Source organism: Sorangiineae bacterium MSr11954 (genome assembly GCA_037157815.1).
Lineage (GTDB): Bacteria > Myxococcota_A > Polyangia > Polyangiales > Polyangiaceae > Pendulispora > Pendulispora albinea.
Window position 1 is genome coordinate 11,638,008 of the sequence record CP089984.1, and the last position, 230,686, is coordinate 11,868,693.

The following is a 230,686-nucleotide window of genomic DNA, read 5'->3' on the forward strand; positions in this document are numbered from 1 at the left end:
CGGCGTCGATAACGGTCTCGGCTAGGTAGGGTCTCGGCCATGTTTTGGTGCAAGGGAACGCTTCGACACGGTCGACACGTTCGGCGGTAGATCGACCCTGGGTTTGCGGTTGGTGTGCGGCGTTCGTCGCAGCATCCAGTGGGCGGTCGATAACGATCTCGGCCAGGTACGGTCTCGGCCATGTTTGGTGCAAGGGAACACTTCGACATGGGTCGAAACGTTCGGCGGCGAATCGACCCTAGCTTTGCGGTGTGAGCACGAACCAGCGCGCCGTAACTTGGATCGTCGTTGCAACCAGTTTCAGCTTCGTGGTGGCGCAGCTGGATGTCACCATCGTGAATGTGGCGCTGCCCAGCATCGCCTTGGAGCTCGGCTCCGGGGTGACGGCGTTGCAGTGGGTGGTGGATGGGTACACCCTTGCGTTTGCCGCGTTGCTGCTCTCTTCGGGCGCGCTCGGGGATCGCTATGGCTCGAAGCGCGCGTACCAAGCGGGCTTTCTGCTCTTTGCCGCGGCCTCGGCCGCGTGCGGGCTCGCCCCAGGTCCGGGTACCTTGGTGGCGGCGCGCGTTGCGCAAGGTGCGGGGGCCGCGCTCTTGGTGCCCAACTCGCTGGCGTTGCTGAACCACGCCACCGGGCATGATCCTCGGTTGCGCGCCCGCTCGGTGGGACAATGGACCGCCGCAGGCGCCATCTCCATCGCCGCCGGTCCCGTGGTCGGCAGCCTTCTTTTGGCGGCCTTTGGGTGGCGCAGCATCTTCATGGTCAACTTGCCGCTGTGCGCGCTCGGCATGTGGCTTACGGCCAAGCACGTGCCGTCGGCGCCGGCGAGCTCGCAGCGGCGGGGGCTGGATCCGGCGGGGCAGGTGCTGGCGGTGGTGGCGCTCGCCGCGCTGACCGGCGCAGTGATCGAGTGGCGCCCGTTGGGACCTGCGCATCCCGTGGTCTTCGGCGGCTTGATCCTGGCCGCGCTCGGCGGCGCCGCCTTCGTGTGGACCGAGTCGCACACGCGCGATCCGATGCTGCCGCTGCGCTTCTTTCGTGCGCCCAACTTTAGCCCCGCCGTGGTCTTTGGCGTGATGTGCAATGTGACGTACTACGGCACGATCTTCTTGCTCAGCCTGTATTTGCAGCAAGCGCGCGGCTACAGCGCGGTGCAGGCGGGTGTCGCGTTCTTGCCGCTCACGGGGGGCTTCTTCGTCTCGAACCTCCTCAGCGGCCGCCTGGTCGCGCATTTTGGGTCGCGGCTGCCGATGGTGCTCGGCGGCGCCATGGGCTCGGTGGGGTATTGGCTCCTGTCCCGGCTCGACGCGGGCAGCAGCTACGCCGCGATGCTCCCCGCCTTCGTGCTCATCCCTGCCGGCATGGGGCTGGGCGTGCCTGCGATGACCACGGCCACGTTGGCCAGCGTCGATCGGCAATGGTCCGGCACCGCGTCCGCCGTGCTCAACGCCGCGCGCCAAGCGGGTGCGGCCATGGGGGTCGCCGTCTTCGGCTCACTCGTCCACGGCGGCGGCGCGCGCATCGTCTCCGGGCTCCGGGAAGCCTCCCTGATCTCCGCCGTGCTGCTCGCGCTCGCGGCCGTGGTGGCGCGCGTGGGCATCGCGCCGCCGAGCGCTGCGGCTACGCCGGTATCCGCGGCTCGCCGCTCCGGGGATCGTGCCGCATGACCCCGGAGGGGATCCCGTCGGCCACGTCCTCCGTTTCCATGCTGCCGCGCGCCCACAACGTGCGCTCGACCATGGCGCGAAACACGCGTTCCATGGCGTGGCGCACGTGCAGGCCCTCGAGGATGCCGAACGCGCGCGCGATGGCCTCGAGGGTGGCGAGCCCCTGCTCGTGCGCCTCGCTTCGAAGGCGGTAGACCGACGGCGCGTCGGGCGGGAGGGTCGCGCATGGAATGGCGGCGAGGCCGGGGACGCGCTGGCGCACCTTCGATGCCTGCCGCCAGGTGCCGTCGGGTACGATGAGGGTCACGTCGCGGTGGACGAAGTGCGTGAGCGGCACCGCGCCCTCGTGGGGAAAGAGGAGGACCGGCTGCGAGCTCGGATCCCACGCGATCGAGGGATCCGGCTGCGAGGCGTGGCCTCGCACGACCACCGCGCTGTTCGTGAGGCATTCGGCGGCCAGCCGCCCGGTGTTGGTGGTCTTGCGGTCCTCGAGGCGATGGATGACGAGCAAAAGGCGCGTGCGCGTCTCCAGCCGGGGGTGCGGGATGAGCGCGCACACGCACAGGCTCGCGTGCATGCGGCAACGCGGGCAGCGAAGACTGGCGTTGGCGCGTCGGCTCACGCGGGCGACGATACCATGTCCGCCGCTCCCATGGCGCTGGCAGCGCTCGCGGCGTTGGCGGTGCCCGTGGCGTTGGCGGCGCCCGTGGCCCCCGCGCCTTCCAACGGACGGAGCTCGCGCGTCAGCACGCTCACCGCGCGTTGGATCAGCCGATGCCCGATGTCGGCCGACGTCATCACCGACTCCGGATGAAACTGCACGGCCGCGATCGGCAACGTCGTGTGCTCGATGGCCATCACCGCGCCCTCGCCCGTCTCGGCCGTGACCACGAGCTCCGGCGGCAAGAGCGCGCGGCGCGCATGGAGCGAGTGGTAGCGACCCACCGCGAACCGGGTGGGCAAGCCCGTGAGCACGCGCCCGCCGAGCACCCGCACGGTGGACGACTTTCCGTGCATGGGCAAGGAGAGCACGTCGAGCGTGCCGCCGAAGTACTCGACGATGGCCTGCAGCCCCAGGCAAACGCCGAACACCGGGAGCCCTCGCCCCAGCGAAAGGGCGAGCGTCTCCTCCATGGCAAAATCGCTCGGCCGCCCCGGCCCCGGCGAGAGCACGATCAGATCCGGCTCACGCCCCGCGCGCAGCTCGGCGCGCGCCAGGGCCGGGCGCAGGGTGGTCACCTGGGCGCCGGCCACTCGAAGATAGCCGGCGAGGGTGTGCACGAAGCTGTCCTCGTGATCGACCAGCAGGACACGCGTGCCCGCCTCGCGCGCGGCCCGCGCGGACGATGTGGCCCGCGGCGCCGATCCGGCACGGAGCGCCGAGAGCAGGGCCGACGCTTTCAGCCGCGTCTCCGCTTCCTCCGCCTCGGGATCGCTGTCGTGGAGCAAGGTCGCCCCGACCCTCACCTCGGCCAGGCCGTCTTTCATGCGAATGGTTCGCAAGGTGAGGCCCGTGTTCATGTCGCCATCGAAGGTGACCCTGCCGATGGCGCCCCCGTACCAACGGCGCGGGCTCTTCTCCTCTTGCTCGATGAATCGAATCGCCCATCGCTTGGGCGCGCCCGTGACGGTGACCGCCCAGGCGTGGCTGAGGAATCCGTCGAACGCATCGAGCTCCGGGCGCAGGATGCCCTCGATGTGATCGGCGGTGTGGATCAAGCGCGAATAGAGCTCGATCTGCCGCCGCCCGATGACGCGCACGCTGCCCGGCTCGCACACGCGCGACTTGTCGTTGCGATCGACGTCGGTGCACATCGTCAGCTCCGCCTCGTCCTTGCCGGAGTTGAGGAGCTCGCGGATGCGGCTGGCGTCCTCGAGCGCGTCGACGCCGCGGTGGATGGTGCCTGCGATCGGGCACGTCTCGATGCGCTTGCCCGAGGTGCGCACGAACATCTCGGGCGAGGCGGAGACCAGCAGCTCGCCGTCGCCCAGGTTCATCATGGCGCCGTAGGGCGCGGGGTTGGTGCTGCGCAGCCGCTGGAAGATGGCGCTGGGCGCCTCGCGGCATGGCGCGGACAGCGTTTGCGCGAGCACGGCCTCGAACAAATCGCCGCGCGCGAAAGCTTCGCGTGCCCGCTCGACGGCCTTTTTGTACTCACCCGGCGCGTGGTCGCTCTCGGGCGGGGGCGGGCCTGCGAGCTCACGTTGGTACGGGGCCTCGGGGGTGGTGCGCGGAAGGCCCGCGGTGGTGCGGCCGGCGATGGCAAAGTCGTAGCGGACGATGGATGCCGCGCGCCGCATGTGATCGATCACCAGGACTTCGTCCGGCAGGTACAGGACCAGATCGCGCTGATCGGCCGCGCGCGGGAGGCGCAAGGGCATCGGCTCGAACTGGAAGACGAGGTCGTAGCCGAAGGCGCCGTAGAGGCCGAGCAGGTGATCGTCGTCCGAGTGAAAGAGGTCCGTCACGGCGCGGAGCGCGGAGAAGACCGTGGGTTGGCGGCTGCGTTGCTCCTCGGGGAAGGGCTCGGCGGGGGCGTTGACTTCGCCCTCGATGCACATGGGGCTGGGGCGCAAGGAGGCACAGGCGTCCTGCTCGTAGAGGGCTACGGCGATGGAGGGCAGGAGCACCGCGCCGCGGGCGTTCAGGGCTTCGATCTCGAAGCTGCGGCCGCGCGCGGTGATGGCGAGCGGCGGATCGGCGAACCCGGTGTCCCACCGCGTGTAGCGCCCGGGGAACTCGAAGCTCGACGAAAGGAGCACCCCGCGGCGCGTGTCGAGCTTCGCGGCCAGCGATTGAATGTCGGTCGACCCGCCGGCCCCGCCCGATCCACCTGGGTAAATGAGCTCCTCCACCTCACGGTGAACGGTGATTCCGCCTTTGGTTCGATATTCGTCGTGATGCATGAGACCTGCTCCGGGTTGGGGCGGTCTCGGGGTCTTTGGCGTGCACTCGAAAACAACGAAGGCCGCCTCGAACTCGAGACGGCCTGTTGGAAGATGCGATCGTTCGCGACGGGCCGCCCTGTTAGGGGAGCCACCAATAGCGCGAGACGACGGCAAACATGTGCATGACCATGGGATAGCAGAGCGCGCGCTACTTGGCCACCGCCGCGGTCGACCACGTGTCGAGGAGGGCCTCGATCCGCGTGAAAACCTCGCGCATCGTGCCCTCGTCCGGGAGGAGCGTGATGCGGAAGTGGTCTTTGTAGTCCACGTTGAAGCCGGAGCCCGGCACCACCAGGACCTTCTGCTCCTCGAGCAGCGCCATGGCGAAGGTTTCATCGTCGAAGCCGGGGAGCAGCTCGCGGTTGGCGCGAACGAAGCCATAGATCGCACCGGTGGGGGCCACCACGTCGAGGTACTTGGAGCGGGCGATGCCCTCGAGCGCGGCGGCGCGCTGGCGACCGAGGCGGCCGGTGGGGGCCGTGAGATCGTAGATGGTCTGGTGCCCGCGGAGGGCCGTCTGCACCGCCCACTGTCCGGGCACGTTGCTGCAGAGACGGAGGGACGCGAGCAGATCGACGGCCTGGAGGTACTCCTTCGCGTGGGATTTTCGCCCGCTGAAGCTCACCCATCCGACGCGGTAGCCGCACGCGCGGTACACCTTGGAGAGCCCTCCGAAGGTGGCGCACAGCGTGTCGTGGCACAGCGCTGCGACCGAGGTGTGCTGGGCGCAATCGTAGAGGATGCGATCGTAGATCTCGTCCGAGAACAAGACGAGGCCGCGCGTCTCCACCAGCCGCACCAGCGCTTCCACGATGGCGGCCGGGTACACGGCGCCCGTGGGGTTGTTCGGGTTGATGAGCACCAGCGCTTTGGTGCGCGGGGTGATGAGGCGCTCGAGCTCCTGGGGATCGGGGCAAAATCCGTTGGCGGAGCGACATGGATAATGAACGGCGCGCGCGCCCGTGAGCGCGACGGCGGCGGTCCACAGGGGGTAATCGGGGGAGGGGACGAGCACTTCGTCGCCCGGCTCGAGCAGCGCTTCGAGGCACATGAGGATCAACTCGGACACGCCGTTGCCGAGCACCACGTCGTCGACCGTGACCCCGCGCACCCCGCGCGACTGCGTTTCGGCCACGACGGCCTCGCGCGCAGGGAGGATCCCCTTCTGATGAACGTAGCCCTCGGCCTCCCCGAGGTGCTCGGCGATGGCCAGGCGCATGCTCTCGGGCGTGCGGAAGCCGAACGCGGCGGGGTTGCCGATGTTGAGCTTGATGACCTCGGCCCCTTGGCGCTCCATCTCGAGCGCTCGGGCCGCGAGCGGTCCTCGAATCTCATAACGAACCGAGTGAAGATGACGCGGGACTGGAATCGATGTAGGCGCTTGTCCGTCAGGCATGTTCGGGGGGTTCAGCCTAGCACTCTTCCCCGCGATCGCCCGGCGAGGGGGCCGAGGTAGGACGTACGCGCTAATGGATCATCGGACCCCCAGATCCGGCGTTTTGCTCGCTCGCCGCGCGCGAGACTCGCGACCGGTTGCGAGACCCAGGACGTTATAATGTCCATGGAATCGAGCTAAACCTCCCGGCTGGGGCATTTTGGCGCAATCGCTGCAGACTGCCACGCGTGGTTTCGTTGCGCGAGAGCAGTGCAGGTGACTCGAACGGGCGACGCGGGCGCAAGCTGCCTGCCGCTCGAACGCCTCCCCGAGCGGGTGAGGCCCGACAACATGGAGAGGTACGCTCTGCCTTTCCAATCGTATCGCAGGATTCCGCCTTATTTTTTCAGGCGACCCCTGGGAATCCCGATGGTGGATGGAACGAGGACGAAGCGGTCACCGTGCCGCGGCGTTCGATCGAATCGGCGATGGCTCCACAGTCTGTCGGGGCCACGGATCACGACGCCATGCACGTGGATAGGTCGGCCGCGTTTCCGCGCGTGAAAGGCTCGGACATCCCCGTTCTCCACGATGACAGCGAGCGCGATGAACGCACCTGTGTGCGGCCCGATCTGGGCTCATCAGGCGTGATCGCGTCGCCCCGGCGCATCTACACCGCCACACCACCGCAGGCGATCGCTTCGTCGCCGCCGCCCCCCGTGATCCCCAAGGTCGTGGGGCCGCTGCGGGTGTCGAGCCGCCGTCCGCTCGCACCTGCGATCGCGCGCCCCGATGTATCGGGCAAAGTTCGCGCGATGCACTTGGTGGCGGAGCCCCCTCGTCGTTCGTGGGCCTTGCGGCTCGCGATGTCGGTGGTCTTGGGGGTGCTCGTCGGCGGGCTGGTGATTGCGTTCTTCGCGCATGGCGGTGAGCCGACCGCGCGCGAGCTGCTCGAGACGCTCGAGGAGCTGGTGCACGCGCCGAGGGAGATGCTGGGTGCGCAGAGCCTTCCGAAGGCGCCGGAGGCGGTGGCTCTTCAAGCGCCGTCGGCGTTGGCGTCGGGGAGTGTGGCGGGGCCTTCCGCTTCGGGATCGGGGGCGGGGACCGCGGTTTCGGCGCCGGCGACGGGTGAATCGTCGGCTGCGCCGGCGCCCGGGTCGGCACTTCCGCAGTTGCCGTCGGCGGGCGCGGCGTCGGCGGGTGCGGCGTCTGCGTCGGCGGGTGCGGCGTCTGCGTCGGCGGGTGCGGCGGCTTGGCCGGCGTCGACCCCGGCGACATCGCTGCCGGTGAGCGTCAAGCCGCTGTCGGCCGCGCCCGCGAAGACGGCCGCGCCGGCTCCGCCCGCGACGGTCAAGGCGGAGGCTGCGAAGCCCGAGGCGACGGGCACCGCGTCGATGAAGAAGGCGAACGTCAAGGCCGAGCGAAAGAGCGAAAAGCCCGCGCTCCGGCCGGACAAACCCGCCCCGGCCGAAAAGGCGGAGAAGCCGCAAAAGGCGTCAGCCGGCGGCGGTGACGACAAGCCGTCGAGCGGAAAACGCGACAAGGGCAACGACGACAAGGAGCTCACCGCCAAGGAAAGGGCGCTGGCCGAAGCCGCAAAGAAGCTCGCGGACCGCCAAATCCAGCAATCCCTGGCGCCGTGATCCTCGCGGGGGAGCGCATCGAGGTAGGCGTTGGCGGCCGCGTAGTTGGCCTGGCCCGAGGCGCTCGAGCTGCGCATCCCCCCCGCGGAGCTGAAGGTCTAATCGCCCCAGCTCCGCGCGCCGCGCGCCCCTACTGCACCTTCTTCAGCGCCTCGAGCATCGCCTTGGAGCGCGTTCCATCCACCACGTGATCGTAAAAGTCGTGGTTGGGCAACGGCTCCCCCACGCGAATCGCGCGTTCGAGCTCACGGTACGTGGCATTCGCTGCGACCCGCGGAGCCTTGAACGCGCTCTTGGTCGCCGGCAGCAAATACCGAGCGACGCCCGACTCGAGATCGTCGCCCATCATCAGCAACTCCATGGTCGCCGGTGCATCGAGGAAGTCCGCGAAGGTTTGCGCATCCCGTGCGCACGCGCCATTGCAGGCTTTGCGGCGCACCAGCGCGTCGGTGAACAAGAGCGGATAGGAGCCGGCACCCATCGGGGCGGAGGCCACATAGATGGGCGCCGTGTCTTTGCGCTTCATCAAGATACGATGCAGCGACTCGGAGTAGCCGATGTACGCGCCGGTTCTCTCGATCGCAAAATCATCCATGGCCACGGTGGCGTCGGGATACGAGTCGTCCAAGCACGGGTTCGTGCCCCCCACCGCACAGGTGCGAACGAGCGCCCCCAGCCCGTTCACCAGTTGTTGATCGGGGAACTCGGGCCGCGCGATCAAGCCATCGAGCGAAGCCCCCGGATGCCCGTCTTCGTACGCATCCAAGAAGAACGACGGAAGGTTGAACGACCCGCGGAAGCGCGCCCCCAGCTTGGCCGCCGGCTTCGGCATGGCCTTCAGCCGGTCCGCGAAGTCCATTACGTTCCGCGCTTTTACCACGTTGGGATCGCGCGTGTAGACGAAGTGGCCGCATAGAAGGTGCGGCACACCATACGTGCGCCCGCGGTACGTGATGGCCTCCCGGCCCGCCGGGTGCCAGTCGAACCGCGCGGGCGAGCTCCACTCCGCGAGCTCGCTCGCCACCTCGCCCAACATGAGCGTATCGATCTCGATGACGTCGTACGTCCCATTGCGCAGCCAGCCGGCCAAACCGGCTTTGTCGTAGAACTCGGGCGCGTCGGGATCGAAGTCGGCGAGCTTCAAATCGATTCGAGGATTCTGCTCTTCGAACTTCGCCTCCAACATATCGCGCAACCGCGCCAAACCGGCTTTTCCGTCGACGTCGGCCGGGAGATAAGGAAACAGCGCCACCTTGAGCTGACGTTTGCCCGTGGCGGCTTGGCTGGTGGCATCCGTGGACTCGGCCCCGCTGAGGGGCGGCTCACCGGACGACGGCGGTGCAGCGCCGCAGGCCGAGGCCACGAGGGACATGGCAAAGAGAATCGGAATCCGCGCGTGCGACATAGGGACCTCCATCGTGCGAGCAGACCACTTCGTTTGCCATCGAACAACATGTCAGGGTGACAACGAGGCCGCAAAGCTCCTCTTCGCGCGCATTTGCGGCCATGACTCGCCCAACGTTTCTTGCCTTCGTCAACGTCGCGCGCCTCGGTGTCGCGTGCCTCGACCTCGCGCGCCTCGACGTCGCACGTCTCAGCGTCGCGTACCTCGGTATCGCGTGCCTCGGTATCGCGTGCCTCGGTATCGCGTGCCTCGACGTCGCGCGGCCCGACGTCTCGTCAACGTCGCGCGTCGGGCGCCGTGCGGTGCGCGGCCTTGCGCGCATCGTTTTCGGACACGTCGCGCTCCGCGATGCCGCGCAGCGACGAGTCTTTCAGCGCCGGGACGAACTCGATCACCTTCTTGGAGACCCCGTCCACCGGCTCGTAAAAGAACCCATAATGCGGCGCGACGACGTTTTGCGTATTGTCGCGGCCGAGCCGATAATAACCGAACTCCGAGCGAACGACGCGGTATTGACGCGGATCGACCCCGCGCCGCGCGAGCCGCGCCTCGACCTCCGCCTGCGCATCGCGCGGATCGGAGAGGGCCGAGCCGTCGAGCTCTTTCACCGTCTTCTGGACGCTCCGGACGACGCTCTCGTGCCCGACGGGCGTCCCGTCCGTGGCCATATGAATCACGAGCTTTCCGCCCGAGCCGATGAGCGGCAGATCGTCGATGCTCTGATTGAACGCCACCGCGATCTGGTATGTCGTGATGTCCGGCTGGCCCTCATTCTCGGCCACCGCGTTCTTGTAGCGGCGAACCTTGTAGGGATAGAGCGACGCCAGCGGAAGCGACTTGCCCACCACCTCGGCGCGGCGGGTGGCCAGGGCCACGTAGTCCTCGTCGCTCTTGGTCTCGTAAGTGCCCTCGCCCTGGTGAAAGAGGTTCGTCAGCAGAAAGATCTCGGCGCCGCTTCGATCGCCGATGCGCAGCTCGTTCACGCCGTCCGAGATGGCCGCGTGGTTCAACTTCTTCACGATCTCGCCGTTGATCCCCAGCTCCGCGGCGCGCGTCCGCAACGTCACCGTCGAGTCGGCGACGGGCGCGAGCTCGTAGATGCCGAGCTTGCCCGCGAAGGTTTGCTTCTGCTCGAAGGCGGCGCGAACGCGGTCGAAGTTGACGGTCGCCGGCTCGTCGCGAAGGAGGCCGTTTCGACCCGCGCGGGCGCGGAGCTCGGAGACGCCCTTCACGGTCGGCTCGAGGGCGCTCGCTCCCCGCGCGGACTGCTCGGGCGCGGTCTCCGCGGGCTCGTCGACCGCGCAGCCCGACGTCGTCAGCGGGCCGCACGCGAGGCCGAGGATGCTTGCCAATACGAAATAAACTTTGTTTGCCTTCATGATGTGCTGAATTCCTCGATATCGAATTTAGTGATTGGATTTTTCGTTTCGCCGCGCGCTCGGATCAGCCCTCGTGCCAGGCCCACGCGAACCACGTATGGTTGCTGCTGGAGGTGCGGCGGGCGGAGCTCGCGCGCAGGTGATCGCGGCGCCAGATGGCGTTGTCGCGGGTGTTGCCGGAGGCGACGATGGAGGCCACGTCGTTGATGGCCCAGTCCTCGGCGGCCCAGAACCAGCCGCCCTTCAAGGTGTCGCCGTCGTCGAACAGCGCGTCGGCCAGATCGCGGCCGACCTCGTCGGTGGTCCACGCGTCGGCCGACGTACCGCGGTAGCCGAGGACGGCGTCGCCGCCGCGCGCCAAGGTCTGCGACCATTGCTCGTTCGGCTTGTCGTGCACGCTGAAGCACGTGAAGAAGAGCCACCAGCGCGCGTTGCCGGGGTACGGGGACGCGTAGGTGCTCTGCCCGGAGCCGGCGGCCTCGCCCATGCGCGACTGGTTCGCGTCGAAGCTGCAGCTCTTGGCGAGCCCGCCCTGGCACATGGGGGTGGTGAACGTCTGGCGGCCGTTCCCGTCCGTCGGCGCGTTGCCGTGGCTCGAGTGGGCGTAGAAGTCCACCTTGTCGCCGTAGCTGCGATCGTCGCCGCCTTCGAGCTTGTCCTCGATCAAGTCGCTCGCCCACGAGTCGTTGACGAAGAAGAACTTCTTGGTGGCCCCCAGATCCTGCATTTCACTCAGCCACAGCGAGATCTGATCGTCCGTGTACGTGAGCGATCCCGCGTTGCATTCGCAGCCGGACCAACTCGTCATGGCCCCACCGCCGGCCGTCAGCGCGTTGGCCGTGCCCGGGAGGGCGAGCGCCGCGCTTCCGGCGGCCAGCGACAACAACATGAATCGATACTTTCCCAACATGGATATCCCCGTCATTCGTAATGAGCCAAAACCGATGTAGCGATGAAGATGCGCGTCTCGCGCCGTCGCCTGGGCCCTTTGCAGCCGCCGCGCCAACCCACGCCACCCTCCGGATCACGGAAAAAAGCTGCGATTCATCCCGCGCGACGGGCTCGAAATCCACCGGAACCACGAGCGCACCTGTTGCACCCCTGTTGCGCCGTGTTGCGGGGCGTGCAGGTGGTGGCGCGCGTGCAGGGGGCGACGCGTGCAGGTGGCGGCGCCTTCCGCGTGGCGGCGCTCGAGCGAGCCGCGGCGCGCGGGAACGGCGAGATCGCGCTCGGAAATTGCCGGTCGCGCGGATGGCCCCGTGTAGGTAAATTGGCGCGGTGAGGAACATCGAAACATGGGAGGTGCGCAAGCCGCCCATCGCGTCCGAGCAGGGGATCGTCGTCACCCAGCACCATCGCGCCTCCGAGATCGGCGCCCAGGTGCTGGCCGAGGGCGGAAATGCCGTCGACGCGGCCATCGCGGCGAGCTTCGCCATGGGTGTGCTCGAGCCATGGCAGAGCGGCATCGGCGGCATCGGGCACATGGTGGTCGCGCTGGCGGGGCAGGAGCCCTACGGCATCGACTTCAGCGCACGAACCCCGTTGCAGCTGGACCCGGCCGACTACCCGCTCACGGGCGCGCCCGGCCCCAGCATCTTTTCGTGGCCCGGGGTGCTCGACAACCGCAACATGGAGGGCCCGTACTCCTTCGGCGTCCCCGGTCTGGTAGCCGGCACATGGCTCGCGCACCGCCGATTCGGCCGCACGCCCTGGGCGCGATTGATCACGCCCGCCGCGCAATGCGCGGAAGAGGGCCTGCCCGTGGATTGGTATTGGACCTTTCGCATCGCCACCGCGCTCCGGGGGATCGCCCGCTACGAGCACACGGCCCACGTCTATCTTCCCAACGGCGCGGTCCCGACCACCGACGACGATCCCGAGATGCGCCTAAGGCCAACGCGCCTCGCGCGCACCTTGCGCCAGATCGCCGAAGCCGGCGGCGACGACTTCTACCGCGGCGATCTCGCCGCCGCCATCGCCGCCGACGCGAAGTCGCTGGGCTCGCGCCTGACCCTGGACGATCTCCAGCGCTACCAGCCCGCGATCCAGGCGCTCGACGGCGCGCGCTACCGCGACGCCACCATCTACGCCGTCCCGGGCCTGACCGCGGGCCCCTCCCTCCTCGAGGCGCTGGGCCGCTTCGCCGCGCTCACCCCGCGCCCCGACGATCTTCGCTCCAACGCCATCTTGTTCCCCGCCCTCGCCGAATCGCTCCTTCGCACCTACGAGGCGCGCCTCGCCAACACCGGCCCCTCGCCCGACGTGGCGGAGCCCACCTGCACCACGCAAATCAGCGTCATCGATCGCGATGGCCACGCCGTCTCCTTGACGCAGACCCTCTTGCAGGCCTTTGGCTCGCGGGCCACCTTGCCCGAGACCGGCATCCTCATGAACAACGCCCTCATGTGGTTCGACCCCGTGCCGGGCAGGCCAAACTCGATGGGCCCCGGCCGCACCCCGCTATCGAACATGTGCCCGGTGGTGGCGCGCGCGGGCAACGGCACCACCCTCGCGCTGGGCGCATCGGGCGGACGCAGGATCTTCCCCGCGGTGATGCAGCTGCTCGTCTTTTTGCTCGACCGCGGCATGACCCTCGACGAAGCCGTGCACCACCCGCGCATCGACGTCAGCGGCGAGCCTTGGGTCGTGGCCGACACGCGCCTCCCCCGAGACGCCATGGAAGCGCTCGCGCGCCATTACGAAGTCCGCACCGAGCAAAACGCCGTATTCCCGAACTACTTTGCCTGCGCCAACGCGGTCGTGCGCGAGGCGCGCACCGGGATCAACCGCGGCGCGGCCTATGTCGTTTCGCCGTGGGCGGGGGCCGCCTCGGGCTGAGCGCGCACACCGGACTTCGTTCATTCATTCAAAATTCAGATAGCTCATTGCAATGAATGCGGGCATTCTGCTCCCATGTCCATCTTTGCGCGTTCGGCCTGTTTTCTCGCTCTTCCATGCATCCTCGCAGCATGTGCACCGTCCGCATCCGGTGGAGCATGGCCCGAATCGGGCGAATCGCGCCATTCATCCACGGCCGGCGCCCCCTCGCACGATTCGTCCATGGTCCTCGCCAAGGCGGCGGGCGAGCTCGCGCGCACGCAGCGCCGGCGCGGTGAGTTCGACGCCGCCGAGCGAACGTTGCGCGCGGCCCTCGAGCGCGTTCGAGCGAGCGGAGATGGCGCCGCTCTGGCCGAGGTCCACGCGGGGGTCGCGTCCCTGGTCGCCGACCGCGCGTTCTACGGCACCATGGATCCAAAGGAGGCGCGAAAGACCCTCGACGAGGCCCTCGCCACCGCCCGGCGCAGCGGCAACCGGCAAGCGCTGGCCGCGAGCATCGACGCCGCGGCTTGGTACGATTACGCGGGCGTCCTCTTCAACGGTGGAAGCTACGACCCCTCCCGCCGCGGATTTCAAGAGGCGCTGGCGCACTACGAGGCCGTGGGCGATCTCTCCGGTCAGGCGATGAACCTCTTTCAAATTGGGCTCACGTACGAACAAGAGGGCAAAAAGAACGAAGCGCGCGCCCACTACCAGCGCTCCGCGGCCCTCGCCGAGCGCGCCGACGATCCGATCGCGCTCTCGTACCCGATCCGGCACCTCGGCTTCTTCTTCGCCGAGGAAGGGAACCTCGACGAAGCCCTGCGCTACGAGCGCCGCTGCGCGTTCTTGCGCATCCGCGGGGGCCTTACGCGCAACGTACCGCACGCCTACATCGCCATTGGCGATCTGGAGCTGCAAAAAGGCGAGTCGGGTCGGGCGCGCATCTATCTGACCGACGCGCTCGAGATCGCCCGCGAGCAACACTCCGACAGCGGTGCCCTGGACGCGCACATGTTCTTGGGCAAAGTCGACGAGCGCGACAATCAGAGAGACTCTGCCGTACGCCACTACCAAGAAGCGCTCGCGCTCGCCGAAAAAATGAAACGTAATGTGGACATCAAAGACGCGTGCGAGCGCCTCGCCCGCGTCTACGAGCAGCTCGGCGATCGCAGCAAAGCGCAACTCTACCGGCAGCGGGCCGCACAGGCCGAGCAGCTCATAAAGGCAAAAGGCTAAATGCACCAAAGGCGGATTCCAAACGATGTAGTCCATACATCGATGCGGACCGCCCCTCGGTGACCCACGATGCCAGCTACTTGCAATAGCCGCTTCGAAATGCCGTGCGGTGCGAATCGTCGCGTCTATATTTCGGCGCATGGCACGAATCGCTCAGGGGCTCTCGTGGTGCCTTCTCCTTGCGTCCATCGGGTGCACGGTGCCCGGCTGCAAGAGCCTTCGAAAGAGCTACAACGAGAGCTTCTGCCGCGAGTTCCGAAAGAGCTTTCTCCAGAGCTGCACCAGCGCCTGCACGGCCAAACCCGGGCAATCCACCGTGTGCGCCACCCGCTGCGGCGAGGCGCTCCCCCGGGAAAAAGCGTACAGCGACAAATGCGACGACACCTCGACATGATGGTGATCGTCTACTGCAGGCTCCACATGTCCTCTTCGGGGTACGGATTTTAGGCGCTCCGCGCTTCGTTTCCCCTCTTTTTGCGCGCGAACCAACGTTGGTGCCGGCGGCACGCAAGGTGCTCTTCCCTCCTGGCGAAAGGAAGGAATCCCATGAAGAAGCTACCGCGCACGGACGTGATCGAGAAGCAGAACGCCATCGCCGCCGAGGAGTCGAACAAGGGCAAGGAGCTCGATCCCGGCTCGCTCGAATCGGTTCAAGGCGGCGCCGCGCCCTTCATCCCGATGTACGGGGTCCCCCTGCCGGGCCGCAGGCCGGGGGGCAAGCCTCGGGGAGGGAAGAAGCCGCGTTGGTGGCCCTGGTAAACGGCCATGGATACCGCACCGAACCGGCGGCAAGCCTATGCGGTCTGGGAGCTCACCCTCAAATGCAACCTGGCGTGCGGCCACTGCGGCTCGCGCGCCGGTGAGCGGCGCGAGAACGAGCTGTCCACGGAGGAGGCCCTCGATCTGGTCCGGCAGCTCGCCGAGGCCGGGATCACCGAGGTGAGCATCGAGGGAGGAGAGGCCTTCCTCCGCGCCGATTGGCTCACGATCGCGCGCGCCATCGGCGAGCATGGAATGCATTGTTCGATGGTCACCGGCGGATATGGGATTTCGCGCGAGACCGCCCGCCGCATGAAAGACGCCGGCATTCGCAGCGTCTCCGTGTCGGTGGACGGCCTCGAGGCCACCCACGATCGCATCCGCGGCCGCCAAGGCTCGTTTCGATTCTGCTTCGAGACCCTGGGACACCTCGAGGCCGCCGGTTTGGAGATCCACGCCAACACGCAAATCAATCGCTTGTCCGCGCCGGAGCTCCCCGCGCTCTACGAACGGCTCCGCGACGCGGGGGTGTGGGGCTGGCAAATCCAGCTCACCACCCCCATGGGCAACGCCGCCGATCGCGCGTCCCTCCTCGTCCAACCGGGGGAGCTCGACGATCTCTACCGGGTCTTGGCCCGCATCGGCCTGCGGGCGGCCGACGAGGAGCAGGTGAACCTCGTCCCCGGGAACAACATGGGTTATTTCGGCCCCTACGACTCCATGATCTTCAAGGCCAACGGCGGCCGCCCGTGGGCCGGTTGCATGGCGGGGCTCGCCGTGCTCGGTATTCACGCGGACGGCTCGATCAAGGGCTGCCCGACCCTGCCCTCCGAGTTCATCGGCGGCAATGTCCGCGAAAAGAGCTTGAGCGAAATCCTGGAGTCGCGCGAGCTGACCTTCAACATGGCCGCAGGCACCGACGAGGGCACGTCGCATATGTGGGGATATTGCGCGGCGTGCCCGCACGCGCGAAGCTGCCGCGCGGGGTGCAGCCAGACATCGACCGTCGTCCTCGGAAAGCGCGGGAACAATCCGTATTGCCATTACCGCGCGCGCGAGCTCCAGGGCCGCGGGCTGCGCGAGCGCATCGTGCCGCGGTTGATCGCGCTCGGGAAACCCTTCGACCACGGCTCGTTCAAGCTGGTGGAAGAATCGCTCGACGCGCCGTGGCCCGCGGAGGACGAGCTGCACTTCGCCTACGATCGCGTCATCTGGCCCGCAGGGTGGGAGGCGTGGCCACTGCCCTCCGCCGCCTCGACGGCGGATCGGGCTACGCGCCCGTGAACCGGAGGCCGTCCGGCAGCACCACGAAGAACACGCTGTCCTCCTCCGCGAGCGCGTCGTGCGCCTCGCCGGGCGCCGTCCAGAGGTAATCGCCAGGGAGGAGGACGCGCTCGCCGACCCGCAGCTTGCCCGAGACGAGGTACGTCTCCTCGCCGCCGGGGTGCTCGTGGTGCGGGGCCCGCGCGCCCTCATCCATGCGGAAGAGCAAGGTCATGCCGGCCTCGATGGTGCGCTCTTCCCCGGAGGCCGCGCCGTGCCGGCGGAGCACGCAAACGTGCACGCCGGGGCTGAACGTCTTGAAGGTCTGCTCGCGATGGGAACGAAACGTCGTGTTGGACATGGTACGACTGTGAGGCTTCCGGCATCATGTGAGAAACGCATATTTCACATGACTTCATGAGGCCCGTTCATGTCATCGATGCTCGAGATCCGCCACCTGCGCCTGGTGCGCGCCATCGCCGAAGAGGGCGGGCCCACGCGCGCGGCGGCGCGCCTTCACTTGACCCAGTCGGCCGTGAGCCATCAGCTCGCCGAGCTCGAGGGAAAGCTCGGCGTGGAGCTCTTCACGCGCGTCCGCCGGCAATTGAAGCTCACCCCGGCCGGGGCGCGGCTCTTGGACGCGGCGCGCACCATGCTCACCGATCTCGCGCGGGTCGAGCGGGAGCTGCACCACGCCGGCGCGCGCAAACCCGAGACGTTTCGGTTGGCCGTGGAGTGCTTCACCGCCTACCACTGGCTCCCGCCGGTCCTCGAGGTGCTCGCGTCGGAGCATCCCCACGTCGATGTCCGCATCGTGATGGAGGCGACGCGCGAGCCCATCCCCGCGCTCCTCGGCGGCGATCTGGAGCTCGCCCTCGCGAGCTCACCGGTTCGCGACCGCGATCTGGTCGTCAAACCGCTCTTCACCGACGAATGGACGGTCATCCTCGCGCCCGATCATCCCCTCACCGCGCGCCCGTACCTCACCATGAGCGAGCTCGGACGCGAAAAGCTCTTTGCCCACGACGCGCCGAGGGCCGACGTCGAGCGCCTCCGGGAGCTCCTGGCGAGCGAACGGGCCGCCATGCCCCGCACCGCCATCGTGCCGCTCACCGATGCCATCGTCGAGCTGGTGAAAGCGGGCCTCGGCGTGGGCCTCTTATCGCGCTGGGCCGTCGCCCCGAGCCTCGCCCGCGGTGAAATCGTCGCCCGAAGGCTGACCCGCGCCGGGATCAAAGAGAAGTGGTCCGCCGTCTACCGTCGCGACGCCGCCACACGCTTTCCGCTCGCGCGCTTTGCCGACCTGCTCGCCCAACGCGGGCGCGCGCGGGGTTGGGTCTAGCTCGCCCCGCGGCGCGACCCTCGCGCGCGCGTTCGCGGCGTCGCTCGTACGGCAGCTTTTGGGCTGGTGCGCGCCGGTCGGGGTGAGCACCAAATGCCAATGCTGGAGCGCGCGGGCGCGGAAGAAGCCGGCGATCATCTGGAAGAAATAGCTGAATATACGGTGCACGCGCTCGTCGTAGCGCGCGCGGAGCTCGGGCCAGGCGCGCTCGAAGCGGGCGTTCCAGGCGCGGAGCGTCTCGACGTAGTGGGGGCCGAAGTTGTGGACGTCCTCCGCCACGAAGAGGCCTTCGAAGGCGCGAAAGGTCTGGGCGCCCGAGGGGATGGTGGCGCCGGGAAACACGTATTTGTCCACCCACGCGTCGATGCGGTTCACCGAGACGTTCCCCCACACGCCCTCGACGAGAAAAATACCGCCCGGCCGCAGCACGCGGTGGAGCGCGCGCATGAAGGTTCGATAATTGCGCGAGCCGATGTGCGTGAACATGGCAATGGCGGCGATCTTGTCGAATTGGCCCGCCACGTCGCGGTAATCGCAGCGCACGATTTCGACATTCAGCCCTTTGCAGTGCTGCCGCGCAAATCGCATTTGCTCTTCGGATATGTTGATGCTGGTGACGCGCGCCCCGTACTCGGCCGCCGCGTGCCGCGCCAGCTCCCCCCAGCCGCCCCCCACGTCGAGCAGATGGTCGCCGCGCCGAAGATCGAGCTTCTGGCAAATGAGGTCCATCTTGAGGCGCTGCGCCTCGTCCAGATCGTCGGTCCCGTGGAAATAGCCGCAGCTGTAGTTCCGGTAACGACCGAGGAATGCACCGAACAAGTCGTTGCCCATGTCGTAGTGTTCGCGCGCCACGCGGCGGGAACGAGGGCGCGACTGCTGGTTCCAGATGCGCGCGCCCAAGTTTCGCGCGATGTCGGCCGGCAGCCACTCCCCGAGGCGTTCGAGACGAGCCGAGCCGAGACGGCATGCGAGTTCCTCGATGTCTCTACAACTCCACCAGCCGTCGAGGTATCCTTCGCCAAGGCCGATCGAGCCATGGAGCGCCACGCGCCAAAAGAGGCGAGGGTCGTGAACGCGGATATCCCAAGCGCGGTCGCCATCGAGCCGGACATCGATCGGGTCGAGGATGAGTTGGAAAATCGAACGAAGCGCGTGCACCGTAACCACGATACGATAACCTCATCAGAAGCTCCCAACGAAACGTGCGCAGCATGAACGAAGCGTGAACGATGCGTCACCCCAGTCCCGCGCCCGGCGCCGACAGTCTTTTGAGTGACACCATGCCGATCGAGCGTGCCGAACCGAAAAGGCGGGACTACTCGATAAATACCGACATCGTGCATTCGGGTGGGCGGTGGCCCGAGCGCATCGTCGGTCGCACGTATGTGACGCACGAGCAACTCGGGCGTGGCGGTATGGGCAACGTTTTCCGTGCCACGGACCGTCTGAACGGCCGTGCGGTAGCCCTCAAGCTGCTCGGGGAAGGGCAGCCCTCGGACTCCAGCGTGCAGTCGGCGAACGGGCTCCTCGCGCTGGCCCGCGAGTTCCAAACCCTCTCGTCCTTGCATCATCCCAATGTCATTCGGGTGCTCGACTACGGGTTCGACGAGCTCGCGGGTCCCTACTTCACCATGGAGCTCCTGGACGATCCGCGCTTCATCACCCAGGAGGCGCAAGAGCAGTACGATACCTCGCTGGAGGCCAAGCTCGCGCTCCTCGCGCAGCTCCTTCGCGCCCTGCTCTATGTGCATCGGTGCGGCATCGTTCACCGGGATCTCAAGCCATCGAACGTGCTTTGCCTTCGCGGGGTCGTGCGCCTGGCGGACTTCGGCCTGGCGACGATGGCCGGGAATGCCAGCGAGCTCGCGGGTACACCGCAATACATCGCGCCCGAAATCTGGTTTGGTTCGCCCCCCAGCGTCGCCTCGGACCTTTATTCGTTCGGGGTGATTGCCCACGAAGTGCTCTTTGGCCGTCCTCTGGCAGGTTCGCGCCGCCCGGGTCTCGATTGGCTCACGGCGCCCGAGGTGGAGCTCCCAGGGGCCACGGGGGCCATCGTGGCCAAGCTCCTCGCGCGCAAACCCGAAGAGCGGTATGAGAGCGCGTTCGAGGTCCTGCGCGATCTCAACGACAAGCTCGGCGTGCCGCTGGACATCGAGACGGTGGCCACGCGCGAGAGCTTCTTGCAGGCATCGTCGTTCGTGGGGCGCGATTGCGAGCTCGGAACGCTCATGTCCGCCTTCGACGCGGCCAGCCAGGGGCAAGGCGCGGGGTGGCTCATCGGGGGCGAAAGCGGTATTGGCAAATCGCGGCTCACGGCCGAGCTGCGAACGCGCGCGCTGGTCTCCAACGCCTGCGTGGTGATGGGGCAAGCCGCGGTCGCCGGCGACACCTCGTATGCGCTCTGGATCCCGGTGCTGCGCACCCTGGCCGTGCGGGCACCTTTGCCCGACGACGACGCGGCGGTTCTTCGCGAGCTGGTCCCCGATCTTCCGGAGCTCTTGGGCCGCGCGCTGCCCTCCGTGGGCGCCATGCACCCCTCGGCGATGCAAACGCGCCTCTGGGCGGCCATCGACGCGCTCTTTCGCCGGCAGCCGCAGGTGACCGTGGTCCTGCTCGAGGATCTGCAGTGGGCCAACGCCGAGAGCGTGGCGCTGCTCGCGCACCTGGCCGAGGAGGCGCGCTCGCTGCCGCTCCTTTTGGTCGGCACCTACCGCGACGAAGAGGCGCCCGAGCTGGCGCAGACCCTGGCCGCGACCTCCACCCTGAGGCTCCGGCGCTTGGAACGAACCAACGTCGCCAAGCTGGCCGTGTCGATGCTGGGGGCAGGCGGCGGCTCCTCCGAGGTCGTCGATTACCTTTGCCGTGAGACCGAGGGAAATGTCTTCTTCTTGATCGAGGTGCTCCGCGCGCTGGCCGAACAGGCGGGCCGGCTCGATCGAATCGGCGAGTTCGCGTTGCCGGAGGGATTGCTCACCGGCGGCATCGAGCGCATCGCCCTGCGCCGGGTGGACCGCGTCCCCGCCGAAGAGCGCGGGCCCCTGGAGCTCGCGGCCGTCCTCGGTCGCGATCTCGATCGGGTCGTGCTCCAGCGGCTCTTGCCGGAGCTGGCGCTCGATCGATGGCTCGCGCATTGCGCCAACGCGGCCGTGCTCGAGAGCCGCGGCGACGATTTCCGGTTTGCCCACGACAAACTGCGCGACGCCATCTTGGCGCGAATCCCGCCCGAGCGCCGGAGGACCTTGCACGCCCAGGTGGCCTCCGCCATGGAATCCCTTTACGAGGGCCCGCTCTCCAACGCCAAGAGCGCGCTGCTCGCCTACCACTTCCACGAGGCGGGCGAGCACGCTCGCGCGGCCCACTTCAGCGTGCGCGCCGGCGATTACGCGACCCGGCTCTGCTCCTATGGCGAGGCGCGCGCGCACTATGCCGCCGCCATGAGCGCCATCGAAAAGCTGGAGGTGACGTCGGACACGCGCCGCTGGCGGATCGACCTGCTCCTCAAGCAGATTTACACGCTCTTGGTGGCCGAGTCGGCCGAGCAGAATTTCAAGCGCGTGGCCGAAGCGCGCGCCTTGCTCGCCGAGTGCGAAAAGAACGGCGGCGCGACCAAAGAGGATCGCGCGCGTCTGGCGCGCCTCGATTACTTTCACGGGCGCATTCACTTTTATCGGGGCGAGACCCCGCAGGCGCTCGGCTATTACCGAAAAGCGCTGCCCATGGGCATGGAGCTGGGCGACGAAGAGCTCATCGCGCTCCCCTCGTGCCTCATTGGCTCCGCGCTCATCATCGACGGCAACGCCAAAGAGGCCGAGCCCCTCCTGGCCCAGGCCATCGGCCCGCTGGAGCGCCTCGGCGAGCCGTTCGAGTGGTTTCGCGCCGTCGGCTACCACGGTTTGAGCTTGGTGGCGCAGGGCCTGTGCGAGGCCGGCTTCTCCGAGCTGGATCGGGTGCGCGCGCGGGCGCGCGAGATCGGGCAGCCCAGCCTCCTCTCGGCTGCAAATTTGATGACCGGCTCCACCTGCTTGTTCAGCGGCGATTGGCCGCTGGTCATCGAATTTCTGGAGTACACCTTGGAGTTTGCCGGGCAGACCGGCGACAAATTGCATCTCAGTCTGGCCTGGAGCGGTATGGGTTGGGCGTACAGCCATATGGGCCAACACGAAAAGGCGGAGGACTGCCGCGCCAAGGCCCAGCGCATCGCCGACACCATGGGCGGGCGGCTGATGCTCAACGATTGGTACCGCGCGGGCGACGCCGAAATCGCGCTCAACGCCGGCGATCACGATCAAGCGATGCGCCGCGCGCGCGAGCTGCTCGAGGAGCACTCCGGGGGCGGAAAGCTCTTTTCGCGCGGGGTGGCGGAGCGCGTCCGGGCCGAGGTGGCCGCGGCGATGGGCGACCACGACCTCGCCGACGAGCACCTGCGCGCGAGCATCGCCTTTCACGAGCGCGGCGCCATTCATGTGCAAGTTGCACGTACCCGCTTTCGCGCCGCGCTGCAGCTTCGAAGGCGTGGAGACGCCTCCCGCGAGCGCGCGAACGAGCTCTATCAGCGCGCGCTGGGCGAGTTTCGCACCTTTCGATGCGACTATGCCGTTGCCGAATGCCAGCGCGTGTGGTGCGCTGAGCCCGAGGGTACACCATGACGATCATCCGCACGCCGGAACATCGATTCGAGAGCGTGACCGATTATCCCTTCGAACCACACTATGTCGATATTCGCGACCTCGACGGGACCCCTCTGCGGATGCACTACGTCGACGAAGGGCCGCGCGACGCACCCATCGTGCTGATGCTCCACGGCGAGCCGACGTGGTCGTTTCTCTATCGAAAGATCATCCCCGTTTTGACCGCCGCCGGCCAGCGCGCCATCGCGCCCGATCTGGTCGGATTCGGCCGCTCCGACAAATTCGCCGAGCGCAGCGCCTACACCTACGCGCGCCACGTGGCGTGGGCGTACGCGTTCATCGCCGCGCTCGATCTGCGCGAGCTCACCTTGATTTGCCAGGATTGGGGTGGCCTCATCGGATTACGGCTGGTGGCCGAGCACCCGGAGCGCTTCGCGCGCGTGATCGCGGCGAACACCTCGCTGCCCACGGGCGACCGGCCGATGCCGCCCGAGTTCGCGGAGTGGCAGCGCGCGTCGCAGGAGGACCCCGTCTTCTCCGCCGGCGAAATCGTTCAACGCTATTCGTCGCTGCCGCTGAGCATCGCCGCACGAAGCGGCTACGACGCGCCGTTCCCCGACGAGTCGTACAAAGCCGCCGCGCGCGAGTTCCCCATGTTGGTCCCCACCACGCCCAACGATCCGGCCAGCGAGCCAAACCGGCGCGCGTGGGATTTACTCGCCCAATTCCGCCGCCCTTTCCTCACCGTCTTCGGCGACCAAGATCCCTTTTCGTCGGGCGGGGAGCGGGTGCTGCAAAAGCGCATTCCGGGCGCGGCGGGGCAGCCGCACCGCGTCCTTTCGGGGGTGGGGCACTTCATTCAAGAGGACGCCGGCGAAGAGCTGGGCCGCATCGCCGCGAGCTTCGTCGCGGGGCGCTGATTGGTTACGGGCGCTCACGCGGAGGCCAATACGAAGTCGTACTCCAGGTGCCAATGCCCTCCCGGGCGAGCCTCCCCGGGCTGTTCGTCGTCGCGGTCGCCGCGGCGAGGTTGGAGCTCGGCGATCAAGCTATCTTTCACCCCGAACACCACGTCCGACTCCAGATACGGATCGCCGTCGATGAAGACGTGGGTCACCAGCTTGCGGTAGTGCGGCTTCTCGATCATGAAGTGGACGTGCGCCGGCCGCCAGGGGTGCCGTCCTTGCGCCTCGAGCATCTCCCCCACGGGCCCATCGTGCGGGATGCGGTAGGGCGCGGGGCGAATCGTCCAAAACCGGAACGCGCCATGGGAGTCGGAGCGAAGGCGCGCGCGCATGGTGGATCGATTCGCCAACTCGGGTCGCTGAACGTCGTAAAGTCCGTGCTCGTCGGAGTGCCAAACGTCGATGAGCGCATCGGCGATCGGCTCGCCGCGCGCCGATTTCACCGTTCCGGTGACCAGCAGCAGCTCACCGGTGGCGCCGGGGGAGATGTTCGCGCCGATGGGAACATCTGGCGCCCCCTTCACGTGATACGGACCGAGCACGGTGGACTCCGTGACCCCGCCCTCGGCGCGATGGTTGATGGCGTCGACCAACATCGACACCCCCAATGCGTCGGACAGGAGCACGAACTCTTGGCGCTTGTCGTCGCAAAAGTGGCCGACGCGCGTGAGGAACTCCACGCCCGCCTCCCATTCCTCGAACGTGGGCTCCACCTCGCGGATGAAGGCGTGCAGATGGCGCACCAGCGCTTGGCTGATGGCGCGTGTACGTGCATCCTCCGCGTTGGAGATGCGCGCGAGCGCCGCCGTGGTGATGTTCGTCTCGTCGAAGTTGCGCATCGGGACCGTCCTCCCGTTTTCGTCCAATCTCGACGCTACCGCATCATGGCGCGCGCGTCCGCCGCCGCAAGCACTCTTCGGAATTCGTTGGATGTCGTCATCACTCTTTCCATCCTGCTCGCCCGGGATCAAACGCAGTATAGGTGGGGTGTGCAAGTGTGCGCATGTCCCATTTGGCGCATCCTGCGCATCATTTCTGCGCGCGAATCCCCGCGAAGGCGGCCATCCTTGCGGCTACGATATTGCCCAAATATGGGTTACCTCGCTTACTATTTGGCCATCTTTGCGTGTTCGTATGCCACGTCTTATCCGTACGCTGCGGCCCTGGTGATCGTCGTTTACCTGCTGAGGGGGTATTTACCGGATCCGGTGATCTGGCTCCGCACGGCCTCGAAGATGCGCGCACTCGCTACGCAGATTCATGTGAACCCTGCCAACATCACCGCGCGCCGCGATCTGGCGCGCCTCTACCTCCGCCGGCGCCGGCCAAAAGCCGCGCTGAAGCTCCTCGACGAAGCCCGCGCCCGCGATCCCGAGGACGCCGAGCTTCTTTACCTGACGGCCCTCGCCCGCCACCGCTCGGGCGACTCGGAGGGCGCGATCGAGCCCATCGTCGCCGCCGTCGCCATATCGCCCGTCCTCCTCTACGGCGAGCCTTATCTCCTCGCCTCCGACGTCCTCATGAAGCTATCCCGCTTCGAAGAAGCCGAAGACGCCCTCGAACGTTACATGGGCTCCAACAGCTCGTCGGTCCAAGGCTGGCTCAAACTCGCGCTCGTCCGCAACCAACGCCGGAACAACGACGGCGCAAAACGAGCGCTGCGCGAGGCCTTCACGACCTGGTCCCAATTACCCCGCTACAAGCGCCGGCAAGAGTTCGGGTGGTGGCTGCAAGCCGTCGTCACGCGCATTCTCATTTAGCTTTGGAGCGCCGGCGCCTGCGCGCGGCGGGCTTCGCGCTTTGGCTCTACCGGAAGCGCGAAGTTGGTTCATTGCACATCAACGAGGAGTGTGGACTTTCCAATCGCGACTAGCATTGGATCCATAGTTGACGAGCGCGTCCATCGCGCTACATGATTCGCGCACCGTGGGCATCGTGGGCCTGCCAGCGACATCAGGGCGTCCGTGGTACGTCAAGGAAACGTGGCCTGCTCTCGCCGCGCTCTTTTTCGCCATCGTCAGCGGCGGCTTTGCGCTGGTGAACGAGATCTATGGTCTTGGACAGCCGAATAACCCGGGACAACCGAGTGGCCATGGTCGCTCGATTCAGATCGCGGTGCTCATCGTGCAAATCGCGTCCGCGAGCGCGCTGGGTCTGCTCAAACTCGCGCAGTCCAATTACAAGGACAAGATCGACGAAAAGAAGGAGACCCCCAGCGATCTAAGGGGTCCCTTGCACGTGCTGCATCGAGTCATCGCAAAACAGAAACGCCGCGAGAACCCCGAAGAAGGATGGCTGCGCATTACGGTGCATCGCGTCTACAAGAATACGAAGGGGGAGGAAGAGCTCGAACAAAGTGTCGATTACGTCGGAAGCAAGGACGGCGGGGCCGGACGCACCTTCTCCGCCAAGTCGGGGTTGATTGGCCGGGTGGCAAGGCTCAAGGAGCCACGCAAGTTCGAACGGGTGAGCGGCATGTCTTACGACGACTGGATCACTTATTGCGTGGAGCACCTTGGGATGACGCACGAGGATGCCAGAAAGACACGGGACAAGCGCTTTTCGTTCATTGGCGTTCCGATCTCGAGCGGAGAGAAGGTTCGTGCGGTCGTGTACGCGGACTCGAGTGAAATGCAATTTTTCGACGAAGCGACGACGGATCTGGTCTTAATTGGATGTGCGGGACTAGCGTCGTTCATCGACGAGCATTATTATATGGGGTTGGCATGAGCTCGGCACCTTGGAAAAGCGCTTCCGGCGACCCGCCAGAAACGATTGAGTTTCACGTTGTCTCCGCCAAAAACGCGCAAGTTAAAGAAACGGTGATCCGGCTTCCGGCCCGTATGGCGAGCCAGCTCGAAATCCGCGGTTTCATACCGCCGTGGACGCCGCCAGCGGACGCGCCTTCGACGCCGCCGAGCTCGAGGCCGGTGGTCGCGCGACACGCGGCGCGCGCTCGCGTGCGTACTGTAGCGGCCGAGGCAACCTCCGAACGAGCGTCCGAGCCGCCGTCGAGTCGAAGGACCCGTTGCGAATCCGACAGCCCATCGGGTTAGCTCGAATGGGAGCGTTCAGAAATAGCGCGCCAGGTTTTCTGCTTCGAGCCGGCCTTTGGCGCGGCTCTCGCGATCGATGCCCGGGCCAAAGAGGGTCCGCTCGACGACCACGGAGTGAATTTCGGTCACCCCGATGAATCGGAGCCAAGCCTCGATGTAGGGGCGCTGGAAGTCATAGGATTCGCCGGGGGTCCAGGCGGAGGTCGGGGCGTAGTCGAGGCCGCGTGCGTAGATGACCGCGGCCTTCTTTGCTTTGACCCGGCCGGAGAAGCCTCGCTCGTCGAACGAGAAGAGAATGTCTTTTTGGGAGACGAGGTCGATGAGGTGTTTGAGACGATAGGGGATGCTGAAGTTCCAGAGTGGAATGCCGAGAAGGAATTTGTCGGCCGTGAGAAAGGGCGCCGCGAGCTGCTCGAGCACCCTCCACGCCGCGTTCTGCGCGTCTGTTCGGTCGACGCCCGCGAGCCCGGCGTATTTGGCCTCCAAGGCGTGTTGATCGAACGGAGGGAGATCCGCCGCCCAGATATCCAGCTCGTGGACGGCATCACCCGGGTTCGATTCGGCGTAGGTCGCCAGAAATGCCCGGCTCACTTCGATGGATACCGAGCGTTGCTTGTTGGGTGACGCCTCGACATAGAGCAAGTTTGCCATGCCCGAAGACGTAGGCTGCGCGGACTCATTTGACGAACGAATATTTCGAGTGGTATTCATCCGAAACGTCAATCAATGGCGCGAATGGGCGCGGAGAACGGCATGTTCGAAACCGAGTTGCTCCGAAGCTTCGTCACCGTGGCGGATCTCACCAGCTTCACCCGCGCGGCGGAGTGCCTGCACTCGACGCAGTCGACGATCAGCGCGCAGATCCGCAGGCTCGAGGAGCAGGCGGGCCAAACGCTCTTTACGCGCAGCACCCGGCAGGTCCAACTTACCCGGGCCGGCGAGGTTCTTCTGGGCTATGCGCGCACCATCCTGCGCCTGAACGAAGATGCGAGGGCGCGGCTATCGGGGACGCGGCATGCCGGGCAGGTCCGGCTCGGCGTCTCCGAGGACCTTGCGGCCGTATGGCTTCCGCAGGTCCTTGCGCAGCACGCGACATGGCACCCGAACGTCCAAGTCGACCTTCATGTCGGGTTCGGTGAGCAGCTCTTGGACATGCTGGACGAAAAGGAGCTCGACGTGGTCGTCGCCGGCCTTTGCGACGAGCAGGCCGGCGGCTCCCGTCTTTGGAGCGAGCCGCTCGTCTGGGCCTTCTCCGGGAACGCCACCTTGCCGGTGCCCGCGCCGCTGGCGTTCTTTCAGGAGCCTTGCCCCTACCGCGATGCCGCGCTCCGATCGCTGGCCGGCACCCCGGCGAAATGGCGCATCGCGTGCACGAGCACCAGCCTCGCCGGTCTAAGGGCCGCCGCCCTCGCCGGTCTCGCCGCCACACCGCTGCCTCGCAGCATCGTCGGCCCGGGCCTGCGCGCTATCGAAACGGACGAGGGGCTGCCCGCGCTCCCCGACGTGGTCTATGCGGTGTGGCTCGGCTCGAAGAAGCAAGCCGCGGCCGGCCTCGTACGGATCATCGAGACCGGGCCGGGGCCCGCGAAGGGGTAGCGGCGAGAAGGCGCTCGGTGCGCGCGCTACTCGGCGAGCTGCCGCAAGAGGCTCGCCGGGGGAGCCTCCTCGTGGACGAGGGTGGGCGCGGTGTCCGGCGGCAGGGACTCCATGACGAAGGGTTCGTCGCGGGCGCTTTGGTTCTTCGGCGAGCCCTGCGCGGCGGCGGGCTTCGTATAGCTTCGCCCGGTGATCAGAATGAGGCTCGACCAATCGTCGTGATCGGAAATGGCGGTTCGCGATCCGTCGAGGTTCACGTCTTGCGCATAGCTCGAGGAGGCGGCCTTTCCGTCGAGGTTCCAGTCGCCATACGCATTTCCATCGCGGCCGCGCCCGATGATGGCGCCCTCGCGCAGCGCGTTTTCGCTCAAGGATTGCCCCGAGCCGTCGGAGTAATCCATGCGGAACTGCGCGCTACAGGGGCCCTCGGGCTCGTCGCAGCGGCGGTAGGTGTTCGCGTTCGGATACCCGGGCACGGCGCGGCTCTCGTACACGTTCATTCGGAAGTAGTACCTCTCGGTGGGGCCCATGCCGCGGGGGTTCGAGGGCAACCCCTCGAGCTGGTAGAGGTAGTTCATGATGCTGTAGTAATTGGGCTTTTGATTGCGGTTCTCGAACCCCCCATGGCGCAGCGAGAGCGTGTGCCCGAGCTCGTGCATGATGGTGCTGGCTTGATCGTTCTCGAGCTGCAGCCTGCGTTGCTCGGTGTCGGTCTTGAATCCCCAGTTGCCCATGGTGACGATGAATTTGTTGCCCGGGAGCTCGGCCTTGCCCGAAGAACCACCGTCCCCCGACTCGAGCTGCGACGATCCCATCAACATGTACCGAAAGATGGCCCGCCGCGACGCCGTCATGGATGACGAGACGTATTCGTAGACGTTCTTGCACCCGGCGCCCACGGCGCTCGTTTCCAGTTGGGTGCACTTGACGTAGTCGAGCGCATGGCTCGACCCGGACAGGTTGTACCTGGCGGTGTCGAATTCGTTCGCGAAGAGCGTGCCGACATCGAAGTGCACGTGGATCCCATGGCCCGTGAAGGCGCTGACCACCTTGGTGAGCGAGCTCTCGCGCGGCGTGATGCCCGGATCGTCGCTGGTCAAATAGTCGACGTAAATGAATAAATCTCTCTGCCCCTTGCGCGCGCCCATGGCGTAGAGGTTCAACCCCGCGAAGCTGCCGCCTTCGACCTTGGCCGAGTCGGGGATCCCGTCGTTGTCGCTGGAGACCGCGTCTTTGGCCACGTCGTTCTTTCCGCCCGGGGTCGGAAATTTGACGAGCGTCCAATCGTCTTTGGTCTTCGTGGCCGTAAACGCGCCGCTCATGCGGACGATCGATTGATCGTAGCTGTCGATCGGATCGATCGACTCGCTCGGGCCGTAGTTGGATGGGGTCACGAACACGGGTACGTTGTCGGTGGCGCTCGTGGGCCAAGCGCCCGCGGTGGTGGGCGCCGTTTCATCGCCGCCGAAGCGCACGAAGTCGGCGGTGTTGCCACCTTCGAGCAGCTCGACGAAGCCGGATGCGCCCCAATAGGGCATGTAGGAATTGGCGTCGAGGAGGTAAATGGAGTCGGACGCGCCCTTTAGAAATGTGGAGGCCTTCCCTGCGATGACCAGATACCCGCCCGCCGGGATAGTTTTGTCCGGCAAGGTGAATGTCACGGACGATTTTTTGGTTCCATTGGCCGTCCGCCCACCGCTGCGTAGCTTGTAGTCCTTCAACGAAATGGCGGTGGTGCCGGTGTTGACGAGCTCGATCCACGACACCGCATTTCCTTTGAAGTTGGCCGCGACCTCGCTGATGTAAAGACCTGCGGGCGGCGCCGTCGCCGGGGCTTCGTCTCCTCGGGCTTCGGCCTTCGTATTCTCCGCCGCCGGCGCGCGGTCCGACCGGGAGGGCGTGCCGAGGTTCGCGACGTTCGACTGCTCCGGCGCGGCGTTTTGTGAGGTGTCTTCGATCGCGGTGCTGCATCCCGAGCCAATGACGAGAAGCCCGCACACGGGACCGAGAATGTTCGATCGCGCACGAATGAAACGCATGATTCTGTCCTCTCACGGCGAGGTGGATCGGTGCTTCGATCCGCAAGGGCACTCGCAGCTCGCCAGCGCCTTCCGGGGGCGCGCGGCTGCAATTCCGCTCAACGGGACGAAATAGGATTACCACGTTTGTTGCCGGCGGCGCTTCGATTTATGAAACGAAGTTGGCGAAAGAGCACGATCCGACATCGTTGTGGGTACAACGATGTCGGATGCAGCTCATAACCCGATGCGCACGTGGGGTGGGTGCGCGCTGCTCGTGCGAGAGGACGGCTCCCGACCGTGCGAAGCGGTCAACGAAGCGCGGGTGCGTCGATGACGTAGATCTTCGTCCCCGTGCGCTCGGGATCGCGCTCGCTCGACTCGAAGGCGATGCTCTTGCCGTCGGCCGACCAGGAGGGGGCGCCGTCGTAGCCGGAGCTCGTGGTGACGCGAATGGGCCGGCCGCCGTCCCGCGCGATGACGAATACGTTGGCGTAGGCCAGCCCACCCTCGTCGGAGGAGTAGACGATGTAGGCCCCGTCCGGCGACCAGGCTGCGTCGGTGTCGCTGGCCTGCGAGCGGGTGACGTTGCGCAGGGAGTCTCCGCTGGGAGACATCGTATAGATTTCCCAGTTCACGTTTTCTGCGCCCGACCCGGTCGCGAGCCCTCGTTGAAAGAGGATGCGATCGCCGGAGGGCGACCAATTGGGTTGTTTGTCGTTGGGGCCCGCGGTGAGCTGGACGAGCTCCGTGCTGTCGGTGCGGACCCTCCAGATTTGACCGTCGTCCTCGCGGTCGATGGGGTGCGACTCGAAGACGATGTATTGGCCGTCCGGTGAGATCGAGGGCTCGCTCGCTTGCCGGTTCCCCACGCGGGTGACCTGTGTGCGGTGGCCGCCTTGCGGATCGACGAGAAAGATCTCTTCATGCCCCGACGCTTCGGAGCCGAACGCGATGCGATTCAGCGTGGCGTTCCAGCATGCACCTGGGAGGTTGATGCTTTGGACATTGAACGGCGTCAGCTCGAACGGCGTCCCGCCCGCGGTGGAGATGCGTCCGACGAATGAATTTCCATCGTTGTAGCCTTTACGAAATCGCGTGAATACCAGCTGGTCTCCGTTGGGAGACCAGCAGGGGTTTTGCAGGCTTCCGCCGGAGGCCGATATCGCCACCAGCCGCGCTTTGTCGGGGCGTGCGGCCGTCAATGGATTCGTCGAGGTGACGGTCGCCTCGGGCGCGTCGGCGCTTGGTGCGTCCGGCGAGGGCGACGAAGGAGAAGAGCTGCACGCGAAGGATGTTGCGACCAGGAGCAAACCGAGGATCGTTCTCATGGGCCGCGCTGCTCAGCAAGTTATGCACCGGTCGATTGACGTCGTGCCGGCCTTCGACGACGTGCGAACATTCGCAGACGAACGCCGCGATCGAGAAATGCCATTTCACGGGGGTGCCCATTTCGCATCCGTCTTACGCGCGAGACACGGCGTCTTCATCGTGAGACGGGCGCACCGCGGTTCGCCGAGACGCGTGCGCCGCGGTCACGTCACCGAGACGCGTACGCCGCGGTCACGTCACCGAGATGCGTGCGCCGCGGTCACGTCACCGAGATGCGTGCGCCGCGGTCACGTCGCCGAGGCGCGTGCGCCGCGGTCACGTCGCCGAGGCGCGTGCGCCGCGGTCACGTCGCCGAGACGCGTGCGCCGCGTCGCCGAGATGCGTGCGCCGTTCAGCGTCCCGCCGGATGCGCCGCGAGCCACGCTTCGAGCCGCGGGAGCGCGGCGGCGCTCTCCGCCTGGCCGTCGCGGTACGTGTCGCGGGCCGCGAGCGCGAGGGAACGCGCGCGCGCCACCTGCCGGGGCTCGAGCGCCTTGGCCAGATGGAATTGCACGTCGGCGCGAAACTGGGGATCGATTCCGTCGGTGCAAAGTCGGAGGGCTCGTTCCAGGTGCAGCCGCGCAGACGCGGTGTCACCCGATTCGAAATAAGTAATCCCCAGACCGAGCAGCGACGAGACCAACTCCGAGTGCTCCGGCCCGTACAGCCTCTCGGAGATGCCGAGCGCCCGCGTGTGCAGGACAATGGCCTCGCCGTATTTCTGCCGGGCCGTCAACGCGTCGGCCAAATTGTCCAGATACACGGCCACCACCGAGTGAACGCCGCCGTGCACGCTCTCGGCGATCGCCAGCGCCCGCCGGAAGTGCATCTCCGCCTCCGCATATTTTCGCTCGGCGCTCAGAATGGCGCCCAATCGATTGAGGGCGACCGCGATGTTCGGATGATCCGACCCGAGCAGGCGCTCGTAAATGGCGCGACCGCCCTCCACGTGCTCCCGCGCGGCCGCATTTTCCCCCAAGACGTGCAGGAGCCACCCCGCGTCCAAGAGACAGGCCGCGAGCTCCCGGCTCTCGGGCCCGAAGTGCGCGCGGGCCATGGCGAGCGCCGGCTCCAGCTCCGCGCGCGCCTCCGCGAAGCGACCTTGCTCCCGATACGCCGACGCCAGGCGCCGCCGCCGCGCGATCTCCAGCTCCTGGTTGCTGCCCGCCCGAGCGATGGCCGAAATGGCTTCCCCGTTGATGAGATGCAAATCGTTCGCGCGCAATTGCAAATGGCCGACGACATACAGAAGATCGATCCAAGCTTCGGCGCGCGCCGCATCGTCGTGCGCGCGATCGGCGGCCCACGCCGCGCGATAGAGCTCCGCCTCGGCCTCCTTCGGCGGGCTACCCGTTTGAATGAGGAGATCGCCGTGGAGGCGCAGGGCGCGTGTCTCGAGCGACGCCTCGCCGATGGCGAGCGCCTCCGAGACGGCGGGCTGCATCGACGCCATCGCCTCCTTGAAGTGCCCGGCGTCGCGCAGCGCTTTGGCCTCCGCCAGGGCCGTTCGGAGCGCAAAGACGCGCGCGGCCATGGCGGGGTTGGACGGCGCGCCCGCGTTCGACGGCAACGCCCTTGCGTCCGCGCAGCGCGCCGGTTGCACCAACGACTGCGCGGCGCCCACCGCGTTTTGCATGGTCGCCGCGTCCGCGCGCGTGTAAACGCCGGCCAGCGCGTTCAGCTCGTTGAGCCGCTCGTCGAGGCACTCCATGCGCGCATCGAGCCGCTCCGAGGACTGCTCCCCGCGCACCCACGTGGCTTCGCACGCGTCGACCCGCCCGCGCACCCAATCGCGCGCATAGGTATCGAGCGCGCCGCTCACCGTTTTGAAGGTATGTTCGGCATAAGGGAGCCCGGTCGCGCGAAATGCATCGTGGACGGCTCGTTTGCGCGCGTCGTCCCACACCCCCGAGAGCTTGCGATCGAGGCCGCTGCATTTTGGCTCCGAGGGGCGCCATAGGTTCCTTGCACCGAAAAAAACAAGTACAGTCAACGCGGCCCACGCGATCCACACCCCGCGCCGCCGCCACGCCCGGCGCGGATTGCGCCCGATGGCCTCGAGCAGCGCGTTCATCGAAGGATGGCGCACGGACGGATGGCCCGCGAGCGCGCGGACGACCGCTTTGCGCAGCCACGAGGGTACATCGCTCCCTTTTGGCACCTCCGAGATACGGCCCTCCATGATGTTTCGGCCGCGCTCGGGGAGGGTCATGCCGGCGAAGGGGCGCTCACCGTACAATCCCTCGTAGAGCGCCACGGCAAAGCTGAATTGATCGGAGGCGGCGCCGGCGTGCTCGAATCGAAGCTGCTCCGGCGACATGTAGGCCGGTGTTCCAAATGCCAAGCTCGGATCGTGCGCGACGCGCCGCGCATTGGCGCCATCTTCGGACGGCGCGTGCGAATCGCGCACCGTAGGTGCACCTGCGTCCGCGCGCGCCAGCCCGAAATCGCTTACGCGCACCCGCCCGTCACGGCCGATGAGCACGTTCTCGGGCTTGAAATCGCGGTGCACCAGACCGGCCGCGTGCGCGGCTGCGATGCCCCGACCGGCCTCGACGAACACCTGCACGACCTCGCGCCACGGCCGCTTCTTCGCTTGGAGCCACTCGCGCAAGGTGGTGCCGCTCACCCGCTCCATGGCGATGAAGATGCGGTCTCCGTGAAAGCCCGCGTCGAACACGGTCACCACGTTGGGATGTCCCACGCGCGCCATGGCCCGCGCCTCCCGCAGGAGCCGCTCGCCGTGATCCACCTCCGTATCGCTCGCGCCCGCGCGCAAAATCTTCAGCGCGATGGTGCGATCCAGCTCGGGATCGTGCGCCGCATAGACGACCCCCATCCCCCCCTCGCCCAGCCAATCGACGACGACATAGCGGCCGACCCGCTCGCCCATCGTCAACGGTCCGGCGAGATCGTGCCTCGCCGGCGGAGAAGGCTCGGTGACGGTGTCCGAGCCACCGACCTCCCGCTGTTGCTCTTCGGTCGGCTTGCCCGAGGGGCCTGCCTCGACTCGATTGGATTCACACGATGACACGAAACTTCCACCCGCCCTTGCGCCAAGACCGGCCGCGGCGGTGGCAGATACTAGCTCATCCAGCTTCCAAAACCAACGAGTCGTAAAAATATGATTTCATAGCAGGCTCAATAGCCAGGTGGGAGCACCACGTAATTCAGTGGCACGATCGATCCACGGCAGTTCCACGCCGAGGGATTGTCGACGTCGGGGCACCAGGCGATCGGGCCATTCAAATAATCCATGTAGAGATCGTGGTAGCCGGGGAACCCGGGCACCGTTCCCCGATCGGCGCGCGCCGTGCCCCATGAATTTTTGATTCGTAAGAACTGAATCTGCGTCGATGGCAAGAGCGCCGCGTCGAGCTTGGCCCGATCGCCCGCGTCGTTTGGATCGAGCGTCACCCCCGCGGCGAGCACCCCGAAGGACTGCGTGCTCGCTTGGTAATCCTCCAAGACGACCATGTGCCCGCCTTGCGAACCGGGCCGCCCGCTCGCCCGGAGGGTCGTCATGTCGAAGGCGCCGCGCCGCGGACCGTCGCCCGACTCGAGCGCGTTGAAATCGACGTTCCACGTGAGGATCACCGGCTGGCGATCGTGCAGGGCTCTCTGGACGCGAATTAGAAAATTCCGCCGGTCCGTGCTCCCGCTCGGGTAATACACGGTGCTCCATTCGCCCATGGCGCTGGAGAGCGCGGTGTCTTTGACGGTCCCTCGATTCGAATCGGTCACGCGCTCGGTGTAGCGGACCAGAAATGCGCCCGGCGAAACGACGGGCGTCCCCGCCAGGTTGGCCCCGTTGCCGAGGGGGCGCGCGGCATCGGCGCCGAACGCGCCATCGAGCCAATCGCGCGTGGGGCTCGTAAGTGCCCACGCTTCGTCGAGCACGCGGCGAACCAAAGTGCGATTGGCGCGCGCCGAGCGGGTCGCGAGGCGGCCGCGCGAGAGCTCCGCGTTCACGGTATCGAGCGCGAGCTTCTGTTGCGCCGACATTTCGCCGTTCGTGTCGGTGGATACGAAATCCGCCGCGCGCACCAAGCCGCGGCGGGCGACGATCCGATCGGCGATCGCTTCGTTTCCGCCCGTTCGAACCTGGGAGGCGGAGCCATCGACGATTTGATCGAACCAATGCCAGTACGTCCAATACGACTGCGAAGTGTCGAATCGTTCGCCGGTGGCGGAGAGGTGCATCGACTCGATCCAGCTCGCTTCCGCATAGAGCCAGCAATTGCCGATGGATTGCCTTTCGACCGCCGTATGCGGAACGTCGACGATCGAGCCGGAGCTCGAGCCGGCCTGTTCGCCCCGTGTTTGGTCGCAGCCGAAAAGTACGTACGCACACAAGCCGGCGGCCATGGCGCGAACGGCCCTGGAACGATGTTTCATGTGGGACCTCGATGGTTAATCGCGATTGAATGCGATGTCCGGCTCCTATGTGGCAGCAGGGAATTGCCGTCAAGCGCCCGCCTCCGCGGAGCGCGCATGGCGCCGGGGCGATGGATCGGCGGCGCGATCCATGACCGACATGTAATAAAGAATGCGTAAAGAACCGGCCTTCTGCGGCCATTTCGCGGGCGCGGCAGTACCCGATATCCCGCGCGAAGCGGCGAATCGGTGCGATTTGGAGCGTGCGCGCGCGCCTCTGGGGCAAAGAGTGCCACGCGACCATTCGCTAGCTCGCGCGCGCATCATGCTGCGATGTGCGGTGTTTCGATCCAAAAGAGCGATGGTCGGAGAGCAAAAAAATGCTCCGCTCACCGATTCGAAGTCGCGCGCTGCTAGACTGCCAATCCGACCTTCGATGTGTGAATTGGAAATGGCACCACCGTTGCAAAGTGGCCCGCACGCACGGTCCCGTAACTGGGAGGGGGGAAGCCGCGCTTTCTAGGGAAACGCGTAAATCGCGAAACGGGAAAGAAGGTACGACATGAATATGAAATTTATCTGGTCGAGCGCACTCGTTGGCGTCGGTGTCCTGGCTTCGGCGTGCGGCAGCAGCTCCGAGGGAGGGGGCTCCGACACCGAGAACAAGACGGCCAGCAGCGCTTGGGGATGCGAGGCCAAGGGCAGCGATCGCGTGGTGTGCACCAGCGCGATGACCTTGATGGAGGGCAAAGAGAACAACCTCGACGCCTACGTGTGCGCCCCCGGCGACAAGAGCGCGAAGTGCCCGGACGAAGCCGCGATCAAGGAGACGGGCGGCACCGCGATCGACGCCGAGAAGGCGGCCGCTTACGACGATCTCCCCTGGGCTTGCCTCACCACCGGCAAACACCAAGTGCAATGCGCGCGCGATCTGGTGATCCAGGGCAAGGCCACCGAGCAGACCTTGAGCGGCAGCGGCGGTGGTAGCGGTTGCGGCAGCTGCGGCGGTGGTGGCAAGAAGCCGGTGCCGCCGCCCAGCACGTGCTCGGTGAGCGCGTGGGAAGATTACTTTCCGTCCCTCGCCCACGAGATTTATCAAGGCTTTGGATACAACGTGGACTTCCCGCGCAATGTCTTCAATGTCAGCGCGCCGCTGGGCGAGCTGGTGTCGGGCGGTATCATCAATACACCGGGCAAGCCGAGCTGCTACGTGGCGGAGTGGGATCTCCGTCTGCAGGCGTGGCTGAAGGCCGTCGCGCGCGGTTGCGTCAATCTTACGGGGCCCATCCTGGTGTGGTGCCAGCAGGCTTCCAACTACGCCCCCCACTCGCAGCAGTGCAACGCCACGGGCAGCTGGTCGACGGGGAAGTGAGCGGTTTGGTCGATTCTATCTAGATAACTAGTTCGCGAATTGGGGTGGTGAGCACGTGACACGAGTCGCACGTTATCTATTGGCCGTCTTGGGGTTCGTCGCCATCGCCTTCGTGGCCATGGCGGATACCGTCGGGACTCGTACGACGTCGTCCGTCGCGGTGTCGATCTTCGCACCGCTCGGCGAACCTCTCCCCGGCATCGATTCGGAGGCCCGCGTTCGGTTCGAGCGCGGGCGCGCCGTGGCCACGCGCCGCTTTCTGCCCTCCGAAGGGCTCGGGCCGGCGTACAACGCCACGTCGTGCCATGGGTGCCATGAAAAGCCGGTCACCGGCGGCGCCGCCTCGCGCTACCGCGGGGCGCCTCTGGAGCAACACTCCAAAACGGAGCATATCGCACCGTTCAAACATCATTTCACCGCGACGTCCGTGGAGCCCCGAGAGGGAAATCCGCGGACGGCGCACCTGCCGCTTCCATTCTTCGGCGTGGGGCTCCTGGCCGAAATTCCGGCCGAGGAGATCATCTCGCGCGCCGATCCGAGCGATAGGAACCACGATGGCATCCGTGGAAAGGTCAACTTCGAGCGCGGCTTCATCGGCCGCTTCGGACGCAAAGCCCAGATGTCGACCCTTCGAGGTTTCGTGCGCCTCGCGCTGCTCGATCAAATGGGGGTGACGACGTCACCCGTCCCGCCGCTTTACATGCGCGAGCGCTATTCGCCCGCCGAGCTCCCCACCTCGGACGCCGATTCGGCCCCCGATCCCGAGCTGGGCTCGGACGATCTCACCAACTTGCTCGCGTTCGTGGCGCTGCTCGCGCCGCCGCCGCCCGATGCGCCCACCCGCGAGACGCGCGCCGGCGAAGAGACGTTTCGCGCGGCGGGCTGCACCTCGTGCCATGTGCCCTCCCTGCGCGGTCCGCGCGGCCCGATACCGGCTTATACCGATCTTCTGCTCCACGATATGGGGCAGGACATGGCCGATGGCGTGGTGGTGGGCGAGGCGAACGAGCGCGAATTCCGCACCACGCCGCTGTGGGGTCTGGGCGCCGCCGGGCCCTATTTGCATGATGGGCGCGCCGACACCCTCGACGAGGCCATCCGCGCGCACGGCGGCGAAGGACTTCGCGCCGCGCAAACGTACGCGGCGCTCTCCGAGAGAGAGCGCGGCGCGCTGCTCGCGTTTCTGCGATCGCTCGGCGGGAGCGGATATCGCCCGGACGGCCTCTTGCCGAAGAACGCCCCCGTGCCGGCCGCGGGCGCGCCCGGCGGGCCTCTCGCCGCGCTCTCCCAGGCGGAACGTGCGCGCTTCGTACGCGGGCGCGACGTGTTCGATCATGACTTCCGAAGGTCCGAAGGGCTGGGGCCCTTCTTCAACGGCGATGCGTGCCGGAGCTGCCACTTCGATCCTGCCATCGGCGGCGCAGGCCCGTCCGACGTGGACGTGGTGCGGCACGGGATCCTTGGAGCCGACGGTGTCTTCGAGCTGCCGGCGAGTGGCGACACCATGGCGCACAGGTTTGGCCTTGCGGGTAGATCCCCGTTCATCGACGCGAAGGCCAATTTGTTCGAGCGACGGCAGACGCCGACCATCTTCGGGGCGGGGCTCGTCGACGCCATCCCCGAGGAGAGCATCCGCGCGCTCGCCGATGCGCAGGACCGCGACGGTGAGGTGCGCGGCACGGTCAGCGTCCTCGCGGGCGGCAACGTCGGCCGCTTCGGATGGAAAGGGCAAATGGCATCGCTCTCGGACTTCGTGGAGGACGCCTTCACCAACGAGCTCGGGCTTCCCACGAGCGAGCTCGCGAAGGCCCTCGGCCCCAGCGCCTTCGACGATGTGGTGTACTTCCTGGGCAAGCTCGCGCCGCCCATGCGCCGAGCGCTCCCGCCGGAGATGGCTGCGCGCGGAGAGGCTGCGTTCTCGGCCGCCGGGTGCGCGAGCTGCCATACGCCGATGTTGCGCACGCGCGCCGGCGAGCCTGTACCGCTCTTCAGCGATCTGCTCCTGCACGACGTGGCGCCCAAGAACGCGCCGCTCATCGTGCAGAACGGTACGCGTTCGTTTCGCACGCCGCCGCTCTGGGGCTTGCCGTCGACGGCGCCGTACTTCCACGATGGGATGTCCGAGACCATCGAGGCCGCCATCGTGCGGCACGACGGTGAAGCCAAACGAAGCCGTGAGCGCTATGGTGCCATGAAGGAAGACGATCGGGCCGCGCTCCTCGCGCTTTTACATTCGCTTTGAGAATTGAGAAAGAACCACGGAGGCACGGAGACACGGAGAGAGCTCCCGATGACTTCCCGCAATACTCCTCCGTATCTCTGTGCCTCCGTGGTTAATCAAGTCAGGGCTGAAGTCATTTCCCGTCGCGCGCGACGGTTCGAAATCGTTTCGGCGTTGCGTCAGAACCCATCCGAGTCGAGGACATCGCCGGGCCCGGTGCTCGGACCCGCCATGGACTGGTGTCGTTTGCTACGATCCTCGAATTCGTTCTTGGTCATTGAAGAGCAACGTTGAAAATTTGAGCAGTGGCGCCGAGCCGCGGCCATCGTTGTTGGGTTAGAACCCATCCGAGTCGAGGACATCGCCGGGCCCGGTGCTCGGACCCGCCATGGACTGGTGTCGTTTGCTACGATCGTCGGGTTCGTGGTTGGTCATTGAAGAGCAACGTCGAGAATTTGAGCAGCCGCGCCCGAGCCGCGGCCATCGTTGTTGCTGGTGGTGAGCCAAAGGCCACCGCCGGGTGCTGGCTCCACCGTACGCAACCGTCCATAAGTACCTTGGAAGAAGGCGCGGGGCGCGGTGGTGGTGTTGCCGTTGATCGTCATAACCCATAGCCGCTGACCGCGAAGGGACGCAAGGTACAAAACGTCTTTGACGATGGCGAGCCCGCTGGGTGAAGCCTCGGAGGTCCGCCATTGCTGCACCGGGTTGATGAATCCCGACGTGCTGCAGCGACCTTCGCAGGTCGGCCAACCGTAGTTGCCGCCCTTTTGGATCAGGTTCAATTCGTCCCAGGTGTCTTGACCAAACTCCGACACCCAGAGACGGCCCTGCGAGTCGAACGCGAGACCCTGCGGATCGCGCAGACCGTAAGCCCAGGTGTAGCTGTTCGGGAAGGGATTGTCCGCGGGGATCCCGCCCTCCGGCGTCAGGCGGAGGATCTTGCCATTCTTGCTGTTGACGTTCTGCGAGTTGGGACGATTGTTGGCGTCGCCCGTGCCCGCATAGAGCATGTTGTCGCGGGGCCCGAAGCGCAGACGCCCCGCGTTGTGGATGCTCGCCCTCGCGATGCCGGTGAGCACCACGCTGTGGGAGCTCGCGACGAGCTGCCCATTTTCGTACTTGATGCGTACGATGCGATTGTCATTGGGCGCCGTGTGAAAGAAGTAAACCCAATGGTCGGTCGCGAAATTCGGGGAGAGCGCCACCCCCAATGCACCGCCCTCGCTGCCTCTCGGCCCACCGTTGGGGATCCTTCCGACCACCGCCGTCTGCCCGTTTGGCGCGACGCGGATGACGTTGTACGTGTTGCGCCCCGCGATGAGCGCGGAGCCATCCGGCAGAAATGCGAGACCCCACGGAACTTCGTTCGTGCTGGCGATCTGCCGGACGGCGCCGGGATCGCCAGGTGCGAGCGCCTCGCTCGATTCGTCGGTCGACCCCGTCTCCTCGGATTGAACATCGCGATCGCGATCGTTTCGGGCGTCGTCGATGTCATTTTGATTTTGGCCAGCGCAGGCGATTCCGAGCGAGCCTGCGAAGATAAGAATCGGCAATCGCGTGACTAGCTTGATTTGCGCCAATCGGCGAAATGTCGAAAGACGCTTCTGCTGCACATTTACTTCGGTCGATGTTTGCATGGATCATCCTCCCGAGCGCGTAGCGAGGGGTGGGCTGTGCAGGGCACGGGACCCTCGGTCCTGGTTTAGGACCTGTTATTTGTCCGAAGGAACAGCAATGGCGCTCTCCATAATCGACAATCGGCGCGAAGGCGATCGAAACTCGCACATCGCGCGAAATGTGAAATTTATGTACGAGCACGCATTGAAATGATCCATTCACCCTTCTGGAACCGTACGGTCATTCGACCGACATGACACGCGGCGTCGCAAAAGGGTGAACCGTTCACCTGCATTCGTCACGCGCTCATAAGGTGACGACCGCCGATCGGCCGGCGCGCAATACGTATTTCTGGATCTTGCCCGTGGCGGTCTTGGGGAGATCGGCGACGAAGACAATCGCATGCGGTGCCTTGAAATGCGCCAAGCGATCTCGGGCAAAGGTGCGCAGCTCCGCCTCGGTGACCTCGGCGCCTTGCTTGAGCACCACGAAGGCGTGCGGCGCCTCGCCCCATTTTTCGTGAGGCATGCCCACGACGGCTACCTCGTGCACCGCGGGGTGGTGGAGCAGAACCCCTTCGACCTCGATGGACGAGATATTCTCGCCGCCGCTGATGATGACGTCTTTCAGGCGATCGCGGATTTCGACATAGCCGTCGGGGTGAACGACCGCCGAGTCGCCGCTGTGGAAGTATCCGCCCGCGAAGGCGCGGGCCGTCGAATCCGGATCGCGGTAGTAGCCTTCCATCACCGCGTTGCCGCGCACCACGATCTCGCCGATGGTCTGCCCGTCGCGCGGCACGTCGCGCATGGCCTCGTCGACCACGCGAAGCTCGCCCGAGGTGATCAGCTCCACCCCCTGCCGCGCCTTGAGCCGCGCGCGCTCGGAGAGGGGGAGCGCCGCGTGCGCCTCGCATGGCTCGCACACGCTGATGAACGGCGCCGTCTCGGTGAGGCCGTACACGTGGAGGAGCGCCCACCCGAGCTCCGTTTCGATGCGCTCGATGGTGCTCGCCGCGGGCGGCGCGCCGGCCGTGAGCACACGCACGCCGCGCGGGGCACGGCGGCGGAGCTCCTCGGGGGCGTTGGCGATCGAGATGAGCACGGTGGGGGCCGCGCAGAGCACGGTGATGCGCTCGCGCTCGAGCTGCTCGAACACCGACGGCGGGTCGAGCTTGCGCAAGCAGACGTGCGTGGCGCCCACGGCGGTGTTGGTCCACACGAAGGTCCAGCCGTTGGCGTGGAACATCGGCAAGGTCCACAGGTAGCGGTCCGCGCTCGACATGGGGTGGTGCACCAGGGTGCCGACGGAGTTCACCCACGCGTTGCGATGCGTGATCATCACGCCTTTGGGGCGCGACGTGGTCCCGCTCGTGTAGTTGATCGTCAAGAGGTCGTCCTCGCCGATGGCCGCCGGCTCGAAGCGGGGCTCGGCCGATGCGAGCAGCGACTCGTAATCGAGCCATCCTTCGCGCGCCCCTTCGAGCGCGACCCAGCGCTCGACCTCGGGGCATCGGCTGCGAAGGGCATCGACGGCCTCGAGGTAGTCGGCGTGGACGCAGACGATCTTCGCGCCGCTATGCTCGATCATGTACGCAAAGTCAGACGCGATGAGGCGGTAGTTCAGGGGGACCAACACCGCCCCCAGCGCCGGCACCGCATAAAACGACTCGAGCTGCGCGTGCGTGTTGGGGGCGATGTACGCGACCCGATCGCCCTTGGCGATCCCGAACCTCTGGAGCACGTTCGACCAGCGATCGCACCGATCGAAGAACTCGGCATACGTGTAGCGCAACGAACCGTCGACGACGGCTTCTCGGTCCGCGTACAGCGCGCGCGCGCGACGCGCAAACTCCATGGGCGTGAGTGACACGTGCATCTCGAACCTCCAAACGGAGGATCGTACCTCAATCGTGCGCGGCGGGCGTGTTTTGCGGGCTTTTTCACCCATGGCGAGCGAGGGATGCGGGTGCTAAGCACCCTCTCATGAACCTCGCGCCGCCCTTCGAAGCTCTGTTCGCGACCTCGGAACCGCCGGAGTTGGGCCCGCGTCCGCGCGCGGGCACCGCCTCGGAGGCGGAGCTCCATCGCAAGCTCGAGGCCTCGTTTCAAGCCTCCAGAGGCGGCGGCCCGAACGCGCCACCCGGCCTACGCGGCGGCGCGCAGGATCTCGTGCGCGCGCTCGTCCTCCTCTGGCACGATCACATCGATCCGGCGCACGAGATCGCGCAGCGGATCGAGACCGCGGACGGGAGCTACCTTCATGGCATCGTGCACCGGCGCGAGCCGGACTATGGCAATGCCAAATATTGGTTTCGGCGCGCGGCCCATCACCCGTGCTCTCCGGAGATCGCCCGTCGTGTTCGAGCGCGCCTGGAGGGGACGGGCGAGCGCGCGCTGCTGCAAACGTCGATTGCCGACGATCGGTGGGACGCGTGCGCGTTCGTGGACGCATGCGAAGCGGAGGCGCGCCGGCCGAACCCCGCGCGAACGAGCTTGCTACGGGCGATTCAACACATCGAATTCGCCGCTCTGCTGGAGTATTTCACGTCGCGCGGGCCGTCGTCGATCCGATAGCCGTGCGCCTCGATCGTCAACCGTTGTCGTCTCACTGACAGCGAGGTTCAAAACGCATTGGGGCGCGCGGGCGTAGTAAACTCGGCGAGGAGGGAGGTCCTTCATGCCGACTTGGCAGCGACTCGCCGAGCGCCTCCAGCAGCGTGCTCACGCCGTCCTCGAGCAGGTTCGTGCCCGGCGCGTCGAAGGGCGGACCGCCGACATTTCCGATCCGGCGCCTCTCCAAGATCGCGCGGCCGCCATCAAAGGACCCATGGCATTCGGGCCCGAGGATGGAGCGTTATTTCGTAAGCTCGGCCGCGAGAGCGAGTTGCAGAAGCTACTCGGCTACATCCGCGACGAACGAACACCCCTGGTGGTTCTGATGGGCGCATCGGGGGCCGGCAAGACCTCGCTGCTCCGCGCAGGGCTGAGCGATATCCTCTCGCCTACGGACGTGATATCGCATTACTGGGAGGCCTTGCCGACGGATCCCGGGGAGGGGCTCCTCCGCACGCTTCGCGCGTCCTGGGGGCGCACGACCTTGAACGGGTTGGACGCGGAGAATCCGGACGAAGCGGAAATGTTTCCCTCCACCATCGAGGAGTTGGTGAACCCCGCGCGGCTCGGCTCGCAGAACCACGTGATCGTGCTGGACCAGCTCGAACAGCTGCGCGGCCGCGATCCGCTCGAGTGCCCCATCTTCGGTTTGCTCCGCGCGATCGCGCGCGACGCCAAGCCCCCGCACCGGATCACCTTCATCGTCGCGTTTCGCAGGGAGTTCCGTGCCAATTGGTCCGACTTCATCATTCCGGAGCAGGAGCGCGGCTTCTTTCCCCCGGAGCTCTCGCTCGGGGCCTTTGCCTCGGGGCAGGCGCGCGACGTGATGGGCCATCTGGTCGACGCGTCGGGGGTGCCGGTCGACCCGAAGGTGCTGGACAATCTGCTCCGCGCCATCGCCGTCGATGGAGAGGTTTGCCCCGTGGACATGGGGATCGGGCTGCTCGCTTTGTCCGAGCTTCACCGGCGGAAAGTGGGAAAGACGATCACGTCGTCCGATTACCACTTTGCGGGCGGCGCCGAAGGCGTCCTGACCCAATACGTCGAGCGGTGCCTGGACGGCATTCGATCGGTGGATCGCGAGACGGTCTTGAAGGCGATGCTCGCGCTCCAGGAGCCAAATGGCCATCAGCGGGTGGCCGAAGGCTCGACCGCCGAGGGGCTGGCGGAGGAGGCCTACGCCGAGCCATCGCGATTGAAGCTGGCGCTCGACCACCTGGCGAGGCCCGACGTTCGGTTGCTCGAAAAGGTCGGCGCCGGCGGCGAGCGGTATCGGCTGGCGCACGAGCGCTCGATCTCGGCCGTCCTTCGATTGAGCGGCGCGTGGCTGGCGGACGTCGAGCAGGCCCGGTTGAAGTTCAGCAACGCCTTCGTGGCCTGGAAGAACAACGAGCAGCGCGCGCGGTTTCTGCTGGACGCCAAAGATCTGCGCCTGATCGAGCGCTGCCAAAGTCGGGTATCGTGGGGCGGCGGCAACGAGCTGGAGAAGCAGGATTTCATCCGGCGGAGCATGTGGAGGCGCACCTGGAGCCGGCTGGGGCTGGTCGCGGCCGCGTTTACCTTGGTGGCCGGCGCCTGGTTCGCCAATTTGCAGGTCGAGCGCTACGAGGGGCGGAGGTTCTTGAAGGAGAGCGGATATCCGCCGGAGCTCTACGATTGGCAACATCAATTGGAGGCGCTCACCTTGAATGGTCCGCTGGACGTGGAGCGATTCACGTGGTTGCGGTCGAAGTCGCTCGAGGTCCTGAATGTCAAAGCGTCGGCCTATTCGAGCTCGATGGCGGGCCTCGCGTCGCTCGCGCACTGCGACTCGCTCAAGACGCTATGGGTCGACGCGCACCATACGCAAATAAGCGATTTGAAGCCGCTCGCGCCGCTGGAGTCGCTGACCCAGCTGACCCTCGATCTGGCGTCGGCGCAGGTGAACGATCTGAAGCCGCTGGAGGGGTTGAAGTCGCTCACGCAGCTCGCGCTGGACCTCCGCGACGGGGTAGGGGTCGAGCTCAAATCCGTGGCGCACCTGAAATCGCTCACCGATCTGCGCCTCGATCTGGGCTCGAGCCGCGAGGCCCATGCCCCGGCGGCGCCCAACGATCTGAGCGCGATCGAACGTCTGCCCGCGCTCACCCGGCTGGCGCTCGGCCTTCGTTCCAACCGCGCGAGCTCCCTCCAGCCGCTCACGGGCTTGAAGTCGCTGTCGCAGCTGTCGATCGATCTGGGTGGCAGCCCGGTGAACGACCTGAAGCCGCTCGCGAACCTGACATCGTTGACCGAGCTGTCCCTCGCGCTCCGCGATACGCCGCTGCGCGATTTGAAGCCGCTCGAGAGCCTGACGTCGCTGACCGAGCTCACGCTCGATCTCCGGGGCAGCCAAGTGAGCTCCCTTCAGCCGCTCGAGAGCTTGAAATCCCTGCGCCGCTTGAGGATCGATCTGCGCGACGGCGCGGTGACCGATCTTTCCCCGCTCGCGGGCCTCGCGTCGTTGACCGAGCTGTCCCTCGCGCTCTCGCGGAGTCAGGTGAGCTCTCTTCAGCCGCTGGAGGGGCTCGGTTCGCTTTTGGAGCTCTCGCTCGACCTCGACGCGAGCGCGGTGAAAGATCTGGAGTCGCTCCGGCGATTGAGGTCGCTGCAGCAGCTCTCGCTCGATCTCGGCCTCAGCCAAGTGCGCGATTTGAGCCCGCTCGAGAGCCTCCCGGCGCTGACCCGCCTCACGTTGAACCTTCGCGGGAGCGCGGCGCCCGACTTGACGGCGCTGGCGCGCACCAAGTCGCTGCGGCAGCTTTCGCTCGATCTCGGCGCGAGCCAGGTGACGGATTTGAAGCCGCTGGCGGAGCTGTCGTCGTTGACCGCGCTCAGCCTGAGGCTCGACCCGAGCACCATCGAGGATCTCTCGCCGATGGACCGTCTGACGTCGCTGACGGAGCTCACGCTCGATGTGGGCTTGAGCAAGGTGACCGACCTTTCGCCCCTCGGGCGGTTGGAGTCGCTCACCGATCTGTCGCTGCGGCTCGCGAACAGCCAAGTGAGCCACCTGGGGGCGCTCGAGCGCTTGAAAGCCATCAAGCGGCTTCACCTCGAGCTGGACAACCAGGTGAACGATTTGAAGCCGCTCGAGGGCCTGACGTCGCTCGAGACGCTGTCGATCGCCAACGCGAACCGCGCGCAGCGCATGTCGCTCCGGAAGATCGCGCGCGGCTTGAAGCAGTTGGTATTTTAGCGCCCTGTGGCACAATCCAGAGGATGCGCATCGCACTCTGCTCGGACGAACCTTACGCGGTCCATCAGACCATCGAAGACGAGCTCGCCCGCCGCGGGCACGAGGTCGTTCGCTTCGGGGCCATCGCGAGCAAAAAAGACGAACCGTGGGCCGACGTCGCCGAGCAAGCGGCGCTGGCCGTTCGCCGCGGGGAGTGCGACGAGGGCATCTTCCTTTGCTGGACGGGGACGGGGATCAGCATCGCCGCGAACAAAGTCGAGGGGATCCGCGCCGCGCTCTGCGCCGATCCACCGACGGCGGCGGGGGCGCGCGTCTGGAACCACGCGAACGTGCTCTGTCTCTCGAACCGCACCCTATCGCCCGACGTCGCCAAGGAGATCCTCGCCGCGTGGTTCGATACGCCGGCCGGCGATCGAGGCGCCGCCGGGGTGACGCGCCTCGCCGAGGTGGAGCAGCGTCACCGCGGTCGCCAGGCGGGGCGGGGCTAAAGCCGCCGGACGGTCAGGCGTCGGCGGTGCGGCGGGGGAGCTCGATGGAGCGGTTCTCCTCCAGGACGTGGTATCCGGTTTTGTCGTAGAAGCCCATGGCGCCTTTGTTGCCGCCGAACACGTCGAACATGAACACGGAGTCACCGGCGGCGAGGGCGGCGTGCTCGCCGAGCAGCATGGCCGCTCGTCCATATCCGCCGCCGCGGTAGGGTTCGTGGATTTCCAGCGAGTAGCCGAAGGTGACGCTCGGCAAATGGCGGTGTCGCAGCCAGCCGGTGCCGATCACCACGCCTTGGTCCTCGAAGACCTGGAGGGTCGTATCGGCGGTGCCGAAGCCGTGCGGAAGCAGCTCCGCAAAGTCCTTGTCCGATTTGTGCCGCGCCTCCTCGGGGGAGAGGGCGCCCGACCGTAAAATGTCGTGGATGTAATCGGCTTTTCGGCCCTCCAGCCATGCGGGGTATTCCGCTTCGGTCATGAGCCGGACGGAGGCTTTCTCCACCGGCTCGGCGTCGGCGATGACGCGCATGCGGGTTTGACCGCGAACCGGGTAATCCTCGAACAGCGGATCGGGCGCGACCAACCTCACGCCGATGCGCACGGCGCCCCGCTCTTCGCACCAGCGCTCCGCCCACGCGCGGGCGGCCCGTTCATGGCCTTCTCCCGCGTGACCCGGGTCGACCCACGAATCTCGAATATGGCCGGTGGGGTGAGCCCCGCTCCCGGTGATGGACACCGCGACAAATCCCACGCGCGCGCCCGCCGACGTGATCTCCGCCACCGTCCACCCATCAAAGCCGGCCCGCAGCTGCTCGATGCGCTGCTTCATCGCCAAATCGGGGAGGCCCACAGCGTGATAGGCGTCACGCAGTCGCCGTTCGAAGCTGGCTTGCCAGGGGTCTCTGCTTCCCACGATGGGACGAATTTCGGTCATACGATCACCGTCGCGTCAAAAAACTTTTTGTGTGCTTCGCACACCTCAACCAGAACGACTCTTTGCGAACCCGCCGGAGGGGGCGCTCGTTGCAAGCATCGCTGGAGGTAAGACGCTCGTTGCAAGCTTCGCCGGGAGGAGGACGCTCGTGCAAGCTTCGCCGGGAGGCGGGCGCTCGTTGCAAGCATCGCCGGAGGGAGGACGCTCGCTGCAAGCATCGCCGGAGGGAGGACGCTCGTTGCAAGCATCGCCGGAGGTAGGACGCTTGTTGCGAGCATCGCCCGGGAGGAGGACGCTCGTGCAAGCTTCGCCGGGAGGAGGACGCTCGTTGCAAGCATCGCCGGAGGGAGGACGCTCGTTGCAAGCATCGCCCGGGAGGAGGACGCTCGTGCAAGCTTCGCCGGGAGGAGGACGCTCGTTGCGAGCATCGCCCGGGAGGAGGACGCTCGTGCAAGCTTCGCCGGGAGGAGGACGCTCGTTGCGAGCATCGCCCGGAAGGGAGGACACGCATTGCGAGCATCGCCGGAGGGAGAACGCTTGTCGCAAGGTCGGACACTCGTTGCAAGCTTCGCCTACATGAGTGGAAAACACCTTTTGTGTGCGAAGCACACATCACGGCGGCTCCTTGGGGCCGTCGGCCTTGGCCGGTGAACGTCTCGGTTGCCAAGGAGCCGCCGCGCGGGCCACGGAATGGCCAGGTGCGGTGTTAGCGCCGCGTGGTCGTGGCGCTAGACGTTGACGGTGTCGGCTAGGTTTTGGACGGTATCCGCGGCGGTGTTTTCGATGGCCCTCGTGGAACCGATGGCCCTCGTGGCCGCGTCGGACGAGATCCTTGCTGGGTAGATGCGGATGGCCTCGCGCACCAATTTGAGCGGCTCGCGTGTCGACGGTGCTTCGATCATTTCACTTCCGTCCGTATACATGAATATCTCCCGGTACGAGTATTGGATATGGGCGGTATGCCGTGCATGTCAGACGTGCCCCTCGAGATGCTGCAACTCGAAGTGCGCGACTGCTGCGAACACTTGGCGACTGTTACCGGATGCGATAGCAGACGCCGTATATTGTCAAGCGGTGTAACGGGGTGGAATTTCCACGCGCGAAGAGCACCCCAGCCGTAGCCATTTCCACGTTCATGCATTTTACACGTTATATGTATATGCAAATGTATGGAATGCCGTGTTGCTACGCGTGCTCATTGCGATAACGCGTTCGGTCGGCGATCCCGGAGCGTAGGAACGCCTGCCGGCGCTCTTCGCATTTGTTGCACGCGCCGCAATGGGCGCCGTCGCGTGGCGCGAGGCACGTGAGCGTGAGCTCCAGGGGCAACCCGCTCGCGCGCTGGATCAACTCGTGCTTGTGCAAACCACGGTAGGGCGTGAGCAGCTCGAGGGGGTGCGCGAGCCCCGCGCTCAAGACGCGCGCATAGTCCCGGAAGAACGCCGGCGTGCCGTCGGGAAAGGGATTTCCACCCAGCGAGCCGATGGCCATCGCCTGCACGTCGTGGACGCTGCACCACACCGCGCACAGCCCGAGGAGCAGGATGTTGCGCCCCGGCAAATACACGGCTTCGTCGGGCGACGCCGCGTCGGGGATCTGCTCGTTCGTCAGGCTCCAGTGGTTGCCATAGAGCGGGCGCGCCGGGACGTGCAACGTGGTCACGGGCTGAACGCTCTCGGACGCCAGCGCCGCGATGAACCGCTCGAGCGCTCGGAGCTCGTCCTGCTCCCATGGCAACCCGGCGGACACGTAGAGGGGCCAAACGCGCGACTCGCGCGCCAGCTCCGCCAACAAGACCGCGCTGTCCAAACCGCCGCTGGCCAACACCGCAACGCGCATGGCTTGCCTCACGATGCCCCCGACCCGGCCAAATGACGGCCCGAATCGATGCGAATGATCTCCCCCGTGATCGTCTCCGCCCGCAGCAAGGTGACCACCATTTCTGCCAGATCGTCCGGCGACGACTCGCGCGTGAGAGGCGTATCGTTCTGGACCAGCGTGGTCCACTCCGCCGGGGCCATGTCGACCGGCCTTCGCATGGGCCCGGGCGCCACCGCGTTCACCAGGATGCCGTGCGGTGCCAGCTCGACGGCGAACGCGCGGGTCATGAAATCGACCGAGGCCTTCGCCGTCAAATACGGAAGAAAGCCGCGGTACGGTGTCGCCCCGGCCGCCCAATCCGTGCAGAATACAATATGTCCGCGCGTTTGACCGCCCGCGGTCTCCCCCGCGCCCTCGCGCAAAAGCCGCGACCCGTGGGCGGCGAGGAGAAAGCTCGAGCGCGCGTCGGCCATATCGCGCTCCCACGTCGCCAGGTCGAGCGAGTCGAGCGGCGCCGCCGAGAAACCGGACGCCATGTGCACGATCCCGAACAGGCCGCCCAGCGCCGCACGCGCGGCCCCCAGCAGGTGAACGACGTCGGCTTCCACCGTGAGATCGCCCTGCAGCAGCGCGACCCCATGGCCGCCGGCGGACACCTCGTTCGCCAGCAACTCGGCCTCGGTGCGCGAGGAGCGGTACGCGAGCGCGAGCACCGCGCCCTCGCGCGCGAGCCGCTTGGCCACCACGGCGCCGATGCGGCGCGTGCCGGTGAGCAGCACCCCGCGGCCGGCGAGGTCGATCACTTCTCCGCCACCACGATCATGCGCCGGGTCGAAATGGCGTAGTCGGTGCCGTCCAAGGCGCCGTACACGCGGCGGAGGGTGAGCCCGCTCCGGCGCAGCATGTTCTCCGTCTCCGTCAGGGTGTAGAGGCGCACGTCGATGGCCCCGAGCTCGTGCCGCTTTCCGTCGGCGATGCGGGTAAACGCGACCCGGTTGCGACTGGTACGCAGATTCAACGTGCGCTCCTCCAGCAGCACCGAGCCGTCCGGCTGCGGGAACCACTCGCGTTCGATCTGGTTCGTCATCACCCATTCGCGGTTCAAGCCGTCGAGCAGCAGCCGGCCCCCCGCGCGCAGCCTCTGAGCGACCGACGCGAGCACGCGGGCGTCTTCTTCCTCCGACTCCAGATAGCCGAACGACGTGAACATGTTGATCACCGCGTCGAACTCGGGGAGCGGCGGGATGGCGCGCATGTCAGCTTCGACCGTGGTCAGCACCACGCCGCGCCGGGCGGCTTCGTCGCGCGCGGCCGCGAGATAAGCCGGGTTGAGGTCGAGCCCCGTGACCTTCATCCCGCGGATGCCCAGCTCGATCGCATGACGCCCCGGACCGCAGCAGAGATCCAGCACGCGCTCCCCGGGCTTGAGGTTCAGGAGCTTCACCACCCCCGCGATCTCCCGCTCCGAGTCGAAGCTCTCGAGCAGCCGCTCGCACGCGACGAAGTAGTCATCGCTGAAGAATTTGCGGTACCACGGCAGGGCGGACGGCTCCGGCACACGCACGTTCATTGGCGGATAGGATACCCGAATTCATAACGCGTCAAGCCATTCGCGTCACACGCGCGCTTGTGTCGTCCGAGCAGCATCGGCGGGATATGCAATGCGAATACATACTTGGACGCACACGCAATTGCCTCGAAATGGGGCGCTGTGGAGCGAGACATAAGGTATGAGTGGCGCGCTGCAAAGCAGGCGCAGAAAAAACACGAGTCTCGAACAGGGCCGTTACTCCGGGGGGAAGGAAAGGTGACTCCATGCCTCGACGACAGTTTCGAATCGTTGTACCCGTTGCGCTGACCGTCCTGCTCATGGGAGCAGGCTGCGCGTCCAACGCCGACGAGCAAACGGGCGCCGAAGATACGAACGTGAGCGATGTCACGCGCAATGCCCTCGTCGATCACGAAGGCTCCGCGCGATCCACGGGTCTACCCAATTGGGCGACCGAGGAGGAGCTCGCGGTCCAGCGCAACGCGCGCGCGCCCCAGGAACGAGCCGAGGCCGCGCCGGAGGCTGCACCCGCGCCGGGCTACCGCGTCCCCGCCGAGTACGAGCCCGTGAGCACCGTGGTCATGACCTATGCGGCCCATACCGCGGTTTTGCGCGGCATCGCGGTGGCGGCGGCCGCGGCCGACGCCAACGTGTGGATGGTGGGCGGGCCTTCGTCCATTTCGGGTGTTCCGGCGAATCGCTACCGGGCGCTCAGCTACGGCTACGACAGCATCTGGTCGCGCGACTACGGCCCGGTGGGCATCAACGAGGTGACGCGCAAGCTCGGCATCATCGACACCACCTACCGCCACTACGCGACGCGCCGCAACGACGACGCCATGTCGTGCAAGCTCGCCTCGGCGCTCAGCGCGGAATGCCATACGACGAATCTGATCCTCGACGGTGGCAATTACATGACCGACGGCCGCGGAAACGCCTTTTTGAGCAAGCGCGTTTACGATTGGAACTCATCGCTTTCGAAGGCGACCGTCGATGGCCTCCTCAAGAGCTACCTCGGCGCCACCACGATTCATATTTTGGATTACGCGGCCAGCTCGGGCGGCAGCCCCGCCGACGGCACCGGGCATATCGACATGTTCGCCAAGCTGGTGGGCGACTGCAAAGTCATCGTCGCCCAAGCCACCACCGAGCCTTTCCGGAGCGTGACCGACAAGGCGGCCGCCTACTTCGCCAACCTCTCCTGTGGCACGGGACGCTACACGGTGACGCGCGTGAAAGGCTGGCAGAGCGGCGGCACGTGGTACACGTATACGAACTCGCTCATCGTCAACAATACGGCGATCATTCCGTTCTACAACAACACCGCCGAGAACGACGCCGCCACGCGCGCGTACAAAGCGGCCCTCCCGGGCTACACCGTCGTGGGGGTCAACAGCGAGGGCCCCATCGTGCAAGGCGGGTCGATCCACTGCATCACCAAGGAAATTCCGACGGTCGCAGCTGCCTTGTAAGGTGTCGGCGATGCGGTCGCGGACGCGCCGTTGCGTCGCGCGCGGGTGCGCTACCCACCGCCGCCGCCGCGCCATGAGCCACCGCCGCCGCCCCACATGGGGCCGCGCGTGAAGATGCGGGGAGGCCCGAAAGCCCCGAAGCCTCCCCGCGCCCTCTCGTAGAATTTCGGATCCTCGAGCAAGGTGGCGCGGCGGCCGACGAACAAGGTGTAGGCGGCGAGCTCGGACGGCCAGCGCGCGCCCGGTTTACGCTTGGCGAGCATGCGGAGATCGACCAAGTGGAGCGCGATGCCCGCCTGCTGGTAGGCGGCAAAGACGAAGTGCAGATCGTCTTCCTCGGTCTCGGTGTCGTCGAGATCTTCCACCACGTAGACGAGGCGGGTGACGCCGTTCTCGCGGAGCACCTCGGGGGTCGGGAGATCGCCGGGGCTCATGACATAACGGTTGTCGAACACGTTGTCCGGCGGCGCATCGAAGCGGTACGCGAGGCGCCAGGAGTCGAGCAGGAAAATGGGATACGTGCCCGTCGCCGCGGGATCCGGCGCCTTCGGCGGCATGCGGATCAGCGCGGCCAGGGTCTCCTCGGCCGGGACCAGCTCGTCGGGATCGGGCCAATTGTTGAAGGTGAGCACGAGGCTCACCGGCTCGCGCGCCTCGTGGCTCAAGGTGGTGGCAAAGGCCACGGAGGCCGCGCCGCGGAGATCGAGCATCCAGAGCGTGCCCTGCGGAAGCCCCGCGCTGGCGACGGCATGGGCGGCGGCGCGCGCGTCGCCGAGCACCTCGAGCGCCTCCACGTCGGGCAGCGCGCCCGTCCGCGGCTCCTCGCCCAGCGCCGTGAGGAGGGTCGCTTTGGCGTAGCGGCTCCAGGGGTTGCCCGTCGGGAGCTGCCACAAGGGAAGCAGCTGCGACGTGGTCGGGAGCGACGTGTCGACCGAGGCGGGGACATCTTGCGCCCAATACGCCACGCTCACCGAGGGGGTCCACGGACGGCTCGCGCATGCCGCCGAGATCAGGGCCGCGGGCGCCGCATACACGAAGCGCCTCATGACGGCGCCCCTTCGACGAACGCGGGCACCACCAAGGCGTCGTGCGAAACATGGCTCTCGGGCGTCAGCCGCACGAAGTAGCCCGCGAAGGTTCCATCGAGCACGTATGCGCCCAAGGTCACGTAGCGCGGACCCCACACGGTGGAGATCGTACGCTGCGGAATGAACCGCTGCGCGATCCACGAATCACCGCGGCGCACCAGCCGCGCGACCTCGCGCACCAACCCCGCCCACTCGTCGGCGCTCGCCAGCGCCCCGACCAGCACCTCGTCGCCCACCCGCCCGAAGGCGCGCTTGACCACCCACGCGGCGCGCTCGTCGATGATGCGCTCCACCTCGATGTCGCCGAACGCGAACGTCGCCGGGATGCGCGCCTCCCGCGCGGCCTCCGGATCGCGCGTCCAGGCGCGGGCGAACGAGAGCTTCGACTGGCCATAGACTTGGGCGAAGCTGCTCAAGGTGCGCAGCTTTCCCGATTCGACCGCCCGCACGTAGTCGCGCACATTGCCCTGCGCCGCCATTTCCTCGATGGGATAAAAGCGATAGAGCACGTCGATGCGCTCGCCGCCGCGCACCCGAAGCGCGCCGTCGGGCGATGCGCGCGGGGCGGTGGGCGAGACGAAGATGGCGCGCGCCCCGAGCGCCTCGACCCGCCGCTTGATGAAGGCGCACACCTGCAGATCTTCGGCATAGGCGGTGGCGAACACCAGGCCCACCGTTCCGCCGCGTGCCAGGGCGACGAGCCTCCGGGCCAGGTGATCGACCACCACCGTGGGGTTCTCGCCACCGAGGAACCCCGCCGAGCGCGCGAGGCGCGGCAAGCCGAAGGCCTCGTTGAACCCGCCCGGACAATCCGCGTTGACCTCGCAAGGATGAAAGGCGCCGTCGTCCCCAAGTAAAAGATCCACGCGCACCAGCGCCGCGGTGTCGCCCGCGCGGTGCGACGCGGCTGCCAGCGCGCTCACATCGGGGTGCAGCGCATAAACGCGCGCCTCCTCGGGCTCCTCGTGGGCCAGGCGCGCCACGCGCGCGATGCTTCGAACCGTGGCCTCGGCGGCGCGCCGGGCTGTGTCGTGAAGGCCGCGCGGAAGGATCAGCGGGTGCAGATCGACCCTGCGGCTGCCGGAGACGAAGGGGTCCCAAATGAGGAAGCGGTAGGTGAGCTCGCGAAATAGCGTCTCGTCCTCGAGCGGATCGGCCACCTGCAGCGGGCGCACCTCGGGGACATCCATCAAGGGAGCCCTCGGGCCATCTCGCGCCAGAGGATCGGATCCTCGGCGCCGAGGCCATAAAACACGACGCCCACGTCGATGGGAAATACCTCCGGGCCCCAAGCGCGCAAGGTGCGAAGGATCGATTCGCTGTCGTCGTACCAGAGCTCGTGCGACTCGCCGTTGGGATCGAGGTAGCGAAAGTTGGGTGTGCCGGTGGGCCCGCGCGCGGGGGTGAGGCCATGGAGCGCGGCCAACCCCTTGGCCTCCAAATAGGTGACCAAGCGCTCACCCGCGCGGCTGAAGTCGACCCCATAAAGCGGATATGCGACGCTGATGCGCGCGCCGCCCGCCTGCGAACGGGCCAGGCGAACGGCGTCGACCGCCCAACCCGATTCGATGGTGGGGCCGGCGCCTGCGCCGCAGCACGAGAAGTCGAGGGTCATCACGCGAAGGTCGTCGGCCGAGCGCGAAAGGCGCGCGACGTCGAACGCATCGCCGCCCGGCAGATCGCTGGGCAGCGTTACGGAGGGCGGTAGAAACACGCCGAGGCTCTTGAGGGGCCGAATCTTGGGCGCGAGCTCTTCCACGAATTGCCCCACCGCGTCGCGCGCGCCGTTGGGCAAGCTTTGAAAGTCGAGCTCGAGGCCGTCGAACGCGCTCGAACGCGCTTGCAGCTCGGCGATGACGGCGCTGCGCCACTCGGGGGCGGCGAGCCGCTGCGCCGTCTGGTTGCCATCGTATTTGCCCCCCGTTTCATCGGTGAATGAAACGCCAATGCGTACTTTGTACCCGCGCGCGCGCAGCGACTGGGCCTCGGCCGCCAGCGCGTTCTTGGCCGAGGGATCGGCGGGCGAGACGGTGCCATCGAAGCGAGGGATGAAGCAAAGAAGAACCACGTCTTGAATGACGCGCTGCCCGCTGGGCGATGCGAGCACTTGTTTTTGCCAGGGCTCGAGCGCGCACCCATCGGCGATGACCGTATTGTGCCGCGCGGGAATGGCCATTTGCGCGGCGGAGGAGAGCCGATCGTCGACCGAATCCGAGGCGCCGCAGCCCGTGATGGCAAAGGGCGCGGCCCCGAGCAGGGAGGCGGCGGCGAGCAAAGAGCGGAAGAGGCTCATGATCCGTACTCCCAGCGAAGCCCGAGGGAGACTCCCCCGAGCCAATGGTGCTCGTAAAGCTTGGGGGCGACGAAGAGGCAAATGCGCTCATCCGGATTGAGGCGGCGGCACGCCTCGACATCGGTCCGCAAGGCGGGCGAGGCGGCGAAGAGGGCGACGTCGTCCGCCTCGCGCCCCACCGAGACGCGCGCGTTCATACCTGCCAGCACCACGGACGTTCGAAAGGTGGCGGCGAACATCCACCGGCGCTCCTTCATGCGGACCCCGAATCCAATCAAGTCGAACGCGAAGACATACGCGCTCGACGGCCGCACCTCCACCATGCTCCCATCGACGCTGGTGCGGACGGGCGCGTGCTTTCCCAGCGGAAGCCCCCCGCCGAGGCCCAGCAGTGGAACGATGTACCGATCGTCGAACACCACGTCCAATCCGACATTGGCCCCGAGGGTCGGGGGAATGCCGATATCGGCGATGCGAAAATGCTCGTACTCGCGGAGCTGGGTGGCGGTGAGGCTCGTCCCTTCCCCGAAGGTGGGCGCGCCGCGGTAGACCGAGAAAACAGCCTCGCCTCGAAACTGCGCGCGCACGTCGGCCCGGGTGGTTCGTGCGCTCGAGACGACCGTGAGCAGCGCAGCCGAAGCGAGGATGGCTTGCATCGTCACGGTCGAACCCATTGGACTGCACCCCACGTAAGCGCGCGACATGCGAGGTGCCAATCTTATTCCAAGCGGGGGACCCGCGCATGACGCGCTCGCACCTTTCGCGAGGATGCTCGCCCCTCCGAGATCTCGAGCCTTTGGACGAACCGGCGGCACGATGGCCCAAATCCCCCGAATCGACCTGCGGGCGGCTTCGAACGGCAAAGCCAAAACGTTGGCAGGGCTCCACCGGATTGGAAGTCGCAAAGCACGATTGTCGCGGAAAAAGGGTTCCCTACATGACTGCCATGGCATCGATCGCGCCGGCAACGAACCCCCTTCGAATCTCCAACCCCGAGGGCCTTTACGATCCGGCCCCCAATGGCTACTCGCACGTGGCCTCGGTTGCGCCCGGCTCTCGGCTCGTCTTCATCGCCGGCCAGGGCGGTGAAGACGTCGACGGAAAGCTCGCGCCCGATTTTCAGCTGCAGGTTCGCCAAGCGCTCGAGAACGTTCGCACCGCGCTGACGTCGGCAGGCGCGGCGCCGCGCGATGTCGCCAAGCTCACCGTTCTCATCGTGGATCACACGGAGGCCAAGCTGCACGTCCTCGGCGCCGAGCTCGATCGCATCTGGGAGCAGCACACCAAGCCGACGTGTACCTTGATCCCGGTGCCGAGGTTGGCGCTCGACGGCATGCTCTTCGAGGTGGAGGCGGTCGCCGTCCTCCCGGCTTGATGCCTGGGGCCGGCCTCGGTCGATGCTCTTGAGCTGCGGAATCCCACGCCTTTCGGGTCAATTTGCCTCGGTGTGTTGGAGATACACACCGGGATACGAAGGTTGCATGCACGAGGGCCGATAAGCCGCGCAAAATGCGATGGCCCGCGATCTTGCATAGAGGAGGCCACCATGCAGAATCGCACAATGACCGAGCTCGAAAAGGCGATCTCGCGGATGCAGGCGCTTCGCGACGATGTCCGCGCAAACATGCATCATGCAGGTTTGGAAGAACTCGTCGAATGGCAAAAGCTCGAACCTGAAACCGTGGACGTCGAGCTCTATTCGAGCCGGCCCGACGAGCTTCGCGCCAGGGTCGAACGCCTCCTCGACCGGCTCTCGAAGCTGCGCACGTCGCTGTCGTTGAACGAGCTGGCGATGTAACGAGCTGGCGATGTAACGAGCTTGGCGATGTAACGAGGCGGCGATGTAACGAGCCGCGTCACGTACCTCCGCGGCTTTCCTTCTGCAGCTTTCCTTCTGCGGCTGCTTTTCCGCGTTTGCTCTCCGTAAAAAGCTGTCGCCCTCGAGCGTGAGCACCGGCCGATCGCGCCGCCCTCGAACAAAGGTCGGACGAATCGAACGGTATGCGGGCGCAATGGGGGCCACGACCCGCTCATTCCGGGGCTGACGGGCCCTGACGAGGCTGCTGAGCTTCTTGCAGGGCTCCCTGGAGTTGTTTAGGCTCCAACGAGGTTCACCTCCGTCATGACGATGCAGTACGCGCCGCAGGTGAAGTGGTTTCTTCTACCACTTCCGCTCCTGGCTCTCTTTCTGGGCGCGGAGTGGCTCGCGGGACCGGCGACGGGCGACGTCGTGCGCGGCGGGGTGCTGCTGGGGAAATTTTTTACCCTGATTGGCTTTGCATTGGCCGCCACCCGCTTTTCGTGGGGCGATCGGATGCACCGCATTTGGTCGCTGTTCGTCCTCAATATGGTCGGTCTCCTCGGCCAGGAGTTCTACTTTGGCTATGTGAGCGTCCGCTGGCCGGAGCTCGCGCTATCGCCCGAGGCGGCGAGGCCGGTGCTCGGCGTCGTGCTCTTGATTGCCAACATCGCGTCGACGATGGCCACCGTGCTCCTCGCCCGGACGTGGCGCGAGGCGGGGTTGGAGGTGGAGTCCACGAAGCTCCGTCATATGGCGAAGCTGGCCGTGGTGCCGATTGCATTTGCCATTTTCGTCGTCTCCATGCGCGAGAACCTGCAGCGGGAGCCTGCCGACGTGTGGGACACGATCGTGCTGGTGATCCTGCCCTTCGGCGACTTCGTTTGCTTTAGCCTGATCGGCCCCCTGGCGCTGACGGCGTTCTCGCTTCGCGGTGGCTCGCTCGCGTTGCCGTGGGCCATGTTCGCGCTGGGCAGCGCCTTTTGGGTGGCATGGGACGTGGCGACCACCATGTCGCATCTCTCGGGGGTGGCCATCGAGGCCATGCGCATCCTGGCGCTGGGCTACACCGGCTGCGCGGGGATCGAACAATGGTGGGTGCTCCGGCCGCAGGCGCGATTTGCGGTCTGATCCGGCGCTCTTTTCGTAGATCGAACGCCGTTCGCGCCCGTACGAGCCGTGGATGGACACAGGCTCGGGGATGAAACCAGGGCGCGAATCAGGGTACGGAGCCGCAACGCGGGGTTTGGGCCGCGCTTCGCCGGGGGCGATGACCGCGCAGATGCGGGCGCTCGCGCCGGAGGCGGGGCCCAAGGTTCTTCGCATCGGGCTCGTGCAGGGCGGCCGCATCGTTCACGAGCGCGTCGTCAAGCAGCGGGTCAGCGTGACGGTGGGCGCCGATGACGCGGCCATGTTTCCCATTTTGGCCGAGGATATGCCATCGAGCGGCGCGCTCTTTCTCCTGTTCGAGCGCCGGGGCGACGATTACTACGTGAATTTCACGCCCGAGATGACGGGGCGGATCGCCCTTCGCGGGGGCATCGTCGCGCTCGAAGCGCTGCGTCGCGAGGCGCCGTCCGTGCGGCTCACGGAGGATGCCCGCGGGCGAATCGTGGTGGGTGGCAGCACCTTCCTCTTTCAGTTCGTGCCGCCTCCGCCTGCGCAACCGCGCCCGCAGCTTCCGCTGTCGGCCACCAAAGGCGGCGTGGCGACCGAGATCGATTGGCAGCTGACCATCGTCGCGGCGTTCAGCTTTCTGCTCCACTTTGGCTTCATCGGCGCCATGTATTCGGATTGGATGGATCCTGCCGTCGACGAGCAGATCGCGGTGAACGGGTTGATCGACTCATTGAAAGCGGTCGCCTTACCGCTCCCGGTGGAGACGCCGCCCGACAGCCCACGCGAGAGGTCGCCGCTGGAAATGCCGCCCGAATCGAAGGCGGAGAGCCCATCGAAAACATCGAAATCGCCCAAGGATGGCGATGGTTCGATGAGCGATCGAGGCGCCGCGGCCCTCGCGCGTGAGGCCGACGCGATCCAGATGCAGCTGCTCGCGAGCTTGGGCGGTCCATCGGCCGTGCACGGCGCGCTCGGGCGGGGCGACGTTCCGCTCCCGGATTTGAGCGGTGTCGCGGGCCAAGCATCGGGCGTCGATACGGCCGGAGGGCTTCGCGTCGGCAGCGCGGGCGGCGGCGTGATCCAGCCGGGGAGGGCTGGCGGGGGGCTCGCGGGGATTGGCCGGACCGGGAGCAGCGGCATCGGGGAGCGCGCGGGCGATGCGCGGGAGGTTCAAGGCCCAAAGGGCGCCGCGCAAATTGGCGCGCCGCAAACCTCCGTACCCGTGGCCAACGCCGAGAGCGTGGTGGCGGCGCTTCGGCCCAAGTTTCGTCAGTGCTACCAGCGCTATGGCCTCTCCGTCGATCCGAGCATGGCCGGCGCCGTGACGATCGTGACGAAGGTGGGACCCAACGGCGAGGTGAGCGCCGCCGATCCCTCCGGCGTCTCGGGTCTTTCGAACGAAGTCGTAAGCTGCATTCAGCGCGCGGTGCGCAATGCGTCCTTCGCCGCGCCGGGTGGTACGGGCGGGGTGATCCAGATCCCGATCAAATTCGTGCAACAGCGCTGACGAGCGTCGAATTCGTGCAACAGCGCGGACGGGCGCCGAATTCGTGCAAAAGCGCGGACGGGCGCTGAATTCGTGCAACAGCGCGGACGAGCGCCGAATTCGTGCAAAAGCGCGGACGAGCGTCGAATTCGTGCAACAGCGCTGACGGGCGCCGAATTCGTCCAACAGCGCGGACGGGCGCCGAATTCGTCCAACAGCGCGGACGGGCGTCGAATTCGTGCAACAGCGCGGACGAGCGTCGAATTCGTGCAACAGCGCGGACGATGCGAACCTCGTTCCTAAATCGTCCCGTTCGTTTGCGCCGACGTCGCGGGCTCGTTCGCGTGGGGGCGCACGCCCGATCGCTGCGGTTGCGCTGAGCAGCGCAGACTGCAAAGCTCGAAAACCATGAAGGTCGAGCCAGCCGCAGTGCGTTCGAAATCGGCATTTGCCAAGGTCGTCGGCGCGGGCGTCGCGGGGACCACCATCGAGTTCTACGACTTTTTCGTCTACGGCTCCGCGGCCGCCATCGTGTTCAACAAGGTGTTCTTCCCCAACACCGAGCCGCTGGTGGGCGCCCTCTTGGCGCTCAGCACCTATGCGATGGGCTTCTTGGCGCGCCCTCTCGGCGGGGTCGTCTTCGGACACTTCGGCGATCGACTGGGCCGCCGCCGCACCTTGATGGTGAGCCTCGTCATCATGGGCGGCGCCACGGTGGCCATCGGCCTGATCCCCAGCTACGCGACCATCGGCGTGGCCGCGCCCATTTTGCTCACCGTGCTAAGGCTCGTGCAGGGATTGGCGCTCGGCGGCGAGTGGGGCGGCGCCGTATTTCTCATCGCGGAGCACGGCGACGAACGGCGCCGCGGCTTCTGGAGCAGCTGGCCGCAAACGGGCGGCCCGCTGGGCAACCTGCTGGCGACCGGCGTGCTCTCTTCGATGAGCAGCTTCGTGACCGACGAGGCGTTCCTTCGCTGGGGTTGGCGCATCCCCTTTCTCGCATCCGCCTTGCTGGTGCTGTTCGGCCTCTGGCTGCGCCACGCGGTGGAAGAGTCCCCCATCTTCGTGGAGCTGCAGAGCGAGGCCCGCGCGAGCGTTGCCGCCCAAGCCGCGGCGGAGCCTGCTCCCCTTCGAACCGTTCTCGCCCGCCACAAACGCGCGGTGCTGATTTCGGCCATGGCCGCCGTCGGGGAGAAAGCAACGTATTACACGTTCAGCATCTTCCTTTTGACGTATCTGGTCGAGGTCCTGCACCTGCCAAAGCAAATCGGCCTCACCGCCGTGCTGATCGCCTCGGGGTTCCAAGCTGCGGGCGTGCTCGTGGGCGGGTGGGCCAGCGATGTGCTCGGCCGCCGCCGCATCAACGTGCTGCTCGCGATCCTCATCGCCGGATGGGCCTTCGTCGGCCTCCCATTCGTCGACCGCGGCACCTTTGGCAGCGTGCTGCTCGCGGTCCTGGTCGGTCTCTCCCTTCACGGGCTGCTCGCCGGCTCCCAATCCGCCTTTTTCGCGGAGCTCTTTCCGAGCACCGTGCGCTACACCGGCGCGTCGCTCGGCTATCAGCTGGCGTCCGTCATTGGAGGCTCCGCCGTACCTCTCCTCGGCGTGGCCCTTCTACGCGATTACCACTCGACGACCCCCATCGCGCTTTTGCTGGCGGGCACGCTCACCTCGACCGGCCTCGCCTTCGTTCTCTCCGGCGAGACGCAAACGCGCGATTTGCGGTCGATTGACTCGTAATCGTCGCTCTACCCGTCGGGCGCGACGGAGATGGCAATCGCCAGCACTTGCCCTTGGCTCTGGTCGGAGACGGGCACCTGCACGATGGTCCCTTTTTCGAGCGCCATTCGAAGGTGCCCGGCGTGAACGTCGACATCGCCCATGGGCTCGTTGCCATCGAGATCGCGATCGAGCAAGTGAACGCGGATGCGCGTGGAGTCGGAGAGGCGCACGTGCCGCCATTGGGCCGCGGTGGACCAGGTTGGCGTCAGCGTATCGTCGCCGCACCCGGTAAGAGGACGCCGCTCTCCAACCGCCCTATCGGCCGCCGTGAGCTCGGCCCACCCAAACGGATCCGGCTTTTCGAACGAGGCGAGCACTTCGCCGGTGAGGTGTGCGGCAACGATGGCCATGTGCGTGGAGCCACCCGCCGACGTTGTCACACCTGCTGCCAGGTTGGGGAAAACGGTGAGCGCATCCCATCGCGTGCCATCGATCTTGGCGGGGCCGAGGGTGGCTCCCACCATGGAAATGCGGACGTAGGGCACCTCGGGTTGCTCGGGCTCCGGGGTCGCGCAGCCCACCCCGCCCAACGGCGCGAGCGCAAAAACAAGGAGCGCTCCAACGCCGATCGGACGTGCAGCGGGCGGGCTGAAGCGATGCGGAGAGACCATGCTACGAAGAGAGACGAACGAAACGGCGGAAAGATTCTCCCGCGCCGCACCACGATGGGTACGGCGCGGGCCGAGCTGCGGCTCGAGGCGCGGGCGTTCAGCGCCGGCAGGAGCGCGCGCAGCTCAGTAGCACGGCTTGCCGTACCCCGGGTTGGACCAGGGCGCCGAGAGCGCGAGGCTCGAGACCGTGGCGCTCAAGTCCTTTGCGTTCTTCACCACCACCCCGCCGTAGGAAACGCTGTACACGTACTCCGTCTCCTGGTTCGCCATGAAGATCCCGCGGCGCACGGACGGACGGTAATAGCCGCTGCAATAGCCTTGCGGATTGCCCGCCACGAGCGCCGACTGATCGATGCTCCCGACCTTGCTGATGCCCGCGCCCACGTCGATCTTGAAGAGCTCGAGCGTGCTCTTGACGCCGCTCGCTTGCCCATACGCGTAATACGGGAAGGCCAAGAGCTTCTTCTCGGCGAAGTACGTGAAGGCCTTGTGATCGTATTCGGCGTCGGTCGACCCGTACTCGCTGCCATTGTACGTGAAGACGTGCTTCTGCACGGGGTGCGCGCCGTCGCTCACGTCGAAGACCTGGAGCTGGAGCGCGCGCGTCCGGCCCGTTTGATCGGCGTCGCGGCCGATGGTCAAGATGTGGTTCTCGTCGATCGGGTGCATGTACTCGCTGAAGCCGGGAATTTTCAGCGCCCCGAGGAGCTTGGGGTTGGTGGGCGACGCGAGATCGAACACGAACAGCGGATCGACGCGGCGGAAGGTCACCACATAGCCGCGCGAGCCCGCGAAGCGCACGCTGAAGATCGACTCGTTGGGGGCGAGATCGTCGGCTTTGCCCACCACGTTCAGCGACGCGCCGTTCTGCGCGAGCACCGCCACTTGATTCGTGGAGCGCGGCCACACCCTCGCCTGCGAATCGGGGGTCAGCTCACCGTTGGCGTCGAGCGCGAAGGTCGGCCAGAAAGCGCGACCGCGGGCGTCGAAGTATTGGTGCGACTCGGTGGTGGCGATCCGGAGATAACCGTCTTTGTCGTCGAGCGAAAATTGATTTTTGACGAAGCCTTTGACGGTGCCCGAAGCTTGGTAGTTCGGGAACTTGGGATCCGTCTTGAACTCGAACTTGTGCAGGTGGGTGCGGGCCCCGCCCACCGACCTGACGGGGAGCGCGGGCCCGTCCGACTTGGTGATGCTGCCGCCGCCGCCCCAGGGGAAGGAGGGCGCGCTCCACCCGTGGGACGCGAGGTAGATCGTATCGAGCCCGCCGTACACGGTGTCGGCTTGGCCCAAAATGACCGTCTCTTTGGGGGTGGCGTTCGGGTTGTCGAGATCGAGCGAGGCCACGTCCACGATGCCGCTCTGGGTGCTGCCCACCGTGGGCACATAGAAGTCCTCGCAGGCGACGGTCTGCGCGCTCACCGCGCTGCCGTTCTTCACGAACGTATAAGGCAGGTAGTCCGTCAACGTGCTCGCGTCGATGGTCGCCACGTTCTCCGCGCGCAGGCGCCCGAGGGCGGCGATCGTTTCGCTCACCGTCTTCGGATAGGGGTTCTCACCTGGCTTCGGGGTCGGATAGAGCTCGTAATAGCTGTACTTGATGCGCGGCCCGTACGCGAAGCCTTGGAGCACCGTGCGCACGTGGGGACCCACGCGTCGCGCGTCCAGGTAGTTCCCTTCGAAGTACACCTCGCGGGCCACCTGCGGCGTGGTGCCATCGAGCTTCAGCACCGTGATCTTCGTGAGGGGCGCGAACGAGCCGCTGCCCTGGTCTCCAGCCGGTGGCGCCCCGCGCGACGGGCCCGCGCCGACGTCGGTGGCCACGCCGCCACCCCCCATGTAGAAATAGTCGCGCCAGTTGTTCTTGGGCTTGACGCCCGCCGCTTCGAAGATGGCCTTGCCATTGACATACGAATAGATGACGACCTTGCCGTCCGCGACGAACATCTCGGAGGGCTGTCCTTCGATGTCGATCGTCGAGGCCTCTTTCAGCTCCGCGGCCGGCCACGCCTTGAGCACTTTGAACGCGCGCCCGTGGAGCACGTAAATGTTGTTGCCGTCGTTCTTGACGAAATCGGCTTCGTCGACCCCTTTGACTTGGGTGTTCGTCTGGGAATAGGACGTGGCGCTCTCGCCGCCCTTGCTGTCGCCGCCCGAGCCCGCGTTGGTGGGCGCGCCGGCCCCGCCGGAATCCATGGAGCCTTCTCGATAGGCGCCGTACGCGCAGCCGCCCTCGCCGTAGAGGGCAAGGCACCGCCGGAGCGAGCGGATTTGCTGGTTGATGGACTGCTCCACCTTGAACTTCAGGTCGGCCTTCAGATCCGAAAGCAGATCGCCGCACCCCTTGGCGCGATGGAGCGATGCGTTGATGCTCTCCGTTTCGATCGGATCGTCGTCGAACGACCCTCCTTTGGAGTCCCCGCACCCGGCCATGGACACGGATCCAACGGTCGCAAAAAAAGCCGTCCAAACCAGCGATTGGGTCTTTCTCATCGTCGCGCTCCTCGCTCCCTTGGTGTCGTTTCCCGGGTTCATCAGCAAGGCGTGAGCCACCGGCCGGAACGAATGTAAGTCGATGATTTTATTGGCGAATAGCCAAAGCCTATCCGGACAATCCCGTCGGCGTCTCCTGTCGCCTGGCCCGACTTGGCACAACTCTCAGCGATGGGCCCCCGCGTCGCGGCGCTGGGCTTTTCTGATGTCGATGTAGCTTTGCGGAAAACAATAACCGCCCTTGAGGGGGAGGCCGCGTTCGTCGCGCTGGTCCAACTCGATGCTGATGCAGTGGATGCCCTCCGCGCAGTCCACCCCTGGATCGCAGGTGCGGCTGCATACACCGCCGCCCTCGAGCGACTCGCGCATGCACGCGGGCGCCTCGGGTTGGCAGTCCATCGCCCAGCGGCATGGGCCGCCGAGGGGGGATTTGGGCCGCAAGAACTTGGTGTAGATGCCGGTGGCGAGGACCGCGATCCCGATGACGATGGCGAGGATCATGCGGACCTTGACGGCGCGGAGCTTTTTGCGGTGGATGGCTTCGAGCTCGTCGTCCAGGTTCGTTTCGTCGAGGCGACTCATTGGGCCAAGCGCATCAGAGCACCGACTTCGGGTTCGTTGATCCAATAAATCGAAGCAAACCTCACAATCCCTTCACCTGCACGGGCACGAAGCTGCTTCCACCGTCCAGCGAGCCCGCCTCGCCGAAGCTGTCGGCCCCCCAGCAATAGACCTTTCGGTCCCAGGTCGACGCGCAGGTGTACGAGTAGCCCGCGGCCACGTCGGCCACGTTCGACAGACCCATCACGGGCTTGGGGGTCACCACGACGTTGCGCGAGCCCGCGTCGTCCAGCGAAGGATCGTGACCGAGTCGCCCGAGCTCGTTCGAGCCCCAACAGACGACGGTGTCGTTCTCCAGGAGCGCGCACGAATGGTAATAGCCGAGGGCGAGCTTGCGCGCGCCCGCCAGCCCCGGGACCTTGGTGGGGACGTCGTTGCACGGGCTCGGGCTCGCGCCCCCGCACGTGCGGTCCGTTCCGGGATCGTGCCCCAGCTGGCCGGTGGGGTTGAATCCCCAACAGGATACGGTCTTGTCGGCGAGAATGGCGCAGGCGTGATAGTGGCCCGCGCCGAGCGACCTCACGCGCACCAGGCCCTCGACCTGCCTGGGAATGGGATGATCTTGCGTATCCCAACCGGGTGCAGCTGCGCCCGCGTCGGCCGCGCGCCCGATGTCACCATAATCGTATTCACCCCAACACCAAACGGTGCCATCGACCCCTTTGCGTGCGCACGAAAAGACCGAACCCGATTTGATCTCCACGGCATCGCCGAACGCCAAAGGGCTCGGCGTGGCCGATACCCTGCCGCCGTCGACCAGACCGAGCGCGCCGCGCGACGCGGTGCCCCAACACGAAGGGCTGCCGTTGATCACGGCGCAGGAAAATCCCTGGCCGGTCGCGATGCCTTTGGCGCCGGTGCTGCTCGGGATCGTCACCGGACTGCGCGCGCACGGCTGGCCGCTGCAGAGCCCCGCGTCGCCTTGAGCCTCTTCGACGCTGCGCGGGTGCCCGAGCTGGTTTCCCGTGTTGGAGCCCCAACAGGTAATCGCATTACCCGCGCGCGCGCACGTGTGGGGCCCGGACGAATCGAGGTCTTCCGCCACCAGCCCTGTCACGGGTGGAGAAGGCGTGGGGTGACGGTCGCCGTCGTGGGTGCCGATGCCGTGCTGCCCGCTGAAATTGTTTCCCCAGCAGCGCACGGCGCCGATGGCCAAGAGCGCGCAGGCGGTCGCCGATCCGGCGGCCAGCCGAATGGGCGGCGTGACGGGCGCGCCGTCCGACCTCGTGCTCGAGTCTTTGGTGGCGCCGGCGTCGGTGCCCCCATCTTCGTTTGCGATGCTCATCGGAGTATCGCTTCCGCATGCGAGGCCCCACACCCCATACGAGGTGCACGCCCCGACGAACGAGAGTGCACACGCTTTGTTCACCCCGCCAGAATAGCACGCGGCGCGCGGTGCGCCGTCGGCTCAACGCTCGCGGCGCGAGCTGATCGTCGCAGCGCCGCCGAGGATGATCCCCGAAAATGCGGCTTGGTCGGAGACCATCGGGAGCGTGGAATCGTAGGGGGAGACGCGCGTTCGCGGTTCACCCCAACGGCGCTCTTCGCGTGCTGCGAGGCCACCCAGGTATGCCGTCGTCAATGCCAAACTCAAAACACCCGAATAGATCGCGAGGGTGCGCTCCGTCGAACCGAATTTCATTGTACTTCCCTCGTCACTGCTTGGTGGCTACGACGAACATCTGGGGGCTTCGCGCGGTGTATGGTTCGCGCTGATGCCCTCCCTCGATCGATGCCAGAGAGAGCCCCGCGCTCTCCAACATGAGCTCAATCTCGAGCCGAAATATCGGACCGCCAGCGGCATGGAGCGCGATGGGATTCACCACGTCGAGCACCAGCACGCCGCCCGGCACGAGGTGGCGCGCGATGGCATCGAGCACCTCTTGCCGCTCGTCGAAGTTTGCAATGTCGAGGAGGGCATTGGACGCCATGACGGCCAGCGGAAACGCGCTCTCTTCGAGCTTGAGTCGCGCCATATCCGGCAACACGTAAACGCGCTGCCCGACTTCACGCGACTCGCGGTCGAGGTTCGCCTGAAGGCGCTTCAGCGCACCCTTGGAAATATCCACGGTCACCACGCGGTAGCCCGCGCGCGCCAGCGGTATCGCGACACATCCGAGCTCGCCGCATAGCTCGAGAATGGGGCCGCCCGTGCGCCGCGCCATTTCCAAATAGCGCTGGACGTCCAATGGTAGGGCGTGGGACTCCGCCGTCCGGGATGGACGCTTGGGCGCGGTGTCGCTCACGTGCGGCTTCGAAACCATCTTGCTTCCTGCGTTCCCGGTACCACCCGTACCGTTCAGTGAAATCGCAGAAAAGTTATGGTTGGGGGCGGCTATCCTACATGGCGGAATTTTACGGGGATGGCGGGGGCCGGCGCCCGCTCAGCCGTTCGGCTCTTCCTTCCGACAGATCGCGGCCGTGCCGGACCTCGGGATAGGGCGCGTTGGCAATCAGCCCGAACCAGAGCATGCGGTTGAAGCGCTCCTCGTCGAGGGCATCCTCGACATCGAATGTCTGCCCCTCGGCCGCGCGATCCCACCACGTTGCGTCATGGCCCGCTTCGGGCTGCGTTGCGTGCGGCGTCGCCAGCGGCATTGCGCGCGCCGCGCCGCTCGAGGGCGGAAGTGGCGGAAGTGGCAATGTCGTGGCGCGAAGCGGCTCCGGCACCCGCGCATCGTAGTCCCAGGGGAGGGGAGACGGCCGCTGCTCGAAGGCATCGCTCATGGGCGCGCTCAGCGCGGCGTTCAACCCCAGCGGCGGGAGCCCGAGGACATCGCCAATCGTACGGACCATGCTCACCGTCGTATAGGCCGTCGCGATCACCGCGCCTTGTTTGACGTATGGGCCCACGATGTACGCGAGGCTTCGATGGGCATCGACGTGGTCGGGGCCGTCCTGCGCGTCGTCCTCCACGATGAAGATCAGCGTATCGCGCGCAAACCGGCTCTTCGACACTTTTTCGACGAGCCGCCCGATCGCATAATCGTTGTCGGCCATCTGCCGCTCGGGGGTATTCACCCCTTCGATGGCCGTGCCGAAGTTTCCAAAGTGATCGTGCGGGAGCCGCACGAGCTCGAGGTTCGGCAGGTTGCCCTCCGCCGCGTACGCGTCGAACTCCCGCTCCCATTCTTCGAAGCGATAGAGATCCGGATACTTCATATCGTATCCGCGAAAGAACGGATCCGACACCGCGGCGAGCGCGCGATTGGCGGGGAAGAACACCGGCTTACCGCGCACGCGCGGGTCGCGATCGAGCGGAATGTGCGCGGGGTCCGAGCTCGGGAGCGAATAGCGCGCGCCATCTCCGAAGACGCCGTAGTTGCGAACGGTCTTGCCCTCGCGCAGCGCCGCGTCCCACAAATACCCTGCGCCGATCTCCCCGCCCGACGCCGTCGGCGCCGAAACGTCGGCCGTGCCCGGGAGCAGGTCCGGATCGGCGGGGGTGGCCGGGTTGGCCGCTCGCCGCTCGGCCACGGTGGCGAGGCCCACGTTGATGTTGCGGTTCGTTCCTTCCCAATCGTAGGAGAGACCGCGCCCGGCGTAGTTCACGGGCTGCGTCTTCTCGATGGCGTCGGTCGTTCGTCCGGCCGTCGACCAGTTCCACCCGACGCCGCTCGTCTCCCCGCTATCGAGGAACGAATCGAAGGTCACGAAGGTCCGCGCGAGGGCGTGGTGATTCGGCGCGGTCCGTTCGGGGAAGATCGCCAGCGCCGGATCGCCGTTGCCGACCTCGAGATCGCCGAGCACCTGATCGTAGGTGCGATTCTCCTTGATGATATAGATGACGTGACGAATCTTCCTCCGTAGAAACGCCATCATCCGGGCGTCTTCGACGCGATCCTCGAAGATCGGAAAATGATTGTTCTTGGCCGTCTGGAGCGAGAGGCCGAAGAGGCTCACGTCGTTCGGCGCCGGTAAGGTGAGCAGGCTGCCCTTTTCGAGCTGCCATATGTATTGGTTGGCCGCGCGGCACGCGTCGTCGTCGCCTGGTCCGGTGCCCAGGTTGTCGCGGCACGCGCGAGGGTTCGGCCCGGCGACCCCCTTTGCGTTGGCGATGAAGAGGCGCCCGCCGCGGGCCGCGATGGCGTCGGGGTACCAGCCCGTCGGAACGAGCCCCACCACCTGCCCGCGCTCCCGCTCGAGGCGCACGACGGCCACCGCGTTGGTGCCGCCGTCCGTCACATAGAGGGTGCGCTCGTCGGGCGACAAGGCGAGCGCGTTCGGGTTGGACCCTTTGAAGGCGCGCGGGTTCGGCAAGAGCGCGCGCGGCGCGGTCACCGGGATGATCGCTTCGACCTCGTCTTCTTCGGTGTCGATCACGCTGACGGTGTCGCTGCTGGCGTTGGCGACGAAGAGGCGCTTTCCTTCACGGTCGAGGATCATCTTCGAGGGCTGCGTTCCGACCGGGATGCGCGCGACCACCGCCGGCCGCTCCCCATCGAGGCGGACGGCGAGCACCTCGTTGTCGCGCTGGCTCGAGACATAGGCTTTGTCGTTCCCGCGGATGGCGACCCAAAACGGGTATTCGCCGCCTGCGACCCCGTTTCCCGGGCGGAGCGCGACCTCGGCGAGGACCTTGCGTGCGGCGAGATCGAGGATCGAAACGGAGTCGTTCTCGTAATTGGCGACCACCGCCCGCGTCCCATCGGCCGTCACCGCGAGCCCCGCCGCCATGGGCTTCACCTCGAGGCCGAGCCCCGCCGCGTGGCCCAGCGCCATCGGCGGCAGCGCCTCCGTCCAGGTCGCGCCGGTGCGTGTGTAGACATGAATGTTGTCATCGACGCCGCCCGGTACATAAAGCGCATTTCCGTTTGGGGCGAACGCAAGTCCGTAGAACGTATTGGGTATTTTTAGTACTTGCCGTTTCGTGGGCGGGTCGGTGGCGGCATCGTAAAGAAAGCCGTACTCTTGCGATTCCGCCGGAGCGGTATTTCCATTGGCGTCGTTGTTTCGATTGTAGCCGCTGGTTACCAGCGCCAAGGTGGCGCCGTCGGGTGAGAGCACGAGCGAGGCCGGGTGGTCGGCGCGGTAGTCGGGCCGCGTTGAAAGCCCTGGGTCGAGCGCGACCAGGGAGGCTCCCGGCGCCGCGGTGGGTGTGATACGGGCCCCCGTGGGTAAGAGGATACCCCGGGCGAGGGGCAACCGCGACTCTCGTGCAAGCGGCACCTCGTCGGGCGGAGGGCTCGATGCTGCACTGCATGCCACCACGCCGAGCGGCAACGCGACCAAGGAGACGATCGTACGAATGCGCACGGGAGGGGGCGTATCCCTCGGGCAGGTGGGGAGGGTGACGAATCGGAGGATTTTCGATGGCCCATCGGGAAGCGCGCGCGCATTTTTTAGCGGCGCTCGAGCTCCGAAGGCGTACCATCGACTACGTGCACGTCCGGCTCCAAGCGAGCGTGTGAGACGGTGGGGAGGGTGAAATGGGAATTCTCGATAAGGCAAAGGAAGCCAAGAGCTCGGCGACGGCGAAGGCCGCAGAGGTTCGGCGTGATGTCGCGGCGAAGGCGGGGGAGCTCAAGGAGCAAGCATCCGCCAAGGCCGTGGCGCTCAAGGACTCGGCGACCCATATGGGCGGTGAGCTCATGGAGAGCGCCATGGCCAAGGTCAAAGACACGGTGCGCGACTTCAACGACGCGCTGCCCATCGTTCGCAAAGCGGGATACATGGTCGAGGGCATCTCGATCGAGCTGGGAATTCCGCCAAAGATCTACGCCAACTTCGAGACGACGCACCACCTGGCGGAGGAAGCGCAACAGGAGATCCTGGAAGCGCACGCCGAGAACAAGCTGGCCGTCGCCTTGGTGAAATCGCTCTCACAAGCGCAGAAGCTCCAGGGCACCATGACCTTGGGCGGCCTGGCGCCGCGCGGAATCACCGTCGAGCTGGGGCTCATTCCCAACATCGTCATCAAGTTCGGTGTCCCGGTGGCCGCGGCCTCGATCCCGGTTGCGTCGCGCTCCGCGTCCGAGCGACCTGCCGCCGCGGAGCGCGCGCTTCCGGAGGTCAACGCCGTGGCGCCAGGTTAGCGGGCGAACGCCCCTCGATGGGCACCAGGTGATGCGCGATATCGGCCGGGCGAATCCGCGGCGCGCCGGCTGGTGGAATGGTGACCCACGCCGGCTCGCCGCGAAGTCCCTGCGCATCGACCGGCGTCACGCGGATGAGGGCCCCCGGCTCGGCATAAATGGCCGCGTCGAAGATCCCCAACGTGTCCGTGCTCGCGGGCGACCAAAACACGTCCGCCGTGCTCCCCACGGGACCGGTCCCCACCGAGAGCTCGACGGAGCCACCGATCTCCGAGTACCCCGAGATCACGGCCACGCCATCGATCGACGAGCTCGCGACCACGTCGAGGGGTACGAGGGGGGCTCGCCAATTGGCGGCGCCCAACGTCGCCGTGACCGCGGCGCGCTCGCTGGTGACGCCGTTCGTTTCGGCCCAGAAGAGCACGACGTCCCCCGCCTGGATTTGAGCCCCGAATGGCCAGAAGACGCGCCCCGTATCCCCGACCATTATTTGGATGATCGCCATCCGGGCGCTCGCATTGTAAACATGAAGCGTGGTATTGGGTTGCGTGGTGCCCTTGAACTCGAAAACGTAGTCCTCGTTGTTGAACACGAAGGCTCCACGCGGAGCGGGAGGGGTGGGGCCGGCCGCCGGAATCCATAGCTCCGCGGGGGCAGATGCGTTGCCCGTGCGATCGGCCACCGTAATCCGCGCGAGATCGCCGGCCGTGGCCGGGAGGGTGATACGGAAGCTCGCCTGAAGGTCCATTTCCGACCACGTCGACTCCACGGTCTGCGCTTCGGCGCCGAGGACGATGGTGACGTACGACCCAATTTCGACATGCCCCGTGATGGTCGTCGTGCCGTTGGTGACACCCGTTGCCTGAAGGTCCGACGCCATCGATGGCGGCGTCGTGTCCCACCCGTGCACCTGCGCCAACGCCTTGGGCCCATCGGCGGTTCCGTCGTTGGCCCACACGAGCAACATGTCGCCGGCAGGAAAGGAGCCCGCATCGTAGCGGCCCTCGGCCGACGCCGTGAGCACCTTTCGATCTCCAGTCCGCGTATCGAGGACGGTGACCGTCGCGTAGCCCTCGGCCTGACCCGATACACGCGCGAACCCGGGACCCCCGACGGGATCATCGGCAAACTCGATGGTGGGCTTGCCCGGCGGCCGGGTATCCGTGCCCGGAACGCGCACCGCCGTCTTCTCGGCAAAGGCGACATTGCCATAATGGGCCGCGAGCTCGATCCAATCGCCGGGCGCCGCGGGCAAGGTCGCTTTGAACGCTGGGGTAAAACCGCTCCCGATTTCGTGGGCATACTGCCTGAATGGCTGCGAGAGGTTGCGAACGCGCACCTGCGCATGAAGCACCGTGGTGCCGGACACGGTGGACGTTTGGGCGTCTACGGGCTCGAAGGCCACGGCCTTCGGCACCGGCGGCGAGGTGGCATTGTCGTGGTTGCCGTCGTCCACCCAGGTCCAAATCTTGGCGCTCGAGCTCGCGCCGGCTTTGACCACTTGCAGGATCCCGAGCTGGCTCTTCAATCCGCTCTTGGTGAATTTCCCGGTGCTGTCCACCTGAATATTGACCAATCGAGGCGGGGTTATCGCCGCGTCGCGCAAAACGACGATCGCGCCCGGCTCCGCGTTGCCCGTAACGGACCACGAATCGGCGCCAGATGACGCGATTTGAACGTTCTTGGGGGGCAGGAGGCGGCTGCAGACGATGGGGCTCGTACAAGCCTCGTCGATTTGCCCATTGCAATTGTCGTCCACCCCATTTCCTGGGATCTCCGGCGCGCCAGGGGAGCGGGAGGCATCTTGGTCATTGCAGTCGTCCTCCGCGAAATAGCCATCCCGGTCGGCGTCCCCTGCGCCCGCAACGACGTGGATGTCCCCCAAGCGCACCCATTGGCGCTGCGGCGTTGCAAACCAAGCGTTCGTGACCCCCACGCCCCACCCGCGACCGCCGGCCTTGGTGATCGCTCCGTCGTACACCGGCTCGACGATGTCGGTCGGCCCCGCATCCCAGCGCACGAAATCGCTGACATTCACCTGCGTTTGATCGACGAGGGTTATCGAGGCCTCGAGCGACGTGCGGCGTCCGGGCGCCACGGTGGCCTCCGCGACCGTGAGCTTTTGAATGCTGGTCTCGGTCACCAGCACCGGAACGACCTCACTGTCCTCACCCATGCGAACCCGGATCTCGGCCCGTCCGGCCGCGAGCCCCGTGATTCTGCCTTTTTGGCCAGGCTCATTGGAAACGGCGACCAAGTCGGGCGACAGCGTCGACCACTCCGCTTCGTTCGTGACATATCGCGCCAGGCGGGTGGAATGCGCCAAGAGGTTTCCCTGCTCGTTCTTGGCGATGCTCGGAAATCCGAACCAAGGATCGGGCGCAAAATTGACGTACAACGCCCTTGGCGGAGCCGCCATCCTCGGGGCGGCGGCCGGCCCTTGGCGCGCTGGCGTCGCCGGACGTTCACCGGCGGTACCGGTATCGGGATTGTGGCGAATGGACGCGGGCGATTCGCCGTTCGGCGGATCGGCGGTTCCCGTGGGGGTGGTGGTGGTGCAGGCGGTGAGAAGGCATGTCGAAAAGAAGACGGCGGTCCAAGAGAGGAGCGTCGAAGGCGTGCGCATGGATTTCCTCCAATTCCCCTCGTACGGGAGTATTTGGCGCGATCTTCCTATCTCGTGGAACGGAGGCATCGTCCCAACGATGGGACGCTGTTTGGGAGACAACGGATTGGGCCGCGCGGGGCTCGATTGGAGGGGGCCGACTCGTCGGGGTCTCGCACCCACGATTGGGGGCCTCGCACCCAAAGTCGCAAACGACGCACCGGCGGACGGGGTCTCCATCGATAAGCGCCGCGGGCCGACTATTCGCAATCTGATTGCAAATATGTTTTCGGTATACGATCGATCCATACCGACGTCGCGATCGCTTGGTCGTCCGGGGCCGTGGTGCCTCGTTCACGATCGCGTGAACTCGCGATCACACATGCTCAACGACGCGTCTGTGTGACGGGCACGGATTTCCCGTATTCGGGCCGATTGGCGCGCATTTTGTGCGTTTTTCGAGCCTTTCGTATTGGATTATGCGTGGCGTAATGAATCGAGACCACTCGTCTTGATTTGTGTGGAAAATTTACGAGTGACAGAGAAATTCGAGATATGCACTCCGCAAGCAAGTTTGCTTGACAGGGCGAACGCCTTGCGACACGGTGACCTTTGGGCGAGGTCCTTGGGGAGTGGGCTCCTCTCGGTATCTGCTACGAGCGTGAACGAAGTTTGAATGCTCCGCGTCGGCGGCGCATCGTACGGCAAAAGAAGCGACGCGTGCCGAGGGCGGTTTTTTCCGGGTTGCGTCGTTCGAGGATGCCAGCGGGCGCCAGTGGATTCGGGCAGGCGTGACCCTGCGCCTGGATGTCGAGCCGCGAGTCCGTGGACCTATCTGCACTCAACCTCGAAGTGAGAGAGACGACACATGAAAATGCAATCATCGATATGCGTGGACCAGTGCGCTTCTTCTGTCCGTGGCCATCAATGTGGTCGCGTGCGGAAGCAGCTCGGACGAGGGTAGCAACAGCGGACAGAGCTTGAAGGGTGGCCCCGGTAGCCATGGAGCTGCGGGTGATGGCGGCCCCGGCGGACAGAATGGATCGGGCGGCGAGAGACCGAAGGTCGGAAAGATCCATGTCGAGAACACGAAAGCGACGATTCGTTCGCGCGCCGTTCAGAACTACCTCGCTTCGGTCCTATTTTCCGATCGAGCGAACCTGCAGCCGAAGTGCGAGGCCGTTCCCGATGGGCAGTGCACCGTCTACACCTGCACGGGGAGCATCTCCGGCGATCAAAATAACGTGCACATTTACCGAGGTGGCATCGTCCGCATCGCCGGCACCGCTGTCTCTCCGGCGATCCAGCTCGAGCCCGGGGCGGGGCCGCTCGAATATTCACCCGTGAGCGGGAACGTATCCCTTTGGTCCGGCGGCGAGAGCATTCAGGTTACGGGCACCGGCGATCCCAACGGTGCACCCGCGTTCGCCCAAACCTTGAAAGCGCCCTCCTTGATCACCCTTTCGTCACCGACTTGGACCCGGCGGGAGGGGGGGCCGACCATCGATCGATCCAAGAACCTCGAATTGGCGTGGAACGTCGCGGGTGCGGCCTCGGGCACCGTCGCGCTCTTCCTCGGTGGGCCGGATTCCGCGGAAAAATTCTCCTTCGCCCAGTGCGCGTTCCCCGTGGCCGACCTGAAGGGAACGGTGCCGGCATCCGTTCTCGGCAAGCTGCCCGCGGGCCAAGGTGAATTCACCGTCGATGCGGAGGAGACGAGCGTGGTTCCCGCGGGGAGCGATTGGGATATCGAAGTTTCGCTCGCGTCCACCGGCGCGCTCGCAGACGGGCTCGCCACGGGCGATGCCACGTTCCGCTGAAGCGATATCCCTCGACGAGGGGTGAGCGCGAAGAGGTGAATGTGCTGTACGATCGTCGAATCAGGTCGATAAAGCATGAATCGGCGGTCTCCTCTCCCGCCATGGGAGCGCCTCTTCGAGCGCCGTGGCCAGGCGGAGCAAGGTGGCTTCGTCGCCGTAGCGACCCGCGATCTGCACGCCGATGGGCAGCTGGCCGGCGGTCTCGTAAAGGGGTAATGAAATGCCCGGCAGTCCGGCGACGTTGAGCGGGAATGCGAAGGCGGCGTCCGATGCGAATTGGGCGTTGTAGCGATCGAGATCGGAGTGGTTCATCGGCCGTGCGCCGAGCGGCAAAGGCGGCTCGCGGATCACCGGGGTGACGAACGCGTCGTAGGGGGCGAGATCCGTGGCGATGGTGCGGCCCGCGATTCGAATTTTCTCCACGTCGTGGGCGTGGTCGACGCCGCGCACGGAGCGGCCGCGTTCCAAGATGGCCCACGTCATGGGCTCCACGTCGTCGCGTCCGACCGGGCGTCCGACCAGGCGCTCTTGCAGCTCGAAGGCGTGTGCCGTCTGGACGGCGGCCATGCGCGCGTAGGCCCTCCACACGGTGGGCACGTCCAGGTGCAGCGCGTGCTCTTCGACGATGTGCCCCATCTGTTCGAGCTGCTGGGCGGCGCGGCGTACGGCATCGGCGACCTCGGGGTGCACGTCGCCGCCGGCCGGCGATGCCGTGCCGAAACCAATGCGCAGACGGGAGGTGCTGCGCCGGGCGAGCGAACGCCATGTTTCATGGGGGGCCTTTGGTGTATACGGGTCACCGGGCAGCGCGCCGGCGACGACATCGAGGTACGCTGCGGTATCGCGCACGGTGCGCGACACACAAAGATTGACGATGCCGCCGTACCACATGTCTCCGATGGGCGCGGTGGGCACCCGCCCGCGCGAGGGCTTCAAGCCGACCAGGCCGCAATGCGCGGCGGGGACGCGGATGGAGCCCGCACCGTCGCCGCCTTCGGCGATCGGCACCATGCCCGATGCGACCGCGGCCGCGGACCCTCCGCTCGATCCACCGGGGGTGAGCTCCCATGCCCACGGGTTGTGCGTGGCTCCATAAAGTACTGGCTCGGTGGTGAGCGCCCACCCGTTCTCCGGTGAGTTGGTTTTGCCGAAGAGAACGAATCCGGCCGCGCGCACGCGGCGCATGGCTTCGCTGTCCGTGCGCGATACCACATTTCGCATGTAGGCTGTGGCGTTGGTGTGGGGTGTGCCCTCCCACATCGTTACGAGATCTTTCAGGAGATAAGGCACTCCGGCAAAGGGGCCATCGATCTTCGACTCGCGCAGACGCGCGCGCGCAAAATCGTAGAGCTTGTGAACGACCGCATTGAGCCGCGGATTCAATCGCTCCACGATGCCGATCGCCACCTCGAGCAACTCGGCAGGCGACACGGCTCCTCGGTTCACGAACTCGGCAAGCGCAAGGCCATCACTTTCCGCATAGAGGCGAACCAAATCTTCGGTAACGACTGCCATGACGGCAGCCTGGCGCCAACGGCTCGAACGTGCTCGAAGAAAATTCGGACGAGTTCCCTGAGCCGCTGCCCTCGATGGGCTTGCCGCAACCGCACGGCGCGACGGCCTCGCGCAGAGCAAGCGCCTTGCACGGCGCGACCGCGTCGCGCAGAGCAAGCACCTTGCACGGCGCGACCGCGTCGCGCAGAGCAAGCACCTTGCACGGCGCGACCGCGTCGCGCGGCGCGACCTCCAACGACGGCGCGGCCGCCTCGCGCGGCGCGACCTCCAACGACGGCGCGGCCGCGTCGCGCGGCGCGACCTCCAACGACGGCGCGGCCGCCTCGCGCGGCGCGACCTCCAACCACGGCGCGACCGCCTCGCGCGGCGCAACCTCCAACGACGGCGCGACGCCTCGCGCGGTGCAACCTCCAACGACGGCGCGACGCCTCGCGCGGTGCAACCTCCAACGACGGCGCGACCGCCTCGGACGGCGCGACCATCGCCGCGCTGCGGTTACGATCGCGTGGTGCAACTGGGATCCAGCTGGCGGATCGCTTGCTCAGCGCATCGATTCGGCGGTTTCGGGCATGATCGCCTCGTCGTCGTCGAGGTCCTCGCCGAAGCCCATCTTCCCGCCGTCTTTGCCGCCGCCGTTGCCACCACCACCGCCGCCGCCACCACCACCGTCGGGCTCCGGCATGGCGCAGGAGCGCGGAGCGTTGGCGCCGCAGCCTTTGGACGGAAGCTCGCAATCGTCGTTGTTGGTGCACGCGTGGGTGCAGTGTGGGCCGCGCTTATTGTAATCACGGCAAAAGAGCCCGGCCGGACAGTCGCCCGGTTCGCCGATTTGTGTGCAGGGTGCAAAATAACCGGCGGGTGCGGGCTTGGAGCGATTGGGGACGCCGCCCGCATCGGCGCCGGGGGCTTGCCCTCCGCCGGGAGCTCCCCCTCCGCCTCCACCGTCGTTGGAGCCACCGCTGCTGCATGCCGCGAGGCCAAATCCGGCCGCGGACAGAACCAGGATGGCGGAAGGAAGGAGATGACGGATTTTCATGTTCGTACCTCTCTGCCAAGAGCGTGCCCAAAGATTGACGGATCGCGCGATCCACGGCGCCCGTGTTCAGCGTTCGGCCGTATGGCGCATCGAGGAGTTCAGCCCGTGTGCGCCCTCAACCGCCGGAACGGGAGATCCAAAGTCCGGGCGCCGCGTCCATCCCGGCGAAGACCATCGTGCCGTCGAGGTGGTGCACGGCGAGCGCGGTCACCGTGGCGCCACGGCTCGCGTGCGACAGCGTCCAGCTCGCGCCGCCGTCGGCCGTTTTGTAGACCCCCGAGCGGGTGCCCGCATACGCCACGTTGGGGAGGGTCGGATGCACCGCCAGCGAAACGACCGGATCGCCCTCGGGGATGCCTTCGGACGCGCGCGACCATGTGACTGCACCGTCCACGGTTTTGTAAACGCGCCCGCCGCCCGAACGTTGGATTCCGACATAGAGCGTTTTCGGTTGGGTGCGGGACATGGCAAGCGCAAATGTGTACGGCTTGTCGGCCGGGTCGATGCCGGCGCCCACGTCGCTCCAATCCACCGCTTGACCGCCGGTCGATTGAAAGACGCCGCCCACGGAGCCCGGCGCAAACACGGTGGCATAGAGGTTGTCGTTTGCCTGGCCGACCAGGGCGCGGCAAGCCCCTTGCGATGTCGCGGGCGGAAGGATCGGATTGACCTTCCACTTCGAGCCGCCCATTTTGCCTTGAAGCACGTCGGGACCGCCGGTCGCGACATTTCGCCCGCACCCCATTTGGCCCGCGCCGCCGAGCACGAGCCAGCCATGAACGTCGTGCGCATCGTTGGGGACCGCGCCCGCCGCGGGAACGGTGATGTCTCGGCTGCTCCACGCGCCGCCGTTGGTCGACGCGAACACATAAGGTGCTCCTGCGTCGGCGGCGCCTCGCTCGCTGCTCGCGAGGAGGGAGGTGCCGCCCGGAATGGCGCCGAGCGAAACCCCGCGCGGATTGGTGAGCCCCTCGTTGAACGCCGACCAGGTGATCCCATTATCGATGGATCGCTGCGCGCCGCTGCTCCCGAGCGCCACGATGGGCAAGGTGCCGCTGCCCAGATCCGAAATGGCCAGCGATTGCACGTCGCCCGTGAAGCCCGCCGCGGGCGACCAATCGCCCTCCGCCGGCCGCGCGGCGTCTCGACCCGCGTCTCCGCTCGAGGGCCCGGAGTCCGTGCCCGCGTCCTCGAACGGATCCGGACCCGAGCGCGCATCCTCCGCCGTCCCCGCGTCCGATCCGAAGGGGCCTGGCCCGGGGGAGCTCGAAGGATCGTCCGCGCACGCCGCGACGAAGAGGGCGCAGAACGAAATGGAGAACCCGACCAATCCTGCGCCGGCCCCCGCGCGTACGAGCGTTCTCATGGAATCACACTCACCCTCCCGTGGTGGTCTGGTAGAGCTCACCCGGCGCATTCAGCCCCACGAAGATGGTCGACGTGCTCGCCGGGTGAATGGCTATCGTATTCACCTTGGCGGCGGCGGACATCGACAGGGACCAGCTCGAGCCCCCGTCCGTGCTCTTGTAAACGCCGGTGGCGGTGCCCGCAAAGACGATATCGGGCGTCGATGGATGGACCGCCAGCGACCACACGTTGCGATCACCCAGCCCCTGGTTGACCAAGGTCCAGCTCAGTCCACCGTTCGCGCTCTTGTACACTCCCGTATTTTGCCCTTCGACCGCCGCATAGAGGCGATTGGCGTCCGAGGGCGCGACGGCCACCGTGGTGACATGGTTCAAGCCGGCGATCCCCGAATGACTCGCCGTCCAGGTTGCGCCCGCGCCATCGGTCGACTTGAAGATGCCGCCCGACTTCGTCCCCGCGCCGTACACCGAGGCGAAGAGCGCGTTGGCCGGGCCCACGATGGCGGTGACCGTGCCGCTCCCCGCGCCGAAGTTGTTCGTGGACGAGCTCCACACGGTGGTGCCGCTCGTTCCCAGAAGCACGATGGCGGAGCTGCCGTTGTTGCCGCCCGCGAAGAGGCCCGTCCCGGGTGTTACTTTGATGAAATCCAGGTTGATGTCGGGCGACGGGCTCAAGGCCGCCCAGCTGCCACCTCCGTTTTGCGACTGCCAGAGGTGCGTGGGGGTGCCCGGTGGGCTGAACGCCTTGTCCGCGCTGAAGCGCACGGCGGTGGCGTTGTTGGCGGACACCGCGAGCGAGAGCCCATTGAGGTTCGTCAGCCCGGCGTTGATCGCGCTCCAGGTGGCGCCGGTGTCCGTGGATTTGTAGATGCCATTGGTGCGGGTGGCCACGTACAGGGTCGAGGTGAGGCTCGGCGCAATGGCGATTTGCACCGGCGTGTTGCCAAATCCGCCGCCCACCTTGGTCCAGCTGCCGAGCCGCGGGATCTCCGATTGCTCGTAGAGCGTGCGGTTCTCTGCCCCGCTCTGGTCGTACGCCGCGAGCGCATGGTGGCCCTCGCGGAGCTCCCCGGGCACCACGTACGTCGTCTGGAACGAACCATCCGGATCGGCCTGCAGATCGGCCACCACGTGGCCATCGACCTGCAAGGTGACGTGCTCGTTCGGGGCGTAGTGCCGGCCCGAAATAGCCACTTGGGTGCCGGGCGGTCCCGCGCTCGGAGAGAGCGAAATCGCCTTTGGCTCCCGCTCGTCCTCGTCCGAAATTGCCCCGTCCGAGCTCGCGCCCCCGCAGGCGGGCAAAATACCGAATACCAACGAAGCTGCGACGACCATCGTGCTACGACGGTGGAGTTTCATGAAATCGTCCTCGTTCGGCTAGAGCTTTTTACGAAGTACTGCGCCCGAATATCCAACGGCCCATATCTGATCGCGAAAGCCGATGGCGCGCGTGATCGCGCCCGACGTCGGCTCCTTGATGGCCGACCACGTGCGGCCGTCCCAATGCATCCACGGGTGCCCCAGCGACCACACGTCGCTCGCGCTCCGGCCCCAGAGCGCGCCGGCGCCGCCCGCGGGGTGCGCGGCATCGGACCACGCCTTTCCATCGTAGTGCCGCAGCACGTCGCGCCCGCAGGTCGCCCAAATGTCGGAGGCGGAAGAGCCCCACAAATCTTTGCAGTCGTAGTCGTGAGCGGTGTCCACCACCGCCCATTTGACGCCGTCCCAGTGCGCGAAGGTCCCCTGGGCGCCGCTCGCCCAGACATCGTTCGGCGCCGTTCCCCAGAGGCTCGAGAGGCGCTCGGTCGTACCCGAAGGAACGACGGACCATGCGCTCCCGTCCCAGTGCAGCAAGGTGCCCGCGTCGCCCGACGCCCACGCGTCGCGCGGCCCGCTCGCCCAGACCGCCCACAGCCCTCGATCGACGAGCCGCTCGCCCACCGTCCACTGCGCGCCGTCGAAGTGGGCCAACGCGCCGTGCTCGCCCGCGGCCCAAACGTCGTTGGACGCGCTCCCCGCGACCGCCCAGATCCCGCCCGCCGTTCCGCTCGGGACCAAGGTCCACGCCGTGCCGTTCCAATGCATCATGGTGGTGTCGCCCCGCGCGATCCAGACGTCGTCGGGGCTGCTCGCCCAGGCGCTCTCGAGATCGGACGTGGCGCCGGTCGAGGGCAGCTCCCACGTCTTTCCATCGAAGTGCATCATCACGCCCGCGTCTCCCACCGCCCAAACGTCGTTCGCGCTGCTCCCCCAGACGCTCGCCAGCCGCACCTTCGGCGCGCCCGTGGTCACGCGCGTCCAGCTGGTGCCGTCCCACCCGATGACGGCGCCGCGCGTGCCCACGGCCCATGCGCGCGAGGACGAATCGCCCCAGATGCCCAAAAATCCTTCACCCGATGGAGAAGCCGCCGCGCGCCACACCGAGCTGCCATCGAAGCGCGCGAGGGTCCCTTCGCTGCCGACCCCCCAGAGCACGCGATCGCGGCCTTGCCAGAGCGCGCGGAATCCTAGCTGCGTCCCGCTGTCTTTGCGGCCCCAGGCAAAACCGTCCCAGTGAAGGAGCTCGTTGTATTGGCTCGATATCCAAATATCATCCGGCCCGCTCCCCGTGATGCCGGTGAGATTGTGCGGCAGGCCGGAGATCACCGCGCTCCATGCGCTGCCATCCCAGCGCACGATGCTCCCTTGGTCGCCGGCGGCGTAAACGTTTTGACTGTCCGAGCCCCAGATGGCGCGGATCGCGACCTTCGTCACATTGCTCTCCACCGCCGACCAGACGGACCCGTTCCAATGGAGCATCGTTCCATCGTCGCCGGCCGCCCAAACATCGCCTTTGCCGGCGCCCCATACCGCGCGCAGATCGGCGTGCGTCACGTTGGCGCTGGGGGTCCACGACGTGCCGTCGTAGTGCAGAATGGCGCCCGCACCGCCCACGGTCCAAACGTCGTCGCGCGCGGCCCCCCACACGGCGGACAAGGCATTTCCCTGCGGCAATGGGTTCACCCAGCACCAGCCGCCTTCGGCGCAAAAGCCGCTCGACGCGCTGCTTTTTCCCGGACGCACGGGCGGCTGGCCCGCCCCCCCGATCCCGCCCACGCCGGGCGTGTTCGAGCCATGGATTTCGCCCGCGGAGGCGCCTCCCGAGCTCGGGGCGGAAGCCGGTGATGTCGCATCGCAACCGCTCGCTCCGAGAGCGACGTGCGAGAGCGCGAGCGAGATCGGTACAAGGTATTTCATCGAGCGTTCGGACTTCATCGGATCTCCCTTCACCCGCATGGGTAACGGCGGACCAGGGCAGAGGACCCACCTGCTCGAGACGATTCGTTTTGCGAAGCGGTATTTCGTCCTCTCATCTGCGCCGGCAACCACGCAGTGCAAGATCGAGGCACATTGCCTACTTCGTATTCGGCCCGTATTTGACTATCCGTGTAACACGGTAACATCCGCGTAACACGATGTGCGAGCTACGACGTCGGGTTTCGAGGGCCGATCCACACGCTTACGCACCGCGTCTTTTGCTGCCTAGGCAACCAACGAGACGATGGCCCGAGGATGTGGCACGATTCGCCTGGGGGTTCCCATCCGGAGGCTCCGTCATGAAGAAGCTTACCCTCGTCTTTTTGGTTGCGGCCTGCGCCTGCTCGACCTCGGGCTGTCGGGACAACGAGGTCGCCGCCTGGCGGCGTCAGGCACAAAACGTCACCATCGTCCGAGATGATTGGGGGATCCCGCACGTCTATGGAAAGAGCGATGCCGATGCTGTGTTCGGTTTGATGTACGCTCAAGCCGAAGACGACTTCAATCGGGTCGAGACGAACTACCTCAACGCCATGGGCCGGCTGGCCGAAGCCGAAGGCGAGGCGGAGGTGTACCGCGATCTGCGCATGAAGCTCTTCATCGACCCCGAAAAAATGAAGGCCGAGTACCGCGAGAGCCCCGCGTGGCTGAAGGCGCTGATGGATGCCTATGCCAATGGGCTGAATTATTATCTGCACGAGCACCCCAAGGTGAAGCCGCGCGTGATCGAGCGCTTCGAGCCATGGATGGCGCTGACCTTCAGCGAGGGCAGCATCGGCGGCGACATCGAGCGCGTATCCCTCCCGCAGCTCGAGGCGTTCTATGGCAAGAACCCCGCGCCCGAGCCGGCGGCGCCGCCCCCGCCGGCGGAGCCCAAAGGGTCCAACGGCTTTGCCATCGCGCCGTTCAACAGCAGCTCGGGCCATGCGCTCCTCTGGATCAATCCGCACACCTCTTTCTTCTTCCGCGCCGAGGCGCAGGTGGTGAGCGACGAAGGCCTGAACGCGTATGGCGCGCTCACCTGGGGCCAGTTCTTCGTGTACCAGGGCTTCAACGAGCGGGCGGGGTGGATGCACACCTCGAGCGGCGTGGACTGCATCGACGAGTACCTCGAGACGGTGGTGCGCAAAGATGGAGGCCTCTTTTACCGCTATGGAAACGAAGAGCGCCCGCTCAAGGCCTCCAAAATCACGGTGCCCTACAAAACCGCGAGCGGGGTGGCGCACAAGGAGTTTACGGTTTATGCGACGCACCACGGTCCCATCGTGCGCGAGGCCGACGGCAAATGGGTGAGCGTGCGGTTGATGCAGGAGCCCATGAAGGCCCTGATGCAGTCGTACACCCGCACCAAGGCGAAGAACGTCAAGGCGTTCAAGGAGGTCATGGAGCTCCACGCCAACTCGTCCAACAACACGGTGTTCGCCGACGCGGAGGGCAACATCGCTTATTTCCACGCGAACTTCATCCCGAGGCGGGACACCTCCTTCGATTGGAGCAAGCCGGTCGATGGCAGCAATCCGGCCACCGAGTGGAGAGGCCTGCACAGCGTGGACGAGGCGCCCAACGTGGTCAACCCGCCCAACGGCTGGATTCAAAATACGAACAACTGGCCCTACTCGGCCGCGGGGCCCTACAGCCCCAAGATCGGCGATTATCCGAGCTACGTGGATCGAAATGTGGAGAACCCGCGCGGCGTTCATGCGATTCGCGTGCTGAAGGACAAGAAAGACTTTACGAACGACAAGCTCATCGCGGCGGCGTTCGACAGCTACCTCACGGAGTTCGAGGTCCTCGTCCCCACCTTGCTGAAGGCGTACGACGAGCTCCCCGATGCGAGCCCGCTCAAGGCCAAGCTGGCCGAGCCCATCGCGCTCTTGCGCACATGGGATCTGCGTTGGTCGCTGGAGTCGGTGCCCACGTCGCTGGCCGTCTTCTGGGGCGAAGATCTCTGGCTGCGCGTTACGGCGGACGCCGCGCGCGCGGGCGTGACGATTTACGAGTACATGGAGACGAAGGCGTCGTCGCAGCAGCGCCTGGACGCGTTCGCGGCCGCCGTCGACAAGCTCGCGGCCGATTTCGGCACATGGAAGACGCCTTGGGGCGACATCAATCGATTGCAGCGCCTCACGGGCGACATCGTGCAGAAATTCGACGACAAGGCGCCGAGCATCCCGGTGCCCTTCACCTCGGCGCGCTGGGGCTCGCTCGCCTCGTTTGGCGCGCGGAGCGCCAACGGGACCAAGAAGCTTTACGGCACCAGCGGCAACAGCTTCCTCGCCGTCGTCGAGTTTGGCGATCGGGTGAAGGCAAAGGCCATTACGGTGGGCGGCGAGAGCGGTGATCCGGCGTCGCCGCACTTTGGCGATCAATCCGTGCGGTACACCACGGGCAACCTACGCGATGTGTACTTCTATCGCTCGCAGCTGGAAGGGCACACGGAGCGCCAATACCATCCGGGCGAGTGAGGCGTGGTGCTCGAGGGCGCGTTGCGCGGCGCATCGCGCCCTCACGGGTTGAACCACGGCACGAACCAATAATCGATCAGGTCGGGTCCGAGGCGGCGCTGGTAGTACGCGGTGTCCGCGTCGACCACGTGAGAGGCCTTCTCCGGTGCATCGACGAACTCGAGCTCGGGGGCGAAGAAGTGCCGATCGTAGGGCGTGTACTGCGACTCGATGTAAACGCGCGCGCGCTCCCCGCGCCGCTGCACCTCGCTTCGGAGCGCGGCCAGCTTTTGGCCGAGCAACCCCAAATATTCGAAGTGAACCATGTCGACGGTCTCCAGGGCATGAACATTGGCGCCCACCAGCGCGCCCCCCAACACCGTCGCGGAGACCCAGCGCGCCCTCGTGCCATTCGTAGGCCACCGGCTCAGGAAGGTGGCGATTCGGTTCACGAGGTGCGCGAGCGCCATCGAGCCAAAGACCGATGCAAAATAGAGGTACCGCGGGGCCAGCGCGTACGCGCGCAAAAATGCCCACATGAGGGCGCAGCCCGAGACGAGGGTCAAGAGCAGCAAGAGCTTGGTGTCGACGCGCCCCGGTGGAAGAAAGGCGCCGAGGAAGACCAGCGCCACGAGCGCGAGCTTGAGCCCCAGCGGGCACTGGAATGGCACGAACAGGTTCGCCAGAAAGCGCAGCGCGCGATCGAGGTCGGGGGTGGACGCGGGCGGCGCGACGGGGAAGACACGGTTCGAGATCACGCTCGCGTAGAGAAAGGCGACGGTGATCGCCGCCAGGCCCGCCGTGGCGAGCGCAAAGCGCCGCGCGAGCTCCGGCGCCGCGCTCTTGCCAAAGCGGTAATGAAGGTAGAAGCACGCCGACACCGCGGGCGCGATCACCAGCTCGATGTTGCCCACCGCGAGCACGAACGACCCCAGGCACACGGCGATGCCCCACCCACGGCGCAATTCATGGAGCGCCACCAGCCCCCAGAGCACCAGCGCAAATGTGCAGAGCCGAAAATTGCATGTAATCCAGGCTACCGTTTGCGATTGCGAGCGCCAGAACGTAAAGAACACGGCCGCCAGCACCGCCGTGAGGCGATCGGAGAAGAGCCTGCGCGCGAGGAGCAGCACCGCCACCGCTGACAGGGCGTGCAAGCCGGCCGAGACGACGTGGTAGGCGACGGCGTGATCCCCGAACAGCATGTTCAAGGTCCATTTGAAATAAATGGATAAGGGTCGGTAGCGCGAGTGCGTGATGGGATCCCCGTACATCTTCGACGGGTCGAGGAAGGCCAGCCAAGAGCCCTCGTAGCGGCGGATGAAATCGAGCTCCGTGAGATCGTCCGCGATGAAGTAGCCGCCGAGGGCCCGCGCATAAATGACGCAGGTGGTCACGAATAGGATCGCAAAGGCGAGCACGGCGCCCTTTGCGCCGGCGATGACGTGGGAAAGACGCCCCATGCTAGGTCGTCTAGCTGCTTTCGACGGTACCGTCCACCGCCCGGTGGCCGCTCGCCGTCGGGCGCGGGTGGTCGCACGCGCCCGGGTCGCCGCGGCTACGCCATCACCGGCGTTGTGCTTTATCGTCGGCGACGGCGACCGCTTCGATTTCGATCTTCGCCTCCGGCGTGTAAAGCGCGCGGACCTCCACGATGGTGTCGGCGGGATAGGGCGCGACGAACCACTTCTTTCGGAGGGCGACCACGTCTTGGAAGTTGCCCATGTCGGTGAGGAAAATGGTCACCTTGACCACGTTCTTCAGGCTGGAGCCGCCGGCTTCGAGCGCGCGCTGCAGGTTGCGCATGGCGCGGTCGCCTTGGGCGTTGAAGTCGCCCTCCACGATGCGGCCTTGGTCGTCGTAGGCCGCTTGGCCCGAGATGAAGAGAAGATCTCCGACGCGGTAGCCCTGGGCGAGGTGAAAGGGTTCGTAGGGATCGGGGTGGGTGACGATGCGTTCGATGTTCATGTCTTGCCTCTGCACGAAACCGTAATGCGGGGCAGGGGGCGCAACAACCGACGAAAAGTCGCGCGATGCATGAGATGATGTCAGCCATGACCGACCGCAGGCACCTCCCTTCGCTCTCCGCATTGCAGGCATTCGAGGCGGCCGCGCGACATTTGAGCGTCAAACGAGCCGCCGAAGAGCTCGCGGTCACCCCCACTGCGGTCAGCCATCAGCTGCGGCGGCTCGAGCTCGATCTGGGGGTGCGGCTCTTTCATCGGCGGCCTCGGCAGCTCCTGATCACGGAGGAAGGGCAGCGCCTCTACCCGGTGCTTCGCGATGGCTTCGACGCGTTTGCAAAAGCCATTCGGTCGCTCGCCCGATCGGAGCGCAAGGCCATCGTGCTCTCGGCGACCCAAGCGTTCGCCGCCCGCTGGCTCCTGCCGCGCATGGCCCAATTTCGCGCGCGCTTCCCCGACTTCACGTTGCACTTGCATGCGTCCGACGACGTCGTCGATCTGCGCGCCCGCGAGGTCGACGTGGCCATCCGCTATGGGCACGGGAACTATCCAGGGCTCGCGGTGGAGAGCCTATTTGCCGATACGTTCTTTCCGGTGTGCAGCCCCGCGCTCAAGGTCCGGAAGCCCGCGGATCTGCGCGCGCGGCCGCTCCTTCACTTCGAGTGGCGGCGCACGGGGCCGAAGACGCCGACGTGGGGGCGGTGGCTGAAAAAGGCCGGTATCGAGCGAAAGGATACCCCTTCGGACGTGGTTTTTTCCGAGGAGAGCCACGCCATTGCTGCGGCCATCGCCGGTCATGGGGTGGCGCTTTTGAGCTCTCTTCTGGTCCAGGATGAGCTAACGCGGGGCACGCTGATTCGGCCCTTTGGCCCGAGCCTGCCCGGGTTTCATTACCATCTCGTTCATCTTCCCGAGACGGCGTCCGAGGCGGGCGTGGTGGCCATTCGAACGTGGCTTCGGGAGGAGCTCGCGGGCGCGCACGGCGTACGGCCGTCGGTATAGACTGCGCTCCCATGGGTGAACTTTGCTTGGGAAGTGCTTCGTTGGCGAGCGCGTTCGCGGCCGCCGCGCTGATCGTCGCGTGCAGCAGCGACGACAAATCGCTCGGCGGGACCAATAGCGCATCGGGGCAGGTGGACGGGCGCTCGTTGAATGTGCAGGACGCGGTGATTACGTCCTATCCGAGGGCGGCGAGCCCGTGGGGCGGCACCGAGCTCGCGCCGAAGCTGCATATCGCGCTGTCGAGCGCCGGTGCGCTTTGCGTGCATCACGAGGAGGCCGAGGGGTTCATCCGGCACAAGAACGAGACGTGGCTGGCTCTGAGCGTCCATTCGCCCGGAAAGCCCCTGGAGACGGGCAAATACCCCATCAACCGTGCACCGAGGCGGGAGGATGGTCGGTATGCTTCCGCGCAGTTCAATGTCGTCGATGCTGCGTGCGCGAGCACGTCGTCGAAGAACGCCACGGGCGGCAGCGTGACCTTGACCTCGCTGAGCGACTCGGACGCGTCGGGGACCTACTCGCTCACCTTCGAGGGCGGCGGGGCGCTGGAGGGCAGCTTCTCGCGGGTGTTCTGTCCCGATGTGCCGGACCGAAATGCCGAGGGCTGCAAGTAGAAGCGGTCGCGGGCGCACATTTTCGGGGGGCTCGCCTTGACTCTCCCGTTGGTGGAGACGCCAGACTTTGGGCCATGGCGAAAGAGCGGCTGACCATAGGCGAGCTCGCGCGTCGTACGGGAACGACGGTGAAGACGCTGCGCTTCTACTCCGACGAAGGGTTGCTCCCTCCGGCGGGGCGATCGCCCAGCGGCTATCGACTGTACGGGGAAGATGCGCTCGTGCGCGTCGATCTCGTCCGTACGTTGCGCGAAGCGGGCCTTGGCCTCGACGCGATCAAAGAGGTGCTCCAGCAAGAGACATCGCTCGCGGACGCACTCCGGCTCCGGCTCGCGGCCGTCGAGGCGCACATCGCCTCGCTGCAGCGCATTGGCGCCGCCTTGCGTGCAGCGCTTCGCTCCGAGCCCAACGAAGACGACATCAGGAGGTTGTGCGCCGTGACCCGATTGTCCCACGAAGAACGAAAAGCCGTCATCGAGCGATTCTACGAAAACGTGATGCACGGCATCGACGTCGATGAAGAGTGGAAGCGCGAGGTAATTGCCAAGAGCATGCCGAAGTTTCCGGACCCCACCACGCCCGCGCAGCTCGACGCATGGATCGAGCTCGTCGAACTCGTATCGGATCCCACCTTGGTCGCGAACCTGCGGCGCATGGCGCAGGTCACCATCGACAAAGTCGAGCTGGCCGCCATCCAACACGCCGGCCAAGCGATCACCGAGGCCGTGCAGGACGCCGTCGTCCGCGGGATCGCGCCCGCGTCGGAGGAGGGGCGCGCCATCGCGGAGCGCTACGCTTCGGCGTTCGCGGAGGGCCGAAAAGTCGCCCTCTCCGACGATGTGCGACGCGATCTTCGCGCCCGTTTCAGCGTCGACCCGCGCCAATCGCGCTACTGGGAGCTCCTCGCCGTGTTGAACGACACGCCGGAGACGGCCCGCCAGCTCGCTCAGGGAAAATGGATTTCCCAGGCGGTGCTGCACCATTTGCCGGCGTGAACGTTCTCTCGCCGCGCGCGGCGCACCCTCGCCGCACGCGGCGCACCCTCGCCGCACGCGGCGCACCCCGCACGATGCGTGACGCTCCCGCGCGGTGCGTAACGCGGTCTCGTTTGCACGCGTTGCATGCGCGATGCGCGTAACGCGTCCTTATTTGTACGCGATGTACGTGCGCTGCACGTGACCTTCGCGTTTCGGTACAATGGTGGCAATGTTCGTCGACCCCCATCTCCTGGCCGCGTTCGTCGTCACCACATTGATCGCCATGCTGGTCCCCGGCCCCGATATGCTCTTCGTGCTCGGGTGCGGCATTCGCGGCGGCCCGCGCGCGGGCCTCTTGGCCACGTGCGGCGTCGCCACCAGCGAAGCGATCCATGTGGCGCTGGCGGCGGCCGGGCTCAGCGCGCTCTTCGCCGCCGTGCCGACGGCGTTTGCGGTCGTGCGCTTCATCGGGGCCGGCTACTTGATTTACTTGGGGGTTCAATCGATCCGCCACCGCGGCCGCCTCGAGCTCGACACGAAATCGAGCGAGGTGGCGGCGCGCGGGCGAACGTATTTCGTGCGCGGGATGATGACGAACCTGCTGAACCCAAAGATGGTGACCTTCACCGTCGCGTTGCTCCCGCAGTTCGTCAAACCCGAGCTCGGAAATGTATGGGCACAATTCGCCGTTCTCGGTGTCATCCTGGTGGCATTCGAGTTCCTCGTCGATGGCACGGTGGGCGTGCTGGCCGGCCGAATCGGGGCATTTTTACGGCGCCGCCGCGCCGTGCAACGCGGCCTCGACGTGGCCGCGGGAGGAATCTTCATCGGACTGGGGGTGCGCCTCGCCGTTCACGAGTGAGGCGCTTCGTCGCGGCGCTACAAGCGCGCCGATAGCAGGTGAATCCCCCAAAAAATCCAGGACAAGAGGCTCAATGCGCTGATGCCGAGCGCGATGTTCGCTTTGGTTTCTCCCGGCGTGCCGGGGTTGGCCGCGATGATCCGTTTGGCGGCGAGCGCCTTGATGATGGCGTAAGGGGCAGCCAATGGGCCGCAGCAAAAGAAGGCCACGATGGATGCGATCAAGGCGGTCTTCGCCTCGCCCGGCTCCTGCAGGGGCGGGGGTGGTGCAAACGAACCAACCGACTGAGACCAGGCTGGATTCCCCGGCAGCGTGATGACGAAGGAGTGACCGCACGTGGTGCACCCCATCGCGGTATCGCTGTTCGGCGCTCCGCACTTCGGGCAGGTGACGGACATCATGTATCCGTACTTTGGCCAGCTTCCGATTGGACTTCAACCGCGAAGTCCGCTTCATGCCGAGTGCCTCGTACGAGGAGCGTTTTACGAAGGTGGGGCTCGCCCCCAAATCGTGGGAGACCACCCCCGCGCATCCTCTAATGAAATAAGGATGGATCGCGCCTTCGCGCGGTTGGTTCATTTCTTGCGCCCGAGCGCGCATGAAACCGCGCATGAAAGCGAATCTTGGAAGTCCGAAACGATCGAACGCCGGAGCAAAGGCCGTAAGGGCCGCGCTCCGAGTGATCGGCATGTGCGTCTGTCCGCTCCTTGCCCTGGCGTGCAGCGACGGCGGCGATGGATCCGGCTCTCCGCCCGGTGGCGGGAATGGTACGCCGATCGGAGATGGCCAAGCTGGCGCGGAGGCGTCGCGTATCTGTGTCGACAAGATCAACGCCTATCGCGCCACGTTGAGCCTTCCCCCGCTCGCGCGATGGTCGGACAACGAGTCGTGCGTCAGCGGTCAGGCCAAGAGCGACTCCGAGACGGGTAAGGTCCATGGCGCCTTCGGCAAGTGCTCCGAGATGGCGCAAAACGAGTGCCCCGGTTGGAAGGGCCCCCCCGAAACGATGATCCCCGACTGCCTCGCGCAAATGTGGGCCGAGGGGCCCGGCGACGATTTCTCGAAGCACGGCCACTACATCACCATGAGCAGCAACAAGTACACGAAGGTGGCTTGTGGCTTCTACACGACCTCGAACGGTAAGGTTTGGGCCATTCAAGACTTCCGATGACGTTGCCTCATTCAGCCATACATCCAAGCATCCTCGGCATCGTCCACGGCGCGCCAATTGGTTTGAATTGGATTCGTTGAATCGAAATCTGCGCGGCGCGCGCTAGCCGCGTGCGCCGCGCGACCGATGCTCGAGCAAGATGCTCGCGACCGCGCACGTGAGCTTCTTGGCCGTGGGCAGGTGCAAAAACTCGTTTGGGCCGTGCGCGTTCGACTGAGGGCCGAGCACGCCGGTGATGACGAACTGCGCCTCGGGGAATTTTTCGCCCAGCATGGCCATGAACGGGATGGTTCCTCCCTCGCCCATGGCGAGCGACGGCTTTCCAAAGAAGGCCATCGACGCGTCGTTCAACGCTCGCTCCAGCCAGGGCGCGAGCTCGGGCGCGTTCCACCCCTCGCCACCCCGAACCGGCACGAAGCGCACGTGCGCGCCGTACGGCGGATCGCGCTCGAGCACCGCGCGCAGCGCCTCGGTGGCCTCGGCGGGATCGACGTGGGGCGGGATGCGCATGCTCAGTTTGAGCTGCGTCATCGGCCGCAGCACGTTGCCGGCGTTCGCGATCGGCGGGAGCCCCTCGGCGCCAATCACGCTCAGCGCGGGTTCCCACGTGTGCGCCAGGAGCGCCGTGGTGCGATCGTCCGTCACGGCGTGCGCGCCCTTCACCCAGGGAAATTGCGTCCACACTTCGTCGCCGAGCACCTCCGCGACCTTCTCGGCCTGGGCGCGCCGCACGGCCGGGATCTCCGTGTGAAGCGCCTCGAGCAGCACGCGCCCCGTCTGCTCGTCCTCGATGCGCGAGATCAGCTGCCGTGCGATTCGAAACGTCGAAGGGACGATGCCGCTCGCGCTGCCCGAGTGAACGCCCTCGGTCAAGATGCGCACGTCCAGGGTGCCGCCGACGTACCCGCGCAGCGACGTGGTGGACCAGAGTTGCTCGTAATTGCCGCAGCCCGAATCGAGGCAGACGACCAGGCTCGGGCTGCCGATGCGATCGGCGAACGCCTCGATATAGGCTGGCAAATCGGGGCTGCCGCTCTCCTCGGCCGCCTCGATGAGCACCACGCAGCGCGCGTGCGCGAGCCGCTGCTCGCTGAGCAATCGAAGCGCCGAGAGCGCCGCAAAGCTGGAATAGCCATCGTCGGCGCCGCCGCGCCCGTAGAGCCGATCGCCTTCGCGCACCGGGGTCCAAGGGGCGAGCCCTTCACGCCAGCCGGTGAACTCCGGCTGCTTGTCGAGGTGGCCATAGAGGAGAACGGTGTCGTCTCCTTCGCCGGGCACCTCCATGAGGATGACCGGCGTGCGGTTCGGCAGGCGGAGCACGTCCACCCGCAGCCCCGGAATCGGCTGGGCACGGCACCACTCCTCGATGAGGGCCACGGCTTTGTCCATATGACCGTGCTCGCGCCATGCTGGATCGAACGCGGGCGACTTGTTCGGGATCCGAATGTAATCGGTCAAGACCGGGACGATGGCGTCCTCCCAAATGCGCTCGGCGAACGCGGCAGCGTGCTCGATGTTCAGCATGGAACCACCCATAGCACACGAGGGCGCGCACGAGGTACGCGCAGCCCGGGCTCGGCTAGCGCAGGAGACCTGGCGCCTGAAGCCATTTGCCCAGCCGCTTGTTCAGATTCGGCATGAGCCAATAAACCATGATGCCGGAGATGCCGGCGGCGCCGATGGCGCGAAATGCCAAATGCTCGACGGGCAAGCCCATTCGCTCCCAAATGGGCCCGAGGGCACGCGGCACCAGGACGGAGAGGGGAAAAACGGCCCCCGCAGTCATGACCCACTGCTTCCAGCGGTGCACGCTCCCGGGGGTGGGCGCCTCTTTGGCGGGCGGCTGATACCATAACGGCATATCGCTGTAGGTGACGTGCCGATCGCCGTGCACCAGCCACGCGCACGCTTCGTGGAGCAAGGCCGCGCGCTCGCGCGAGTGCAGCCACCGGTGCGCGTCGGCCTCCGTGCGAAATCGCAAGATGGTGACGAAGTGGTGATGTTCGCTCGGGCGCCCGTGCCCCGTCGCCGGCTTGGGGCGCACGATCTCCGTGGCGATATGGCCCGGAAATCCGTGCGCCACCACCGTGATCTTGTGAATCCACGCCAGATAGGCGTGCTCGTGGTTCGAGGCCACTTCGTGCACGATGACGCTGGTGGCGGTGGAGCGGCGGCGTTGCACGATTGGCCCGTTCCTTAGCTCGGAATGACGCCGCTGGTAAGTGTGATGTGTTTGTATTCGATGAAATCGTCCATCGCCGCCACGCCATTGAGGCGTCCGAGGCCGCTCTGTTCATCTACGGGTTGGCGGCCAGCATTTGGACGCGTGACGTGGATCGTCCGTTGCGGATCGCGCGCGAGGTGCAAGCGGGCACCGTGTGGATCAACGACTGGGGCGTCGTGTACGACGAGATCGAGGAGGGCGGCTATGCTGTCGTTTGCGAGCGCGACGGCCTCGGCCTCCGTGTCGAAGATCTGCAGGGTGAGCACGGGCCCGAACGTCTCCTGTTGCACGATGGGCAGCTTGGGATCGGTCACCTCGAGCAAGGTGGGGCGGTAGAACGCGCCCTTTGCCAGCGGTCCGTCCGTGATGGGCCCGCCGCGCACGATGACCTGCGCGCCGGCCCCGATCGCGTCCTCCACGACGCGATTCACGCGCTGCGCGAGCTGCTCGCGCAAGCGCGCCGCGATACCGCGCTGCACGAGAGGGGTGACGCCGGCGTCGGCGTATCGGCCGATGACCTGGTACGTGGCCGGGTCGATGCTATCGCGATGAAGGCCGGAGTCGACCCATTGTCCGTCAATCCAATGCAATGCAAGCTTCGTGTGCTCGTTCGCCACGGGTATGAGTCCTTTCGAATGACGATGAATTAGGAAATGAGGCGCGCGATGTGCTCGGCGGCCATGAGGGTCGTCACATGGGTCGCCACCGCAGGTACGTCGGGGATAATGGACGCGTCCACCACGCGCAGCCCCGTCACCGCGCGCACGGCGCCCAAAAAGTCCACCACGGCGCCCGGATCGTCCGCCGCGCCCATGGGGGCGGTGGACGTGGGGTGATGGTACGTATCCAACGTAGAACGGACGGCCTCGAGTAAATCGTTCTCGTCTTGCACCCCGATTTGGTCGTGCCCGCGCGCCGCGCGGCCTCCGACATGCTGGCGCCCTCGACCACGGCGACGAAGAGCGTCATATCGGCGATTTTGTCCATGCGGTGCGTTCGATCCTCGGCGACCGAGGATCGCGCGCCGGCGGATTCCGTCCACTCTCGGGGCGGGACACCGATCCGCGCGCGCGCCGCGGTCACACGGGCTTCATGTACCAGACCTCGAGCCGATGGCCATCGGGGTCGAGGGCGAACGCCACGTAATCGTCGGGCCCATACTCCGCGCGCGGCCCCGGTGCGCCGTTGTCGTTGCCGCCCGAGATGATCGCCGCCGCGTGGAAAGCATCCACGTGCGCAGGACTCTTGGCCCAGAACGCGACGTGCATGGGATCGTTCGCCTTCGAGCCTGGAGGCGCGCTCGCGATGAAAAAATCAGCGTGCTTGGCGCTGCCGTCTCCGAAGCCGGCCACGTACACGGAGCCCGTGACTTGGGGCGTCAACTCCATCACCAAGGTGTAGCCCAGTGGCGCGAGCGCCGCGCGATAGAAGGCCTTGCTGCGCGCGTAGTCGCTCACGGCGAAGCTGATGTGGGCGATCATGGTGCCAGCTACGATGGGCCTCCCCAGGCGCGCGTTGCTCGGGCGTCGCGCCGCATGGATGTCCCAAAAGGTTGGATCAATGTCCTGGTGGACATGAGCTTTTGGGCGCATTCATGGAGGTATGAACCGCCCCCATCGTGTCCCCAAACCGCGCTCCGTCGTCTTCGTGACGTACGAGGATGCCAGCGGTCTCGACTTAACGGGGCCCTTCGAAGTCTTTGCCCAGGCGACGAGCATGCTCCGCGATTCGGGCAGCCGCCATCCGGGCTATGCCATTACGGTTCTTTCACCGAACGACGGACCGGTACGCGCATCCTCGGGTCTGCGCATCGTCCCCGATACCTCCTTGGCACGATTCCGCGGGCCCATCGACACCCTGATCGTCACCGGTGGCAAGGGCCGGCGCCAAGCCTCCAACGAAGCGATGCTCGCCTGGCTCGCGAAGTGGGCACCTCGCGCCCGCCGCTACGGATCCGTGTGCACCGGCGCGTTCCTCCTCGCGGCCGCAGGACTGCTCGATGGCCGGCGGGTCACCACGCATTGGAATCGAACGGCGCAGTTGGCCCAGGAGCATCCGCTCGTTCACGTCGAAGCCGAACGCATTTTCGTCAAGGATGGGAACGTGTTCTCCTCGGCCGGCGTGAGCGCGGGGATGGATCTGGCGCTGGCCCTGGTCGAAGACGACGCCGGCCCGGAGTTGGCGCTCGCCATCGCGCGCTATTTGGTCATGTACCTTCGCCGCCCCGGCGATCAGAGCCAGTTCAGCGCGCCGCTGCGGCTCCAGCGCGCGAAGGCCCCCACGGTGCGCGATTTGATCTCGTGGGCCACCGAGAACCCGGCCGAGGATCTGTCCGTCCCCGCGCTCGCGCGGCGAATCGGGATGAGCGAGCGGCAGCTCTCGCGCGTCTTCAAGATCGAAATCGGCGAGTCGCCCGCGCGCGCCATCGAGGCCCTGCGGGTGGAGGCGGCCGAGCACGCCCTCGCATCGTCCCGCGCGAGCCTCGATGAAGTGGCGTCGAAGACCGGCTTTCGCAGCGCGGAGGTCATGCGGCGCGCCTTCATGCGGATCGCCCACGTCAATCCTTCCGTCTACCGCGCCCGGTTCGGCGCCGCGTCGCGCAGCGTCCCGCGCGAGGAGAGCGTCTCGTGAACACCAAACGCATGCATTATGCATGGATCGTCCTGGCCGTCACCTTCTTCGTGCTCATCTGCGCAGCGGGTGTCCGCGCGGCCCCCAGTGTGCTCATCGTGCCGCTCGAGGCCGAGTTCGGGTGGTCGCGCGCGACCATTTCGCTGGCCGTCACCGTGAACTTGGTCCTTTACGGTCTCATGGGCCCCTTTGCGGCGGCCGTCATGCAGCGCTTCGGCATCCGCCGCACGGTCCTCGCGTCGCTCGTCCTCTTGGCGGGCGGCGTCTTGCTCGCGTCGCGGGTGGAGAAGGTCTGGCATTTGATGCTCGCGTGGGGGCTCATGGTGGGCATCGCCTCCGGCAACTTGGCGATGGTGCTCGGCGCCACCGTGGTCTCGCGCTGGTTCGAAAAGCGACGCGGCACCGTCATGGGGATCGTCACCGCCAGCACCGCCACCGGGCAGCTGGTGTTTCTCCCGGTGCTCGCCTGGCTGGTCGAGCACCGCGGCTGGCGCAACGTGACCTTCACCTTGGCGGGCGCGCTGATCCTGGCCATCCCCGTCGTCGCCTTGCTCCTCCGCGATCATCCGCGCGACGTCGGCCTCGTGCCTTATGGCGCCGATCCCGACGCGCCGCCGCCCCCGCCCGTGCTCGGCAATCCACTCTGGAACGCGATCCGCGCGCTGCGCGACGCGGCCAAGCTCCGGGACTTTTGGCTCCTCTCGGCGAGCTTCTTGGTCTGCGGGATGACCACCAATGGGCTCGTGGGTACCCACCTGGTGCCAGCTTGTTTCGACCATGGCATCCCGGAGGTGCAGGCGGCGGGCCTGCTCGCGACCATGGGCGTCTTCGATTTGATCGGCACCACCGCCAGCGGGTGGCTCTCGGATCGCTACGATCCGCGCAAGCTGCTCTTCGTCTATTACGGGGTGCGGGGGCTCGCGCTCCTTTATCTTCCCCTCGCGTTCGGCGATCAGGTGTTCGGCCTCCCGTTCTTCGCGGTGCTCTACGGGCTCGATTGGATCGCCACCGTACCTCCGACCGTCAAGCTCACCACCGACGCCGTTGGATCGAGCGACGCGCCCATCGTCTTCGGGTGGATCGTGGCCGTTCATCAAATTGGCGCGGGCATCGGCGCGTTCGGCGGCGGCACCATCCGCACGATGCTCACGTCGTACACGTTCGCCTGGATCTCTGCAGGATCGCTCTGCGTGCTCACCGCGTGCTTCGTCTTGTTCATCGGCCGCGCGCGGATCGTATCCACCGCGACGTCATCGTGAGTCCACCTCGATGCCATAATGAGGAATCGCCGGATCCCTCTCGAACGACCCGATCCCGGAGGTTGGTTCAACCGTTCCACGTCGGACGACGGCGCGCGCTTGTACATCGACGATCAGCTCGTCGTAAACGATTTTTCCGACCACGGTGTGCGCGAGCGAGCGGAAATGTCGCGCTGACGGCGGGTCCGCATCGCATGGAGTACGAATACTACGACTCGGGTCGGCCCGCTCGTATGGCGAATCCCGCTTTATTACCATGACGGCCAAGTTGGATCGTCCGCGGGCGGCATCCACGCTGGCAACGAGGGCGAGGCGTACATCGAGGCCATCGAGGACATCCAAGGCACGCCCATGATCGCCATCGGCGGCACCAAAGGCGACAACGATATTCGCGCGAGCGATGCGGCGGCGCTGGTCCACTACTTCAACGACAACGGCGGCCAGCACGGCGGGCCCGTGGACTAGTTCCAGGAGCCCAAGGCCGGGGTAAAGGCGCAGCCGATCGGGCGCGAGCGGCCGCGTGCGCGTGTCGGTGCCCGCGATGTCCGTGGTGGTCGTGCTCGTCGATTGATCATGCTCCGCCGGTACATCGACCGCCACGGGGTTGCGGGCAGCTCGTTCCATGAGCTCGTAAGGTGCGCACCCGTGCGTGCACCGTGCACGCTCCGCAAAAGGCCGCGCCGGCGTGCGGCCAACTGCGCCAAGTCCAACGAACCACGCGAGAAAATGACGATAGCGCGCCATGGCATTCGCGCGCCAAAAGGCTGGCACGTCCGCTGCGTTGGTGCCTTCCCATGAAGACCCTCATGGTACTCGAAGCCGCCCAGGCGGACGCCGTCGAAGTTTCCGGGCTGGTAGCGGTCGACCCACCGCTCCGCAATGCCCTGCGCGTGGTGGAGCAAATGGCCAAACGAAGCAGCGGTGTTTTGATAACGGGGCCGACCGGGGTCGGAAAAGAGCTATTGGCCGCCCAGGTGCACGCGCGGTCCGGGAGGCGCGGCGCGTTCGTGGCCATCAACTGCGCGGCGTTCAGCGAAGGGCTGGCGGAGAGCGCCCTCTTTGGACATGTGCGCGGTGCGTTTACCGGGGCGGTGTCGAACGCGCAGGGCGCCTTCGTGGAAGCCCACCGGGGCACCTTGTTTCTCGATGAGATGGGCGAGCTCGATCCCTCCGTGCAGGCCAAGCTGCTGCGCGTCTTGGAGGAAGGTTCGGTGCGGCCCGTCGGCGCATCGAAGAGCACACCGGTGGACGTGCGCATCGTGGCAGCCACCAACCGCGATCTCCGTCAGGAGATATCCGCTTCGCGCTTTCGCGCCGATCTCTTCTTCCGCATCGCTACGTTCATCATCGAAGTACCCGCGTTGCGCGAACGACCCGGCGATCTCGACGCGCTCATCCAGCGCTTCCTCGCCCAGCACGATCGCGCACCCCGCGTTCTCCTCTCCACCGCGGCGCGCCGTGCTCTTTTGAATTACGCCTGGCCCGGCAATGTGCGCGAGCTGCGCAATGTGATGGAGCGCATCCTCGCGCTGGCCCCGCCCGGCGAAATCTCGGAGGCCACGCTTTTGACCTTGGCGCCGGAGCTCTCGCAGGTGCCCGTGGACGCTCCCCCCGCCGAGGGCGCCTCCTTGCGGCAAGCGCTTGCCCGAACGGAGCGACGCTTGATCCGCGCGCGCCTCGCGAGCGGGGACGGGCATCGCCAGCGGCTGGCCGACGACCTCGGGGTGCATCGGACGACGCTCTGGCGCAAAATGAAGCGTCTCTCCGCCTCCGACGACCCGCCGCCGTCACGCGTTTGAGTGGCACCCATTGGCTCCCCGCTGCGATAAAATCGCAGAGGGAGCCGCAACGTGTCATCGAACCACGATACGATGGAAACCGCAGAAGAGTCGCAGCGGGGGCCGGCGGCGGCGCTCGATCGCCGGGAGCCGCTCCTCGGCTTGGTGCTCGTATGGTCGGCCGCGGAGGACCACCGCATCGGCGAGGTGCTGCTCGTCCCACCCGGCGCGACACGGATCTTCGGCCGCGGGCACGCGGGCGGCGGGCCGAATGCTGCGCGGCTGATTCGGCAGCGCCCGGGGTCGAATTTGGCAATGCCTCCTTTGGAGGACCGATTCCTCTCCCGCCGCCACCTGTCGATTCGAAGCGACGGTGACGCCCTGCATATCGCATCCATCGGCCGCCGCCCGCTGATCCTGCGCCCCTCGCGGGTGGAGCACGTGGACGAGGTGCGGCTCCGGGTCGGGGAGCAAATCGAAATCAAGGACACCTTGCTCTTCCTGTGCGTGCGGCGCACGGCCGAAATGCCGCTCATGAAATACGGCGCCATCGATCCGTGCCACGCGTTTGGAGCGCCGGATCGGCACGGCATCGTGGGCGAGAGCCCCGCCGCTTGGAAGCTCCGCGAAGCGCTGGCGTTTGCCGCCCCCAAGCGCGCGCACGTCCTGCTCACGGGGCCGAGCGGCACGGGAAAAGAGCTCTTGGCGCGCGCGCTCCACGCCCTCTCGCCGCGCGCGCGCCGGAGCTTCGTGGCGCGCAACGCGGCCACGCTCCCGTCCGGGCTGATCGACGCGGAGCTCTATGGGAATATTGCAAACTACACACATTCGGGCATGCCGGAGCGACCGGGGCTGGTGGGCGAGGCGGAGGGGGGCACGCTCTTCCTCGACGAAATCGGGGAGCTCGGGCCCGAGCTCCAGGCGAAGTTCCTGCGGCTGCTCGACGACGCGGCGGAATACCAGCGCCTGGGTGAGACGCGCCGGCGCGTCGCGGATCTCCGGCTCTTGGCCGCGACCAATCGCGCGGTGGCCGATCTCAAGACGGATTTTGCGGCGCGCTTTCCTCTGCGCATCGATGTGCCGGGTCTCGACCAGCGTCGCGAGGACATCGCGCTCATCTTGCGGGAGCTCGTGAGGCGCGCGAAATCGGAGGACGCCTCCTTCGAGTCGTGCGCTTTGGGGGACTCGTTGGTCTCGGCCTTGACCGGACACGACTTTCGAACCCACGTTCGCGAGCTCTCGTCCATCCTCTGGGATGCGCTCGCGGACAGCGAGGGCTCGGTCGTCGAGCTCACGTCGGCCGTGCAGCGCCGGATTGGAAGCGCCGCGCGATCGTCGGAGGATCGGGAACCTTCGATTCGCACGGCAGCGAAAGATTTAACGGCGGAGGATGTGCGCTTGGCGTTGGCGCGTCATGATGGCGTTCAGGCGAAAGCATGGCGCGACCTCGGGTTGCCCAATCGATTTGCGCTGCGGCGCCTCATGAAAATACATGGGATCAAGGTGGGATAACCCCCTTCCAAACGCACGATAGGGACACGAAAACACCCGGGATGTCGGAGTGGCGAATGGCGCGCTCGCGGTGAATTCGTGATACTCGTTTTCGCCACCCAAACGACTCACGCGAGGTGGGAACATGACGAATGTAGCGCTCCGGGCGACCATGCTCGCCCTGGCAAGCTTCGCCCTTTGCCATTGCGACGACTCCAGCGGCGGCAGCAACGGCCGCGATGGCGGCGGTGGAGGCCCCGACGCGAGCACCCTGGACGCGGGCGCGCTCGATGCGGGAGGGAGCGACGGCGGTGACGGCGGCGTCTGCGCCGACTGCAACGGCACCCGCGCGTACGACGCGCAGTCCTACAGCCTGCGCGGCAAGTTCGATTGGAGCGCGCGAAAGCTGATTGCCGAGGAGGAGATCACCGTCACCTTGACCACGGAGTATTCGGTAGTCGCCCTCGACGCGGCGCTCACCGTAAAGCGCGTATCCGCGGGCGGCAACGATTTGAAGTGGGCTTACGACACCAAAGAGCGCGTGCTGCACGTCGATCTGGGCCCGCTCCGCAAGGACGGTCGGGTGGTCACCTTCGTGGTGAGCTACGAAGCGCCGGTCTCGAGCTCGCTCGTCGCCTCCAAGGGGCGCGACGGCGATCCGGTCGCCTCGCGCGTCGTCTTCACCAACTCGGAGCCCGACCGAGCGCGCAACTGGCTCGTCTCGAACGATCATCCCTCCGATCGCGCGCGCTGGTCGGTGGAGCTCACCGTGGGCGCCGACGAGGACGTGATCGCCAATGGCCAGCGCGTGCGCGACGAGCGCAGCGGCGAATCGCGCACCGTCGGCCATCGAATGTCGGTTCCCCTCCCGACGTACTTGATGGCCTTCGCCGGAGGGCAGCTCGAGCACGCCGACGACGACAAGAAGACTGCGCGCTTCCCGCTGAGCGTTTGGCACCGGCGCGGGTTGATGATCGACACCGGCGAGCACCTGAAGCTCCTCGCGGATCTGACGAAGACGTTCGAGACCCTGATTGGCCCTTACCCGTTCGAGGACGTCGGTTATTCCGTGGTGCTGCTGCCGGATTTCAGCGGCGGGATGGAAAATGCGACGGTCACCTTCAACGCCGAGAGCTCGGGGCAGGGGACCCTCGCCTTCAACCTCAACGCGCACGAGTACGCCCACCACTGGTTCGGCGATTGGGTCACCATGCGCGATTACGACGACGCGTGGGTCAAAGAAGGTATGGCCACCTTGATGGCCACGGAGGCGAGCCGCGCGTTCGAGGACACGGAGCGCACCGGGCGCCTGCTCGGCAGCGATTTCGCCCCGAAGTCGAGCGCGTCCGTCGTCGACAAGACGCTCAAAGGGAGCGCCAAATACACGAGCGGGCCGTACGACCGCGCCGCTTGGATGATCACGCAAATCCGCGCGAAGCTGAGTGACGACAAGGTCTTTTGGAAATCGCTGCGCGACATGCTCGCCGCGCACGGCGCGGGCACCATCAACGGCGAAGAGTTCGTGCGATCGTTTCCGCTGGACGAAGCCACCGTCCAAAAGGTCCTCGCCACCCTCGAGAAGAAGCCGATGCCGACGGTGGCCATCGAGACGCGCGGCGCCGACGCGGGCGCCGCGCGGAGCGTGACCTTGACCCTGGGCGATCCCTCGTCGGCCCTGCTCGAGCCCATTCCGGTCACGGTGATCGGAGAGACCGGGAAGGTGGAGCGCGAGGACAAGCTCGAACCCGGCAAGCCGCTGACCTTCGACGTGCCGGCCGGCGGTTACCTGGCCTACGACGAGCGCGACGTGAACCCGGACTGGGACGAGTCGTTCGACGGTGTGCGCGACGTTTACAAGACGAAGCTGCTCCCCCTCATGGTGCCATCGTCGCCGGCGGCGCTGGAGACCTTCGCGACCCGGTCGGCGACCCATCAAGCGCGCGTGCTCTCGTCCAACGTCTTGCCGCCCATTTCGGGCGATCAGCTGGCCGACCTTCATGGGAAGCTGGACTCACGATTTGCCAAGCGCTCCGCCGAGATCGACGGGTGCCAGAGCATGCAGCGCGTCGCGAACGAGGGTGGCGACACCCGGCCTTGGGCGATCTCGCTCGAGTCGCTGCTCAAGACGCCGGCCCTGACCAGCTACTCCACCGGCTACGGCAGCTGCACCCCGGGGTTCGTATCGGGCTTGTTCGGCGAGGAGCCGAAGCGACCCATCACCGCACAGAACCTGGGGCGCGCGACGTATCTTCTGGGCTTCGATTACGGTCCGGACGAGAGCTTCGCGCTGGGCAAGCGATTGGCCACCGAGGCGCCCGCGCTCGTGTTGCGCGAGCTGGCCGTTCGCCGTTTGGCGTCCCAAGCGGCGGGGGCGCCTTATTCGATCATCCCGGCGGACAAGATCCCGGCCTGGAAGGACTTCTTCCGTGCGCGCCTGGACGAGAGCACGTCGCAAACGCGCTTCCGATACGTTTGGGAGGGCATCCGCGCGCTGAAGGACGATGGCGCGTTCCCCAGCGTCGCGCTGAAGCTCCACGCTCTTCCGCTGTCCGCGGCGACCCAGCACCAAACCATTTGCGAGGCTTACCGGGTCGTCAAAGACGATACGGCCGCGCGCGATCGGTTCCGCGAAGCCGCCAAGCCCTGGGGGACGTTGACGCCCCTCGCCGCCGAGGTGCTGCAGGATCCGAGCAAGTGCCCGGCTCCGAGCCTCGCGCCGCTCGCCTCATCCCGCGGTCTTCCGCTGACCTCCGACGCCAAAGGCGCCCGCGAGGACAAGCGCTGAGGGACCCCTTCGTGTACCAAGGGCGCGCCGGTGGACCTCGTTCGAGCTGCACCGGCCGCCACCCGATTCGGATCGTATCTGCACTTCGATCATTCGATTGAAACGCTATTTCGCGCCATGGATCGGCTCGAATGGACGTAACCGTTCGTCAGGCGAGCATGGCGGCCGGAGCCTCGGCCGGCTCGATGGCGCTTCAGTTCGCTGGTGGTGGCATATCCCAGCAGCGCCAACATCCAATCATATGGAGAATCATGCGGTTACGCATTAGGTCTCCAATGGGGAGTTCATCCAATCGACGATCGTCGATGGGGCGCGGCGATTCCATCCCACGCTTTGCCGATGAGGTATTCTCGGGGCAGTTCGTCATGCCGCAGTCGTCGCCTCCCCCGCTCTCCGCGACCGAGCGCATTCAAGCGCGCATTGGAACCACCGTCCGACGATACCGCCTGACGCGGCTGCTCGGCGCGGGCGAATCCGCGGCCGTCTACGAGGCCGCGCGCCGCAACGGCGATCGGGTCGCCATCAAGATTTGGCACGACCCCCTGCCGGAGGATCCCGCGGCGCTCCGTTTTTTCAGCCGTGACGCGTACATCGCCCATCGAATCGGCAACCCCAAAGCGGTGCCGGTGCTCGACGAGGGCGTGGACGAGGAGCGCCATCCGTTCGTGGTGATGCCGCTCCTGCAAGGCGAAACGATCCGCGCGCGCTGGGAGCAGTGCCACCGGTATCTGGATGTCTACGAGGTGAGCGTGCTCCTGTCCGACGTGCTCGACGTGCTGGCGAGCGCGCACGCCCATGGCGTCGTCCACCGAAACATCAAGCCGGACAATCTCTTCGTCACCACCGCCGGCGACGTGCGCGTGCTCGACTTCACGGCGGCGCGCGGCTCGATCGGCGCGACGGCGTTTCAGCCGCCCGAGCAAGCGCTGGGCGATCGCGACGCGGTGGGCCCCGCGGGCGACTGCTTTGCCGTGGGCGCCGTGGCCTTCACCTTGCTGTCGGGCGAGCACGTTCAGCGAGCGCGCTCGCTCGCGGAGATCAGCCCGGAGATGGCGGCGCCGGTGGTGCGATGGGTCGACAAGGCGTTGGCGTTCTCCCCCGCCGATCGCTGGCCCTCGGCGCGCGAGATGCGCGACGCGCTGCACGCGGCGTTCGAAGAGGCGGTGGGGGCCCCGCTCGCGGACATCGCGCCGCGCGTGCGCGCGAAGATCGCCAAAGAGCTGGCGGAGATCCTCGTTCGCGAGATGCACGGCACCCTTGACTCGCGCCCGCCGCAGATGGACCGCCGCTCCGAGAGCCCGAGGCCCCTGCGGCGCGCGGATCCCGGGGTCGAGGTGCAGGCGGCGCACCATTGGGTGGCCAATGCCTTCCGGCTCGTGCCGGGGCTGGCCCATCGCCTCTTGGCCAAACATGGTTTGGGCCGATTCGATGACGATGGCCGCTTCATCGCCGATCCACGCCCCTGGTGGCCGTGCAATTCCTATTTGGCGTTCCTCGAGGAGATCACCGAGGTGATCGGCCCCGCGAAGATGGGGGAGCTCGCCAAGCTGCAAGAAAAGGAGATCGTTTTACCGCCCACCATCCGCGATATTCGCACGTGCTTTGCCGCTTCGGACATCGTCTATCACATCGTCCACCGCCTTCACGGCGAGTTGATGTACGACGTCGCCACGGGCCGCATGCTGGAGGGGATCGGCCACGTTTGGTACCTGGGCGACATCGGTCCAAACCGCATCGGCATCGAGACCGAGAGCCTTTATCCGTGCGTCGGCGATCGCATGGTCGTCCAAGGGCTCGCCCGGCGCTTCGAGGCAAACGCCTTCATCGAGCACAAGCCCGGCTCGTGCCGCAAGGACGGCGACGAGACGTGCACGTATTACATCGTTTGGTGAATCGGTTGCCGCGCGCCGCTCGCGCGGGCGCCCGATCAACAATGCTCTCCGGCGCGGAAGAAGCGTCGCGGCGACTCGCCGGTGGCCGAGCGGAACTCGCGAATGAAGTGGGATTGATCGCAATACCCCGCCTCCAGCGCCAGGCGCGTGAAGGTAACGCCCGGGCGGTACGCATCGATCGCGCGCCGAAGGCGGATGATCGAGGCGAGCTGCTTGGGCGACGCGCCCACCGCGCGCCGGAATCGCTTTTCGAGCCGGTCCTGTCCTAGCCCGAGCCGCGCTGCGAGCTCGCCGATGCGGAGCGAGCCGCGCGCATCGCGGATGGCGCGCGCGGCGGCGGCCACGATGGGATCCGGCGGCTCCGGGGTGCGGCGCGCGAGCAAGAAGCGCTCGACGGCCGCGATCCGCTCGCGGTGATCGGCCGCGCGCGCGACCCTTTCGGCGACGGCCTCGATCGCGGCGCGCGGGAGGAGCTCGTCCAAAGCCACCGTCGCACCGAATAGCTCGTGCAGTGGATGCGCAAAAAACCGCGCAGCCCCGTCCTCGTGAAAGGTGGCCAGCAGCACCCCGCCCCCCGCCGATGTGGCCATGCGGCGCACGGAGCCGCGCAACCCGGCGAAGCTCACATCGGGGATCCGGCGCTCCGTGCCCTCGTGAAGCTCCCGCGCCGAGCCGCCGTAGCGAAAGCCCAAGATGAGGCCGGTGCCGGGCAGCAAGGTGCGCGTGGTCTCCTCGCTGGCCTCGACCACGGTGAAGGCACGCACATAAGGAGCAAGCGCCGCGCTCGGCTCGAGCGCCAAAATTCGCATGATCCACTTGTAGGGCGCGGCCCTCGCCGCCGGCGAATGAATTCGTCCAAGTCGCCGCCGCCGCGGGGACCCACCGTTTCGGGTATGCAACGCCGGCCGCGACGCACGCATGGCCGGCCGCGCTCGCCGTCTCTCTCTTTCCGCTTCCCGAACATGAAAGGATTACGACCCATGAGCACGGAGACGTCCACCAAGAATCGAGAAGTCGTACGGAGCCTCTACGAAGATTGCATCAACCGCGGCAAGGGCGAGCTGCTCGTCCAATCGTTCGCCCCCGACTTCGTCGGCGCCAACGGAGAACGCGGGCCCGAGGGGTATGCGCAGACCATCGCGTCCGTCAAAACGGGAACCCCCGACGTCCAATTCCGAATCGACGATCTCGTGGCCACGGACGACAAGGTCGTCGTTCGCTGGAGCTGGGAAGGGACGCACACCGGCCCGTTCCGCGGTTTCCCTGCCACCCACAAGCGCATTACCAACACGGGAATTGCCATTTACCACTTTCGCGATGGCAAGATCGTGCGCGCCTGGCTGGAGACCGATCGACTGGGTGTCCTCCAGCAGATCGGCGCCATCCCGGAGAAGCTCGCGCCCGCCGCCCCGCCGGCGAAACCCTGAACGTTCCGCCTTCCCACGCCGGCTCGAGCGTGGGCTTGCGGGCCTTTCGATCCGGCCTTGGCGCGGCTGCGGCGAAGGCGTACGCATCGCATTTGACACACCGCGAGCCCTCGACGCCTCGTTCGGTTTGCTCCTAAATGGAGCACCACCATGATCCGCGCGCTCGCAGGCCTCGCGGCCCTCGGCATCACCGGTTTTGCCGCGCACCGCTACCTCATTCATGTCCCGTGGCCCGCGCCGCCGCCGCTCGGATCGTCGCTTCGACGGGGTGAGCTTCGCGTGGGCGATCGCCGGCGCACGTTCGCCTACTACGCACCGCGGGATCTGCCTCCTGGCGCCCCGCTCCTGCTCGCGTTCCACGGATCGAAGGGGGACGGCGAGGGCTTTCGGCGCCGTACCGTGCATCGCTTCGACGAGCTCGCCGATCGCGAGGGCTTTCTCGTCGTGTATCCGGACGGCTTCGAAGGCCATTGGAACGACTGCCGCACCGTCGCCACGTATTCGGCGCGCACGCAGCGCATCGACGATATCGGGTTCGTTCGCGCGTTGATTGCCCACTTTCGCGGCGCGCACGACATCGATGCTTCGCGCGTGTTTGCCGTGGGTTGGTCCAATGGCGGGCATTTTTGCTTTCGGCTCGCGTTCGAGGTGCCCGAGGCCATTCGGGCCATCGCCGCCGTGAGCGCGAACTTACCGACGGAGGACAATTGCGATTGTACCCGGCGCGGCCAGCCCCTATCCGCGTTGATCATGAACGGCACGCGCGATCCGCTGAACCCTCATGGCGGCGGCCTCGTCACCATCTTTGGCTTCGGCCGCCGCGGCACCGTGGTCTCGTCCGGTGAGACGGCGCGAAGCTTCGCGTCGTGGGCGGGCATCACCTCCGAGCCTCGGGTCGAGCGCTTTCCCAGCCGCGACGCGGCTCTATGGGTCGAGCGGCAGACATGGTCCTCCGGCGCGGGCATCGAGGTCGTGCTCGATACGGTGCACGGCGGCGGTCACGTGGTGCCCCAGCGCGCGGTGCGGGCGGAGCGGATCCTCGGCCCCACGAACCTCGACTTCGACGGACCCGGCGCTATTTGGAGCTTCTTCGCCCGACGCGGATAGCGTTTTCCTTGTTCCTGGGTCGTCCGTCACGCGGCCTTGCGCGCCAGCGACGTGACCATGGTCACCAGCTCGGTGGGATTGAACGGCTTGGGAAGATGCGCCATGAACCCCGCGCGCAGAGCGTGCTCGCGATCTTCGTCCTCCGCGCACGCCGTCAGCGCCGCGGCCGGGATGGTGCCCCCTCGATCGCGAGGAAGCGCGCGGACGCGGCGGATTAGATCGTAGCCGTTTTCACCCGGCATCCCGATGTCCGAGAGCAAAACGTCCGGCTTCTCCCGTTCGAACGCGGCCATGGCGTCGGCCACATTGCACGCGGTCGTAATGCGCGAGCCGCGGTGCTCCAGGATCTTTTGAAGCAGGCGGCGATTGTCGGCGTCGTCGTCCACGACGAGGATGTGCAGCCCGCTGAGCGGCGAAGAAACGCCGGCAGGCTTGGCCGCGCGGGGATCTCGGGAGGGCATCATCGTGGCGGAGGCAGGCTTTCGAATCATGGGGAGCTCGCGGATCACGGGGCTCGGTGGCCCGGTATGTTCGTTACCTTGCAGATCCGGCGCCAACACGGGACTCACCGTGGCCTCGGCCGAAATTCCCTCGTTCCATCCGGTACAGCTGCCATGTTGCATATTCTACATTGAGGCGATTCCGCACACAGGCGCACCCGCGACGCATATTGAATTCCGTATAACCTCTTCATCGAGATTGTTGGTGAGCTCACGACACGGCGCGCGCGGAGGGGTGCACTTTTCGAGTGCCACAGCACCGGATAGAGAAGGGGTCCACTTCGGCTTAGACTGGCGCGCGCGCGAGGAGAAACGTCATGCGAACCGTTCTCGTAGTCAGTGTTGCCTTGCTGTCGTTGTCGGCTGCCTCATGCAATAAGAAGAGCGAGCCCGCGACCGATACGGCCTCCGCGCCGGCATCGGCGTCGGTGGCGGCGCCGGCCTCGGCCCCACCGCCGCCGGCCGCACCGGCGGAAGCAAGCGCGAACGCCATAGCGCGTTCGGACATCGGCGGCCAAGTGGTTCGCGTCGGCGAACACCAGGTCGAGCTCCGGCTCTTTGCGAATGGTTTTGCCGACGCGCAAGGAGCATTCCTCGACGAGAAGTCCAAAGCGAAGCTCGTCGTTCATGCCAACGCCGCGGCCAACGCCCACCCGCTCGTCACGCTCGCGTACGAGCCCGCGCTCGGCCGCTTCGCCGTTCATGGGGCGAGCAAAGCGCAGCTGACCCCGGGACCGCTCGATATCGAGCTCCACCTCGGCAAGGCCGTGAGCAAGGGCCGGCTCGATGCGGCGGTGCTCCTCACGGGCCCGCAGATGGGCGGCACTTTGTTCGTCGCCGGCAAGCACGGCGTCGAGCTCGACGTTCGCGCCGATGGCCGCGTGGAGGCCCTCGTCGCCGACGCCTCCGGGGCGCGCATCAACGGCGGCGCAGGGGTCGAGCTCGAGGTGAAGCTCGCCGGCGCCGATGGGCAAGCGCACGCCGTGAAGCTCGCGTGGGACGAAGCCAAAGCTCGCTTCGCGGGCCAGGTCGACGCCAGCGTCAAGCTCGCCGCCGGCCCCGCCGACGTTCTGCTCAACGGTGAGCTCGCCGCGCGCCTGCCGACGTTCGCCCTTCGCGCCGAGGCGAAGCATGGCGGCCAGGTGCTGGTGGCCGGCGAGTACTCCGTCGAGCTCGTCGCCAAAGGCCCCGCCGTGCAGGCGTTCGTGTTCGATGCCTCCGCCGCCCCCATCGCCAAAGGCGATCTCGCGCTCTCCCTTCGCGCGGGCGCCGGCGCGTTCACCAAGCTCGCATGGGACGCGCCCAACCTGGCCTATCGCGCCAAATTGCGCGCGCCCATCGACCTCGACGTTAGCCCGATCCTGATCGGCATTCGCGCGGACGCCAAGGCCTTCGTGGGCGCGTCGATCCCCACGGTGCGCGCCGACGCGAATGCCAAGCTCGACGCCAAGGCGAAGCTGCCCACGGCCAAAGTCGACGCCAAAGCGGGCGCCGGCGCCAAAGCGAGCGCCAACATCAAGGTTCCCAAAATCGAAGTGTCGAAGAGCGCCAGCGCGTCGGCCGGGAGCGGCGGAGCGAGCGCCAAGGCCGGTTTTAGCTTCGGCGCCAAGTAGGCAATACCGCTGACCTCGGCGAATCGCCTTTGGCGATTGTGCCACCGTCTTGGATTTCGCAGTGCCAAGTGCACCCGTGGGTCTATCGAGACTACCGACGGCTGGGCCGCCCTATGGTATCGATGGTTCACTGGCACCCTTGCCACTTCACGTCCTTAACGGAGAAGGTCATGCGAAGTTCCCCCATCGTTCGTTCCCTCTTGGCCGCCGCGGTGCTGGCCACGTCCGCGACCTGTCTGGTGTCCCCCGCCGCGGCGGTGGAATCCGTCGCGCAAGCTTCGAAGCCGCGAATCATGATCCTGGCCACCGGTGGCACCATCGCAGGCACCGGCGCGAGCAGCGTCAATAGCGCCAGCTACACGGCCTCGAAGGTCGCGGTCGACCAGCTCATCGCCGGTGTGCCCGAATTGTCTCGCGTGGCCGAAGTGCGCGGCGAGCAAGTGATGCAAATCGCCTCCGAGAGCCTCACCAACGACGATTTGCTCAAGCTCGCTCGCCGCGTCTCGGTGCTCTCCAAGCGCCCCGACGTGGACGGGATCGTCATCACCCACGGCACCGACACCCTCGAGGAGACCGCCTACTTCTTGAACCTCACGGTCCATACGGACAAGCCGATCGTGGTCGTCGGCTCCATGCGCCCGGGCACCGCGCTGTCGGCCGACGGCGCCCTCAATCTGTACGACGCTGTAAGCGTGGCGGGCTCGAAGGACGCGCGGGGGAAGGGCGTCTTCGTGACCATGAACGACGAGATCCACGCGGGGCGCGACGTCACCAAGATGGTGAACATCAAGACCGAGGCCTTCAAGAGCCAATGGGGGCCCCTGGGCATGGTGGTGGAGGGGAAGAACTATTGGTTCCGCGCCCCCATCAAGCGCCACACCACGCAGAGCGAGTTCGATATCGACCAAATCCAAACGTTGCCCAAGGTCGAAATCGTCTATGGCTACGAAAACGCGCCGCGCGCCACCGTCGACGCCGTCGGCGCGAGCCCCGGTATCCAGGCCATCATCCACGCGGGGACTGGCAATGGCTCGGTGGCCAACCGCATCGTTCCGGCGCTCCAGGAGCTGCGCGCCAAGGGGGTCAACGTCATCCGCTCCGCGCGCGTCCCCGCGGGCTTCGTCGTCCGCAACGCCGAGCAGCCGGACGACAAATACGGCTGGGTGGTGGGGCACGATTTGAACCCGCAAAAGAGCCGCATCCTGAGCATGGTGGCGCTGACCAAGACGCGCGATCCCAAGGAGCTGCAGCGCATCTTCTGGGAGTACTGATCTCGCGTAGGGCACCGAACATTCGGTGCCCGCAGCCGTACACGTTCCCGAAGATGGGGCTCGTCGCGGCTCCCTGCGAAGAGCGGGAACGGGAACGTGTACGGGAAGAGGAGTCGTCGCTCGACGTTAGCGCGCGCGGCGGCGCCGTACGCACGCCGCGGCCACCAGGCCCAACCCGATGCCGAGCGCTCCCGTGCCCGTGGGCGACTGGTGCGACGCCGAGCAACCCCCGGCATCCGCGCCGGCGCCCGACGCCTCCGGCGCGCCGCCGTTCGTGCCATCGCCGCCTTCACCGTTTTCGATGGCGTGGGTGAGCACCTCGACGGCCTCCTTGTTCTTCGCGACTTGCGTCTCGCTGGGGGCCGCGGGCGCGGCCGTCTTGACCCCGCGCCCCGAGCACGGCGCGCTCAATCCGGAGACCATCTTGGCGAGCGCGATGGGGTCCGAAATCATATCGACGTGCGCGTTTTGCGTGAGCGCCGACAAGAGCAGATAATTGTCGACGTTGGACGCCTCGTCCTGAAAACCCGCCTCGACACCCGTTACCAAATCGGCGATGGCGACGATGTTCGTGTAGCAAACGTTGGGGGCCGAGTCGTTCGTCGGGAGCGAGCGCTTGCCGCTGCCGATGGTGACCAAGGTGCCATCGTTCTCCGACAACGAGCCGTGCAGATCCTTCCAGTAGGCGGGATCGAACAGATCGGACGTAAAGTTCGATTCGGCGGTGGCCACCAGCTCCGGCGGGATGATCCCGAGCGGCGAGCCCGCGGCGGCGTAGGCGTTCACGGCGGCGGTGACCACCTGCTGAACCGAAAAGCCCGGATAGATTTTGCGCGCCGTCAGGGTCACGTTGGGCAGGAAGAGCCCGGCGTCGAGGAACTTGCCCGCGCCGAAGTGCGCATAAGGATGATGGAGCCCGCCGAAGGAGACGAAGCGGTGGACCTTGGCCGCGCCGCCCTTCTTCAACACGTAATTGTCGAGGACACCGGTGCCCGCCGAGTGCCCGATCACATCGACCCGAGGTGCGCCCGTGCGCTGCAGCACCTCGTCCACGAAGGCGCCGATTTGACCGGCCGAGGTGCTCAAATGATCTTGCCCGTTCGCCCCGCCCGGCACGTGGCCATAGTTGCGCGCGTAGACGCAATAACCCGCGCCCGAAAGGGTATTCAGGATGGCGCCCATTCCTTCGAAGTTGCCGGCCTGCCCATGAACGACGACGGCGGGGTATGGCCGCAGAGCGGTTGGCCGGCAATTGGGATCGTTCACCCCGCCCGCGTGGGCGGACGACGATGCGGCGAACGCCGCGCCGGCGAAGGCGGCGGCTGCGAACGAGCGCCGCGCGAGCGAGCGAGGGCGGCGAAACCGAGCCGTGAAGAGGCTTCCGGAGACGGTCATGGGTACTTCCTTCCGTACAGGTGGAGTGTCAGGGATTGTCGAGTTGAATGCGCAGCGCGGCGATGGCCGTCGCCAGCATCTCGTAATGGCCGACGAGCAGCACGAGCTCCAAACATTCTTTCTCCGTCATGCAATTACGGAGCGCGGTCCACGTGGCATCGTCGAGATCGCGCTGGGCGTGCAGCATGGTCGCGGCGCGCATCAAGGCCCGCTCCCGCTCGGACCAATCGGGATCGTCCGCGCCCGCCTTGACCCGCTCCACGTCGCGCTCCGTCAGGCCCGCCCGTTTGCCCAGCCGCGCGTGATGCTCGAACTCGTAATTGCACGCGCGCAAATGGGCCACGCGCAAAATCGCGAGCTCCGTCTCGCGCCGCGGGAGCGTCCCGCGCGGCATGATCGTGCTCGCGAACCCGAGCCAGCCGCGAAACAGCGGCCGGTGCTTGGCCAAGGTCGTGAACAGATTCGGCCGGCCGGTGCCGGCGAACCAACCGCACGCGCGCGCGACCAAATCGTTCACCAGGCCGATCTCGGAGAGCGTCCCGGGGGCAATGCGCGGCGCGCTCATGTCCCCGCCGACGGCTCTTTCGGTTGCGGGGTGGTGAGCGGGGCCCGCTCGTTTCGCGCGAGCAGGAGCGCCTCGGCCATGTGCGGCTGCGGCCGCAGCTCGGAGACGCGCTGCACGGCCATGCGAAATGGGAGCAGCATGCCGACCCAGGCCGGCGCCACCACCTGCCGCTGGCGCCGCGCGATGCCGGCCTCGAAGCGATCGATCGCGCGATCCAGGGACGTGACCCGGGTGAACACCCCCGCCATTTTGATCTTGCTGGCCGCCTGCGTCCCGAAGCCGATTCGGGTCATATCGGTGTCGAGCTCCGCGAAGTAGCCGATGCCCACCTTGGTCCCCAGGTGCTTCGTCTCCGCGCGGAACGTGCTGCCCAGCGATTCCACCGCCGCCTTGGACGCGCTGTAGGCGCCCATGAGCGGGGGGTGCGCGAGCACCGCCGCCGACGCGACCACCAGCGCATAGCCGCGCGGGTGCCCGATGTGCTCACCGGCCGCGCGCAACGTATGGAAGACGCCCATCACGTTGACCTCGAGGGTGCGCCGCATCACCTCGACGTCGCCGCCCACCATGGCCATTTGCGCGCCGATGCCCGCGTTGGCCACCACGATATCCAGCCCTCCGAGCTCGCGCACGAGCTCCTGAACGGACGCCTCGACCTGCTGCCGAACGGCTACATCGCAGTACCGGTAAGGTGCATCGCCGCAGGCCGCGGCCACCTTCTTCAACGACTCGGGCTCCAACCCGAGCAGCGCTACCTTCGCGCCGCGCTCGTGGAGGCGCCTCGCCAGCGCCGCCCCGATGCCGCGCGCGGCCCCGGTGATGAGAACGCGACGCCCCGCCAACAATGCGCGCAAACGCGCCGAGCGAATCGACATGGGGATGGTATACACGATGATTACCACCCACGCAACGAAACGTGCGGTCGAGCTTTACTCCAATGTAGGGAGCGGGGCGACGCGCGGACCTTCGCCCTCGAGCGCAGACGTGATCACGCGCCGCATGACCCTCCGCGCGCGCTCGATGCCCGCGTCGGTGACCTTTCGGCCTTCGTCGCCCTCCTCGAGCACGATGCGGACGACCGCCTCGACCGAGAGCAGGATCATGCGGAGCAGGAGCGGGTCGATGCGTTTGCCCAGGCGGACGTCTTGCCCCCCGCTGGAGAGCAGCCCGATGATCGCATCGTGCACCTTCATGCGGCGCGCGTGGAGCATCGACTCCTGGCGTTGCGCCTCGCCGCCCAGGACGAAGATGAGCCGCCCGAACTCGCGCGCGTTGCGCAGGTGCGCGTCCATGCACCGCTCGAACTGGCGCAGAGGGTCCGTCTCTTCGCGCACGGCGAGCCGGCACGTCTCGAGGAGGATGTCCGTCCCCAGGTGGTACAGCTCGAGGGCGACGTCCTCTTTGCTGCCATAGAGCCGATAGAAGGTGCGCCGGGAGACGTCGGCCGCTTTCAAGATGTCTTCCACCGAGGCCGCGCGCACCCCGAGCTCCGCGAAGACGCTGGCGGCGCCGCGGAGGATCATGGCGCGCGCTTGGCCCTCACCGAGTTGGAAACCCGGGGCTCGTGTGGCTGCCGCTACGGTTCGCTTTTTGTCGGTCGTGGCTCGGGTCACGGATCCAGTATGCACGACTGGTGCAAACTTTCGACCTCGATGGCGGTCTCCTCGCCCGGAAACCGTGGCCCGGCCCCGCCGCGCGAACGTCGAGCGCTCGGAGCGCTCAGGGCGCGCCGTAGAACTGCTGCAGACCCTCGATGTCCGTATCGCTCAACTCTCCGCCATTGTTCCACGTCGGGTTGCAATAGTTCATGACGGACATGGCGTCCCACGCGCCGACCGTGGTGTCGCCATTGGAGCCCTGCCTCTCGTCGCAGCTATCGGGTGTGTCGGGCCGATTTTGCTCGTGCGCGAAGCCGAGCGCGTGCCCGAACTCGTGAACCGCGATCGAGCGAATGCAATATTCGGTTCGATTCTGACAGGACGTGCTCCAATTCTTGAACGTGAAGTTCAAGAGCATGCCCTTGCGCACGTTGTCGAGGGCGGTGCCCAACCCCAAGGTGCGGGGGCCCGAGTCGGCGATGGTGATTCGAATGTTCGCCCCCGAGGACGTGCACGAACCCCACCCGGTGAAATCCACGTTCGAATTTCGCTCCCACGTATTCTCGATGGCCGACCGCACCCACCCCTTTTGCGTGCTGGAGCCCGACGTCTCCCAGCATACGCTGATTCGATTGTCGGGCCAAACGTTGGTGCTCAGGACATACAAATGATCCGAGGTGCTCCCCGTGAGCTCCGAAGAGGCGCTGTCCGCGGTGCTGGAGCACGCGACGCCGCCCAGAACGGCGCACGCGAGCAGCGGTATCGGCACCCAGCGGATTCGCGTGTTCTTGCCGTGCGACGACTGACTCCTAGACTGGTTCTGCATCGATCGTTCCCTTTCGAGTGAGTGCTTGCCGACCGTCGGGGGCCGGCGCGATCCGTACGCGCGATGGTCTCGGCAAATGGACGTGCGCAAACCTCTCCGGAGGACCCGCGGTCTCCCGGAAATGATTGCAGAATGCAATAACCTACCGTGGTACGGAGGCGCCGATTGCAGCGAGTGCCTCCTACATGCTCATACCAGCACGAAGCTCGCGCAGCCGAGCACGCACCCTGAGTGCGCTACGGTGTCTCGCTTTATCAAATTAAGTGATGTTCACGAGTACGCAGCCGCATCCATCGATTCAATCGGCGCAGGCGCGCGCGCGATGGACGCGATAGCTCACCGCGTCAACGTGTGCGCGTGCAAGCATCGGCGAATATTTCGATGCGTTCGGACGCGCGTATCGGTCACGTGCACGGCTCCGCGGCGCGCATCCACGCCGTGCTCGCCGGCACGTCGCGCGGTTGCGATCGCTCGGCCGCCGGTCCGTATGGTCGGATCGCGGGTGCGCGGCACGATTTTTTTGCAGCGAGACCTTCAACGTTTCCTCGCGACTCGAGGTCCTACATCGATCATCCGACGCACCGTGGGGACGATCATGACGCGATGGCGGCCGGGGCTCCCGTGCGCGCTGCTCGCATCGGCATGCACGTGCACCTTGCTCGCATCGGCGTGCAACGGTGCGGCGGGCTACGAGGCGGGTGGTACGGAAGAGCGCTGGCAAGCGGCCGATCCCGTGGTTTCGGACGATGGTGCGATCGTGACGGTGGAGACGCCGATCGACGCGCGCACCCTCGATCTGGCGATCTCCTCGCCGGCGATGCGCGCCGTCGCGAACGTCCGCCTCCTCCTCCCGCCGGGCTGGTCGCGAGGCGCCACGCAGACGTGGCCGGTGCTCTACCTGCTGCACGGAGCCCACACCGATCACACGGCGTGGACGGCGAACTCCGATATCGCAAAGCTTTCGGCCAGCACCGGGGTCATCGTGGTGATGCCGGACGGAGGTGCGTGCGGCCAATACTCCGATTGGTGGAACCTCGGCGGCTTCGGACCTCCCGCGTGGGAGACATTTCATCTCACGGAGCTCCGGCAGATCCTCGAGCGCGGCTTTCATGCGAGCACGGTCCGCGCCATCGCCGGCTTTTCGATGGGCGGCTTCGGCGCCATGTCGTACGCCGCGCGCAACCCGAGCATGTTCCGGGCGGCGGCCTCGTACAGCGGCGCGGTGGACTCGCTCTGGGACGGCAAAGGTGGCCCTGGCATCACGGGGCCCATGGTCCTCACGCTCATGTCGGTCACCTGTCCGCGCTACCCGCAGTGGGTCAATCTATGGGGCGATCCCGCCGTGCCCGCGGAACGTCGAATGTGGGAGGCGCACAATCCGGCCAGCTTGGCCTCCCGTCTCCGCGGGATTCCATTGTTCGTCGCGTCGGGAAATGGCGAGCCCGGTCCTCTGGCGCCCGCGCTCTTTCCCGATATCGTCGAACAGGTCGTCTATGGCGAATCGCGCGCCTTCGTCGAGGCCCTCGAGGCCGCTGGCGTGCCGGTGACGAGCGACTTCTACGGCCGCGGCACGCATGCGTGGCCGTATTGGCAGCGCGAGTTGCATCGCTCCTGGGCCATGCTGATGAGCGCGATTGGCGCAACCTCTGCGCCATAGCGCGCGAAAAGAGCCGCAGCTGGCGAAATATTTGAACGCTGCGGTGCCATACGGCTACTGCTCTCTCACCATGTGTACGCACCGAAGTAGAAACCGCGCGGTGAATCCGCGCGACGCGAACTGCGCTCGGCTCGTCCTCGTGTTCGCCACGGCCCTGACGGGGTGCGGGGCGGCTTCCGTGCACTCCGCCAAGCCGCCCCAGGTGAGCAGCGGGCACGGCGTCGCGAGCACCATCCTGCGCGCCGAGCACGAGCAAATCCACGACGTCGAATCCGAGTAACGCCGTGCCCGCGAAGGCGCGCCGAGGGGGGCGCGCCTCGCATGGGCCACGGCGCCTCACAAGGTCTTCAAGTACTCGAGCACCGCCCTGCGCTCGGCCTCGGTCAATCCCTTGGCGAACTCGTGGCCGTGGTTGCCCTTGCCGTAGGCGTTCGTGTTGTAAATGGCGCGCTGATCCACCGCCTCGGCCGGCGGCGGAAAGTAATCGGCAAATGATTTGAAGGTGTTCGTCACCAGATCCAAAACGGTGGGCACCTTCGTGTTCGCACCCGCGCGGCAGCTCAGATATCCGACTCCATCGATGTCGCTGCACTGGAGGACGGAGTACTTCCAACCCATCTTGTCGAAGTCGTACGCGCCGAGCGACGTATCGAAGCCGACGTCGGTCTTCGGATCGGGTTTGACGGCCATCTGCCTGCGCCACACGTTGGGCCGGCCCGAGGGGTTGAGCACGTCCCAGAGCGAAGGAACGCTCCCATTGTGGAAGTAGGGCGCGGCCGCCCACACACCGTGCAGCGGCTGCGCGGTGTACCCGATGATGGACAAGGGCGAGCACGGATCGCTCGCAGGGCGCGCCGGCTCCCCGCTGTTCACGACGCCCATCAATTGGTTCTGGAGCGGGGAGAGCTTCTCCGGCGGAATGTAGCCGGGGAGCGCGTCGGGATAGAACATCCACGACATGCTGGCCACCTTGGCCACCGTATCCTGTGGAACCAGAGGGCGCGCGCCCAGCGCGTTGAACAGGCTCGAATCCGCCGAGTCCGTTCGAATCACGTTTTGCGGGGCGACATAACCAGAATAGCCGGCCAGGCGCGGGTCCGGTAGGAACCCCGGCTGATGGGCAAAATGCGGCGAATACACGCCGTGGCAGCCCGCGCACGAGCCATTGCCACCGGCCGGGCGGGGCGCGCTCGGGTCGTCGGCCCACAGGTCCTTGGTGTGGAACAGAATGGCGCCTTGCTCGGCGCGCGGGCGGTCGATGCAATGGGCATCGTCGCCCGCGCCGGGGGTGCCGTCCGCGTTCGAGCAATAGCCGTAAGGGTACTTGGGCGCCTCCACCGTGTTGACCCACATATCCAGATCTTGGAAGTCGCCCTCGCGCTGCTTGCTCCAAGCGCCGTCGTATTTGTTGGTCGACGCGGGGAAGAAGTTGTTGCGCGCGCCGCCCGAGGTGCCAAAGCCGGTCCAGAGATAACGGCTCTTGTTGTGGGTCCACCACCACGCCGGCGTCTGTTGATCGCCGCCGGTCAGCGGGAAGCTCGGCACCAGCTTGCCGAGATAGGCCGGCTCGGCGAGCTTCGCGCGCCAATCCAAGGTGCCGAGCTCGCGGAACAGCAGCACGTTGACGATCTCCTGGTCGGCCGCGTTCACCCCGCGCGAACGATTGGCCATGTACCCGGGGTTGTCCAAGATGACTTGGATCGAGTTCGGGCCGTACACGCCATTGGCCTTGTTGACCTCGTGATAAAGCAGCCCCAGGTCGATGTTCGTGCCGGGCGCCCCCGCGTAAAAGCCGGTGCTCGAGGCGCCCGTGATCTCGGGGTGACCGTTCTTGCGGAAGTAGTTGGACGCGTCGCCCGAGACCTCCCCCGTGCCGAGCTGGCCGAGGTGGCACGCGTAGCAGGTGGCGCCGACGGTGCCGGTCCATCGGCCGCTTGCGTCCTTCGTCTGCACGAAGCCAAGGGGCCCTTGAACGCTCCCACCGTTGGTGGCGTTCGGATCCTCGCCCGGCATGGGGAAGGGGTTCGGATAAGGGCTGAGCGGATAACCGTAGCGCTGGTAGAACACCTTCAGCAGCTCATTGGCCTGTTTGGGATCGGTGGGGATCTGGTAGCCAAGTGACCTCACCAGGTTCCAAATACCCTCCATGGTCACCAGATCTCCGGTGATGGCGTTGGAGAAGATATACTGGCGCCCCCGTTCGACGGCGGCGCGCCATTCGCCGCACGTGCTGGGCCGCGGCTTGGCCGAATAGATGGGCTTTTTGCCCTGGGCCACCAGAATGGCGTTCTGCTTGGCTTGATTCTCGAGCAAGGTGTCGTTCGAGCAGACCTTGTAGGGCGCGTTGAAGTAGACGGCGTAGTTCTTGTTGTCGATGTTGCTGCCGGCGATGAGCTCGCGCGGATCCAGCGGCAGCGGGGCGGTGTCCGGCTGGTTCTCGCAGAACTGCGCGGCATAGTTGCGGCCACCGTTGGTCTCGAGATTGCCGAGTAGCGGATACGCGCCGCCGGCGGTCGCGCCGCTGGAAGCCGAAGCGCCTTTGCCATCCTCGCCCCCGCCGCACGCCGAGAACATGGCGGCGGAGAGGAGCCCGATGGCGCACATATGTGGAATGCAGGGAAACCGTACGAATGCCATTTCCTACCTCCCTTGCTGAATGCAGCCGCTCTTCGGCCGTTGGATCATTCTCGAATGAGCGCAAATCCGGACGTGAGGGGAGGGCGTGCCAAAGTGCTTGTCATTTTGAGCCAGCGCGGTTTGCGATACCGTATGGAAGGCGTCCCATCGGGGCCATCTGACGAGATATGAACCGGCAAGATCTCACCCGGCCCACGGTGCCGATCGTCTATGGGCTGCTCATCCTGGAGCTAGCCCTCGGTCGCGGTACGACGCGCGCGCGGATGTTATCGGGGCTGGATATCCCCGATGCCGTTTGGAGCACACCCGACGCGCGCATCTCGCTCGTGCAGCTCGACCGCCTCCTCTACCGCGCCGTGCAGCTCACGGGCGATGGGGCGCTGGGCTACGAGATCGGCCTTCGTTGTGGGGTGACCACGCACGGCCTATTCGGTTTTGCGGCCATGAGCCTCGCGTCGATCCGGCAGGTGGTGGAGTTCGGGGTCAAGTTCCTCCCCGTGCGCTTGCCCAACGTGAAGGTCACGCTCCTCGAGGAGGGACGAAGGAGCGCCCTCGAGGTCACCGAGGCCACCCCGCTCGGAGCCTTGCGGCGGCAGACGCTCGAGATCACGTTGGTGGGCGCGTGGCGCTTCGCCCGGGAGCTGGGGAAGGCGCGGCAAGATGCCGGCGGCGGGGTGGAGATCTGGTTCGATTATCCGGAGCCCGATTACTACTCCGCGTACCGCGCGCGCCTGCCCCCGGTGCGCTTCGGGATGAGCGCCAATCGATTGTACTTCGAATCGGAGTTGCTCGATCGGCAGCTCCAAGCTGGTAACGCGGTGAGCGCGGAGATCATGAAGCAGCAATGCGAGCGCGAGCTCTTGCTCTTGGGTTTCGGCGCCGACTTTTTGAGCCAGGTGCGCGAAGCGCTGCCCAAGCCGGGGGGAGGCTACAACGGCGTCGAGGAGGTCTCGGCGCGGCTCTCCCTCTCGAGCCGCACCTTGAAGCGCCGCCTCTCGGAGCATCGAACCAGCTTTCAGCAGCTGCTCGACGAGCGCCGCCAGCGCGATAGCATGCGCCTGCTCCGAGATCCCGCGCTGGCCATCGAGCATGTCGCGCAGCGCCTCGCGTACTCCGATCCCGCCAACTTCACGCGCGCGTTCCGCAAGTGGGTCGGTATGACGCCGAGCGAATACCGAAGCCGCTGTCTGCAGACACCGCCACGCCCCCCACCAAGGCGGTAGGATCGGGCGCAGGCCGTATTAGAATGTGCCGAGGACATGTACCGACGACCCGCGCCCCGTGAGCCCGAGCCGAGACCGCCCGCCGAGTTGGTCTGCATGGGCGCGGATCGGGAGCATCGAAGGCGGCTCTCGCTGGTGGCGCTTCAAGGTGTTCCATTGGCGGCGCTGATCGGCGCGGTGCTCTCGGCCAGCGCGGGGCAGGTGGCCGGGCTGGTGGGGATGGTGGTGTCGGCTGCGACTGCGGCGGGCGTGTGGCGATGGCAAAGGCGGCAGAACGCGGAGCAAGTGGTGCTCCGTGTGGAGCATGGCCGGGTCGAAGTGTGCGCGAACGGCTCCAAGGCGTGGATCCGGCTCGACGATCTCATGGACGTGACCCTCGATACGAAGACGATTCAGCGCGTGCAAGACGGCGGCAGCGCCATTCCGGCCGTGCGCTTCATCGAGAGCCAGGTCGGCCCGGAGATCGAGACCGCCCGGGTGGTGCTGGTGGCGCGCGATCAACCGTGCTCGGTGTGGCTCACCGAAGAGTACATCTCACACTTGGACGCGACGGAATGGTTCGGAAAAATCCGCGTCTTCTTACGAAAACACGGCTGGGTCCCCGAGGACGAGCGCGATCTGGAGCCCGACTCCGATGCGCCCTCGAGCGCGTGAGCGCCCGAGCTCAGGTCGACTTGGAGGCGGGGCTGCGCTTTCGCGGCTTGTCGAAGATGCCGGAGGGCTCGCGAAGGTGCTCGGCGGGAAGGAGGGCCGCGTCGGCGAGCAACATGGCTTGCCGGCACGGTAAATCCAAGCGCTGCGCGACGGCAAAGAGCTCGTTCTGCAAGGCCTCGGCCTCGGCATCCTCGAGGGGAGCGGAGGCAAAGACGGTGCGCCACTCGTCGAACGCGCGCCGCAACACGGTCAGCGCAGGGGCCACGGGGAGGTACGTTTCGTCCGCCAGCATTCGCTTCAAGTAGCTCGAGGCGAGGCGGCGATCGATCTCGGCGCAGAAGGCCTCGAAGGGCTCGCGCGCGGCGCGGCGCAGGAGGACGAGGTCCATATTCATGTAGAGTACATCGATGACGGGGGAGCGCCCTCCGGCCGCCTTGCGGATGACCTTGTGCAGTCGCTCGGCGGCGTCGAGCGCGGCATCCTGCAAGGTGCGACCTCGCTCCCCGCGCAGGGGCTCGAGCTCGGGGAGGCGGAGCACGCGCGTGAGGAGGTCCCCGAGCTCGCCGCGCGCCCGCGCGATGCGTTGCCGCGCGACCTCGAGCCATGCCGCTTCGTCCGCGAGCTCGGGGAGCTCGGCCAGCTTGGCCACGGTGGCTGCGAGCTGCTGCTCGAGCCGTTCGGAGCGGACCACGCGCTCGAAGGCTTCGAGGGGGGCGAACGAAGAGAGAGGAGGCGACGACGGTTGCACGGCGGCGCGATTCTATAGCAGATGCCGCGCGGTCAGCGCCTCCACGGCGGATTCACCCGCATCGAGGCCAGAACCGCGCCCATCGTATGCTTTCCCAGGGCATTGGGACCGCCGGTGGGGGCCAGCTCGACTCTGTGGCCGAGGTTGCCGGGCAGCGGGGAATGGTCTTGCATCCCGTTGAGGATCTCCCCTTTGACCACATAGCCGCGCACGTCGTTTGCGCGACTTTTGTACTCGCTGGGGCTTATCTTGGCGACCGAGAGGGCCAGGCGCGGATCGGTGCCCTTCGCGTTGAACGTGACGGCAGGCGCGCCGCCGACGATGGCGGCCTGCGAGGCCAGATCGCCTCCGAGCGAGTGCCCCGTGAAGACGATATTGTCTTTTCCGAACGCTTGTTCGGCCTTTTTGGCGAGGGTGACGGCTTTCATGCTGCTGCCATCGGGGCCGTAAATACCGAGGGCGGAGCCGACGTCGATCACGCCATCGACGGCATCGTCGGTGCCGGCATAAGCCACGACGTAGTGCCCTTTGCCGTCCGTGTACACGCCTGCGCGATAGCCCCAGCCCCACGTCGAGGTGAGGGCGGGATCGATGCCTTTGGCTTTGAGCTCGTCTTTGTTCATGCGCGTCCACCCGTCCACGCTGGGAATGTCCGTGTACACGCCGTCGGCAATCTTCGCGAGGGTCTCGTCGAAGGGCTTTGGCGCGCCTCCGCCGTTATTCTCGGCGAAGGTAGCCGGGCGCCACGGTCCAGTTGGATTCTGGATCGCTTCCGCGACTTGGGATAACCATCCGCCGCTCGTGCTCGACGTTCCGTCGCCCGGCGCTCCGTTGCCCGGCGTTCCGTCGCCCGGCGCTCCGTTGCCCGGCGCTCCGTTGCCCGCGGTTGCGGGGCTCGAGCCGCCTGCGCCGCCCGCGCTTCCGTTCGAAGCGGGGTCCATGCCGCTCGCGTTGCCGTTGGGCGGGAGGGTCGTGCCGTTGCCCGGGCCACCGCAAGGTCCGTTGAAGTTGGCGGCGCACTCGGCTTGCGCTTTGACGGTCGTGCCGAGGAGCCGGTACGCGCCGCCGACGACCAAGAGAATGGCGACGAGGAGAAGAGCGTATTCGACGGCGCCGACCCCGCGGGCATCGCGGAGCAGGGAGCGGGGCGTGGAAGGCATGTACCGTAGACATCAATCCCCATGCCACACGCTTCTTGGATGTCCTTCGGTAATCCTGCGAAAAATCCGGGCGAACGCCCTTTGGACCATGTACCGAAAGGGGCTTTGGGGCGCGGTACACCCCTGTACCGGCATGTACCAAGGTGCCGTCGGCCGGCCGCCGCCCGCGCGCGGGAATCGATACAATGGGCGCGATGATCGCCCCCGCTCCGACAATCGTCTCCGAGATGCCTCGTCCCCAACGTCGCGTTGCCGGGGCCGCACGTCATCGATTGGGGGAGCTCGTGCGCGAGGCGCGGCTCGCGCGCGACCTTTCGCCCGAGGCGGTCGCGGAGCGGGCCGGGGTGGGGGCATCGTGGTACCGATGGCTGGAGGAAGGGCGCGACATGGGGTTGTCGCTCACCGCCCTTCGCTGGATCTCCGACGCGCTCGATCTGACGCCCGAGCAGCGGGCCGCGCTCCCACCGCTGGCGGGCCTGGAGAAGACCGTTGCCTTGGCAACCGTACGCGCCGAGCCGGTGCCCGCGAGCTTGCGGCGGCTGCTCGACGGCTATCCGTTGTACCCTGCATACATCACCGGCAAACGTCTCGACGTGCTCGCGTGGAACGAAGCCTGCGAAGCGCTCTTTCGCTGCTCCACCATCGCACCGGAGCGGCGAAACTCGTTCGTATTCCTCTTTACGCAGCCCGACGTGCGCAAGATCATCGTCAATTGGGAGGAGCAGGCGCAGAGCGCCCTCGACGAGCTGCGCGCCGCCCTCGACGAATCGCCATCCGATCCTTGGCTGGGCGAGGTCCCTGCCGCGCTCGCGCCGGTGAGCGCGGAGTTTCAGGAGCTGTGGTCGCGCGGCGGGCGCCGTGCGCCCCGCGTCGATGCGGGCTCCGCGAACAAAAAAATATTCGACAAAGGCTCGCTCGGCCGGCTCGTGTTCATCGCCGAGAACCTCGTGCCGCGCGAAGCCCCCGACCTTTGCGTGCGCATCTACGTTCCGGAAGAGTCCACGCGGCGGCGCGTGCAAGCGCTCCTTCATCGGCACCGCCGCGACGCCGCCGCCAAGAAGAAGGCGGGGCAGTATGCCGTCGTGCGAACCATCAAGGAGCACCTCGACGCGTGCTACCGCGAGGAGGTGCCCCTCGACGAGCTGGCCGCGCTCGCCGGCATGAAGAAATTCGCCATGGTGCGGGCCTTCACGGCGGAGGTGGGCTTTCCGCCGCACTCGTACCAAACATTGCTGCGCGTGCACCACGCCCGGCGTCTGCTGCTCGCCGGCCAAAGCGCAGGGGCGACCGCCACCGCCGTCGGCTTCGTCGACCAGAGCCATCTCACGCGGCATTTCAAGCGCATCGAGGGCATCACCCCGGGCGAATACAGCCGCCGCACGAGAACGGCGCGCGTCTAAATTCCAGAGGCGCGGCGCCAGGCATCGTCGTCGAGGTATCGACGGGCATGATGGATACGTCGCCGCATGGCCTTACAATGATGATCCTCCGGTGTGCGTCCAAGCAACTCGGCTACGTGAGCACGAAGTGAGGCGCCGCGTCGGCCGAGCAAGCGAAAGCCGCCATCGACATCGGCCGAGCAAGCGAAAGCCGCCATTGGCCCGGCGCGCGCCGCGGCCGCCTGCAAAACCCCGTCGCTTTCCGCAACGGATCCTGGACCGCGTCCGTCCTCACCGACGACTGCGCAGCCTACGTAAGGGGAGGGCGAGCCTGGGGCCTTGACACATTAGATATATCTAATATGTTGCATCTTACAATGAATGCTCCCTCCATCACCCCCCATCTCACGATCGACCGTGCACGCGCGGCGATTGCCTTCTACGAAAACGCCTTTGGTTTCAAGGTCACGCGTTTGCAAGAGACGCCCGATAAAACCAAAATCGTTCACTGCTCCATGGAAGACGACCGCGGTGGCGTGGTCATGCTTTCCGACTCGTTTCCCGAGATGCACCAGGGCGAGAAGCGCACGCCCGAGGCACTGGGCGGAACGCCGGTCACCATCCATCTCGACGTCCCCGATGTCGACGCCGTTTGGGCGCGCGCGGTGAAGGCCGGCGCCTCGGTGGCGATGCCCCTGCAGGACACGTTCTGGGGCGCGCGTTATGGTGTGGTGACCGATCCGTTTGGGCATCGGTGGTCGCTGGCCACCCAAAAATCCAACCCCACGCAGGAAAAACTCGACGAAGGAGCGCAGAAGTACTTTCCTAAGAAACCCTAATGGACCGATCGACCCAGGAGCACGATGCGACATTTCGAGCCGTCTCGGACATCACGCGCCGGCGTATTCTCGATTCGCTGGCCGGTGGCAACAAGAACGTGTCCGAGTTGTGCTCGCTCTTCGACGTGACGCAGTCGGCCGTATCGCAGCACCTCAAAGTGCTTCGCGATGCCGGGCTGGTGCGAACCACCCGCGAAGGTCGCATGGTCTATTACGAATTGGATCCGCAGCCCATGCGGGCCGTATTCGACTGGGTCGCTCATTATCAAACCTTCTGGACGAACAAGCTCGATGCGCTCGGGCGGACGCTCGACCGGGTGGCCGCCAAGCGGCGGGGCGGGGATCCATGAAGCGTAGCCTCGAGCTCGAGCGCATCTATCCTCACCCCCGCGCCCTGGTGTGGAGCGCGCTCTCCGATCCGGAATTGCTGGCCACGTGGCTCATGCCCAATGACTTCGTCGCCGAGATCGGGCACGAATTCACCTTTCGCACCGACCCGGCCCCGGGGTTCGACGGCATCGTGCATTGCAAGGTCGTCGACATGGATCCCGAGCGCTTGATGCGCTGGTCGTGGCGAGGTGGATCCATCGACACCACGGTGACCTTTCGCCTGGAGGACGCCATTCTCTATTCACGGCCGGCGACGCGCCTCGTGCTCGAGCACACGGGCTTCGACGGTTTACCGGCCGTGCTCACATCGTTCATCCTCGGTGCGGGCTGGGCTGCCATGCTCCGAAAGAAGATCCCCCTCGTGTTGGAGCGCATGGCGCGCGGGGAAACGCTGGGGCCGACCCATGCTCCGAAGGCGAATTGGCGCGCCTCGTGGTGGTGGCTGGCGAAGTTGTTCTCGCCCATCTTACGCCGAAACGCGAAGTAGCACACGGAGCTCGAATTTCACCGCGCTCCTGAACGCGGGTGGATTCGAGCTCGTGCGCATCGTGCCGACCCATCAAACGATGTGCGTCATGCCTGCACCAGGCCGCCCGGGTTTGTCGGGATAGGCGGTGCGATCTGCATCCCCCCGAGCTTTCGGAGGAAACCCTTTCGAATTCAGCGCACCACCTTGACATTGAACTGCATGGTTCCGAGCGCGCGCATCAAGCGAAGCCAGAGCGGGAGAAGCCCTTCGGTCCCGCGCGCGGTGGTGATGTCGCCGAGATCGATCACGTCTCTCCAGCCGAACCAGTCCGACACGAGCGCGCGCACGTACGCCTTGGCCTCGGGATCGTTGCCGCTCATGAACAGGGTATGATCGCCGGGCAAGCGCGCGGCGTTCACCATGAGCTCGCAGTTGATCGTGTTGAGCGTCTTGACCACGCGCGTCTCGGGAAACGCGCGCTGAATGCGCTCCCCGAGCGAGTCGTCGCCGGGGTTGGTGAGCGTGGGCAACCCATGGTCGGCCTTGCCCAATGGGTTCGCCACATCGATGAGGATCTTGCCGCGCAGCGCATCCGCCCCCGCCGCGTGCAGCGCATCCAGCGAAACCGCCCCCGACGTACAGTTGAAGAGAATTTCCCCGAAGCGCGCGGCATCCTCGAACGTCCCCTGGGACGCACCCTTGCCGGTCTTCTCGACCCACTTGGCCGCTTTCTCGTTGGTGGCGGAGCGCGATCCCATCTTCACCGCGTGCCCCAGCTCCACGAGCTTGGTGGCAAACGCCTCTCCGACCATGCCGGTGCCGAATATTCCGATGTTCATGGTTCGTTCATGCGGCCGTAGCCCTCTGGCGGCTTGGACTATTTTGACTCTGCCGGCGACATCCCGCCGCAAGAACGTCCAAACGGGCGCATCGCCTGCGGTCCAGGTCGATCGCGGGCGCGGGCCGGGCTATCCATGGGGCATGACCTCCGATCGCTTCATCGAACGCGACGGCGTTCGAATCCACTACCTCGACCAGGGCCGCGGAACACCGGTGCTCCTCCTGCATGCCTATCCGCTCCACGGCGCCATGTTCCAGCCGCAGCTCGACGCACTGGCGTCGAAATACCGTTTCATCGTCCCGGATCATCGCGGCTTCGGCAAAAGCGGCCCTCCCCTGGCGGAGGCCAGCGAAATGGCGCAGCTGGCCGGGGATGCCCTCGCCGTCCTCGACGCGCTGCAAATCCAACAAGCCGTCATCGGCGGTGTTTCGATGGGCGGCTACATCGCCATGGCCCTGCTGAACCGCGCCCCCGAGCGATTCAAAGCCTTGATCCTGGCCGACACCCAATCCACCGCCGACGACGACGCAGCCCGCAAAAAGCGCGAAGAAGCCGCGCGCAAGGCATTGGAATCCGGAATGCGCGGCGTCGCCGAGGCCATGCTCCCACAGCTGCTCGCGCCCGACACCCCAGAGTCGATCCGCACCAAGGTCACCAACCTCGTCCTCGAAAACTCCCCCCAAGGCGCCGCCGCCGCCCAACGCGGCATGGCCCTCCGAGTCGACAGCGCCGAAGCGCTCTCCCGCTACCCCGGCCCCTCCCTCGTGCTCGTCGGCGAAAAAGACCCCATCACCCCGCCGGAGAAAGCCAAAAAGCTCGCGTCGCTCCTCAAAAACGCGACCCTGGTCGTCATCCCCAACGCGGGCCACCTGTCCAACTTGGAATCTCCGGGCCCATTCAATCACGCACTGGACACATTCCTGAGCCGTATCTGACGGCCTACGCCGCGCGATGACGCGACGAACGCCTGGGGCTGCCTCGTCTGGGCATTTGTATCTTTCGACGGATGCCGACTTACGCCATCCTCGGCGCAATGCTCGCCTTGACCATCGACCCTCATCCGCTCCTCGACGTTGCCGTTTTTGTCACGACGTTTTCAAAGCCGCTCGCCGAGACCGACCCTTCCGTGCTCGGCGAGTTTCTTCGTGCCGATGCCACCACGCCCCACATCCACCATGATGACGCGATACGTGGCGCGGTGCGGGATCTGTTGCGTCATGGGGGCTATAAGCCTACCGGTCGCGGCAAGCCCGCGTCGGAATATTTGATCCGTGCGGCGGCGGATGGGGGGCTGCGGTCCATCAATGCGGCGGTCGACGCATGCAATGCGGTATCGCTTCATAGTGGATTGCCCATTAGCGTCATCGATCTCGATTTGGCCTCGACGCCGTTGTCGATTGCCGTCGCCCCCGCGGGCGCCCGGTATATTTTCAATCCGGCCGGGCAGGAGATCGACCTCGAAGGTTTGCTCTGTCTCGTCGACGCCCATGGTCCGTGCGCCAACGCCGTCAAGGATGCGCAACGAACGAAGACGAATGACGAGACGTTGCGCACGTTATCCATCGTATGGGGAACGCTTGCGCTCCCGGAGCATACGAGCCGCACGACGTCGTGGTACCAAGAGCTGCTCGCGAAGGTGGGCGCAAAAACGGAGCCGGTCAACGTACATTGATGGCGCCGATATCGTCGCGCCATGCGTCGAAGGCGGCCTATGGTCGAGGCGACCCGCGTTCGAGGCTCCTCAATACGCGCCCAGCGCACGGGCCCGCTCGCACCCCGCGGGAGGTCGTGAAGGTCCTCCCTCCGTGATGAGAAAGACGTGTGTGCCGCCGTCCCGGGTCTTGCTCACCCCGGCGATGCGTCCGCGATCGCTCATGGCGGTGACCGTGCTCGAGGCGCCGCCGAGATGGCCCAGTCCGGTGAGCGCGGTCTCGGCCGTCCATACGAACGCTTCCTGGTCGCCTCGCGCATTTTGCGCGGTCCCCGCGACGATGCCATCGTTGCCGATGCGCCACGCGTGCGTCCATCCTGCGCCGAGCGCGCCGAGATCCAAGGCGCGTTCTTTCTCGGCATCGTCCGAGGGCACCCAAACGAATGCGCGCACGAGGCCCGCGTCCGTCGTGTAATTGCCGACGACGACGCCTGCGTCATTCATCCCCGTCACCTCGAGCCGCTGACGCTCTCCCGCTTCGCCCACGCCATAGAGCACGGCCATCCCGGTGCCATCCGCGCGCCACCGCACCGCCGCGCGCTTGCCGTCGGCCGTTTCGCACGTGCCCGCGATGCGCCGTTGCGCGTCGATGGCGGTGGCGGTGCAATTCGAACCGCCCTCGAACGGCGACAACTCGGTGATGGGGTAAGAAGGTGATGGCGTCCAACGCACGGCCACCGAACCCCCGTGCCCCAGGTTGCAGACGCCCACCAGGGTCGGCTCCTCCTCATCGGTCATATCGTCGATACGGCACGACGTCCCTTGCGGGCTCAAATCCGAAAGCACCGTGGGCGTGACGGCGCCCGTCGTCCAAATCACCGGCCTCGCCGCACCATCTTTGGCGATGCTCGAGCCGGCCACCGTCCCGTGCGCATTGATCCTGGCCGCGTGCGCTTGCGCGTCGAGGTACACGGGATTGAGTCGTTGAGGCAGCCCCGCGGGCAAGGACGCCCACCGTACCGCCGCGCTCTCTCCGCTTTCACTGCTCCCGCCTCCACTTCCGAGCGCGCAGCTCCCGATGGCAACCCCCGCCGCGTTGATGCCATGCGCGTCGCAAGACCGCCCCACCTCCAGCGGGGCCAACACCGCAGGTGCTGCATTGGGAGCCCAATACGTGGCCACGAGCTCACCACTTCCCGTTCGGCAGCTCCCGACCACGCCGCCATCGTCATTGACACCTTCGGCCGTGCAAACATTTCCATCGAGCGCGCCGAGATCGGTCATCCGCATCGGCACCGACTCCGAAGCCACACCCAACACCGCCGAGACCCCGACGAAGTACTTCGCCTTTTGAAACATCATGTCCCCCTCCCAAGGCGATGACGACGCACCGCATGCCGTTCCCAGTCGGGACCGTCGCAGCTGCTGCATGGGTGAGGATGTCGCGCTTACCTCACCAAACCCAGCATGAAAGGGTGGTGAGCATGGGGCGGATCGTGGCCGCCGTTACCGTGCGAGACGTCGCAGCTCGCGCGCGGCTTTCGGCTCGTTCGGTGCCGCGGTCTTCAGCCAGGACATGGCCCATCGCCTGTTCGCGTTTACTCCATGCTCATCGCGGTAGCAGAGGCCCGGCCTCCGTATTAGAGCACCCCGAGATCGCATGGGAATGCATATCGACCGCGTCGGCCGCTCGCTGCGACCACGTTGCCGTCTTGCGTTCGTCGGGCGAATAGTGCGCCGATGAATGTCTTCAGCTGGGATTGCAGCCTTGGGGCTTTACCACCCGCTTCGTGGAAGGTGGATATTTGGCGAGCTTCGAGGCGGGGCGGATGGGGCGCGGTGCGAAGTTGCCACCGCAGTTCGGGCAGACCCCGGCGAGGGGGCCGGTGGCGCAGTCCCGGCAGAACGTGCACTCGAAGGTGCAGATCACGGCGTCGGGGGCCGACGGCGGGAGGTCTTTGTCGCAGCATTCACAGTTGGGTCGAAGGTCGAGCATGGTGAAGGGCTCCTGGGGTGAACGGTAGACGGAGTTTGCCATGGTGGGGCCGGCGCCAACATCATCGTGTGGTGTGGCGCGTTTTGTAGGTTACCAGCGGGCGGAAGGTGGCGAGGATGCGGCAGACGTGGTCATCGGTGAGATCGCCCACGACCCTGTCGATTCGTTTGTAGGCTTCGGGGGCCTCTTCGAAGAGGAGGTCTTTGTCGTCGCATACGACGATGCTGCCGAGCGCGGTCCGGCGAAGGTCGTCGGCGCGGAAGCGCTCGCGGATGCGTTCGCGGGCGTCGCTGCGCGTCCACTTGCGGCCGGCGCCGTGGGCGAGGGAGTGGCCGCAGAGGAGGCCATCGCCGAGGGGCTCGACCAGGTAGGTCAGGGCGCCGCGCGAGCCGGGGATGACCACGGGGCCGACGTCGTGCGGTGCCGCGCCCTTGCGGTGAAGCCATCCGCCGTCGTGCGGGAGGACCGCGTTGTGGCAGACGTCGAACAAGGGATGGAGCTCGGCGCCGATCGATGCGGCGAATCGGTGTGCGATGAGGGCGCGGTTGGCTCGGCCCCAGGCGACGGCGTCGTCGTGGGCGTGAAGGTAGCGGCGGCCGTCTTCGCCTTCGGCCTCGAGGCCCTTGGCGCCGTGGCGTTCGACGTGCGCGCGCAAAATGGATTCGCCCAGCCCGCGCGAGCCGCTGTGCACGAGAAGGACGAACGTGCTCTCCCGAACGCCGAGGCTCTCCACGCGCGCGCCGTCGACCATCGCGTGAACGGCTTGAAGCTCGGCGAAGTGATTGCCTCCGCCGATGGTGCCGAGCGAGCCCGAAAAGGACGTGCTCTCTACCCCGCTTGCCCGCAGCCAATCGGCGCTGTCGCCCTCCCATGGGCCCTCGAGCCCGCGCAGACGCTTGGCGAGCCGCTCGCCATGGACCTTGGACGAGGCGAGCTCGATGCGAAAAAGTGCCATCCCGCACCCAATGTCACCGCCCACCAAATGAGGATAAACGACTCCATCCGTCAGAACGGCCACGCCGATGGGGTGCCCCTTTCCTGGATGCAAATCGGGCATGCCGACCGCCCAGCGCACCCCGTCGAGCGCGGCGGTCGCCCGGAGCTGCCGCTCGGCTTCTCCCTCGATCCAGCTCGAGGGAGAGGCCACGATGCGTGTGCGTTCATCGATTCGAATCATGACCCGCGTTCCTTGGAGAGGCCGCGGCGCTCGATTTCGCGTGTGCCGAGCTGCCGTTTGGTGACAATGGCAAACTCGGGCGGCGCATAGCGGTTGGCGGCGGGGTCGCGAGGGATCTCGCGCAGGGTGATCTCGTACCAGACGCCGTGGATGCGGCGAAGCTCGCGCTCCCGCGACAGGATGTGCCGGTTGGGGTCGATCGCCTTCTTCGCGGCATAGGCCGCGCAAGGCTCACGCGGTGGGGCAAGTCGGAGCAGGCGGGTGCGCGGGCAAACGTAAAATTGCATGTGCATGCCGTAGCTGAACAACCGTTGCGGTCCCGCGTACGAGAGGCACATCACGGCGTCGCCCGAGTACTCCACGTGCTCGTTGACGATCCTGCGGAGATGGTCGAGCACGTGCTTTTGCACGGTGTTGGTGCACGCGATCCACTGCGCGATTTCGGAGTGCACCTTGTCCCATGGGCGGCCGACGTTCTTCTGGAGAAAACGTATGAGCGGCTGCAGGTTCTCGCTCAAGCACTTTCCACCATAGACGCGCCCCATCGCCTCGTTGCGCGGTGCGCTCTCCCAATCGTGCCCCCATTGGCGGGCGATGTGCCTGCGTGGATACGCGGACCCCGTACTTCGATGCGGCGTCCAACGAGGACGCTCGACGATCACCTTCGACATATCGGAACGCATGCGTTCTTCTTTCGATTCGCGCGCTGCTTGCTGCCGCGAATGCCCAGTTCAGTGCTTCAAAAGGTAGAAATCAGCCCTTGCGCGCGCCGCCCGTTCCATGGACGCGGCCACGCACGATCGATGCGCCATATGCGCTGGCGCCGATGCGCGAACACGTTCCACGGCGATGTGAACCACCGGTACGCGGACACGCAAAGGGCACACGATGAAGATCCGTTTACGGAGTCACGCACGGAGGACCGGCGGACAGCTCGACGAATCGGATTTTAGGAGTGAGCGAGGCGCATAGCAGCGAGTAATCGATAAGACGTTTCGCTGCGCCCGTCAAGATCGATGGCCAGCGAAATCGTTAAGTCGCTTTTCCACCCGCGGCCCTTCGGATCATCACCACCCGCCGCCCCATCGCCTCCAGCCCCTCGGCGCGCTCCTTTTCCTGAAGTCTTCGCAGACCGGGGGTCAACGTTTCGAGTGGCTCGAACCCATGCCGGACATAAAAAGGACCATTCCACGCGACGTCTGCAAAGGTGCAGAGCGTCATGGCCGGGTAACCCAACACCGCCACCGCCTCGTGAAAGGCCGCCTCGAGCAGCTCTCCGCCGATGCCTCGACCGTGGTGCTCGGGGTGCACCGAGAGCTGCTCCAAGTGGGCGAAGCCGTCCACCTCCTCCAGGCGCGCCAGCCCCACGGGTGGATCCCCTGCGACCAACACCAGCCGGGCCCCCGCAAAAGCTTCAACCGTGCCCGGCGCAGGCAGCGCCCCAAACCCCAACGTGTCGAAGACCGTGTCGGCCAGAGCTTCCAGCGCTGGAAGAAGGTGAAGGTCTGCGCCGGTGGCGCGCCGGATGGGAACGGTGCTCATCGTCCAACCTCTGTCCGACCTTTATAGCGTCGCGCGAGCGGTCGTGCTCCCCATCGCACCGATATCGCACCGGCGCGGGTGATGTGCAAATCGCCCGCTCCACCGACCCGTCGCTCGTTCGAGCGGACCTACCGGCGTCATGAACGGATTCGTGCATCGTCGGTTTGCACCGAATCGGTGGTCAGCTTCTCCGTAGCGCGGACTCGTCTCCGTCGCACGGTGCATGTCGTCAAAGCGACTCCGCTGCGATCGCTTTTGGCGAATGAATTCACGTTAATAATTTGCATGTTCAGAGCGGTGTCGCTTGAAAAGGCAACGCCGCAAACCCTATTCAAATCGCCTATGGCGGCGCGGCGCCGGTGGATCTGTCCCGCGGCCGCGGTCGGACGGAGTGTGTCCCATGAAATCAGCCCAAACGGAAGTCGGTATCGACAACCTCGACCTATTCGAGCTTTCATGTGCGCGTGCAGCCGATATGCTCGAAGCCGATCCTCAGCTGCGTCGCTCGGTGAGCTCGCGTCGCGACAGCGAAGCCATGCTGCGCGAATGTCGATATACCATCGAGTTTCTCGAGCGCGCGTGCCAGCTCTTTGCCGATAGGCCGGCGCTCGCCCATCGAGGAATGGACGAGCCGGCGAATGCCCCGTTCACGTCGCTGACGTATGCGGAGCTATGGGAGCGTATTCGCGCGTGTGCGGCGGGTTTGAATGAACGAGGATGGGTTCGCCGGGGCGACTTCGTCGGAGTGCTCGGGTTCTCCGGCGTCTCGTACATCGTTGCGCAGTATGCGTGTTTCTACCTCGGCGCCGTGGTGGCTCCGCTCCCGACGATCCTCCCCGCGGGTGACCTGGAGCAGGTGCTCGACGCGGGCGGGTTCTCCACCTTGATCGTGGATGCCGACGATCTGGAGGCCGTGCGCGCGATCCTCCCCACGAGCACGAAGGTTCGCCATGTCGCCGTCATGAACGCGGCCGGCGAGGGGTGGCCGGGCCATGAACGCGATCGGGATGGACGTGCTGCGTTCGAGGCGCTCTCGGTCCTCGAAGCGCGCGGCCGCACCCTCGCGCCCATTCCATATTTCGTCCCGGCGGGCGAGGAGGATCCGCTGCAGATGTTCCTCTATACGTCGGGGAGCACCGGGCTCCCGAAGGCGGTCATGTTTACGCAGCGCGGGCTCGCGACCCATCTGCGCCGCGCGCTCGAGGGCGAGCTCGGTCTCGAGCACGAGGTGCGCGCGCGGCTGCCCCGCGTGGAAATTCGCGTGAGCTTCATGCCGCAAAATCACCTCATGGGGCAGCTCAATGCCGCGGAGACGCTCCTCCACGGCGGATGTTTGCATTTTACACGAATGCGCGACATGTCGAGCTTGTTCGAAGACATCCGGCTCGCGCGGCCGACGCGATTGACGATGGTCCCCCGCGTCGCGGAGATGATCCACCACGTCTATCAAAACGAGCTCGCGCGGCGCGCCGGCGGTGAGCCGCCCACGCCCGATCTGCGCCAGGCCGTCGAACGCGCGATGCGGGAACACTTCCTCGGCGATCGGTTGCTCCTGATACGCGTGGGCAGCGCGCCCATCGCGGCGGACGTTCGGGAGTTCTTGCAGCGCACATTCCAAGTGCCCGTCTTCGACGTGTACGGGAGCACGGAGGCCGGCTACCTCATGGCCGAGGGCCGGCCGCTCCCGAACGTGAGCTATACGCTGCGGGACGTGCCGGAGCTCGGATATCTCTCGAGCGATCGGCCCTATCCGCGCGGCGAGCTCCGCGTCAAAACGCCGAGCGCGACCCCGGGTTATTTCAGGAACCCCGAGGCGACCCGCGATCTCATCGACGACGAAGGCTACGTCTGTACGGGCGATATCGTGGAGCAGCGCGGCCCCGAGCACCTCGTGTGGGTCGACCGCAAGAGCAACACCTTGAAGCTCGCCCAGGGGGAGTTCGTCAGCCTCTGGAGGCTGGAGAGCATCTACGCGAGCGATAGCCCGTACATTTCACAAATCTACCTTTATGCGGACAGCTTTCAGTCGCATATCCTCGCGGTCATCGTTCCGGAGCACGAGACGGTCGCCAAGCTCGACGCAGGGCTGCTCGATGCGGGGGCCTTGAGGCGACTGCTCGGGTCCGAGCTTCAGCGCATCGCCAAGAAGAATCAGCTGCAGCCTTACGAAGTGCCGCCCGACTTTCTCGTCGAGCGCGAAGCCTTTACCCAGCAGAACGGGCTGCTCACCGAGAGCTCCAAGCCGGCGCGCCAGAAGCTCAAAGCCAAATACCGAGCGCAGTTGGATGCCCTCTATGCCGAGCTTCGAACCTCGAAACGCGACGAGCTCTCACGGCTCCGCGAGGACGGCGAGCGGCCGCTCGGTGAGCGGGTCGAAGGGGCGCTCCGCGCCACCCTGGGCGCCGATTCACCGCGCGCCGGGAGCTTTCGCGAGCTCGGAGGCGATTCGATGAGCGCGGCGGAGCTCAGCGCGCTGCTGGCGGAGCTGACGGGCGTGAACGTGCCCGTCGGAATGATCCTCGACCCGGCGGGGAGCCCCTTTGCCGATCTGGTGCCTTACATTGCCGCGCAAAAAGCGCAAAGAGCGCAGATCGCGCAAAGAGACGAGAAAGCGCAGAAGAAGCCAGGTAGTGCGAAGACGCACCATGAGCCGAACGCGCAGGTTGCGTCGGGATCCCACGTCGCCGCGGGATACGATCCGAGCGCGGCGACCGTTCGCGCCGTCGACCTGACCTTGGAGGCGTTTCTCGATCCGCGGGAAATCGCCGAGGCCGAGCGCCTCCCGCGCGTGCCGGGGCCGCCCAAGTCGGCGCTGCTCACCGGTGCAAACGGTTTTCTGGGGCGCTTTCTCGCCTTGGAGCTACTCGACCAATTGCCGCCCGACGGGCGACTGTATTGCATCGTGCGCGCGCGCTCGAACGAAGCGGCCCTGGCGCGCATGTGCGGCGGATCGTTTCATGCGCGCGCGCTGCAAGAGCGATTGGCCGCCATGGCCAAGGAAGGGCGCCTCGTCGTCCTGGCCGGTGATTTGATGAAACCGCAGCTCGGCTTGGACGACGGCCGCTGGCACGAGCTGGCCGAAACGGTCGACGCGATCGTTCACGCCGGCGCGCTGGTGAACCATGCGCTGTCGTACGGCCAGCTGTTCGAGCCCAATGTGCTGGGCACGGTGCAGATCGCCCGGCTCGCGATCACGCGCAAACGCAAATCCATCCACTTCGTCTCCAGTGTATCCGTGGGTGGGGGATTGAAGCGACGAACACCCATCACCGAGGGTGAAGACGCGCTTGCATTATGCACCGAACGGCCGGCGAGCGGCGGCTATGCGAGCGGATACGGCGCTACGAAATGGGCGTGCGAGGTGTTTCTGCAGCGGCTGAGCGAGCGCTTCGGCGGCCCGGTCGATGTCTTTCGCTGCGGAATGATCCTGGCGCACTCCGAGGCCCCGGGCGAGATCAACGTGGACGACATGTTCTCGCGGCTGCTCGTCAGCCTGATGGCCACCGGCATCGCGCCCCGGTCCTTCTACGCGCCGGAGTTTCGCGAATCCGGGCGCTTTCACGGCCTCCCGGTCGACTTCGTGGCCAAGTCGCTCACGGCCATCGCGCTGCAATCGCACCAAGGTTATGCGACATACCATGTGGTGAGTGATGACGAAGGGAGTGTCTCGCTCGACCGAATCGTCGATTGGGTCCAAGAGAAGGGATATCCCCTCGAACGAATCGACGATTACCACCGTTGGTACCAAACCTTTGGCGGCCGCCTCGAACGGCTCGATAGCAAGCTTCGCGCGGAGTCGGCCTACGCCATTCGCCATCAGTGGGCGCACCCGCTCTCTCTGGCCGATGAGCCGGCATTCGACGTTCGCCGCTATGCTGCGCGAATCGCCGCGCTCGGGCGCGAGCTGGGAGGCCCCGCGCGGCTCCCTGCCATCACCCAGCGCTTCATTCAAAAATCCATCGAGGATCTGCGGCTGCGTCGAACGGGGTGAGCCGGCGCGCCACGGTGCTTACGGTGTGGACCGGCTCTTTCCGAAGCTCTCGAGCTCGCCCGCCAGCTGCGGAAAGTCGAGGATTTCGGTGGCCCCGAGCAGGCTCACGGCGGCGCCCGCGGCGAGGACCCAGAGCGCATCGACCTTCTTCGATGCGAAGAGGAGGACCAGCGCGATCAGCGCGATCGACAAGGTGAGCGGCCCCACGATCGCGTCGCGGGCCAAAGGGAGGGTCGACGATAGAAGCAGCCCCGCGCTCGCGAGCACGACCGCTTGCAACATGCCCTTGACCCGCGGGTGCTCGGCCAGCGGCCCAATGAACCGCAGCAGCAGCAAAATGGCGAGCGCCGGTGTTGCCATCGCGAGCCAACCGGCCATCGCGCCGAGAACACCATCTGCGAAATAGCCGATGCTCACCACATAGACGCCCGCCGGGCCAGGGGTGCTGCGCGTAATGACGATGGCGGCGTTGAGCTGTTGGTCCGTGAGCATCTGCCGGTCGATGACGAGCTCTTCGCGGATAATGGGCAATGACGCCAGGCCCGCGAGAGGCGTGGACGTCGCCTTCAAGAAGACCAGGTACAAGGTGAGAAACTTCATGGCGCCTCCGCGGACGGCGCGGCATGCCTCGGCGGTGCGGCATGCGCGGACGGTGCAGGCCAGAGCGCGCCCGCACCCCCCGCCAGCAGGAGCACCTCGAAGGGCGAAAACGAGTGAAGCTCGACGAGCGCCATGGCTGCCGGCGCAATGATCAGACCTTTGACGGGCGCGGCGCGGAGATGGGGCGCGGCGATCACCCACGCCGTGTTCACCATGACGGCGACCGCCGCGGCCAGCGCCCCGCTCAACCCTGCGCGCACCGCCTCGTTGTGGTGCCACGCCTCGTAGAAGTATGTCGTAGCGAGTACGATGACCGAGCACGGCACGGAGGCTGCGCCCAGCGCGACGACCGCGCCCGTCCAGCGCCGGGTGAGCCATCCGATGGCGGTGCAGAAGGCCAATAAGCTCGTCCCGGGCGTGACCCGCGACAATGCGTACGCGAATTGGAAATCGAGATCCGAAATCCATTTTCGCCGTGTGACGATTTGGTGTTGAAGCACCGCGATCGTCGTGCTGCCCCCGCCGAACGTCAGGTTTGCGTACCGTGTGAACATCGCCGCGATGTTCTTCAACGAAGGATTCGTCATCGATCTTCGAGCCAAGAACAGGATGAGGGCGGTTGATGCGATTCCCGCTTTGGGGTGGTTTTTATCGTTTGTTTACGCAGGTCGTGACCGGTGCGTGAAGTGGTTGTCTAGCAGCAATCGTCGCCGAGGCAAAAAGCTATTGAGTGGAATTTCTGGATATGCGGCTTTGCATTGGGGCATTCGTGTTTGCGCGTGCGACAGCCATGTCATGGATCCTACCCTCGAGTCCTCCGATGTTCCGTGCATGTTTCGCCCGAGCACCTGTGCCGGTATCGAGCTGCCGGTTGGCTGTTCGCGCCGAGCGCCCGCGGGTATCATGCGCCCGTGAGCTCGACCTCGATGCGAACGCTGGTGTGGTTTCGTGGAAAAGACCTTCGTATTTCGGATCATGGTCCGCTATGCGAGGCCGCGTGCCACGGGGAGGTGATCGGCCTCTTCGTCCTGGATCCCTACTTTTTCGCGCCGGAGCGCGCGCGCGAGCTCCCGCACCGCATGCAGTTTCTGCTGGAGTCGATCGCCGCGCTGCAGTCGAACCTGGAGCAGCTCGGGTCGGGGTTGGTGCTCGCCCGGGGCAAGAGCATCGAGGTGGTCCCTCGCCTCGCCCGTCGATGGCGCGTGGACAAGGTGCTCGCGCAGCGATGGACCGAGCCCTTTGCGCGCAAACGCGATGCGATCGTGGCCGAGCGCCTTCATGTACCCTTCGAGCTCCATGAGGGCGAGACCCTCGCGGTCCCCGAGGAGGTCCGCACCGGCGAGGGCAAATCGTACTCGGTCTTTACGCCCTTTGCGCGCGCTCACCGGGCGGTCGTTCGCGTGGGATCGCCGCTTCGGGCGCCGAAAACGCTGCCCCCGCTTCCCGACGACATTCGCGCCGACAAGGCGACCTTGCCGTCGCTCGAGAGCTTGGGCATCGCACACAACCCCCGGCTGCTCGCAGGAGGAGAACGCGCCGCGCGCGAACGCCTCCGCCGATTTCTCGCATCGGCCGCCGAACGCTACGATGCCGAGCGCGATCGGCTCGACCTCGCGAGCACCAGCCGCCTGTCGGCCGATTTGAAGTTCGGGACCCTATCCATCCGCACCGTGTGGACGGCCGCGCGCCGCGCCCTCGAGCGCACGAACCCCAAAGCATGGCGGAGCTTCTCCAACGAGCTCCTCTGGAGGGAGTTCACGCACGCCGTGTTGTGGAACAATCCCAATTTGCTGAAGCACCCGCGCCGCGCCGAGTTCGAGACGTTTCCCTGGGAGCCGAACGAGCCGGGCTGGCGCGCGTGGTGCGAGGGCAAAACGGGGTATCCCATCGTCGATGCCTCGGCGCGGCAGCTCCTCGGCGAAGGCTTCGTGCACAACCGCGCCCGCATGATCTCCGCGAGCTTCCTGGTGAAGGATCTCCTCATCGACTACCGCCGCGGCGAGGCCCACTACATGAAGTACCTGACCGACGGCGATTGGGCGCAGAACAACGCGGGCTGGCAGTGGTCCGCCGGGTGCGGCTTCGACGCGCAGCCCTATTTTCGTGTGTTCAACCCCATCGATCAGGGCCGAAAATTCGATCCCACCGGCGGCTATGTGCGGCGCTGGATCCCGGAGATCGCCCGCCTGCCCGATAAACACCTTCACGCCCCGTGGGAAGCGCCGGCGGCCGTATTGCGTGCGGCGGGGATCACGTTGGGGGAGACGTACCCGAACCCCATCGTGAACCACGCGTCCGCACGCAATCGATTCTTGGCCATCGCGCAAGGGCGAATGAGCGCGCGTTAGGGTCGCTGCGCGAGGACGTGAACGAAATAAATCCGAACGGGGTATTTCGGTAGGCCGTCCAGATCGGGATCTTGGATGCCGGCGGCCACGATCCGGTCGAAGGTCTCCATTCCAAAGATGACCTGACCGAGAACGGTGTAGTTCGGCGCGATCTTCGCTTGCGAGTGCACCACGAAGAATTCGCTCCCGTTGGTGCCCGGGCCTTGGTTCCCCATGGCCACCGTGCCGCGCGGATACGTCTCTTTGCCGGTCACCTCGTCGGGGAATTTGTAGCCGGGTCCGCCCTCTTCCTGGCGATAGATATCACCGCACTGCAGCACGCCGAGGCGCGCCGTGTTGGTGAGGCGGAAGCACTGCGTGTCGTTGTAGAACCAGCTCCGTGTGAGGTGCACGAAGTTGTGCACGCCACATGGCGCATTGCCGCGATCCATTCGGACGACGAAGGGGCCGTAGTTGGTGAGAAAGGCAATATCGACCGTGCCATGCGATGCGGCCAACGGTCGCGGAATGCGGACCGGCTTGGCGGCGGGGTTCTCCGGTGTCGGTGTGAACTCGCAGCGCACGGGTTGTGCGTCGTTTTCGAGGTCGTCCGACAGGTCAGTGGGTTCATCCGCGCGCGCGGAGCCCGTGATGAGCGTTGCGGCGGCGGCCAGGGTGGCGATGCGGAGGGCTCGGAACATGAATCCACAGTAGGCCCATCATGCCCCTTGGCAACGAGGAACGACGCATCCGAGGCCCCGCGCGAAGCCGCGCCGGTGCTGTGTCGGATCTCAGTAGAAGAGTGTGGTGAAGGCGAAGGTGAAGGGCGCAATGGTCACGGGCGCCTTTGCGCCTGCGTCACCGCGATAGACGGCCTGCGTCGAACATGAGCCTTTGCCCTTCAAGGCATGGGGATTGAACGACAATCCAGCGTCACGGGGCGGCGGTGCGGGCACATTGCTGGTGACATCGAGCGTGCAGCTGGCGCCCTCCCATCGATCCCCGCCGCGGCTGACGCCCAGGGTGGCGTCGAAGGTTCCGGTTTGTCCGGGCTCGATCTTCCGGATGATCAACGACACCACGACCTTTGCGTCGAGCGGTGCAAAGGCTACGGATCGGGCGGAGTACAGACAGGCTTGCGAGGTGCCTTCGAGGGTCACGTCGATTCCGCCCGAGAGCTGCGCGTGCAGCTGGCACGGGTTATCGCCCGTGTCCCCTCCCGAGCTGCTGTCGGAGGAGCAGCCCGCAAAGGCTCCCGCGATCGATCCCGAAACGAGCAAGGCCGCCAAGGCGCGAATTCGATTCATTCGATACGCTACCACGCGGCCGCGATGGCGCAGGATGGATTCGTGGGATGGCAGATTCAATCTGCCTTATCGATTCGATTCAGCAATTGGCTCCATGCGGTAAGGAGCGCTGCGCTCGGGTCGGCCGGTAAGTCCAGTGACCGCCATGCGATGAAACCATCGGGTCGAACGAGGCTGGCGCCACCTGGTTGCAATCCGTTCGCCAGGTTGAACGCGGCCGAATCGTTTGGCGGAACCGATCGGTAATCCAGCTCCAATCCCAGCTTCGTTTTGGCGCGAGCGCCCGCGGAGCGCCACGTTTCGTCGGCCGAGAGCAGCACCCAATGGCGACCAAACGACTCCAGTGTCGAACGGCGGCCATGGGCATCGGAGAGCCAGAGGTGCGGCGCCCGCGTGCCCGGCTGTCCGGACCACTGGTCCGGACGGCGTGCAGGGGGCAGCGACCCATCGGACGGCGCGAACGGGGAGGGATAGCGGTACCCGAAGGTCATGGCGATATCGTCGATGATGGGGATGTCCATGCGCGGGCCGCCCGGATCGTGCCCGTCTTCGCGCGCGAAGAGTTGGTCGTGGCATAACCATGCGATCGGCCTTCGCTCGCGATCGTAGCTGTCCAGAAGCGCGGGGCCGGCCTGCCCGGAGAGCACGGCCGAGAGCTTCCACGCCAGGTTGTGCGCGTCATGGATGCCGGTGTTTGCGCCGTAGCCGCCGCGATTGGGCGGTAGGGTATGCGCGGCGTCTCCGGCCAGAAAGACGCGACCGCTCGTATAGCGATCGGCGATGGAGCCCCGCACCTCCCAGTCTCCGATGGCCACCAATTCGAAGTCCACCTCGGCGCCGACGGCTGCGTGTACGCGGCGGCGAATCTCCCGCGGGTCGAGCTCCGCCTCCCCGTCGAAGACGAGCAGCCAGCGGCCATCCCCATACGCCGCGAGAAAGGCGGACGGCGGTCCATCGATGACGAACTGCCCGAACCCGTCGTCTCGGTAGTGGTCGAGCACTGCGCGAAAGAGCACGCTGCGCACATTGCGCAAGAAACCGCGCCCGCCGCGGCCGATGCCGAGCTGCTCGCGGATGGAGCTGCGGTTGCCGTCGGCGGCGATCGCATAACGCGATCGCACGACGTATTCCTTGCCGCTGGTGCGCTGGCGGATCCTCGCGCGCACCTCGTTGCCATCTTGGGTGAGTGAAACCAGCTCGTTCCCAAAGCGAAGATCGGCCCCCAGCTCGGCGGCGCGCGCGCGCAGAATGGGCTCCAACTCGTCTTGGTGGACCGCGATGCTGGTGTACGGTGAGTATTCCATCGACGTGGCCGGCATATCCCCGCCGCGCCAGGGGAGCTCCTCGCGCCGTGGGTCGACCAAGCTCGTGACCCGCGCGCGGCGGACGCTCGCGGCGCCTGCGAACGAGGTGGCCACGTGCAGCGCATCTTCCAAACCTACACTGTGGTACAATTCAACCGTTCGCGGGGAGTAGCCGATCGCGCGCGGGTGCGGCGCGCTGCCCGGATGACGTTCGACCAGCACGGTTGGCACCCCGTGCCATGCGAGGAAAAGAGCAGCCGATAAACCGACGAGGCTGCCTCCGACCACGAGAACTGCCGTTGTTTCTTCATCCATCCGTGCCTCCGGTCCTCGCTGAGAGATACGTCGTATCGAAATGATACACTGTATCGTGGAGGTATGCTGTACTGTGACTCACACGTCAAGGGAGCGAAGGCGAAGTGCATGGGCGAGCCGCGGGAACCGAAAGAGCCAAAGGGTGATCTGCTGATTTGGGAACGGCCGGAGCCTTCGATTCGCGCGGCGCTGGCGCCTTTGAGTCGCGAGCGCATCGTAGATGCGGCCATCGGGTTGGCCGACGCCGAAGGGGTGGCGGGGGTCTCCTTGCGAAAAGTGGCGGCCGTATTGGATACGCGGCCCATGCGGCTTTATGGCTGGCTCTCCACGAAAGAGGATTTGCTCGATCTCATGGTCGACGCCGTGTATGGCAAGATGGATATATCTGCTTCAAGTGGCGATTGGCGCGCAGACGTTCGCGCCATGGCCAACGAGACACGGCGCATGGCGAAGCGCCATCCATGGTTCATCGAGCTGCTCAGCGGCCGCCCGCGTTTGGGACCCCATGCTCTGAGGAACCACGAGGCCGTGTTGTCGGCCTTCGGAGATCGGCACATCGATGTCGTCCTGCGCGCAGCCGCCGTGATCGACGCGTACGTCATCGGCGCCATCAATTTGGAGCTCGCCGAAGAACGCGCCGAGCGAATCAGCGGGATGAATCACGAGCAATGGCAGCATGCCATGGGGCCTTACATGGCGAAGGTGTTGGCCTCGGGCGATTTCCCGATGTTGACGAAGGTGATGCGCGATGCCTCGCACCCGGGAGCGGCCGCCGTGTTCGCAGTCGGCTTGGACGCCGTGCTGGATGGGGTCGCGCTCCGAATGGGGCTCTGAGCCGATCTTCGCTGGTGCGATCCGTGAGATCGCCCTCGATCGCACGGATCGCACGGCGCCGCCGCTCGATGGTCCTCGGCGCCGTTCGTGCCATGGGGGGCGCGGCCGGAAAAGGCGATGCGATGGTGGAATGCATCGTGCTTTTGCCGTTTTTCAATGACCACTACGAAGACCATGAAAAATGGAATTTTACTCGTTGCCATGGGCGTTTCGGCCATGGCCTGTGCGGCGGCCGATGAAAAATTCGACACCGAACCAGCGAACCCCGTGGAGACGGACGCCATCGAGGCCGCGGTGTCCGCGCCCGCGTACCCCGGTCAGGCCAAACCGGGGACATTGGTGTGGGGAGCCGGCATCGATGGCAACGGGGATCCGGTCGCGCGGCACGAGACGGCCGCCGGGCACGTTCTTGCCGTACGGCGAACGTTTTGGCGATGGGAACAACGAACGGGATCGATGCTCACCAAGGCAAAAGACGATCTGGCCCATAGCCGATTGCCTTGGGTCTCGGTGAAGCCGCCATCGTGGGCCGACATGGGGGCGGGAAAGCTCGACGCGGAGATCGACCAAATGCTCTCTGCGCTCGCCGGGCTGCGCGGGCCCGTTTGGCTCACCGTGCACCATGAGCCCGAGGGGGGCGGTGGTGTCAACAAGCCCGACGATCCCGCCGGTCCGGCAGGCCACATCGCCATGAACCGCCGTGTGCGTGCGCGTATGAGCGCGCTCGGTGTGACCAATGTAGCCTTGGCGCCGATCCTGATGTCATGGACGTGGAACCCCGCCTCCCGCCGCAATCCCAATGAATGGTGGGCCGCCGGTATTTACGATTTCATCGGTGTGGATCATTACAATGAAAAAGAGACGTCCTTGATCGATGCTACGTGGTTGACCATTCGGAAGTGGGCAAAGGACCGCGGGGTCGACGTGGCCGTTGGCGAGTGGGGGATGCGCGGCACCAATGCCGCCGCGGGGGCTCGCGTGCGGGAGTGGTACAATCACGCCGCCGGCTCGAACAAGGATGGTAAGGGCGCGCGCGTCGTGGGACTGTCCGCCTTCGATTCGAGTCTCAACGCGCCCACCGGCTCGTGGGAGCTGAAAGGCGAGCAGCTCGCGGCGTTTCGGGCCCTGCTGAGCGACCCTCGAACGGCCGACGTGGTCCCTTGAGGAGGACGAAATTGCGCCGGGCAATGCCGAATGGAGTCTGGACGACGGCGGGCGGCGGACGATGATGCACGGGGCGGCGAACCGTCGCCGTTATTCCTCGAAGACCTCGGTGCTTCTCGGGCGAGCAAGGAGAGCGAGGACGGCGGCGGCGCGCGGCCAGGAGATCACGATCCGAGCTCGAGGAAATCCGCGACTCGGGGCGCTGCGCTGGTACCTGCAAATCAGGTGCGTGACTGGACGCATTGCGCGTCTCCTTCCTGTCGCATTCGATGTATAATTATCATCGGGGTGGGTTTTCCTTAAAGGGGTTTCGTGACCACTTCTCATGGGTATGGACAGGCTGCGCTCGTCCTTTATTCAGATATTGTTGCGGAGCTCGCGCCGCCACGTGTGTGTCATGCGATCACGTCCTCGGCATGAACGAACGCGCAGCGCAGGGGAGACAACAGACGCGCGAGCTGCCACGATGGCGCGTATGGAGCGCACGTTCGAGGAGTTGATCGCGGAAGGTGAGTCGGTTTCGGTCGATGGTTGGGATTTTTCGTGGCTCGATGGGAGGGCCACGGAGCAGCGTCCCTCATGGGGATATGCGCGCAGCATGGGCGAGCGCATGGCGCGATCGGCCGCGGCGCTGGACATCCAAACGGGAGGGGGAGAGGTGCTCGCAGGTGTGCCGAAGCTCGCCACCCTCACCGTGGCGACGGAGGGGTGGCCGCCGAACGTGGCGCGCGCCACCAAGACGTTGCGGCCGCGCGGGGTCGCGGTGGTGGCCCACGACGATGCGCCGCCGCTTCCCTTTGCCGATGCGACCTTCGACTTGGTCGTCAGCCGTCACCCGGTGGTCACCGTGTGGGACGAAATTGCGCGCGTGCTCGAGCCAGGGGGCACGTACTTTTCGCAACAGGTGGGCCCTGCCAGCGTGTTCGAGCTGGTCGAGTATTTTCTTGGACCGCAGCCGCCCGAGGTGCGCCGCCAGCGCGATCCGAACGATGCCAAGGCGGCGGCCGAAGCGGCGGGGTTCGAGGTCACCGACCTACGATTCGAATCCTTGCACACCGAATTCTACGATGTTGGGGCGGTGGTGTACTTTCTGCGAAAAGTGATTTGGCTCGTCCCGGGCTTTACCGTCGCGCAATACCGCGCGCCGCTGCTTCGTTTGCACGAGCAGATGCAGAAGGAGGGACCCTTCGTGGCGCACACCACCCGTTTCCTCATCGAGGCACGAAAGGGTCCCGGACCGATCAGGGACACAAAGCGGAGCTGATCCGCAAATCGTAGGACTGCGGCCCCGTGGGGACGCGCCAGATGACGCGGTATGCGTTTCCGCCCCATGCGAGGAGGGGATCGGTGCCGGCGCCAAGGGCCATGCGAGGTGCGGTCGGTGTTCCATCGGCCGCGAGGCGATGGAGGCTGGCGCCGTCCGTCTGTGCGAACGCCACGCCGTAGCCGGTGCCGGTCCAAATGGCGCGGGTCGCGCGACTATCCATGCGGGCATCGTTCGCGATGACCACGTCGTCGCCCGCGCGCTGCCCGTTTGCATCGAGCCGGACGAAGCGCTCCTGCCCGCCGCTCTCCGTCTGTTGCGAATAGAAGATGCCATAGTGCGATCCCGACCATGCGATGGCGGGGAGCTGGGAGTTCTTCGCGTCGTCCGTGACACGCACCTCCGCGCCGATCGTGGCCCCCTCCACATTGACCCGCGCAAAATAGATCTCGCTGTTCGATGCCCCATGGCGGTAATCGGACCAGGCGACGGCGTACATGCCATTGGAGGCGGTGATGGCCACGGACCCTGCTACCTCCGCGCGATGGCGAAGCACGATTTGGTTGCCGACCTTCTGCCCGCCCGCGTCCACCCGGAGAAGGAGGATATCGGTGTTCGTGCTCTGGTTCTTCCTCCATACGATTCCGTACTGACCGCCTTGGAACGCCACGTCGAGATCGCTGATCACATCGGCCGAGCCGACTTGGAGCGGGGTGCCGATTCGTTGGCCCGACGCATCGAGCCGCACGAACTGGACGATGCGGTTCTGGTTCGAGTCGTATGCGACGTACGCCAGCCCATATCCCGTTCCGTTGAAGACCAGCTTGGCGCCGTATCCATAATTCTCAATCGAAATGGGATCGCCGATGGGCTTGCCCTGGACATCCAACCGCATGAAGTGGAGGACTGATTGGTCCTTCCATGCCACCCCGTAGCCCTGACCATTCCAGACGATCGAAGCGTCGGCGGCGTCTGCCCGCAAAACCTCGCTTCGGGGGCTCGTCTCGCACGCGATGCCGGCGTCGCCCGCGTCGGCGCGCTGCTCGCCCACGAAGCCTTTGCTGAAGTGCACCACGTTGGCCCGCAGCTTTCCCTCGTGCGCGGTGGACGGGCGCGCCGTGAAGCGGCCGTCGGGCTCACTCCAAAAGACGGTGTCTTCTGCGCGATGGCCATCGACGGCAAACTCGATCTCGGCCGGCACGCGAAACTGGAGCCCATCGGGCTCGAACCGATAAATCGGGGAGCGGCTCGAATATCCTTGCGGTGCGGCCTCCGCGAGGGGTGTGAGGACGATGTTCACCTCGCTCTGGAGCGCGCCCGCCGGAATGCGAAGCGTCGCCCCCGTGGCGGCGATCGTCCCTCCTGCCGGGCCCACCGCGGCGTGAACCGGGGGCCCTATCGGATCCCCTGCATCTCCTTGGCCGGCGGGCGGCCTCGCGGAGTTCGAGTCACTGCACGCGGCCGACCAAACCGTCACCATCGACAATCCCAAGAGGAGGGAGAAAAACGTTCGCATGCTCGGGTGATACGCGCCGCCGCCCGAAGTTGCGCGCATCGCGGTCCATTTCTTCGAGCAGGCGCGTTTTGCTTGTCGATTTGGCGAGTTTCGCGGAGGGGCCGGGGCCGCGCCGCCCGTCGCGGCCCGAACGGCCTACGCAGTCCCGCCCCCCGCGGGCGAAGTGGCTCGTTCGAGTTCCCGCGGCGAGGGCGGGTGCCACATCCGACGCAGGCACCGGCCCGTCGTCGCAACATGAGGCGCATTCTCGCGCGTTTTTCGAAATGGTCGAGCCAAGATTGATGTCGAGCTGGGTACGGCCGCAACACGAGAAGATCCGCGCAGTGAAGCCGCGGGCATGCGCAGTCGGTGTATCCTGATATGAAGGAATCGAAGGAGAGCACTCGATGTCCTTTCTCGATGAGCGTCAGCAGAAACTCGTTCTGGACCTCCTGGGGCGTGAGCTCTCGAAGGACGAGTTCTATCGTCAGTTCCCCGTCGCCCCGAGCGAAGCCCGTGCGCTGGGGCTCGATGTGCTGCGCCGCGCGCTCCGGGAGCACGACGCCGACGACGTCGAGTTCGGGCTCCTCATCGGTTTTGCGCTCGGGATGACCCCGGATTACGTGGATACCTTGCACACCTTGGCAGCCGAAGATTGGCATACGCGCCACGAGGACGTCATCGATGCGCTGGACGGTCTGATCCCATCGGGCGCCCCCGTCAGCGCCGAAGTTCTCCATCACGCCGCCCTCTCCGCGTTTCCTTATCGCGACGACGATGAAGCGTTTGCCCTCGGCGTGAAATGCATCTGGGCCTTGAGCCACCTTCGAACCCCCGAAGCCATCGAGCGGCTGGGGGAGCTGCTGGCCAGCGAAAACCCCATCCTCGAGGGCAACGCCGAGACGCGTCTTTATGCCATCGCGGAGGATGACAAGGAGACGTCCACCCTAAAAAGGCGCGCGAACGAGCTGCTCGCGGCGCACATGGTGCACTCGTCACGCGGTTGAGCCGCCAGGTGCGCCGCATACGTGGCGGCGCTGTCGACATGGCGCTTGCGATGGGTCACCATCGGCCCCATGCGATGCACCGTAACGGCCCTCGCCGTGGCGGCAACCATGGCGGTGGTGCCGCTCGCCCGCGCGCAGCAATCGGGGCCTCTTGCCGAGGCGCTCTTTCGTGAAGGCCAGCGCCTCTCGCATGCTGGCCGCACGGCGGAGGCGTGCATCAAGTTCGCCGAGAGCCAGCGGATCGAACCCGCCTTGGGTACCTTGCTCAATCTCGCGGTTTGCCACGAGAAAGAAGGAAAAACGGCGAGCGCGTGGGCCGAGTTCATGCGCGCGGCGGAGCTGGCCGAGCTTCGCCGGCAGAAAGACCGTGCCGCGTTTGCGCGCGACCGCGCGACGGAGCTCGAGAAGAAGCGGTATGCGGTGGTGCTCGATGTGAAGCGGCCCAGCGCGTCGATGGCGATCGTGCTCGACGGGCAAAAGTTGGAGCCGGGCGCATGGGGTATGCCGCTCCCCGTCGATCCCGGTGAACATACGTTTATGGCCTCGGCGCCGAACAAGGTGGCGTGGCGTCGAACCGTCGTCGTTCCGCCAGGGGCGGGTACGTTGCGCATCGATGTGCCGGCGCTCGAGGATGCGGGGGCGGAAATGACGAAAGGCGCCCCGGGGGTGGGCCCGGCGACGGTTGCGTCGCCGGTGACCGTGCCGTCGTCGTCTTCGCCGTCTTCGCCGGAGGCGGGGCGGGAGATGGGGGCCGATGCGGCATCGCCCGACGGTGCAAAGCGGAATCTTGGTCTGCTCGTGGGCGGTGCGGGCGTGCTCGCCTTGGGAACTGGGGTTTTCTTCGGTGTGCGCTCGGTGCTCCTCGGCAATCAATCCGACCGGGAGGCGAAGCGCGCGGACGATTTCGAACGAAGCGGGGACCGCACCAACGCTGCAATCCAGCGCGACGCGAGCGTGCGCGATCACGATGATGCGGGGACGAATCGAGCCATTGGGTTCGTGGCTGGAGGGGTGGGGCTCGTCGCCCTCGGCGTGGGCGTTTACCTTTTTGCGACGGCGAAAGATCCGTCGCGTCGATCTCTCGGAGGTCTTCGAGGTTTGCCCGAGCTGGGGCCGCGCGCGGCGGGTGCGCGTGTTTCGTTCACGTTTTGAGCGGATTTGGGGGCCAAATGACGAACCGAAGCTCGTTGATGATGGTTCGGGCGGCGCTGGTGTCGTTTTCCGTGGCCGCCGCGGTGCTCGTGGGGTGGAGCGCGTGCTTGCCGAGCGAGCCTGCCATCGTCGCCATCGATGGGGGAATGGGCTCGTTGCATCCGCCGGATGGGGGAACGGAGGCCGGCGTACTGCCGATGCGCAAATGCGACGTGAACAAGCCATTCCTCAACCCGCGTCGCATCGACGACAATGTGCCGGGTGACAAACGGGGTGCACGTCTGTCGCGCGATGAGCTCGTGATGTATTACGCCCTTGCCAAGTCGGAGGAGGGGGGACGGCACCGACACCCGTGGCACCTCATGACTGCCAAGCGTGACGCCATTGGCGACACGTTCAAAGAAGGCAGCGAGCTCGAAAATATCGGGCAGTGTTACTGGGGACAAGAATTTCCAACGATCACGAGCGATGGCATGCGGGTGATTTTTTCGGCCATCGCGCAGGACGGCGCGTCCCAGGAACTCCTGTACTTCGCGAAACGTGGAGATAGCCCGTGCAAAGGAGGAGTTGGCGACCCTTCCAAATTTGGAAAACCCGAAAAGCTCCCGCAAAGCGTCAACCTCTATCGTTCTTCGCTGCATCCATTTTTGTATGAGCTTTTCGATGGAGGAAGGGAGCTCTGGTTCTCCTCCGGTCCGGAGGGGGGAGGCTCTCTCGAGCTCTATCGCATGCGTATCACCGGCGACGATTGGGCGGCGGATGCATCGTTCACCGAACGGGAGCGCGTGCTCACGCTCACCGCGAACGACGAAGACATCGCGCCCGTTCTCAGCGCCGACGGGTTGGAAATTTTCTGGGCAGCACAACGTGGCTCCGATCCCGATGGCGACGGCATACCGACCGATATCTGGACCGCCCAAAGGATCGATTCGGGGCAGCACTTCACGAATCCACGTCTCGTCGGCGAGTTGAGCACGCCGCTTTTCGAGGGGCCGAGCTGGCTCTCGCCCGATGGCTGCCGCCTCTACTACTTTGCAAGCACGGACGCCGACGCGTCCTTCCGCCGGATGACGGATCTCTTCGTCGCCGAGCGGTCGCCCTCACCCTGAAGCACGCCGCGATCCCCGAGGCACCACCAGCTTCGCCGAGAGCGCATGGATGACCAAGGTGGCGCCGAGCGCCAGCGCATAGGTGCTGACCAACGCACCCGCGGCGAGGTGGCCTCCCACCACGACGAAAAATCCTACGGTGCCCAAGGAGGCGCCCGCCACGCCCGTCAAGAAGACGCGCACGGCGCGGGCATCGTCGCGCGCATGGGTGAAGACCGCGACGATCGCCGAGAGAACGGGCACCGTGGAGCAAATGCCACTCCACCGTGCGCCCAGACGCTCCGACACCGCGGTCAACCCCACGACCAGCCCGGTGGCGAGCACGATGCGCGCGGGCAGCTCCCAGTTTTCGGATGCACGCACTACGTCGTGGTCTACGACTTCTGCCGAAGCGCACCGGTCCCCCGGCGCCGCGCGCCCGAGCACCAACCGCACCGCCACCAACGCCCCCCACGCCGCGAGCGACAGCACGCCCAAGGTCTGCGACAGGTGCTGCACGATCACCGACACAGCCAAAAAACCGCCCAGCCCACACGCCAGCGCCCGCGGCCAAGACACATGGTGCGACGCCCACCCGTAGGCGCCGCAAAAAGCCCCCACCCCGGCCAACCCTGCCAAGGCGCCCGGCGCAGCATGGGACGCGAAGCTCGCCCCGCTGCTCATGGCGCAAAAGACGGAGACGGGGCCGGAGATCACGGGCAGCCCGGTGACGAGGCCGGCGACGTGGGGGCCGTAACGGCGGGAGGTCCACGCGACCAAGAGGAGCAAGAGCGGCATCAACGATAACTTCAGCCAAAGTGGAGACAAAGAGAGCGACATGGATGGGGCGTTCCTCGCGAGCGCAGTCCACCGCAGCGCGCCGGCGTGGGCGGCGATCTCGCCGTTGCCGTGGCGGACGAACGCGTCGGGCCGCAGCTTCGTGCCCTACGCGCGCCCGGCCGCCTTCGCGCGGCACACCTGCCGTAACGCGCGAGCTCCGATGGACGCGCATATCGTGGGTGACGTCGCGCGCCGGATCCAATAGATAGTTTGCGTCGATCGAGAAGCGACACTTATCAATGGTCGAGCTCCGTCATCTGCGGTATTTCCTCGTGGTCGCCGAAGAACTTCACTTCGGGCGGGCGGCAAAGCGCCTTCACCTGGCGCAGCCGGGGCTGAGCCAGCAGATTCAAGCGCTGGAGCGCGAGCTGGGGGTCGAGCTCTTGGATCGCAGCCACCGCCGCGTGCAGCTCACGGCCGCCGGGCAGGTGTTCTTCGAGGAGGGACGGCGCGCGCTGGCGCAGCTCGAACGGGCCGCCGATCGGGCCAAGCGCGCAGGGCGCGGCGAGGTCGGGCGGCTCGTGCTGAGCGCGGCCGAGTCGGCCACGTACGCCGTGCTGCCGCGCATTTTACGCGAGTATGGGCGGCGCTACCCGGAGGTCGATCTGGTGGTGCACGAGATGGCGTCGCCGGCGCAAGTGGAGGCGCTGCGGCGCGGGGACGTCGACCTCGCGTTCGTGCGCACGCCCATCGAGACGAAGGGCCTCGAGGCCGTGGCCTTGCGCGACGAGTCGATGGCGGTGGTGGTCCCCGAGGGGCACCCGCTCGCGCGCCGCAGCACCATTTCGCCCTCCGATTTGCGGAGCGAGCGGCTGGTCATGCATCCATCCCCCGCCAGTGGATGGACCGAGTTGATGCTCGCCGTGTGCCGCAACGCCGGGTTCGAGCCGCGCATCTCGCAGGTGGCCACCGAGACCACGGTGGCCGTGAGCTTCGTCGCGGCCGATCTGGGCGTGACCCTGGTGCCGGAGAGCTTGAGCGAAGCCGCCCGAAGGCCGGGCGTGGTCACCCGGCCGCTCACCGCTCCGGCGCCCATCACGCGCCTGCTCGTGATCTTTCGGCGCGACGAGCTGCCGCAGACCGCCCGCGCCTTTCTCGACGTCGTGCGCGAGCTCGCGCTCTGAGCCGCGAAGGCCCGGCGCCGCCTACTTCGCGGCCAGCACGTCGACCTTGCGAATGTCGGGCGGCGAGGCGAGAAGCTCGTCGGCCTTGCCCATCAACGCCTTGGCGATCGGCCCCTCGATGTGCGCCGTGCGACCTGCCTCGTCGGCGAACGCATCGAAGATGCCAAAGGTGCGCGGTCCCAGCTGAAAGGCGTACCAGACGATGGTCCCGCCCTCGGCCACCGCCAGCGCTTGTGCGCCCTTCAACAGGGCGGCGACCTCCGCTTCTTTTCCGGGCTTGGCTTCGAGGGTCGCGAGAAATCCCAATTTCAACATGACGTGCTCCTTCGAGTTCGAGTTCGAGTTCGAGTTCGTGTTTCGGGTTGGTGTTTCGAGTTGGTGTTCGAGTCTCGGTGACGAGCGACAAACTAGGTCGCGCCGCGCGCATCCAACAGTGGCGGAAACGACACTTATGGTATCGTTTGCGACATGAAGATCGCCGTGCTCGCGCTGGACGACGTATTCGACACGGGGCTCGCCGCGGTGCTCGACACCCTCGAGACGGCGAACGAGCTGGGAGGCCGCGCCCAGCAGAACGAGATCGCGCGCATCTCCACCCGGGAGCGCGTCCGCACGCACCATGGCTTCGTCGTCCCGCTCTCGCCGATCCCAAAGCGCGCGCCCGATCTCGTGATCGTGCCCGCGCTCGCGTGCAAGCAGCCCGACACCATCGTCGCCGCGCTCGATCGCCCCGACGTTCGCGAGGCCGCCGCCCTGCTCGCGCGCTGGCATGCGCGCGGCGCCCGCGTGGCCGCGGCGTGCACCGGCACTTTCGTGCTCGGACAATCGGGGCTGCTCGACGGCCACCGCGCGACCACGACATGGTGGCTGGGGCCGACGTTTCGACGCGCGTTCCCCTCCGTGGAGCTCGACGACGAGCAGATGCTCGTGGCCGATCGGCGCGTGCTCACGGCCGGCGCGGCCCTGGCGCACATCGATCTCGCGCTCGCCGTGATCCGCGAGCGCAGCCCCAGCCTGGCGAGCTTGGTCGCGCGCCACCTGTTGGTCGACGATCGCCCATCGCAGGCGCCCTTCATCGCGCCCGGCTATGTGGCCTACGACGACGATCTGGTGAAGCGATTCGAGACATGGACCCGACGCCATATCGCCGAGCCGTTCGAGCTCGCCAAGGTGGCCCGCGCCGTCGGCGCCAGCGAGCGCACGTTGCAGCGCCGCATCCGCCTCGTCCTGGGAAAGTCGCCCGTGGCCTTCGTGCAGGAGCTACGGCTCGAGCGCGCCACGCACCTCTTGCGCGTGACCCACGACAGCGTCGACACCATCGCACGAGCCGTGGGCTACGAAGACGGTGCCACGCTCCGCCTCTTGATCCGCCGCAAGCTCCGCACCGGGGTGCGCGAGCTGCGCGGGGTGCGGCTGTCGGCCAGTTGAGTGGCAGGCGAATGGCAGGCGAGCGGGCAACCACGTGGGGCGGCGGGGTGACCGGTTGGATGTCATTTTGCATACCTGGTACAAGCGAGCCTGGAATTTTCGACCTTGGGATCGGCTTGCCTAAGCGCGTATGAGCTGATTCCCTATCAAGGAGGAGGGGGACAGCGCGCATGTACTTCGTCAAAAATCGAGTCGGGCGGCTCGTCGAATCCTGGGTAGCAACACCGGTATCGTTGGAGGACACGAACCGGTTGTTCATCGAGTCGCGCACCTGCATCAGTTCGGTTGCAGCGTCGGGCCAGAAGGCAATCGGCGTAGCCGATATGACGCAGGTCACGCTCTTTGCGCCGGATGTTTCGGACAGGCTTTTGCAAATCATGCGAAGCCACAGTCCCCATTTGGAGCGCGCCGGATATTGGGTTGGCGACGCCCTGCGCATGTTCAGTCTTCAATTGCAGCGCATGATCCGCGAGGGCGGGGGCTCCGACCGGCGCATCTTCACGCAACGGGCACCGATGGAAGCGTGGCTCAGCGAAGTGCTTTTGCCGAACGAGCGCGCGCGCCTCACGGAGTTCCTCGATCGCCGGGAGAAGGAGCTGGCCGTCTTCTCCTCGCGCGGCGCCGAGTGAGCCGGTCGCCCCATCGCGCCCGTGCTAGGGTGCGCCCGTGTACTCGCATCCCATCGGCACCACACCCACGCCCGGAACCCGACTCGACGGAAGCCTCTTCGGCCCCGACAACGGCTGCTTCGCGTGCAGCCCGGACCACCCGACGGGGTTGCGGCTGAAATTCCGCGTGGATGGCGATGAGGTCGTCACCCGCTTCAAGCCGGAGCGCGCGCACGAAGGTGCCCCGGGCGTGATGCATGGCGGTCTGGTCACCACCGTCGCCGACGAGGTGGGGGCCTGGGCCCTGATCGCTTTGCTCGAGAAGCTCGGCTTCACCGGCACCATGAGCTCGCGCTTTCCGCGCGCGGTGCGCGTCGGGCGCGAGGTCGAGGGCCGCGCCCGCATCACGAAGCGGAGCACGCGCATCGTGGAAGTCGATGTTCGCATGTTGCAAGACGACGTCGAGTGCTTCTCGAGCGCCATGAGCTTCATCGTCCTCAACCAAGCCGGCGCCGAAAAGATGCTCGGCAACACGCTGCCCGACGGGTGGAAAAAGTTCTTCCGATGACCATCGCCGCGCACGCCGCGCTCCGATGACCATCGCCGCGCACGCCGCGCTCCGATGACCATCGCCGCGCACGCCGCGCTCCGATGACCATCGCCGCGCACGCCGCGCTTCGATGACCATCGCCGCGCACGCCGCGCTCCGATGACCATCGCCGCGCACGCCGCGCTCCGATGACCATCGCCACGCACGCCGCGCTCCGATGGGCGTGTGCGCGGAGGACGGCTCGTCAGCCTTCGCCCGGTCGCCAGCGGAGCTGCTCGAGGTCTTCGAATTGGCCGCGCGCGAGCAGCTCCATGATCGCGCGGACCGTGCTCCGATTGCCGACGCGCATGTGACGCGGCGCGACGACGCCGTCCTCCACGTTCTCGAAGATGAGCAGCCCACTCGCGAAGGCGCTGAGGCACCAACCCGAGGGCAAGCAGAGCGACACGCCGATGTGCTCATCGTCGGGCCGTTGACCATCGAGCTCCGCGAGGAGCGGCTCGACCACGCTCGGATCTTTGGATCGTTCGCTGGCGCCCCATCGATGCAAAACGAAGAACAACATGGCCATGAGCTCCTCGAGCGGACCCCGCGATCGGGGCGCACAACGCAACGACTTCGTTGCTTTGTGGATCTAGCACGTCTGGGTTACATCGCAACGGTGTCGTTGCTTTGTGTGCATGGCGACGCATAATGGGGCTCATGCCGGCCGGCCGCGAACAGCCCAAGCAACTGCGAGGCGAGCAGCTCGTCGCCAAAATCATCGACGCCACCATGGCCGAGCTCGGGCGCGTCGATTTCGAGTCGCTCTCGATGGAGACGGTGGCGGAGCGCGCTGGGGTCAACAAGACCACCCTCTACCGACGGTGGCCGACGAAGCTCGATCTGGTGCGGACGACGCTCGAACACGTCGCCGATCGGCACGTCGTCGTCGCCGATCGCGGCAGCCTGCGCGCGGACCTCACCCACTTCCTCCGCGCGTTTCGCGACCTTTGCCGCTCGCCCGACATGATTGGAATCATGCGCCTCGTCTTCGGGGGAAAGATCCACCCCGATCTGGCCGCCCTGACCGACACCATTCGCGAGCAAAAAGATCGCGAGTCGCGGCAGATGATCGAGCGCGCCATCGCGCGCGGCGAGCTCCCGCGCGGCCTCGACGTCACCCTGATGGTCGATACCCTCTGCGGCTCGGTGATGAACATCATGTTCTTCCAGAGCCAGCCGTGCGACGACGCAAAGCTCGAGCGCCTCATGGACATGCTCCTTTTGGGCGCCGAAAACGGCGGCGGGCGCATCGCCGCGCGCGTCCCACGCCCGCGCGCTGCGAAGAGCGCGTCGAACGGTTCGAGCCGGAGGCCTCGCGGCGCATCGTGAGCGGACGTTTTCATCCAGCTCCCCGAGTTCGCCGAGTTCGCCGTGGAGAGCACGGCAGGTCGCGAAAGTAAGTCGCATAGCCGGGACACGTAGCTTATCGATTCGAGCACTCGCGCCGCGCACCCGATATTCCCATTTTACGCTGCATGCATATGGGCGAGAATGGAGCGATGCCACGGGGGCCGGCTCTTGCTCGCGCAAAGCGCCTTGGTCGTTCGACCTCTCGAACGACGCATCGAGGAGGTTGCAAATGGGACAGCAATTACGTTCGATGGTGCGAATAGGCGTTCTTGTATTGGCTGGTGCGCTGGGGGCCATCCCCATTCCGGCGGCCCGAGCCGAGGACATGGCGACGAGCGTTTGGTTGCACGATGACGCATACGTCTCAGCGGGTAATGCCAACGTCTACATCGACATTCAATGCGATCCGCCGGGAGCCGACTGGGAGCTGACCGTCCGATTGACCGCCGTCAGGGACGGAGCGCCCACCGCCACCGGTTCGGCAAAAGTGACGAAAATCCGATGCACCGGTAAGCCGGAGCAGGTGCCCGTCCTGGTCAAACCCGACAACCATCCGTTCTTTCGCACATCTTCGGCGCTCAACACCGGGGTTGCCGAGTTGCGCAAAGCCGGCGAGCCCGAGCCGGTGGCCACCATCTCCAGGCGGATGATCTTCTATCTCTGGAACTGACTGTCCTCCCGAACGCGCTATCGCCGATCACGCTGAACCATCGTTCGTCCACTGTCCGCGCCATTGCCCGAAAATGACCGTGCCGCGCAAGGCAAATCCGGGGCGCACTTGCGCGACAAAGAAAGCCGCTTACGGTGAGTCGAACTCGGTATGGCCACGCCTTTGCTTAGGTGGAAGATAGCCACTCTTCTTGGATTCGCGCTCGCCATATTCTTCGCCGTACACCCGATACCACGGGCGACGCAGCCTCCGGCGCCTTGGCATGGCGTGGCAGGCGCCGGCAGCGGCCGCGCGCTCACGGCGGATCTCTTCGGTGGTGGTTCGACGCGGGAGTGTTCGTCCGATCCAGGGGCCGCGCCCACGGTTGCGGCGGCGAAGTGGCGCGAACGCTACCGGAGTGCGCGCTCGGAGGATGAAACGTGCGCTGCGCTCGGGCACCTTGCGGCGGCGGAGGGCGCGTCGGCGGTCGAAACGATCCTCGAAGCATTTCGGAGCGCGAAGCGCCCATACGTTCGCGAATGCGCCGTGAACGCGCTCGGCGAGACGGAGGCGCCGTCGGCGGCAAATTGGCTCGCCGAGATCGCGCGCGGTCCGGAGCGCGAGCTGATGGAACCTGCGATGCAGGCGCTGGCGAAGAATGGCAGCGGGGCGGCGCGTTCGGCGCTATTGGAATTTGCGCACGGCGACGATCCGAGGTTGCGCCAGCAAGCGCTCCTTTCCATGGGAAATGCCGGGTGGCCCGAGGCGGCGCCGCTCATCGTGGGCGCGCTGGAGCACGCGACCCCGCGAAGCAAAGAAGATCTTTTGTCGGCCCTCGGAGCCACGCGCAATCCGGCCGCCGTTCCGTTTTTGATGAAGCTCGCCCAGGAAGATGGCTTTTCGAACCGAGAGGCGGCGTTCGATGCGCTCGGCGAGATGGGAGGCCCCGAGGCGATTGCCTTTTTGACCAAGGAGGCTGGCGGCCAAAAACCCCGGTACGCGATCGACGCCCTCGCCAGGATCCAGGACGAATCCGCGCGCTCGGCGCTGCTCGAGTTGGCGCGCACCCCCGGGAAAGCGCAAGTGAAGGCGATGCATGCGCTGATGGCCCGTGCGACCACCGAGGATCCCCGCGTGCGCGAGGAGGTTCGCGCGAACCTCCTTCGTATGGTGGGCGAAGGGGGCAAAAATGGAGATGCGGCGCTCAATGCTCTCTCCCAAGACGAGTCGCCCGAGGGAACCAAGGCGCTCGCGAGCATCGCGTCGGGCGGTGGAAATTATGCCAGCGAGGCGATCCGGCGCTTGGCCGGGTTGGACGACCCGAGCGTGGCGCCGGTGCTCCTCCGCGCGTTCGAGTCGGGGAAAGAAGACGTGCGCGGGCCGGCGCTCTCGGGGCTGGCCGATCTGGGCGGCCCGATGGCGGAGCGCGCCCTCGCCGACGCCGTTCGCAGTCACGATCCGAAGATCCGCAAAGAGGCTGCGAGCGCCCTGGTGGGGAGTGGCCTCTCGGGCGCGAAATCCTGGCTCGAGACGCTCTCGCGCGATTCCAACCGCGATGTCGCAGACGCGGCGCGCGCGACGATCGTGATCGGGCGCGGAGGAGATGACGCCGACGATGAATCCACCGATCGCCCCCTTGGCACGTCGGTCATCGCTCAGGCCGATGGGCCGGACGACTCGAGCGCAGACGACGAGAGCCCCGACAAGCTCCAGGCGGAGCTTCGCCCGGAGGGCCGGTTCGTACCTTGCGCGCGATGAGCGAGCAACGCCGATGGCGGAGACACGAGCCAAGACCGTTCACTTCGGTTTTCGCGCCACGTAGATATCGAGATAGCCCAACCCGTTCGGCCGCGCGCTTTGCATATAAAGCGTGCAGCTGTCATCGGAGATCCACGTGGGGATGTCGTGACGCGTGGGATCGTTCACGTTTGGAAGGCGCGCGGGCGAGCTCCATGCATCGGATTTTTGGGCGCGACGCGATACCCAGATGTCGAACTCTTCGAAATCCGGCTTGACGCTGGAGTCGCGGGTGGAGCCCACGTACATCGTGAGCTCGTCCGGCGATACCACGGGGCACATGGTCCACGCGTTGGGGACATTGACGGGCGCCAGCAGGGCGGGATCTTGCCCCGACCCATTGTCGTCGACGCGCGAGATGGTGCCATCGTGGCCGTAATAAAGCACGTGCCGATCGGGGAGCCGGTAAGGGCAGATTTGTTCGCCCGGATCATTGAGGTTTTGGAGGTTGAAGAAATCTCCAAACGCCGTTGACGTGTCGGGGCGGCTGGCGAGCCACATATGTTTACGGCCGTCGCCGCCGCCATCGCCGACGGGTCGCGTCGACTCGAAGAGAAGCTCCGTTCCGTCGGGGCTGGGCGAGGGCGAAAAATTGGTGACCCCCTCGATGTTGAGCTCACCGACCGGCTCGGGCTGCCCCCACGTTCCACCGACGAGCAGGGATCGAAAGATCCAGGGCGTTCCGGAGCCATTGGGGCGTCGCTTCGAATAGAAGTACGCGACTTGGCCATGGTTCGAGAGGCGCGTGCTGCCCTCTTCCTCGGACGAGCTGAGCTCCCTCACCAGCTCGGGGGGACCGAAATCCTTCGAAGGATCGCAGCCGCCGACGCGCGCGTGCTCGTCGCCGGACGAATCGCCCGTCGCGGCCGCATCGTCGCGGACGCGCGCGTCCGAGCCGCCATCGTCGCCACTCTCGACGAACGAGAAATTCGCAGGGATACAGCCTTCACCGCTGCCCGCAACCATCATGACGGCCAGCGCCGCCGCCGAGCACCCGCCCAAAGAAAGTCGATTCCGGAGGGTGCGGTCGTTTTTCGGTGTCTTCACGATCGATGCGGGAGGTTGCCAAGACACCGTGCTCTGACGCAAGGTTTATTGCGCAAGGTGCGCCAATCTGCCCGTGAATAACCGAGCTCTCCGTTTGGTGGCGAGCGATGCGGTCGGAGTGACCATCCTGAAATGACGATAACCGCTTACGAGTTTGTCGATTGCCATCATGGCGGGCGGCGGAGGTTACGCCCCAGCAGGCAGAGACGTTGCAGCTCATTTTCGAGCGTGGTGCCGTCTCCGCGTCGTCGTTGGTGCATGATGCGCGCGCTCCTCCCCGCGCCGAGCCCGCGCGCCGTGGCGAGCCGTTCGAGCGCACCTTCAACCGCCTGCGAGGCGGCGGCGAGCTTCCAGGAGGAGATCGGCCACGGTTTGCACCATCGGTACACCGTACCGGGCACATACGATTTCCACGTTTCCCTTTCGCCAGTATCCGTCGGGGCAGCACGCGACGAGCTTGCCGCTCTGCGCAAAGAGCCCGAGCTCGAGGAGCGTAATGGGCGCCTTCGTGCTCGGGTGGAAGTACATGGCGATGCACGTCGCCGCCTCCTGCGCGTCCAGCTCCCATGCGACTTGGGCGCGCAGGTTTGGGTCGGATATGGATTGCTGCCAGCTGCCGTCCCAATCGTCCCGCCGCGGATTGAGGATGACGGCGTTGGTATCGCGAAGACCGAGCTCGAATTGGCTCTGCCAATCTTCGGCTTGGCCCATTTCGATGGAACCGGCCAGAAAGACGCTCGGCAAAGCTCGATCGAATGCGAGCGCGGCAGGTGGTTTCAGGATCAGCGCCATGCGTGCAACATCTCCGTTCGCGGGCTTCGCGTCATCGACGACGCATAGCATCGTTCGACGTGGCGGCCTATCGCCTCGAAGGTCTTGGCTGTGCCTGCGACAGCGCGCGGCCGGGCCTCCAAGCGAGCGATTTACAAGGGCGCCTGCTTGAGGAAGCATGGGCCATGGCCGACGAATTTTCCACGATTGACTGGCGCGAATGCGGCGTGAAGATCGTTCGCGCGAACGAGCTCGATACCAAGACGCCGCAGACACAAGGGATGAATCGCGCGGCCGCCATCACGCACGCACGAACCGGCGCGAGCAAGCTATGGGCGGGCACGGTGACCATTCATGCGAACGCCAAGACCGGTGCGCACCATCATGGCGAACTCGAAAGCGTCATTTACATCGTAAGCGGCCGGGCGCGCATGCGCTGGGGTGAGCATCTGGAGTACGTCGCCGAGGCCGGGCCAGGTGATTTCATCTATGTGCCCCCGTTCGTGCCGCATCAAGAGATCAACGCGAGCCGGGAGGAGCCGCTCGACTGTGTGCTCGTTCGGAGCGGTCAAGATCCCGTGGTGGTGAACCTGGACATCGAGCCCGTGGAGCGTCCGGAGGCGGTGCACTGGGTGGACGACGTTCATCCGCACCCCCATGCGAAGGAGTAAATGCGATTCGGCGTGCGGTGTGCGCGCTCGAAGGACCCGACGCGATCTTCCCGTGCCCAAGGATCGGGGGATGTCCAGTGGCCATCGTGTCTGGATATGCACGCTCCAGCGCGCAAAGCCGGATAGAATCGGGGCCATGGGGCGACCCTCGAGCCCGAACGCTGTCCAAGTATCCATCCGCGTGCCCCCCGAATGGCTCGATCGCGCCGACGTTGTCGCGGAGCAGATGAGCGCTCCAGGGCAAAAAATGACCCGTGTGGACGTGATTCGTCGGGCGTTCGAGCAAGGCCTCGCCCGGCTGGAACGCGAGGTCGAGAGCGAGTAGCTCCTGCGCCAAATCCCGCGGTGTTGCCGTCATCCCGTAACGCCATGTTCGCCAAGCTACAAACGTGGCGCATTTCCCCTGAGCTGCATTTGCCTTTGCGCGCCGATCTCAGGGGCCGCCGTGCGCCGGATTTGGCCTTCGAAGGCGCGCGTGGAACGGGTGGCCTGGATTATGCGCACTCCTCTGCGAAGAACGAAATCCGAAAGGTGAGGGGGGGCAAAATTCGAAGGGAAGAGTGCCATGAAACGTCATCGAGTATCCGCAGTGCCGCATATGAAACTGGGCCTGCGAAGCACGGTCGGCCTTCCGCCATCGACGGAGGCCGCACATCATGGACGCGCGTTGTAACGTACCCGTGCACCTCCAGTACCACGACGATGGGACCGTATCGGCCAAGTGCCCGATGCTGGACTGCCAATGCAGGTCCCCCTCGCGCATGCAGGCGCTTCGAACCATGCGCCTGCTGATCAAAGAATCCAAGGCCAAGAGCAAGGCTCCGCTCTCCGAACGTGCGCAGAAGTACGAGGTCGTATTTCTGGCGGTGGGGCCCTTCTCCCAAGATGGAAGACCGCCCGTCTCGAAAGGAGACACGCGGCCCCGAGCCGATATCGGCCAGCGCTGGAAACGGATGCGCGCCAAATGCGCAGAGTGCCTCGATGCGGCCGAGCGCCTCGAGGTGGTCATGAAGACGAAGCACCACGACGCGTCCTAAACGCTCCGTAACGTCCCTCGGCGGCGTCGAAGGCGCCGTCCGTGGCGCGTTTGGCATCGGATCGACAAAAGCGTACGCCATCGTGACGGAATCCCGTCGCCACGGACAATCACCGGCCAATCCGAGGGATTTCGTGAAAGGAACGATGGCGATGAAGGCTGCGACGATGGCCGTGGTGGTTGCGATGCTGGCGGGGTGCGTCAATCTCGAGGGCCAACTCCGAACGCGGGCGGCGTTCGATCTGCAGTGCAGCGAATCCCAGCTCAATGTGGTCGAGTTCGACCCCTGGAGGCGAGGTGTGAGCGGCTGCGGCAAAAAGGCTTCGTATACCTATTCGCAAACGAGCGGGTGGATCATGAATACCTCCGATGCTTTCGGCGTCAGCCCCGCCAAGCAGTGATCGGTTTACGCGGCCCGATTGACCGCCTCGCGCGCCGGATCGGTCTGCGCACGGCTCTGTCGTGCGTGGTTGCGCAGGCCGTCGGCGCTGAGGACGATCAGCGCGGTCCAGACCAGGCCGAACCCGATCCACCGGGACGGCGGCATATGCTCGCCGAGCAGCAGCACGCCGGTCAGGAGTTGCAACACGGGTGTCAGATATTGCAGCAGCCCGAGCGTGGTCAGCGAAACCCGCCGGGCTGCGGCGGCGAACGGCAACAGCGGTGCGACGATGGCCACCCCACCCGAGGCGAGCAGCAGGGCCTGGCGCGGTGGGTTCGCGGTGAACGTGCCGTGTCCCGTCGCCGTGTAGAGGATGATGCCCAGCACGGCGAAAGGGGACAGCACGATGGCCTCGGTGGTCAGCCCCACCACCGCCCCGACATCGCCGCCGACCCGCTTTTTGATCAACCCATAGGTGCCGAACGAGCACGATAAGGTGAGCGCGATCCACGGTAGTCGGCCGTAGTCGATCGTAAGGACGCCCACTGCGAGCACGCCAATGGTGACAGCCACCCATTGTGCCGGCCGCAGTCGTTCGCCGAGCACCGCCACCCCGAGCGCCACGGTGACCAGCGGGTTGATGAAGTATCCGAGCGACGCCTCGACCACCTGCCCCGAGTTCACCGCGTAGACGTAGACGCCGGAGGTGAGCGCGAGTGTGCTGGCCGCCGCGCCGAGGGTTGCCACCCGGCGCGGCGTGCGGAACACGGCGCGTAGCTGATCGCCCGCGCGCGTGATCAGGATCACCAAGGTGCAGACGGGAACTGCCCATAGATACCGGTGCAGGACGATTTCGATGGTCCCGGATCGTGCGAGGAGCTTGAAGTAAAGCGGGAACAACCCCCAGATGGAGTACGCGAGCAGCCCGAACAGGATTCCTTGGCGCGAGGGAGTCATCAATCGAGTATAGACGCGAACGTTTCCTCCGGCGCCCGTGATACCAAAATTTATATCCAGTCTCGCTCGATTCCGTGGTGTGAGCCATTGGCAGGATCGATGCGCGCCCGCCCGTGTACGGGCGTCGTATGTCGGGTCGACATCGCATTTGGCGTGCGGCATCCATTGTCGATGGGAGCTATTTTTGTGAACGGCTCATAAATTAAAGAGCGGCAACCGCGCGTCGCCTGCGCAAAGTGCCGAAAACACGTCGAAGCTCGTTCGGGCTTTTTGTCGTGATACAAATTGGAGGATGGTGCGTACTGTTTAAAGGAGCGCGTCTCGGGTCGACATCGTATTTGGCGCCCGTCATTCATTGTCGTGCATGTTCGTATCGTGTGTTTTGTGCATTGTTCGGAGTGAATGCGATTTAAGGTTGACGAGTATCGGCGCCCGTACCTATTAAAATGAGAAGGCTGCTGAATGTTTCTGGCGGCAACTGATAGTTTTGAATCGAGCACGTAGGGCGCCCGATTCGCTGCTCATCCTCGTACGTACGTTTCACGTATCGCTCGCATCCCGTGCATGCCGCGCACGTCGATCGCGGTCGATACCGTTTCGTCCATTCACCGCTACACCGAGGTCGAATCGTGAAACCACCTGGCATCGCCGCAAAGCTCCGAAATACACCGTTCGTGGTCGAGGAATCCGCCGCCCATTACGAGCGCGCCATCAAGGCCAACTTGATGCAGGTCACCATCAAGGGAAGGAACGGAAAACACGTTCTTTTACCGGACGATCGAGAGGTCGTCGAATTCCTCAATTGTTCCTATCTCGGTCTCGATCTCCACCCCGACGTGATCGCGGCGTCAAAGTCCGTGGACGAACGGTGGGGGATGAATTTCTGCTGCGCGCGCTCGCGCTTCTCGATCGAGCCCCAACGGCTGCTCGAAGAGGAGTTGTCGGAGCTGTACCGGGGACGGGTCATCACCTTTCCATCGACCAGCGCCGCGCATATTTCGATCATGCCATTGTTGGCGAGCGGGGTGCTCGTCGAGCAGGGCAAACCCCGCAAGACCTGTCTCATTTTCGACCAGTTCGCCCACTCGTCCATGCAGTATCTGAAGCCGGTGCTGGCCGTCGAGGCGACCATCGAGACCATCCCGCACAACGCGCTCGACGTCCTCCGGGAGCGGGTGCTGCAAGCAAAAGCGCGCGGAGAGGTTCCGGTTTACGTGGCGGACGGCATCTATTCCATGGGTGGCCTGTGCCCGGCCCGCGAGCTCCTGGACCTGGCGAACGAGCTCGATTTCTTCCTCTACATCGACGACGCGCATGGCTTGACGGTCTTTGGGGCGCGCGGCGAAGGCGTCGTCCTTCGGGAGATCGACGGCGATGTGCCCGATCGGCTCATTCTGACGTTCTCGCTCTCGAAGGGGTTCGGCGCGTACGGCGGCGGGCTGCTCGTCGCGGGCGCGTGGCGGGAGCGGTTGATCCGGTCCTACGGGCAAATTTATGCGTTCTCCGCCGCGCAGACCTTCCAAGCCGTGCACGCCTGCCGCGCCGTCGTCGGGCTGCATCGGGACGGAACGATCGGTCCCCTGCAGCGGACCCTCCGCGAGCGCGTCGCTTTGTTCGATGAGCTCATGGGCAAGCCCTTGCCATTCAGCCCCATCCGCATGGTGATGATCGGCGAGGAAGAGGATGCGCTCTCGGCCGGCGAAGAGATGCTCCGGCGAGGTTACTACGTCTCCGTCGTCTTCTTCCCGATCGTGCGCAGGCGCTCCGCGCAGCTGCGCGTCTGCATCGCCGCGAACCACACCACCGACGATATCTGCGGCCTCGTCGCTGCGCTCCAAGGCGTCCAGGCAACCTACGCCAAGGCGCCCGTTCCCGAGCGAGGCGAGGCATGAAGCGCAAGGAATTGCACGTCGTCATCGGCGGGGGGGTGGCGGGGTGTCTGGCGGCGATCACCCGCAGCCGCGCGGGGTATCACGTGGTCGTCCTCGAGAAGGAGCGGGCCCGTTCGCCGGGGACGTACCCGGTGTGCACGCAGACGAGCAACATCGTCAGCGAGAACCATAGCGGCGCGGAGTATCCGTTCGACCCTCAGAGCGCAAGGGACTGCCTCGACGGCCGGATCGTGAACGAGCGCTTCTTCCCCGAGCTGATCTACGGCGGAAAGACCTATAGCCGCATCATCGCCTCCCGCAGCATGATGGAGGCGGGGCACGACATCGTCGGCCAGTGCCGCACGAACATGGGTATCATTCGTTCGCACTACGCCCAGCGCTGCGCGGAAGATCCGGCCAACGTGGTATTCGGCGCCCCGGCGACCATCTGCCGGGAGGTGCCGGACGTGCGGGGTGTGCACGACGTCGCGGCCGCGTTTCTCACCCCGCAGCGCGGCATGAACCCGGTGCTCGTAGCGACGGTCCTGGATTGGGAGCTGCGGCAGTGTGGTGTCGACTTCCGCGAAGGCAGCACCGTCACCACGGTGAACCGGCTCGAGGATGGCCGGTATGCCATCGAGTACATCGGCGCCGACGGCGTCTTGGAGTCCCTCGTCGCCGATCAAATCAGCCTCTGCGCGGCCACCGCCGCCTTCCGGATGGCGAGAAAATTGAACCCGGCATTGGAGGTCCCGCGCCTGTTCATGGCGCTGCGGGAGATCCTCTATGTCGACCTCCCCGACGGCACCGACAAGAACTTCACGTGCCTCAAGCTCGAGGACTCGTACGGCGGCATGCTCAGCCCCCTCAACGATCACTGCGCGATGATTTATCACCCGCCCGCCGCGCACATCATGAACCTGGTGATGGCGCCCGATACCTGCGAGTTCCCGGAGGAGTACGTTTATTACCTCAGGCACGGGCACCCGGAGATGCGCGGACGCGCCGTATGGATGCTCCATCGGCTGCGGGACTTCTATCCGGAGCTCGCCCGCTCGAAGATCCTCGGCACGTACCTCAAAGTCGCCATCAACACCGTCTCGGATTCACGGGTGCGCCGGAACATCGGTGTCTTCAGCGTGCACCCGGGCGCCACGATGACGGTGCTGCCCAAATGGACGATGTGCGCGGTGAACGCGCGAAAGGAGCTGGCGCTCGCGCTCCAGCACTCCGTGGCGGTCGGAAATGTCGAGCCGGACGACGTGCCGGAGCTGCTGGCCGAGTCGATGCGGACGTGCTGGAGAACGCGTCCCGCCTGGGCGAACGACGACGAGGCGTTGACGGGGCACGCCAAGAAGCACGCGATCAACATGGCGGTGCCGGAGGTGCTTGCGCTGCGGTTCGGTGACCATGTGGCGCCGGTCACGATCGATAGGGCCCCGGTCGCGATGGCCGAAGACAATAGGTGAAATCGTGTCGGCAAACACAGCGAAGACCATCTTGATCACGGGCGCCGGAATGGGCATTGGGGCCTCGACCGCGCGCGAGCTGGCGGCCGGCAACCGGCTGATTCTGCACTACCACACCTCCCAGCGCGACGCGTTCGCCTTGCAGCAAGAGTTGAAGCCGGTGTCCTCGAGCATCGACGCGGTCGGCGCGGACTTGACCACCGACGCGGGCTGCCTGGGTCTCTTCGAGAAGATTCGCGCTCGCTTTTCGGCGCTGGATGTTTTGATCAACAACACCGGCGGGATGATCGAGCGGCGGTCCGTCAAGGAGCTCTCGTGGACCCATCTGCTCGACACGTTCGCCCTCAACGCCCTCTCCACCATGCGCGTCACCGCGTTGTGCGCCGAGCTGCTCGAGCGCGGCACCAACCCTTGCGTGGTGAACGTGACGTCGGTGGCCATGCGCCTCGGCGCCCCCACGGCCACCGCGTATGGCGCGGCCAAGGCCGCCGTCGATTCGTTCACCCGGGGGGCCGCGCGGGAGCTCGCTCCGCGGATCCGGGTCAACGCCGTCGCGCCGGGGATGATCGACACCCGCTTCCACGAGCGGGTCACGCCCGAAGCCAAAATGCGCCAGTTCATCGAGAACACCCCGCTCAAACGGATTGGCGACGCCACCGACGTCGCCCGCACGATTCGATTTCTGGTGGAGAGCGCGTTCATCACCGGAGAGACCATCGACTGCAACGGCGGATTGTCGATGCGCTGAACACATTCCCAACTACGAAGAGGGAGCGACCGATGGGACAGCCGCAGTTTCTGGCGCAGCGCCTGCGAGGGCTCGCCTTGTCCGACATTCGACGTATGAGCCGGGAGAGCGATCGGGTGGGCGCCATCAACCTCGGCCAGGGGATCTGCGATTTGCCGACCCCGCCCGAGGTCGCCGAGGCCGCGAAGGCCGCCATCGACGCGAACAAAAGCACCTACACCTACCCGGAGGGTCATCTGGCGCTGCGTCAGGCCATCGCCCGGAAGCTGGCGCGGGACAATGGAATCCAGGCCGATCCCGGGAGCGATATCGTGGTGACCCTCGGTGCGACCGGTGCGTTTGCGACCGCCGTGAACGCGCTGCTCGACCCGGGCGATGGAATCCTCTTGATGGAGCCGTACTACGGTTATCACCTCAACTGCTCGATTGTGGCGGGCCTCGAGGTGCAGTTCATGACCCTGGCGCCGCCGGACTTCCACTTGACCGAGGAGTCGTTGCGGGCAGCCCTGCGACCCAACACGCGCGCCGTCGTGCTCTGCACCCCATCGAATCCCAGTGGCAAGATGCTCACCCGCGGTGAGCTCGAGGCGGTCGCGCGGGTGGCGCACGAGCGCGATCTGCTGATCATCAGCGATGAGATTTACGAATACATTCGCTACGACGGCCGACCGCATATCTCGCCGGCGGCGGTGGGTGGCCTCGGGCCCCGCACCATCACCGTCATGGGCTTGTCGAAGACGTTCAGCATCACCGGCTGGCGGCTAGGCTATGCGGTCGCACCTGCGCCGATGGCGCGGGCGATCGCGCTCGTCAACGATCTGTATTACGTTTGCGCGCCCAATCCGCTGCAACATGGGGTAACGGCGGGCTTCGAGTTGCCCGCGGCCTATTTCGCGAGGCTCGCGCTGGACTACCAACGCAAACGCGACACGTTGTGTGATGCGTTGAAGGCGGCCGGGATGGCACCCATCGTGCCACAGGGCGCGTACTATGTGCTGGCCGATATTTCGAACTGGGGTTTCGCGACCGCGATCGAGGCGGCGATGGCCCTCCTCGAGCGAGCGAAGGTCGCATCGGTCCCGGGCAGCGCCTTCTACCGCGGAACGATTGGCGAAAAGCTTCTGCGTTTCTGCTTCGCCAAGGACGACGCGTCACTCGGCGAAGCGTGCGAACGGATCCGTCATTTCGATCCCGGCGCTGGCCTGCGGATGAATATACGCCACCTCGGCACGACAGCCGAATTGCCGTCTCAGGATTTATCGCACAACCGGTAGCACGTCGAAAATACCTCTACCGTGGCGTATTCACATCGGCCGTGGTACCTGCTGTCGGGTACGGGTATCGGGCACTGCTAGGGCTAGCCTGCTAAAGTATTGCAAACGGTTCAGGCTACAGGCTCTTTTTCGACGTTTCGGAGCGAGGAAGAAAGAAAAGACACCGACCTTATGGGGTAAAGCCACCGACATGGCGGCCACCGAATGGCGACGAGGACCGGTCGATGGGGCCCTCGTCGCCGAGCGAGAATCAGCGCGGGAAGTACGTGGTCGCGCGCTTCTGCCCCTTGGCCTTGATCTTTCGCGACTCGAGCAGCTCCTTGAGCGGCCGGGGCAGTTCTTTGCGGTCAATGGCAAGTTCGGCGCGGATCTGCTCGGCGCGAAGTCCTTCCGGGTGTTCCTTCAGCAGTCCAACGATTTTTTCACCGATTGCGCCGATCTCCTCCTCGGACCGACGGGGAAGGCGACCGCCGCGCTTTCGCACGGGGGCCGGCGGGGCGGCGGCTGGACGGCGCGCGGGGCTCGTTGCCTTGGCGGCGCGGCCGGAGCCGTCGCCCAAGATTTCATCGAGGGAAGCGGAGCGGATGGCAGCCAATACGCCCTGCGCAAAATCTTCAGCGAGCTTGGTGATCTCATTCTTTAGCGTCATGGCGCGCAAACTATTCGTTTATTCACCGACGTCAAGCACGTAACATCTCGAAGGAATCGGTTCCTTCTACCCTACACTCGACCTACTAACCTTTTTAGGCACAAAGCGGAGCCAGGCGCGCCACTTTTTTGCGCGACATTTGCGCGTTCCACGGAATGGATGACCGGCTCCACCGGCTCGTATGCATAGGGAGGCTCCTCCCATCACACCCTTCCCGTACTTATCGAAAATGGGGTGCTGGTGGGTCGAACGCACCGCACACCGGTCGATGGGGCGACCACCCCGGCGCAGTTCGATCGCGAAAGGGCCGTTGGCGAATGTAAAGTTGGCGACATTGCCCACGCCGTCGCGATAGATTCGACCAATGTCGGAAAAATGCGGCGCGCGCGATTCATGCAGTCCCCATCCATGACATGCCCGAGTCCGACCGATCCAATGCCGAAGGTTGCAGCGTGGCGCTGATTGTGTCGGGACCCCATGTGGACCCGGACGAGATCACCAATCGCGTGGGGCTCGAACCAACCTTTACGAGGCGCGTCGGAGATCGTCTCCCGAGTGGAAATCGCTCCATCGAGCGCGGTTTATGGAAGCTGTCCATCGATGGGCCCACCCCCGTGGGCGCCCCAAAGCTCGCGAGCGAGCTTGCCCGCACCTTGCTTGGACGGCTTCCGACGACACCCGAGGCGTCGTCGCAGCTGCATCGCGACGGGGACGTCGCGATGGGGTTCGTGTTTGGATTGGCGCCGCTCCTGACCTTCTCCTACGAGCTCGACGCGGCGGTCGTCCAACGGCTCGCGGAGCTGGGCGCATCGTTGGAGTTCTATCTGCTCGATGGGAGCGAAAAGCCACCCGGGCGACGATTCGGCAGCTCGGATGGCCAGTATACCGTCGAGGTGCGGATCCATGGAAAAGACCTCGATCCGGGCGACGTGACGCGCGCATTGGGACTGGAGCCCACATTGTCCCGCCGAGCCGGTGAGCCCAGCACACGGGGTGCGAAGCGCGTGTGTCCAGAAGGGGTTTGGTGTTTCGGTGTCGTTCGGGAAGGCCTCGCGGAGATGAACGAGCTCGCGCGGGAGCTGTTCGATCGGTTTCCCGTCGGGTCGGACGCGTGGGCGAAGTTGTGTCGCGAGCACGCGGTGGAGGTTCGGTTCTCGTTCATCGTGGGCACATCGACCGGTCACTTCGACCTGGACACCGAGATGGTTCGAAAGCTCGCTACCTTCGGGCATTCGCTCGTATTCTCGTTCTTCGATTTCGAGGAATGACCGCGTGGTCGGGGATGGACGCGCTAAGCGCGCGCTCTTCTTCCTGATGCTCCCGACGCTTTTCCGGATGGCTACATCGCGTGCACGTACCCTTCGAGCTCGCTCCAAGCGAGTCGCGTGTTCTCGTCATCGACGTGGGGGCCGCGAAATGTCGCCGTGTAGGTGCAGATCTCGGACAGTGTCCATTGGAGGCGGTAGAATGCGAGCGCCTCGGGGTCGATTCGTGCTCCGGGGTTCGATGCCGTGTATGCCGTCGAATCGTCCTCGCCGAGCGGTTCGAGCATCCATCGATCGCGCTCGCGCGGTCCGATGGCCATGGTGTCCCAGTCGATGAGCCGGATCGCTCCATCCGTGGTGCGCATCACGTTGGCGGCGTGTGGCTCGCCGTGGGTGACGACCCAATCGTCGCTATTGGCGCGCAGCGATTGCGCCAGCTCGTCGTAATGGGTGAACAGCGCGCGAAGCGCGTTTGCGCGCGGAAGAACGAGCTGCTCGGCGCGCGTGCTGTACGGACCTCCGCTCCACGCTGCGGATGGATTGGCCAGCGCGGCGATGAGCGGTTCGCGCAGGGGGACGCGCAGGCGATCGCGTTGGAGTAGCCCCGCGGGAAGGAGCTTGGTGGACGCGTGCAATCGCCCGATCGCGGCGAGCACCCGACGGCGTAGCTCGTTCGTCGGATAGTCCCCATGCCGATGCGACTCGCCGTGCACCACGGAGTAGACCGAGACGGCGTAGCCCCCTGCCAACGGTGCGAGAGGGCTTCCATTTCGTCCGACCGAGGGGGCGTGCACGAACTCCAAGCCCGCATTCCGCAAGAGCACCGTTGCGCGCAATGCGCCCTCCAGCGCGGCGAATGCATCGTCGTGCGCCCACCACGTCTTGGTGGACAGCTCGTCGACATTGACGAACCACGCCTGGCCGTCTTTCGCCCGAACCCGGTAGTGATGCGTCCCGAAGCCGACGGGCTCGTAACGCAGCTCGATGGCCTCGATTCCCCACTCGGTCAGCACGTGCATCAACGCTCGACGATCGAAGCCAGCGGGTTCGGCGTACATGCGCCCATTCTACATGACGAGCCTGGAATCGTACGGGCGCTCGCCGATCGAGCCCGTCACCGCGGAGCGTCGGGCTCGGGGACGAGCTCCAACGTCCCCTTGGCGAATGCCTCTTTGCACGCGCGGCGCTGGACCTTGCCGCTGGACGTCTTGAGCAAGGTCGATGGCTGCAGCAGCGCCACGGCGGCCACGGGAATTCCGTGGCGCTCGAGCACCGCTTCCCGCACGGCCGCGCGCACGCTCTCCCAGTCGGGGGCGCCGTCCAGCTCGCGCGCGATCTCCAGCACGATGCCGACCTGCTCTTCGCCTTGGGCTTCGAGCGAAAAGGCGGCCGAGCCCCCCGAGCGCAGGGCCGGATGTGCGGCTTCGGCCGTGCGCTCGATGTCCTGCGGGTAGTGGCATGCGCCGTGAACGATGATGACGTCTTTTGCGCGGCCGCTCACGAAGAGCTCCCCTTCGTGCAAAAAGCCCAAATCGCCCGTGCGCAGGTAGGCATACGCGGGGTGGGTCTCGCCTTGAATGCGCGCGCCGAACGTTTCACGCGTGGCGTCTTTTCGTTCGAAATAGCCGGAGGCGACGCTGGTGCCGCTCACCCAGATTTCTCCGACCCGTCCAGGCGGGCAGCGCGCGTGGGTCGCAGGGTCCACGATGGCGATGCGCGGTGCGTGCGGCGCGTCCGGGAGGCGGTTGCATCCGATGAGCGTGCACGTGGACGCGCTCGCCTCGCGCACCGGCGCGACGTCTCCGGCGGAGAGCGCCTTGGCGTCGAGGTGGAGGCGGGTCGGCGGCCTTCGCGCGCACCCCCCGGCGACATACAGCGTGCTCTCGGCCAAGCCATAGGCCGGCAAGAACGCGCTCTCGTCGAATCCTGCTTCGGCGAACGCGCTCGAGAACCCCGCGATCGTCTCCGGCCGCACGGGCTCGGCGCCGTTGATGGCCACCCTCAACGCGCTCAAGTCGAGCGTCCGCCGCTCCTCCGCCCGCACCCGGCGCGTGCACAATGCGAACGCGAAGTCGGGGGCCACGGTGGTGGTCGCGCGGTAATTGGAAATGGCGCGCAACCATCGTACGGGGCGTCGCAGGAAATCGACGGGCGACATCAAGATGGAGCGGTAGCCGGTGAATACCGGGTACAGGATGCATCCCATGAGCCCCATATCGTGGTACAGCGGGAGCCAGCTCACCACCGTGGCTCCCGCGAGAAAGAGCGAATCGGACGCTAGAATCGCGTTGGCGACGAGGTTTCCATGCGTGATCGCCACCCCGCGCGGCGCCGACGTCGAACCCGATGTGTATTGGAGAAACGCGATGTCCTCGGGGCGGGGCAGGTCCGCCGGCGACGGCGACGCGTGGTCCTCGGCGGCGGAGAGGGTGTCCGTTTCGAGCCAGCGCGCAGCGCCCAACGACGCGAACGCATCCCGCAGCGGCGACATGGCCTCGAGCAGCGAGCGCGGTCCCAGCACCAGGGCGGGCTCGGCGTCGTCGGTCACCGACGCGAGCCGCTCGAGCGAGCGCGCGAGCCGCGACGGATCCGGCGGATAGGTCGGTACGGCCACGATCCGCGCCAAAAGGCACCCGAAGAACGCCACGATGAAATCGAGACCCGACGGATAGAGCAGAATGGCGCGGTCGCCCGGCCGGGCGTGCTGCTTCAACGCGGCGGCGACGGCGCGCGCGCTCCGGGTCAATTCGCCGTACGTGAGGCGGCCGGCCTCGCGCTCGCCGTCTTCCAAGTAGGCAAAGACGAATTCGTCCGGAGCATGCTCGTTTCGCCAGAACAATCGCTCGATGAGGGTTTTCGCCAAAGGCGGCGTCATGTCTTGCGGCATCGCTCGGTTTTTTACGGCTCCTTCTTCCACGTTCAAGGGGGCGCCGCCGGGTGGCGCTCGGTGTCCATCGTTTTGGCGTTTCGAGTCACGGCGGCTGCGCGGCGGCGGGCCTAGTCTCTCGCGTGACACGCTCGAAATGTTCGAAAGCGAGTGAATGCCATGACCGAATCGTCCATCCCTTCCCAACTGCGCGAGCTCTACGCCCGCGCGATGCTCCGCGCCGACCCCACCGACTGGCCGCAGCTCGAAGGCCGCGCCAAAGCGGCCGCCGAGTTGGGCCGTCGCGCCTTCGCCGAGCGCGATCGAACGGCTTGGGAGATCGTGCAAGCCGTGGAATGGCGGCTGCATCGCGCCAGCGCGCTGCGCCCCAACGATCCCGGCGACGTCCTGGTGCTGGATGCGCTCTACCGCGCCGAGGAGGCCACCCTCCCCGACGAGAAGCCCCCCGCGGGGCTCGACCCCAAGTCGTTTTGCGAGCTCTTGGCCCGCACCATCGCCGAGCATAGCTCCGCCGACGGCAAGCTGATCGGGCTCATGAAAGATGGCAATCTGTCGGTCGAGGACTGGCAGTTCTTCGGGTACCAATGGGTGCCGGCGGCCATCGATTTCACCCGTCAGATCGCGCTCTGCTCGCTGACCTTGCCGCGCGAGAGCGCCAAGTTCCTTTATTTGAACTTGTACGACGAAATCGGAAAGGGCAATCCGGAATTTGCGCACTGGAACCTGCTGACCAAGTTCCTCGGGCCGCTGGGCGTGCGCTTCGACGACGAGTCGAGCATCCTGGCCTGGGCGGCGCCCGAGGTGCTGGCCATGGTCAATACGCAAAATCGTCTCATTTGGCACCGGGAGCCGGGTTGGGCTCTTGGCTCGATGTTCTTGGCCGAGCGTTTGGTGCCGAGCGAGCTCGATCAGGTGCGCAAAGCCGCATTGGGCATCGATCTTCCAAAAGGCTCGCTGGACTTCTTCGAGGACCACGTGGAGACCGACGTAGGGCACGCCGAGGATTGGCTGACCATCATCCGGGGCATGCTCGAGACGTACGAGCAGCAATGCGTCGTTCATGCGGCGGCGCTCCAGCGCGGAAGGGTGCAGCGCCGGGCGTGGGACGGTGCGTTCGAAGCATGGCAGGTCTGGAAAAAAACGGGTGTCGCGCCGCACGTGCGCTTCGAGGAGCTGGAGGGCGCTGCCCGCCCATGATTCGCGCCCTTGCCATGCGCGAGCTCGGCCTGCCCGACGTGTGCGCGGATCCCGTGCTCGGCGCCATCGACGCGGTCCTCTCCGAGCCCGGCACCCTCGCGCGGATCCGCGAGCATGAAACGCGGCGCTCCTACCCGAGCGACGTGCTGGCGGCCCTCGGCGAGGCCGGCCTCGCCGCGCTGTTCACCGAGCCATCGCGGGCAACGGTGTATCACCTGGCCTTGCTCAACGCGATCACGGCGCGCGCCTCGGGCTCGGTGGCCATCACCGTGGGGGTGAACGGTCTGGCGCTCCTTCCGGTCCACGCGGCCGGCACCGACGCGCAGCGCGCTCGTATTTTTCAGCGGGTGCGCGGAGGGGCCATGGCCTCGTTGCTGCTCACCGAATGGGACCGCGGGTCCGATCTGCTGCGCAACGAAGCGCGCGCCGAGCTCGCGGCCGACGGCACGTACCGTTTGTCCGGCGACAAACATCTGATCAACGGCGGCGGCAAACACGATTTGCTCATTTGCCTTTTGCGCACGCGCGCGGCCGCACCCGCACCCGCAGCGCCTCGCGATTGTGACCGTGACGGCGACAACGGCGACCGCCATGGCGACGGGCTGACCGCCGCGGGCGATTTTTCGCTGTTTGTCGTCGATCGCGCCTCGTTGCCGCAAGGCGCTGCGGGCGGAGCGCTCGTTCGCGCCACCCGCCGGCATCGAACGCTCCCTTGCACGGCGGCGGACATCAGCGATGTGCGGCTGTCGGGCGTCCCCGTCTCCGCCGATGCCATCTTGGGGCGCGTGGGGGAGGGATTTTCCCTGGTGCAGCGGACCCTCGCGTTGTCGCGCGGTGGAATCAGCGGGCTCGCCTCCGGCGTGGCCAGCGCGGCACGCGAGCAGGCCACGGCGCACGCGCGTGAACGCAAGCTCTATGGTCGTTCGATTTTGCACCTGGGCGCCATCGCGGCCCACCTCGCGCGGGTTCATGCCTGCGACGTCCTCGCGGCGGCGCTCTCGCTGAAGCAAGCGGCCTTCGCCAACGCGCTGGGCCACGGCGGCGCGTACCTGACGGCGGTCGCCAAGCTCGCGTGCACGCAATTGGCCGAAGAGGCGGTGACCGAGGGGCGCCTGGTGCTCGGCGCCCGCGCCTTGGTGGAGCACGCAGGCTACGATCGCCTGGTTCGCGACGTGACCTTGTATAGTGTCTTCGACGGGACATCGCACGTCATGCTCGAAGAAATCGCGTGGCGGCTCGCGCAAATGGCCGTCCGGTCCCGCCCCGCGCGAGGAGGCGAGCTGGATACCCTGCGCGAGCTCCGGGCCATTTACGCCGCGCCACCGCGTCCACTGACGGAGGTCGCCGGGGCTCGCGGACGGGTCCGGGTGTTTCCCATCCACGAGCATCTTCGGGCGCTCGCGAACGAATCGGACAATGGCCTGCTCGAGCCGCTGCGCGCGGTGGCCTCGGCGTTGATGGATGCCGTGGCCGCGCTCCGCGAGCGAGGCTCATGGGACGACGAGCAGTCCGTGCGCTTCGACGCCGCCGCCGCGCTGGCGAAGCTCGAGGCCGTCGTGGCCGCGATGGAATGGGCCGATCCCACGTGCCGCGAGCGTCTGGGGCTACCTGCCATGGCCGCACCCGCCGGAGGCGGCCTTCTTTCGCCTCCCATCGTGCATTTTGCTGCAGGTTGGATGGGCGCGCGGATCCTGAGCGACGTCCGCCATCTTTGCATTCGCGCATCGCGCCCCACCGCCGATCTCGAGGACGCCGAGCGCGCGCTCGTGGGCCAGCGGGACGGTGCGTTGCGCGCGTTTCACCGCGATCGATCGAACATGGGAGGAGCCGTATCATGAGTGAGTCCACCGTTAGCCAACTTCGAGCCCTCCTCGCCGAGGTGTGCGCCATCGATCTGCAGAACGTACAGGCCGATCGGAAGCTCCGTTCGTACGGCCTCGATTCGGTTCGCGCCTTCGAGCTGGTCATCTTGATCGAGGAGACCTTCGGTTTGCCCATCAAGCCCGAGGTCTTCGAGGGGCTTCGGAACGCCACCGTCGGCGAGCTCGCAGATTACATCGCGCGCGAAGTTGCTTGATCGCGCGCGAAGGTTACTGGAGGCGTCCGAGCACGAAACCCACCAAGAGCACCACCACCCCGGCGAGCTCCCCGATGGCCAAGAGCCATGTGCCGGTGGTGGTGGTGAACGTGCGGCGCTCGTACTGATTGTCCGTCTCGCGGGTGAACCCCAGACGAATGTACGTGCCGATGGCCACGGCGAAGAAGAAGACCGGCACCGCCACCGCCCCCACGTTCACCGCCTCGGGCAGCGCGCTCGACTCGGCCAACTTTCCGAGCACCAGCGCGGCAAAGCTGTACATCAACGACGCGCGGTGCGCGATATCGACATACGTGGGGGCGCGATGCTCCGCGCTCGCCATGATCGCGCGGAACTTCCATACGCCCGAGATCAATCCGACCAAGAGGAACACGCCGCTCGACATCGTCGCAAAGAACACCGAGCTGCTCATGGTTGGTCCTTCTCCAGCCCGCACGGCCAGCCCGCCGGATCGTCTCCGTGCACCGCCACGATGGTCGAGGCCCACCGCTCGATCCCGAACGCCACGCACGCGGTGTGGGCGGCCTCTCCTCGGAATCGAAGATCGAAGGCCTCGCCAAAGAAATTCCGGTGGCGATTGAGCGAGCCCAGGGCGAGCTCGCGGTGGATCATTTCCTTCTTCGTTGGAAATAGCTTTTGGTGCGCATAGCGCGACGAGCGGCGCGGATCGAAGAAGGGATCGGTGGCCGTCTCGAAATGCAGCGGGATCCCCCACCTGGCCGAGAGCTTCTCCACGCGCTCGCGCGCCGTCTCGAGGAATTCACCGACGGTGGCCGCGCTTCCCACGTGCACCATCTCCCGCATGCGGAACGACGCGCGCCGCTCCAGGCCGTGGTAGCTGCGTTCGCGACGAAAGCACGTCCCGAGGGTGGTCCCCACGTACGGTGTTTCGAGCTCGCATCCACGCATCGCTGGATAAAAGGAGTAGCAGGCCGCCGGTGCGAGCGCCAATTCGATGGGGGCGGCCGACGTCAGCTCCACGGGGCCCGATGCCTCGGCGCCGTTCGCCTTCCGGAACGCCTCGATGGCCTCGTCGGAGGGCTCCGGCGACACCGGCAGCAGGATCAAATGCGGAAAGCTGGTGAAGTAATCGATGCGCCGCAAATCGGAGACGTTCACGAAGGGAGGAAAGACCCACGGCTCGGCGTCGAACGAGCGGGCGAGCTCCACGAAGAGGCGGTCGATGCGATCGGCCAAAAGGGCCAGCGGGCCCCGGAGGGCGGCCGGCATGGTGGGGTTCAGCATGGCGCGAGGGCCCCCAACCTCGAGAGAAAGTCGCATGTGCGCCGGGTGGCCTCACGGCCGAGCGCCGCGCGCTCCGGGAGCGCCAGGATCTCGCGCCGCAGCGCATAGGGATCGCCGGGAACACCCGCGTCGCGAAGGACCGCGGCGCTGACATAGCTTCGAAGGGTCGCGTCGATGAACGCGCGCAAATGTGCGCGCACGCGATCGCGCACCTCCTCCGGCCACGCCAGCGCGTAGCGCTCCCACAGGGCCACGAGCGCGGCCTTTCCAAAGGCGATGTGCCGGGCCTCGTCCTCGGCGTGGTAACGGTTGATCCCGCGCACGAGCGGCCATAGCGCGTCGTCGCCGGCCAGCCGCCGGTTGTAGGAATCGGCGATCTGTTCGAAGGCCAGCACCCGGGCGAAGAAGAGAATGTCCTCCTCTCCCGGGTGCGGATCGCGGCCAAAGCGGATTTGCGGATCGGGGTAGACGACCCCTCCGTACGACATGCAAAAGCGTGAAAAGACCACGCTATGCGCATTTTCTTCGTGCACGAAGTGGTGCATGTATTCGGCCACCGTGGCGCACGCGCCCTTGTAGAGGCGCTGCACCAAACCCGTCAGCAGCTCCCGCTCGCCGGCGATGTTCAACGAGAAGAAGTGCACGGCCTCCTGCAGATGGAGCCGCCAGCGCTGCTCGTCGCTCAACTCGGCGAGCAGGGGGTGACCGGCGAGCATGGATAATCCCGGGCTCATGGCCAATCGATCCGGCGGCGCGCGATCGGGCCATTCGAAGCGGGTGTGCGGGTTGGTGTATCGGACCACCGAGCGCTGGGACAGTTTCGTCGAGAGGTTGGTCCAACGCTCGAACGAAGGGGCGGTCACCTCGCGGCCTCCTGAAAAAAGGACGCGTAGATCCGAGCCAAGGTTCGCATCTGATCGGGGCGAAGATCCTCGCTCAGCACCGGCCGGCCCGAGAGCTCCTCGATGTAGAGGAGAAACTCCACGAGCTGGAGCGAGGAGAGCAAACGGCTCTCGATGAGATCCACGTCGTCGGCGAACTCCTCCGGCGGGGTGGGGTGGGCCGCGCGGATCCAGCGCCGGAGCAGCTCGATCGTCTCTGCGCGCGTGCGTGTTTCAACCATCGAGCATCGCCTCCCAACCCGGCTCGGAGAAGCCGCACGCCACCCCGTGCGCCGCCAACGTCGGCAGCCACTCGCGAACGTGCGGGAGATGGAGCCCGCTGGGCGCGAGATCGCGCTCGAGCCGCGTGCGATCGAAGACCTTGGGATACTCGAGCTGCCGCGTAAACACGCGCAGCTGCCGCACGACCCCGCGCAGTCCGAGGTGCGCGACCCGGTCGATGGTTTCCATGAAGCAGGAGAACGCCTCCGAGGTCACATAGGCCGCGCGCGGATAACCGCGCAGCCGCCACCTCGGCTCCACCTGGCAAACGGCTTCTTCGAAGGCGGGGAGCAGCTCGCCGAGCGAGAGCGAGCGCTCGGCCCCTGCGCACACGTGGTAGCGCGCGCCGGGCTCGAACGCCTGACCAAAGAGGTAGGCGATGGCATCGCACGCGTCGTCGACCGGGATGATGTCGACGATTTGCGCAGGGTCGCCCGGAACCATGGATAAGAGCCCTTGGTACAGAATCCGGAATACCGGATAAATACCGCTCATGCGAGCGACCCGGCCGTCCTCCCGCCGTCCGACCACCACGCCCAATCGATAGATGGAAAGGGGCAGGCCCGCGCGCCCCGCCTCCTCCTCGGCCACTGCCTTGGAGCGCTCGTATTCATTGACATGGCCGCACCCGAGATCGAGCGTATCCTCGAGGATGGTCCCCGTGCGCTGCCCGGCCACGTAAACGGTGGAGACGAGCCCGAAGCGATCCAACCTTCGACACCGCTTCGCGAACGCGAGCGCGTGCCGCGTGCCGACCACGTTGATCCGGTCGGCCTGCTCGGGGCTTTGTTGAAAGGACGTGGACGCGGCCGAGTGGACGATCCCCGTGATCGTTTCGGTGAGAGACCCGAGCGCGTGGGGCGCGAGTCCGAAGTCTGCGCGCGTCACATCGCCCGGCACCACGTGCACCCGATCGAGGTCGGCCGTCTTCACGCCGTTCTTCGCGGTGCTGGCCCATGCGCGGATCCAGCGCTCCTTGGCCGCGACCTCCGATGTGTCGCCGCGGATCAGCAAATAGAGGTGGGCGCCATCGGGCGCGTGGAGGAGGGAGCGAACCAGCTCGCTGCCCACGATGCCATTGGCACCCGTGATCAAGAGATTGGAGGAAGCTGTCATGATATCGACCTTCGAAATAAGAAATGTCCGGCGTTACGCTTCGAGGACCATGCACGTCCAGTGCGCGCCAAAGCCGGTGACGAACCAGGCCACCTTGTCCCCCGGGTTGACGAACCCTTCGTCGATGGCGTCGAGGTAGTTGATGACGTTGTCGGACGATACGGCGTGGCCGATGCGCGCGATGTTCTTCGTGTACATGCGCTCGGCCGGGGTGCCCACCATTTGGCCGATGATCTCCCAGCACTTCTGGTTCACGTTGTGCGGAATGAGCCGGTCGATGTCGGCCATCGTCCACCCGGCGTGCGCCACCGTCTCCAGGATGGTGTCGCGAACCAGGGGAAAAAAGCCGGCGATGAGCTGATCGTGCGACGCCTCGCCGTCCCAATAGACGCCGCGGGTGACGTGGCGCATCGCGCGGATGCGATTGCGCTCGGTGCGGCGCGAGACCACGCCGGCGCACGCTCCATCGCTCATCAGATTGTAGACGATCTCGCGGTTGGCCTCGGTGGGGAACTTATCGGCGGCGACGCAGAGCACGTGCTCGATGTCGGTCTCCGACGCGATGAGCGCGCGCGCCATGCGCACCGCGCCGTGGAACGCGCTGCACGCCAGCTGCGAGCCGCCGAACACGGGGACCTTGGGGAGCCCCAGCTCCAGCGCCAATCGTGTGCCGGGGAATCGAAACAAGGGGAGGGGATTGTGCGCGTGGTAGGCGTCGTACCCCGGGGGCGGGTCGACGATGTGGCTGGTGCCGACGCCGGCCGCATAAATGATCAGGTCGACCTTTTGGAGATCGAACCCCGAGCGCCGGACCAGATCGTCCACCGCGCCGCGGGCCAAATCCAAAGACGTCTCCGTCTCGGCGATGCTCACCGCGCCGAACCCGAGGTAGCGCAATTTGTCGGGCGCGCTGGTGGTGCGCGCGCTTCGGGCGAGCTCCTCGACCGAGTGCGATGCGCGCGGCAGACAGTAACCGAGGGCGCTCAATCCAATACTTCGTTCTTCCGACATTCCATCCGTCTCCATCGTCAAGCCGCCACCACGTCGCAAACGACGATCCGCCGCTGAACCCCGCTGCGGTCGCGCGTAATGGCATTTTCGAACCTCCGGTCGACGACGAACGTATTTCGCCATCGATCGGGGACTTCGGTGAACCCCACGAAATTGCGAAAACAGACGCGCGCCCCCGGCGCCGCCGTGCGCGCGACCTCGGCGAAGAGCGCGTCGATCTCGGCGGCGCTCATCCACTCCGGCACGTTGGACAGCGCGAATCGCTGGATCGATCGCGGCTCGCGGCTCGCGAGGTACTCGGTCACGCCCCCGTCCACCAGGGTGAGCCGATCCCGTCCCTCGGCGGCCTTTCGCGCGCCATCGGGGTTCAAGTAGAGGGGCCAGCCCGCCTCGTCGGCCGGGTAGTGGCCGGTCATCATGTAGTGAATGAAATAATTGTCGCGCGCGTGCACGGCCTTGAGCGAGTGTTCCAGCCCGTTCTGGAAGTGCTCGGCGAAGCTCGAGCCTCCACCGTGGTAAAATCGGTTCTGGCCCAAGCCCAAATAGCGGAAGACGCGCTGGTTCAAGAGAATGGGGAACAGCGCGCGCCACCTCCGCGTATTCCAATCGGACTCGTAGAAGGCGCGCTGCTCGTCCAAGGAGTCGAACGAGAGCATCCGATCGATGCGCGCGCGCGGGTGGACCGCGAACCGAATGATGCTGCCCAGCGCGCCCATGAAGCGCTCGGCCAGCCCCGCGCCCAGGACCCCACGGCGGATGGCGCCGAGCCTCCGGTCCCAATAGCGACGGGCTCCGTCGCTCAGCACGTGGCGGAGATCGTGGTAGGTTTCGATGCGCTGGCCCTCCTTCGAAGGCCGCCCGCCGAGGAACAAAATGGCATCGGCAGGCGGCAAGTCGAGCGCGGCCGCTTTGAGCTCGACCACGTGATTTTGCACGGTGTTGCGGTCCACGGACACGAGGGTGCCGGTGTTCTCCGACGCCAGAAACGACAGGGCGGTGCAGCCGCCGGAGCTGATCACCAGGGTGGTATCGTTGGGGCCAGGGGCGAGGGCCTCCAGTTCGAGCCGGGGATCTTCCAGGACCTGCGCGTAAAAGAGCCGGCCGGGGGCGGCTTCGGGGCGGGTGAGGCGACGGAGCACGGAACGCATGGGCCAGGAATATGGCCGCACTTTCGCCATGCGTGTCCGACCCGGGACGCCAAAAGGTGTAACCGCTCGCGCCAACAGCGGCATACGCGGGGCGCGCCTCGTAAATCACAGGCCGGCGATCATGATGAACGTTGCGCTACGCACGCTGTTTCACGAGCGTGGAAAATTCGTCGCGGCCCTGCTCGGAGTTTGTTTTGCGGCGACCCTGGTATTGGCCCAATCGGGCCTCTATTTCGGATTCAAAGGCATGTCGACCACCGTCATTTCGCACCTGCGCGGCGACGTCTGGGTCATGGCCAAGGGCACGCAATTGTTCGATTCGGCCGACCGCGTGTCGGCGGGGGCCGCGGAGGCGGTGGCCGCGCACCCGTGCGTGCGCGGCGTCCGCAGCCTCATCATGTCGTGGGCCACCTTGCGAAAGCCGAGCGGGGCGGTGGACAACGTGCAATTGATTGGCTTTGCGCGCGACGACCTCGATGTGGTGCCGTGGTCGCTCGCCGACGGGCTGCCCGCCGATCTCCACGCGCCCATGCGGGTCGCGGTGGACCGCTGGGATCTACCGCGGCTCGAGCTGGGCGATCCGGCCATCGGCGCGCCGGTGGAGGTGAACGACGTGCGGGCGTACGTGGGCGCGGTGACCACCGGCATTCGCGCCTTTACCGTCGTGCCCTTCGTATTTGCCGAGGCGACCTCCGCGCGCGCCCTGAACGGCATGGCCGAGGGCCAATCGACCTACCTCCTCGCCGATATGAACGACGCCGTCTGCGAACGCGATTTCGTAGCGTGGATCGGCGGGTCGGGCGATTTGCAGGCCGTACCGCAAAAGGAGTTCGAGCGCATGACCGCCGACTATTGGATGACGCGATCGGGGGCGGGGGGCGCCCTTGGTTTCAGCGCGCTGCTCGGGCTCTTGGTGGGCGTGATCGTCGTCGGGCAAACGCTCTATTCGCTGGTGGGCGGGCACTTGCGCGAGCTCGCCACCTGGAGGACCATGGGGGCCACGAGCCGCGAGCTTCTGAGCTTCGTCCTCTGGCAAGCTGGTTTCCTGGCGGTGGCAGGGACCATGTTGGCCATCGGGCTCGCCGTGGCCTTGCGCGAGGCGGCCACCTTGGGCGGCCTAAGCCTGGTCGTTTCGACGTACACCTTGCTCTTGGGGTTTGGCTCGACCTTCACCACCTGCGGGCTGTCGGCGCTCATCAGCGGCCTTCGGGTGCTCCGGCTCGAGCCGGCGGAGGTGTTCAAATGATCGCCCCGCTGGTGCGCACCCGGGGGCTGTCCAAGACATTTGGAGACGAGGGCGAGCTTACGCACGTCTTGCGCTCCGTCGATTTCGAGCTGCGGCCCGGTGAGCTGGTGCTGTTCATGGGGCCCTCCGGCTCGGGAAAAACGACGTTCATCTCGATCGTGGTCGGGGTCATGCGCGCGTCGGGCGGCCGGGTGGAATTGTGTGGAGCGGATATCACGGATGTTTCGCAAGAGAGCGCAGCGGCCCTGCGCCGGCGCAAATTGGGATTCGTGTTTCAAACGGACAATCTTTTTCCGGGGCTCACCGCGCATGGAAACGTGGCCGAGGTGCTGCGCATGAAGGGCTGCTCGCACGTGCAGGAGCGCGCGACGGAGGCCCTCGAAGCCGTGGGCCTCGGGCATCGGCTGCACCATCTCCCCGGCCAGCTCTCCGGCGGGCAACGGCAGCGCGTATCCATCGCCCGCGCCCTTGCCTCCGATCCCGCGCTGCTGGTCGGTGACGAGATCACCGCCGCGCTCGACGGCGAAATGGCCATGCGGGTGATGGACGTCGTCCGAGCGCGTACGAGCTCGGGCCGGGGTGCGCTCATCGTGACCCATGACGAGCGCCTGCTTCAATATGCCGATCGGGTGGTGCACATGGAGGATGGGCGCATTCGCTCCGATCTATCCAGACGGTCCGCTCGTGGGGTGATCACGGGGGCACCGTGAGCGGGCGCCGTCTTCGCCTGGCCGTGGGGCTCGCGGTCGCGGCTTCGGTGCTGGTCGTGGGGGGAACCCTCGTGCGCGGTGCCCTCACCGAGGTCGTCGAGGTGAAGTCCGGCACCTTGCACCCGAGCGTGGTGGCCCGCGCGGTGGTGGTGGCGTCCAAAGGCATTGCCGACGTGCGCCCTCGCGTCGACGGGCGTGTCGCAAAGGTTCACGCCCGCGAGGGCGAGGCCGTTCGTGCCGGGCAATTGTTGGTCGAAATCGATCCTGGCGAGCTCGCATCGACCTTGGAGCGCGTGGAGGCCGAGCGATCGAGCCGGATCGCGAGCGCCGACGCGGAGCTGCGCGTCGCACGTAGCGCGCTCGCGCTCGCAGCGGACCGCGAGCGCCGCACGGCGAAGCTGGTCACCAGCGGGTCGGAGAGCCCGCAAGCGCTGGTCGAGAGCCGGGCCGCGCTCGGGATGGCCCAGGCCGAGTACGGTCGCGTCCGCGCCCGGCGCGAATTGATCCGCGGCGGTCATGCCCCCCGGGAGTTGGCCGAGGGGGATTCGACCTCCGACGATGCCCGGCGGCGCCTCGAGCGAACGCGCATCGTCGCGCCCATCGATGGGGTCGTCCTCGAGCGGCGGGTCGACGAGGGCGATACGGTCAACGCCGGCGACGCGACCCTCTTCGAAATCGCCGATCCCAGGGCCACCGAGGTCGCCATCGAGGTCGAAGAGTCCGACGCCATGCTCGTCGCGCCGGGGCTCGAGGTCGTGTTGCGCATGCCCGGCAAAGGTGCCGACGTCGGGCGCGCGAGGATCGAGCGTACCAGCTCCACCCTGCAGCGCAGGACCATCGGCGCCGAGGACGCGAGGATCCGCGCCGAAAGCCAAATCCGCACCGCGTGGGCCACGTGGCTTGGCGATGCCTCCCACCCGCCGATGGTGCCCATTGGAAAGCGCCTCGAAGCCTGGATTGCGCTGACGCCGCACGACGCCATTGCCGTGGTCCCACGGCGCGCGGTCGCGGTCGACGACGGCGCGGCGCGCGTTCGGATCAAGTGGGGCCCGTTTCTGTCCGAACGCACGGTGCGGCTCGGGGTGGCGGACGAACAGTGGATTGAAATTTATGGGCTCGCCCCAGGCTCTTATGTGTCTACTCGAGGTCGCGGGAAATAGCATGCACCGCGCCGGGCTCATTCCTTCTTCGATATGCGGCGGGGGTCGTCCCCTTCCAGCGCCGGAACGCGCGATGAAACGCGCGGGTATCGGAATATCCCAACACATACGTGATTTCGCCGATCGAGAGCGTTTCGTTGGCCAGGTGCTGGAGGGCGAGCTGATGGCGAACGTCGTCGACCAGCTCGTTGAACGAGGTTTGACAATCGCGCAAGCGCCGTTGCAATGTCCGCACGCTCATCCGCAATCGATCCGCGACTTTGTCCACGCCGGGAGGACCGTTCAAGAGATCGCGCTGAATGACGTTTCGAACGGAGCCGAGAAAGTCGGTGGCCTGCGGAAGGATGCCCACGAGGATTTTGGCGTGCTCGTCGAGGACCGAGAGCAACGCAGGATCGGCCGTGGGCATGGGGCGATCGAGGAGCTCGCGGGCGAAGGAGATCCCATTGAAGGGGTGGGCGAATACGAGGTTGTCCGTGCCGAAGAACTCCACCAGCTCGTCGACGCAGGCTGGGCGATCGTGCCCGAAGTAAGCGCCGCACGGCGCGAACGCCGGATCGAGGATCTCGCGCACCCGGCGGACGAGGAGGGCCACCGTAAACTCATTGGGATGGCGGCCGCATCCGAATGGAAGTCCCACGATGCGGTGCTCGATGGTGCTCCGATCTTCGGTGACCCGGAGCGCGAACCGCGTGCGATCGGTGACCAAGCTCTGATAGCGGACCAATCGCGCCAGGGCATCCCCGACCTTTGGTGCAGTGTACGCGGAAAACTCGAAAACACCGTAGCTTCCGCGTGGATTGGCTTGCGCCATGCGCAGACCGATGAACGGCTCGTCGATCGCGCGTTCGGCGGCTTCGCTCAAATCGCGCAGCAGCTCCCAGCGAACGGGCTCGGTATCCGAATGTTCGGGAGGAAGCTCGAATCGACGCGCCAGCGCTCGGGCATCGCCGCCTCGGGACTGTACGTAGTGAAGAACGAAAGTTAGAAAACGGGTTCGTATCGTAAGAACGGGGTCGCTCGGGGTCATGATGAATCGGGTGAGGTGATGCGATAAGGAAGACAGACGTTATGGATCAAGTCTGGTTTTACGATCCAAAACGGGGCTGGTCACGTGACCTCGCGAATTGGGGTTAGGGTAGATTTTTTCTTCGATTCTGCAGTCGTCGGATGGCCGTCGGTGGTGCGTTTTTGCGGTGCACGATTGTTATCGTGGATGATGACGCGGCGCGTTGGCCTCAAAGGATGGATTGCGACCTAGCGGGAAGGGCTACTTCCCACTAGGTCCGTATCATGGTTAGGCAGTGAAGGATTGCGAGGCCACCAGGCCATCGCCGAGACCGCCCATCTACCCCGTTCGATGGTCCGCGCCGAGCGCTTCTTTTGCCTTATCGTGAACGTCCCCCACGACATGTTGGAGCGTCTGCGCCGCATCATGGGCCATGTGCGCCGCGCCGCCGAGCACGCGGTCTCGAACTTCACCCATCAACTGGTCCTCCTTCTGCGTGCGCGGCAGCGAGTAGCCCACCGCGACGCCCGCGATGACGGCGACGGCACCGAGCGCGAGCGGGTTCGATTGCATCGAGGATTCGAGGCTACGCTGCGCATCGTGCGCGAAATGCCCCGCCGTGTCGGCAGCATCGTGCACCAGGTGCCCCGTTGCCTCGGTGGCATCGTGGGCGAGCCGGCCGGTCGCGCCGGCGAGATGCTCGGCCGCCTCGACGCCGTGCCCCACGGCGCTGCGTACTGCGTCGGTCGCGTCGTGTGCGGCTCCACGGACGGCCGCGCCGGCCGTGTTCAGCGCGCCCCCCAATGGGTTCCTCCTCCGATGGTGCGACGTGCTGCGGTTCATCAAGAGCCATGCGATCCCAATTCCTGCGATGGCCGCGGGAATTGGATTCTGTCGGACCGTATCGACTAGGGTGTCTCGCGTCGTATTCATGAAGTCTCCTGCTTGCGTGGCGATGTTTTCGACACGCCCGATGGTTGCGTCGCGCACGCTCTGCTTGGTGTTCGCGATGGCCGTGTTGATATCTTTTTTGAGCGCTTCTCTGGCGTCCGAGGCGCCCTTCGTGACGATCTCTTTCGCCTCGTGGAGCTGTTCCTTGACGGCTCCCTTGGCCTCGACGATCTCCTCGTGAAGGGCCCCTTTTGCCACCTGAATCTGCTTCTCGAGGGCGTCCTTCGCCTCGGAAATCCCCTCGTGCAGGGCGGCCTTGATTTCGGCGGGGCTCAAACGTTGTTCGAGCGCCTGGATCGTCGTGCTCATCTGCCCGCGCGTGTGCTCGATTTCTTCACTGAGCTCTTTGACGCCTTTGTCATGCGAGGTCGGGGAGGGCTTGTCCATGCTCATCGAAGTTGCTCCTTCATCCATGTTGCGTCCTGCTTCAGCGTTTGGATGGTGCGCTGTGGAACGAAGTCGAGCCCGCGCAGCGCCTTCATCCCTCTACGAACGACGAGAAAGCCGCTCCCGCCTGCGATGATGCCGATGACCATGGCCGAGATCCACATGGGGACGAGGGGTTGAAGTCGAAGAATCAACCCCGCGATGACGGTAAGCAGGCCCGCCAGGGCGAGGACGCCGCCCACGCCGAGGAGGCCGAGATGGGACGTGGCACTCTTGGCGGTTTGACCCATCTCCGCCGATGCGAGCCGAATCTCTTGGCGAACGAGGGTGCCCGTCTCACTGGCGAGTGAGCCCAAGAGCGCACCGATCGTCGGCTCGCTCTTCGTCGGCATATCCATCAGCGGACCCCGGACCTGCCGGGTCCCCGCCAAGCATCGTTGCCGGCCTGCGAATTCGGTGAGAGCTGCCCATCGGATGGGACGGATGTCGCCGTGGCGTTCGGCGCGCCGTGCGCCGGGGAAGTCGGCGCCGTCGACGTGCCCGTTCTCGAGTGCGGCGGAAGCGCGCGATGACCGGCGTAGGCCGACGGCTGCAGCCGCCCATTGGCGGAGCTCGTGTTCCCGCGCGAATGCCCCGGTGTCGCACTTTTGAGGAAGCGGCCACCGAGCAGCCCGGCGAAAAAGGCGCCGCCGAGAAAGACCGCGGGTTCGCGGCGCGCGTACGTTTCCACATCGCCGAGCAATTGGCCTAGCGTTCGGGTCTGGAAATAGTCGGATATCTTTTCGACCGAGCTCGCGGCCCTCTCGACGTAATCGGTCGCGGGGCTCTCGTTCGAGCGAAGCTCCTTGCCCGTCCTGCGAAGCGCGTCGGCGAGCGAGCCAAGGTGCTCGGCCGCGAGGTCTTTGCCGGCACCCAACTTCGACTCGGCGGCCCTCTTCGCATCGGCGGCGACATCGCTCGCGACGTGCTTGACCTCCGCGGTGATTTCCCTTGCTCCGCCGGCCAGCCCTTCTTTCAAATCGTTCTCCGCGCGATCGGGTGAGCTGCCGCCATCTAAGCCAGTCGAAGTGCCGGCCTGTGGCTTGGAGGTATTGGAGGCCCCAGTCTGCGGTATCGTCTTCTGTGTCATCGACGTTCTCCCTGGTTGAAACCGATTGCGAGCGCACGGCGCGGCACCCAGCGGCAGCGCCAATTCGCGGCCGCGGCCGGCGTGCGCGATAAACGCAACGCCACTGCGATTGCTATGCCGTGACGCTCCCGGGCCGTTCACGCCACCTCCCAAAGGGACCGTCGCGCGATCATCTTGCTCCGTGAGGCAGAAAGGCTTTTTGCGCAAGGTTGCCTCGCAAAGCGCATCCGCGGTGGTAGCGGGCACCCCGATAAAAAGGAACCCCAAGGCGACGATGTCTTACGAGACCATGCGGCTCGGCGACCCGATGGAGGCCGCCGTCGACGACCCCCATAGTCTCGTGGTGCTCGTGGTGCTCATGGTGAATGAGGTATGGTGTGCGAATGGGCAAACGACAGGCTACCGAGATTTTCGAAGAGGAGCTCTCCAAGCGGAACATGGCGTTCACCATCCTGGAACCGGAGCTCTACGAAATCCGCGTTCACGGGGGGACGTACACGGTCAGCCTGCAAAACGTGGCGCGCGAGTACGAGCGTGAGGGGGATCCGGCCTGTATCGTGCACTTCGTGGAGCAGGCCTTGCGCCAAAGCGAGCTTCCGGCGTGGGAAGACGCTGGCCCCCGACTCTATTGGTCCGCGGAGCCATCCGATCAGGACTTCGGCGAGACGTTGCGCGAGGAGATCACCCCCACGGTCTCGCGCGTCCTCGTATTGGCCGACCCGCACGAGGAGCGGATCCGATGGCTGACCCAGCGCGAGCTCGCGACGTGGGGCGTCGACATCGCGGATCTTCGAGCAGCCGCGGGGCAAAACCTCGATCGGCTCCTCGTCGGGAAAAAGCCCGAGGTTTCGCTCGTCGATGGTCACCAGCTGGGCATGATCCCCGTCGAATCGGTCTTCAAAGCCTCTCTCGTCTTCGCGCCGGGCTTCAAGGACTTCGTGGAGGCCGACATCGGCTGGCCGGTCCTCGCGGTCATTCCATGCCGCGACTTCATTTACGTGATCGCCGAGAGCGACAAAGCCTTTTTGGGCCGATTGGGCGGCGTCGTGCAACGCGAGTTTCGCGAATCGGGATATCCCATTACGACGGAGGTCTTACGCATCGCAGACGATGGCATCCGGGCCATCGGGGCGTTTCCGCGCTGACCCCGGCTATCGGGCGTTTCCGCGCGGGCTCCGGGCCCGGCGGGCGGGCGCCCGATCAGCGATGGGGCTCGATCACGTCGAAGATTTGCTCGTCGGGCAAGGTCAGGACCTCGCGCCCTGCGTCGCCGAGGCGCTCGCGTGGAATGTCCTTGTAGCGCGCGACGAAGGCCGCGGATGGACGCACGGTGATGCTCTCGCCGGTGGACTTTTTGCGATACGTCGTATGCAGCTCGGCCTCGGGGGCCTCCGCGAGCGAAAGGTTCAATTTGCCGAGGCTCGCCCCCGTCGCCGCGGCCGCGCCGTCGGCAACGCATGTGTATTGCACCTTTCGCGGCGAGTGATGGACCACGTCCAAATCGAAGCTCCCTTGCTTCAACCCCAGCCGGGCCAGCGCGAAGGATCCCATGCGGTAACCCGCGACGACCCAAGGTCCGGCGCCGCCGTGAATCACGGTTACGCGCTCGAGCGGGCGCGACGCAGGCGCCTCTTGGTCCGCGGACGTCGCGCGGGCTGCCGGCGCATGTTCGGCGGCCGGCGCCGCGTGTTCGGCGGGGCGCGCATGTTCGGCCGGCGGTGCCTGCTGGGCGCAACCGACCACCGCCGCACACCATGCGGCCATTCCAATCCAGGTCACGATTCGCGTGCGCATCGGGCTGCGAAACTCTCACGAATCGGATCGACTGCCTAGGCGATGCGCGCGGAGCCGTAGAGCACGGTACGAAGAAATGTTCGTACACCTGTACGAACAATCCTTGACCCGTGTTCCAACGCTTCGTACAAACGTACGAGACATGAGCGACAAGCGAACCGCGATCCTCGAGGCCACCCTTCGCGTCATCGTGCGTGGGGGGGTCAACGCGGTTCGCTACCGCGAGGTGGCTGCCGAGGCCGGCGTCGCGCTGGGGACGATATCGTATCAATACCCGGCGCGCGAAGAGCTCATTCGCTCGGCGTTCGAGCACTACCTCGCCAAGACCATGGTGTCGCTCCGCGCGCTCGCCGATACGATCGATATCCGGAAACCGGAAGATCTCGCCCGATTGCTCGTAGATGCCATTCTCGTGGACTTTGCGGATCCGGACAAAATGTACCTCGTGGAGAATGAGCTCGTCCTTTACGCTGCGCGCGATCCGGCCCTCGCCGAAGCTTATACGGCGTGGGATCGGTCCCTCGTGGCCCAGCTCGGGGAGATCGTCGAGCGAGTCGGGGGGACCTCTCCTTTCTCCATTGCGCAGACACTCTTGGAGCTGACGCGCGGCTTCTCCTTTGCCGCCCTGATCCAGAAAGAGCCCGACTTCGAAGATTTCAAAAAACGAGTCACACGTATCGTCTCGGCGCTCTTCCCGGCGCCCGAGACGCCCTGACGAAGTACCGATGAAGCATCCATAAACGAGTTTCTGCAGGCCCCGGCGACGGGGTCGGCGGAGACGTTCATCCTCGTCCCCGAACGTCGGTTCGCGCGCACCGAGCTCGGTGCCCGATCCGGCGCAGCGCCGGCGTCCGCGTTCTCGAGCGTTCGCCCGCCCGCGCTCGCCCTCTCTTTTGACGCCCGCGTCGGCCGTCGCGTGCGCCCACGCTCGCCCTTTTTCGAATCACCGCACGGAGAGACTCATGAAACGCATCCTGTTGCGCATTGCCGTCGTTGCATTCCTTCCGCTCGTCTTGGCTTGCCAAAAATCGACCACCTCGCCCGAAAAACCACGGCCCGTTCGCACGGTGACCGTCGCGCCGGCCGATGGCCGCGAAACGCTCACGCAGACCGGAGATATCCAACCTCGACGCCAGACCGATTTGAGCTTTCAAATCGACGGCCGCCTCGCGCGCCGGATGGTCGAGGTCGGGTCCGTGGTGACGAAAGGGCAAGCGCTCGCGGTGCTCGACGACGGTCTCGTGCAGAACGAGGTTCGGGCCTCCGAGGCCGATCTGACGAGCGCCACGTCCGCGCTGGAGCTGGCGAAGAGCAGCCTCGCGCGGCAAGAGCAGCTGTTCGTCGGGCAGTCGGTGTCCCAGCAGCAGATCGACGAGGCCCGCGCGAGCGTGCGCACGGCGAGCGCGCGCCGCGACGTCGCAGCGGCCGCCTCGCTCAACGCGAAGAAGAAGCTCGGGTACACGCAGCTCTTCGCCCCCGAGGCCGGGATCGTCACCGCGGTGGGGGCGAATCAGGGCCAAGTGGTCAACCCCGGGCAAATGGTCGCGCGGCTCGCGACCCTCGAGCGCGACGCCGTGTTCGACGTGGCGGAGCGGATCATCGCGAACGCGCCCGCCGACGCCGAGGTGCGCGTGCACCTCGTCTCCAACCCCGACGTCTCCGCGATCGGGACGGTGCGCGAGGTCAGCCCCCAAGCCGACCCCACGACGCGCACCTACCGCGTCCGCATCGATCTGCCGTCGCCGCCCCGGCAGATGTCCCTCGGGGCCGCCGTGATCGGCAAGGTGGAGCTCCCCGAGGAGCGCCTGGTCTCCTTGCCGGCGAGCGCGATCACCAGCGAAGCGAACGCGCCGGCGGTCTATGTCGTCGACCTGGCGACCAAGAAGCTGGTACGCCGCGCCGTTCGGGTCTCGCGGTTCACGGGGGAGCGCGCGCTGGTCGCGTCGGGCCTCGAGGCCGGTGACGTGGTGGTGACGGCGGGGGTCAGCAAGCTGCGGCCGGAGCAGACGGTCGCGCTCGCGGACCTCGACGGAGGCGCGCGATGAGCGAGCAACGCGCCGCCGAGGGACGCCGCAAGTTCAACCTCTCCGAATGGGCGATTGGCCAGCAGTCGCTCGTGATCTTCCTGATGCTGATCAGCGTCGCCGCGGGCATCTGGAGCTACGTGCGACTGAGTCGAAACGAGGACCCCGCCTTCACCATCAAGACCATGGTCGTCGCCGCCTCGTGGCCGGGGGCGACGACCGAGGACACCACGCGGTTCGTGACCGACAAGCTCGAGCTGAAGCTCGAGGAGACGCCGTACCTCGATCGGCTCGAGAGCTACACCAAGAGCGGCGAGTCGGTCGTCTTCGTCAACCTCCGCGACGACACACCGCCCAGCGCCGTGCAGGACGTCTGGTACCAGGTGCGCAAGAAGATGGCCGACGTCGCGCCCGCGTTGCCGAACGGCGTCCAGGGTCCGATCTTCGACGACGAGTTCGGCGACACCTTCGGGATCATCTTCGGGTTCACCGCGGAGGGCTTCTCCGAGCGCGAGCTGCGCGATCGCGTCGATACGGTTCGCGCGGCGCTCCTGCAGACCCCCGACATCGGCAAGGCCATACTCCTCGGCGTCCAAGAGGAGCAAATCGTGGTGGAGTTCTCGCCCGCCGGCCTGGCCGCGCACAACCTCGATCCCGACACCGTCCTGCAGGCCCTCGCAGCACAAAACGCGGTCGCGCCCTCCGGCGTCGTGCGGCTTCCGGACGAGAAGGTCGCGCTCCGCGTGAGCGGCGCGTTTACCTCGGAGGAGAGCGTGCGCGCGATCATCTTGCGCATCGGCGAACGGTACGTTCCCCTGACCGATCTGGCGACCGTCGCGCGACGGCGCGCCGATCCTGCCGCGCCCATGTTTCGGGTCGATGGGCAGCCCGCGATCGGGCTCGCCGTGTCGATGGCCCCCGCGGGCAACCTGCTCGACTTCGGCCGCGCCATTCGGGAGAAGATGGCCGCCGTCGCAGAGACCCTGCCGCATGGCATCGAGGTCCACGAGGTGGCCGATCAGTCGGCGGTCGTCCAAGGCGCGGTCGGCGGCTTCGTGAAGGTGTTGGTCGAGGCGATCGTCATCGTGCTGGTCGTGTCGTTCCTCTCGCTGGGTCTGCGCGCGGGCCTCGTCGTCAGCATCTCCATTCCGCTCGTGCTCGCGTTGACGTTCGTGGGCATGGACATCGCGGGCATCGGGCTCCAGCGCGTCTCGCTGGGCGCGCTCATCATCGCGCTCGGGCTCCTGGTCGACGACGCGATGATCACGGTGGAGGCGATGGTCTCCAAGCTCGAGAGCGGCTGGAGCGTGAAGCGCGCGGCGACGTACGCGTACGAGTCCACGGCCTTCCCGATGCTGACCGGGACCTTGGTCATGATCGCCGGCTTCGTGCCGGTGGGCTTCGCGGCGTCGAGCGCGGGCGAGTACTGCTTCTCGCTCTTCTTGGTCGTGCTCATCTCGCTCCTCGCGTCCTGGATCGTGGCGGTGCTCTTCTCGCCCCTGATCGGCACGTGGGTCCTTCCGCGCGCGCTCCCCGCGCACGCGCACGGCGAGGGTCGCATGCTCGGATGGTTGCAGCGCGCCGTGCGCTGGACCTTCGCGCGCTCGTGGAGCACCGCCGCCATCTGCCTCGTGGCGCTGGCGGCGGCGGTGTTCGGCTCGACGAAGCTCGAGCAGCAGTTCTTCCCGCAGTCGGATCGGCCCGATCTCCTGGTGAGCGTGACCTTGCCCCAGAACGCCTCGCTGGAGGCCACCTCTGCGAAGGCGGAGCAGGTCGAGGCGCTGCTGAAGGACGATCCGAACGTCGATCACTACTCGACCTACGTGGGCTCGGGCGCCATCCGCTTCTACCTGCCGATGGACGTGCTGCTCACGAACGACAACGTGACCCAGGTCGTCGTGGTCACCAAGAGCCTCGAGGCCCGCGACGCGGTGCGCGCCAAGCTCGAGGCGGCGTTCGAGACCACGCTCTCGGATACGATCGCCCGGGCGATGCCGCTCGAGCTCGGGCCGCCGGTGGGCTGGCCGCTGAAGTACCGGGTCACCGGCCCCGACGTCGCGAAGTCGCGCGAGTACGCGATGCAGCTCGCGAACGTCGTCGCCGAGAACCCCAACGCGCGCGACGTGAACCTCTCGTCGGGCGAGCCTCAGAAGAGCGTGCAAGTTCGCGTCCGCCAGAGCGAGGCGCGCGCCCTCGGCCTCTCGTCGCAAGACGTGGCGAGCGTCCTGGCGACCACCTTCTCCGGCGCGGCGGTGACCTCGGTGCGCGACGGCAATCGCATGGTCGACGTCGTCGTTCGCGGCGCGCACGGCGAGCGGCAGGACATGGCGACCCTCGTGAACCTGCAGATCCCGACCCCGGGCGGAAAGCGGGTGCCCCTCGGTCAGGTCGCCGACATCGCCTACGGCGTGGAGGAGCCGATCATCTGGCGCCGGCGGCGCGAGCCCGTCGTGACGGTGCAGGCCGACGTCGTCGCCGGCATTCAGCCGCAGACCGTCTCCGAGCAGCTCGCCCCCGAGGTCGAGCGCTTCCGATCGCAGCTCCCGCAGGGCTACGCCGTGCAAGAGGGAGGCGCGGCCGAGGAGTCCGAGAAGGGCAATCAATCGGTGTTCGCGGTGGTCCCCGCCATGATCGGGATCATCGTCACCTTGCTCATGCTGCAGCTGCGCAGCTTCTCGCGCACGGCCATCGCCATGTTGACGGCGCCGTTCGGTCTCATCGGCATCGTGGCCGCGATGCTACCGACGCACACGCCGATGGGCTTCGTCGCGCAGCTCGGGGTCATCGCGCTCGCGGGGATGATCATCCGCAACGCGGTCATCCTGATCGAGGAGGTCGACGGCAACGTGGCCGCGGGCAAAGCTCCTGCGGACGCGATCCTGGCCGCCGTCGCGCATCGGGCTCGTCCCATCCTGTTGACCGCGTGCGCCGCCATCCTCGGCATGGTGCCGATCGCCTCGCAGGTCTTCTGGGGGCCGATGGCGTACGCGATCATCGGCGGGCTGACGGCGGCGACCATCATGACCCTCACCGTCCTGCCGTGCGCGCTCTTTGCGCTCTTGGGTTGGGAGGCGCGCGCCCGCGCGAAGTCTTCGGCCGATGGCGACCCCGACGAAAATGCGGCTGCGATTTCTCTTCACGATGCGAGCGAGGTCGTTCGATGAACCGGTCTTTGCGTACCCTTGTTGCTGTCACCCTGGCCGCCTTCGTCTCGCTGACCGCGGCATCGAGCCGCGCGGACGAGCCGGCGCCTGCCCCGACCGATCTCCGTTCGTCGCCGTTGACGGAGTGGCGCGTCGTCGCGATCGCGGCGCGCGAAGCGCCCAGCGTGATGGCTTCGCACAAAGCGGCGGAGGCGGCGGAGGCCGAGCGGACCGCGGTGGACCGCTCACGCCTCCCGGATCTCGTCGTCACCGGGCGGTACACGCGCCTGTCGTCCATTCCTTCGCGTTACCGGAACCTCGCGGTGCCGTTCCCCGATGGCTCCGAGGCGAGCTTCGCGATCCCTCAGGTGCTCGACAGCTACGCCGCGCGCGCCGCGGTGGTGGTGCCGCTGAGCGACGCATGGTTGGGGCTCGCCGCCAGCGCGCGCGCGCTCGGTCACGTGGCGACGGCGAAGCGCATCGAGCTCGATGCCGCGCGTGCGCGGGCGGCGTACGAGGCGCGCGCGGCGTTCTTGCTCTATCGACGGGCGAGCGTGGCGCGGCGGATCGCCGAGACGGCGCTCGAGGTGGCGAGCGCGCAGGCGAAGGATCAGGACGACCGCGTGCGGGCGGGGACGGCGCCGGGGTCGAGCGCGCTCACGTTCGAGGCGGCCAAGAACGCCGCCGTCGCGCGTCTTCGCGTGGCCGAGGCCGAGGTCGCGACCGCGGAGGCCAACGTTCGCGTGTTCTTGCCTTCGTCGCTCGCCACCGAACCGCTGGTCCTCGGGGAGGATGGCCGCGCGCCCTTGCCGCGATCGGGCATCGAGCGCTCGCCCGAGCTCCGTGCGGCCGAAGCCGCGGTGGTCGCCGCCGACGCGCGGGTCGAGGCCGAGACGCTCTCCATGTTGCCGCGGCTCTCGCTGGTCGCGGGGGCCGAGGTGAGCGCGCCGCACCCGCGCGCGTTCGCCGTCGACCATCTCGTCGGCGTTCCCTCGTGGGACGTGACGTTGCAGCTCGACTGGGCGCTCTCGTCGGTCACCACCGGCACGGCCCGAAGGGAGCGCGCCACCGCCGAGCGCGAGGCCCTTCGCGCGCGCGCCGAGGAGGTGCGTCGGGCGCTCGAGGCCCAACGCGCCAGCGCGGCCGCCGCGCGCGCGAGCGCCGAAGCCCGGATCGCGACCGGCAACGCCAGCGTGGCAACGGCGACGAAGCTCGCCGAAACGCGGCGCAGGGAGCTCCACGCCGGCGCGGCCACGCCGCTCGACGTCACCAACGCCGAGGCGGAGCGCGTGCGCGCCGAGCTCGAACGCGCTGACGCCGAGCTGGACGCGCGGCTGGCCGACGCGCGGCTCGCCTACGCGGCGGGCTATGTGCCGCGCAGTGACGGGGGTCGCTGAGGGCGTCGCGCCGGGGGCATTCGAGCCGTGGCGTCGGGCGATTGGGCGCCGTGGCGTCGGGGGGCATTCGAGCCGTGGCGTCGGTGGGCATTCGAGCCGTGGCGTCGGGCGATTGGGCGCCGTGGCGTCGGGTGGCATTCGAGCCGTGGCGTCGGGCGATTGGGCGCCTGGCGTCGGGTGGCATTCGAGCCGTGGCGTCGGGCGATTGCGGGCGGCCGTCGCGTGGCATTCGAGCGACGGCTTCGCTCCATGTCGCAGGATATTGTCATCTTGACGTTGGCGCCGTCGAAGCTCGGCGCGTGCGGCGCCAACCTGTCCGAGTCGGACCCTGCGCGGTACTCGAATTCGACCGAAAATCCTCAATCGACTTGGGATGGGGGCTGGCCGAAGATTTGCTCGACCTCCAAAACATGGATATCGGCCGGCTCCTGAATCGGCATTTTTGGCTCCTGATCGGCGCGCTCACCGCGCTCGCGGCGCTCTTCGGCGCGCGGGGGATTCGGGCGATCATCGCCATCGGGCTTGCAAACCGCGCCGATGCGCTGTCGCATGTCCCGCTCGCGGCGTTATCCCGCGGCCATGCTCGAGCGGAGCGGTCGCGCGAACCCCACGCCACGAGCGCCGATGCGATTCTTGCGCGCAACCCCTTCGATTCGGAGACGGGCCCTCTCGATCGCCGCCCCGAGCCCGACGCGCTCGTGCAGGAAGCCGTCTTCACGGACCCCGAGACGGCACCGCCTTGCGAAGGCGACGTGAAGGCGCCGATCCTCGTCGCGTCCTCCGAGCCGGATTGGTCCTTTGCGGTGCTTCACGCCGGGGCCGATCACGAACCATCCCTTTTGCGACACCGCGGGGGCGATTTCAACGGCAAGACCGTCGCCTTCGTCGGGGCGGACCGTGTCTGGCTCGCACAACGCGGCTCTCTTTGTCAGATCCAGCTCTTCGCTGCAGCCGCGCCGAACGCGCCTGCCCCAACATTCGCCTCCGCGCCATCGGTGTCGGGCGTGCGCCCCCTCGATCCGCGGATCGCCAAAGGGATCAAGCGCATCGGCCCCACGGAGTTCGATATCGACCGCAGCGTCGTGGAGCTCATCTTCGAAAAGCACGCGACCTTGCTGCCGCGCCGCGTCATACCCTTCGAGCAAAACGGCAAAACGCTCGGCATCGACGTGTTCGGCATTGGAAAGGACACGCTACTGGGGCAATTGGGCTTCGAGAACGGCGACCGCATCTCCCAGATCAACGGCCTCGAAATCGGCGTCCCGGAAAGGGCGCTCGAGGCATTCGCCCGCCTCCGCACCGCCGATCATTGGACGGCGCTCATCCAACGAAACGGCAAAACGATGAGCATCGACATCAATATCAAGTAACCAAACTGCAACAATCCCTGTAACGAGGTTACAACCCCCTCGAACGAACGAACCGCGTGGCAGCCCCCGCGCCCCTACGGTTTCTCCCGCCGGCGACTCCTCGAAGAAGCGATGATCCGTCGGGACGCCGGGAGGCGCGGTCGCCCCGTGTCCTGCGCCATCGCGACCACGTCTCGAAATGGGCCGCCCCGAAGGAGCAATAACCGCCAGAAGGGGTGGTCGCCCCGTGTCCTGCGCCATCGCGACCACGTCTCGAAATGGGCCACCCGAAGAAGCGATAACCGCCAGGAGGCGCGGTCGCCCCGTGTCCTGCGCCATCGCGACCATGTCTCGAAATGGGCCGCCCGAAGAAGCGATAACCGCCAGGAGGCGCGGTCGCCCCGTGTCCTGCGCCATCGCGACCACGTCTCGAAATGGGCCACCCGAAGAAGCGATAACCGCCAGGAGGCGCGGTCGCCCCGTGTCCTGCGCCATCGCGACCATGTCTCGAAATGGGCCGCCCGAAGAAGCGATAACCGCCAGGAGGCGCGGTCGCCCCGTGTCCTGCGCCATCGCGACCACATCTCGAAATGGGCCGCCCCGAAGGAGCGATGAACCGCCAGGAGGCGCGGTCGCCCCGCGTCCTGCGCCATCGCGACCACGTCTCGAAATGGGCCGCCCCGAAGGAGCGATAACCGCCAGGACGCGCCGTCGCCCCGTGTCCTGCGCCATCGCGACCACGTCCCGAAATGGGCCGCATCGCGGACCAAATACGTGATCCTAGCCGCCGGTCACGGCCGACCGACCGCCCCCCTCACCAGTGCTCGCCGGAGGGCCGAATCTCCACATTGAACGACCACGACCCCCGAGGTTGATGCGCAACGTGCCAAACTTCCTCGGCAATGTCGTCTGGTTGAATGAAGAACTCGTCCGCCGCCGTCGGATGCACCGCGCGCGTCCACTCGAGGTCGATGACCGCGTCGATCAACACGTGCGCCACGTGGACGCCTTTGGGCCACAGATCGCGCGCGATCGACTCGGCCAAAATGCGCTGCGCCGCCTTGGTGGGCGCAAAGCCCGCGTACGTGCTTTTCCCGCGCAAAGATGACGTGTTGCCGGTCACGATGATGGCGCCACCCCCGGCCTCGACCATGGGGGGCGCCGTCCGCCGCGCCAGATGAAGGAGCGCCATGACGTTCGTCTGGAAGTTCCGATTCACGGCTGCTGGATCGATTTCCAGAAAGGTGCCGAATACGAAGCTAACGGCGTTGTGCACCACCAGGTGGGGGTGCCCCCACTTGCTCCGGATTTGCTCCAAGGTCGCGTCGATTTGCGCCTCGTCGGTCACGTCGGTCACGAACGCGTGCGTGCGGGGAATCTCTCTTTCGAGCTGAAGAAGTCGATCTTTCGTGCGCGACAGCATGGCGACCTGGTAGCCGCCTTTTGCCAGCCGCCGCACGATGGATGCGCCCGTTCCTGGGCCAACTCCGGTCACCAGCGCGACTTTGTCGTTCGTAACGCTCATGTCGTAGCTCCTCTTGCCGTCCCCGTTTGCTCGTCCAAGTCGCACCAATCCCTCAATAGTAAGGATGATAGTCGACATCTTCCTGGATGTCGACTAAAATCCTCACGGCCGTGTTGTCGGCTGAATATGGCCAATGGCGTGCCTCGCTGCGGGACGTGACATTCTCGGGTCGCTTCTGTATGATGTTCGACATCCAGATGGGCCATTCGCAAGCCGAGAAGGCAGAGAACCACGATCGTATCCTTCGGATTGCTGCGGCCCGTTTTCGAGAGAAGGGGATCGAAGGGCTCAGCGTCGCCGACCTGATGAAGGAAGCGGGGCTGACCCACGGCGGTTTCTATCGCCACTTCGCGTCCCGCGAGGATCTCGTGGCCGAAGCCATCGCCTACGCGCTGACGGACGGGGAGACGCAGGGGGGGCTCGAGGAGCTGTCCGCGGACAACGTGACGTTCACCACGTTGATCGATGCGTACCTCAACGAGACCCATCGTGACTCACCCGCACAGGGGTGCGCAGTTGCGGCGCTCGCGGGCGATGTAGCCCGCAGTGGTGCGCGGACCCGGGCAGTTTTCACGCGCCAAGTGAAGCGCAACATTCAGTCGCTCTCGGCCATGCTCGCCAACGGCGATGCCCCCAGCAAACGAGCCCACGCGATTCTGATTTGGAGCGCTCTCGTCGGTTCCTTGACGTTGGCACGCGCCGTCAACGACAAGAAGCTTTCGGCTGAAATACTCGAGACCGTTCGTGTGGGAATGAAATCCCTCTTTGGAAATCCCAAAGGGAAGAAATAACACCCGCACCGTCTTGCCCCTCCTCGATGCTGCTCGTCGTCCAAAGGGGCTACGCGCGGTATCGGGTTACACACGGTAACGTGCGTCTGCAAGAAGATTTTAGTCGACATCCAGAACGATGAGGTGCATCATCCTGATGCCGAGGTGGGTGTCACGCATGAAGGCCCTGGTGGGGAATGACACTCGCCCGCGCGAATCCGGGCAATCTCGAATCGCGCACCGCACACGGGGCGACTCGTCTTACGGAGGGAGCTTACGGAAGAATGAACAACGTGTCTATCGTTGCGGATAATTCTCGCAACCCTGACAGAATCGCAAGCGGGGGACCCGACAAACAGCGCCAAACTGGTGTGGACAAGATGTCCACAATCGCGGACGAGCACGCTGGATCGGACGGTACGGCGATCCCGCTCGAGGCGATGGCCGCGCACCTCGTCGATCGATTTGCGAAGGTCGCCATCGACAACATTCGCGCGCGCTACGAGTTGGGCCAGCTCGTGGCCAACACACGCTACGACCGGGGATGCGCAAAGGGCACGACCGGGCTCGATCGCCTGTCGAATGCACTGGATGTTCATTCGACCGCTCTGCGGCGTTGTGCGCGTGTTTGCACGACCTTCACACGCGACGAGCTCGAGGCCATGCTAAGCCTACGTCGGCCCAATGGGCTGCCCGTCACCTGGTCACATCTGGAATTGGTCTCTGAAGTTACCAGCCGGCACACGCGATGGATCCTCGTGCAACGCGCAGTCGCCGAAGGCTTATCCGTTCGCGAGCTCGCTGCGCTCATTCGGGACACGCGACAGTCCCGACGTACAACTCCTCGACAGACAGTCTCTAAATCGGTTCTCGGATAACTCCCGCCTCGTTGACAGAGCTTCGGTCGAAGCTAAGTTTTCCGCTCACCGAACGAGGAGATGCAGTCGCGGTCTGGTCGTTTTCGACCACTGGTCCCACACGTAGCCGTGCAGCGCCGACCAACAGCTTACACCGCAGACGCCCATGAACGAAAAAATCAAACGAACGGCGTCGACCAAGGAATCGCGCGGGCCTTCGAAATGTTGTCACCCCGCAGAGGATTCCGCAGTCAGCACCAAGCATGTGTAGCGACGTGCAGGCGCCGCTTATCTTCGATGACTTGCGGGCTGCCCCGTCCCCATCTGAATCTGAGGACGAGTGCGGGGTGTTGGCCGATCTGTAACCGCTACTCGACTTGCTTTCGAACAGTCAAGGAATTCTTTATGACCGAAAGTCGCACGCTCTCCGCGAACGGTGTTCGGTTAGGACATCGAAAAATCGATGATCGCGGAGATCATACTTCGAATTTCGCAAATACGGTCTGCAAGAATATTTAATTCAAATTTCGCTGAAAGAGCTGCAGGCTATCGAAAATTCGATATCCTGCAAGCCGAGACGACGCAGGGACTTCGACAATCCGACCGATGATCCGGCCCAGGCGACACGCAGGGCTACCGAGATCTGGCCGAGCGTGCCCGAAAGAACATCGGCACCGCGGCGCGCGACAAGATCCCCGACGTTTCTTCGAGGCGACCGAGCAGGTGGCACTCGCGCCGTCCAGCTGGGTGCCCGGGATCGAATCGTTCGTGGACGAGCTCGTGTCCGCCGATACGACAACCAAGACGAATACGGGGACGGCGACGGCAGCGCGAGCACGGGCGAAGTGAACGGCGAGCGAGTCGTGTCGTCGATGTAACCGAAGACCCGCAATTCAAATACGACGGCTGATTCTCATTCAGCGGCTCGAACGCGTGGTAGCCGATCGCTAATTTCGAAATTTCGAACATAGGAAAGTCCACATCTCACTCATGACCACCGATGAAAGCGTATTCGATTGTAATTCATCGATGGCTCGCGGCCTGCAAGACCGCGCCGCCCGCATTTCTGCAGGCGAACCAATCGCCGACTAACACATAACGACCGGCATCGATTGAATCCCTATTTACTGAATTGCCGGGTAGTAGTAACTTTACCGAACCACCGCAAGAACCCTTAAACCGATGGTATTGCATAGATTGACCTTGCTCCCGCAAGGTGTCGACATTCTGCTGCCGTCCGGTTCACCGCTGACGGACATCGAATACGAAACGCCGGAGAGGTACATCCCTTTCGGCTGCCGCTCGGGCGCCTGTGGCGCTTGCATCGTCGAAGTTTTGGAAGGCCTCGATGTATTGGGAGAAGCGGGGGACGAGGAGCTCGATTTTCTCGAAGATTTAGGTCGCGCAGACGGCAAGCACCGCCTGGCTTGTCAATGCCGTCTACTTGGTCCCGCGACCGTTCGCGTCGATTGAACGCGGCGCACGACAGCGCACACGTCAATCGGAGCAGTGTACCGAACAGTATGGCCGTTCATTCTCATTCAAGACATTGAACTCACGGAGCTATCCATGAAGAATCGTGTAACCAACGCTGGTCTCGGGAACCGTACGCCTTTTCTGAGCGCGGCGGCCTCTCTGAAATTGCGCGCCGAGGTGGACCAACAGATCGATAAGCAAATCGACGAGTGGTACCAGAGCGTTCCCGCGGCTGCCCACCTCGAGGGCAAGAACGTCAACTCCGAATACTACAAGCGCCACCTCATCGAGACCGCATGGCGCATCCGCCTCCTCCGCGTGTCCGAGTCGAAGGCGCTCGGCGAGATCGCGAAGCGCAGCCCCGAGGCCGCGCAGATCTGGGCGAACTACGAGCGCGAGGAGATGCTGCACGACGAGCTGTTCATCACCGACCTCGCGCAGGCCGGCGTGAGCCGCGAGCAGTTCTTGGCCACCGAGCCCTACCTCTCGACCAAGCTGCTCACCGGCTTCTTCTCGTACCTCCTCGACCACGAGGGTCCCCTCGGCGTCGTCGCGTACTCGTACTTGGTCGAGTACGTCAACGTCAAGCTGGAGCCCAGGAAGCTCACGGCCCTCAAGGAGTCGGTCGGCGAGAAGAACATCGCCGGGCAGATCAACCACTCGCACACCGACATCAACGACGACCACCCCGGCGAGGTGTGGGCCGCTCTCCGCTTCCTGATCAAGGACGACAACGACGTCCAGGCGACCAAGAAGTATCTGCAGGAGCACCAGACGATCCTGGCCCTGTACTTCAAGGAGCTCTACGAGGCGACGCTCGCCAAGTCCGAAAAGAAAGCAGCCTGAGTCGAGGGAATAGGCAATGAACGTCGAAGGTGGAGTTCTTCTACTCAGCCACGTGGGGTTTTCCTTCTTGGAGGACCTCATCGAGGCTCTCCGCGCACGTCAACTCAAAGTCTTCGTACTGTCTTCATTGCCTGTACCGGAGCATCAGCCGAAACGATTGCAAGATCTACGCGAGAAGGTGGACCGGCTCCAGTCGACCGAATCGCACGTACTGACTCGCGAAGATCTCGAATCGTGCCTGGTCAGCCTGCAGCAGAGCGGTGAACGGGTTCTCTGCTGCATGACCGTCTGGGAGGGCTATCGCCACTTGATGGCGCTCGCCAATTCGCTGCTCGGTGTTCCCGACCTCGGAGAGCCTCTGATTCATGCGCTCCGGAACAAGCTCGCGTTGCGCAACCGCCTGGCCGACGCGAGCTTGTCCCACGTCCGCGCCACGGCGCTCACCCGGGAATCCCTGGAGACCCTCAAGCAGAGTGAGCGCCGTTATTTCGTCAAGCCCGTGAGCGGCATCGCCTCGTACGGCGCGTTTCCGTTGCGACCGGAGACCCAGTGGTCGGAGCTCGAGCAAATCGTGAAGGACGCCGCGCGTGACACAGTCTACGCATCGGCCTTCGGCGAAGGCCTGTCCTTCCTCGCGGAAGACTACTTGCCCGGGCGCGAGTTCAGCTTCGAGGTCATCGTCACGGACGGAGACGCGCACGTCGTCGCCATCCACGAGAAATGCGAGCTCACGGAGGTCGGCGGGACCGTGCTCGAAAATTGCTGCACGAGCCCGCCCATCAGCGCGAGCCCGCAGGAGTGCGCCGACGGCATGCGCTGGGTTCGAGCGGTGCTGTCGCACCTCGATGCGCGCTGGGGGTGCTTCCACATCGAGGCTCGCCACCACGAGTCGCGGTGGGATCTCATCGAGGTCAACCCGCGCGTCGGCGGGAGCCTGATTTCGCACAGCGTGAAGGCGATGACCGGCACGCACGGCATGCTGGAGCTATGGCTCGACACGCTCCTCGCGTACGCGAAGGACGACGCGGCGGCGCGGAGCGAGCTCCGCGCGCGATTGAAGAGCATCTCGTTCACGGACGACGGCTCGTCCTCCGTATCGGACGCCACGTTCTTCCGCGTGTACTTCGCCGAACAGGGCACGATCAAGCAGATCGCCCTTCGCGAACAGCCCGACAAGCCCGTCGTCTCGCACATCCTGCTCAAGGCCGGCGACACGATCGACTCCACGTCGCGCGAGGTCTTCCTCGGGCAGCTCCTGTGGAAGCTGCCGCTGGCAGAACGCGCGGAACGGCTGCCTCGGTTGTTGCGAACCTCGGAAGAGGCCATCGAGATCCACTACGACGTTTGAGTGCGCGCCGGCACTCCATCCATTGCGGCGAAGTCAAATTTGTATGAGCCGGAGGGCTTGTTATGTCGTCAACATCAGGGTTGCTGCTTATCGTCGATTACAACCTGAGCCGCATCGATGACGTCATTCACATGCGCAACTACGCGCGCGATCGCTATGGTGCTGGGACGGCGCTGATCCGCGCGAATCCAACGGCGATCGACGCGGAGATCTGCGACGAGGTGATCGATCTCGATCCTCTGCGGAGCGATTTCGCGGAGGTCGGAGCGAAGCTGCTCGGCGGGCGGCGTGGCGACTTCAAAGCAGGAATCGTCTTCTCGGACAACGCCGTGGAGAGCGGCGCCGCGCTCCTCGAGCGCCTGGGCTTGCCGGTCGACTCGGCGGAGCTCGCGGCCGGCGCGTTCTGCAAATACCAGTATCGCCTCAGCGAGGCGCGCTACCGCGCGCTGCTCGAGGCCCAGCGCCTGATGGTCCCCGACTTCACCAAAGTCACCTCGATGGATGACCTCCACGCCTTCGCCGCGAAGCACCCCAATGGCTTCGTCATCAAGCCGATGAAGGAAGGGAACAACCGCGGCGTGGTGCTGGTGCGCGCGGGCGGCGATCGCCGGGCGGCCTTCGCGGAGGTCTCGCCCTACCTCGCCGGCGGCGTCATCTGCGAGCAGATCATCCCGTATCGCCGCGAGTACTCCTTCGACGGCCTCGGCCAATCGTTCTTCATCACCGAGAAGATCAGCGCGACGGGCCGTTATCCGGTCGAGGTGGCGCAGGTGCTCCCGGCGAGGCTCACCGAGAAGGAGCGCACCACCATCCAGCGCGCGGGCAAGCAGGTCAACTGGCTCGTCGGCCAGTGCGACGGCCCCTTCCACAACGAGATCAAGTTGAGCGACGACGGCACGCGCGCGGCGGTCGTCGAGCCGAATCGGCGGCCGGGTGGCATGAAGATTTGGTCGCTGGCGCGCTGGGTCTACGGCATCGACTTCTATCACCGCTGGATCGACTCGGCCTTCGGCGCGACGCCGCCCCTCACCTTGCCCGAGCCCCTCTGCTCGGCCGCCACCGTGATGCTGGGGATCCAGAGCGATCGGGTCTTCTCGACCGACGATCTCGCGGCGGGCGCGAAGCCCTTCGAAGACGCCGTGGCGGCCACCGCCGATTACTACGGCCTGAAATCGGGGGAGCTGAGCATCAAAGAGTTCGCCTGGCTGTCGACGAAACGGCGGCAGCTGCACGGCGTCCCCCGCGACAATGCCGACTTCGCGGCGCAGGCATGCATCGTCTTGAATTCGACGCGGATTGACATCCGCGACGTGGTGGCGACCTTGCGAGAGAAGTGGCTGGTCGCGCTGGACAATAGCTACGCACGCGTCGAGCAAGCTGCCTCGATGTGAGCGCGCGCTTCTTCATCTACGTCGCTGAACCCAACAAGTAGACCCATGAACATCCTCATCCTTCATCGCGTACCGTATCCTCGTATCGAGTACCACCGCGGTATCGATCACACGTTGCACGACGTGACTTACTTCGGTAAGCGCGAAATCATCGCCAGCCTGCCGCCCGATCTTCGCTGCACCGCGGTCGAGCGCCCGGGAAAGCTCTCCGCGCTGGAAGAAGCCCGCGCCTGGCTGACCGAGCATCCGCAGGATTTCGACCGGGTCATCTCCATGTCCGAGTACGAGCTGCTCGACGCCGCGCGCTTGCGCGAGTGGTTGGGGGTCGAAGGCGCCCCCGTGGGTCAGGTCATGCTGGCCCGCGACAAGGTGCTCATGAAGGGCGCCGTCGCGCGCTCCGGGCTGCGCGTACCGCGGTTTTTGCCCTTGTCGGAGCTTATCCGCCAAGACGGCAAGGCGCCGTGGTCCGGCTCGACGGTGCTGAAGCCGCACAGCGGCGCGTCGAGCGTCGACGTGGTGGTGTTCGACGATCCCTCGAAGGTCCACGCCGCGATCGCCGGCAAGCGCACGGGCGTCGCCGAGCTGGATCGGGATGGCGCAGATCTCTCCCTCTTCGAGGTCGAAGAGTTCATCGACGGACCGATTTTGCACTTCGATGGTCTGGTGGAGCAGGGAAAGATACTTACGTTGACCGCCAGTGAATACATCGGCACGTGCCTGGAGTACGCGCGCGGCCTTCCGATTGGGTCCTACCAGATCGAGCTGTCCGAGGAGATGGAAGCGTGGGTCGCCCGCGCGCTGGACGCCGTCGACATCCACAACGGCAGCTTCCACCTGGAGGCCATCGTCGATCGCCAAGGCGAGAGGGTGTTCCTCGAGGTCGGCAATCGGGTGGGCGGCGCCGACGTGGTGCCGACGTTCGAGATGGCGACCGGTATCCACCTCCCCTCGCAAGAACTGCGAATTCTGCTCCAGGACACGGTGGAGGGTACGCTCCCTGCGCCGCCCAAGGACCGGCGGTGGTTCGGATGGTTCGCGTTTCCCGGGCACCACCTGGGCGGGCACCTGTTCATGGGGTTCGACGGCGCCGGCTCGTTCCGCGGGAGCAGCTCCGCGGTCACCTGGCACGAGCTCTCCATCGGGAAACCGCTCCCGACCAATATCACGTACTCCGCCCACGAAGCCCCGCTGGCCGGTATCGTCGGGACCAGCAGCCCGGCCGAGACGCGCCGCTGGATCGTTCGACTCTTCCAATCTCTCAGAATGCGCACGGCTAGCCCGCACATCACGCGAGGCGGCGGCGACTCGAGTATTTCCAAGGCGCCACTTGGAAGCTCATGAACGATGAACCATCAACGACGTTACCCGGGACGACTACCATGAGCACACTGACGAACACGAATACGGACACGTTGCGCTGCAATACCCTCGAAGGGCAGATGGAGATCAACTCGTTCCACTTGAGGGCGCTCGCTCCGCCGGAGGAGTTCCACGTGGTCCCCTTGGCGGACGAGCAAATCCGCATTCTGCAGCTGGAAGAACAGTGGAACGCCTACGAGGAGTCGCGCATCGACCTGACCGGCCTCCCCACCGACGCCGATGGCTTCGATCAGTGGTACATCGCGCTCCGTCAAAAGCACCGCCGCGAAGTGGCGCCCTTCTTCGAGTTCTTGGCCGACCGCTCGTCGCCGGCGCAATTGGCGTTCTTCGTCGCCCTGGAGGCGCACGTGGACGGCCGCTTCGACGACATCATCGCCCTCTCCCAGCTCGGGATGAGCGGGGACATGAAGCTCGCGCTGGCCGAGAACTTCTGGGACGAGATGGGGCTGGGCGAGCTCGAGGAGATGCACACGCGCATCTTCGGGCGCTCGGCACCGTACTTCTACGAGCAGCTCAATGGCCTGGACGTGGCGGCGCATATGCCGGCTGCCGCGGTCAAGAACGGCAACCTCTTGCTGATGTACGCGGCCCGCCGCCAGCACGTGGGGCGCCTGCTGGGCGTGCTGACGTTGCTCGAGCAGACCGTGCCCTACCGCTTCACCAAGATGCTCAAAGGCATGCGCCGGCACAACGTGCCCAAGGAGCACACGTATTACCACGATCTGCACGTCGGGGTGGACGCGAACCACGGCAAGCAGCTGGTGGCGCGGGTCCTCCTGCCCCTGGCGCGGAAGAACCCGAAGATCATCCGCGAGCTCTGCATCGGCTGCTTGATCCGATACGAGGTCGAAAAAGATTACTACGCCGGCGCGCAAGCCGTCATGGACACCGTCTTGAGCCAAGGCGCCGCGGCCTGATCGCGCGATTGCGCGACGCCATTTGCTTTCCGCCCGTCACTTCGTGAGAGGAATCATGTATCCCAAGCTCGCCTCCGATCTCGCCGACATCGATGCACTACTGGAACGTACTCGCCGCCTGGCCGTCGATGGGCTGTCCAGTCTCGATCGAAGGCCGGCAGCCCTGGCGCCCCCAAAGGTGACCTCCACGCGTCTCCCGGAGGAGGGGATCGGTCTCGAGGGCGCGCTCGAAGCCTTTGCGACGCGCTGGGCGCCCGGTTTTTCGGGCAGCGCGGGGCCTCGCTACCTCGGCTTCGTGACGGGCGGCGCGACACCGGCTTCGATCGCGGGCGACTGGCTGACGAGCGCCTATGACCAAAATCCGACCGCAGGCATCGACAGCTCGGCCCCCGATCTCGAACGCGAGACGGTCGATTACCTGCGGCAGCTCTTCGGCCTGACCTCGGCGCAGCAAGGTGTGCTGGTCAGCGGGGCCACCATGTCGAACTTGGTCGGCCTGGCCATTGGCCGGGAGTGGCTCGGCGAGCGCAAAGGCGTTCGCGTCTCCGAGCAGGGCGTGGGGGCGCTCGGGCAGGTGACCGTGCTGGGCGGAACGACCCACTCGAGCATCTACAAAACGCTGGGCGTGCTCGGGATCGGCCGCAAGGCCGTGAAGAAGGTGCCGACCTCGCCGGGGCGCGAGGCGGTCGACCTCGCGGCCCTGGAGGAGGCGCTCGCCGCCTTGAACGGCGAGCCGGCCATCGTCGCGGCCAGCGCAGGCACGGTCAACACCGTCGACTTCGACGATCTCGTCGCCATCGCCGCGCTGAGGGAGCGCTATCCTTTCTGGATGCACGTCGACGCGGCGTTCGGCGCCTTCGCCGCCCTGTCGCCCGCCCACGCGCACCTGACCCAGGGGCTCGACCTCGCGGACTCCATCTGCATCGATTTGCACAAGTGGCTCAACGTGCCCTACGACGCGGCGGTGCAATTCAGCCGGCGCCGCGATCTGCAGGTGCGGGTCTTCCAGAACAGCTCCGCCTATCTGGGGGTGCCCACGGACAATCCCGACTTCGTGCACCTGACCCCGGAGAACTCCCGCCGGCTGCGCGCCGTGGCCACGTGGTTCGCGCTGACGGCGTACGGTCGCGCGGGGCACGCGGAGATCGTCGAGCGCAACATTCGATCGGCGCAGCAGCTCGGCAACCGCGTCGCCGAGCAGCGCGGCCTCCGGCTCTTGGGACCGACGCGGCTCAACGTGGTCTGCTTCACCTTGGCGGACAACCCCACGGAGGAGCGCATCAACGCTTATATGAAGGCGAACCGCGATCGCGGCGACGTCTTCATCACCACCACCGTTCACGAGGGGACCTGGGGCTTGCGCGCGGCGTTCTGCAACTGGCGCACGACGGAAGCCGACGTGAACCGCGTCTTCGATTCGCTGGTGGCGAGTTTGACTTGATGGAGCTGTCGACACCTTAGATTCGCTTATTGGTTCGAATCGACTTTGGTGTTCGCTTCACGAGGCATACTCAAAATGAATAGTTTACGGCTGCTCCGTTTTTCGCTCGGAATGGTCTTCATTTGGTTCGGCGCCCTCAAGCTGGTGGGGGTGACCCCCGTGGCCGCCATGGTGGCGCGCACCGTTCCGTTCCTGGATCCACGGTGGTTCGTCCCTGCATTGGGCATCTTCGAAATGGTGCTCGCTGCAGGGCTCATCCTCGATGGCCGTCACGTCCGCTGGGTCGTCACGGCCATGATGGCGCACCTCTGTGGGACCTTCTTGGTCTTCGTCACCCAGCCCGACGTGACCTTCCGGGATGGCAATCCGTTCTTGCTCACCACGGAGGGGGAGTTCGTGTTGAAGAACATCGTCCTGCTCACGGCGGGGATGGTCGTCGCCACGCATCGCCGGCGCGACACCGAGCCGGAGCCCGAGTTCGCGCCTTCCTCCGCGGCGGGCGCGAAGCTCGCGTCGCAGCGCTTCGATGTATGATGACGTCGATCGCGACGGACTAACTATCGCCCGGGAGCGCGACAGCGGATGATGACCAAACTGCTGTCGCGCTCCGCGAGCGCCCACTCGCGCCGCTACACCCCTCGTCCTCTTTGGGAAAACCGATGCCCCTCCCGCCTACTTTCCAAGTCCGCCTCGTTGACAGCCGAACGCTCTCGCCCTCCGTTCGGGAGCTCACGTTCGAGCGAGAAGATGGCTCCGCGTTCGCGTTCGATGCGGGGCAGTGGGTCAGCTTGGTCCTCCCCAGGCCCGATGGCGAAATCCGGCGCAGCTACTCCATTGCGTCGCATCCTTCGGAGTCGCCGTCGTTCCAGCTGGCCATCACCAAAGTGGATGGCGGGCCGGGATCGACGTATTTGCACGAGCTCTCGCGCGGCGCGACCTTGACCGCCATCGGCCCGCAGGGGTTCTTTTCGCGGCCGCTCGACAAGACGGGCCCCTCGCTCTTCGTGGCCACGGGCACCGGTCTCACCCCCTTGCGCAGCATGGTGAGGGCGGCCGTCGAGACGGGGCACACGCTCCCCATGTGGGTGCTCTTCGGGGTCCGCCACGAGCGCGATATCTTTTACCGCGAAGAGTTCGCGGAGCTGGCTCGCAAGCACGCGAACATTCGCTTCGTGCCCACGCTTTCGCGCGCCGACGAGACGTGGAGCGGCCCCCGCGGCTATGTGCAGACGCACGTCCCGACCCTTTGGAACGAGCTCACGGGGCTCGGCCTCGGCACCCCGCACGCCTACATCTGCGGGTTGAAGCGCATGGTCAGCACGGTCCGCGATTTGCTCCGCAACGATATGCGCATCCCGCGCGATCACGTGCACTCCGAGCGTTACGACTGACGACGGATGACGAACGACCGACGACCGGTGCGCCCAAGGCGCTGCGCGGTCGTCGCGGTCTTTTCGCGGGTCCCCGCCTTCTCGCGGGTCCCCGCCTTCTCGCGTAACCCGCCCTCCGCGGGTACCCCGCCTTCGAATTTCTCCGTCTTCCCGCGCGTACCCCGCCTTCGAATTTCTCCGTCTTCCCGCGCGATCCCTATCTTCCCGGGTTTCGCGTATCGAGCTTCTTAGTCTTTGCGCTGCCGCTCGCGAAACGCTGCGACCTTCGCGCGATTGCCGCAGACGGTGGGGCTGCAGAACAGTCGTCGATGCGACTTGGTGCGGTCCAGGAACGAGAGCGTACAGACCGAGCTGGCGCAGTCTTTGATGAGCGCCGGCTCCTCGTTCGTGATCAGCGACGCGATTTGCACGGCCACCAGGGCGAGCAGCTCGTCCACGGATTCGACGCGTTGGCTCTCCGTGAGACGGAGACGCCCCTCGGAGACGACGACCTCGCGCCGCGAGCTCCCGCGCGCGAGCAGGCCATTGAGCTGGGCGACCTCCCGGCCGTAGTCGGCGGCGGGCGCTTCACGCCAGCGCGCGATGAAGCCCCGCGCCCACTCGCGAACCCTGCGCGCTTCTTCGGAGGCCGCGTCCAGCGCTTGCGGGCCAAAGCGCCGCTTCATCTTGGCCGCCCCCGCCGCCTCCAGCAGCCCCACCTGGACGAGCCAATCGATGAAGGCGCGGCCGTCCCCGATGCACTCGACCGCGTTCGCATCGGGAGCGTATCGCGTGTTGAGAAAATCCAATGCCGGGTGGCTTCCGAGGAAGAGGAACATGTGTGACCGCGCCTGGATGTTAGTGTAACCTTTGAACTTGATGTTGACAAGTTACGAGGGTGACCGTAACCTTTAAAACATGCACGTCAAAGGTTACAAAGTTGGGCTCGGCAATCTCGCCGGCCAGGGGGTTCGATCATGAAACGCTCGCTTTCTTCGCTGGCCGCGGTCGCTGCGCTCACCATGTTGAGCGCGCTCTCCGGGTGCAGCAAAGACACCGCCAAGCCTGCGAACACGGCCGGCGATACGGAGTCATCGGGAGCTCAGCTCTCCGCCGCCAAGCCCGCGAATCCGACCATCGCCGCCGCCGCGGCAGCTCCTGCGGCCAAGACGAAGGTCGCATTTCCCATTACCCATCACCGCACCGCGAAGGTCGATGGCATCGATATTTTCTATCGCGAGGGCGGTAAGGCCGACCTCCCCACGGTCGTGCTGCTGCACGGGTTTCCAACCTCGTCGCACATGTTCCGGAACCTCATCCCCGTGCTCTCCGATCGCTACCACGTGATCGCGCCGGACTACCCGGGCTTCGGTTATAGCGCGATGCCGGATCGCAAGCAGTTTGCTTATGGCTTCGCCAAGTTTGCCGAGTTGGTCGACGGGCTGCTCACCCAGCTCGGCGCCAAGAGCTACGCGCTCTACGTGCAGGACTATGGCGCCCCCGTCGGCTATCGCCTGGCGCTCCGCCACCCCGAGCGCGTGACGGCGCTGGTCGTGCAGAACGGCAACGCGTACGAAGAGGGGCTGCGCGAGTTCTGGGCGCCCATCAAGGCTTATTGGGCCGACGGCTCGCAGAAGCACCGCGACGCGCTGCGCGCGGGGACCACCCTCGCCGCGACCAAGTTCCAGTACACCGACGGCGTGAAAGACGTGTCGCGGGTGGACCCGGAGGCGTGGCTGCACGACCAGACCTTGCTCGACCGCCCGGGCAACGTCGAAATTCAGCTCGATTTGTTCAAGGATTATGCGACGAACGTCGCGCTGTACCCGAAGTTCCAGAGCTTCTTCCGGGACCGGCACCCGCCGACCTTGATCGTCTGGGGACGCAACGACAAGATCTTCCCGCCCGAGGGCGCACACCCCTACCTGCGCGACATTCCGGACGCGGAGCTTCACTTGATCGACAGCGGCCACTTCGCGCTCGAGGACAAGGGCGACGAGATCGCCGGCCTGATGAGCGACTTTTTGGACCGAAAGATCGCGCGCCAATAATGCGAATCCGGGAGGACGGTATCCTTCGTCCTCCCGGCGCCGGCTCGTGTTTCGTTCGTTTCGTGTGCAGCTCGAAATGGGACTTCGCCCGATCGTAAGGCGGCCCGCGCCCGGTCCTCACCGGTGCGCGAGCCGTCTCGATCGGGTTTTTGCTTAACTTGGGAGAGACGGAGTGGGCGCGGCTTTACCCGCGCCCTTGGTAGGTCCTACGGGGGATGGCGCGTATGCCAGTACCCGCCATCCTCTGCTTTTCACGGTTCGTTCTCAGAGCGCCTTCAGGAAGTTCCCGAGGTCTTGCGCTTCCTGGGCCGTGAAGTTGATGTAGAAGCGGCGATTGTAGTGCGCCACCACGTCGTCGAGCGTGGCCGCGGACCCGTTGTGGAAGTACGGCGGGCGGGACGCCAGGCTTCGAAGCATCGGCGGCTTGAACTTCGCGATGTCGGCCCACTTGCCGGTGACGATGGCACGTCCGGGGTCCATCACCTTCACGATGGCGCCCGTGGTCCGGTTGGCGAGGGTGTACAGCGGGAGATCGCTCGTGCGGTTCGATTCGGCCGCGATGCCGGTCGCGAAGAACGCGTTGTTCACGTTGTTGCCGAAATTTTGCGAGTTGTGGCAGCTCGTGCACGTCTGCCCTCCCGCAAACGTCTTGGTGTTGAAGATGTTCTGGCCTCGCGCGATGGACCGCCGCCGGCGCGCGACGTCGTCGGTGCCCTGGATATTGCCCCACGAGGTGTAAATCGTGAAGCCCGGGGGCCCCGCGATGGGGAGCTGCGAGAGGGCGATGGCGCCGCCTTCCGCCCCTTGGCCGGCCAGGTTCCGGGCGACGAAGTCCAGCGACTGGGCGCTCGACAGGGAGTTGCCGAGGTTGACGATCTGGTCCTTCTGCTCTTCCGAGATGTCCGCACCCGTCCTCTCGGAGTGCTGGAAGACCGCGCCGTTGGCGACCTTGCGCAGGCCGACTTGGCCCTCGCCCTGGGCGCCGTCCCATAGAACGCTGGTGGCGTTCTGGAAGTTCGTCGTGGGCAGGGTTTTACGGTAGACGTAGAAGGTCTGGTTCAGGTCACTGGTGGCGCACCGCAGGCCGTTCGCCGCGATGATGTCGAACTCGCGATCCGCCGGCAGGGTCTTGGCGAAGCGAAACAGCGCCTTGTTGAGCAGCAAGCTGGACGCCGCCCTCCGCGCGCTCACCGTCGAACGATCGTCCTCCGGGCAGTTGTGACCGTCGAACTCGAACAGCGGATCGTTGCCGTTGGTGTTTTGAAAGGCCGCGCGCGTCGTGCGCGTAGCGAGCCCCCAGCCGTCGCTCGGAACGTGGCACGTCTCGCAGGTGCGGTTGTTCGCGCCGAGCTTCTCGAAGAAGGCGCCGGTCCGCTCGATATCGCCTTGGGTGCTGAAGGACGTGGCCTTGCCGAGCTCGTTCTGGAATGGGAAATTGTTGGGAAGCGTCGAAGCATTGCTGGGGAGCGCCGCAGCCGCCGAATCGTCGTCCGAGGCGCCGTAGACGACACCTGCCGTCGCAAAGAGCACAGTGCCGATGCTCATTACCATCCACTTTCGCATGAACCTCTCCTTTTCTTTTAACTTGATATCGTCGATTCGTTTCTTCGCAGGGAGTTGAGTGGGCAAGGTGCGGTACCCTCTGCTCCGCTGTCGCTCTGGCTCGTGCGAGTGCAAAGTCTTGTATCGCGAAGCAGCCAACCGTCATCACGGCGATTCGGTCGCTGCACGCCTGATGGCTCAACTGAACTAACGATCTAATGTCGCTAGAAGTCGTGTCAACGACACGCGGGAAAACCGATCGCCGATTTAGAGACAGTCTGTCGGCAATTTCGTTGTTCGCTGCCGTTAACGGAAAATGAGGCCTTTTCGGCCACGAAAATTCGAACTCGCGACGAAATTTCGAACCGGCTGGAGGTTGGGTGACACGCGCGATTTCCACTCGATTTCGGCGCTGCGCGAGGGCTGCTCCGGCGCGACCCAGGGAGCGGGGCGATCACGGATCGCAAAGGTGGATATGCGCGGGTCCTGATCCGAGGGACGTCCACCCGGAGAGCGGGGTTCTCGCGCATTGCGAGCTGCGCCGCCATGCGATCGTAGACGCCATGTGGCGGCCAAATCGTGGACGCTGCGCGGCGTCGGTGCAGCGCGAATCGTAGACGAGCGAATACGTGGGCAGCGTGGCCAGCCACGAAACATGTTTCGTGGTTAGCCGACGCACGCTCCTCGGACGAAAAGGCCACGAAAAGTCGTCCGATTGGAGTGGACATGAAATGGTTCATTCCGGCGCCGCGTCGCCGGCGGCCGGTGACGCTCGGTGCGGATGCATGTGACGTTTACGACGTCGGGATACGTCCGATGTTTTATTGATGTGCTTCCAACTCGAGACAAGCACGGCCCGCGGCTGCCAGCATGGCGCCCAAGGCGTTCCTTGAACTGAAATCCATATTCAATTGGATTTCAATAAATCGAGTTCGATTTCAATTGAATGTTGCACGCGCCCTCGCACGCGGCCCGCGCCTTCGCACGATTTCGCGCGATACGGAAGACGGGCGCGACCATGGCTCGTCGAGGCTGCGCGCGAATGGCTGCCGTAGTTACGACATCCGCCGACCCTAACGCACCGTCCGGTACGAGGCCGGCGTCGCCCTCGGCGCACGGCTGCGACGCTTGCCATGTTGACCCCCGCCGCACATGAGGGTGATCTTCGGCGGCGTCGCGTTGCGCGACGCGTATCACCACGAGGAGCTTGAAATGACACTTTCCGAGCAGGCTCGAACCGTTGATTCTCCTTGGAATCGTTATTCGGAGCGGCTACCGCGGGTCACCCATCGCACGGTCTCCGTCAACGGCATCACCATGCACATCGCCGAGCAAGGGGAGGGGCCGCTGGTGCTCTTGCTGCACGGCTGGCCGGAGACCTGGTACTCGTGGCGTCACCAGTTTCAGGCGCTCGCCGACGCCGGCTACCACGTGGTGGCGCCGGATCAGCGCGGCTACGGTGGCACCGATCGGCCCGAGGCCGTCGACCAGTACTCGATCTTGCACCTCGTCGGCGACGCCGTTGCGCTGATCGATGCGCTCGGCGAGCAGACGGCGGTCGTCGTGGGCCATGACTGGGGGGCCCCGGTGGCCTGGCACACGGCGCTCCTGCGTCCGGATCGGGTGCGGGCGGTGGTCGGTTTGAGCGTACCGTATCGGGCGCGGACCCCCGCACCACCGATCGGCTTCATGACCCAGCGCTTCGGCGCCGGTTTCTACCAGGTCTACTTCCAGCAGCGCGGTGTCCCCGAGGCGGCGCTCGGCCGTGACCTCCCCGACACCTTCCGCCGCGTCCTGGTCGGCGCCTCCGGCGACGGCCCCGCGCCGATCCCCATCATCCCCGAGGGCGGCAGCTTCTTGGACCTGATGCCGCACCCCGAGCGGCTTCCGAGCTGGCTCACCGAGGAGGACATCGCCGCCTTCGTGGAGCAGTTTGCCCGCAGCGGCTTTAGCGGCGGGCTGAATTGGTACCGCAACATCGACCGCAATTGGGAGCTGACCGCCGCGTGGGCGACCGCGCGCATCACCGCGCCCGCGCTCTTCGTGACCGGCGACCGCGATCTCGTGCGCAAGTTCGGGGGCCCCGACATGATCGCCGCGCTGCCCAAGTGGCTGCCCCATCTACGGGGCGTGATCGATCTGCCCGGTTGCGGCCACTGGACGCAGCAGGAGCGGCCCGCCGAGGTGAACGCGGCGCTGCTGGAGTTTTTGAAGGCTCTCTAACGAACCTCGGGCCGGGGAGCTACGGGTGTGTAGACGACGAGCCGCAGCGCGGGGGCGTCGATCACTTGGAACGCCTGGTGCTCGAACACCAGCTCCCCGAGCTTCGGATGGTGCATGGCCTTGCGCCCGACGCGGCGGACGCTCACGTCCTGGCGCTTCCAGAGGCGGACGAAGTCGTCGCTCGTTCGAAGCCGCGCGAGGAGGGACTCGACGGAGGGATCGCCCATGTAGGGGCCGATGTTCAGCCGGAAGGCCGCCACCATGCTGGTGGCGATGCGCTCCCAGTCCCGCATCCGATGACGGGTGCCCGGCCGCGTGAACATGAGCAGGAGCCCGTTGCGTTCTTCCTCGGGGAGCGCTCCGAAGCCGAACACTCTGTCGGCGGCGGCGTTCCAGGCCACGACGTTCCAGCGAAGATCGTTGATGTAAGCCGGGTTGGGCTCGAGCGCCGCGAGGATCGGGGGGAGGGACGGCGGCACCCGGACCGCCGCGAGATCCACCGGCGCGGCGACCGTCTGCCCGGCGAGCGTCAAGAGGTGCTCGCGCGCGGCGCTGTCCAGCTCGAGCGCGTCGGCGATGAAGGTCAGCGCCTCGCGCGAAGGGTGGATGTCGCGCCCCTGCTCGAGCCAGGTGTACCACGCCACGCCGACCCCGGCGCGCTGCGCGACCTCCTCCCGGCGCAGGCCCGGCGTACGTCGCCGGCGGCTGACCGCGATCTCCGCCCGCGAGGGCTCGAGTCGCTCGCGATGCGCGCGCAGAAACGCCCCGAGCGCCACCCGCCGGGCCTCCTCGCGATCGAGCTCCGCGCGCGGCGGCCGCGAAACCGGCGGCGCCTGAGAAGCTCGAGAACGCGGCGCGCGCGATGCCGGGGAAGCGCGAGAAACCTGGGAAGCGCGAGAAACTTGGGAAGCCTGGGAGGCAGGGACTTTCAGTACCATGATGGGCCGACTCCTGGCACGACGTGGCGGTCGTCAGCATGGTACCGCGCGGAGGTTCGAAACATGAAGCGTGCACGATTGGAGCGCCTTGGAGAGCCCCTCGTGGTCGTCGACGAGGCCGATCCCGAGCTGGAGCAGGAGTGGACGTCGGGGATCCGGTCCGGTGGGGTCGCCGTGAGGATGCTCACCTCGCGCGTCATCTCGTATTCGAAGGAGGTCTTCGCGGGACGGCAGGGGAGGATGACGTTTCCGTTTCCGTTCACGCCGGGCGCCGGGGGCATCGGCATCGTCGAGAAGGTCGCGGACGACGTCGAAGGCATCGCGCCTGGCGAGCGCGTCTTGCTCTCGTCGTACTTGCCGAGCGCCGACGGCGACACCTGGGTGCTGCTCGGGTGGACCGGCACGTCGGCCGCGCTCCAAGGTCGGTGGCCGCACGGCACGTTCGCCGAGCGCGTGGTGTGGCCCGCGAGGTGCGTCACCCCGCTCCGCGGTCTCGACGATCGCCCCGCGCTCGCGATCTCGGTCCTCGGGACCTTGCTCGTCCCCTATGGCGGACTGCTCGCAGCGGGCACCGCGGCCGGGCACGTGGTGGCGGTGAACGGGGCCAATGGGTGCTTCGGCGCCGCCGGTGTGGTCATGGCGCTCGCGATGGGCGCGTCCCGAGTGCTCGCCGTCGGCCGCGACGCGCAGGCGCTCGAGCACCTGCGCGCGGCGTGTGGCGCGGCCGTCGTTCCGGTCGCTCTCGGTGGGGACGAAGCGCGCGACATCGCCGCGCTCCAGGACGCGGCGGGTGGCGGGCCGCACCAGGTCCTCGACTTCGTCGGGCAGACCCGCGATCCCAGCGCGACGCGCGCCTGCATCCGCAGCCTGCGTCGCGGCGGGACGGCGGCCTTGATGGGCGGCGTGCAGGCCGACGTCCCGGTCCCCTACAACGAGGCGATGCTGCGCGATCTGGTGGTGCGCGGTTGCTTCATGCATCCGCCGAGCGCCCCCGCGAACCTCGTGCGTCTGGCCGCGAGCGGCCGCGTGCCGCTGGACGTCTTCCAAACGGCGGCCTTCGAGCTCACCCGGGTGAACGAGGCCGTCGAGCACGCGGCGCGGGACAAGGGCCTTCGCGCGACGGTGGTCACGATGGGGTAAGGGCGCGCCCGACGCCCGCGGTCGAGGCTATTTGATGGGCAGCTCGCCGACCCGGCAGCTGGCCACGCCCACGGAGCTTCGGGTGATGGCCTCCACGTTCTCCCGCGCCTTGGCCGGGTTGTTCACCCAGTCGCGGTAGAACTCGAAGGGGCAATTGGCCACGCCCTTGTCGCCTTCGCCGGCGGCGTGCAGCGCGGAGTAGCCTCGGTGCATCAGCTTGAAGAGGTGATTTTGCGACTGATCGTATTTGCGCGCGTCGCGGATGGCCGAGAGCGAGAGTTGCGCATATTGGATTCCATTCTCCTCTTCACCGGTCTCCCCGAGGGTGCGCCCGTCGAAGCCGATGATCGCGGAGTGGCCAAAATAGGAATAGACGCCGTCGAACCCGGCGGCGTTGGCCACCGCTACATAGGAGTTGTTCGCCCACGCCATCGCTTTGGACATGAGCACTTGTTGTTCCTTGGCCGGGTACATGTAGCCCTGGCAGCGGACGATCAGCTCGGCGCCCTTCATGGCACAGTCGCGCCAGATTTCGGGGTAGTTGCCGTCATCGCAAATGATCAGCGAGACCTTCATGCCCTTGGGGCCCTCGGTGACATAGGTCGTGTCGCCGGGGTACCAACCCTCGATCGGGCACCACGGCAGGATCTTGCGGTATCTCTGCACGATCGCGCCCTGATCATTGATGAGGAGCAGGGTGTTGTACGGCGGCTTCTTCGGGTGCTCGGGGTGCCGCTCGCCGGTGATCGAGAAGACGCCCCAGGTGCGCGCTTTCTTGCAGGCCGCGGAGAAGAGCTCCGTCTCCTCGCCGGGCACGTTCACGGCGGTGTCGTACATCTCCTGGTTGTCGTACATGATGCCGTGGGTCGAGTACTCGGGAAAAATCACCAGGTCCATGCCGGGCAGGCCGGTCTTCATGCCCACGACCATGTCGGCGATCTTCCGGGCGTTGGCGAGCACCTCGGCTTTGGTGTGGAGCCGGGGCATCTTGTAATTGACGACCGCGACACCGACGGTATCGGGGCTGGACGAGATATCTCCATGTCGCATGATTGAGTCTCTTTTCGGATGAATGGTTTGGTAAAAATGCGTCGATACGCCGATGGCGCCGATGCATGGATGCGTGAATGCATGGATGCGTGGATACGACGAATGAAAATCAGGCAGGGGCCGCGGCGTTGCTTCCCACCCAGCCCTCGCTGCGCGAGGCGAGCACGCCGGCGAGGGCAATCAGCACCACGAAGACGCCCGCCGCGATGGCCGCGAGGGTGCCGCTGGTTTGGTAGGAGCCGGTCATCAAAAGAAAGGCCGGGATGGTGCAGGTCGGCTGGCTCAAGAGCAGCGTGGTCCAGCCGGTGAATCGGGTGAGGCGCGTTTTCCCGAGCGCGAGCACCAGGAAGAACAATGTCCAAAGCAGGGCCCAGGCGAGCCAGATCACGCCGAACACCGGATCATTTCCGGGGCCGAAAAAACTCAGTCCGCTGTATACGAGCGCGGCGAAGGCTACGAACAGCGAGAACCAGCCGATGCCCTCCGCCTCGAAACCTGCGAGGTTCACGATCCCTACGTACAGGTAGGTAAAGCCGAACAGGTAAAGGCCGGACGCACCGAGGATCGCCTGGGGCTCGCCGTGCGCCTGAATGATCAGCACCGTCGGCGTTATGCATTGCAATGCCCCGACGAAGAGATTCAAGACCGCCGCCGAGCGGGAAGGGATCCGCCCGAGCAGCATCAGGCCGTTGATCATCAGCACGGCGCCCACGTAGAGCAGGCCGACGTTGTTCATCGCCAATCCTCCTGTCGCGCAGCGCGCGGCGACGGTTCCAGCATCGTATCTGTTACTTCCATCTGAAATGATTTCAAATGAAAATATTGGAAACGCGCTGCGTCGAGAGATGGATCGGCTGGAAAATCAGCGACGGTCCGCCCTGAATTTATTCGAATGAAAGGAGCGCGCCGGAGGCGTCCGAGCTCAAAGCCGGGTGATCACGTCGAAGTCGTAGCCATTGGCCGCGGCCAGATACACGTGTTGAGCCGCCTGCTGGCCCTGAAACTCGATGGTGCCGCGGGGACCGTGGTAGGCCACGCCATCGATGGCCGCGTTGAGGCCCGCGAGCTCGGTCGTGCCCGCGCGGCTCACCAAGGTGGCCAACGTGTGCATGCCCTCGTAGCAAGACTCCGCCATGTTGCTCAGCGGGGGCGCGGTCGGGCCATGGAGCTGCATGTACCGGCTGCGCAGATCCGCGGCGTCGGCGGTGACCAGCGAGCGGAAGTAGGCGGCCGAGGCGAAGAGGTTGCGCGTGGCCGAGTCGCCGCTGGCGAGCAGCATGTTCTCTTCCATCAGCGGGCTGAATCGCACGATCCCTTCGTGCAGGCCGTACTCCGCGAACCGTTGATTGAAGTACACCGCGTCCTGTCCGACCAGGAGCATGAACACGCCATCGCACCCGCTCAAGGCGGCGTGCATGGCCAGCTGGTTCGCGGTCGGTGAGCCAAGTTGGACGAAGGTCTCGCCCACGATGTCCAAGCCCAGCTCGTGGGCGTAGCGGTGCACGGCGACCGAGGTCCCGCGCGGCCACACGTAGTCATTGCCCACGATGAACCAACGGCGGACGCCCAATTGGTCGCGAAGCCACCGCAGCGCGGGCCGGATCTGAAATCGGGGCACCTCCCCGCAACAGTAGATGCCCGAGCGCCGCTCGCCTCCTTCGTAGAGCGAGGTGTACACGTAGGGCACCCGCCCCGCGAGCACCGGCGCCAAGGCGTTGCGGACCGACGAGATATGCCAGCCGGTCACCGCATCCACCCGGCCCAGGTCGAGCAACCGGCGCAGCTCGTCGGCCACCTTCCCGGGCGGAGCGCCGCCGTCCACGATTTCCAGCTGGACCTCGCGGCCGAGGATGCCGCCGGCCGCGTTCACCTCGTGCACGGCCAACTCGCTGATCGCCTCACAGGAGGGGCCGAAGAGACCGGCCGGTCCCTGAAGCGGCACGACCATCGCGACCCGCCAACTGCCGGTGCGCTCACGCGCGGCCAGAACGCGACCCATGACACCACCTCCGGAACAAGGCCAAGACCACGACCCTACCCACCCGAGCAGCGGAGCGGCGAACGAGCACCGCCGTGGCGCAGTGTAATAGTTTCAAATGAAAGGTACTCTGCTGGAAGTACCCCGTCAAGGGAGCGCGGCCAAGCTTGTTCACCCCAGCAAAGGGCTCTCCGCGCGACGCGCGCTCTGTCCGGCGCGTCGCTCCGTGCGATGCGCTCTCCGTGCGATGCGGTCTGCGTACGACGCGGTCTGCGTGCGACGCGTCATTGACTTACGTCCAAGTGAAAGCATGATAGCGAGCAGGTTTTCCACGCCGTACGAATGAACATGGACGCACTCTGAGGACCGCTGTGGCCCTACTTCGCGCGCTCACGCGAGCCGCCCGCACAATCGCCGTCCACGTCGAGCCGGTGCTTCGAACGGAGGGGCTGACCCTCGACCAGTGGCTGGTCATCGATGCACTGGCCAGCGCCCGAGGTTTGGCCATGACCGATCTGGGCGCGGCCACCCTCGTTACGGGCCCGACCCTGACCCGCGTGGTGGATCGGCTGATCCTCACCGCCGTGGCGTACCGCGAGGTGGACGCCACCGATCGGCGCCGCGTTCGCGTCTACCTCGGTCCGCGCGGGCACGCGACCCACCGGCGCGTGGGGGCCAAGCTGGCCGAGCTGGAAGAGGCGCTGCTCCAGCAGATGGAGACGCCGGACGTGCTCCTCGCCGCGCTCGACGATCTCGTGGAGCAAGCCCATGCCTCCGAGCCCGAGCCCGCCGCCGCGATGCCGCCGTTGGTGGCGGCGGGCCGGCGTGGTGGAGCCGGCGCGCCGGGCTCGTAGGCGCCCGTCACAGAAGATCGAGGAACGCCCGCAGCGCGCGGAGCGATCGTTCGTCGAGCCCGCGACCTTCGCTGCCGGCGTGCGTGAAGGCCCCTTTGTCCGTCCAGCGCGCGCGCGCGATGACCGAATCGAGATCCGCTGCGCTGCCGTTGGTGAAGTACGGGCGCTTGGTGTAGAGCCGGCGCAGCGAGGGCACGCGCGCGCCGCGCTCGTTCACATAGGGGACGATCCCCGTCTTCGCGTACTCGGCCTTGCCCCACACCAGCGGCCCGCTGTCCGAAAAGACGAGCGACTCCCAGCGCGGGAAGGGGACCTCGCTCGCAGGATCGTCGGCCGCGAGGCGCGGCGCGTGGCAGCCGGCGCACCCTTCGCGAAACACGGAGGCGCCGCGGCGCTCGTCGTCGGTGAAGGTGCGGCGGCCCACCGTGCGCGGGTTGGGGCGGTGCGTGAAGTCGACGAGAAAGGTGACGAGCGCGCGGCGCAGCTCCTCGGGCGAGAGCGGATCGGCGCTCGGGCCGAGCGCCGCGATCCAAGGGAACTCACGCCGCTCGATCGAGAACCAAGGGTCGTGATCGCTCTTGGCGTTGGCCACGCGGAACTCGTTCATGGCCACGGCCGCGAGATCGGGATCGAGCGCGCGCGAGAAGTGCGGTTTGTTGGCGGCGAGCCCGTAGAGCGGCTTCGTCGACGCCACCACCTTGGCGCCGTGCGCGTCGGTGCGCCCGGTCCAATGCACGCGCCCGTCGCCGTAGCCTTCGAAGTGACACGTTTCGCACGTAAAGCGCGAGAGGCGCCCCTCGGATTTGTTCCATGGCGCCATCAAGGTCGTGAACACCAGCGCCTCGCCGACGCGCGACGCGGTGCTTCGTGGCGCCTCGGCGGGATCGGCGACGGGGACCGCCTTTCCGTCCGCGACCCATGCATCGAGCAGCGGATCGGCGCCGGCCCATCCACCTCGCGCCTTGGCGATGGCGCGCACCCCCGGGAGTGATGCGGTCACCTCGACGTGCGGCGCGCCGCCGGGCGCGAGCTCGACGCGGGCTATGGTCGGTGCGCCGTAGCCGGCCACGACGAAGGAGCCGGGGCCCTCGATGACCACCGCCTTCGGGGTGACCACGCCGTGGCTCGAGAGGTTGATCTCCGCGATGCGGCGCCCGGCCTCGAGCACGAACAGAAATGAATCGATGAACCCAAAGGACCCTTCGGTGCGGTCCAGCGGGTGATCTTCGATGCCCCCCGCCGCGATGAGCAGCCCCGCCGGTGTCTCCTGCGCGTCGAACCCCCAAATGGGACCGTTGTTCGCGAACACGACGTGCCCGTCGACGACGAGGGTGTGCTCGAACCCGCACACGACCGCGACGTGGCTGCCGGCGACCTTCATCTGCGTGGCGCCGGCGCACGCGGGCAGGGTCTCGAGCCGGCGACCGGTGGCCGCGTCCAGCACCACGATGCGCCCGCCCATGTCGTCCAGCGCATAGAGCTTTCCGGCGGCGAACGAGAGCTCGCGAACGCCGAGCACCTCGGTGCCGAGATCGAACACGCCGCTCGCGATCAGCTGGTCGCCACGGACGGTGTAGCGCGCGACGGTATGTCCGAGGCCCGCCGCGACGAACACATGGCCGTCGGCGCTCACGGCGAGCGACGTCGGCGCGCGCGGCGCCGGCACGCGCGCGAGCTCCGAGAGCGCCGCGTCGAGGAGCACGAGCTGCGAGCGACCGCGAAGCACACCGACGAACCGCGATGGCTCGAGCCGAACGCCCGCGGAGGTCGCAGGCAGCGGTGCGAGCGCGGAGGTCGCGGGCAGCGGCGCGAGCGCGGAGGTCGCAGGCAGCGGCGCGATCGCGGAGGTCGCGGGCAGCGGCGCGAGCGCCCAAGGGTCGGGCCCCAAGGTGGTCTCCGAGCTCGGCATGTGCTCGAAATCGAGCGCGCGCCGCGTGCTCTGCTCGAAGGCGCGGACCGCGTCCGTTCGCTCGTCGTCGGGCGTTCGGGCGCTGGGGGCGTTCCGCGCGGTGCGATCCTCCACCGCGCGGCTGCATCCCACGACGAGGCCGAAGGCCGCCGCGGCGATCCCCGCGGCGGCGAGCCACACCTTGCCTACCAGCCGCCCTTCTCCTTTTCCTTCTCGGCCTTCTCTTTCTCGTGGGGCGCGGGGGCAGCCGCCGGCGCAGCTTGCGATGCCTGGGGCGCCGCCTTCGCCGCCTCGGCCTTGTCGTCTTTCTCCGGGCATCCCGTGAGAAGCACGACCAACCCGAGCGACGCGCCGAGCGCAACGAGGAAGGAGCGCATCGCGTGCTCGCGGTTGCGTCCCTTGCCTCGCTCGCGCATCACCAGCCCCCGCTGCGCGGCGCGGCTGCGGGCGCAGTCGGAGCGGGCGCCGACGCCGCACCGGCGGGCGACGGCGTCTTCGCCGCGTCCGACTTCGCACCTTCCGGCGCCTTGGCGCCTTCCGACGCCGCGCCGCTGGTGCTGGTGGCCGACGGATCCTTCGGCGGCTCCTGGTTACCGCATGCAACGACGAACAAACCGAGCGCACCGAGCACGAAAACGGTCTTCTTCATCACGGAACCTCCTTGCTGTCTGTTTCGGTGGCCGAGAACGTACCGCAGTTTTCGGTGCAACGCGACGACAGGGTGGGCAATTCTATGCGCCCGAGCGGAGGTGTATGTGTGTCAAGACCGTGAACTCGATTCACCCGGTTCGATGTGCACTCGGCGCGTCGACGCGGGACGCTCCGCGCAGAACGCTCCGCGCAGGACGCCTTCACGCCGAGGTGACATCAGCGCGCGTCGTACTCGTCGTGGCGGCGCCACCAAATGCCCGTCTCGTTGCGCCCTTTGGGCGCGCGGTCGAGCCAAGGGTACATGCTCCAGATGCTATCCACGCCGCGCGCATAGGTCGAATAGGTGTGGTAGATGGCGCCGTCCTCGAGCACGAACGCGCTCATGCCCGGCCGATCGCGATGGTACGAGGGCACGTCGGTCCCGCATGTCGCCGCGAGTTGGGCCTCCGCGCCCCAGCGGCCGCCCTCCTGACCCGGGCGCCAATCGAAGACGGGCTCGCGCCGGTAGTTGTATTCCATACCCTGATTGCGCAGTTGCTCTTCGGTGAACCAGACGTTGAAGTCGGGGTTGAAGTTGCTGGCCAGCGAGGACGCCCAGGGAAA

Annotated in this window: 204 protein-coding genes and 1 pseudogene (1 of these 205 running past the window's edge); 103 read left to right on the plus strand and 102 right to left on the minus strand. The window is 66.1% G+C overall.

The genetic code is table 11. The annotated features are described in order from the left end of the window. Positions 1–251 precede the first annotated feature (251 nt). A complete protein-coding gene (locus LZC94_45785; protein WXB15119.1) occupies positions 252–1,667 on the plus strand; it encodes an MFS transporter in 1,416 nt (471 codons plus the stop codon). On the opposite strand, the gene LZC94_45790 is transcribed toward LZC94_45785, so the two are convergent. The 3 genes from LZC94_45790 to LZC94_45800 all read right to left on the minus strand — a co-directional run bounded on the left by LZC94_45790 (position 1,621) and on the right by LZC94_45800 (position 6,012). After that, entirely contained in the window at positions 1,621–2,244 is a 624-nt protein-coding gene (locus LZC94_45790) for a DTW domain-containing protein (protein ID WXB15120.1), read from the minus strand. The genes LZC94_45785 and LZC94_45790 overlap by 47 nt on opposite strands. Positions 2,245–2,285: 41 nt before the next feature. Continuing rightward, complete coding sequence (locus LZC94_45795; GenBank protein WXB15121.1) at positions 2,286–4,574, minus strand: anthranilate synthase component I; 2,289 nt, start codon at positions 4,572–4,574, stop codon at positions 2,286–2,288. Positions 4,575–4,764: 190 nt separating this feature from the next. Further along, positions 4,765–6,012, minus strand: a complete 1,248-nt coding sequence (locus LZC94_45800) for an aminotransferase class I/II-fold pyridoxal phosphate-dependent enzyme (protein ID WXB15122.1) — start codon at positions 6,010–6,012, stop codon at positions 4,765–4,767. Between the two features lie 506 nt (positions 6,013–6,518). On the opposite strand from LZC94_45800, the gene LZC94_45805 reads away from it, so the two are divergent. Then, a complete protein-coding gene (locus LZC94_45805; GenBank protein ID WXB15123.1) occupies positions 6,519–7,634 on the plus strand; it encodes a hypothetical protein in 1,116 nt (371 codons plus the stop codon). Positions 7,635–7,764: 130 nt separating this feature from the next. On the opposite strand, the gene LZC94_45810 is transcribed toward LZC94_45805, so the two are convergent. The 3 genes from LZC94_45810 to LZC94_45820 all read right to left on the minus strand — a co-directional run bounded on the left by LZC94_45810 (position 7,765) and on the right by LZC94_45820 (position 11,307). Beyond that, positions 7,765–9,039, minus strand: coding sequence for a hypothetical protein (locus LZC94_45810; GenBank protein ID WXB15124.1), 1,275 nt, complete (start codon positions 9,037–9,039; stop codon positions 7,765–7,767). Between the two features lie 275 nt (positions 9,040–9,314). Beyond that, a complete protein-coding gene (locus LZC94_45815) occupies positions 9,315–10,418 on the minus strand; it encodes a hypothetical protein (protein WXB15125.1) in 1,104 nt (367 codons plus the stop codon). A 64-nt stretch (positions 10,419–10,482) separates the two neighbouring features. Beyond that, positions 10,483–11,307 (minus strand): DUF6345 domain-containing protein, encoded by an 825-nt coding sequence (locus LZC94_45820; protein WXB15126.1) that lies wholly within the window; start codon positions 11,305–11,307, stop codon positions 10,483–10,485. Positions 11,308–11,696: 389 nt separating this feature from the next. Here LZC94_45820 and LZC94_45825 point away from each other — a divergent pair, with 389 nt between their 5' ends. The 5 genes from LZC94_45825 (at position 11,697) to LZC94_45845 (ending at position 16,517) form a co-directional block, all read left to right on the plus strand. Beyond that, positions 11,697–13,256, plus strand: coding sequence for a gamma-glutamyltransferase family protein (locus tag LZC94_45825; protein ID WXB15127.1), 1,560 nt, complete (start codon positions 11,697–11,699; stop codon positions 13,254–13,256). A gap of 222 nt (positions 13,257–13,478) precedes the next feature. Next, complete coding sequence (locus tag LZC94_45830; protein ID WXB15128.1) at positions 13,479–14,474, plus strand: tetratricopeptide repeat protein; 996 nt, start codon at positions 13,479–13,481, stop codon at positions 14,472–14,474. A gap of 139 nt (positions 14,475–14,613) precedes the next feature. Next, positions 14,614–14,868: a hypothetical protein gene (locus tag LZC94_45835; protein ID WXB15129.1), complete on the plus strand. Its 255-nt coding sequence runs from the start codon at positions 14,614–14,616 to the stop codon at positions 14,866–14,868. Between the two features lie 152 nt (positions 14,869–15,020). After that, on the plus strand, positions 15,021–15,233 hold the full coding sequence (locus LZC94_45840) for a hypothetical protein (protein ID WXB15130.1): 213 nt from the start codon (positions 15,021–15,023) through the stop codon (positions 15,231–15,233). A 6-nt stretch (positions 15,234–15,239) separates the two neighbouring features. Then, positions 15,240–16,517 carry a radical SAM protein gene (locus tag LZC94_45845; GenBank protein WXB15131.1) on the plus strand — a complete coding sequence of 426 codons (1,278 nt, stop codon included), beginning with the start codon at positions 15,240–15,242 and terminating at the stop codon, positions 16,515–16,517. On the opposite strand, the gene LZC94_45850 is transcribed toward LZC94_45845, so the two are convergent. Next, a complete protein-coding gene (locus tag LZC94_45850; protein ID WXB15132.1) occupies positions 16,504–16,857 on the minus strand; it encodes a cupin domain-containing protein in 354 nt (117 codons plus the stop codon). The genes LZC94_45845 and LZC94_45850 overlap by 14 nt on opposite strands. 69 nt (positions 16,858–16,926) lie before the next feature. Here LZC94_45850 and LZC94_45855 point away from each other — a divergent pair, with 69 nt between their 5' ends. After that, complete coding sequence (locus LZC94_45855; GenBank protein ID WXB15133.1) at positions 16,927–17,838, plus strand: LysR family transcriptional regulator; 912 nt, start codon at positions 16,927–16,929, stop codon at positions 17,836–17,838. A gap of 123 nt (positions 17,839–17,961) precedes the next feature. Here LZC94_45855 and cfa read toward each other — a convergent pair. Beyond that, positions 17,962–18,996 (minus strand): annotated as a pseudogene (gene cfa, locus LZC94_45860) (cyclopropane fatty acyl phospholipid synthase). Between the two features lie 257 nt (positions 18,997–19,253). On the opposite strand from cfa, the gene LZC94_45865 reads away from it, so the two are divergent. Then, positions 19,254–22,487 (plus strand): AAA family ATPase, encoded by a 3,234-nt coding sequence (locus LZC94_45865; protein ID WXB15134.1) that lies wholly within the window; start codon positions 19,254–19,256, stop codon positions 22,485–22,487. Then, positions 22,484–23,389 carry a haloalkane dehalogenase gene (locus LZC94_45870; protein ID WXB15135.1) on the plus strand — a complete coding sequence of 302 codons (906 nt, stop codon included), beginning with the start codon at positions 22,484–22,486 and terminating at the stop codon, positions 23,387–23,389. Before LZC94_45865 ends, LZC94_45870 begins: the two co-directional genes overlap by 4 nt. 14 nt (positions 23,390–23,403) lie before the next feature. Here LZC94_45870 and LZC94_45875 read toward each other — a convergent pair whose 3' ends face one another. Then, the gene (locus LZC94_45875) at positions 23,404–24,273 is read right to left on the minus strand and encodes an intradiol ring-cleavage dioxygenase (protein ID WXB15136.1); all 870 of its coding nucleotides are present in this window, start codon (positions 24,271–24,273) and stop codon (positions 23,404–23,406) included. Positions 24,274–24,525: 252 nt separating this feature from the next. Here LZC94_45875 and LZC94_45880 point away from each other — a divergent pair, with 252 nt between their 5' ends. Together LZC94_45880 and LZC94_45885 are read left to right on the plus strand one after the other, a co-directional pair. Continuing rightward, positions 24,526–25,194: a tetratricopeptide repeat protein gene (locus LZC94_45880; protein ID WXB15137.1), complete on the plus strand. Its 669-nt coding sequence runs from the start codon at positions 24,526–24,528 to the stop codon at positions 25,192–25,194. Between the two features lie 127 nt (positions 25,195–25,321). Next, a complete protein-coding gene (locus LZC94_45885; protein WXB15138.1) occupies positions 25,322–26,164 on the plus strand; it encodes a GAF domain-containing protein in 843 nt (280 codons plus the stop codon). A 341-nt stretch (positions 26,165–26,505) separates the two neighbouring features. Here the strand turns inward: LZC94_45885 and LZC94_45890 are convergent, their stop codons facing one another. Further along, positions 26,506–27,141: an NAD(P)H-dependent oxidoreductase gene (locus tag LZC94_45890; protein ID WXB15139.1), complete on the minus strand. Its 636-nt coding sequence runs from the start codon at positions 27,139–27,141 to the stop codon at positions 26,506–26,508. A 102-nt stretch (positions 27,142–27,243) separates the two neighbouring features. Here LZC94_45890 and LZC94_45895 point away from each other — a divergent pair, with 102 nt between their 5' ends. Then, entirely contained in the window at positions 27,244–28,086 is an 843-nt protein-coding gene (locus LZC94_45895) for a LysR substrate-binding domain-containing protein (protein ID WXB15140.1), read from the plus strand. A gap of 26 nt (positions 28,087–28,112) precedes the next feature. On the opposite strand, the gene LZC94_45900 is transcribed toward LZC94_45895, so the two are convergent. The 4 genes from LZC94_45900 to LZC94_45915 form a co-directional block, all read right to left on the minus strand. Further along, positions 28,113–30,125 carry a lamin tail domain-containing protein gene (locus tag LZC94_45900; GenBank protein WXB15141.1) on the minus strand — a complete coding sequence of 671 codons (2,013 nt, stop codon included), beginning with the start codon at positions 30,123–30,125 and terminating at the stop codon, positions 28,113–28,115. Positions 30,126–30,415: 290 nt separating this feature from the next. Next, positions 30,416–31,435, minus strand: coding sequence for a hypothetical protein (locus LZC94_45905; protein WXB15142.1), 1,020 nt, complete (start codon positions 31,433–31,435; stop codon positions 30,416–30,418). A 392-nt stretch (positions 31,436–31,827) separates the two neighbouring features. Then, positions 31,828–34,509, minus strand: a complete 2,682-nt coding sequence (locus tag LZC94_45910; GenBank protein ID WXB15143.1) for a serine/threonine-protein kinase — start codon at positions 34,507–34,509, stop codon at positions 31,828–31,830. A 107-nt stretch (positions 34,510–34,616) separates the two neighbouring features. Further along, positions 34,617–35,873 carry a hypothetical protein gene (locus LZC94_45915; protein WXB15144.1) on the minus strand — a complete coding sequence of 419 codons (1,257 nt, stop codon included), beginning with the start codon at positions 35,871–35,873 and terminating at the stop codon, positions 34,617–34,619. Positions 35,874–36,414: 541 nt separating this feature from the next. On the opposite strand from LZC94_45915, the gene LZC94_45920 reads away from it, so the two are divergent. After that, positions 36,415–37,224, plus strand: coding sequence for a hypothetical protein (locus tag LZC94_45920; protein WXB15145.1), 810 nt, complete (start codon positions 36,415–36,417; stop codon positions 37,222–37,224). An 88-nt stretch (positions 37,225–37,312) separates the two neighbouring features. Next, the gene (locus LZC94_45925; protein WXB15146.1) at positions 37,313–39,466 is read left to right on the plus strand and encodes a c-type cytochrome; all 2,154 of its coding nucleotides are present in this window, start codon (positions 37,313–37,315) and stop codon (positions 39,464–39,466) included. 410 nt (positions 39,467–39,876) lie between these two features. Here LZC94_45925 and LZC94_45930 read toward each other — a convergent pair whose 3' ends face one another. Next, positions 39,877–41,085 carry a PQQ-dependent sugar dehydrogenase gene (locus tag LZC94_45930; GenBank protein WXB15147.1) on the minus strand — a complete coding sequence of 403 codons (1,209 nt, stop codon included), beginning with the start codon at positions 41,083–41,085 and terminating at the stop codon, positions 39,877–39,879. A gap of 286 nt (positions 41,086–41,371) precedes the next feature. Continuing rightward, positions 41,372–42,937 (minus strand): long-chain-fatty-acid--CoA ligase, encoded by a 1,566-nt coding sequence (locus LZC94_45935; protein ID WXB15148.1) that lies wholly within the window; start codon positions 42,935–42,937, stop codon positions 41,372–41,374. Between the two features lie 113 nt (positions 42,938–43,050). On the opposite strand from LZC94_45935, the gene LZC94_45940 reads away from it, so the two are divergent. From LZC94_45940 to LZC94_45950, 3 genes are all read left to right on the plus strand, one after another. Beyond that, entirely contained in the window at positions 43,051–43,641 is a 591-nt protein-coding gene (locus LZC94_45940) for a hypothetical protein (protein WXB15149.1), read from the plus strand. Positions 43,642–43,744: 103 nt separating this feature from the next. After that, a complete protein-coding gene (locus LZC94_45945; protein WXB15150.1) occupies positions 43,745–46,897 on the plus strand; it encodes an AAA family ATPase in 3,153 nt (1,050 codons plus the stop codon). 23 nt (positions 46,898–46,920) lie between these two features. Beyond that, entirely contained in the window at positions 46,921–47,385 is a 465-nt protein-coding gene (locus LZC94_45950; GenBank protein ID WXB15151.1) for an RpiB/LacA/LacB family sugar-phosphate isomerase, read from the plus strand. 13 nt (positions 47,386–47,398) lie between these two features. Here LZC94_45950 and LZC94_45955 read toward each other — a convergent pair whose 3' ends face one another. The 5 genes from LZC94_45955 to LZC94_45975 all read right to left on the minus strand — a co-directional run bounded on the left by LZC94_45955 (position 47,399) and on the right by LZC94_45975 (position 51,707). Further along, positions 47,399–48,316, minus strand: coding sequence for a GNAT family N-acetyltransferase (locus tag LZC94_45955; GenBank protein ID WXB15152.1), 918 nt, complete (start codon positions 48,314–48,316; stop codon positions 47,399–47,401). A 728-nt stretch (positions 48,317–49,044) separates the two neighbouring features. Then, entirely contained in the window at positions 49,045–49,218 is a 174-nt protein-coding gene (locus LZC94_45960; protein ID WXB15153.1) for a hypothetical protein, read from the minus strand. Between the two features lie 283 nt (positions 49,219–49,501). Next, positions 49,502–50,155, minus strand: a complete 654-nt coding sequence (locus tag LZC94_45965; GenBank protein ID WXB15154.1) for a 7-cyano-7-deazaguanine synthase — start codon at positions 50,153–50,155, stop codon at positions 49,502–49,504. Between the two features lie 8 nt (positions 50,156–50,163). Beyond that, positions 50,164–50,940: an SDR family oxidoreductase gene (locus LZC94_45970; protein ID WXB15155.1), complete on the minus strand. Its 777-nt coding sequence runs from the start codon at positions 50,938–50,940 to the stop codon at positions 50,164–50,166. Further along, positions 50,937–51,707, minus strand: a complete 771-nt coding sequence (locus LZC94_45975; protein WXB15156.1) for a class I SAM-dependent methyltransferase — start codon at positions 51,705–51,707, stop codon at positions 50,937–50,939. The genes LZC94_45970 and LZC94_45975 overlap by 4 nt, the downstream gene beginning before the upstream one ends. A 245-nt stretch (positions 51,708–51,952) precedes the next feature. Here LZC94_45975 and LZC94_45980 point away from each other — a divergent pair, with 245 nt between their 5' ends. Continuing rightward, complete coding sequence (locus LZC94_45980) at positions 51,953–53,158, plus strand: agmatine deiminase family protein (protein ID WXB15157.1); 1,206 nt, start codon at positions 51,953–51,955, stop codon at positions 53,156–53,158. Positions 53,159–53,208: 50 nt separating this feature from the next. Here the strand turns inward: LZC94_45980 and LZC94_45985 are convergent, their stop codons facing one another. From LZC94_45985 to LZC94_46000, 4 genes are read right to left on the minus strand one after another with little or no spacing between them, the layout of a single operon-like run. Beyond that, positions 53,209–54,204, minus strand: a complete 996-nt coding sequence (locus LZC94_45985; GenBank protein WXB15158.1) for a hypothetical protein — start codon at positions 54,202–54,204, stop codon at positions 53,209–53,211. Next, a complete protein-coding gene (locus LZC94_45990; GenBank protein ID WXB20327.1) occupies positions 54,201–55,436 on the minus strand; it encodes a glutathionylspermidine synthase family protein in 1,236 nt (411 codons plus the stop codon). The genes LZC94_45985 and LZC94_45990 overlap by 4 nt, the downstream gene beginning before the upstream one ends. After that, the gene (locus tag LZC94_45995; GenBank protein ID WXB15159.1) at positions 55,436–56,539 is read right to left on the minus strand and encodes a hypothetical protein; all 1,104 of its coding nucleotides are present in this window, start codon (positions 56,537–56,539) and stop codon (positions 55,436–55,438) included. Before LZC94_45995 ends, LZC94_45990 begins: the two co-directional genes overlap by 1 nt. Continuing rightward, positions 56,536–57,201: a hypothetical protein gene (locus LZC94_46000; protein ID WXB15160.1), complete on the minus strand. Its 666-nt coding sequence runs from the start codon at positions 57,199–57,201 to the stop codon at positions 56,536–56,538. The genes LZC94_45995 and LZC94_46000 overlap by 4 nt, the downstream gene beginning before the upstream one ends. A 284-nt stretch (positions 57,202–57,485) precedes the next feature. Between LZC94_46000 and LZC94_46005 the strand changes: the two genes are divergently transcribed. From LZC94_46005 to LZC94_46025, 5 genes are all read left to right on the plus strand, one after another. Continuing rightward, positions 57,486–57,914 carry a RidA family protein gene (locus tag LZC94_46005; protein ID WXB15161.1) on the plus strand — a complete coding sequence of 143 codons (429 nt, stop codon included), beginning with the start codon at positions 57,486–57,488 and terminating at the stop codon, positions 57,912–57,914. 171 nt (positions 57,915–58,085) lie between these two features. Continuing rightward, positions 58,086–58,337 carry a hypothetical protein gene (locus tag LZC94_46010; GenBank protein ID WXB15162.1) on the plus strand — a complete coding sequence of 84 codons (252 nt, stop codon included), beginning with the start codon at positions 58,086–58,088 and terminating at the stop codon, positions 58,335–58,337. 324 nt (positions 58,338–58,661) lie between these two features. Then, the gene (locus tag LZC94_46015) at positions 58,662–59,468 is read left to right on the plus strand and encodes a hypothetical protein (protein ID WXB15163.1); all 807 of its coding nucleotides are present in this window, start codon (positions 58,662–58,664) and stop codon (positions 59,466–59,468) included. A gap of 139 nt (positions 59,469–59,607) precedes the next feature. Continuing rightward, on the plus strand, positions 59,608–60,963 hold the full coding sequence (locus tag LZC94_46020) for an AgmX/PglI C-terminal domain-containing protein (GenBank protein ID WXB15164.1): 1,356 nt from the start codon (positions 59,608–59,610) through the stop codon (positions 60,961–60,963). A 387-nt stretch (positions 60,964–61,350) separates the two neighbouring features. After that, a complete protein-coding gene (locus tag LZC94_46025) occupies positions 61,351–62,682 on the plus strand; it encodes an MHS family MFS transporter (GenBank protein ID WXB15165.1) in 1,332 nt (443 codons plus the stop codon). A gap of 8 nt (positions 62,683–62,690) precedes the next feature. On the opposite strand, the gene LZC94_46030 is transcribed toward LZC94_46025, so the two are convergent. The 7 genes from LZC94_46030 to LZC94_46060 all read right to left on the minus strand — a co-directional run bounded on the left by LZC94_46030 (position 62,691) and on the right by LZC94_46060 (position 71,705). Next, on the minus strand, positions 62,691–63,335 hold the full coding sequence (locus tag LZC94_46030; protein ID WXB15166.1) for a hypothetical protein: 645 nt from the start codon (positions 63,333–63,335) through the stop codon (positions 62,691–62,693). Between the two features lie 123 nt (positions 63,336–63,458). Then, on the minus strand, positions 63,459–65,828 hold the full coding sequence (locus LZC94_46035) for a beta-propeller domain-containing protein (GenBank protein ID WXB15167.1): 2,370 nt from the start codon (positions 65,826–65,828) through the stop codon (positions 63,459–63,461). 165 nt (positions 65,829–65,993) lie between these two features. Continuing rightward, positions 65,994–66,410 (minus strand): hypothetical protein, encoded by a 417-nt coding sequence (locus tag LZC94_46040; protein WXB15168.1) that lies wholly within the window; start codon positions 66,408–66,410, stop codon positions 65,994–65,996. A gap of 61 nt (positions 66,411–66,471) precedes the next feature. Next, a complete protein-coding gene (locus LZC94_46045) occupies positions 66,472–67,734 on the minus strand; it encodes a hypothetical protein (GenBank protein ID WXB15169.1) in 1,263 nt (420 codons plus the stop codon). 123 nt (positions 67,735–67,857) lie between these two features. Further along, positions 67,858–68,091, minus strand: a complete 234-nt coding sequence (locus tag LZC94_46050) for a hypothetical protein (protein ID WXB15170.1) — start codon at positions 68,089–68,091, stop codon at positions 67,858–67,860. A 13-nt stretch (positions 68,092–68,104) separates the two neighbouring features. Further along, positions 68,105–68,713, minus strand: coding sequence for a class I SAM-dependent methyltransferase (locus LZC94_46055; GenBank protein WXB15171.1), 609 nt, complete (start codon positions 68,711–68,713; stop codon positions 68,105–68,107). A 91-nt stretch (positions 68,714–68,804) separates the two neighbouring features. Then, positions 68,805–71,705, minus strand: a complete 2,901-nt coding sequence (locus LZC94_46060; GenBank protein WXB15172.1) for a beta-propeller fold lactonase family protein — start codon at positions 71,703–71,705, stop codon at positions 68,805–68,807. A gap of 173 nt (positions 71,706–71,878) precedes the next feature. Between LZC94_46060 and LZC94_46065 the strand changes: the two genes are divergently transcribed. Continuing rightward, positions 71,879–72,484, plus strand: coding sequence for a hypothetical protein (locus LZC94_46065; protein ID WXB15173.1), 606 nt, complete (start codon positions 71,879–71,881; stop codon positions 72,482–72,484). Here LZC94_46065 and LZC94_46070 read toward each other — a convergent pair. After that, positions 72,462–75,110: a hypothetical protein gene (locus LZC94_46070; GenBank protein ID WXB15174.1), complete on the minus strand. Its 2,649-nt coding sequence runs from the start codon at positions 75,108–75,110 to the stop codon at positions 72,462–72,464. The two genes, LZC94_46065 and LZC94_46070, sit on opposite strands and share 23 nt — an antisense overlap. Positions 75,111–76,006: 896 nt before the next feature. Between LZC94_46070 and LZC94_46075 the strand changes: the two genes are divergently transcribed. Further along, a complete protein-coding gene (locus LZC94_46075; protein WXB15175.1) occupies positions 76,007–76,909 on the plus strand; it encodes a hypothetical protein in 903 nt (300 codons plus the stop codon). Positions 76,910–76,969: 60 nt separating this feature from the next. Here LZC94_46075 and LZC94_46080 read toward each other — a convergent pair whose 3' ends face one another. The 6 genes from LZC94_46080 to LZC94_46105 form a co-directional block, all read right to left on the minus strand. Beyond that, positions 76,970–78,340: an amidase gene (locus tag LZC94_46080; protein ID WXB15176.1), complete on the minus strand. Its 1,371-nt coding sequence runs from the start codon at positions 78,338–78,340 to the stop codon at positions 76,970–76,972. Between the two features lie 37 nt (positions 78,341–78,377). Then, positions 78,378–78,803, minus strand: a complete 426-nt coding sequence (locus tag LZC94_46085) for a hypothetical protein (GenBank protein WXB15177.1) — start codon at positions 78,801–78,803, stop codon at positions 78,378–78,380. A gap of 162 nt (positions 78,804–78,965) precedes the next feature. Next, positions 78,966–79,460 carry a hypothetical protein gene (locus LZC94_46090; protein ID WXB15178.1) on the minus strand — a complete coding sequence of 165 codons (495 nt, stop codon included), beginning with the start codon at positions 79,458–79,460 and terminating at the stop codon, positions 78,966–78,968. A gap of 115 nt (positions 79,461–79,575) precedes the next feature. Next, on the minus strand, positions 79,576–80,826 hold the full coding sequence (locus tag LZC94_46095) for a hypothetical protein (protein WXB15179.1): 1,251 nt from the start codon (positions 80,824–80,826) through the stop codon (positions 79,576–79,578). Positions 80,827–80,836: 10 nt separating this feature from the next. Next, on the minus strand, positions 80,837–82,186 hold the full coding sequence (locus LZC94_46100) for a hypothetical protein (GenBank protein ID WXB15180.1): 1,350 nt from the start codon (positions 82,184–82,186) through the stop codon (positions 80,837–80,839). An 18-nt stretch (positions 82,187–82,204) separates the two neighbouring features. Then, positions 82,205–84,082 (minus strand): hypothetical protein, encoded by a 1,878-nt coding sequence (locus tag LZC94_46105; protein ID WXB15181.1) that lies wholly within the window; start codon positions 84,080–84,082, stop codon positions 82,205–82,207. 341 nt (positions 84,083–84,423) lie between these two features. Between LZC94_46105 and LZC94_46110 the strand changes: the two genes are divergently transcribed. Continuing rightward, a complete protein-coding gene (locus LZC94_46110) occupies positions 84,424–86,589 on the plus strand; it encodes an acylase (GenBank protein ID WXB15182.1) in 2,166 nt (721 codons plus the stop codon). A gap of 41 nt (positions 86,590–86,630) precedes the next feature. Here LZC94_46110 and LZC94_46115 read toward each other — a convergent pair whose 3' ends face one another. Together LZC94_46115 and LZC94_46120 are read right to left on the minus strand one after the other, a co-directional pair. After that, positions 86,631–88,031: a hypothetical protein gene (locus tag LZC94_46115; protein WXB15183.1), complete on the minus strand. Its 1,401-nt coding sequence runs from the start codon at positions 88,029–88,031 to the stop codon at positions 86,631–86,633. Positions 88,032–88,134: 103 nt separating this feature from the next. Beyond that, the gene (locus LZC94_46120) at positions 88,135–88,536 is read right to left on the minus strand and encodes a RidA family protein (protein ID WXB15184.1); all 402 of its coding nucleotides are present in this window, start codon (positions 88,534–88,536) and stop codon (positions 88,135–88,137) included. A gap of 86 nt (positions 88,537–88,622) precedes the next feature. Between LZC94_46120 and gcvA the strand changes: the two genes are divergently transcribed. The 4 genes from gcvA to LZC94_46140 all read left to right on the plus strand — a co-directional run bounded on the left by gcvA (position 88,623) and on the right by LZC94_46140 (position 91,987). After that, on the plus strand, positions 88,623–89,534 hold the full coding sequence (gene gcvA, locus LZC94_46125) for a transcriptional regulator GcvA (protein ID WXB15185.1): 912 nt from the start codon (positions 88,623–88,625) through the stop codon (positions 89,532–89,534). Positions 89,535–89,545: 11 nt separating this feature from the next. Beyond that, positions 89,546–90,148, plus strand: a complete 603-nt coding sequence (locus tag LZC94_46130) for a hypothetical protein (protein WXB15186.1) — start codon at positions 89,546–89,548, stop codon at positions 90,146–90,148. Positions 90,149–90,222: 74 nt separating this feature from the next. After that, entirely contained in the window at positions 90,223–91,143 is a 921-nt protein-coding gene (locus LZC94_46135) for a MerR family transcriptional regulator (protein ID WXB15187.1), read from the plus strand. Positions 91,144–91,354: 211 nt separating this feature from the next. Next, positions 91,355–91,987 (plus strand): LysE family translocator, encoded by a 633-nt coding sequence (locus tag LZC94_46140; protein ID WXB15188.1) that lies wholly within the window; start codon positions 91,355–91,357, stop codon positions 91,985–91,987. A gap of 17 nt (positions 91,988–92,004) precedes the next feature. Here LZC94_46140 and LZC94_46145 read toward each other — a convergent pair whose 3' ends face one another. Beyond that, complete coding sequence (locus LZC94_46145) at positions 92,005–92,388, minus strand: zinc ribbon domain-containing protein (GenBank protein ID WXB15189.1); 384 nt, start codon at positions 92,386–92,388, stop codon at positions 92,005–92,007. Between the two features lie 209 nt (positions 92,389–92,597). Here LZC94_46145 and LZC94_46150 point away from each other — a divergent pair, with 209 nt between their 5' ends. Further along, on the plus strand, positions 92,598–93,158 hold the full coding sequence (locus LZC94_46150; protein WXB15190.1) for a CAP domain-containing protein: 561 nt from the start codon (positions 92,598–92,600) through the stop codon (positions 93,156–93,158). A gap of 102 nt (positions 93,159–93,260) precedes the next feature. Here LZC94_46150 and LZC94_46155 read toward each other — a convergent pair whose 3' ends face one another. The 5 genes from LZC94_46155 to LZC94_46175 form a co-directional block, all read right to left on the minus strand. Next, entirely contained in the window at positions 93,261–94,682 is a 1,422-nt protein-coding gene (locus LZC94_46155) for a M20 family metallopeptidase (protein WXB15191.1), read from the minus strand. A gap of 55 nt (positions 94,683–94,737) precedes the next feature. Continuing rightward, positions 94,738–95,340, minus strand: coding sequence for a hypothetical protein (locus LZC94_46160; protein ID WXB15192.1), 603 nt, complete (start codon positions 95,338–95,340; stop codon positions 94,738–94,740). A gap of 14 nt (positions 95,341–95,354) precedes the next feature. Further along, complete coding sequence (locus LZC94_46165) at positions 95,355–95,999, minus strand: aldehyde dehydrogenase family protein (GenBank protein ID WXB15193.1); 645 nt, start codon at positions 95,997–95,999, stop codon at positions 95,355–95,357. Positions 96,000–96,028: 29 nt separating this feature from the next. Then, the gene (locus tag LZC94_46170; protein WXB15194.1) at positions 96,029–96,274 is read right to left on the minus strand and encodes a GMC oxidoreductase; all 246 of its coding nucleotides are present in this window, start codon (positions 96,272–96,274) and stop codon (positions 96,029–96,031) included. 187 nt (positions 96,275–96,461) lie between these two features. Then, a complete protein-coding gene (locus tag LZC94_46175) occupies positions 96,462–96,863 on the minus strand; it encodes a VOC family protein (protein ID WXB15195.1) in 402 nt (133 codons plus the stop codon). A 121-nt stretch (positions 96,864–96,984) separates the two neighbouring features. On the opposite strand from LZC94_46175, the gene LZC94_46180 reads away from it, so the two are divergent. Continuing rightward, positions 96,985–98,013: a DJ-1/PfpI family protein gene (locus LZC94_46180; GenBank protein ID WXB15196.1), complete on the plus strand. Its 1,029-nt coding sequence runs from the start codon at positions 96,985–96,987 to the stop codon at positions 98,011–98,013. Continuing rightward, on the plus strand, positions 98,010–99,272 hold the full coding sequence (locus tag LZC94_46185) for an MFS transporter (protein ID WXB15197.1): 1,263 nt from the start codon (positions 98,010–98,012) through the stop codon (positions 99,270–99,272). Before LZC94_46180 ends, LZC94_46185 begins: the two co-directional genes overlap by 4 nt. On the opposite strand, the gene LZC94_46190 is transcribed toward LZC94_46185, so the two are convergent. Further along, entirely contained in the window at positions 99,264–99,896 is a 633-nt protein-coding gene (locus LZC94_46190) for a hypothetical protein (protein WXB15198.1), read from the minus strand. The two genes, LZC94_46185 and LZC94_46190, sit on opposite strands and share 9 nt — an antisense overlap. Positions 99,897–100,066: 170 nt before the next feature. Here LZC94_46190 and LZC94_46195 point away from each other — a divergent pair, with 170 nt between their 5' ends. The 4 genes from LZC94_46195 to LZC94_46210 all read left to right on the plus strand — a co-directional run bounded on the left by LZC94_46195 (position 100,067) and on the right by LZC94_46210 (position 107,218). Further along, positions 100,067–101,071 (plus strand): sigma 54-interacting transcriptional regulator, encoded by a 1,005-nt coding sequence (locus LZC94_46195; protein ID WXB15199.1) that lies wholly within the window; start codon positions 100,067–100,069, stop codon positions 101,069–101,071. Positions 101,072–101,143: 72 nt separating this feature from the next. Then, positions 101,144–102,562 (plus strand): sigma 54-interacting transcriptional regulator, encoded by a 1,419-nt coding sequence (locus LZC94_46200; GenBank protein WXB15200.1) that lies wholly within the window; start codon positions 101,144–101,146, stop codon positions 102,560–102,562. Between the two features lie 124 nt (positions 102,563–102,686). Next, positions 102,687–105,326, plus strand: a complete 2,640-nt coding sequence (locus LZC94_46205; GenBank protein ID WXB15201.1) for a hypothetical protein — start codon at positions 102,687–102,689, stop codon at positions 105,324–105,326. A 305-nt stretch (positions 105,327–105,631) separates the two neighbouring features. After that, positions 105,632–107,218 carry a serine/threonine protein kinase gene (locus tag LZC94_46210; protein WXB15202.1) on the plus strand — a complete coding sequence of 529 codons (1,587 nt, stop codon included), beginning with the start codon at positions 105,632–105,634 and terminating at the stop codon, positions 107,216–107,218. Positions 107,219–107,253: 35 nt separating this feature from the next. On the opposite strand, the gene LZC94_46215 is transcribed toward LZC94_46210, so the two are convergent. Next, entirely contained in the window at positions 107,254–108,027 is a 774-nt protein-coding gene (locus LZC94_46215; protein ID WXB15203.1) for a helix-turn-helix domain-containing protein, read from the minus strand. 171 nt (positions 108,028–108,198) lie between these two features. On the opposite strand from LZC94_46215, the gene LZC94_46220 reads away from it, so the two are divergent. Both LZC94_46220 and LZC94_46225 read left to right on the plus strand, forming a co-directional pair. Then, entirely contained in the window at positions 108,199–108,645 is a 447-nt protein-coding gene (locus LZC94_46220; protein WXB15204.1) for an ester cyclase, read from the plus strand. Between the two features lie 150 nt (positions 108,646–108,795). Continuing rightward, positions 108,796–109,752 (plus strand): hypothetical protein, encoded by a 957-nt coding sequence (locus tag LZC94_46225; GenBank protein ID WXB15205.1) that lies wholly within the window; start codon positions 108,796–108,798, stop codon positions 109,750–109,752. Positions 109,753–109,778: 26 nt separating this feature from the next. Here LZC94_46225 and LZC94_46230 read toward each other — a convergent pair whose 3' ends face one another. Further along, on the minus strand, positions 109,779–110,321 hold the full coding sequence (locus LZC94_46230; protein ID WXB15206.1) for a response regulator: 543 nt from the start codon (positions 110,319–110,321) through the stop codon (positions 109,779–109,781). Between the two features lie 248 nt (positions 110,322–110,569). Between LZC94_46230 and LZC94_46235 the strand changes: the two genes are divergently transcribed. Together LZC94_46235 and LZC94_46240 are read left to right on the plus strand one after the other, a co-directional pair. Further along, positions 110,570–111,865, plus strand: a complete 1,296-nt coding sequence (locus LZC94_46235) for a hypothetical protein (GenBank protein WXB15207.1) — start codon at positions 110,570–110,572, stop codon at positions 111,863–111,865. Positions 111,866–112,035: 170 nt separating this feature from the next. Beyond that, positions 112,036–113,136, plus strand: a complete 1,101-nt coding sequence (locus LZC94_46240; protein WXB15208.1) for a type II asparaginase — start codon at positions 112,036–112,038, stop codon at positions 113,134–113,136. Between the two features lie 126 nt (positions 113,137–113,262). On the opposite strand, the gene LZC94_46245 is transcribed toward LZC94_46240, so the two are convergent. The 5 genes from LZC94_46245 to LZC94_46265 form a co-directional block, all read right to left on the minus strand. Then, complete coding sequence (locus LZC94_46245; protein ID WXB15209.1) at positions 113,263–114,531, minus strand: hypothetical protein; 1,269 nt, start codon at positions 114,529–114,531, stop codon at positions 113,263–113,265. 28 nt (positions 114,532–114,559) lie between these two features. Further along, positions 114,560–115,096 carry a carboxymuconolactone decarboxylase family protein gene (locus LZC94_46250; protein WXB15210.1) on the minus strand — a complete coding sequence of 179 codons (537 nt, stop codon included), beginning with the start codon at positions 115,094–115,096 and terminating at the stop codon, positions 114,560–114,562. Next, positions 115,093–115,971, minus strand: coding sequence for an SDR family NAD(P)-dependent oxidoreductase (locus LZC94_46255; GenBank protein ID WXB15211.1), 879 nt, complete (start codon positions 115,969–115,971; stop codon positions 115,093–115,095). The genes LZC94_46250 and LZC94_46255 overlap by 4 nt, the downstream gene beginning before the upstream one ends. Positions 115,972–116,025: 54 nt before the next feature. Next, entirely contained in the window at positions 116,026–116,709 is a 684-nt protein-coding gene (locus LZC94_46260) for a TetR/AcrR family transcriptional regulator (GenBank protein ID WXB15212.1), read from the minus strand. A gap of 106 nt (positions 116,710–116,815) precedes the next feature. Beyond that, positions 116,816–117,520 (minus strand): M57 family metalloprotease, encoded by a 705-nt coding sequence (locus tag LZC94_46265; protein ID WXB15213.1) that lies wholly within the window; start codon positions 117,518–117,520, stop codon positions 116,816–116,818. Positions 117,521–118,115: 595 nt separating this feature from the next. On the opposite strand from LZC94_46265, the gene LZC94_46270 reads away from it, so the two are divergent. Further along, positions 118,116–119,177: an esterase family protein gene (locus tag LZC94_46270; protein ID WXB15214.1), complete on the plus strand. Its 1,062-nt coding sequence runs from the start codon at positions 118,116–118,118 to the stop codon at positions 119,175–119,177. Between the two features lie 100 nt (positions 119,178–119,277). Further along, on the plus strand, positions 119,278–119,457 hold the full coding sequence (locus tag LZC94_46275; protein WXB15215.1) for a hypothetical protein: 180 nt from the start codon (positions 119,278–119,280) through the stop codon (positions 119,455–119,457). 56 nt (positions 119,458–119,513) lie between these two features. Here LZC94_46275 and LZC94_46280 read toward each other — a convergent pair whose 3' ends face one another. Beyond that, positions 119,514–121,814, minus strand: coding sequence for a hypothetical protein (locus LZC94_46280; GenBank protein WXB15216.1), 2,301 nt, complete (start codon positions 121,812–121,814; stop codon positions 119,514–119,516). 263 nt (positions 121,815–122,077) lie between these two features. Here LZC94_46280 and LZC94_46285 point away from each other — a divergent pair, with 263 nt between their 5' ends. After that, positions 122,078–123,037, plus strand: a complete 960-nt coding sequence (locus LZC94_46285; protein ID WXB15217.1) for an AraC family transcriptional regulator — start codon at positions 122,078–122,080, stop codon at positions 123,035–123,037. Positions 123,038–123,073: 36 nt separating this feature from the next. Continuing rightward, entirely contained in the window at positions 123,074–123,691 is a 618-nt protein-coding gene (locus tag LZC94_46290) for a hypothetical protein (protein WXB15218.1), read from the plus strand. A 10-nt stretch (positions 123,692–123,701) separates the two neighbouring features. Here LZC94_46290 and LZC94_46295 read toward each other — a convergent pair whose 3' ends face one another. Beyond that, complete coding sequence (locus tag LZC94_46295; protein ID WXB15219.1) at positions 123,702–124,439, minus strand: hypothetical protein; 738 nt, start codon at positions 124,437–124,439, stop codon at positions 123,702–123,704. 32 nt (positions 124,440–124,471) lie between these two features. Continuing rightward, entirely contained in the window at positions 124,472–125,599 is a 1,128-nt protein-coding gene (locus LZC94_46300; protein WXB15220.1) for a hypothetical protein, read from the minus strand. Positions 125,600–125,793: 194 nt separating this feature from the next. Between LZC94_46300 and LZC94_46305 the strand changes: the two genes are divergently transcribed. From LZC94_46305 to LZC94_46320, 4 genes are all read left to right on the plus strand, one after another. Continuing rightward, on the plus strand, positions 125,794–126,999 hold the full coding sequence (locus LZC94_46305; GenBank protein WXB15221.1) for a helix-turn-helix domain-containing protein: 1,206 nt from the start codon (positions 125,794–125,796) through the stop codon (positions 126,997–126,999). 356 nt (positions 127,000–127,355) lie between these two features. Continuing rightward, entirely contained in the window at positions 127,356–127,817 is a 462-nt protein-coding gene (locus tag LZC94_46310) for a glyoxalase/bleomycin resistance/extradiol dioxygenase family protein (GenBank protein ID WXB15222.1), read from the plus strand. After that, positions 127,817–128,167, plus strand: coding sequence for a metalloregulator ArsR/SmtB family transcription factor (locus tag LZC94_46315; GenBank protein WXB15223.1), 351 nt, complete (start codon positions 127,817–127,819; stop codon positions 128,165–128,167). Before LZC94_46310 ends, LZC94_46315 begins: the two co-directional genes overlap by 1 nt. Next, the gene (locus LZC94_46320; GenBank protein ID WXB15224.1) at positions 128,164–128,694 is read left to right on the plus strand and encodes an SRPBCC domain-containing protein; all 531 of its coding nucleotides are present in this window, start codon (positions 128,164–128,166) and stop codon (positions 128,692–128,694) included. The genes LZC94_46315 and LZC94_46320 overlap by 4 nt, the downstream gene beginning before the upstream one ends. 173 nt (positions 128,695–128,867) lie before the next feature. Here LZC94_46320 and LZC94_46325 read toward each other — a convergent pair whose 3' ends face one another. After that, positions 128,868–129,515 (minus strand): NAD(P)-binding domain-containing protein, encoded by a 648-nt coding sequence (locus tag LZC94_46325; protein WXB15225.1) that lies wholly within the window; start codon positions 129,513–129,515, stop codon positions 128,868–128,870. A gap of 142 nt (positions 129,516–129,657) precedes the next feature. Here LZC94_46325 and LZC94_46330 point away from each other — a divergent pair, with 142 nt between their 5' ends. Further along, positions 129,658–130,452, plus strand: a complete 795-nt coding sequence (locus LZC94_46330; protein ID WXB15226.1) for an alpha/beta hydrolase — start codon at positions 129,658–129,660, stop codon at positions 130,450–130,452. A gap of 98 nt (positions 130,453–130,550) precedes the next feature. Further along, the gene (locus LZC94_46335; protein ID WXB15227.1) at positions 130,551–131,189 is read left to right on the plus strand and encodes a hypothetical protein; all 639 of its coding nucleotides are present in this window, start codon (positions 130,551–130,553) and stop codon (positions 131,187–131,189) included. Between the two features lie 69 nt (positions 131,190–131,258). Here LZC94_46335 and LZC94_46340 read toward each other — a convergent pair whose 3' ends face one another. From LZC94_46340 to LZC94_46360, 5 genes are all read right to left on the minus strand, one after another. Next, on the minus strand, positions 131,259–132,530 hold the full coding sequence (locus tag LZC94_46340; GenBank protein ID WXB15228.1) for a hypothetical protein: 1,272 nt from the start codon (positions 132,528–132,530) through the stop codon (positions 131,259–131,261). Between the two features lie 388 nt (positions 132,531–132,918). Further along, the gene (locus tag LZC94_46345; protein ID WXB15229.1) at positions 132,919–133,206 is read right to left on the minus strand and encodes a DUF1272 domain-containing protein; all 288 of its coding nucleotides are present in this window, start codon (positions 133,204–133,206) and stop codon (positions 132,919–132,921) included. A gap of 19 nt (positions 133,207–133,225) precedes the next feature. Next, entirely contained in the window at positions 133,226–134,341 is a 1,116-nt protein-coding gene (locus LZC94_46350; GenBank protein ID WXB15230.1) for an RNA ligase RtcB family protein, read from the minus strand. Next, positions 134,338–135,024: a hypothetical protein gene (locus LZC94_46355; protein WXB15231.1), complete on the minus strand. Its 687-nt coding sequence runs from the start codon at positions 135,022–135,024 to the stop codon at positions 134,338–134,340. The genes LZC94_46350 and LZC94_46355 overlap by 4 nt, the downstream gene beginning before the upstream one ends. A gap of 349 nt (positions 135,025–135,373) precedes the next feature. Beyond that, positions 135,374–135,883, minus strand: coding sequence for a GNAT family N-acetyltransferase (locus LZC94_46360; GenBank protein WXB15232.1), 510 nt, complete (start codon positions 135,881–135,883; stop codon positions 135,374–135,376). A gap of 400 nt (positions 135,884–136,283) precedes the next feature. Here LZC94_46360 and LZC94_46365 point away from each other — a divergent pair, with 400 nt between their 5' ends. Then, a complete protein-coding gene (locus LZC94_46365; GenBank protein WXB15233.1) occupies positions 136,284–139,874 on the plus strand; it encodes a thioester reductase domain-containing protein in 3,591 nt (1,196 codons plus the stop codon). Positions 139,875–139,892: 18 nt separating this feature from the next. Here the strand turns inward: LZC94_46365 and LZC94_46370 are convergent, their stop codons facing one another. Next, on the minus strand, positions 139,893–140,474 hold the full coding sequence (locus tag LZC94_46370; protein ID WXB15234.1) for a chromate transporter: 582 nt from the start codon (positions 140,472–140,474) through the stop codon (positions 139,893–139,895). Then, the gene (locus LZC94_46375) at positions 140,471–141,061 is read right to left on the minus strand and encodes a chromate transporter (GenBank protein WXB15235.1); all 591 of its coding nucleotides are present in this window, start codon (positions 141,059–141,061) and stop codon (positions 140,471–140,473) included. Before LZC94_46375 ends, LZC94_46370 begins: the two co-directional genes overlap by 4 nt. A gap of 324 nt (positions 141,062–141,385) precedes the next feature. On the opposite strand from LZC94_46375, the gene LZC94_46380 reads away from it, so the two are divergent. After that, the gene (locus LZC94_46380) at positions 141,386–142,822 is read left to right on the plus strand and encodes a DNA photolyase family protein (protein ID WXB15236.1); all 1,437 of its coding nucleotides are present in this window, start codon (positions 141,386–141,388) and stop codon (positions 142,820–142,822) included. Here the strand turns inward: LZC94_46380 and LZC94_46385 are convergent. From LZC94_46385 to LZC94_46395, 3 genes are all read right to left on the minus strand, one after another. Then, positions 142,819–143,502, minus strand: a complete 684-nt coding sequence (locus tag LZC94_46385) for a peptidylprolyl isomerase (protein ID WXB15237.1) — start codon at positions 143,500–143,502, stop codon at positions 142,819–142,821. The genes LZC94_46380 and LZC94_46385 overlap by 4 nt on opposite strands. 90 nt (positions 143,503–143,592) lie before the next feature. Beyond that, positions 143,593–144,108, minus strand: a complete 516-nt coding sequence (locus LZC94_46390) for a hypothetical protein (GenBank protein ID WXB15238.1) — start codon at positions 144,106–144,108, stop codon at positions 143,593–143,595. A gap of 56 nt (positions 144,109–144,164) precedes the next feature. Then, complete coding sequence (locus tag LZC94_46395; protein WXB15239.1) at positions 144,165–145,727, minus strand: FAD-dependent monooxygenase; 1,563 nt, start codon at positions 145,725–145,727, stop codon at positions 144,165–144,167. Between the two features lie 108 nt (positions 145,728–145,835). Here LZC94_46395 and LZC94_46400 point away from each other — a divergent pair, with 108 nt between their 5' ends. The 3 genes from LZC94_46400 (at position 145,836) to LZC94_46410 (ending at position 148,989) form a co-directional block, all read left to right on the plus strand. Continuing rightward, positions 145,836–146,561 (plus strand): TetR/AcrR family transcriptional regulator C-terminal domain-containing protein, encoded by a 726-nt coding sequence (locus LZC94_46400; GenBank protein ID WXB15240.1) that lies wholly within the window; start codon positions 145,836–145,838, stop codon positions 146,559–146,561. A 174-nt stretch (positions 146,562–146,735) separates the two neighbouring features. Then, a complete protein-coding gene (locus tag LZC94_46405) occupies positions 146,736–147,725 on the plus strand; it encodes a hypothetical protein (GenBank protein WXB15241.1) in 990 nt (329 codons plus the stop codon). 466 nt (positions 147,726–148,191) lie between these two features. Further along, the gene (locus LZC94_46410) at positions 148,192–148,989 is read left to right on the plus strand and encodes a class I SAM-dependent methyltransferase (protein ID WXB15242.1); all 798 of its coding nucleotides are present in this window, start codon (positions 148,192–148,194) and stop codon (positions 148,987–148,989) included. Here the strand turns inward: LZC94_46410 and LZC94_46415 are convergent. Beyond that, positions 148,967–150,505: a hypothetical protein gene (locus tag LZC94_46415; GenBank protein WXB15243.1), complete on the minus strand. Its 1,539-nt coding sequence runs from the start codon at positions 150,503–150,505 to the stop codon at positions 148,967–148,969. The two genes, LZC94_46410 and LZC94_46415, sit on opposite strands and share 23 nt — an antisense overlap. Before the next feature lie 386 nt (positions 150,506–150,891). Between LZC94_46415 and LZC94_46420 the strand changes: the two genes are divergently transcribed. From LZC94_46420 to LZC94_46430, 3 genes are all read left to right on the plus strand, one after another. Then, positions 150,892–151,491 carry a hypothetical protein gene (locus LZC94_46420; GenBank protein WXB15244.1) on the plus strand — a complete coding sequence of 200 codons (600 nt, stop codon included), beginning with the start codon at positions 150,892–150,894 and terminating at the stop codon, positions 151,489–151,491. 69 nt (positions 151,492–151,560) lie between these two features. Next, the gene (locus LZC94_46425) at positions 151,561–152,643 is read left to right on the plus strand and encodes a hypothetical protein (GenBank protein ID WXB15245.1); all 1,083 of its coding nucleotides are present in this window, start codon (positions 151,561–151,563) and stop codon (positions 152,641–152,643) included. 17 nt (positions 152,644–152,660) lie between these two features. Further along, positions 152,661–153,752: a hypothetical protein gene (locus LZC94_46430; protein ID WXB15246.1), complete on the plus strand. Its 1,092-nt coding sequence runs from the start codon at positions 152,661–152,663 to the stop codon at positions 153,750–153,752. Here the strand turns inward: LZC94_46430 and LZC94_46435 are convergent. Continuing rightward, entirely contained in the window at positions 153,744–154,571 is an 828-nt protein-coding gene (locus tag LZC94_46435) for a hypothetical protein (protein ID WXB15247.1), read from the minus strand. The two genes, LZC94_46430 and LZC94_46435, sit on opposite strands and share 9 nt — an antisense overlap. 239 nt (positions 154,572–154,810) lie before the next feature. Here LZC94_46435 and LZC94_46440 point away from each other — a divergent pair, with 239 nt between their 5' ends. Then, the gene (locus LZC94_46440) at positions 154,811–155,695 is read left to right on the plus strand and encodes a LysR substrate-binding domain-containing protein (protein ID WXB15248.1); all 885 of its coding nucleotides are present in this window, start codon (positions 154,811–154,813) and stop codon (positions 155,693–155,695) included. Between the two features lie 21 nt (positions 155,696–155,716). Here the strand turns inward: LZC94_46440 and LZC94_46445 are convergent, their stop codons facing one another. Then, on the minus strand, positions 155,717–156,010 hold the full coding sequence (locus LZC94_46445) for an antibiotic biosynthesis monooxygenase (GenBank protein ID WXB15249.1): 294 nt from the start codon (positions 156,008–156,010) through the stop codon (positions 155,717–155,719). 153 nt (positions 156,011–156,163) lie between these two features. On the opposite strand from LZC94_46445, the gene LZC94_46450 reads away from it, so the two are divergent. The 3 genes from LZC94_46450 (at position 156,164) to LZC94_46460 (ending at position 158,299) form a co-directional block, all read left to right on the plus strand. Beyond that, on the plus strand, positions 156,164–157,123 hold the full coding sequence (locus LZC94_46450; GenBank protein WXB15250.1) for a helix-turn-helix domain-containing protein: 960 nt from the start codon (positions 156,164–156,166) through the stop codon (positions 157,121–157,123). A 170-nt stretch (positions 157,124–157,293) separates the two neighbouring features. Beyond that, entirely contained in the window at positions 157,294–157,752 is a 459-nt protein-coding gene (locus LZC94_46455; GenBank protein ID WXB15251.1) for a hypothetical protein, read from the plus strand. A 37-nt stretch (positions 157,753–157,789) separates the two neighbouring features. Continuing rightward, positions 157,790–158,299 (plus strand): PaaI family thioesterase, encoded by a 510-nt coding sequence (locus LZC94_46460; protein ID WXB15252.1) that lies wholly within the window; start codon positions 157,790–157,792, stop codon positions 158,297–158,299. A gap of 226 nt (positions 158,300–158,525) precedes the next feature. On the opposite strand, the gene LZC94_46465 is transcribed toward LZC94_46460, so the two are convergent. Next, positions 158,526–158,846, minus strand: a complete 321-nt coding sequence (locus tag LZC94_46465) for a hypothetical protein (protein ID WXB15253.1) — start codon at positions 158,844–158,846, stop codon at positions 158,526–158,528. Positions 158,847–158,974: 128 nt separating this feature from the next. On the opposite strand from LZC94_46465, the gene LZC94_46470 reads away from it, so the two are divergent. The 3 genes from LZC94_46470 (at position 158,975) to LZC94_46480 (ending at position 162,083) form a co-directional block, all read left to right on the plus strand. Next, entirely contained in the window at positions 158,975–159,655 is a 681-nt protein-coding gene (locus tag LZC94_46470) for a TetR/AcrR family transcriptional regulator (GenBank protein WXB15254.1), read from the plus strand. 250 nt (positions 159,656–159,905) lie between these two features. Then, positions 159,906–160,346 carry a hypothetical protein gene (locus LZC94_46475; GenBank protein ID WXB15255.1) on the plus strand — a complete coding sequence of 147 codons (441 nt, stop codon included), beginning with the start codon at positions 159,906–159,908 and terminating at the stop codon, positions 160,344–160,346. Positions 160,347–160,613: 267 nt separating this feature from the next. Further along, positions 160,614–162,083, plus strand: a complete 1,470-nt coding sequence (locus LZC94_46480) for a HEAT repeat domain-containing protein (protein ID WXB15256.1) — start codon at positions 160,614–160,616, stop codon at positions 162,081–162,083. A 39-nt stretch (positions 162,084–162,122) separates the two neighbouring features. Here the strand turns inward: LZC94_46480 and LZC94_46485 are convergent, their stop codons facing one another. Then, positions 162,123–163,169, minus strand: coding sequence for a hypothetical protein (locus LZC94_46485; GenBank protein ID WXB15257.1), 1,047 nt, complete (start codon positions 163,167–163,169; stop codon positions 162,123–162,125). Positions 163,170–163,490: 321 nt separating this feature from the next. Continuing rightward, positions 163,491–163,961 (minus strand): nucleoside 2-deoxyribosyltransferase domain-containing protein, encoded by a 471-nt coding sequence (locus LZC94_46490; protein ID WXB15258.1) that lies wholly within the window; start codon positions 163,959–163,961, stop codon positions 163,491–163,493. A 164-nt stretch (positions 163,962–164,125) separates the two neighbouring features. Here LZC94_46490 and LZC94_46495 point away from each other — a divergent pair, with 164 nt between their 5' ends. The 4 genes from LZC94_46495 (at position 164,126) to LZC94_46510 (ending at position 166,048) form a co-directional block, all read left to right on the plus strand. Continuing rightward, positions 164,126–164,611 (plus strand): cupin domain-containing protein, encoded by a 486-nt coding sequence (locus LZC94_46495; GenBank protein ID WXB15259.1) that lies wholly within the window; start codon positions 164,126–164,128, stop codon positions 164,609–164,611. Between the two features lie 136 nt (positions 164,612–164,747). Next, entirely contained in the window at positions 164,748–164,936 is a 189-nt protein-coding gene (locus tag LZC94_46500) for a hypothetical protein (GenBank protein WXB15260.1), read from the plus strand. 331 nt (positions 164,937–165,267) lie between these two features. After that, the gene (locus LZC94_46505; protein WXB15261.1) at positions 165,268–165,648 is read left to right on the plus strand and encodes a hypothetical protein; all 381 of its coding nucleotides are present in this window, start codon (positions 165,268–165,270) and stop codon (positions 165,646–165,648) included. Positions 165,649–165,799: 151 nt separating this feature from the next. Beyond that, positions 165,800–166,048 carry a hypothetical protein gene (locus LZC94_46510; protein ID WXB15262.1) on the plus strand — a complete coding sequence of 83 codons (249 nt, stop codon included), beginning with the start codon at positions 165,800–165,802 and terminating at the stop codon, positions 166,046–166,048. A gap of 5 nt (positions 166,049–166,053) precedes the next feature. Here LZC94_46510 and rarD read toward each other — a convergent pair whose 3' ends face one another. Next, a complete protein-coding gene (gene rarD / locus LZC94_46515; protein WXB15263.1) occupies positions 166,054–166,986 on the minus strand; it encodes an EamA family transporter RarD in 933 nt (310 codons plus the stop codon). A gap of 629 nt (positions 166,987–167,615) precedes the next feature. Between rarD and LZC94_46520 the strand changes: the two genes are divergently transcribed. The 4 genes from LZC94_46520 to LZC94_46535 are packed head-to-tail and all read left to right on the plus strand — an operon-like array spanning position 167,616 to position 172,348. Beyond that, positions 167,616–168,878, plus strand: a complete 1,263-nt coding sequence (locus LZC94_46520; protein WXB15264.1) for an aminotransferase class I/II-fold pyridoxal phosphate-dependent enzyme — start codon at positions 167,616–167,618, stop codon at positions 168,876–168,878. After that, the gene (locus LZC94_46525) at positions 168,875–170,326 is read left to right on the plus strand and encodes an FAD-dependent oxidoreductase (protein ID WXB15265.1); all 1,452 of its coding nucleotides are present in this window, start codon (positions 168,875–168,877) and stop codon (positions 170,324–170,326) included. The genes LZC94_46520 and LZC94_46525 overlap by 4 nt, the downstream gene beginning before the upstream one ends. A gap of 4 nt (positions 170,327–170,330) precedes the next feature. Continuing rightward, positions 170,331–171,074: an SDR family oxidoreductase gene (locus tag LZC94_46530; GenBank protein ID WXB15266.1), complete on the plus strand. Its 744-nt coding sequence runs from the start codon at positions 170,331–170,333 to the stop codon at positions 171,072–171,074. 32 nt (positions 171,075–171,106) lie between these two features. Then, positions 171,107–172,348 carry a pyridoxal phosphate-dependent aminotransferase gene (locus LZC94_46535; protein ID WXB15267.1) on the plus strand — a complete coding sequence of 414 codons (1,242 nt, stop codon included), beginning with the start codon at positions 171,107–171,109 and terminating at the stop codon, positions 172,346–172,348. Positions 172,349–172,598: 250 nt separating this feature from the next. Here LZC94_46535 and LZC94_46540 read toward each other — a convergent pair whose 3' ends face one another. Then, positions 172,599–173,006, minus strand: coding sequence for a hypothetical protein (locus tag LZC94_46540; GenBank protein WXB15268.1), 408 nt, complete (start codon positions 173,004–173,006; stop codon positions 172,599–172,601). A gap of 404 nt (positions 173,007–173,410) precedes the next feature. Between LZC94_46540 and LZC94_46545 the strand changes: the two genes are divergently transcribed. Then, positions 173,411–174,265 carry a DUF4279 domain-containing protein gene (locus tag LZC94_46545; GenBank protein ID WXB15269.1) on the plus strand — a complete coding sequence of 285 codons (855 nt, stop codon included), beginning with the start codon at positions 173,411–173,413 and terminating at the stop codon, positions 174,263–174,265. A 71-nt stretch (positions 174,266–174,336) separates the two neighbouring features. On the opposite strand, the gene LZC94_46550 is transcribed toward LZC94_46545, so the two are convergent. Together LZC94_46550 and LZC94_46555 are read right to left on the minus strand one after the other, a co-directional pair. Further along, positions 174,337–175,320 (minus strand): aminoglycoside phosphotransferase family protein, encoded by a 984-nt coding sequence (locus tag LZC94_46550; protein WXB15270.1) that lies wholly within the window; start codon positions 175,318–175,320, stop codon positions 174,337–174,339. 56 nt (positions 175,321–175,376) lie between these two features. After that, a complete protein-coding gene (locus LZC94_46555) occupies positions 175,377–177,137 on the minus strand; it encodes a fatty acyl-AMP ligase (GenBank protein ID WXB15271.1) in 1,761 nt (586 codons plus the stop codon). A 171-nt stretch (positions 177,138–177,308) separates the two neighbouring features. Here LZC94_46555 and LZC94_46560 point away from each other — a divergent pair, with 171 nt between their 5' ends. Genes LZC94_46560 through LZC94_46570 form a run of 3 tightly spaced genes read left to right on the plus strand, consistent with a single transcriptional unit; the run spans position 177,309 to position 180,423 of the window. Continuing rightward, positions 177,309–178,346, plus strand: coding sequence for an iron-containing redox enzyme family protein (locus LZC94_46560; GenBank protein WXB15272.1), 1,038 nt, complete (start codon positions 177,309–177,311; stop codon positions 178,344–178,346). Further along, positions 178,343–180,184, plus strand: coding sequence for an acyl-CoA dehydrogenase (locus tag LZC94_46565; protein ID WXB15273.1), 1,842 nt, complete (start codon positions 178,343–178,345; stop codon positions 180,182–180,184). Before LZC94_46560 ends, LZC94_46565 begins: the two co-directional genes overlap by 4 nt. Further along, positions 180,181–180,423: an acyl carrier protein gene (locus LZC94_46570; protein ID WXB15274.1), complete on the plus strand. Its 243-nt coding sequence runs from the start codon at positions 180,181–180,183 to the stop codon at positions 180,421–180,423. Before LZC94_46565 ends, LZC94_46570 begins: the two co-directional genes overlap by 4 nt. 13 nt (positions 180,424–180,436) lie before the next feature. Here LZC94_46570 and LZC94_46575 read toward each other — a convergent pair whose 3' ends face one another. From LZC94_46575 to LZC94_46605, 7 genes are read right to left on the minus strand one after another with little or no spacing between them, the layout of a single operon-like run. After that, positions 180,437–180,856, minus strand: coding sequence for a hypothetical protein (locus LZC94_46575; protein ID WXB15275.1), 420 nt, complete (start codon positions 180,854–180,856; stop codon positions 180,437–180,439). Continuing rightward, a complete protein-coding gene (locus LZC94_46580; protein WXB15276.1) occupies positions 180,853–181,689 on the minus strand; it encodes a hypothetical protein in 837 nt (278 codons plus the stop codon). Before LZC94_46580 ends, LZC94_46575 begins: the two co-directional genes overlap by 4 nt. After that, positions 181,683–182,552, minus strand: a complete 870-nt coding sequence (locus LZC94_46585) for a diiron oxygenase (protein WXB15277.1) — start codon at positions 182,550–182,552, stop codon at positions 181,683–181,685. Before LZC94_46585 ends, LZC94_46580 begins: the two co-directional genes overlap by 7 nt. After that, positions 182,549–182,812 (minus strand): hypothetical protein, encoded by a 264-nt coding sequence (locus tag LZC94_46590; protein WXB15278.1) that lies wholly within the window; start codon positions 182,810–182,812, stop codon positions 182,549–182,551. Before LZC94_46590 ends, LZC94_46585 begins: the two co-directional genes overlap by 4 nt. Then, positions 182,805–183,968 (minus strand): SDR family oxidoreductase, encoded by a 1,164-nt coding sequence (locus LZC94_46595; protein WXB15279.1) that lies wholly within the window; start codon positions 183,966–183,968, stop codon positions 182,805–182,807. The genes LZC94_46590 and LZC94_46595 overlap by 8 nt, the downstream gene beginning before the upstream one ends. Before the next feature lie 33 nt (positions 183,969–184,001). Further along, entirely contained in the window at positions 184,002–184,979 is a 978-nt protein-coding gene (locus LZC94_46600; protein ID WXB15280.1) for a hypothetical protein, read from the minus strand. 17 nt (positions 184,980–184,996) lie between these two features. Further along, the gene (locus LZC94_46605; GenBank protein ID WXB15281.1) at positions 184,997–186,127 is read right to left on the minus strand and encodes a BtaA family protein; all 1,131 of its coding nucleotides are present in this window, start codon (positions 186,125–186,127) and stop codon (positions 184,997–184,999) included. A 121-nt stretch (positions 186,128–186,248) separates the two neighbouring features. On the opposite strand from LZC94_46605, the gene LZC94_46610 reads away from it, so the two are divergent. Genes LZC94_46610 through LZC94_46620 form a run of 3 tightly spaced genes read left to right on the plus strand, consistent with a single transcriptional unit; the run spans position 186,249 to position 189,243 of the window. After that, positions 186,249–187,373, plus strand: a complete 1,125-nt coding sequence (locus LZC94_46610) for an ABC transporter permease (GenBank protein WXB15282.1) — start codon at positions 186,249–186,251, stop codon at positions 187,371–187,373. Then, the gene (locus LZC94_46615) at positions 187,370–188,083 is read left to right on the plus strand and encodes an ABC transporter ATP-binding protein (protein WXB15283.1); all 714 of its coding nucleotides are present in this window, start codon (positions 187,370–187,372) and stop codon (positions 188,081–188,083) included. Before LZC94_46610 ends, LZC94_46615 begins: the two co-directional genes overlap by 4 nt. Next, positions 188,080–189,243, plus strand: coding sequence for an efflux RND transporter periplasmic adaptor subunit (locus tag LZC94_46620; protein ID WXB15284.1), 1,164 nt, complete (start codon positions 188,080–188,082; stop codon positions 189,241–189,243). The genes LZC94_46615 and LZC94_46620 overlap by 4 nt, the downstream gene beginning before the upstream one ends. On the opposite strand, the gene LZC94_46625 is transcribed toward LZC94_46620, so the two are convergent. From LZC94_46625 to LZC94_46640, 4 genes are all read right to left on the minus strand, one after another. Next, positions 189,221–190,273: an AraC family transcriptional regulator gene (locus LZC94_46625; GenBank protein ID WXB15285.1), complete on the minus strand. Its 1,053-nt coding sequence runs from the start codon at positions 190,271–190,273 to the stop codon at positions 189,221–189,223. The two genes, LZC94_46620 and LZC94_46625, sit on opposite strands and share 23 nt — an antisense overlap. A gap of 318 nt (positions 190,274–190,591) precedes the next feature. Further along, on the minus strand, positions 190,592–191,596 hold the full coding sequence (locus LZC94_46630) for a DUF3618 domain-containing protein (GenBank protein WXB15286.1): 1,005 nt from the start codon (positions 191,594–191,596) through the stop codon (positions 190,592–190,594). Then, the gene (locus LZC94_46635) at positions 191,593–191,988 is read right to left on the minus strand and encodes a phage holin family protein (GenBank protein WXB15287.1); all 396 of its coding nucleotides are present in this window, start codon (positions 191,986–191,988) and stop codon (positions 191,593–191,595) included. Before LZC94_46635 ends, LZC94_46630 begins: the two co-directional genes overlap by 4 nt. Then, a complete protein-coding gene (locus tag LZC94_46640; protein ID WXB15288.1) occupies positions 191,988–192,719 on the minus strand; it encodes a hypothetical protein in 732 nt (243 codons plus the stop codon). The genes LZC94_46635 and LZC94_46640 overlap by 1 nt, the downstream gene beginning before the upstream one ends. Before the next feature lie 383 nt (positions 192,720–193,102). On the opposite strand from LZC94_46640, the gene LZC94_46645 reads away from it, so the two are divergent. Next, positions 193,103–193,864: a hypothetical protein gene (locus LZC94_46645; protein WXB15289.1), complete on the plus strand. Its 762-nt coding sequence runs from the start codon at positions 193,103–193,105 to the stop codon at positions 193,862–193,864. 55 nt (positions 193,865–193,919) lie between these two features. Here LZC94_46645 and LZC94_46650 read toward each other — a convergent pair whose 3' ends face one another. Beyond that, entirely contained in the window at positions 193,920–194,513 is a 594-nt protein-coding gene (locus LZC94_46650) for a formylmethanofuran dehydrogenase subunit E family protein (protein WXB15290.1), read from the minus strand. Positions 194,514–194,655: 142 nt separating this feature from the next. On the opposite strand from LZC94_46650, the gene LZC94_46655 reads away from it, so the two are divergent. From LZC94_46655 to LZC94_46675, 5 genes are all read left to right on the plus strand, one after another. Next, positions 194,656–195,228 carry a TetR family transcriptional regulator gene (locus LZC94_46655; GenBank protein WXB15291.1) on the plus strand — a complete coding sequence of 191 codons (573 nt, stop codon included), beginning with the start codon at positions 194,656–194,658 and terminating at the stop codon, positions 195,226–195,228. Positions 195,229–195,475: 247 nt separating this feature from the next. Then, complete coding sequence (locus tag LZC94_46660; protein ID WXB15292.1) at positions 195,476–196,558, plus strand: efflux RND transporter periplasmic adaptor subunit; 1,083 nt, start codon at positions 195,476–195,478, stop codon at positions 196,556–196,558. Continuing rightward, positions 196,555–199,701, plus strand: coding sequence for an efflux RND transporter permease subunit (locus LZC94_46665; protein ID WXB15293.1), 3,147 nt, complete (start codon positions 196,555–196,557; stop codon positions 199,699–199,701). The genes LZC94_46660 and LZC94_46665 overlap by 4 nt, the downstream gene beginning before the upstream one ends. Then, complete coding sequence (locus LZC94_46670) at positions 199,698–201,077, plus strand: TolC family protein (GenBank protein ID WXB15294.1); 1,380 nt, start codon at positions 199,698–199,700, stop codon at positions 201,075–201,077. Before LZC94_46665 ends, LZC94_46670 begins: the two co-directional genes overlap by 4 nt. A gap of 410 nt (positions 201,078–201,487) precedes the next feature. Next, entirely contained in the window at positions 201,488–202,447 is a 960-nt protein-coding gene (locus LZC94_46675; GenBank protein ID WXB15295.1) for a general secretion pathway protein GspC, read from the plus strand. Positions 202,448–203,240: 793 nt separating this feature from the next. Here LZC94_46675 and LZC94_46680 read toward each other — a convergent pair. Continuing rightward, entirely contained in the window at positions 203,241–203,951 is a 711-nt protein-coding gene (locus LZC94_46680) for an SDR family NAD(P)-dependent oxidoreductase (protein WXB15296.1), read from the minus strand. Between the two features lie 86 nt (positions 203,952–204,037). On the opposite strand from LZC94_46680, the gene LZC94_46685 reads away from it, so the two are divergent. The 11 genes from LZC94_46685 to LZC94_46735 all read left to right on the plus strand — a co-directional run bounded on the left by LZC94_46685 (position 204,038) and on the right by LZC94_46735 (position 215,768). Then, positions 204,038–204,742: a TetR/AcrR family transcriptional regulator gene (locus LZC94_46685; GenBank protein WXB15297.1), complete on the plus strand. Its 705-nt coding sequence runs from the start codon at positions 204,038–204,040 to the stop codon at positions 204,740–204,742. Between the two features lie 263 nt (positions 204,743–205,005). After that, positions 205,006–205,599: a hypothetical protein gene (locus LZC94_46690; protein WXB15298.1), complete on the plus strand. Its 594-nt coding sequence runs from the start codon at positions 205,006–205,008 to the stop codon at positions 205,597–205,599. A gap of 1,161 nt (positions 205,600–206,760) precedes the next feature. Continuing rightward, complete coding sequence (locus tag LZC94_46695) at positions 206,761–207,051, plus strand: 2Fe-2S iron-sulfur cluster-binding protein (protein ID WXB15299.1); 291 nt, start codon at positions 206,761–206,763, stop codon at positions 207,049–207,051. A 96-nt stretch (positions 207,052–207,147) separates the two neighbouring features. Then, positions 207,148–207,900: a hypothetical protein gene (locus tag LZC94_46700; protein WXB15300.1), complete on the plus strand. Its 753-nt coding sequence runs from the start codon at positions 207,148–207,150 to the stop codon at positions 207,898–207,900. A 280-nt stretch (positions 207,901–208,180) separates the two neighbouring features. Further along, entirely contained in the window at positions 208,181–209,248 is a 1,068-nt protein-coding gene (locus LZC94_46705; protein WXB15301.1) for an ATP-grasp domain-containing protein, read from the plus strand. Positions 209,249–209,310: 62 nt separating this feature from the next. Then, complete coding sequence (locus LZC94_46710; protein WXB15302.1) at positions 209,311–210,639, plus strand: ATP-grasp domain-containing protein; 1,329 nt, start codon at positions 209,311–209,313, stop codon at positions 210,637–210,639. Positions 210,640–210,684: 45 nt separating this feature from the next. After that, positions 210,685–211,980, plus strand: coding sequence for an ATP-grasp domain-containing protein (locus LZC94_46715; protein ID WXB15303.1), 1,296 nt, complete (start codon positions 210,685–210,687; stop codon positions 211,978–211,980). A 38-nt stretch (positions 211,981–212,018) separates the two neighbouring features. After that, the gene (locus tag LZC94_46720) at positions 212,019–212,936 is read left to right on the plus strand and encodes an iron-containing redox enzyme family protein (protein WXB15304.1); all 918 of its coding nucleotides are present in this window, start codon (positions 212,019–212,021) and stop codon (positions 212,934–212,936) included. Between the two features lie 55 nt (positions 212,937–212,991). Continuing rightward, positions 212,992–214,377, plus strand: a complete 1,386-nt coding sequence (locus LZC94_46725; protein WXB15305.1) for a pyridoxal-dependent decarboxylase — start codon at positions 212,992–212,994, stop codon at positions 214,375–214,377. 75 nt (positions 214,378–214,452) lie between these two features. Next, positions 214,453–214,911, plus strand: a complete 459-nt coding sequence (locus LZC94_46730) for a hypothetical protein (protein WXB15306.1) — start codon at positions 214,453–214,455, stop codon at positions 214,909–214,911. 125 nt (positions 214,912–215,036) lie between these two features. Continuing rightward, positions 215,037–215,768, plus strand: a complete 732-nt coding sequence (locus LZC94_46735) for an FAD-dependent oxidoreductase (GenBank protein WXB15307.1) — start codon at positions 215,037–215,039, stop codon at positions 215,766–215,768. A gap of 227 nt (positions 215,769–215,995) precedes the next feature. Here LZC94_46735 and LZC94_46740 read toward each other — a convergent pair whose 3' ends face one another. After that, entirely contained in the window at positions 215,996–216,586 is a 591-nt protein-coding gene (locus tag LZC94_46740) for a CGNR zinc finger domain-containing protein (GenBank protein ID WXB15308.1), read from the minus strand. Between the two features lie 138 nt (positions 216,587–216,724). Here LZC94_46740 and LZC94_46745 point away from each other — a divergent pair, with 138 nt between their 5' ends. Continuing rightward, on the plus strand, positions 216,725–217,798 hold the full coding sequence (locus tag LZC94_46745; GenBank protein WXB15309.1) for an alpha/beta hydrolase: 1,074 nt from the start codon (positions 216,725–216,727) through the stop codon (positions 217,796–217,798). Between the two features lie 264 nt (positions 217,799–218,062). Here LZC94_46745 and LZC94_46750 read toward each other — a convergent pair whose 3' ends face one another. Continuing rightward, positions 218,063–219,343, minus strand: a complete 1,281-nt coding sequence (locus LZC94_46750) for a hypothetical protein (GenBank protein WXB15310.1) — start codon at positions 219,341–219,343, stop codon at positions 218,063–218,065. Between the two features lie 1,314 nt (positions 219,344–220,657). Here LZC94_46750 and LZC94_46755 point away from each other — a divergent pair. Next, on the plus strand, positions 220,658–221,563 hold the full coding sequence (locus tag LZC94_46755; GenBank protein WXB20328.1) for an alpha/beta hydrolase: 906 nt from the start codon (positions 220,658–220,660) through the stop codon (positions 221,561–221,563). On the opposite strand, the gene LZC94_46760 is transcribed toward LZC94_46755, so the two are convergent. Continuing rightward, a complete protein-coding gene (locus LZC94_46760) occupies positions 221,560–222,339 on the minus strand; it encodes a helix-turn-helix transcriptional regulator (protein ID WXB15311.1) in 780 nt (259 codons plus the stop codon). The two genes, LZC94_46755 and LZC94_46760, sit on opposite strands and share 4 nt — an antisense overlap. A gap of 225 nt (positions 222,340–222,564) precedes the next feature. On the opposite strand from LZC94_46760, the gene LZC94_46765 reads away from it, so the two are divergent. Beyond that, positions 222,565–223,641, plus strand: a complete 1,077-nt coding sequence (locus LZC94_46765) for a medium chain dehydrogenase/reductase family protein (GenBank protein WXB15312.1) — start codon at positions 222,565–222,567, stop codon at positions 223,639–223,641. A 27-nt stretch (positions 223,642–223,668) separates the two neighbouring features. Here LZC94_46765 and LZC94_46770 read toward each other — a convergent pair whose 3' ends face one another. The 3 genes from LZC94_46770 to LZC94_46780 all read right to left on the minus strand — a co-directional run bounded on the left by LZC94_46770 (position 223,669) and on the right by LZC94_46780 (position 226,690). Beyond that, complete coding sequence (locus tag LZC94_46770) at positions 223,669–224,691, minus strand: aliphatic amidase (protein WXB15313.1); 1,023 nt, start codon at positions 224,689–224,691, stop codon at positions 223,669–223,671. 109 nt (positions 224,692–224,800) lie between these two features. Then, positions 224,801–225,427 carry an AmiS/UreI family transporter gene (locus LZC94_46775; GenBank protein WXB15314.1) on the minus strand — a complete coding sequence of 209 codons (627 nt, stop codon included), beginning with the start codon at positions 225,425–225,427 and terminating at the stop codon, positions 224,801–224,803. Positions 225,428–225,613: 186 nt separating this feature from the next. Continuing rightward, the gene (locus LZC94_46780) at positions 225,614–226,690 is read right to left on the minus strand and encodes a substrate-binding domain-containing protein (GenBank protein ID WXB15315.1); all 1,077 of its coding nucleotides are present in this window, start codon (positions 226,688–226,690) and stop codon (positions 225,614–225,616) included. 350 nt (positions 226,691–227,040) lie between these two features. Here LZC94_46780 and LZC94_46785 point away from each other — a divergent pair, with 350 nt between their 5' ends. Then, on the plus strand, positions 227,041–227,523 hold the full coding sequence (locus LZC94_46785; GenBank protein WXB15316.1) for a MarR family transcriptional regulator: 483 nt from the start codon (positions 227,041–227,043) through the stop codon (positions 227,521–227,523). A gap of 7 nt (positions 227,524–227,530) precedes the next feature. On the opposite strand, the gene LZC94_46790 is transcribed toward LZC94_46785, so the two are convergent. The 4 genes from LZC94_46790 to LZC94_46805 form a co-directional block, all read right to left on the minus strand. Further along, positions 227,531–229,612, minus strand: a complete 2,082-nt coding sequence (locus LZC94_46790) for a c-type cytochrome (protein WXB15317.1) — start codon at positions 229,610–229,612, stop codon at positions 227,531–227,533. 5 nt (positions 229,613–229,617) lie between these two features. After that, on the minus strand, positions 229,618–229,851 hold the full coding sequence (locus LZC94_46795; protein WXB15318.1) for a hypothetical protein: 234 nt from the start codon (positions 229,849–229,851) through the stop codon (positions 229,618–229,620). After that, positions 229,848–230,081: a hypothetical protein gene (locus LZC94_46800; protein ID WXB15319.1), complete on the minus strand. Its 234-nt coding sequence runs from the start codon at positions 230,079–230,081 to the stop codon at positions 229,848–229,850. The genes LZC94_46795 and LZC94_46800 overlap by 4 nt, the downstream gene beginning before the upstream one ends. 218 nt (positions 230,082–230,299) lie before the next feature. Next, on the minus strand, positions 230,300–230,686 hold the 3' portion of the coding sequence (locus LZC94_46805; protein WXB15320.1) for a DUF899 domain-containing protein. It continues 390 nt past the right edge of the window; only the last 387 of its 777 coding nucleotides appear in the window; its start codon lies off the right edge, out of view; it ends in the stop codon at positions 230,300–230,302.

Coding starts and splice junctions, on each gene's coding strand:
- LZC94_46370 (WXB15234.1), bottom strand. CDS start 140,474: ATGAAGTTTCTCACCTTGTACCTGGTCTTCTTGAAGGCGACGTCCACG.
- LZC94_46495 (WXB15259.1), top strand. CDS start 164,126: ATGGCCGACGAATTTTCCACGATTGACTGGCGCGAATGCGGCGTGAAG.
- LZC94_46285 (WXB15217.1), top strand. CDS start 122,078: ATGTTATCGGGGCTGGATATCCCCGATGCCGTTTGGAGCACACCCGAC.
- LZC94_46780 (WXB15315.1), bottom strand. CDS start 226,690: ATGGGTCGCGTTCTGGCCGCGCGTGAGCGCACCGGCAGTTGGCGGGTC.
- LZC94_45875 (WXB15136.1), bottom strand. CDS start 24,273: ATGCGCAACTTCGACGAGACGAACATCACCACGGCGGCGCTCGCGCGC.
- LZC94_46110 (WXB15182.1), top strand. CDS start 84,424: ATGAAGAAGCTTACCCTCGTCTTTTTGGTTGCGGCCTGCGCCTGCTCG.
- LZC94_45950 (WXB15151.1), top strand. CDS start 46,921: ATGCGCATCGCACTCTGCTCGGACGAACCTTACGCGGTCCATCAGACC.
- LZC94_46385 (WXB15237.1), bottom strand. CDS start 143,502: ATGTTCCGAGCCCTCCGCATCGCCACCCTGGCCGCCGCCGCAACGCTC.
- LZC94_46555 (WXB15271.1), bottom strand. CDS start 177,137: ATGACGCCGCCTTTGGCGAAAACCCTCATCGAGCGATTGTTCTGGCGA.
- LZC94_46100 (WXB15180.1), bottom strand. CDS start 82,186: ATGAAACTCCACCGTCGTAGCACGATGGTCGTCGCAGCTTCGTTGGTA.
- LZC94_46525 (WXB15265.1), top strand. CDS start 168,875: ATGAAGCGCAAGGAATTGCACGTCGTCATCGGCGGGGGGGTGGCGGGG.
- LZC94_46350 (WXB15230.1), bottom strand. CDS start 134,341: ATGATTCGAATCGATGAACGCACACGCATCGTGGCCTCTCCCTCGAGC.
- LZC94_46645 (WXB15289.1), top strand. CDS start 193,103: ATGGGCAAACGACAGGCTACCGAGATTTTCGAAGAGGAGCTCTCCAAG.
- LZC94_45880 (WXB15137.1), top strand. CDS start 24,526: ATGGGTTACCTCGCTTACTATTTGGCCATCTTTGCGTGTTCGTATGCC.
- LZC94_46345 (WXB15229.1), bottom strand. CDS start 133,206: ATGGCAAACTCCGTCTACCGTTCACCCCAGGAGCCCTTCACCATGCTC.
- LZC94_46435 (WXB15247.1), bottom strand. CDS start 154,571: ATGTCGCTCTCTTTGTCTCCACTTTGGCTGAAGTTATCGTTGATGCCG.
- LZC94_46030 (WXB15166.1), bottom strand. CDS start 63,335: ATGGTCTCTCCGCATCGCTTCAGCCCGCCCGCTGCACGTCCGATCGGC.
- LZC94_46575 (WXB15275.1), bottom strand. CDS start 180,856: ATGAGCAGCTCGGTGTTCTTTGCGACGATGTCGAGCGGCGTGTTCCTC.
- LZC94_46215 (WXB15203.1), bottom strand. CDS start 108,027: ATGCGAATTTTGGCGCTCGAGCCGAGCGCGGCGCTTGCTCCTTATGTG.
- LZC94_46010 (WXB15162.1), top strand. CDS start 58,086: ATGCAGAATCGCACAATGACCGAGCTCGAAAAGGCGATCTCGCGGATG.
- LZC94_46705 (WXB15301.1), top strand. CDS start 208,181: ATGACCGTCTGGGAGGGCTATCGCCACTTGATGGCGCTCGCCAATTCG.
- LZC94_46105 (WXB15181.1), bottom strand. CDS start 84,082: ATGAAGTCCGAACGCTCGATGAAATACCTTGTACCGATCTCGCTCGCG.
- LZC94_45905 (WXB15142.1), bottom strand. CDS start 31,435: ATGAGAACGATCCTCGGTTTGCTCCTGGTCGCAACATCCTTCGCGTGC.
- LZC94_46155 (WXB15191.1), bottom strand. CDS start 94,682: ATGCTGAACATCGAGCACGCTGCCGCGTTCGCCGAGCGCATTTGGGAG.
- LZC94_45890 (WXB15139.1), bottom strand. CDS start 27,141: ATGGCAAACTTGCTCTATGTCGAGGCGTCACCCAACAAGCAACGCTCG.
- LZC94_46130 (WXB15186.1), top strand. CDS start 89,546: ATGGGTGAACTTTGCTTGGGAAGTGCTTCGTTGGCGAGCGCGTTCGCG.
- LZC94_46675 (WXB15295.1), top strand. CDS start 201,488: ATGGATATCGGCCGGCTCCTGAATCGGCATTTTTGGCTCCTGATCGGC.
- LZC94_46310 (WXB15222.1), top strand. CDS start 127,356: ATGAATGCTCCCTCCATCACCCCCCATCTCACGATCGACCGTGCACGC.
- LZC94_45795 (WXB15121.1), bottom strand. CDS start 4,574: ATGCATCACGACGAATATCGAACCAAAGGCGGAATCACCGTTCACCGT.
- LZC94_46355 (WXB15231.1), bottom strand. CDS start 135,024: ATGCGTTCCGATATGTCGAAGGTGATCGTCGAGCGTCCTCGTTGGACG.
- LZC94_46395 (WXB15239.1), bottom strand. CDS start 145,727: ATGGATGAAGAAACAACGGCAGTTCTCGTGGTCGGAGGCAGCCTCGTC.
- LZC94_46335 (WXB15227.1), top strand. CDS start 130,551: ATGCTCGCCTTGACCATCGACCCTCATCCGCTCCTCGACGTTGCCGTT.
- LZC94_46175 (WXB15195.1), bottom strand. CDS start 96,863: ATGATCGCCCACATCAGCTTCGCCGTGAGCGACTACGCGCGCAGCAAG.
- LZC94_46405 (WXB15241.1), top strand. CDS start 146,736: ATGAAAAATGGAATTTTACTCGTTGCCATGGGCGTTTCGGCCATGGCC.
- LZC94_46775 (WXB15314.1), bottom strand. CDS start 225,427: ATGAACAACGTCGGCCTGCTCTACGTGGGCGCCGTGCTGATGATCAAC.
- LZC94_46375 (WXB15235.1), bottom strand. CDS start 141,061: ATGACGAATCCTTCGTTGAAGAACATCGCGGCGATGTTCACACGGTAC.
- LZC94_46680 (WXB15296.1), bottom strand. CDS start 203,951: ATGAGCGTTACGAACGACAAAGTCGCGCTGGTGACCGGAGTTGGCCCA.
- LZC94_46595 (WXB15279.1), bottom strand. CDS start 183,968: ATGACAGCTTCCTCCAATCTCTTGATCACGGGTGCCAATGGCATCGTG.
- LZC94_46360 (WXB15232.1), bottom strand. CDS start 135,883: ATGAGCACCGTTCCCATCCGGCGCGCCACCGGCGCAGACCTTCACCTT.
- LZC94_46490 (WXB15258.1), bottom strand. CDS start 163,961: ATGGCGCTGATCCTGAAACCACCTGCCGCGCTCGCATTCGATCGAGCT.
- LZC94_45805 (WXB15123.1), top strand. CDS start 6,519: ATGCACGTGGATAGGTCGGCCGCGTTTCCGCGCGTGAAAGGCTCGGAC.
- LZC94_46615 (WXB15283.1), top strand. CDS start 187,370: ATGATCGCCCCGCTGGTGCGCACCCGGGGGCTGTCCAAGACATTTGGA.
- LZC94_46280 (WXB15216.1), bottom strand. CDS start 121,814: ATGGCATTCGTACGGTTTCCCTGCATTCCACATATGTGCGCCATCGGG.
- LZC94_46390 (WXB15238.1), bottom strand. CDS start 144,108: ATGAATCGAATTCGCGCCTTGGCGGCCTTGCTCGTTTCGGGATCGATC.
- LZC94_46800 (WXB15319.1), bottom strand. CDS start 230,081: ATGAAGAAGACCGTTTTCGTGCTCGGTGCGCTCGGTTTGTTCGTCGTT.
- LZC94_46725 (WXB15305.1), top strand. CDS start 212,992: ATGTATCCCAAGCTCGCCTCCGATCTCGCCGACATCGATGCACTACTG.
- LZC94_46145 (WXB15189.1), bottom strand. CDS start 92,388: ATGATGTCCGTCACCTGCCCGAAGTGCGGAGCGCCGAACAGCGATACC.
- LZC94_45920 (WXB15145.1), top strand. CDS start 36,415: ATGAATATGAAATTTATCTGGTCGAGCGCACTCGTTGGCGTCGGTGTC.
- LZC94_46055 (WXB15171.1), bottom strand. CDS start 68,713: ATGGTTTCGAAGCCGCACGTGAGCGACACCGCGCCCAAGCGTCCATCC.
- LZC94_45820 (WXB15126.1), bottom strand. CDS start 11,307: ATGTTGTTGTCGCTGGCCGCCGGAAGCGCGGCGCTCGCCCTCCCGGGC.
- LZC94_46695 (WXB15299.1), top strand. CDS start 206,761: ATGGTATTGCATAGATTGACCTTGCTCCCGCAAGGTGTCGACATTCTG.
- rarD (WXB15263.1), bottom strand. CDS start 166,986: ATGACTCCCTCGCGCCAAGGAATCCTGTTCGGGCTGCTCGCGTACTCC.
- LZC94_46730 (WXB15306.1), top strand. CDS start 214,453: ATGAATAGTTTACGGCTGCTCCGTTTTTCGCTCGGAATGGTCTTCATT.
- LZC94_45870 (WXB15135.1), top strand. CDS start 22,484: ATGACGATCATCCGCACGCCGGAACATCGATTCGAGAGCGTGACCGAT.
- LZC94_46410 (WXB15242.1), top strand. CDS start 148,192: ATGGCGCGTATGGAGCGCACGTTCGAGGAGTTGATCGCGGAAGGTGAG.
- LZC94_46245 (WXB15209.1), bottom strand. CDS start 114,531: ATGACCGTCTCCGGAAGCCTCTTCACGGCTCGGTTTCGCCGCCCTCGC.
- LZC94_45990 (WXB20327.1), bottom strand. CDS start 55,436: ATGGATGTCCCCGAGGTGCGCCCGCTGCAGGTGGCCGATCCGCTCGAG.
- LZC94_46140 (WXB15188.1), top strand. CDS start 91,355: ATGTTCGTCGACCCCCATCTCCTGGCCGCGTTCGTCGTCACCACATTG.
- LZC94_46300 (WXB15220.1), bottom strand. CDS start 125,599: ATGCCTTCCACGCCCCGCTCCCTGCTCCGCGATGCCCGCGGGGTCGGC.
- LZC94_45965 (WXB15154.1), bottom strand. CDS start 50,155: ATGCGCGTTGCGGTGTTGGCCAGCGGCGGTTTGGACAGCGCGGTCTTG.
- LZC94_46005 (WXB15161.1), top strand. CDS start 57,486: ATGGCATCGATCGCGCCGGCAACGAACCCCCTTCGAATCTCCAACCCC.
- LZC94_45840 (WXB15130.1), top strand. CDS start 15,021: ATGAAGAAGCTACCGCGCACGGACGTGATCGAGAAGCAGAACGCCATC.
- LZC94_45855 (WXB15133.1), top strand. CDS start 16,927: ATGTCATCGATGCTCGAGATCCGCCACCTGCGCCTGGTGCGCGCCATC.
- LZC94_46235 (WXB15207.1), top strand. CDS start 110,570: ATGCGAACCGTTCTCGTAGTCAGTGTTGCCTTGCTGTCGTTGTCGGCT.
- LZC94_45845 (WXB15131.1), top strand. CDS start 15,240: ATGGATACCGCACCGAACCGGCGGCAAGCCTATGCGGTCTGGGAGCTC.
- LZC94_46715 (WXB15303.1), top strand. CDS start 210,685: ATGAACATCCTCATCCTTCATCGCGTACCGTATCCTCGTATCGAGTAC.
- LZC94_46290 (WXB15218.1), top strand. CDS start 123,074: ATGTACCGACGACCCGCGCCCCGTGAGCCCGAGCCGAGACCGCCCGCC.
- LZC94_46365 (WXB15233.1), top strand. CDS start 136,284: ATGAAATCAGCCCAAACGGAAGTCGGTATCGACAACCTCGACCTATTC.
- LZC94_45850 (WXB15132.1), bottom strand. CDS start 16,857: ATGTCCAACACGACGTTTCGTTCCCATCGCGAGCAGACCTTCAAGACG.
- LZC94_46570 (WXB15274.1), top strand. CDS start 180,181: ATGAGTGAGTCCACCGTTAGCCAACTTCGAGCCCTCCTCGCCGAGGTG.
- LZC94_46625 (WXB15285.1), bottom strand. CDS start 190,273: ATGACCCCGAGCGACCCCGTTCTTACGATACGAACCCGTTTTCTAACT.
- LZC94_46065 (WXB15173.1), top strand. CDS start 71,879: ATGGGAATTCTCGATAAGGCAAAGGAAGCCAAGAGCTCGGCGACGGCG.
- LZC94_46455 (WXB15251.1), top strand. CDS start 157,294: ATGTACTTCGTCAAAAATCGAGTCGGGCGGCTCGTCGAATCCTGGGTA.
- LZC94_46565 (WXB15273.1), top strand. CDS start 178,343: ATGATTCGCGCCCTTGCCATGCGCGAGCTCGGCCTGCCCGACGTGTGC.
- LZC94_46225 (WXB15205.1), top strand. CDS start 108,796: ATGATCCGCGCGCTCGCAGGCCTCGCGGCCCTCGGCATCACCGGTTTT.
- LZC94_46320 (WXB15224.1), top strand. CDS start 128,164: ATGAAGCGTAGCCTCGAGCTCGAGCGCATCTATCCTCACCCCCGCGCC.
- LZC94_45945 (WXB15150.1), top strand. CDS start 43,745: ATGCCGACTTGGCAGCGACTCGCCGAGCGCCTCCAGCAGCGTGCTCAC.
- LZC94_46560 (WXB15272.1), top strand. CDS start 177,309: ATGACCGAATCGTCCATCCCTTCCCAACTGCGCGAGCTCTACGCCCGC.
- LZC94_46045 (WXB15169.1), bottom strand. CDS start 67,734: ATGAGCATCGCAAACGAAGATGGGGGCACCGACGCCGGCGCCACCAAA.
- LZC94_45895 (WXB15140.1), top strand. CDS start 27,244: ATGTTCGAAACCGAGTTGCTCCGAAGCTTCGTCACCGTGGCGGATCTC.
- LZC94_46475 (WXB15255.1), top strand. CDS start 159,906: ATGGGACAGCAATTACGTTCGATGGTGCGAATAGGCGTTCTTGTATTG.
- LZC94_46430 (WXB15246.1), top strand. CDS start 152,661: ATGACGAACCGAAGCTCGTTGATGATGGTTCGGGCGGCGCTGGTGTCG.
- LZC94_46180 (WXB15196.1), top strand. CDS start 96,985: ATGAACCGCCCCCATCGTGTCCCCAAACCGCGCTCCGTCGTCTTCGTG.
- LZC94_46240 (WXB15208.1), top strand. CDS start 112,036: ATGCGAAGTTCCCCCATCGTTCGTTCCCTCTTGGCCGCCGCGGTGCTG.
- LZC94_46635 (WXB15287.1), bottom strand. CDS start 191,988: ATGGATATGCCGACGAAGAGCGAGCCGACGATCGGTGCGCTCTTGGGC.
- LZC94_46135 (WXB15187.1), top strand. CDS start 90,223: ATGGCGAAAGAGCGGCTGACCATAGGCGAGCTCGCGCGTCGTACGGGA.
- LZC94_46190 (WXB15198.1), bottom strand. CDS start 99,896: ATGGAACGAGCTGCCCGCAACCCCGTGGCGGTCGATGTACCGGCGGAG.
- LZC94_46610 (WXB15282.1), top strand. CDS start 186,249: ATGATGAACGTTGCGCTACGCACGCTGTTTCACGAGCGTGGAAAATTC.
- LZC94_45995 (WXB15159.1), bottom strand. CDS start 56,539: ATGAGCCTCTTCCGCTCTTTGCTCGCCGCCGCCTCCCTGCTCGGGGCC.
- LZC94_45800 (WXB15122.1), bottom strand. CDS start 6,012: ATGCCTGACGGACAAGCGCCTACATCGATTCCAGTCCCGCGTCATCTT.
- LZC94_46665 (WXB15293.1), top strand. CDS start 196,555: ATGAGCGAGCAACGCGCCGCCGAGGGACGCCGCAAGTTCAACCTCTCC.
- LZC94_46120 (WXB15184.1), bottom strand. CDS start 88,536: ATGAACATCGAACGCATCGTCACCCACCCCGATCCCTACGAACCCTTT.
- LZC94_46270 (WXB15214.1), top strand. CDS start 118,116: ATGACGCGATGGCGGCCGGGGCTCCCGTGCGCGCTGCTCGCATCGGCA.
- LZC94_46745 (WXB15309.1), top strand. CDS start 216,725: ATGAAACGCTCGCTTTCTTCGCTGGCCGCGGTCGCTGCGCTCACCATG.
- LZC94_46115 (WXB15183.1), bottom strand. CDS start 88,031: ATGGGGCGTCTTTCCCACGTCATCGCCGGCGCAAAGGGCGCCGTGCTC.
- LZC94_46400 (WXB15240.1), top strand. CDS start 145,836: ATGGGCGAGCCGCGGGAACCGAAAGAGCCAAAGGGTGATCTGCTGATT.
- LZC94_46305 (WXB15221.1), top strand. CDS start 125,794: ATGATCGCCCCCGCTCCGACAATCGTCTCCGAGATGCCTCGTCCCCAA.
- LZC94_46755 (WXB20328.1), top strand. CDS start 220,658: ATGCACATCGCCGAGCAAGGGGAGGGGCCGCTGGTGCTCTTGCTGCAC.
- LZC94_46325 (WXB15225.1), bottom strand. CDS start 129,515: ATGAACATCGGAATATTCGGCACCGGCATGGTCGGAGAGGCGTTTGCC.
- LZC94_46425 (WXB15245.1), top strand. CDS start 151,561: ATGCGATGCACCGTAACGGCCCTCGCCGTGGCGGCAACCATGGCGGTG.
- LZC94_46035 (WXB15167.1), bottom strand. CDS start 65,828: ATGAGAAAGACCCAATCGCTGGTTTGGACGGCTTTTTTTGCGACCGTT.
- LZC94_45815 (WXB15125.1), bottom strand. CDS start 10,418: ATGAAGGCAAACAAAGTTTATTTCGTATTGGCAAGCATCCTCGGCCTC.
- LZC94_46710 (WXB15302.1), top strand. CDS start 209,311: ATGTCGTCAACATCAGGGTTGCTGCTTATCGTCGATTACAACCTGAGC.
- LZC94_45790 (WXB15120.1), bottom strand. CDS start 2,244: ATGCACGCGAGCCTGTGCGTGTGCGCGCTCATCCCGCACCCCCGGCTG.
- LZC94_46600 (WXB15280.1), bottom strand. CDS start 184,979: ATGTCGGAAGAACGAAGTATTGGATTGAGCGCCCTCGGTTACTGTCTG.
- LZC94_46150 (WXB15190.1), top strand. CDS start 92,598: ATGAAAGCGAATCTTGGAAGTCCGAAACGATCGAACGCCGGAGCAAAG.
- LZC94_46740 (WXB15308.1), bottom strand. CDS start 216,586: ATGTTCCTCTTCCTCGGAAGCCACCCGGCATTGGATTTTCTCAACACG.
- LZC94_45830 (WXB15128.1), top strand. CDS start 13,479: ATGGTCCTCGCCAAGGCGGCGGGCGAGCTCGCGCGCACGCAGCGCCGG.
- LZC94_46195 (WXB15199.1), top strand. CDS start 100,067: ATGAAGACCCTCATGGTACTCGAAGCCGCCCAGGCGGACGCCGTCGAA.
- LZC94_45915 (WXB15144.1), bottom strand. CDS start 35,873: ATGAAACATCGTTCCAGGGCCGTTCGCGCCATGGCCGCCGGCTTGTGT.
- LZC94_46655 (WXB15291.1), top strand. CDS start 194,656: ATGAGCGACAAGCGAACCGCGATCCTCGAGGCCACCCTTCGCGTCATC.
- LZC94_46070 (WXB15174.1), bottom strand. CDS start 75,110: ATGCGCACGCCTTCGACGCTCCTCTCTTGGACCGCCGTCTTCTTTTCG.
- LZC94_46445 (WXB15249.1), bottom strand. CDS start 156,010: ATGTTGAAATTGGGATTTCTCGCGACCCTCGAAGCCAAGCCCGGAAAA.
- LZC94_45940 (WXB15149.1), top strand. CDS start 43,051: ATGAACCTCGCGCCGCCCTTCGAAGCTCTGTTCGCGACCTCGGAACCG.
- LZC94_45960 (WXB15153.1), bottom strand. CDS start 49,218: ATGATCGAAGCACCGTCGACACGCGAGCCGCTCAAATTGGTGCGCGAG.
- LZC94_46700 (WXB15300.1), top strand. CDS start 207,148: ATGAAGAATCGTGTAACCAACGCTGGTCTCGGGAACCGTACGCCTTTT.
- LZC94_46315 (WXB15223.1), top strand. CDS start 127,817: ATGGACCGATCGACCCAGGAGCACGATGCGACATTTCGAGCCGTCTCG.
- LZC94_46420 (WXB15244.1), top strand. CDS start 150,892: ATGTCCTTTCTCGATGAGCGTCAGCAGAAACTCGTTCTGGACCTCCTG.
- LZC94_46205 (WXB15201.1), top strand. CDS start 102,687: ATGACGAATGTAGCGCTCCGGGCGACCATGCTCGCCCTGGCAAGCTTC.
- LZC94_46255 (WXB15211.1), bottom strand. CDS start 115,971: ATGTCGATTCGCTCGGCGCGTTTGCGCGCATTGTTGGCGGGGCGTCGC.
- LZC94_46605 (WXB15281.1), bottom strand. CDS start 186,127: ATGCGTTCCGTGCTCCGTCGCCTCACCCGCCCCGAAGCCGCCCCCGGC.
- LZC94_45835 (WXB15129.1), top strand. CDS start 14,614: ATGGCACGAATCGCTCAGGGGCTCTCGTGGTGCCTTCTCCTTGCGTCC.
- LZC94_46200 (WXB15200.1), top strand. CDS start 101,144: ATGGAAACCGCAGAAGAGTCGCAGCGGGGGCCGGCGGCGGCGCTCGAT.
- LZC94_46340 (WXB15228.1), bottom strand. CDS start 132,530: ATGATGTTTCAAAAGGCGAAGTACTTCGTCGGGGTCTCGGCGGTGTTG.
- LZC94_45985 (WXB15158.1), bottom strand. CDS start 54,204: ATGAGGCGCTTCGTGTATGCGGCGCCCGCGGCCCTGATCTCGGCGGCA.
- LZC94_46535 (WXB15267.1), top strand. CDS start 171,107: ATGGGACAGCCGCAGTTTCTGGCGCAGCGCCTGCGAGGGCTCGCCTTG.
- LZC94_46765 (WXB15312.1), top strand. CDS start 222,565: ATGAAGCGTGCACGATTGGAGCGCCTTGGAGAGCCCCTCGTGGTCGTC.
- LZC94_46750 (WXB15310.1), bottom strand. CDS start 219,343: ATGAGCATCGGCACTGTGCTCTTTGCGACGGCAGGTGTCGTCTACGGC.
- LZC94_46550 (WXB15270.1), bottom strand. CDS start 175,320: ATGTACGCCGAACCCGCTGGCTTCGATCGTCGAGCGTTGATGCACGTG.
- LZC94_46220 (WXB15204.1), top strand. CDS start 108,199: ATGAGCACGGAGACGTCCACCAAGAATCGAGAAGTCGTACGGAGCCTC.
- LZC94_46095 (WXB15179.1), bottom strand. CDS start 80,826: ATGAGAACGCTCGTACGCGCGGGGGCCGGCGCAGGATTGGTCGGGTTC.
- LZC94_46470 (WXB15254.1), top strand. CDS start 158,975: ATGGGGCTCATGCCGGCCGGCCGCGAACAGCCCAAGCAACTGCGAGGC.
- LZC94_46025 (WXB15165.1), top strand. CDS start 61,351: ATGAAGGTCGAGCCAGCCGCAGTGCGTTCGAAATCGGCATTTGCCAAG.
- LZC94_46500 (WXB15260.1), top strand. CDS start 164,748: ATGGGGCGACCCTCGAGCCCGAACGCTGTCCAAGTATCCATCCGCGTG.
- LZC94_46510 (WXB15262.1), top strand. CDS start 165,800: ATGAAGGCTGCGACGATGGCCGTGGTGGTTGCGATGCTGGCGGGGTGC.
- LZC94_46770 (WXB15313.1), bottom strand. CDS start 224,691: ATGCGACATGGAGATATCTCGTCCAGCCCCGATACCGTCGGTGTCGCG.
- LZC94_46580 (WXB15276.1), bottom strand. CDS start 181,689: ATGCTGAACCCCACCATGCCGGCCGCCCTCCGGGGCCCGCTGGCCCTT.
- LZC94_46090 (WXB15178.1), bottom strand. CDS start 79,460: ATGAAAATCCGTCATCTCCTTCCTTCCGCCATCCTGGTTCTGTCCGCG.
- LZC94_46450 (WXB15250.1), top strand. CDS start 156,164: ATGAAGATCGCCGTGCTCGCGCTGGACGACGTATTCGACACGGGGCTC.
- LZC94_45975 (WXB15156.1), bottom strand. CDS start 51,707: ATGAACGTGCGTGTGCCGGAGCCGTCCGCCCTGCCGTGGTACCGCAAA.
- LZC94_46040 (WXB15168.1), bottom strand. CDS start 66,410: ATGAGTCGCCTCGACGAAACGAACCTGGACGACGAGCTCGAAGCCATC.
- LZC94_46660 (WXB15292.1), top strand. CDS start 195,476: ATGAAACGCATCCTGTTGCGCATTGCCGTCGTTGCATTCCTTCCGCTC.
- LZC94_46650 (WXB15290.1), bottom strand. CDS start 194,513: ATGCGCACGCGAATCGTGACCTGGATTGGAATGGCCGCATGGTGTGCG.
- LZC94_46640 (WXB15288.1), bottom strand. CDS start 192,719: ATGACACAGAAGACGATACCGCAGACTGGGGCCTCCAATACCTCCAAG.
- LZC94_46590 (WXB15278.1), bottom strand. CDS start 182,812: ATGGTTGAAACACGCACGCGCGCAGAGACGATCGAGCTGCTCCGGCGC.
- LZC94_46330 (WXB15226.1), top strand. CDS start 129,658: ATGACCTCCGATCGCTTCATCGAACGCGACGGCGTTCGAATCCACTAC.
- LZC94_45900 (WXB15141.1), bottom strand. CDS start 30,125: ATGCGTTTCATTCGTGCGCGATCGAACATTCTCGGTCCCGTGTGCGGG.
- LZC94_46720 (WXB15304.1), top strand. CDS start 212,019: ATGAGCACACTGACGAACACGAATACGGACACGTTGCGCTGCAATACC.
- gcvA (WXB15185.1), top strand. CDS start 88,623: ATGACCGACCGCAGGCACCTCCCTTCGCTCTCCGCATTGCAGGCATTC.
- LZC94_46415 (WXB15243.1), bottom strand. CDS start 150,505: ATGCGAACGTTTTTCTCCCTCCTCTTGGGATTGTCGATGGTGACGGTT.
- LZC94_45930 (WXB15147.1), bottom strand. CDS start 41,085: ATGCAAACATCGACCGAAGTAAATGTGCAGCAGAAGCGTCTTTCGACA.
- LZC94_46050 (WXB15170.1), bottom strand. CDS start 68,091: ATGAAATTCGGTTCGACGGAGCGCACCCTCGCGATCTATTCGGGTGTT.
- LZC94_46015 (WXB15163.1), top strand. CDS start 58,662: ATGACGATGCAGTACGCGCCGCAGGTGAAGTGGTTTCTTCTACCACTT.
- LZC94_46685 (WXB15297.1), top strand. CDS start 204,038: ATGTCGACTAAAATCCTCACGGCCGTGTTGTCGGCTGAATATGGCCAA.
- LZC94_46440 (WXB15248.1), top strand. CDS start 154,811: ATGGTCGAGCTCCGTCATCTGCGGTATTTCCTCGTGGTCGCCGAAGAA.
- LZC94_46690 (WXB15298.1), top strand. CDS start 205,006: ATGAACAACGTGTCTATCGTTGCGGATAATTCTCGCAACCCTGACAGA.
- LZC94_46670 (WXB15294.1), top strand. CDS start 199,698: ATGAACCGGTCTTTGCGTACCCTTGTTGCTGTCACCCTGGCCGCCTTC.
- LZC94_46020 (WXB15164.1), top strand. CDS start 59,608: ATGACCGCGCAGATGCGGGCGCTCGCGCCGGAGGCGGGGCCCAAGGTT.
- LZC94_45955 (WXB15152.1), bottom strand. CDS start 48,316: ATGACCGAAATTCGTCCCATCGTGGGAAGCAGAGACCCCTGGCAAGCC.
- LZC94_46250 (WXB15210.1), bottom strand. CDS start 115,096: ATGAGCGCGCCGCGCATTGCCCCCGGGACGCTCTCCGAGATCGGCCTG.
- LZC94_46505 (WXB15261.1), top strand. CDS start 165,268: ATGGACGCGCGTTGTAACGTACCCGTGCACCTCCAGTACCACGACGAT.
- LZC94_46465 (WXB15253.1), bottom strand. CDS start 158,846: ATGTTGTTCTTCGTTTTGCATCGATGGGGCGCCAGCGAACGATCCAAA.
- LZC94_46630 (WXB15286.1), bottom strand. CDS start 191,596: ATGAGCATGGACAAGCCCTCCCCGACCTCGCATGACAAAGGCGTCAAA.
- LZC94_45980 (WXB15157.1), top strand. CDS start 51,953: ATGCCTCGACGACAGTTTCGAATCGTTGTACCCGTTGCGCTGACCGTC.
- LZC94_45810 (WXB15124.1), bottom strand. CDS start 9,039: ATGTCGCACGCGCGGATTCCGATTCTCTTTGCCATGTCCCTCGTGGCC.
- LZC94_46210 (WXB15202.1), top strand. CDS start 105,632: ATGGGGCGCGGCGATTCCATCCCACGCTTTGCCGATGAGGTATTCTCG.
- LZC94_45865 (WXB15134.1), top strand. CDS start 19,254: ATGGGCAACGTTTTCCGTGCCACGGACCGTCTGAACGGCCGTGCGGTA.
- LZC94_46545 (WXB15269.1), top strand. CDS start 173,411: ATGCCCGAGTCCGACCGATCCAATGCCGAAGGTTGCAGCGTGGCGCTG.
- LZC94_46265 (WXB15213.1), bottom strand. CDS start 117,520: ATGCAGAACCAGTCTAGGAGTCAGTCGTCGCACGGCAAGAACACGCGA.
- LZC94_46735 (WXB15307.1), top strand. CDS start 215,037: ATGCCCCTCCCGCCTACTTTCCAAGTCCGCCTCGTTGACAGCCGAACG.